The organism is Campylobacter sp. CNRCH_2016_3089, assembly GCF_025772505.1.
GTDB lineage: Bacteria > Campylobacterota > Campylobacteria > Campylobacterales > Campylobacteraceae > Campylobacter_D > Campylobacter_D lari_D.
Map to the genome: position 1 here is coordinate 1 of NZ_JAKMSF010000004.1, position 175,704 is coordinate 175,704.

The 175,704-nt window shown below is 30.2% G+C and carries 193 protein-coding genes, 5 tRNA genes and 1 pseudogene; 77 read left to right on the forward strand and 122 right to left on the reverse strand.

Features of this window, described 5'->3' with window-relative positions:
- Positions 1-349 precede the first annotated feature (349 nt).
- The 4 genes from L8W69_RS03245 (at position 350) to L8W69_RS03260 (ending at position 5,190) form a co-directional block, all read left to right on the forward strand.
- Positions 350-1,762, forward strand: a complete 1,413-nt coding sequence (locus L8W69_RS03245) for an aspartate ammonia-lyase (protein WP_263661463.1) — start codon at positions 350-352, stop codon at positions 1,760-1,762.
- An 18-nt stretch (positions 1,763-1,780) separates the two neighbouring features.
- Positions 1,781-3,115 (forward strand): anaerobic C4-dicarboxylate transporter, encoded by a 1,335-nt coding sequence (locus L8W69_RS03250; protein ID WP_133319185.1) that lies wholly within the window; start codon positions 1,781-1,783, stop codon positions 3,113-3,115.
- Positions 3,116-3,208: 93 nt separating this feature from the next.
- Positions 3,209-4,552 carry a TrkH family potassium uptake protein gene (locus L8W69_RS03255; RefSeq protein WP_263660354.1) on the forward strand — a complete coding sequence of 448 codons (1,344 nt, stop codon included), beginning with the start codon at positions 3,209-3,211 and terminating at the stop codon, positions 4,550-4,552.
- On the forward strand, positions 4,549-5,190 hold the full coding sequence (locus L8W69_RS03260; protein ID WP_133319183.1) for a potassium channel family protein: 642 nt from the start codon (positions 4,549-4,551) through the stop codon (positions 5,188-5,190). The genes L8W69_RS03255 and L8W69_RS03260 overlap by 4 nt, the downstream gene beginning before the upstream one ends.
- Before the next feature lie 237 nt (positions 5,191-5,427).
- Here the strand turns inward: L8W69_RS03260 and L8W69_RS03265 are convergent.
- A tRNA-Met gene (locus L8W69_RS03265) sits at positions 5,428-5,504 on the reverse strand.
- A 126-nt stretch (positions 5,505-5,630) separates the two neighbouring features.
- Between L8W69_RS03265 and L8W69_RS03270 the strand changes: the two genes are divergently transcribed.
- Complete coding sequence (locus tag L8W69_RS03270) at positions 5,631-6,281, forward strand: putative metalloprotease CJM1_0395 family protein (protein WP_220567041.1); 651 nt, start codon at positions 5,631-5,633, stop codon at positions 6,279-6,281.
- Here L8W69_RS03270 and L8W69_RS03275 read toward each other — a convergent pair.
- Positions 6,282-6,369: transfer RNA gene (locus L8W69_RS03275), tRNA-Ser, on the reverse strand.
- Between the two features lie 53 nt (positions 6,370-6,422).
- Here L8W69_RS03275 and L8W69_RS03280 point away from each other — a divergent pair.
- Genes L8W69_RS03280 through L8W69_RS03295 form a run of 4 tightly spaced genes read left to right on the forward strand, consistent with a single transcriptional unit; the run spans position 6,423 to position 9,947 of the window.
- On the forward strand, positions 6,423-7,769 hold the full coding sequence (locus L8W69_RS03280; protein WP_263666435.1) for a hypothetical protein: 1,347 nt from the start codon (positions 6,423-6,425) through the stop codon (positions 7,767-7,769).
- Positions 7,770-7,778: 9 nt separating this feature from the next.
- Entirely contained in the window at positions 7,779-8,399 is a 621-nt protein-coding gene (gene lpoB, locus L8W69_RS03285) for a penicillin-binding protein activator LpoB (RefSeq protein ID WP_263661460.1), read from the forward strand.
- Positions 8,393-9,268 carry a CsgG/HfaB family protein gene (locus L8W69_RS03290; RefSeq protein WP_259443361.1) on the forward strand — a complete coding sequence of 292 codons (876 nt, stop codon included), beginning with the start codon at positions 8,393-8,395 and terminating at the stop codon, positions 9,266-9,268. Before lpoB ends, L8W69_RS03290 begins: the two co-directional genes overlap by 7 nt.
- 1 nt (position 9,269) lies before the next feature.
- Entirely contained in the window at positions 9,270-9,947 is a 678-nt protein-coding gene (locus L8W69_RS03295) for a class I SAM-dependent methyltransferase (protein ID WP_259443360.1), read from the forward strand.
- On the opposite strand, the gene L8W69_RS03300 is transcribed toward L8W69_RS03295, so the two are convergent.
- Positions 9,937-10,788 carry a radical SAM/SPASM domain-containing protein gene (locus L8W69_RS03300; RefSeq protein WP_263666436.1) on the reverse strand — a complete coding sequence of 284 codons (852 nt, stop codon included), beginning with the start codon at positions 10,786-10,788 and terminating at the stop codon, positions 9,937-9,939. The two genes, L8W69_RS03295 and L8W69_RS03300, sit on opposite strands and share 11 nt — an antisense overlap.
- Positions 10,778-11,806, reverse strand: a complete 1,029-nt coding sequence (gene mutY, locus L8W69_RS03305; RefSeq protein WP_263666437.1) for an A/G-specific adenine glycosylase — start codon at positions 11,804-11,806, stop codon at positions 10,778-10,780. The genes L8W69_RS03300 and mutY overlap by 11 nt, the downstream gene beginning before the upstream one ends.
- A gap of 89 nt (positions 11,807-11,895) precedes the next feature.
- Between mutY and L8W69_RS03310 the strand changes: the two genes are divergently transcribed.
- The 6 genes from L8W69_RS03310 (at position 11,896) to L8W69_RS03335 (ending at position 16,123) form a co-directional block, all read left to right on the forward strand.
- Positions 11,896-12,648: an SIMPL domain-containing protein gene (locus L8W69_RS03310; RefSeq protein ID WP_133319177.1), complete on the forward strand. Its 753-nt coding sequence runs from the start codon at positions 11,896-11,898 to the stop codon at positions 12,646-12,648.
- A 62-nt stretch (positions 12,649-12,710) separates the two neighbouring features.
- On the forward strand, positions 12,711-13,136 hold the full coding sequence (locus L8W69_RS03315; RefSeq protein ID WP_133319176.1) for a DUF1104 domain-containing protein: 426 nt from the start codon (positions 12,711-12,713) through the stop codon (positions 13,134-13,136).
- 1 nt (position 13,137) lies between these two features.
- A complete protein-coding gene (locus tag L8W69_RS03320) occupies positions 13,138-13,824 on the forward strand; it encodes a response regulator transcription factor (RefSeq protein ID WP_263661454.1) in 687 nt (228 codons plus the stop codon).
- Positions 13,814-15,121 (forward strand): sensor histidine kinase, encoded by a 1,308-nt coding sequence (locus L8W69_RS03325; protein ID WP_263665365.1) that lies wholly within the window; start codon positions 13,814-13,816, stop codon positions 15,119-15,121. Before L8W69_RS03320 ends, L8W69_RS03325 begins: the two co-directional genes overlap by 11 nt.
- Before the next feature lie 8 nt (positions 15,122-15,129).
- Positions 15,130-15,819, forward strand: coding sequence for a uracil-DNA glycosylase (gene ung / locus L8W69_RS03330; RefSeq protein ID WP_220567033.1), 690 nt, complete (start codon positions 15,130-15,132; stop codon positions 15,817-15,819).
- A 49-nt stretch (positions 15,820-15,868) separates the two neighbouring features.
- The gene (locus L8W69_RS03335) at positions 15,869-16,123 is read left to right on the forward strand and encodes a zf-TFIIB domain-containing protein (RefSeq protein WP_263661452.1); all 255 of its coding nucleotides are present in this window, start codon (positions 15,869-15,871) and stop codon (positions 16,121-16,123) included.
- Between the two features lie 20 nt (positions 16,124-16,143).
- Here L8W69_RS03335 and L8W69_RS03340 read toward each other — a convergent pair whose 3' ends face one another.
- Positions 16,144-16,980 (reverse strand): ATP-binding protein, encoded by an 837-nt coding sequence (locus tag L8W69_RS03340; protein ID WP_263666438.1) that lies wholly within the window; start codon positions 16,978-16,980, stop codon positions 16,144-16,146.
- 66 nt (positions 16,981-17,046) lie between these two features.
- Positions 17,047-17,928 (reverse strand): helix-turn-helix domain-containing protein, encoded by an 882-nt coding sequence (locus L8W69_RS03345; protein WP_133319170.1) that lies wholly within the window; start codon positions 17,926-17,928, stop codon positions 17,047-17,049.
- A gap of 109 nt (positions 17,929-18,037) precedes the next feature.
- Here L8W69_RS03345 and L8W69_RS03350 point away from each other — a divergent pair, with 109 nt between their 5' ends.
- Complete coding sequence (locus L8W69_RS03350) at positions 18,038-18,577, forward strand: superoxide dismutase family protein (protein WP_133319169.1); 540 nt, start codon at positions 18,038-18,040, stop codon at positions 18,575-18,577.
- Between the two features lie 28 nt (positions 18,578-18,605).
- Here L8W69_RS03350 and L8W69_RS03355 read toward each other — a convergent pair whose 3' ends face one another.
- Genes L8W69_RS03355 through L8W69_RS03410 form a run of 12 tightly spaced genes read right to left on the reverse strand, consistent with a single transcriptional unit; the run spans position 18,606 to position 28,607 of the window.
- Positions 18,606-19,127: a flagellar FLiS export co-chaperone gene (locus tag L8W69_RS03355; RefSeq protein WP_133319168.1), complete on the reverse strand. Its 522-nt coding sequence runs from the start codon at positions 19,125-19,127 to the stop codon at positions 18,606-18,608.
- 42 nt (positions 19,128-19,169) lie between these two features.
- The gene (locus L8W69_RS03360) at positions 19,170-19,760 is read right to left on the reverse strand and encodes a hypothetical protein (protein WP_263666439.1); all 591 of its coding nucleotides are present in this window, start codon (positions 19,758-19,760) and stop codon (positions 19,170-19,172) included.
- A gap of 1 nt (position 19,761) precedes the next feature.
- Positions 19,762-20,589: an MlaD family protein gene (locus L8W69_RS03365; RefSeq protein WP_263666440.1), complete on the reverse strand. Its 828-nt coding sequence runs from the start codon at positions 20,587-20,589 to the stop codon at positions 19,762-19,764.
- On the reverse strand, positions 20,589-21,311 hold the full coding sequence (locus tag L8W69_RS03370; RefSeq protein ID WP_263666441.1) for an ABC transporter ATP-binding protein: 723 nt from the start codon (positions 21,309-21,311) through the stop codon (positions 20,589-20,591). The genes L8W69_RS03365 and L8W69_RS03370 overlap by 1 nt, the downstream gene beginning before the upstream one ends.
- Positions 21,308-22,408, reverse strand: a complete 1,101-nt coding sequence (locus L8W69_RS03375) for an MlaE family lipid ABC transporter permease subunit (RefSeq protein WP_393921358.1) — start codon at positions 22,406-22,408, stop codon at positions 21,308-21,310. Before L8W69_RS03375 ends, L8W69_RS03370 begins: the two co-directional genes overlap by 4 nt.
- 1 nt (position 22,409) lies before the next feature.
- The gene (tkt, locus tag L8W69_RS03380) at positions 22,410-24,314 is read right to left on the reverse strand and encodes a transketolase (RefSeq protein WP_263666442.1); all 1,905 of its coding nucleotides are present in this window, start codon (positions 24,312-24,314) and stop codon (positions 22,410-22,412) included.
- Positions 24,315-24,317: 3 nt separating this feature from the next.
- The gene (locus L8W69_RS03385) at positions 24,318-25,163 is read right to left on the reverse strand and encodes a polyprenyl synthetase family protein (protein WP_220567046.1); all 846 of its coding nucleotides are present in this window, start codon (positions 25,161-25,163) and stop codon (positions 24,318-24,320) included.
- Positions 25,163-26,242, reverse strand: a complete 1,080-nt coding sequence (locus tag L8W69_RS03390; RefSeq protein WP_263664485.1) for a PDZ domain-containing protein — start codon at positions 26,240-26,242, stop codon at positions 25,163-25,165. Before L8W69_RS03390 ends, L8W69_RS03385 begins: the two co-directional genes overlap by 1 nt.
- The gene (locus tag L8W69_RS03395) at positions 26,239-26,544 is read right to left on the reverse strand and encodes a YbaB/EbfC family nucleoid-associated protein (protein WP_039667857.1); all 306 of its coding nucleotides are present in this window, start codon (positions 26,542-26,544) and stop codon (positions 26,239-26,241) included. Before L8W69_RS03395 ends, L8W69_RS03390 begins: the two co-directional genes overlap by 4 nt.
- Positions 26,545-27,828: a UDP-N-acetylmuramoyl-L-alanyl-D-glutamate--2,6-diaminopimelate ligase gene (locus tag L8W69_RS03400; protein WP_263666443.1), complete on the reverse strand. Its 1,284-nt coding sequence runs from the start codon at positions 27,826-27,828 to the stop codon at positions 26,545-26,547.
- Entirely contained in the window at positions 27,812-28,351 is a 540-nt protein-coding gene (locus tag L8W69_RS03405) for a histidine kinase (RefSeq protein ID WP_133319159.1), read from the reverse strand. The genes L8W69_RS03400 and L8W69_RS03405 overlap by 17 nt, the downstream gene beginning before the upstream one ends.
- The gene (locus L8W69_RS03410) at positions 28,338-28,607 is read right to left on the reverse strand and encodes an iron-sulfur cluster biogenesis protein NfuA (protein WP_039619526.1); all 270 of its coding nucleotides are present in this window, start codon (positions 28,605-28,607) and stop codon (positions 28,338-28,340) included. Before L8W69_RS03410 ends, L8W69_RS03405 begins: the two co-directional genes overlap by 14 nt.
- A gap of 122 nt (positions 28,608-28,729) precedes the next feature.
- Between L8W69_RS03410 and L8W69_RS03415 the strand changes: the two genes are divergently transcribed.
- Both L8W69_RS03415 and L8W69_RS03420 read left to right on the forward strand, forming a co-directional pair.
- On the forward strand, positions 28,730-29,971 hold the full coding sequence (locus tag L8W69_RS03415) for a multidrug effflux MFS transporter (RefSeq protein WP_220567024.1): 1,242 nt from the start codon (positions 28,730-28,732) through the stop codon (positions 29,969-29,971).
- Positions 29,972-30,104: 133 nt separating this feature from the next.
- The gene (locus L8W69_RS03420) at positions 30,105-30,686 is read left to right on the forward strand and encodes a zeta toxin family protein (RefSeq protein ID WP_263666444.1); all 582 of its coding nucleotides are present in this window, start codon (positions 30,105-30,107) and stop codon (positions 30,684-30,686) included.
- Between the two features lie 167 nt (positions 30,687-30,853).
- Here L8W69_RS03420 and flgE read toward each other — a convergent pair whose 3' ends face one another.
- The 16 genes from flgE to infA form a co-directional block, all read right to left on the reverse strand.
- Positions 30,854-33,316, reverse strand: coding sequence for a flagellar hook protein FlgE (gene flgE, locus L8W69_RS03425; protein ID WP_263666445.1), 2,463 nt, complete (start codon positions 33,314-33,316; stop codon positions 30,854-30,856).
- A gap of 135 nt (positions 33,317-33,451) precedes the next feature.
- On the reverse strand, positions 33,452-34,057 hold the full coding sequence (locus L8W69_RS03430) for an NYN domain-containing protein (protein ID WP_318529584.1): 606 nt from the start codon (positions 34,055-34,057) through the stop codon (positions 33,452-33,454).
- Positions 34,058-34,392: 335 nt separating this feature from the next.
- Entirely contained in the window at positions 34,393-35,019 is a 627-nt protein-coding gene (gene hisIE / locus L8W69_RS03435) for a bifunctional phosphoribosyl-AMP cyclohydrolase/phosphoribosyl-ATP diphosphatase HisIE (RefSeq protein ID WP_133319155.1), read from the reverse strand.
- An 11-nt stretch (positions 35,020-35,030) separates the two neighbouring features.
- Positions 35,031-35,798 (reverse strand): imidazole glycerol phosphate synthase subunit HisF, encoded by a 768-nt coding sequence (hisF, locus tag L8W69_RS03440; RefSeq protein ID WP_263666446.1) that lies wholly within the window; start codon positions 35,796-35,798, stop codon positions 35,031-35,033.
- On the reverse strand, positions 35,780-36,514 hold the full coding sequence (locus tag L8W69_RS03445; protein WP_263666447.1) for a 1-(5-phosphoribosyl)-5-[(5-phosphoribosylamino)methylideneamino] imidazole-4-carboxamide isomerase: 735 nt from the start codon (positions 36,512-36,514) through the stop codon (positions 35,780-35,782). Before L8W69_RS03445 ends, hisF begins: the two co-directional genes overlap by 19 nt.
- A 6-nt stretch (positions 36,515-36,520) precedes the next feature.
- Entirely contained in the window at positions 36,521-37,102 is a 582-nt protein-coding gene (gene hisH, locus L8W69_RS03450) for an imidazole glycerol phosphate synthase subunit HisH (protein ID WP_263666448.1), read from the reverse strand.
- On the reverse strand, positions 37,099-38,166 hold the full coding sequence (hisB, locus tag L8W69_RS03455; protein WP_263660371.1) for a bifunctional histidinol-phosphatase/imidazoleglycerol-phosphate dehydratase HisB: 1,068 nt from the start codon (positions 38,164-38,166) through the stop codon (positions 37,099-37,101). Before hisB ends, hisH begins: the two co-directional genes overlap by 4 nt.
- Positions 38,163-39,443 (reverse strand): histidinol dehydrogenase, encoded by a 1,281-nt coding sequence (gene hisD, locus L8W69_RS03460; protein ID WP_263666449.1) that lies wholly within the window; start codon positions 39,441-39,443, stop codon positions 38,163-38,165. The genes hisB and hisD overlap by 4 nt, the downstream gene beginning before the upstream one ends.
- Before the next feature lie 9 nt (positions 39,444-39,452).
- The gene (gene hisG / locus L8W69_RS03465) at positions 39,453-40,352 is read right to left on the reverse strand and encodes an ATP phosphoribosyltransferase (RefSeq protein WP_133319147.1); all 900 of its coding nucleotides are present in this window, start codon (positions 40,350-40,352) and stop codon (positions 39,453-39,455) included.
- Between the two features lie 116 nt (positions 40,353-40,468).
- Entirely contained in the window at positions 40,469-40,822 is a 354-nt protein-coding gene (gene rplQ, locus L8W69_RS03470; protein ID WP_012660847.1) for a 50S ribosomal protein L17, read from the reverse strand.
- Positions 40,823-40,825: 3 nt separating this feature from the next.
- Entirely contained in the window at positions 40,826-41,839 is a 1,014-nt protein-coding gene (locus tag L8W69_RS03475) for a DNA-directed RNA polymerase subunit alpha (protein WP_039627711.1), read from the reverse strand.
- A 14-nt stretch (positions 41,840-41,853) separates the two neighbouring features.
- Positions 41,854-42,480: a 30S ribosomal protein S4 gene (rpsD, locus tag L8W69_RS03480; protein ID WP_263659172.1), complete on the reverse strand. Its 627-nt coding sequence runs from the start codon at positions 42,478-42,480 to the stop codon at positions 41,854-41,856.
- A gap of 30 nt (positions 42,481-42,510) precedes the next feature.
- Positions 42,511-42,903, reverse strand: coding sequence for a 30S ribosomal protein S11 (gene rpsK, locus L8W69_RS03485; protein ID WP_133319145.1), 393 nt, complete (start codon positions 42,901-42,903; stop codon positions 42,511-42,513).
- A 9-nt stretch (positions 42,904-42,912) separates the two neighbouring features.
- Positions 42,913-43,278, reverse strand: coding sequence for a 30S ribosomal protein S13 (gene rpsM / locus L8W69_RS03490; RefSeq protein WP_012660843.1), 366 nt, complete (start codon positions 43,276-43,278; stop codon positions 42,913-42,915).
- A 3-nt stretch (positions 43,279-43,281) separates the two neighbouring features.
- The gene (rpmJ, locus tag L8W69_RS03495) at positions 43,282-43,395 is read right to left on the reverse strand and encodes a 50S ribosomal protein L36 (RefSeq protein WP_002781429.1); all 114 of its coding nucleotides are present in this window, start codon (positions 43,393-43,395) and stop codon (positions 43,282-43,284) included.
- 173 nt (positions 43,396-43,568) lie between these two features.
- Positions 43,569-43,787, reverse strand: a complete 219-nt coding sequence (infA, locus tag L8W69_RS03500) for a translation initiation factor IF-1 (protein WP_012660842.1) — start codon at positions 43,785-43,787, stop codon at positions 43,569-43,571.
- A gap of 135 nt (positions 43,788-43,922) precedes the next feature.
- Here infA and L8W69_RS03505 point away from each other — a divergent pair, with 135 nt between their 5' ends.
- The 4 genes and pseudogenes from L8W69_RS03505 (at position 43,923) to L8W69_RS09365 (ending at position 47,976) form a co-directional block, all read left to right on the forward strand.
- Positions 43,923-45,212: an MFS transporter gene (locus L8W69_RS03505; RefSeq protein WP_133319144.1), complete on the forward strand. Its 1,290-nt coding sequence runs from the start codon at positions 43,923-43,925 to the stop codon at positions 45,210-45,212.
- A 54-nt stretch (positions 45,213-45,266) separates the two neighbouring features.
- Positions 45,267-46,190, forward strand: a complete 924-nt coding sequence (locus L8W69_RS03510; protein WP_263659248.1) for a cytochrome-c peroxidase — start codon at positions 45,267-45,269, stop codon at positions 46,188-46,190.
- Positions 46,174-46,848 (forward strand): annotated as a pseudogene (locus L8W69_RS09360) (DAHL domain-containing protein); the annotation flags it as partial. The gene L8W69_RS03510 and the pseudogene L8W69_RS09360, both read left to right, overlap by 17 nt.
- Before the next feature lie 501 nt (positions 46,849-47,349).
- Positions 47,350-47,976: a methyl-accepting chemotaxis protein gene (locus L8W69_RS09365; protein ID WP_263665375.1), complete on the forward strand. Its 627-nt coding sequence runs from the start codon at positions 47,350-47,352 to the stop codon at positions 47,974-47,976.
- Positions 47,977-47,992: 16 nt separating this feature from the next.
- Here L8W69_RS09365 and map read toward each other — a convergent pair whose 3' ends face one another.
- The 30 genes from map to rpsJ all read right to left on the reverse strand — a co-directional run bounded on the left by map (position 47,993) and on the right by rpsJ (position 66,217).
- On the reverse strand, positions 47,993-48,748 hold the full coding sequence (gene map / locus L8W69_RS03520) for a type I methionyl aminopeptidase (RefSeq protein ID WP_263666451.1): 756 nt from the start codon (positions 48,746-48,748) through the stop codon (positions 47,993-47,995).
- An 89-nt stretch (positions 48,749-48,837) separates the two neighbouring features.
- The gene (locus L8W69_RS03525) at positions 48,838-50,205 is read right to left on the reverse strand and encodes an L-serine ammonia-lyase (RefSeq protein ID WP_263664497.1); all 1,368 of its coding nucleotides are present in this window, start codon (positions 50,203-50,205) and stop codon (positions 48,838-48,840) included.
- Between the two features lie 11 nt (positions 50,206-50,216).
- A complete protein-coding gene (locus L8W69_RS03530; protein WP_133319191.1) occupies positions 50,217-51,500 on the reverse strand; it encodes an aromatic amino acid transport family protein in 1,284 nt (427 codons plus the stop codon).
- A gap of 98 nt (positions 51,501-51,598) precedes the next feature.
- Positions 51,599-52,627 (reverse strand): NADH:flavin oxidoreductase/NADH oxidase, encoded by a 1,029-nt coding sequence (locus tag L8W69_RS03535; RefSeq protein WP_263666452.1) that lies wholly within the window; start codon positions 52,625-52,627, stop codon positions 51,599-51,601.
- 160 nt (positions 52,628-52,787) lie between these two features.
- Complete coding sequence (locus L8W69_RS03540) at positions 52,788-53,339, reverse strand: ribonuclease HII (protein ID WP_263662692.1); 552 nt, start codon at positions 53,337-53,339, stop codon at positions 52,788-52,790.
- Positions 53,339-53,812, reverse strand: a complete 474-nt coding sequence (locus tag L8W69_RS03545) for a DNA-deoxyinosine glycosylase (RefSeq protein WP_263664498.1) — start codon at positions 53,810-53,812, stop codon at positions 53,339-53,341. The genes L8W69_RS03540 and L8W69_RS03545 overlap by 1 nt, the downstream gene beginning before the upstream one ends.
- Before the next feature lie 54 nt (positions 53,813-53,866).
- On the reverse strand, positions 53,867-54,514 hold the full coding sequence (locus L8W69_RS03550) for a ferritin family protein (RefSeq protein WP_220567003.1): 648 nt from the start codon (positions 54,512-54,514) through the stop codon (positions 53,867-53,869).
- Positions 54,515-54,599: 85 nt separating this feature from the next.
- Complete coding sequence (locus tag L8W69_RS03555) at positions 54,600-55,631, reverse strand: type II asparaginase (RefSeq protein WP_263664537.1); 1,032 nt, start codon at positions 55,629-55,631, stop codon at positions 54,600-54,602.
- A gap of 114 nt (positions 55,632-55,745) precedes the next feature.
- Positions 55,746-56,486, reverse strand: a complete 741-nt coding sequence (gene murI / locus L8W69_RS03560) for a glutamate racemase (protein ID WP_258107768.1) — start codon at positions 56,484-56,486, stop codon at positions 55,746-55,748.
- A 41-nt stretch (positions 56,487-56,527) separates the two neighbouring features.
- Complete coding sequence (secY, locus tag L8W69_RS03565) at positions 56,528-57,790, reverse strand: preprotein translocase subunit SecY (RefSeq protein ID WP_133319135.1); 1,263 nt, start codon at positions 57,788-57,790, stop codon at positions 56,528-56,530.
- A complete protein-coding gene (gene rplO / locus L8W69_RS03570; protein ID WP_263664500.1) occupies positions 57,790-58,182 on the reverse strand; it encodes a 50S ribosomal protein L15 in 393 nt (130 codons plus the stop codon). Before rplO ends, secY begins: the two co-directional genes overlap by 1 nt.
- 3 nt (positions 58,183-58,185) lie before the next feature.
- Positions 58,186-58,629 carry a 30S ribosomal protein S5 gene (gene rpsE / locus L8W69_RS03575; RefSeq protein ID WP_039617161.1) on the reverse strand — a complete coding sequence of 148 codons (444 nt, stop codon included), beginning with the start codon at positions 58,627-58,629 and terminating at the stop codon, positions 58,186-58,188.
- A 16-nt stretch (positions 58,630-58,645) separates the two neighbouring features.
- Positions 58,646-59,002 (reverse strand): 50S ribosomal protein L18, encoded by a 357-nt coding sequence (rplR, locus tag L8W69_RS03580; RefSeq protein WP_039617157.1) that lies wholly within the window; start codon positions 59,000-59,002, stop codon positions 58,646-58,648.
- A 9-nt stretch (positions 59,003-59,011) separates the two neighbouring features.
- On the reverse strand, positions 59,012-59,548 hold the full coding sequence (gene rplF, locus L8W69_RS03585; RefSeq protein WP_220567001.1) for a 50S ribosomal protein L6: 537 nt from the start codon (positions 59,546-59,548) through the stop codon (positions 59,012-59,014).
- A 78-nt stretch (positions 59,549-59,626) separates the two neighbouring features.
- Positions 59,627-60,022: a 30S ribosomal protein S8 gene (gene rpsH / locus L8W69_RS03590; protein ID WP_039617152.1), complete on the reverse strand. Its 396-nt coding sequence runs from the start codon at positions 60,020-60,022 to the stop codon at positions 59,627-59,629.
- Between the two features lie 12 nt (positions 60,023-60,034).
- Positions 60,035-60,220: a type Z 30S ribosomal protein S14 gene (locus L8W69_RS03595; protein WP_012660824.1), complete on the reverse strand. Its 186-nt coding sequence runs from the start codon at positions 60,218-60,220 to the stop codon at positions 60,035-60,037.
- Between the two features lies 1 nt (position 60,221).
- Complete coding sequence (rplE, locus tag L8W69_RS03600) at positions 60,222-60,767, reverse strand: 50S ribosomal protein L5 (protein ID WP_133319134.1); 546 nt, start codon at positions 60,765-60,767, stop codon at positions 60,222-60,224.
- Between the two features lies 1 nt (position 60,768).
- Complete coding sequence (gene rplX, locus L8W69_RS03605; RefSeq protein WP_012660822.1) at positions 60,769-60,996, reverse strand: 50S ribosomal protein L24; 228 nt, start codon at positions 60,994-60,996, stop codon at positions 60,769-60,771.
- Positions 60,996-61,364, reverse strand: a complete 369-nt coding sequence (rplN, locus tag L8W69_RS03610) for a 50S ribosomal protein L14 (protein ID WP_012660821.1) — start codon at positions 61,362-61,364, stop codon at positions 60,996-60,998. Before rplN ends, rplX begins: the two co-directional genes overlap by 1 nt.
- A complete protein-coding gene (gene rpsQ / locus L8W69_RS03615; RefSeq protein WP_039617148.1) occupies positions 61,364-61,615 on the reverse strand; it encodes a 30S ribosomal protein S17 in 252 nt (83 codons plus the stop codon). The genes rplN and rpsQ overlap by 1 nt, the downstream gene beginning before the upstream one ends.
- Before the next feature lie 9 nt (positions 61,616-61,624).
- Positions 61,625-61,810, reverse strand: coding sequence for a 50S ribosomal protein L29 (gene rpmC, locus L8W69_RS03620; RefSeq protein ID WP_012660819.1), 186 nt, complete (start codon positions 61,808-61,810; stop codon positions 61,625-61,627).
- Positions 61,797-62,222: a 50S ribosomal protein L16 gene (gene rplP, locus L8W69_RS03625; RefSeq protein WP_012660818.1), complete on the reverse strand. Its 426-nt coding sequence runs from the start codon at positions 62,220-62,222 to the stop codon at positions 61,797-61,799. The genes rpmC and rplP overlap by 14 nt, the downstream gene beginning before the upstream one ends.
- A 2-nt stretch (positions 62,223-62,224) precedes the next feature.
- Positions 62,225-62,926, reverse strand: a complete 702-nt coding sequence (rpsC, locus tag L8W69_RS03630; RefSeq protein WP_039640499.1) for a 30S ribosomal protein S3 — start codon at positions 62,924-62,926, stop codon at positions 62,225-62,227.
- Between the two features lies 1 nt (position 62,927).
- Entirely contained in the window at positions 62,928-63,302 is a 375-nt protein-coding gene (gene rplV, locus L8W69_RS03635; RefSeq protein ID WP_039617143.1) for a 50S ribosomal protein L22, read from the reverse strand.
- Positions 63,303-63,311: 9 nt separating this feature from the next.
- Positions 63,312-63,593: a 30S ribosomal protein S19 gene (gene rpsS / locus L8W69_RS03640; RefSeq protein WP_039664929.1), complete on the reverse strand. Its 282-nt coding sequence runs from the start codon at positions 63,591-63,593 to the stop codon at positions 63,312-63,314.
- Position 63,594: 1 nt separating this feature from the next.
- Positions 63,595-64,425, reverse strand: coding sequence for a 50S ribosomal protein L2 (gene rplB / locus L8W69_RS03645; RefSeq protein WP_039625087.1), 831 nt, complete (start codon positions 64,423-64,425; stop codon positions 63,595-63,597).
- Between the two features lies 1 nt (position 64,426).
- Positions 64,427-64,708: a 50S ribosomal protein L23 gene (locus L8W69_RS03650; RefSeq protein WP_039617139.1), complete on the reverse strand. Its 282-nt coding sequence runs from the start codon at positions 64,706-64,708 to the stop codon at positions 64,427-64,429.
- Position 64,709: 1 nt separating this feature from the next.
- Positions 64,710-65,324 (reverse strand): 50S ribosomal protein L4, encoded by a 615-nt coding sequence (gene rplD / locus L8W69_RS03655; protein ID WP_039617137.1) that lies wholly within the window; start codon positions 65,322-65,324, stop codon positions 64,710-64,712.
- On the reverse strand, positions 65,321-65,896 hold the full coding sequence (gene rplC, locus L8W69_RS03660) for a 50S ribosomal protein L3 (protein ID WP_012660811.1): 576 nt from the start codon (positions 65,894-65,896) through the stop codon (positions 65,321-65,323). Before rplC ends, rplD begins: the two co-directional genes overlap by 4 nt.
- Before the next feature lie 9 nt (positions 65,897-65,905).
- A complete protein-coding gene (gene rpsJ, locus L8W69_RS03665; protein WP_012660810.1) occupies positions 65,906-66,217 on the reverse strand; it encodes a 30S ribosomal protein S10 in 312 nt (103 codons plus the stop codon).
- A 226-nt stretch (positions 66,218-66,443) separates the two neighbouring features.
- Here rpsJ and L8W69_RS03670 point away from each other — a divergent pair.
- Positions 66,444-66,519, forward strand: a tRNA-Ala gene (locus L8W69_RS03670).
- Positions 66,520-66,537: 18 nt separating this feature from the next.
- The gene (locus L8W69_RS03675) at positions 66,538-67,599 is read left to right on the forward strand and encodes an ATP-binding protein (protein WP_263666453.1); all 1,062 of its coding nucleotides are present in this window, start codon (positions 66,538-66,540) and stop codon (positions 67,597-67,599) included.
- Here the strand turns inward: L8W69_RS03675 and L8W69_RS03680 are convergent.
- Genes L8W69_RS03680 through coaE form a run of 3 tightly spaced genes read right to left on the reverse strand, consistent with a single transcriptional unit; the run spans position 67,596 to position 69,616 of the window.
- Positions 67,596-68,303, reverse strand: coding sequence for a glucosaminidase domain-containing protein (locus L8W69_RS03680; protein ID WP_263666454.1), 708 nt, complete (start codon positions 68,301-68,303; stop codon positions 67,596-67,598). The genes L8W69_RS03675 and L8W69_RS03680 overlap by 4 nt on opposite strands.
- Positions 68,278-69,027 carry a diaminopimelate epimerase gene (gene dapF, locus L8W69_RS03685; protein WP_133319131.1) on the reverse strand — a complete coding sequence of 250 codons (750 nt, stop codon included), beginning with the start codon at positions 69,025-69,027 and terminating at the stop codon, positions 68,278-68,280. The genes L8W69_RS03680 and dapF overlap by 26 nt, the downstream gene beginning before the upstream one ends.
- A complete protein-coding gene (gene coaE, locus L8W69_RS03690) occupies positions 69,014-69,616 on the reverse strand; it encodes a dephospho-CoA kinase (RefSeq protein ID WP_263666455.1) in 603 nt (200 codons plus the stop codon). Before coaE ends, dapF begins: the two co-directional genes overlap by 14 nt.
- A gap of 58 nt (positions 69,617-69,674) precedes the next feature.
- Here coaE and purM point away from each other — a divergent pair, with 58 nt between their 5' ends.
- Complete coding sequence (gene purM / locus L8W69_RS03695; RefSeq protein WP_263666456.1) at positions 69,675-70,664, forward strand: phosphoribosylformylglycinamidine cyclo-ligase; 990 nt, start codon at positions 69,675-69,677, stop codon at positions 70,662-70,664.
- Positions 70,665-70,934: 270 nt separating this feature from the next.
- Here the strand turns inward: purM and L8W69_RS03700 are convergent, their stop codons facing one another.
- From L8W69_RS03700 to L8W69_RS03730, 7 genes are all read right to left on the reverse strand, one after another.
- Complete coding sequence (locus L8W69_RS03700) at positions 70,935-74,459, reverse strand: hypothetical protein (RefSeq protein ID WP_263666457.1); 3,525 nt, start codon at positions 74,457-74,459, stop codon at positions 70,935-70,937.
- A gap of 297 nt (positions 74,460-74,756) precedes the next feature.
- Positions 74,757-75,410: a superoxide dismutase [Fe] gene (sodB, locus tag L8W69_RS03705; protein WP_263660389.1), complete on the reverse strand. Its 654-nt coding sequence runs from the start codon at positions 75,408-75,410 to the stop codon at positions 74,757-74,759.
- Positions 75,411-75,477: 67 nt separating this feature from the next.
- On the reverse strand, positions 75,478-75,987 hold the full coding sequence (nrdG, locus tag L8W69_RS03710; RefSeq protein ID WP_165955263.1) for an anaerobic ribonucleoside-triphosphate reductase activating protein: 510 nt from the start codon (positions 75,985-75,987) through the stop codon (positions 75,478-75,480).
- The gene (locus L8W69_RS03715) at positions 75,959-78,238 is read right to left on the reverse strand and encodes an anaerobic ribonucleoside triphosphate reductase (protein WP_263666458.1); all 2,280 of its coding nucleotides are present in this window, start codon (positions 78,236-78,238) and stop codon (positions 75,959-75,961) included. The genes nrdG and L8W69_RS03715 overlap by 29 nt, the downstream gene beginning before the upstream one ends.
- Positions 78,239-78,370: 132 nt before the next feature.
- Positions 78,371-78,985, reverse strand: coding sequence for a BspA family leucine-rich repeat surface protein (locus L8W69_RS03720; RefSeq protein ID WP_133319126.1), 615 nt, complete (start codon positions 78,983-78,985; stop codon positions 78,371-78,373).
- 218 nt (positions 78,986-79,203) lie between these two features.
- A tRNA-Glu gene (locus tag L8W69_RS03725) sits at positions 79,204-79,278 on the reverse strand.
- Positions 79,279-79,347: 69 nt separating this feature from the next.
- Positions 79,348-80,106: an exodeoxyribonuclease III gene (locus L8W69_RS03730; protein WP_263659189.1), complete on the reverse strand. Its 759-nt coding sequence runs from the start codon at positions 80,104-80,106 to the stop codon at positions 79,348-79,350.
- A 99-nt stretch (positions 80,107-80,205) separates the two neighbouring features.
- Here L8W69_RS03730 and L8W69_RS03735 point away from each other — a divergent pair, with 99 nt between their 5' ends.
- The 4 genes from L8W69_RS03735 to pyrC are packed head-to-tail and all read left to right on the forward strand — an operon-like array spanning position 80,206 to position 83,340.
- Positions 80,206-81,753, forward strand: coding sequence for a phosphoethanolamine transferase (locus L8W69_RS03735; protein ID WP_263666459.1), 1,548 nt, complete (start codon positions 80,206-80,208; stop codon positions 81,751-81,753).
- On the forward strand, positions 81,753-82,124 hold the full coding sequence (locus tag L8W69_RS03740; protein WP_263666460.1) for a diacylglycerol kinase: 372 nt from the start codon (positions 81,753-81,755) through the stop codon (positions 82,122-82,124). The genes L8W69_RS03735 and L8W69_RS03740 overlap by 1 nt, the downstream gene beginning before the upstream one ends.
- Entirely contained in the window at positions 82,109-82,339 is a 231-nt protein-coding gene (locus L8W69_RS03745) for a helix-turn-helix domain-containing protein (RefSeq protein WP_012660796.1), read from the forward strand. The genes L8W69_RS03740 and L8W69_RS03745 overlap by 16 nt, the downstream gene beginning before the upstream one ends.
- Positions 82,340-82,347: 8 nt before the next feature.
- Positions 82,348-83,340 carry a dihydroorotase gene (gene pyrC, locus L8W69_RS03750; protein ID WP_263666461.1) on the forward strand — a complete coding sequence of 331 codons (993 nt, stop codon included), beginning with the start codon at positions 82,348-82,350 and terminating at the stop codon, positions 83,338-83,340.
- Between the two features lie 9 nt (positions 83,341-83,349).
- On the opposite strand, the gene L8W69_RS03755 is transcribed toward pyrC, so the two are convergent.
- Together L8W69_RS03755 and L8W69_RS03760 are read right to left on the reverse strand one after the other, a co-directional pair.
- Positions 83,350-84,048, reverse strand: coding sequence for a class I SAM-dependent methyltransferase (locus L8W69_RS03755; RefSeq protein ID WP_263664511.1), 699 nt, complete (start codon positions 84,046-84,048; stop codon positions 83,350-83,352).
- Positions 84,048-84,395, reverse strand: coding sequence for a Fur family transcriptional regulator (locus L8W69_RS03760; protein WP_220566989.1), 348 nt, complete (start codon positions 84,393-84,395; stop codon positions 84,048-84,050). Before L8W69_RS03760 ends, L8W69_RS03755 begins: the two co-directional genes overlap by 1 nt.
- Before the next feature lie 126 nt (positions 84,396-84,521).
- On the opposite strand from L8W69_RS03760, the gene L8W69_RS03765 reads away from it, so the two are divergent.
- Genes L8W69_RS03765 through L8W69_RS03780 form a run of 4 tightly spaced genes read left to right on the forward strand, consistent with a single transcriptional unit; the run spans position 84,522 to position 88,249 of the window.
- Entirely contained in the window at positions 84,522-85,367 is an 846-nt protein-coding gene (locus L8W69_RS03765; RefSeq protein WP_263666462.1) for a metal ABC transporter solute-binding protein, Zn/Mn family, read from the forward strand.
- Entirely contained in the window at positions 85,364-86,692 is a 1,329-nt protein-coding gene (locus L8W69_RS03770; RefSeq protein WP_263666463.1) for a nickel/cobalt transporter, read from the forward strand. The genes L8W69_RS03765 and L8W69_RS03770 overlap by 4 nt, the downstream gene beginning before the upstream one ends.
- The gene (locus tag L8W69_RS03775; RefSeq protein WP_263660398.1) at positions 86,692-87,441 is read left to right on the forward strand and encodes a metal ABC transporter ATP-binding protein; all 750 of its coding nucleotides are present in this window, start codon (positions 86,692-86,694) and stop codon (positions 87,439-87,441) included. The genes L8W69_RS03770 and L8W69_RS03775 overlap by 1 nt, the downstream gene beginning before the upstream one ends.
- Positions 87,434-88,249: a metal ABC transporter permease gene (locus tag L8W69_RS03780; RefSeq protein WP_263659196.1), complete on the forward strand. Its 816-nt coding sequence runs from the start codon at positions 87,434-87,436 to the stop codon at positions 88,247-88,249. The genes L8W69_RS03775 and L8W69_RS03780 overlap by 8 nt, the downstream gene beginning before the upstream one ends.
- Here the strand turns inward: L8W69_RS03780 and L8W69_RS03785 are convergent.
- From L8W69_RS03785 to rpmI, 3 genes are all read right to left on the reverse strand, one after another.
- Positions 88,226-89,125, reverse strand: coding sequence for a DNA ligase (locus tag L8W69_RS03785; RefSeq protein ID WP_263666464.1), 900 nt, complete (start codon positions 89,123-89,125; stop codon positions 88,226-88,228). The two genes, L8W69_RS03780 and L8W69_RS03785, sit on opposite strands and share 24 nt — an antisense overlap.
- The gene (gene rplT, locus L8W69_RS03790) at positions 89,103-89,456 is read right to left on the reverse strand and encodes a 50S ribosomal protein L20 (RefSeq protein WP_039617097.1); all 354 of its coding nucleotides are present in this window, start codon (positions 89,454-89,456) and stop codon (positions 89,103-89,105) included. Before rplT ends, L8W69_RS03785 begins: the two co-directional genes overlap by 23 nt.
- A 98-nt stretch (positions 89,457-89,554) precedes the next feature.
- Positions 89,555-89,746, reverse strand: a complete 192-nt coding sequence (rpmI, locus tag L8W69_RS03795) for a 50S ribosomal protein L35 (protein WP_039617094.1) — start codon at positions 89,744-89,746, stop codon at positions 89,555-89,557.
- 142 nt (positions 89,747-89,888) lie between these two features.
- On the opposite strand from rpmI, the gene L8W69_RS03800 reads away from it, so the two are divergent.
- Entirely contained in the window at positions 89,889-90,989 is a 1,101-nt protein-coding gene (locus L8W69_RS03800; protein WP_263666465.1) for an HP0729 family protein, read from the forward strand.
- A 2-nt stretch (positions 90,990-90,991) separates the two neighbouring features.
- On the opposite strand, the gene L8W69_RS03805 is transcribed toward L8W69_RS03800, so the two are convergent.
- Positions 90,992-91,279: a hypothetical protein gene (locus tag L8W69_RS03805; protein WP_263666466.1), complete on the reverse strand. Its 288-nt coding sequence runs from the start codon at positions 91,277-91,279 to the stop codon at positions 90,992-90,994.
- A 170-nt stretch (positions 91,280-91,449) separates the two neighbouring features.
- Here L8W69_RS03805 and L8W69_RS03810 point away from each other — a divergent pair, with 170 nt between their 5' ends.
- The 16 genes from L8W69_RS03810 to L8W69_RS03885 all read left to right on the forward strand — a co-directional run bounded on the left by L8W69_RS03810 (position 91,450) and on the right by L8W69_RS03885 (position 105,169).
- The gene (locus tag L8W69_RS03810) at positions 91,450-92,664 is read left to right on the forward strand and encodes a GTP pyrophosphokinase family protein (protein ID WP_263666467.1); all 1,215 of its coding nucleotides are present in this window, start codon (positions 91,450-91,452) and stop codon (positions 92,662-92,664) included.
- Positions 92,657-93,580, forward strand: a complete 924-nt coding sequence (locus tag L8W69_RS03815; protein WP_263666468.1) for a hypothetical protein — start codon at positions 92,657-92,659, stop codon at positions 93,578-93,580. The genes L8W69_RS03810 and L8W69_RS03815 overlap by 8 nt, the downstream gene beginning before the upstream one ends.
- A 20-nt stretch (positions 93,581-93,600) precedes the next feature.
- Entirely contained in the window at positions 93,601-95,799 is a 2,199-nt protein-coding gene (locus L8W69_RS03820) for a hypothetical protein (RefSeq protein WP_263666469.1), read from the forward strand.
- 8 nt (positions 95,800-95,807) lie between these two features.
- Positions 95,808-96,488, forward strand: a complete 681-nt coding sequence (locus tag L8W69_RS03825; protein WP_263666470.1) for a hypothetical protein — start codon at positions 95,808-95,810, stop codon at positions 96,486-96,488.
- A 29-nt stretch (positions 96,489-96,517) separates the two neighbouring features.
- Positions 96,518-97,195 carry a hypothetical protein gene (locus L8W69_RS03830; RefSeq protein WP_263666471.1) on the forward strand — a complete coding sequence of 226 codons (678 nt, stop codon included), beginning with the start codon at positions 96,518-96,520 and terminating at the stop codon, positions 97,193-97,195.
- 16 nt (positions 97,196-97,211) lie between these two features.
- Positions 97,212-97,493, forward strand: a complete 282-nt coding sequence (locus tag L8W69_RS03835) for a hypothetical protein (protein WP_263666472.1) — start codon at positions 97,212-97,214, stop codon at positions 97,491-97,493.
- The gene (locus L8W69_RS03840) at positions 97,486-97,962 is read left to right on the forward strand and encodes a hypothetical protein (RefSeq protein ID WP_263666473.1); all 477 of its coding nucleotides are present in this window, start codon (positions 97,486-97,488) and stop codon (positions 97,960-97,962) included. The genes L8W69_RS03835 and L8W69_RS03840 overlap by 8 nt, the downstream gene beginning before the upstream one ends.
- Positions 97,959-101,117, forward strand: coding sequence for an ATP-binding protein (locus L8W69_RS03845; protein WP_263666474.1), 3,159 nt, complete (start codon positions 97,959-97,961; stop codon positions 101,115-101,117). The genes L8W69_RS03840 and L8W69_RS03845 overlap by 4 nt, the downstream gene beginning before the upstream one ends.
- Before the next feature lie 75 nt (positions 101,118-101,192).
- Positions 101,193-101,549, forward strand: coding sequence for a hypothetical protein (locus L8W69_RS03850; protein WP_263666475.1), 357 nt, complete (start codon positions 101,193-101,195; stop codon positions 101,547-101,549).
- Positions 101,550-101,577: 28 nt separating this feature from the next.
- On the forward strand, positions 101,578-101,772 hold the full coding sequence (locus L8W69_RS03855; protein WP_263666476.1) for a hypothetical protein: 195 nt from the start codon (positions 101,578-101,580) through the stop codon (positions 101,770-101,772).
- A 75-nt stretch (positions 101,773-101,847) separates the two neighbouring features.
- The gene (locus L8W69_RS03860; RefSeq protein ID WP_263666477.1) at positions 101,848-102,069 is read left to right on the forward strand and encodes a hypothetical protein; all 222 of its coding nucleotides are present in this window, start codon (positions 101,848-101,850) and stop codon (positions 102,067-102,069) included.
- 48 nt (positions 102,070-102,117) lie between these two features.
- Positions 102,118-102,729: a GTPase gene (locus L8W69_RS03865; protein ID WP_261529851.1), complete on the forward strand. Its 612-nt coding sequence runs from the start codon at positions 102,118-102,120 to the stop codon at positions 102,727-102,729.
- On the forward strand, positions 102,726-103,139 hold the full coding sequence (locus L8W69_RS03870) for a hypothetical protein (RefSeq protein WP_263666478.1): 414 nt from the start codon (positions 102,726-102,728) through the stop codon (positions 103,137-103,139). The genes L8W69_RS03865 and L8W69_RS03870 overlap by 4 nt, the downstream gene beginning before the upstream one ends.
- Before the next feature lie 3 nt (positions 103,140-103,142).
- Positions 103,143-103,976 carry a hypothetical protein gene (locus L8W69_RS03875; RefSeq protein WP_257933260.1) on the forward strand — a complete coding sequence of 278 codons (834 nt, stop codon included), beginning with the start codon at positions 103,143-103,145 and terminating at the stop codon, positions 103,974-103,976.
- Positions 103,977-103,979: 3 nt separating this feature from the next.
- On the forward strand, positions 103,980-104,285 hold the full coding sequence (locus L8W69_RS03880; RefSeq protein ID WP_263666479.1) for a hypothetical protein: 306 nt from the start codon (positions 103,980-103,982) through the stop codon (positions 104,283-104,285).
- 17 nt (positions 104,286-104,302) lie between these two features.
- Complete coding sequence (locus L8W69_RS03885; RefSeq protein ID WP_263666480.1) at positions 104,303-105,169, forward strand: helix-turn-helix transcriptional regulator; 867 nt, start codon at positions 104,303-104,305, stop codon at positions 105,167-105,169.
- On the opposite strand, the gene L8W69_RS03890 is transcribed toward L8W69_RS03885, so the two are convergent.
- The 7 genes from L8W69_RS03890 to purB all read right to left on the reverse strand — a co-directional run bounded on the left by L8W69_RS03890 (position 105,166) and on the right by purB (position 115,253).
- Positions 105,166-106,257, reverse strand: a complete 1,092-nt coding sequence (locus L8W69_RS03890) for a DNA adenine methylase (RefSeq protein ID WP_263661408.1) — start codon at positions 106,255-106,257, stop codon at positions 105,166-105,168. The genes L8W69_RS03885 and L8W69_RS03890 overlap by 4 nt on opposite strands.
- A 34-nt stretch (positions 106,258-106,291) precedes the next feature.
- A complete protein-coding gene (gene infC / locus L8W69_RS03895; protein WP_039617082.1) occupies positions 106,292-106,813 on the reverse strand; it encodes a translation initiation factor IF-3 in 522 nt (173 codons plus the stop codon).
- On the reverse strand, positions 106,810-108,621 hold the full coding sequence (thrS, locus tag L8W69_RS03900; protein WP_263666481.1) for a threonine--tRNA ligase: 1,812 nt from the start codon (positions 108,619-108,621) through the stop codon (positions 106,810-106,812). The genes infC and thrS overlap by 4 nt, the downstream gene beginning before the upstream one ends.
- A 106-nt stretch (positions 108,622-108,727) precedes the next feature.
- Complete coding sequence (locus L8W69_RS03905; RefSeq protein WP_263659205.1) at positions 108,728-109,534, reverse strand: undecaprenyl-diphosphate phosphatase; 807 nt, start codon at positions 109,532-109,534, stop codon at positions 108,728-108,730.
- Positions 109,531-111,516 carry an OPT family oligopeptide transporter gene (locus L8W69_RS03910; protein ID WP_263666482.1) on the reverse strand — a complete coding sequence of 662 codons (1,986 nt, stop codon included), beginning with the start codon at positions 111,514-111,516 and terminating at the stop codon, positions 109,531-109,533. Before L8W69_RS03910 ends, L8W69_RS03905 begins: the two co-directional genes overlap by 4 nt.
- Before the next feature lie 15 nt (positions 111,517-111,531).
- Positions 111,532-113,907: a ribonucleoside-diphosphate reductase subunit alpha gene (locus tag L8W69_RS03915; RefSeq protein WP_263666483.1), complete on the reverse strand. Its 2,376-nt coding sequence runs from the start codon at positions 113,905-113,907 to the stop codon at positions 111,532-111,534.
- Positions 113,908-113,924: 17 nt separating this feature from the next.
- On the reverse strand, positions 113,925-115,253 hold the full coding sequence (gene purB, locus L8W69_RS03920) for an adenylosuccinate lyase (protein ID WP_263659208.1): 1,329 nt from the start codon (positions 115,251-115,253) through the stop codon (positions 113,925-113,927).
- A gap of 79 nt (positions 115,254-115,332) precedes the next feature.
- On the opposite strand from purB, the gene L8W69_RS03925 reads away from it, so the two are divergent.
- The gene (locus tag L8W69_RS03925; protein WP_263666484.1) at positions 115,333-116,235 is read left to right on the forward strand and encodes an RluA family pseudouridine synthase; all 903 of its coding nucleotides are present in this window, start codon (positions 115,333-115,335) and stop codon (positions 116,233-116,235) included.
- On the opposite strand, the gene L8W69_RS03930 is transcribed toward L8W69_RS03925, so the two are convergent.
- Genes L8W69_RS03930 through L8W69_RS03950 form a run of 5 tightly spaced genes read right to left on the reverse strand, consistent with a single transcriptional unit; the run spans position 116,232 to position 118,960 of the window.
- Positions 116,232-116,936 (reverse strand): hypothetical protein, encoded by a 705-nt coding sequence (locus L8W69_RS03930; RefSeq protein WP_263666485.1) that lies wholly within the window; start codon positions 116,934-116,936, stop codon positions 116,232-116,234. The genes L8W69_RS03925 and L8W69_RS03930 overlap by 4 nt on opposite strands.
- 45 nt (positions 116,937-116,981) lie before the next feature.
- Positions 116,982-117,251: a hypothetical protein gene (locus L8W69_RS03935; protein WP_263659212.1), complete on the reverse strand. Its 270-nt coding sequence runs from the start codon at positions 117,249-117,251 to the stop codon at positions 116,982-116,984.
- Positions 117,241-117,351: a hypothetical protein gene (locus tag L8W69_RS03940; protein ID WP_263659213.1), complete on the reverse strand. Its 111-nt coding sequence runs from the start codon at positions 117,349-117,351 to the stop codon at positions 117,241-117,243. The genes L8W69_RS03935 and L8W69_RS03940 overlap by 11 nt, the downstream gene beginning before the upstream one ends.
- Positions 117,348-118,418, reverse strand: coding sequence for a 23S rRNA (adenine(2503)-C(2))-methyltransferase RlmN (rlmN, locus tag L8W69_RS03945; RefSeq protein ID WP_263666486.1), 1,071 nt, complete (start codon positions 118,416-118,418; stop codon positions 117,348-117,350). The genes L8W69_RS03940 and rlmN overlap by 4 nt, the downstream gene beginning before the upstream one ends.
- Before the next feature lie 8 nt (positions 118,419-118,426).
- Complete coding sequence (locus tag L8W69_RS03950; protein WP_263659215.1) at positions 118,427-118,960, reverse strand: purine-nucleoside phosphorylase; 534 nt, start codon at positions 118,958-118,960, stop codon at positions 118,427-118,429.
- A 90-nt stretch (positions 118,961-119,050) separates the two neighbouring features.
- Between L8W69_RS03950 and rsmA the strand changes: the two genes are divergently transcribed.
- The 5 genes from rsmA (at position 119,051) to prfA (ending at position 123,991) form a co-directional block, all read left to right on the forward strand.
- Entirely contained in the window at positions 119,051-119,878 is an 828-nt protein-coding gene (rsmA, locus tag L8W69_RS03955; protein ID WP_263666487.1) for a 16S rRNA (adenine(1518)-N(6)/adenine(1519)-N(6))-dimethyltransferase RsmA, read from the forward strand.
- Positions 119,838-121,796: a ribonuclease J gene (locus tag L8W69_RS03960; protein WP_263728425.1), complete on the forward strand. Its 1,959-nt coding sequence runs from the start codon at positions 119,838-119,840 to the stop codon at positions 121,794-121,796. The genes rsmA and L8W69_RS03960 overlap by 41 nt, the downstream gene beginning before the upstream one ends.
- 9 nt (positions 121,797-121,805) lie before the next feature.
- Positions 121,806-122,567 carry a pseudouridine synthase gene (locus L8W69_RS03965; protein ID WP_263666488.1) on the forward strand — a complete coding sequence of 254 codons (762 nt, stop codon included), beginning with the start codon at positions 121,806-121,808 and terminating at the stop codon, positions 122,565-122,567.
- Positions 122,568-122,656: 89 nt separating this feature from the next.
- On the forward strand, positions 122,657-122,920 hold the full coding sequence (gene rpsT, locus L8W69_RS03970; protein ID WP_039617063.1) for a 30S ribosomal protein S20: 264 nt from the start codon (positions 122,657-122,659) through the stop codon (positions 122,918-122,920).
- A 3-nt stretch (positions 122,921-122,923) separates the two neighbouring features.
- Positions 122,924-123,991: a peptide chain release factor 1 gene (gene prfA / locus L8W69_RS03975; RefSeq protein ID WP_263666489.1), complete on the forward strand. Its 1,068-nt coding sequence runs from the start codon at positions 122,924-122,926 to the stop codon at positions 123,989-123,991.
- Between the two features lie 8 nt (positions 123,992-123,999).
- Here the strand turns inward: prfA and L8W69_RS03980 are convergent, their stop codons facing one another.
- From L8W69_RS03980 to L8W69_RS03990, 3 genes are all read right to left on the reverse strand, one after another.
- Entirely contained in the window at positions 124,000-124,578 is a 579-nt protein-coding gene (locus L8W69_RS03980) for a lytic transglycosylase domain-containing protein (protein ID WP_133319092.1), read from the reverse strand.
- A 68-nt stretch (positions 124,579-124,646) separates the two neighbouring features.
- A complete protein-coding gene (gene recJ / locus L8W69_RS03985; protein WP_263659219.1) occupies positions 124,647-126,218 on the reverse strand; it encodes a single-stranded-DNA-specific exonuclease RecJ in 1,572 nt (523 codons plus the stop codon).
- The gene (locus L8W69_RS03990) at positions 126,208-127,845 is read right to left on the reverse strand and encodes a CTP synthase (RefSeq protein WP_263661397.1); all 1,638 of its coding nucleotides are present in this window, start codon (positions 127,843-127,845) and stop codon (positions 126,208-126,210) included. The genes recJ and L8W69_RS03990 overlap by 11 nt, the downstream gene beginning before the upstream one ends.
- A 100-nt stretch (positions 127,846-127,945) precedes the next feature.
- Between L8W69_RS03990 and thyX the strand changes: the two genes are divergently transcribed.
- A complete protein-coding gene (gene thyX / locus L8W69_RS03995; protein ID WP_039617054.1) occupies positions 127,946-128,578 on the forward strand; it encodes an FAD-dependent thymidylate synthase in 633 nt (210 codons plus the stop codon).
- Positions 128,579-128,591: 13 nt separating this feature from the next.
- Here the strand turns inward: thyX and L8W69_RS04000 are convergent, their stop codons facing one another.
- From L8W69_RS04000 to dnaA, 13 genes are all read right to left on the reverse strand, one after another.
- On the reverse strand, positions 128,592-128,801 hold the full coding sequence (locus L8W69_RS04000; protein WP_263666490.1) for an alkylphosphonate utilization protein: 210 nt from the start codon (positions 128,799-128,801) through the stop codon (positions 128,592-128,594).
- A gap of 9 nt (positions 128,802-128,810) precedes the next feature.
- Positions 128,811-129,455 carry a porin family protein gene (locus tag L8W69_RS04005; RefSeq protein WP_263666491.1) on the reverse strand — a complete coding sequence of 215 codons (645 nt, stop codon included), beginning with the start codon at positions 129,453-129,455 and terminating at the stop codon, positions 128,811-128,813.
- 52 nt (positions 129,456-129,507) lie between these two features.
- The gene (queF, locus tag L8W69_RS04010) at positions 129,508-129,894 is read right to left on the reverse strand and encodes a preQ(1) synthase (RefSeq protein WP_039617048.1); all 387 of its coding nucleotides are present in this window, start codon (positions 129,892-129,894) and stop codon (positions 129,508-129,510) included.
- A 46-nt stretch (positions 129,895-129,940) separates the two neighbouring features.
- Positions 129,941-130,693, reverse strand: coding sequence for an urease accessory protein UreD (locus tag L8W69_RS04015; protein ID WP_263666492.1), 753 nt, complete (start codon positions 130,691-130,693; stop codon positions 129,941-129,943).
- Between the two features lies 1 nt (position 130,694).
- A complete protein-coding gene (gene ureG, locus L8W69_RS04020; protein ID WP_039617044.1) occupies positions 130,695-131,294 on the reverse strand; it encodes an urease accessory protein UreG in 600 nt (199 codons plus the stop codon).
- A gap of 10 nt (positions 131,295-131,304) precedes the next feature.
- Complete coding sequence (locus tag L8W69_RS04025) at positions 131,305-131,973, reverse strand: urease accessory protein UreF (protein ID WP_263666493.1); 669 nt, start codon at positions 131,971-131,973, stop codon at positions 131,305-131,307.
- 2 nt (positions 131,974-131,975) lie between these two features.
- Positions 131,976-132,443, reverse strand: a complete 468-nt coding sequence (locus tag L8W69_RS04030; protein ID WP_052243344.1) for an urease accessory protein UreE — start codon at positions 132,441-132,443, stop codon at positions 131,976-131,978.
- Positions 132,443-134,140 carry an urease subunit alpha gene (gene ureC / locus L8W69_RS04035; protein WP_263666494.1) on the reverse strand — a complete coding sequence of 566 codons (1,698 nt, stop codon included), beginning with the start codon at positions 134,138-134,140 and terminating at the stop codon, positions 132,443-132,445. Before ureC ends, L8W69_RS04030 begins: the two co-directional genes overlap by 1 nt.
- The gene (gene ureB, locus L8W69_RS04040) at positions 134,137-134,808 is read right to left on the reverse strand and encodes an urease subunit beta (protein ID WP_133319084.1); all 672 of its coding nucleotides are present in this window, start codon (positions 134,806-134,808) and stop codon (positions 134,137-134,139) included. The genes ureC and ureB overlap by 4 nt, the downstream gene beginning before the upstream one ends.
- 48 nt (positions 134,809-134,856) lie before the next feature.
- The gene (locus L8W69_RS04045) at positions 134,857-135,054 is read right to left on the reverse strand and encodes a hypothetical protein (protein WP_133319083.1); all 198 of its coding nucleotides are present in this window, start codon (positions 135,052-135,054) and stop codon (positions 134,857-134,859) included.
- 275 nt (positions 135,055-135,329) lie between these two features.
- Positions 135,330-137,648 (reverse strand): DNA topoisomerase (ATP-hydrolyzing) subunit B, encoded by a 2,319-nt coding sequence (gyrB, locus tag L8W69_RS04050; protein ID WP_133319082.1) that lies wholly within the window; start codon positions 137,646-137,648, stop codon positions 135,330-135,332.
- A 9-nt stretch (positions 137,649-137,657) separates the two neighbouring features.
- On the reverse strand, positions 137,658-138,725 hold the full coding sequence (dnaN, locus tag L8W69_RS04055) for a DNA polymerase III subunit beta (protein WP_039617031.1): 1,068 nt from the start codon (positions 138,723-138,725) through the stop codon (positions 137,658-137,660).
- Between the two features lie 132 nt (positions 138,726-138,857).
- The gene (dnaA, locus tag L8W69_RS04060; RefSeq protein WP_263666495.1) at positions 138,858-140,186 is read right to left on the reverse strand and encodes a chromosomal replication initiator protein DnaA; all 1,329 of its coding nucleotides are present in this window, start codon (positions 140,184-140,186) and stop codon (positions 138,858-138,860) included.
- 122 nt (positions 140,187-140,308) lie between these two features.
- On the opposite strand from dnaA, the gene ruvC reads away from it, so the two are divergent.
- Positions 140,309-140,785, forward strand: coding sequence for a crossover junction endodeoxyribonuclease RuvC (gene ruvC / locus L8W69_RS04065; protein WP_039627288.1), 477 nt, complete (start codon positions 140,309-140,311; stop codon positions 140,783-140,785).
- Between the two features lie 2 nt (positions 140,786-140,787).
- Here the strand turns inward: ruvC and L8W69_RS04070 are convergent, their stop codons facing one another.
- Complete coding sequence (locus L8W69_RS04070; RefSeq protein WP_133319079.1) at positions 140,788-141,420, reverse strand: hypothetical protein; 633 nt, start codon at positions 141,418-141,420, stop codon at positions 140,788-140,790.
- Positions 141,421-141,541: 121 nt separating this feature from the next.
- Between L8W69_RS04070 and L8W69_RS04075 the strand changes: the two genes are divergently transcribed.
- The 5 genes from L8W69_RS04075 (at position 141,542) to L8W69_RS04095 (ending at position 150,041) form a co-directional block, all read left to right on the forward strand.
- Positions 141,542-142,162 carry a DUF305 domain-containing protein gene (locus L8W69_RS04075; protein WP_263666496.1) on the forward strand — a complete coding sequence of 207 codons (621 nt, stop codon included), beginning with the start codon at positions 141,542-141,544 and terminating at the stop codon, positions 142,160-142,162.
- Between the two features lie 575 nt (positions 142,163-142,737).
- The gene (locus L8W69_RS04080) at positions 142,738-145,743 is read left to right on the forward strand and encodes a type I restriction endonuclease subunit R (protein ID WP_263666497.1); all 3,006 of its coding nucleotides are present in this window, start codon (positions 142,738-142,740) and stop codon (positions 145,741-145,743) included.
- Positions 145,736-146,932: a restriction endonuclease subunit S gene (locus tag L8W69_RS04085; RefSeq protein ID WP_258108457.1), complete on the forward strand. Its 1,197-nt coding sequence runs from the start codon at positions 145,736-145,738 to the stop codon at positions 146,930-146,932. The genes L8W69_RS04080 and L8W69_RS04085 overlap by 8 nt, the downstream gene beginning before the upstream one ends.
- Positions 146,929-148,233 (forward strand): AAA family ATPase, encoded by a 1,305-nt coding sequence (locus L8W69_RS04090; RefSeq protein ID WP_258108458.1) that lies wholly within the window; start codon positions 146,929-146,931, stop codon positions 148,231-148,233. The genes L8W69_RS04085 and L8W69_RS04090 overlap by 4 nt, the downstream gene beginning before the upstream one ends.
- A gap of 17 nt (positions 148,234-148,250) precedes the next feature.
- A complete protein-coding gene (locus L8W69_RS04095; protein WP_263666498.1) occupies positions 148,251-150,041 on the forward strand; it encodes a type I restriction-modification system subunit M in 1,791 nt (596 codons plus the stop codon).
- Positions 150,042-150,128: 87 nt separating this feature from the next.
- On the opposite strand, the gene L8W69_RS04100 is transcribed toward L8W69_RS04095, so the two are convergent.
- From L8W69_RS04100 to L8W69_RS04110, 3 genes are all read right to left on the reverse strand, one after another.
- Positions 150,129-150,590, reverse strand: coding sequence for a hypothetical protein (locus tag L8W69_RS04100; protein ID WP_039642481.1), 462 nt, complete (start codon positions 150,588-150,590; stop codon positions 150,129-150,131).
- Between the two features lie 208 nt (positions 150,591-150,798).
- Positions 150,799-151,782: a helicase RepA family protein gene (locus L8W69_RS04105; protein ID WP_263666499.1), complete on the reverse strand. Its 984-nt coding sequence runs from the start codon at positions 151,780-151,782 to the stop codon at positions 150,799-150,801.
- Positions 151,779-151,997: a helix-turn-helix domain-containing protein gene (locus L8W69_RS04110; protein WP_002871904.1), complete on the reverse strand. Its 219-nt coding sequence runs from the start codon at positions 151,995-151,997 to the stop codon at positions 151,779-151,781. The genes L8W69_RS04105 and L8W69_RS04110 overlap by 4 nt, the downstream gene beginning before the upstream one ends.
- 112 nt (positions 151,998-152,109) lie before the next feature.
- On the opposite strand from L8W69_RS04110, the gene L8W69_RS04115 reads away from it, so the two are divergent.
- Positions 152,110-152,769, forward strand: a complete 660-nt coding sequence (locus L8W69_RS04115) for an XRE family transcriptional regulator (RefSeq protein ID WP_263666500.1) — start codon at positions 152,110-152,112, stop codon at positions 152,767-152,769.
- Between the two features lie 273 nt (positions 152,770-153,042).
- Here the strand turns inward: L8W69_RS04115 and L8W69_RS04120 are convergent, their stop codons facing one another.
- The 4 genes from L8W69_RS04120 to L8W69_RS04135 form a co-directional block, all read right to left on the reverse strand.
- Positions 153,043-154,308, reverse strand: coding sequence for a tyrosine-type recombinase/integrase (locus L8W69_RS04120; protein ID WP_263666501.1), 1,266 nt, complete (start codon positions 154,306-154,308; stop codon positions 153,043-153,045).
- Between the two features lie 175 nt (positions 154,309-154,483).
- Positions 154,484-154,559: transfer RNA gene (locus tag L8W69_RS04125), tRNA-Val, on the reverse strand.
- Between the two features lie 48 nt (positions 154,560-154,607).
- Positions 154,608-155,798, reverse strand: a complete 1,191-nt coding sequence (locus tag L8W69_RS04130; protein WP_263666502.1) for a replication-associated recombination protein A — start codon at positions 155,796-155,798, stop codon at positions 154,608-154,610.
- The gene (locus L8W69_RS04135) at positions 155,798-156,952 is read right to left on the reverse strand and encodes a YdgA family protein (RefSeq protein WP_263666503.1); all 1,155 of its coding nucleotides are present in this window, start codon (positions 156,950-156,952) and stop codon (positions 155,798-155,800) included. Before L8W69_RS04135 ends, L8W69_RS04130 begins: the two co-directional genes overlap by 1 nt.
- Before the next feature lie 138 nt (positions 156,953-157,090).
- Between L8W69_RS04135 and glmM the strand changes: the two genes are divergently transcribed.
- From glmM to hemJ, 3 genes are read left to right on the forward strand one after another with little or no spacing between them, the layout of a single operon-like run.
- Positions 157,091-158,428, forward strand: coding sequence for a phosphoglucosamine mutase (gene glmM / locus L8W69_RS04140; protein WP_039629248.1), 1,338 nt, complete (start codon positions 157,091-157,093; stop codon positions 158,426-158,428).
- Entirely contained in the window at positions 158,421-158,876 is a 456-nt protein-coding gene (lspA, locus tag L8W69_RS04145; protein WP_263666504.1) for a signal peptidase II, read from the forward strand. Before glmM ends, lspA begins: the two co-directional genes overlap by 8 nt.
- A complete protein-coding gene (hemJ, locus tag L8W69_RS04150) occupies positions 158,870-159,319 on the forward strand; it encodes a protoporphyrinogen oxidase HemJ (RefSeq protein WP_039629243.1) in 450 nt (149 codons plus the stop codon). The genes lspA and hemJ overlap by 7 nt, the downstream gene beginning before the upstream one ends.
- A 21-nt stretch (positions 159,320-159,340) precedes the next feature.
- On the opposite strand, the gene L8W69_RS04155 is transcribed toward hemJ, so the two are convergent.
- Positions 159,341-160,678: a coproporphyrinogen III oxidase family protein gene (locus L8W69_RS04155; RefSeq protein WP_263666505.1), complete on the reverse strand. Its 1,338-nt coding sequence runs from the start codon at positions 160,676-160,678 to the stop codon at positions 159,341-159,343.
- 75 nt (positions 160,679-160,753) lie between these two features.
- Here L8W69_RS04155 and L8W69_RS04160 point away from each other — a divergent pair, with 75 nt between their 5' ends.
- Positions 160,754-160,945 (forward strand): mini-MOMP protein, encoded by a 192-nt coding sequence (locus L8W69_RS04160; protein WP_133319069.1) that lies wholly within the window; start codon positions 160,754-160,756, stop codon positions 160,943-160,945.
- A 17-nt stretch (positions 160,946-160,962) separates the two neighbouring features.
- On the opposite strand, the gene L8W69_RS04165 is transcribed toward L8W69_RS04160, so the two are convergent.
- The 5 genes from L8W69_RS04165 to ccoG all read right to left on the reverse strand — a co-directional run bounded on the left by L8W69_RS04165 (position 160,963) and on the right by ccoG (position 168,699).
- Positions 160,963-162,405: an efflux transporter outer membrane subunit gene (locus L8W69_RS04165; protein WP_263666506.1), complete on the reverse strand. Its 1,443-nt coding sequence runs from the start codon at positions 162,403-162,405 to the stop codon at positions 160,963-160,965.
- Positions 162,398-165,520, reverse strand: a complete 3,123-nt coding sequence (locus tag L8W69_RS04170) for an efflux RND transporter permease subunit (protein ID WP_220566942.1) — start codon at positions 165,518-165,520, stop codon at positions 162,398-162,400. The genes L8W69_RS04165 and L8W69_RS04170 overlap by 8 nt, the downstream gene beginning before the upstream one ends.
- Positions 165,520-166,617 (reverse strand): efflux RND transporter periplasmic adaptor subunit, encoded by a 1,098-nt coding sequence (locus L8W69_RS04175; RefSeq protein ID WP_263666507.1) that lies wholly within the window; start codon positions 166,615-166,617, stop codon positions 165,520-165,522. Before L8W69_RS04175 ends, L8W69_RS04170 begins: the two co-directional genes overlap by 1 nt.
- An 83-nt stretch (positions 166,618-166,700) precedes the next feature.
- Entirely contained in the window at positions 166,701-167,324 is a 624-nt protein-coding gene (locus tag L8W69_RS04180) for a TetR/AcrR family transcriptional regulator (RefSeq protein WP_133319065.1), read from the reverse strand.
- Between the two features lies 1 nt (position 167,325).
- A complete protein-coding gene (gene ccoG, locus L8W69_RS04185; RefSeq protein WP_263666508.1) occupies positions 167,326-168,699 on the reverse strand; it encodes a cytochrome c oxidase accessory protein CcoG in 1,374 nt (457 codons plus the stop codon).
- Positions 168,700-168,884: 185 nt separating this feature from the next.
- Between ccoG and rpsU the strand changes: the two genes are divergently transcribed.
- The 9 genes from rpsU to L8W69_RS04230 all read left to right on the forward strand — a co-directional run.
- Positions 168,885-169,097 (forward strand): 30S ribosomal protein S21, encoded by a 213-nt coding sequence (gene rpsU / locus L8W69_RS04190; protein ID WP_002780697.1) that lies wholly within the window; start codon positions 168,885-168,887, stop codon positions 169,095-169,097.
- A 42-nt stretch (positions 169,098-169,139) separates the two neighbouring features.
- Complete coding sequence (locus L8W69_RS04195; RefSeq protein WP_263666509.1) at positions 169,140-169,745, forward strand: LysE family transporter; 606 nt, start codon at positions 169,140-169,142, stop codon at positions 169,743-169,745.
- A 76-nt stretch (positions 169,746-169,821) separates the two neighbouring features.
- Positions 169,822-170,442, forward strand: coding sequence for a UPF0323 family lipoprotein (locus L8W69_RS04200; RefSeq protein ID WP_133319062.1), 621 nt, complete (start codon positions 169,822-169,824; stop codon positions 170,440-170,442).
- Positions 170,443-170,453: 11 nt separating this feature from the next.
- Complete coding sequence (locus L8W69_RS04205) at positions 170,454-171,626, forward strand: glutathionylspermidine synthase family protein (protein ID WP_263666510.1); 1,173 nt, start codon at positions 170,454-170,456, stop codon at positions 171,624-171,626.
- A 3-nt stretch (positions 171,627-171,629) separates the two neighbouring features.
- On the forward strand, positions 171,630-172,562 hold the full coding sequence (locus tag L8W69_RS04210) for a D-2-hydroxyacid dehydrogenase (protein ID WP_263662732.1): 933 nt from the start codon (positions 171,630-171,632) through the stop codon (positions 172,560-172,562).
- Complete coding sequence (locus L8W69_RS04215) at positions 172,552-173,043, forward strand: YajQ family cyclic di-GMP-binding protein (protein ID WP_133319059.1); 492 nt, start codon at positions 172,552-172,554, stop codon at positions 173,041-173,043. Before L8W69_RS04210 ends, L8W69_RS04215 begins: the two co-directional genes overlap by 11 nt.
- Positions 173,040-173,519, forward strand: a complete 480-nt coding sequence (locus L8W69_RS04220; RefSeq protein ID WP_263666511.1) for a hypothetical protein — start codon at positions 173,040-173,042, stop codon at positions 173,517-173,519. Before L8W69_RS04215 ends, L8W69_RS04220 begins: the two co-directional genes overlap by 4 nt.
- An 8-nt stretch (positions 173,520-173,527) precedes the next feature.
- Positions 173,528-175,240, forward strand: a complete 1,713-nt coding sequence (locus L8W69_RS04225; protein ID WP_263666512.1) for an ATP-binding protein — start codon at positions 173,528-173,530, stop codon at positions 175,238-175,240.
- A gap of 60 nt (positions 175,241-175,300) precedes the next feature.
- Positions 175,301-175,704: PepSY-like domain-containing protein (locus tag L8W69_RS04230; RefSeq protein ID WP_263666513.1), on the forward strand; the 404-nt coding region annotated here is incomplete at its 3' end.

Sequence of the window (175,704 nt, forward strand, 5' to 3'; positions counted from 1 at the left end):
TTAAACTAAACCCTTAATGGGTTTAGTTTGAGTGATATAAGATTTTAAGTGTTAAGATGATAGCTTATAATCAAATTATCTAAAAAATGATACCCATTACAATCATAACTTCAACAAATACTTCAAAAAAATATACAAAAAATAAATATAATTAATATCATTATAAATAAAATTATTCATAAAATATCCACTATTTAGAAAATGAATATCAATACTTTATATTATTTTATATATTTTTATTAAAATTAGAAAAAATTGGAAAATTTTATGAAACTTTTATAAAAAATTGTTATATAATACCTATTAAGTTCATAAACGAAACTTAAATAAAACCCACAAGGAGTACATCATGGGAACAAGAAAAGAACACGACTTTATTGGTGAGTTAGAAATTTCTGATGAAGTTTATTATGGAGTGCAAACTTTTAGAGCACTAGAAAACTTCAATATGAGTGGTAGAAGACTACAAGATTATCCTTATTTTGTAAAAGCTTTTGCTCAAGTTAAAAAAGCAGCTGCTCTAGCTAACAAAGAAGTTGGAGTTCTTGATGCAGATAAAGCTGATGCTATTGCTAAAGCTTGCGATAGATTGATTGCTGGTGAATTTTTAGATCAATTTGTTGTGGATATGATCCAAGGTGGTGCTGGTACTAGCACAAATATGAACACTAACGAAGTTATCACAAATATTGCTCTTGAAAGTATGGGTCATAAAAAAGGAGAATATCAATACCTTCACCCAAATGATCATACAAATTTAGGTCAATCTACAAACGATACCTATCCAAGCTCAATCAAAGTAGCAACCTATGCAAAACTTAGTGATCTTTTAAAAGCTATGGAAGGTTTAAAAGCTGAATTAGAAGCTAAAGCTAAAGAATACAAAGATATCATCAAAATGGGTAGAACAGAACTTGAAGATGCGGTTCCTACAACCTTAGGAAACACTTTCAATGCTTTTGCTAGCTATATTAAAAGTGATATTGAAAAGATCACAGCAGCTCGTGAGTCAATGAGCTATTTAAATTTAGGTGCTACAGCTATTGGAACAGGAATTAACTGCCACCCTGATTATAAATTTGTGGTTGAAAAAAAATTAAAAGAAATCACTGGTGTTGATTTTAAACCTGCTGAAGATTTCATTGCAGCTACTCAAGATACAGCTGATTTTGTACATGTAAGTGGCGCATTAAAAACTGCAGCTGTAAGATTATCTAAAATCGCAAATGATTTAAGGTTGATGAATTCAGGTCCAAGATGCGGTCTAGCTGAAATTAGTTTGCCTGCTATGCAACCGGGTAGTTCTATTATGCCAGGTAAAGTAAACCCTGTAATTTGTGAAGCAGTTGGCGAAGCTTGCTATGAAGTTATAGGTAATGATGTTACTATTATGCTTTGCTCTGAAAGAGGTGAATTTGAACTTAATGCTTTTGAGCCAGGCATTGCTTATGGGTTATTTAACTCGATCGTATTGCTTGAAAATGCAATGAAAACTTTAGCTGAAAAAGCTATTAAAGGATTAAAAGCAAATCCTGAAAACTGCAAAAAACTTGTATTAAATTCAATCGGAATCGTGACTGCATTTAATCCTGTTTTAGGTTATGAAAAATCTGCAAGTATTGCAAAAGAAGCTCTAGAAACTGGAAAAGCAGTAGGTGATATTTGCCTTGAAAGAGGCTATTTACCAAAAGAAAAAATTGATGAGATTTTAACACCAGAAAATATGTTAAATCCTCATATGACAGAAAAAAGAAAAGCTTAATAACTTAGGAGTTTAATCATGGATATTATGATTATTTTACAACTTGTTGTCTTCCTTGGGGCAATATTCATAGGTATCCGCCTTGGAGGCATAGCAATAGGCTATGCTGGAGGTTTGGGTGTTGTTATTTTAGGTCTTGTTTTAGGCATGAAGCCAGGTAATATTCCTTGGGATGTTATTTTAATCATCGCTGCTGCTATTGCTGCGATTTCTGCAATGCAACAAGCAGGTGGCTTAGACTACATGGTAAAAGTTACTGAAAGAATTTTGCGTAAACACCCAAAATTCATTAATTATCTTGCACCAGCTTGCGGTTGGTTACTTACTATTTTAGCAGGTACTGGTAATGCAGTATTTTCATTAATGCCTGTTGTTATTGATGTTGCAAAATCTCAAAATATTAAGCCATCAGCTCCACTTTCATTAATGGTTGTTGCTTCACAAATTGGTATTACAGCTTCTCCAGTTAGTGCTGCTGTTGTTTATATGACTGGTGTATTAGAGCCACTTGGTTGGAACTATCCTGCATTAATTGGAATTTGGATTGTAACTACTTTTGCTGCTTGTATGATTACAGCTTTTATTGTAAGTTTAATTACTCCAATGGATCTTAGCAAAGACCCTGTATATCAAGAACGCTTAAAAGCTGGTCTTGTAAAAAGTGCTTCAGATGTTTTACATAGTGAAGATAAACCGGGTGCAAAACTTTCAGTTGCTATATTTTTATTTACGGTATTAGCAGTTGTTCTTTATGCTACTGCAATTTCTAATAATATTAAATGGATTGATCCTGTAGTTATCCCAAGAGATGCTGCAATTATGAGCTTTTTATTAACTGCTGCAACTTTAATTACATTCTTATGTAAAGTTGAACCTGCAAAAATTTTAGATACAAGTGTATTTAAATCAGGTATGACGGCTTGTGTATGTGTATTTGGTGTTGCTTGGCTTGGAAATACTTTCGTTGCAGGCCATGAAGCAGGTATTAAAGAAGTAGCGGGTGAATGGGTTAAACAAACTCCTGCTATGCTTGCAGTTGCTTTCTTCTTTGCTAGTATGCTTTTATACTCTCAAGCAGCTACTGCAAAAGCTATTGTTCCAGTTATCGTTGCTGCATTAGGAATTTCAGCTACAAATCCTGCAGATTCTTATATGCTAGTTGCTTGTTTTGCTGCTGTTTCAGCACTTTTTGTACTTCCAACCTATCCTACTTTATTAGGTGCAGTTCAAATGGATGATACAGGTACAACAAGAATTGGAAAATTCATATTTAATCACGCATTCTTTATTCCGGGTGTATTAGCTATTGCTATTGCTGTTTCATTAGGATTTTTAGCAGTAGGAATGCTTTAATGCTCTTACTTTCCGCTTTTAGCGGAAAGTTTTCTTCTTTTACTTATTAACTAATTTTAAGTAGAATATTTTTTTAATTTTTAAAGAAATAAAATGGCAAAATTATCTTTAGATAGAAATAATATAAGAATCTTATTTATAGGTTATATACTTATAGCTCTTTTTGGCACTTTCATCCTTATGCTACCCATTATGCACACTAAACCAATATCTTTTTTAGATGCATTTTTTACCAGTGCTTCAGCTGTAAGTATGACAGGACTCATTGTGCTAAATACTTCATTAGATTTTAGTTTTTATGGACAGCTTGTTATTTTACTACTTATCCAAATAGGTGGTTTAGGTTATATGAGTATAGCCATGGCTTTATATATTTTAGTACGGAAAAAGATGAGTTTTGGAGAAAAAAATCTTTTAAGAGAATCCTTAATTTATCCTGGTGCTGATGGGCTTGTAGGATTTTTGAAAAAGGTTTTATTTTTTGTATTTGCTATTGAAATTGTTGGTGCTGTTTTATTATTTTTAAGATTTAAATTAGATATGAATTTAACTGATGCTCTATGGGCTAGTATTTTTCACTCCATTTCTGCTTTTAATAATGCAGGTTTTAGCATATTTGAAAGTGGTTTAATGCCTTATAGGGATGATTTTTGGATTAACTTTATCATTACCTCTTTGATTATTATTGGCGGTTTGGGCTATTTTGTATTACTAGAATTATACTTTTTTTCAAAAAAACGCTTTGCTAGTCTAAGTCTGCATACAAAGCTTGTTTTAATCTCCACTATTATACTAATCATTTTTGCAAGTTTGATTGTGTTTTTATTTGAATATCATAACCCAAAAAGCATAGGAGAATTTTCTCTTTTTGATAAAATTATGAGTGCATATTTTACAGCGGTAAATTACCGAACTGCAGGATTTAATACTCTTGATCTTAGCACCTTTAAGGATGCAAGCTTATTTTTTGGATCTTTGTTTATGATTGTAGGTGGTGCACCAGGTGGAACTGCAGGGGGCATTAAAGTAACTACTATTGCGGTACTATTAATTTATGCATATTGGAGTATCAAAGATAGTAATACAAGAATTTTTAACTTTGAAATTCCAAGCGAAACTATTAATAAAGCTTTCATTATAGCAGTAAGTTCAATTGTTTATATTATTACCTGCGTGTTACTTTTATCTTTGATTGAAGATGATAAAAGTTTTTTACCTTTGCTTTTTGAAACAAGTTCAGCATTTGCCACAGTAGGTGTTTCAGTTGGCGATGGTGGGACCTTATCACTTAGTGCGCTTTTTAGCTCCGAAAGCAAACTTATTGTTATTTTACTAATGCTTAGCGGTAGAGTGGGCGTGCTTGCGTTTTTATTTAGTATATTTTTTAAAGAAAAAGAAAAATATTTAAATTATCCAAAAGGAAAAATCATACTATGAAAAAAGAAACTTATGGTATTATAGGACTTGGAAGATTTGGCTCTGTTTTAGCAAAAGAACTTATTGACCAAGGCAAAAGAGTTATTGTTTCAGATATTGATGAAGAAGCTGTTAAAGAGTTGCAAGATCATGCAGATTTTGCTTATATCTTAGATTCTACTCACACCATAGCTTTGAAAGAAGCGGGCTATTCAAATGCTGATGTTGTCATACTTAGTATAGGTGAAAATCTAGAATCAAGCATACTTACCTTCATGGCCTTAAAAGAAATAGGGGTAAAAAATATCATAGCTAAAGCAAATTCTTCTACACATGGACAAATTCTTTCAAAACTTGGAGTTAATAAAGTCATCTATCCTGAAAAAGAATCTGCAAAGCGTTTGGCTAAAATTCTTATCACTAATCCAAATTTTGAAATCATAGATCTTTCAGCCAACACCATAAAGGTAGCAAAACTTTTAATCGATGAGAATTTAGCGGGGAAAACTTTGCAATCCATTGGACAAAATTTAAAAGTCATTGCACACAAACAACATGATACTTGGAGCATTATGCCAAATCTAGAAAATACCGCTTATTTAAACGATATATTAATGCTACTTGGCACTCAAGAAGAACTTAATCAATATGATTATTGAAGATTTTAAATGCTACTTTTACTTTGCACTATCAATATGATAAATCTAGAAAAGAAATTCTAACGCACGGCTACACAGACCCGATCCATATTCTAGGTCACTAAATTTTTAATGTCCTTGTAAAATAAGGACATTAAAATAAATTAAATATAATCAAAAAACTATACTTATAAGCATTCTTGAAAGCTAATTTACAAAATATAAAAAATAAATATAACATTAAAGAGATATTTTAAGTGGTGTCAAGGGGGAGACTTGAACTCCCGACCTCCGGCTTATGAGACCAGCGCTCTAGCCAGCTGAGCTACCCTGACATAAAAAGAAGTTAAAATTATACTTTATTTTGCTTAACATTTTATAAAATACTTATTTTATAAATTTTATATATTTTTTAACTTTTTTGTGCTAAAAATATGAAATTATATTTAAAAAGGATTTTAATGCAAATTAGCTCAAGTTATGGCGGTGCCTTTTATACGCAAAATCCTTATCAAAACAAAGACAAAGAACAAACAAAAGAAAATATCTCTGAAAAAGAAAACCCACAGCAAACAAAAGAAAATAAAAACGATCAAGAAAAAGATGAAAAAACTCAAAAAGTTAATGGTAAAGACTTAAGTAGTGAAGAAGTAAAACAGGTACGAGAGCTTGAAAAAATCGACAGAGAAGTAAGGGCTCATGAAGCAGCCCACCAAGCAGCAGGTGGAGCCTTAGCAGGAGCTGCAAGTTTTGGCTATACAAGAGGTCCTGATAATAAAATGTATGCAGTTGAAGGAGAAGTGCCTATAAGAATGCAAAAAGGCAATACTCCTGAAGAAACTATAGCCAATGCTATGCAAGTAATTGCTGCAGCTATGGCACCAGCTGATCCTAGCCCCCAAGATTATAAAGTAGCAGCTAATGCTATGCAAATGCAAAATGATGCACGCACCGAACAAGCTAAAATAAAAGCAGAAGAATCAAAAGCTCAAAATGATAAAAATAAAGACGAAGACGATAAAAAAGCAAATCCAAATTCTAAAGCCATAAAATCATACACACAAAATTCATCACAAGATTACATAGGAAGTCAGTATAACAAAAGTGCATAGTGGCAGAGAGGAAGGGATTCGAACCCTCGGTGAGTTGCCCCACACACGCGTTCCAGGCGTGCTCCTTCGACCACTCGGACACCTCTCTAAAAATGAAAATTATAACTTATTTTTTTAAATTTATACTAAAAAAGGGATATTATGAAGCTTTATTACTCTTGTTTTTATCTTTTTATTTTACTTTTTTTAAGTGCTTGTTCAAATCATGCTAATGTTAATTTATCTTATGAAAAAGCCTTTATAAACAAACAATGTGATGAAAATACTTTAACTTTAAAAAATGCAGACAAAGACACTATATACACAGGGTTAAATTTAGCCTCTTTAGCAAGAGTTTGTAAAGATTATGAAAAAAGTAATGCTTTTTTTGATAAAGCAGAAGAGGCTTACAAATATGATGTAGATTTACAAAACGGGCTTCAGAAAGCCATAAGAAATTTTAGCGAAATTTTACTTAATGACACCATCAATGATTATCAAGGTTATTTTTACGAAAGGATTATGCTAAATACCTACAAAGGTTTAAATTATATGAGCTTGGGAGATTTTAAAAATGCAAGAGTAGAGTTTAATAGAGCTTTATACAGACAAGATAGAATGAAAGAATATTTTTATGATTATATACAAAAAGCTCAAGAAGAATACCAAAAAGAGCTTCAAAAAGATAAAAAAACATATGCGAGTTTTAAGCAAAATTTAAACCCTATCTATAAACAATATGACAATCTTCTTAGCACATTTAACGCAAATAAAAATTATACTAATATCTATGCTAGTTATCTTAGTGCTTTATTTTTCTTTTTTGATAAAGATTATATTAAAGCTTATGATCTTTTAAAAGAAGTAGCATTAAGCGATGTAAAAAACAAACAACTTCAAAAACAATTTCAAGTATTTGAAAAATTCACTCATTTAAAAACATCCTTCCCTCAACAAAAATATATTTTTATCATTTATGAAGATGGTTTTAGTGCTACAAAAGAAGAATTTGATCTTACCCTGCCATTTGTTTTTAATGATAATCTTGCAAATATTAGTGTAGCTTTTGCTTATTTAAAATCAAGAAATGCTTCTTATAAATTCTTGCAAAGTCAAGATGAAAAAACACAAAATCTAATTTATTTTGATGATATTATAGCAAGTGAATTTAAAACTCTTTTACCCTCTATGGTGATGAAAACCCTAGCCTCAAGCGCTCTTAAAACTTCAATTAATTTAGCCATAGCTAATAATGATTCTAGTGGCTTTTTATCATTTATTAGCACTGTTAGCACTGCTTTAATCAATAAAGCAGATCTTAGAATGTGGCAAGCTTTACCAAAAAGTGCTAGTATTTTAATGCTAAAAAATGAAGGTTTAGTTAAAATTTATAATGATAAAGAAAAAATAATCTTTGAAGATGAGCTGGAAAAAGATAAAAATTATATTGTGCTTATAAGATCTTTTGTGCCAAATTCAAATATTATTTACAAAATTAAAGAAAAATAAGGAGATAAAATGAAAAAAAGTTTATTTTTTATGGTTTTTGCGCTTTTGATTTTCAGCGCTTGTTCTTCACAACCAAAATATACTGATGGTAAAGCTTCGCAAAAAGTTCAAGGAAACGCACTTACTTTAGGACTTGATAGAGAAGATTTTGAAAAAACTGCTGAAGGTATGATACAAAGCTTGCTTAGTGATCCTGCTTTTGCAAATTTAAATAGCTCTAATAGAAAAGTTATTGCCATAGGAAAAATCATCAATGACACCCCGCAAAGAATAGACACAGATAAACTCACTTCGAAAATTACCATAGCATTAAGAAAATCTGGTAAATTTATACTAACAACCGCTGTAGCAGCAGGTGGAGCAAAAGATAGTTTATCTCATGATGTAAGAGATTTAAGAGACAATGAAGAATTTAATCAAAATTCCATAGCTAAAAAAGGCACACTTTTGGCCCCAAATTTCTCACTTTCTGGTAAAATCAGACAAGATACCGTTAAACTTTATAATGGCAAAATCCAAACTGAATATTTTTTCCATTTAATTCTTACAGATTTAACTAGCGGTTTAGCTTTTTGGGAAGATGAAAAAACTATTGATAAAACAGGTAAAAGCAAGAGTGTAACATGGTAAAAAAACTACTAATTCTTTTTTTCGCTCTTGTTTGTTTTTGTCAAGCACAAAGCGCTTTAAACAAAGAAAGTTATGGTGAGGGTTTTGGAAATACAAGAAGTGAAGCAATAAAAAATGCCATCAATGAAGCTCTTGGGAAAATGGAGGGCTTAAAACAAGTTAAGCTTAAAAAATTCGAATTTAGTTTTAATGGAAATTTCAATATAGGTTATGATGAAGAAATAGACTTAGTTAGCAATGGAGTTTTTAATAGCTATGATATTAAATCTTTAACTCAAACAAATCAAAATGAATTCCATGCAAAAGTTGTGATTTACAAAAAACTTTATAGTGAAAAAAATCTTGAAGATAAAAGTTCGCTAATTATCATCAATAAAGTTAAAGATGAACTTTCGGCTAAATTTGAACAAGAGCTTTTAAGCGTTTTGCTCCAAAGTAAAAAATTTAGAATTTTAGATAGAGCAAATCTTGATCTTTATAATCAAGAAAAATCTTTACTTATAAAAAATGCAAGCGATGATGAACTTGTTAAGCTTTATAATGTTTTAGGGGCTGATTTTTTACTTATTTTAAACCCTAAAATAACACAAACACAAAATGAAATTAACACTCAAACTTATAATATTAACATTGATTATCGTTTGATAGAATTTGCTACAACTCAAATCAAAGCTTCCAATACCTTAGAATTTAAAATGAGTTCTACAAGCAAATCAAGCAAACAAAAAGCCCTTAGAGGTATAGCTACAAAAATTACCGAAGATATTTTTAAACATTCTAAAGACAATGACAAAGAAGAAGAAATAGAACATGGTTTGGATGCAAACTATCAAATCAACAATGAAGGTGGAGTTAATTTAGGTTTTTAAAATGCAAAAAGCATGGGATATTAATGCAAAATTTTGGGATGTACAAATGGGAGATGATTCTAATGAATTTCATAAAAAAGTTGTGCGTCCTAAAGTTGAAGAATTGCTAAACATACAAGATGATGATTATATTCTAGATATTGCTTGTGGAAATGGAAATTTTTCCGCTTATATGTGCAAAAAATATAATATAAATGTTTATGCATTTGATTATAGTGATCAAATGATAAAATTAGCAAAACAAAGATGGAAAAATTTTTTACACAAAATTCATTTTCAAACCATAGATGCTAGCGATGAATTAACTTTGCAAAATTTAGCTAAAAAACACACCTTTAGCAAAGCTGTTTCAAATATGGCTATCATGGATATGGAAAATATCCAGCCCTTATTTAAAAGTCTTTATTTTCTACTAAAAGAAAATGGAATTTTTGTTTTTGCTACTCAACATCCTTGTTTTGTAACATTAACTAAAAAATATCTTAGTCCGCATAATTATCTTGGGTATGCATTTGAAAAACAACCTGTAAAACATCACTACTACCACCGTTCTTTGGAAGAAATTTTCAACACTTGTTTTAAAAATGGTTTTATTATAGATGGATTTTTTGAAGAACCTTTTTTAGATGAAGAATTTCCTGAAATTATAATTGTCCGAGCAAGGAAAATCAGTTTTTAAATTGCAAAAACTCACATCTTTTGCAAAGATCAGCTTTTAAAATTCCTTGCTTAAAGCCTTCTTTTAATTCTATATATAAAGATGAATTTAAAAGCTCGCTAAAATCTTTTTCAAAACAATTTCCAAGTTTTATATCCCCTTTAGTATCCAAACAACAAGGCACTAAAGTTCCATCGCTTAAAATAGCAATTTGTCCATTTAAAGCATGACAACACCCATTCTCCCTAATAACCTCATCTTTCAAAGAAGGCCATTTAAAAAGCTTAGCTTGGTGTAATATAACATGCCTTTCTAGGCGATTTTTAACTTTTTGCTTTTGAATTTTTACTTTAAAATTTTGCTCTAAAAAATCATAAATTTTCTCATTTTCTAAAGGTGGGTTGAAATTTTTATCTAAATTCCAAAGTCTTAAATTGATAAAAGAATTGTTTTTATTTTCCAAGTGCAAAAAAATAAGTTTTAAAACAGGCTCAAAGTATTCTTTTAAACTCATTCTACTTTGAGATAAAAAAGCACCCAAAGAAATATTGATTTGTCGTATGTTTTTAGAATCTAAAACAAGTTTTATTTTCTCATCATCAAAATAAAACCCGCTTGTAGTAAGTTCTATTTGCATATTAAATTTAAAAGCTATTTTTAGATACTCTTTTAAATTTAAAACCCTTAAAGGATCTCCAAGCACATGAAAAGTAAAAAGCTTGGCATGACTATGCACACTTTTGCAAATTTTTTCAAAATTTTCAAGGCTCATTTGTTTTCTTTGCGCTTTTTGGCTAGGACAAAAATCACATTTTAATCCACAAATATCACTTAATTCTATATAAATTTTCTCAAAATGCATAATCACTCTTTTTAAAAAACTCAAACGCTTTTAAGGCAAGTTTTGAAAGTGCAAGATGTTCTAATTCTTTATAAGAAAATGCTTTTGCCTTGAAATCTTCAAAATCATCATCTTTTAAAAAATACACCTTGGCATTAATTTTATATTTGGTGTAAGAGTGTTTAAATTCACCTATGAATTTTGCATTTTTTTCTTTATTATATTCTAAAAAATTATACATATTAAAATATAGCTTTTCTTTGCTTTTGATAAGCAAAAACTGCTCATTTTTTTGCACTATGAGTATATTTAAAATAATATTTTCATATTGAGTTTTTTTAGATACATGAAATTTTTCATATTCATTTTTTCCACTACAAAAACTCTCTATGGGGCAAAGCTTGCATTTTGCATTTTTAGGTAAACAAATCAAAGCCCCTATATCCAACAAAGCTTGATTATGATCAAATGCATTATCATAGTTTAAAAACTCTTTTGCTTTTTGCATTAAAAGTTTAGAGTTTGGATTTTGCAAACTATAAAATCTACTCAAAACTCTTTTAATATTTGCATCCACAAAAGCTTTAGCTTGTAAAAAACCAAAACAAGCTATAGCACCAGCTGTATATTCTCCAATACCAGGAAGTTTTTGAAGCTCTTTAATGTCAAATGGTAATTTTGCATTAAATTCTTGCACACAAATTTTTGCACATTTATGTATATTCCTAGCTCTAGTATAATACCCAAGTCCTTGCCAAGCTTTTAAAACCTCATCTTCACTTGCCATAGAAAGCGCTTCTAAAGAAGGAAATTTAGCTAAAAACTGAAAATAATAATTTTGCAAAACACTCTTTACTTGAGTTTGTTGTAACATAATCTCGCTAATATAAACAGCATAAGCATTATCAATATTTTTTAGCTTTTTTAAATCATCCTCGCTACCATATTTTCTATATTCTTTATGCAAAATACGCCAAGGAAGGTTTTTTCTACCATTCTCGTTATACCATTTTAAAATACTTTCATGAATTTTTCGCATTAAAACTTTCTTTGTTTTTAAAAATTATACAATCTATTCTTAAAAGCTTTATGTTAAAATTAAAAAAATATTTTTAAAAAGGAGTAAAAATGAAAAGTTTTTTAAAAGGTTTAGGATTAGGATTACTTTGTTTGGTATTGTTTGTACTAGGAGTAGTTTTTAATACTGAATTTTTAGGTTTAAAAAATCATAATAAACAAAATGTAGAATTTTCAAGAAATATAGAAGTATCAAATGAAATCATGCCAAATGTTTTTAATGCTGTTTTAAATTTTAGTGCGAGCGAAGAACTTAGTAAAAAAACTATCATCTCTAGTGATGAAAAAAATCATATTGCTAAAACTTTCAAAGAAATTTCAGATCGTATTGCCAAAGAAGACTATTGTAAAGGTGGAAGTTATACTTTAGAGCCAAGTTATAATTATTATCAAGGAGTAAAAACACTTAATGGGTATAGATTGTATTCTAATTTCACTTGTCAAATCCCACAAAATAAAAATAAAGACTATGAAAATCTTATAAAGGATATAGAAAATATCAGCAATACTAATACTTTAATTTCTTTTAATACTAAAGCCTTGCAAGCAGGATTTGACGAAGCAACCTTAGAAGCAAACAAAGAAGATTTATACGATCTTGCGTTTAAAAAAGCTTTTGAAAAAGCTCAATATTATTCTAAAACTTTAACAAAAACTTGCATAGTAAAAAATGTTCATTTTGATAGTTGTAATATCAAATACAATTCTCCAAGTTTAGCAGCTAGTGCAGATAGTGTAGTGCTTCCTGTTATTAAAAATGAAAAGCAAAGCTTAAAAGCTAATGTGCTTTTTGTTTGTCAATAAATTTTATTTTGGCTTTATCTTGGGTTTTTATAATTTCTCATCATTAATTTAAAGGAGAAAAAATGAAAAAAATTATAGGTTTATTTATTATGGGTTCTTTAGCAGCCTCTTTAGCATTTAGTGCTGATTTTTCCAAAAAAAGCAATGATGAAATTTTAAATCTTGCAAAAAGCGTAAAAGCACAAGATCAAGCTGACTTAATTATAGAAATGAAAAAGAGAATGAATGAGATGAAATACAAAGACGCAAAAGTTTTTCATCAACAATTTAAAAGTAACTTACGCGAAAACATCTCTAAACTTTCTCCTCAAGAAAGAAGTCAAAGAAAGGCTATCGTTCAAGAAGATATGCAAAAACTAACCGATGAAATGAGTGGCAAAGAAATACGAGATTTAAATTTACATCATTATAACAAAAATGAACACAAAACCCATAAAATGAATCATCAAGGGCATGGTGCAAATCATGGAAATTGCTCAATGAGATAAAATGGCAGCAAAAATTCTACTCTTAGAAGATGATTTAAGCTTAAATGAAATCATCAATGAAGCCTTAAGCGATGAAGGTTTTAAAGTCTCTTGTGTATATGATGCACAAGAGGCACTAGAAAAAGCTTATGAAGAAAATTTTGATCTTTGGATTTTTGATGTTAAAGTTCCAAAAGGCAATGGTTTTGAAGTATTAAAGGAATTAAGAGAAAGTGCTAAAAACACTCCTGCTATATTTTTAACTTCTTTATCCATGCTTGATGATGTAAAACAAGGATTTTTATCAGGTTGTGATGATTATATTAAAAAGCCTTTTGATGTTGATGAGTTAATTATCCGTGTAAAAAATATCATTAAAAGAAATTTTAGTCATCAAAAAGAAGACTTAATCTTACTTAGCTCTTCAAAAAATATTTCTTTTGATCCTATCAATAAAACCCTTTATCAAAATGAAGAAATTATCAACCTAACTAATAAAGAAAAAGAACTCCTAGCTTTACTTTTAAAAAAACGCCCTCATTTTGTAAATATAGAAACTATTTTTGACGAAATTTGGAGTTTAGATGAAGAGCCTGTGATTATGAGCCTTAGGGTGTATATCAAAAATTTAAGAAAAATTCTTGGTAAAGACCTTATCATCAATCAAAGAAATATAGGCTATGCCATTAGGCTAGAAAATGAAAAGTGAAAACTTTAATAATACCATTTTTAAAATCCTAGCCCTTTATATCATCACAAGTGGCGTATTTTTAACGATTTTTTTTATTACTTTTTATCAAAAAGAAGCAAATTATATACGACTAAATCAAATCACACACTCATACACTCACTATAATTATATTTTACAAAATATCATCGAAGCAAGACACGATAAAAATTTATTAAACGAAGATGATTTTTCTTATATTTCTAAAAAAATAAATACTCAATTTGCTATTGTTGCAAACAATCAAATCATTTTTAGTAATTTAACTTTTGATGCTTTAAAAATATTAACACAGCTTAAAGAAAACAACTTTATTTACAACGAAAACAAAAGATTATTCATAGATTTTTCAAGGATTAGAAATCTTAATACTTATATAGATACGAGTAATTTAAGAAAGCCAAAACACCATTCTCATTTTTTGAGACATAAAAATATCCATATCATTATAGAAACAGAAGATCTTGGCTTTAAAAAAGAACAATACCGCAAAGATAACTACAATAATTTAGATATTAACGATTATGCTAATGAACTTTGGAAACTAAAATTAAAAACTATTTTTTATACACTTATATGTATTTTACTACTTGCTATAATTGCTTATATACTCATCTTGCTTGTTTTTAAAAATATCAAAGAACAATTTAAAACACTCAATGATTTTATTAAAGATACCACGCATGAAATTAACACACCTTTGAGCGTGATTTTAGCTAGTATTAAAAAATTTGATGATACAAATTTAAATCCAAATAACACTAAAAAACTAAATCATATCAAACTAGCAAGTAAAAATTTAAATCATATCTATCAAAACCTCATAGCCTTAAATTTTTTCTTACAAAAAGAAAATACAAAAGAAGATATAAATTTAAAAGAGCTTTTAGAACAAAGATTAGAATATTTTGACACTTTAATCTCTCAAAAAAATCTCATCATTGAAAAAGAGCTTTTAGAGCAAAATTTCTATGCAAATAAAGAAGAAATGCAAATTTTACTTGACAATCTTTTAAGCAATGCCATAAAATACACCAATACTAATAAAAAAATCTTTATTTGTTTAAAAGAAAAAACACTTAGTATTAAAGATGAAGGTCAAGGTATGAGCGCTAAAGAAATTACTCAAATTTTTACACGCTACAAACGCTTTAATCAAGACCAAGGTGGTTTTGGCATAGGCTTAAATTTAGTCAAACAAATAGCCGATAAAAACAATATCAACATAAAAGTTTTGAGTAAAAAAGATAAAGGAAGTGAATTTATACTTTCTTGGTAGGGATAAAAATGGAAATTTGCTTAGAAAAAATTAAAATAGATAACGCTTGGAAGGAATTTTTAAAAGAAGAGTTTTTAAAGCCTTATTTTTTAGAAATAAAAACTCATTATATCAATGCTTTAAATGAAAGAAAAACTATATATCCACCCGCGAATTTAATCTTTAATGCTTTTAATCTAACCCCTTTACAAGATTTAAAAATCATACTTTTAGGACAAGATCCTTACCACAACCCTCATCAAGCCATGGGTTTGAGCTTTAGCGTGCCAATGGGTGTTAAAATTCCCCCATCTTTACTTAATATCTATAAAGAATTGCAAGATGATTTAAACATCCCTATAGCAAAACATGGTGATTTAAGTAAATGGGCTAAACAAGGAATTTTACTTTTAAATTCTATTTTAAGTGTAGAAGCAAATAAACCTGCTTCACATGCACATTTTGGTTGGCAAAAATTTACCGATGCGGTTATATCAAAACTTAGCAATGAAAAAGAAGGATTGATATTTTTACTTTGGGGAAATTATGCTAAAAATAAAAAAAATTTAATCAACCCTCAAAAACACTTTATCCTAGAAGCAGCACATCCTTCGCCTTTAGCAAGAAATGCTTTTTTAGGTTGCAAGCATTTTTCAAAAAGTAATGAAATTTTATCAAAACTTGGTAAAAGTCTTATTGATTGGAATTTAAACCCTTAATTTACTTAAAACTTATATACTTTCAAAAATTTTCAAAAAAAGGAATACAATGACTTGTCCAGCTTGTGTAAATACTGACTTATTGATGAGCGAAAGAAATGGAGTTGAAATTGATTATTGTCCAAAATGCCGTGGTGTTTGGCTTGATCGTGGTGAGCTTGATAAAATCATAGAAAGAAATTCTTCTCAAAGTACACAACAACCTCAACAACAAAATTATAACCAACAAGCAAACTACCATCATAATAACGGCTATAAATACAAGAAAAAAGAAAGTTGGCTTGGGGAATTATTTGACTTTTAAGCCCAAAGGCTTAAAAGTTTTTATATTTTTACTTTAATTAAAGCATTTTCTGCCATTTTTGGCACCCATAAATACTCACCATCAAAAAACATATCTGCAGGACCTTTTATAGAAGCCAAATCAAGTTTTATTTCTTTGTTATCTTTTAGAGTATAAATATATCCTTGAAGATTTTTACCCCAACTTGACACTAAAAGATTTTTATTTTTATCATACACAATGCCATCAAATTGTTCTATTTTTTTGCTTAATTCTTGAATTTTCTTTGAATTTAAATCAATACTAATGATTTTCCCACCTGCTTTATCACTTGGATCATAACCTGCTACAAATAAAGTATTTTTATCTATTAACAATCCATTTGGGCCACCATATTTTGAATCTAAATGGATAAAGTTTTCATATTTTTTATCCTTTAAAAATACTTTGTGGATGTATCCTGTACCTGTGTCACTAACTAATAATGTGTCATTATTTAACACAGCAATATCATTTAAAAATACCGCATTTTTTATAGGAAGTTTGAAAATTTCTTTTTTATTTTTTATATCAAAGCCATATAAAATATCAATATCAACCACATATAAAACATCACCTATTTTAGACATACCTTTTGGAGCATTAAGACCTTTTATAAATTCTAATTCCAAAATTTTTCCATCTTTATCTAATTTTGAAATAAAACCATCATTGTCTTTATTTAATGGAGTTAGCTCTTTTCCTACATTAGATATATAAACTGCATTTTTATCTACATATACACTTTCAGGATGTGCAAAACCTTTAAATTCTTGAACCTCTAAAGCATTTGCGCTGCAAAATGCAAATAAGGCCAAAGTTAAAATACTTTTTTTCATAATTGTTACCTTTCTTAAATTTTATTAACAAATTCTAATAAAAAACCAAAATAAAATCTATCATTTTTAAGATAAAAAATATAAGTTTTTTGACTTTTGTTCTTGTTTTGGGGTAATGCCATATCTTTTTTTATATCTTGCTATAAACCAAGCAGGAGAATTAAATCCAAGTTCATAACAAATTTGAGTGATATTTTTCGTAGAAAATTCAAGTAAAAATTTAGCTCTTTCAAAACGCTTATTATCAAGCCATTCTTTAGGAGTAATACCAAAACTTTGTTTAAAATTACGACTAAAACTTGCTATATCCATTTTACTAAATTTGGCCATAGAAGCTACACTTTCAAAGTCATTTTGACAATATGCAAACATCTTATAAAGCTCTAATTTAAAACCACTTAAAATGGCTTTTAAAAAAGCTAAAAACTCTGCATTATCTTCACTATATAATAAAGACAAAAATAATTCTTCAAATTTTAATCTAAGCAGATATTCATTTTTCTCATTAAATTCATTTATACAAGGTAAGAAAGACTCGAAAATACCTTTAGTTATCAGATTAGTTTTTAAACTAAATAAACTTTTAGCATATTTTGGAGAATCTAATTTACAAATTAATTCTTGATATTTAAAAATAAGTTCTATTAAAATACTTTCCTTAAAACACAAAATAATAGATTCATATATATTTTCATCATTTAAATAATCTCTAATGGAAAAAGAATTTTTTGTAAAAAACACAAGCTCATCTTTTTTTACATTAAACTGATTATCCATAGTATAAATACTTTTAGAACCTTTTAAAATAAATACTAAAGCATAATCTTTAAATACAACTTCTTGATTTTTATCATTTGAAAAATCTTTTTGATACCAACATAAAGAAAAAAAAGTATTTTTCAAAACATTTTGACTGATTTTTTCAAGATCTTTTGGAAAAATTAACATATATACCTTTTTATAAGTTTTTTGATTATTTATATAATACAATAAAAAATATTTTTTATTAAGAATTTATGTTACAATATAATTAATTTCAATTAAAAAAGGAGAAAAAATGAAAAAAATCATTCTAGGTTCTTTACTAGCATCAAGCTTTTTATTTGGAGCAAATTTAGAAAATTTTAATCCAAAAGCACAAAAAGATCATTTAGTTATCAAAATGGAAATTCTTGATAAAAAAGCTAATAAAGATGCAGGCGAAGTTGTAGCAGTACAAACTCCTTATGGGGTAGCATTTTATCCAAATCTTAAAGGTTTAGAAAGTGGAATTCATGGCTTTCATGTTCATGCAAATGCTGATTGTGGAGCAACTGATAAAGGTTTAGGTATGAAAGCAGGTGGACACTGGGATCCTGAAAAAACAGATGCTCACTCAAGCCCATGGGATGATAAAGGTCACAAAGGGGATTTACCACCACTTTATGTAGAAAAAGATGGTAAAGCAACTAACCCTGTATTAGCACCAAAAATCAAAACTCTTGATGAGCTTAAAAATCATGCTCTAATGATACATTTTGGAGGAGACAATCACAGCGATCATCCTGCAGCACTTGGCGGTGGCGGTGCTAGAATGGCATGTGGTGTTATAAAATAAAAATCTAAAGGCTTTTTAGCCTTTAGTGTTATTTAAAAAGCTTAGTAAAATCAAAATCACCCATAAAATCATGGCTTGATCCGCCAAAACTTTGACTAGGACTATAAGTAGCAATAGCCACTGCAAGCTCACTAAGCATAGAAGCTATTTCTTCTCTTTTATCGACTATATAAGCTTTCATACCTTCATAATCACTAGTTTCTAAAATTTTTAAAGGATTATAAATTTCAAAAGCAAATGCCTTTGAACCAACATTTACATTATAATTATTATCAAATAAAGCATTACCTAAAAATGAGCAATTATCTACTATTTTCAAACTTTCACTAGCAATTAAAACTTTATCTTGCACATCTTCATAGTTTTTATCTTCTAGAAGTTTTGAAATTTTTTTCAATGAGGAATCTAAAATTTGCAAAGCACCTATAAAGTCATTAGCATCAGTAATATCTTCACTAAATTTTTGCGTTTGATGTTTTAAATTTGCACCATCTATACTTGAACCTACTTGTCCTAAATGTTTTTGTAAGATTTCTAATTCATCTCTCATAATACACCTTCCTTGTTATTGCTATAACAAGAAAAGCATTTTTTATTCCAAATTTTGATCTACCCAAACTCTAAAATCTTTAGCAAAAAGCAAAAAAACCTCATCATAGTTTTGGATTAAAATTTGAGGATTATTATCATTTAATTCTTTTTCATAGTAAAAGTACTTACTCGCTATAAGTTTTTTAGTGTTTATTTGCACTAAATTTAAATTAATACCAAACTTTATTTTAGAATGCATCTCATCATTAAAATCTTGCTCTAAAATATCCACTTTACTTTCTAAAACATAATCAGCACTAGCTAGACTATCTTGATTTAAAACTGCTTTAAATACCCCCAAATCTTGCAAATGAAATTCCAAAAAAGATTTTATCATTAAAGCAGGATTTTCTTTCCAAAAATGATAAGCATAGGTATTGATAGTATAATCTTTTTTATAAAAAATTTCATTAGTATAAGCTAAGCCTTTAGGTAAGGAAACTATAATAGTTGCATTTTTTTTATTTTGACTTTGCTCTAGCTTTTCTAAATTAATACTAAAATATTTATTTGCAGGTAAAGTTTGACTTGGATTAATCAAAGAGCAAGCACTAAAAAAAATAGCTATTAAACTAATATATAAATATCTCATTTTATTCTCCTGGAGCATATTGAGTAGCCTTATCTTTATAAATTATATCTGAAGGATTTTGCTTTAAAATATTTAGTAATTGCGTAAAGTCTAAAAACAAAACTCTTAAAATATCTAAATTTTCATTTAAAAGCATTCTACTTTTATTAAGCTCATTAAGTTGACCATTAGCATTGTTTAAAAAAATTGAAAATTCATCTGCACTTTTGCCAAGTTTAGAGCTTGTTTTATTTAAATTTGCTAAGAATGCTGGTACATTAGCATTTAAATGTGCAGAAAATTCTGATGAATTTTGCAAAATTTGCTCTATGTTTTTTAAATTTTTATCACTTAAGAGTTTTTCTAATTTTATTTTTGAACTTGTGATTAGTTCTAATAAATTTGAAGTTTGCTTATCTATGCTTGCAAAAAAACTTTCTTTTGATTTTATAATAGGATAAACATCATCACCTGCTCTCAAAACACTAGCTTCCTCGCTACCTCCTGCAAGCTGAATAAATTTAAATCCTGTTATGCCTTGAATTTGCAAACTTGCATAAGTATCTGTTTTAACAACCAAACTAGAATCAAGCTTAACTAAAATTTTTACTCTTAGTTGTTTACTTGAGCTATCTATACTGATATTTTCAACACTTCCAACATCTACTCCTAAAAATTTAACCGGAGCTTTTACACTAAGTCCTGCAACTGATTCTTCCATATAAATTTCATAATATTTGAATGATTTTTCATCTTTTAAATTTCCATACCACACTATAAAAAACAAACTGATAAAAAATAACACACAAACAAAAATTCCAATCAAAATATAATTTGCTTTGTTTTCCATTATTGCATAAACCTCTCATAAAGTCTTGGATTTTGCTCTTGCAAAGCCTCGACATTTCCCAAAAAACCAACTTTTTTTTCTTCTATAATCAAAAAGCGGTTTAAAACATTTTTCATACTCTCTTTATCATGAGTAATTAAGACTACACATAATTTAAAGCTTTGTTTTAAACTCAAAAGTAACTCATCAAATTCTCTTGAGCTATAAGGATCAAGCCCTGAAGTTGGCTCATCTAAGAAAAGTAATTTAGAATCAAGTGCCAAAGCTCTAGCTATGGCCACTCTTTTTTTCATACCCCCACTTAACTCACTAGGATAAAGCTTTGCCACGCTCTCATCAAGCCCTACCATCTTAAGCTTCATCATAGCTATTTCTTTAATGTCGTTTTTGTTAAGTTTTGTGTATTCAACCAAAGGTATGCTAATGTTTTCAAGTATATTAAAAAAGCTAAATAATGCTCCATATTGAAAAACAACACCCCATTGTTTTTGCAAAAACAAAGCATCTTCATCGCTTATATTTTTTAATTTCTTACCTAGAATTTCATACTCACCCTTATCAAAATGCTCAAGCATTAACATTTGTCTTAAAAGCACAGATTTGCCGCTACCACTACCACCTAAAATACCAAAAATTTCATCATCTTGCACTTCAAAGCTAATATCTTCATGTACACATTTACTTCCAAAATAAGTGCTGATATTTTTAGCCTTTATAATCAAAATCCAGCCTTTGTCAAAAATACAGAGAAAATCGCATCAAAAGCTATTACCCAAAAAATAGCATTTACCACACTTTTTGTCGTATAAACACCTATGCTTTCGGTAGTTTTTTGCACAAAAAATCCTCTAAAACAAGCAATAGAAGCAATCAAAAATCCAAAAATAGGTGCTTTTATAAGTCCTATGATAATATGTTTTAGCTCCACTGCTTCTTTAAAACGACTCATAAACTCACTCGCACTAATTTCTAAACTAAACCAAGCAACTACAATTCCACCTATAATACTTAAAATATCAGCTACTATTACTACCAAAGGCATAGCAAGTGCTAAAGCTAAAACTCTAGGCAAAATGATAAATTCACTTTCTTTAAAACCCATAGTTTTCATCGCATCAATTTCATCAGTAAGTTTCATTACTCCAATTTGAGCTGTATAAGAACTTGCACTCCTGCCTGCAATAACAATAGCACTAATTAATGGTGCAAGCTCTCTAGTGGCAGAAATTCCCATTAAATCGACAATATAAATATTAGCTCCAAATTGTGCAAGTTGATACGCAGCTTGATAAGCAAGCACCACACCCACAAGCAATGAAGTTAGCATAATAATAGGTAAAGCATTAATAGCGCTATTTTCTACATGATATAAAAATGCCTTAAAGCGAAGTTTTTTAGGGTTTAAAAGTGTTTTAAAACAAGTATAAATAATAAGTCCTATGAAATTTAAAAACTGCACTAAAATTGTAAAAGAATTTGCAACTTTCTTTCCTAAATTTTCAAAAAAATCTTTGATTGTTTTTTTATCTTCATAAGAATCACAAAAGCTTTTGTAGTGTTTTTGACAAAGTTCAAAAAGCTTAGCATGCTCGCTTTTAAGATTTATCCTACTAAGCTCAAAACCTTTTTGCTTAAATTCATTTTCTAAAGCTAGAAAATACCTAATCCCAGCAGTATCTATAAAATCTAAATTTGCAAAATCAAAAATAATATTTTTTTGAGTAGGAAAATCTAATTTTTCCAATTTTCCTACGCTAGTTTTATCCCATATACCAAAGACGCTAAAAATGCATTCTTGATTTTTAACATCTTTGATTATTTTATTTTTCATTACATAGACTTAAAATATATGAGCTTAATTTCTCCTCACTAAATCCAAAATGCTCAAATACATCTTTATCTTTACCACTCTCACCAAAACTTTCTATACCATAAAGCTCATCACAAATTCTATAAAGCTCGTTTGAATTTGCAGCTTCCACGCCTATAACCTTACCTTGTAAAATTCTTTCTTTATAAGATTTTTCTTGAGCGATGAATAACTCATAACAAGGCATAGAAACCACATTAGTAATCACACCTTTTTCTTTTAAAATCTTAGCTGTTTTTACACATAATGACACTTCACTACCACTTGCTAAAAGTGTAAATTGCGCATTTGCGTTTTCTTCTAATAAATAAGCCCCATTTTCAACATCTCCAAAAACAGGCTCGCTTAAAGCACTTAACTTTTGACGCGATAAAACAAAAACACTTGGCATATTAGTTTTAAGTGCAATCTGCCATGCTTTTACATTTTCAACCCCATCAGCTACTCTAAATGTCAATGAATTTGGCATAGCTCTAAAAGTGCTAAGCTGCTCTATAGGTTGGTGTGTTGGTCCATCTTCACCCACACCTATACTATCGTGAGTAAAGATGAAAAAGTGTTTAGCCCTCATCAAAGCTGCTATTCTTGCAGCAGGTTTTAAATACTCACTAAATATAAAAAAGGTAGCACAATAAGGCAAAAACAAACCATATCTTGCAAAAGCATTTGATATAGCAGCCATTGCATGCTCTCTTATACCATAGTGGATATTTTTTCCATTTGGAAAATCGCCCATATCTTTGAGTTCAGTTTTATTTGATGGACCTAAATCTGCACTACCACCTAAAAATCCCGGTAAGGCTTTAGCAATAGCATTTAAAATCACACCATTACTATCTCTAGTAGCTAAATCTTGTCCTTTAAAATCAGGAAATTGTATTTTTGAAAAATCAGGCTCTAAAAGCTCTTTTAGCAATGCTTGCTTCTCTGCATTTAAATTTTGCACTTTTTGATTCCATTTAGCTTGTGCTAAATCCCCAAGTTCTATTGCCCCACTAAAGCGAATTTTAACTTCTTCTGGGATTTCAAAAGTTTTTTGTGGATCAAAACCTAAAGCCTCTTTTGCCTTTTTTATAAGCTCTTCGCCCAAAGGTGCTCCGTGAGAATGATGACTTCCCTCAAGATCTAAAGCTCCTTTAGCTATGGTAGTATGAGCGATAATTAAACAAGGCTTTTTGCTTTCTTTAGCAGTTTTTAATGCTAAATCAATTTGCTCAAAATCATGCCCATCTATCTCAAGTACTTCAAAATTTTGCGCTCTAAAACGCTCTTTTACATTTTCATTAAAAGCAATGGCCACATCACCTTCAATTGAAATATTATTGCTATCATAAATGATGATTAAATTATCAAGATTATGCACACCTGCTAAAGAACAAGCCTCATAAGAAATTCCTTCTTGTAAATCTCCATCACCGCATAAACAATATACTTTATGATTGATAATCTCTTCGCCCAAAAGCAAACTTGCTTTTTTAGCTGCCATAGCAAAACCAACCGCATTTGCAATGCCTTGTCCTAAAGGTCCTGTGGCGATTTCAACACCTGGAGTGAAAATTTCAGGATGACCTGGGGTTTTAGAGTGTAATTGACGGAAATTTTTTAAATCTTCTAAACTTACATCATAACCGCTCAAATGTAAAAAGCTATAAAGCAAAGCACTAGCATGACCACCTGAAAAGACTAATCTATCGCGGTTTAACCATGTAGGATCTTTTGGATTATGCACTAAATGAGTACTTAAAACACTTATAATATCTGCTAAACCCATTGGAGCACCTGGGTGGCCTGAATTTGCTTTTTGCACCATATCCGCACATAAAAATCTTATAGTGTTGGCTTGTTTTTGTAACATTGTTTAACCTTTTAAATATTTATCAATCAAAATTTGAAGCTCATTAGCAAGCTTAGAGTCTAAATTTTTCATTTTTTCTTCACATAAAGCAATTTTATCATCTTTTGCCTTTTTAGCACCTTCTAAACCTAAAAGTTTAACAAAAGAATTTTTATGCAAATCATTATGAGTTGGCTTTCCTGCTTCTTGAGTATCTAAAGTCGCATCGATAATATCATCTTTGATTTGAAAAACTAATCCTATCAAAAGCCCTATTTCATAAATTTGCTCGCATTCTTTTTCATCTAACTCACAAATTTCACAACCCATTTTTAAAGCCGCTGCAATCAATCTTGCAGTTTTATGAATGTGCAAAAACTCAACTTGCTCTAAATTTAAAGGCATATCTTCAAAATAACAATCAATAGCTTGCCCGATAATCATACCGCCAAGCCCTGCATTAAAGGCTAGAGTTTCTATGAGTTTTAATCTAACATTTTCTTTTAAATCAAGCTTAGAAAGGAGTAAAAAAGCTTGGGTATTTAAAGCATCGCCCACTAAAATAGCCGTAGTTTCATCATATTTTTTGTGTAAAGTTTGCTTTCCTCTACGCAAAGAAGCATCATCCATAGCAGGTAAATCATCATGTATTAAAGAGTAAGTGTGGATAAATTCCAAAGCCAAAGCTGCATTTAAAGCCTTTTCAAACAAAGCAGGATTTTTAGCATTAACTATACCCAAAAGCAGTTGGGCTCTAAAATGCTTCCCACCAGCTTCTAACATCCATTTTAATGCTTCATTAAAAAATGGATGAAAACTTTGAGTTTTAGGAAAATTTTGCTCTAAATGCTGTTTGAATTTTTCTAAAATCACTTATTTAGCCTTATAAAAAAGTCAAAGTATCCTTTATTAAAATGCTCAAAGTCATTATTTTTCGCTGAAGGGATATTGCTTGCTTGTCTTGAGACTAGAATATCAAAAGTATTAGCTTGAGCTAAAACAGCTTGAAGTTCATTAAAATTGTTGATTTTTTGATTATTAATTCTTAAAATTTTATCCCCTTTTAAAAATCCAGCCATTTGTGCTTTAGAATTTGGAGTAACTTCTGTAACATTCATTTTCATATCTACGCGTAATCCTAGATTACTATAAAAAGAACTTGGCTTAGTTTGAACCACTTTTTTAGGCTTAGCAAATGCACCCAAGTCTTTATCAAAAACCATAGTGGAGATATTAACATCTTTATTATCTCTTAATACATTAAAGTATAAAGTTGCACCGCGATCAGCAAATAAAATTTTTTCATTTAGTTTTCTTAAATCATCATAAGCTTGTCCATCAACACTCACAAGCTCATCATTAAGTAAAAATTGTCCATTTTTACGCACATTTTTAACATAAATTTTGCCATCACGCATATCAAAATCCACACCTATATCACCCCAATAAGCATCAGGATATTTTGCAAAGTGTTTTAAATAACGATTACCTATAAGTTTGCCATCTTCTAAACTTATACCAAGCATTTTACAACACGGCGAGTTAAGTTCTCCGATTTTAGAAGCAAAGTCAAGTTGATCACGCTCTGTCAAACTTTGCCCAAAATACTTCAAATGTCCTATATAGCTTTTATTGCTATCTAAAATTCCCACCCAACTATTGCGTGTTAAATCTTCTTCATTTCCCATAGGTGCAGGAATTAAACTAAAATCTGTTTTTACTAAATACAAATTTAAAAAGGGATCATATTTAGTATAGCTGTTTAATTTCGCGTTTTTAGTTTTAACTACTGCTAAAGTATTTTCATTTAAAGCAAAGGCAGGTAAGCCCTCATAAATCAACATACTAGCTTTATTTTTTTCATAACAACCCAAAAAATCATTAAAAGTCGGTCTTGGCACAGCAAAAAGTGTGCAAACTACACCCAAAATACAAAGTAAAATTCTCATAGCATTCCCATTCCGCTAAATAAATTACTAGCCATTGATTTTTTATTTTGTTCTACCATTTTCATCACATCATTAATCGCTGCTATTAATAAAATTTGCATAGACTCTTTATCTTCTAACAAAGAATCATCAATGTTTATATCGATGATTTCACCTTTTCCATTAGCACTAACTTTTACTAAACCACCACCGCTTTTTGCACTAAATTCTTTTTTTAAAGCTTCTTGCTCTAATTCATTTGCTTTTTCTTGAGCCTTAGTTAAAAGCTCGCCCATTTTAGAAAAATCCATATTTTCAAACATTTATTTTCCTTCTTTTAATATCTCTAATACTACTTCTTTATCATTAAAAGGATATTTTACACCCTTGATTTCTTGATAAGTCTCATCGCCCTTACCCAAAATTACTACAAAATCATCTTTTGTTTTAAGCTCTAATGCTTTTTTGATCGCTTCTTTTCTATCACATTCTATAAAAACACTCTCATCTTTTTCTATACCATTTAAAATATCATTAATGATATCCATAGGCTCTTCTGAACGCGGATTATCACTTGTGATGATGAGTTTTTTAGCATAGTGTTTGGCAACTTTAGCCATTAACGGACGCTTAGTTTTATCTCTATCTCCCCCTGCTCCAAAAACCACAATCAAATCACGATATTTTAAAGCATCTAAAACTTTTTCTATGCCATCGGGCGTATGAGCAAAATCTACAATCACATCTTTTGCAACCACTTGCATTCTACCCTCAATGCCACCAAAATTACTAATAGCCTTTTCAAGCTCTTTTAAATTTGGCTTAACAAGTTCATTTACACAAGCGCTTGCAGCCAAAAGATTATAAAGATTAAAAAGCCCCACCAAAGAAGAATCAATCATAAAAGTTTCTTTACCAAAATTTACCACAGCTTCAATGCCATTTTTTAAAGCATAAGCTTTAATGTGATAATAACTTGGATTTTCCACTCCATAAGTAAAAGCACCTTTGACATTAAAATTTATAGCTTTTGCATCTTTGTTGATAAATTTCATACACTCATCGGTAAAAAAACTTTCTTTTGCCGCTTGGTAGTTTTGAAAATCCCCATGAAAATCTAAATGATCTTGAGTGATATTAGTAAAAATTTTAGCCTTAAACTCAAGCCCTTCAATGCGATTTTGCACCAAAGCATGCGAGCTTACTTCCATAATCAAAAATTCACATTTTTCCTTACTTGCTAAAGATAAAAGCTCTAAGGTTTGTAAAATAGGAGCAGTAGTTAAGCCTTTTGGAGTGATATTTTTATCATTTATAAAACTACCCCTAGTTCCCATTAAAGCACATTTATAACCTAAATCAAGCAAGATAGAGTAAATAGCCCCCGCAGTAGTTGTCTTGCCATTTGTGCCTGTAATGCCTATGATTTTAATACTTTCATTTATATTTAAAAGCTTCTTGCATTCGCCAATGCCAATAACTTTTGCTTGTTTTTCTAAAGCTTGATGAAGAAATTTTTCATTTTGAGTAGTTTTTAAGAAAAAACAATCTTTTTCGCATTCATTAGAATTATCACAAATGAAAGTATTTTCAATCTTTACTATCATAATTTAATTCCTTGATTTTCTCACTAAGCTTAATAAATCTATAATTAGAATAAAAATGCGCTGAAACATCTTCCATATAAGCTACGAGCATATCTTTATAACCATGTTCTAAAAGCTTTTCTAAAAAATCCACAAAATCTTCTTTATCGTTAATAATAAGTTTATTAGATATTATAACATTTTCTAAGGCTTGTTTAAACCCAACTTTTGCTTCGCTAAGTAAAAAATCTTGATAACTCAAGCCCTCAAAATCTTCGCTATCTTCTTCAAACTGCACACTTTGGCTAAGATTAATGAGTTTTTCTAAGTCTTTATCTACTTTAGTATTTTTATAATTTTGCATAAAAAATTCAAAAAAAACAAAAGCTTCTTCAGGGCTTTTTAAAGCCAAATCACAAATATTAATAAAAGTTAAAAGTCTTTTATTTTTACGCTTTTCATAAGCAAGAGAAAAATACATCTTAGCATTTTTAAAATCTTTTTTGTAAAAACATTCTATGGCTATTTTTTTATAATTTTGCAAATTCGCTTTCCCCGCCTGCTAAATTTACTATAGTAATATCTGGATGTATATCGATTTTAAGTTGTTTTTCCAAGCCATATTTCAAAGTCGTCCCACTAGCTGGGCAGCCATGGCAAGCTCCAGTTAGCTTCACATAAACTACACCATTTTTCACACCCAAAAAATCAAGCCCTCCGCCATCATTTTCTAAAATATGCATAGTTTTAGCTAGACTGGCTTTTACAGGTTCGATTAATTCCTCATCACTAAAAGGCATATTCATAATTTTTCCTTGATTATTTTTAGTTTAATTTTATCTTATTTGCCTTTAAAAAATGTAAATTATTGTTTATTTTAGACTTTTTGCTATACAATGGTAAAAAGACTTTAGGAAATTTTATGCAAAAACACACCCAAATAAAAGGTTTTGAAAAACTCAAACTCATTATCATACTAGGCTTTTTATCTGCCATAGCACCACTTTCAACTGATATGTATTTACCTGCTTTAAATGAAGTAGAAAAAAGCTTTCAAACAAATTCTTTTTACACTCAACTTTCTCTTGCAAGTTTTTTCATCGCCTTTTCTTTAGGTCAGCTTTTATATGGACCATTAAGTGATGTATATGGCAGAAAAAAACCTTTATACATAGGACTTTTTATTTTTATTTCTTCAAGTATTGCTTGTGTTTTAGTTGATTCCATTCATGCTTTTATAGCTTTGCGTTTTTTTGAAGCTTTAGGAGGTTGCGTGGGTGTAGTCGTAGCAAGAGCTATAGTAAATGATGTTTTTGAGCTTAAAGAAGCAGCAGGAGTTTATGCTTTAATGATGGTTTTTACTTCTTTAGCCCCTATGCTTTCTCCTACTTTTGGTGGAATTTTACTTGAATTTTTTTCTTGGCGTAGTATATTTTTAACATTGTTTATCTTAGGCTTTATTTTATTTTTGCTTGTTATTTTTGTTCTAAAAGAAAGCAATCACAACACCAAAGGAAAAAAATTCAATCACAAAGAGGTTACAAAAAGTTACAAAAAAGTTTTAAAAGATCGCCGTTTTGTAGTATATTTGCTTTGTGGAAATTTAATATTTGCAGGTTTTTTTGCTTATTTAACCGGCTCATCTTTTGTTTTTACACGCGTTTTTGGATTAAGCGAGCAACAATACGCAGCCCTTTTTGGAGCTCATGCTCTAAGCTTTGTTATATGTGCAAATATCAATGCAAGATTAGTCCTTAGATTTTCTCCTTATTATATACTCCCTAGAGCGCTTATGGTGATTACTTTTTTAACTTTTTTACTCATTTTGGGTGCAACTTTTGAGCTAGGTTTTTGGGCTTTTGAAATTCCTTTGTGTTTTATCATAGCAAGTTTGGGTTTTATCCTGCCAAATACCACAACCTTAGCTATGGCAAGATCAAAACAAAATGCAGGCAGTGCTTCAGCACTCTTAGGTGCAGCACAATTTGCTATGGCGGGAGTAATGGCATTTTTAGTAAGTCTTTTAAATGCTAATACACCTATATTTTTATCACTTATTTTAGGAACTTGCACATTTTTATCTTTGATTTCTTATCTGAGTTTGATTAATAAAAGAAAGTTAAATAAAATCAAAAAGAAGTTAAGCGTGATTTCTCACGCTTAATTAAGCAATATTTTTGAAAAGATTCACTAACTATATCGAACCTTTTTCAAAAAACTTTATATTTATTTTCAAAACACTTATAAACAATTTATGTTAAAATTTCTCATCAATCAATAAAATAAAGGCTTTATTAATGAAAAAAATAGCTACTATTTTTGCAGGAGCCGAAGGATGTGGAAAAACTACCTTATATTATAATGAACTTGAAAAAAACAAAGACTTTGGACTTAGAATCAACATCGATGAAATCGTAAGTAGCTTTGGTGATTGGAAAAATCAAGAAGATCAATTTAGAGCTTCAAGGATAGCCATTAAAATGCGTGAAAACTATATTAAAAAAGCTTATGATTTTAACCAAGAAACCACACTTTGTGGCACTAGCATTTTATCTTTATTCAAAAAGCTACAAAAAAATTCTTACACTATAAATCTTTACTACATCGGACTAGACTCTCCAAACACGGCAAAACAAAGAGTTAAAATTCGCGTAGCTAAAGGCGGGCATGATATAAAAGAAGAACTTATAGAAAAAAGATACTACGAGTCTTTACAAAATTTTAACACCGTTGCTAAATTCTGTAATCGCATTACTATTTTTGACAATACTCAAAATTATAAAAAACTCTTAGAATTTAAAAACAACAAGCTAGAAGTATTTGAAACTACCAAATGGCTAGAACCATTAATGATAAATTTTAAAAATCCAAGTTTATAAATTTTTATTTTAACTTGTCGATATGCAAATCATGCTACTCACTCCTTAAGGCAAGAAAGAAGTGAGTTAGCAATAGATTGAAGGCTTCAAGGCTATCAAGTATTACAAGGCTACCTCGATAACCTTGTAAAGCTTGATCCCAAGGTTTTTAAAACCTTGGGTTAAGATTATTGTTTTAATTGAAGCAAAGTATTTAAAAGCTGATCACTTGTGGTAATCGTTTTTGAGTTTGCTTGATAACCCCTTTGGATTACGATAAGCTCTGTTAATGCACGACTTAAATCCACATTTGACATTTCTATGGCTGAGCCTTTTAAGCCCCCTCTACCACCTTCGCCCGCATGACCTATAGTAGCTGTTCCTGAGTTTGCTGTCGCTTTATAAAGGTTATTACCCATTTCTTCAAGACCCATATTATTTGGGAAAGTAGCTAGAGCAACCTTAGCTAGCGCTAGAGTTTTACCATTTGTAAATTCTCCATAGATATAACCATTCTCATCAGTTCTTAATGCATCTGGCTTTAGATTACCCCCTGTGTAACCATCTGTTTCTTGTTTAGTAGTAGATGAGTCTTTATCATAGCTTGTTAAACCATCAAAACCACCTGTTGTTCCAAAGTCAAGTTTTATAACTTGATCAGGTTTTGAGCCGTTATTTCCGGTGAAATTTAATACATTTGGTGTATAGCTTTGAAGTGAGCCATCATTACCAAATCTTAAATTTCCTACTACTATATTTCCCGGAGCACCATCACCACTAAAATTAATCTCTGCAGGTTCAGGCACTGAAATGATGATAGACCATTCAGCCCCACCATCTGCTGTTTTAGTTTGTTTAGTAAATTGCACGGTTAGCTCATGTCTAGTTCCTAATGAGTCAAAGATTTCTATACTAGCAGTATGAGCTGATAAATACATATCTTGAGAATATTTTTCATTATTACCTGCGTTGAAATTTCCATCTAAGGCACTAAACATCGCTGTGAATTTATCATTAGTAGCGATTTTATTTACCTCATCTGAAAAACCTGTAACTTTAAAAGTCATGTCTTTCCCGCCTGTAGGATTTGTTATTTTAAATCTACCATCACTTTCTACGACTACTTCTACTAAAGGATTTGCATCTGCTTGTCCTGGAGTTCCATTCTGTCCATCTCCATGGTTTTCCAAAACACCATCTCCATCATAGTCCACACCCCATCTAGCATCTCTTTGTAAAAGCTCTCTTAAATCTTCGGTAGTGTGAAAAACTCTTCTACCATTCATAGTAGGCATATTAGCATTGGCTGGTGGTTGAGCAGCAGGATTAGGATTTTCTCCTATATCTACACTATTTGAACTGTATATATACTCATGTGCTGTTACCACTTGAACATTCAATTTACCTGTTCCATTTGGTTGACCATTATCAGTTCCAAGCCAAACATTTTCTCCTGTCCCATTTGCAACTAGAGATCCTGTAAGATCCCCTGTACTAGCATTATCATTTCTAGATCTAACTTGAACACCTGCTGTAGTTTCACGATTTACAACTATATTTAAATTTTTTGATTTTGCTGTGGTTCCAGTGCTATTATCATTAGTAAAAGTGATTTTACCATCTACTATAGCTGCTACTACTCCGGTTTCTGAAGTCTTAGCATTAATAGCATTGATAAAAGTTTCTTTACCTATACCTTCGGCTACTATATTTACACCATTAATTGTTATATCTAATTTAGCAGGATGTTGATTTTCTCCATCTTTAAATCCCCAAAAAGTATAGTTTGTACCGTTACTCCATTGAGCTCTATCTGTTGGTAAGTCTTGTGCTAAATTTACATTTGAAGTATGTTTAGCATCAGCATAGCTTACCCATATACCTTGTCCATCTCTTAGGTTTAAGCCTTCACCTTGAGCGTTAAATACTACACCCATATCTACACCTTTTTCAGTTACTTGGGCTCCACTTTTTGAAGTAGTATAAAACTCAGTATGTCCGGTATCATTTTCGTCTATCGTTGTTCCGGTATCTTCTCTTCTACCATGAGTAGAATCAAGAGCATATATAGGACGCTTAGCAGAAGCATTCATACCTAAAGTATTACCACTATCTAAATTTGCTGTAAGACTTACTGAAGTACTTGCTCTAGCAGGCATACTCATACCAGGTGGGATAACTATATCTTGCACTGAAGTTGAAGAGTCAATTTGACCTGTTTCTTGATTATAATTCCAGCCTTGAACGGTGTAGCCGTTATTATCTACGAAATTTCCTACTGCGTCTGTTTTAAAGTCCCCTGCACGGGTGAAAAACTGCGTAGTGCCACCATCATTTGAAACGATGAAAAATCCATCACCATTGATAGCCATATCGGTGTTTTTATCTGTAGTTTGGATATTACCTTGAGAGTGAATTCTAGTAGTAGAATTTACACCTGCACCAAGTCCAACTTGCATAGGGTTTTTACCACCTAGGTTGCCATCTGGAGCTGTAGCTATCTTAGAAGTTTGACTCATAAGCGTTGAGAAATCCGCACGAGAATATTTAAAACCAAATGTATTAACATTGGCTATGTTATTACCTTCTACATCCATTGCGTATTGGTGTGCTTGGAGTCCTGAAACCCCAGCCCAAAGAGATCTCATCATAATTAAATCCTTTAAAAAATATTGCTTTGTGATTACTTCACAATCTACTATTGCTTAGCCAAGACAAAGCAATAAGTGTTCCAAAAATGTAAATATTTCTAAAACTTGTATAAATTTATAATGTGAATTGTGTAATTAAGAATTGCTAGTATTTTTAAAGACTGATGAAAGAATATCTATATGCTCTAATAAACCTTTTTTGATTTGAGAATTTGGAACTCTCATAGGATCTAACTGAACAATAACCCCTTCTTTTCTTGCGTGTTTTATAGCCGGTATAAAATCGCTATCTGCAGTGATAAGAATGATTTTTTCAATTTGCTTTTTTATAGATAAAGTAGCAATATCTAGTCCTATTTTCATATCAACACCTTTTTGCCTAATATCTAAAACAAAATCATCCTCAGTTAAACTATCGATTTCTATCTCTTTATATAAAAGTTGTTTAAATTTATCATAATTTTTGATTTTCCATTGGAAGTTATTTTCATCAATCTCGCCCAATCTTACAGCAAAATATGGTTGCTGTCTTAAACAATCTAATAATCTAGTTCTAAATTTAAAAGTATCGGTTTTTCCAAGATTTAATGATTTATCTGTTTTTTCTATGGGCGGTATTGGAACATTTTTATTTAATGGTTCGCAGTCATAAACATAAACTCTATATAAATAATCTCTATTTCTTTTAACAGACTCAAACACATAATCTTTTAATCTTTTAGCTAATTCTTCAGGAGTCATATCTTTGATATGTTTTAAAGTGTTATATCTTTCTATAAAAAAGGATAAATCTACCAAAACAGCAGTTTTTCTAGGCTGTATAACAGAAAAGTTTATATCTTCACTAAAATTATTCATAAAAGCCCTACTATACATAACGAGATGTCAATCTAAAAATAAACGGCTAGACGACTTCTCGCTATGCAATGATGATTTATTATAACATAATAAATTAAAATTGCTATAACTTTTCAAAAAGACATTTGTAAAAATTTTGTAAAGTTTTTTAAAAATTACTCGATATAGTCAGTGAATCTTTTCAAAAATATTGCTTAATTAAGCGTGAGAAATCACGCTTAACTTTTATTTCTTTCTTTTAATTTAGCAATCACATCATTTAAACTCAAATCCGCATCAGCTAATAACACTTCTAAATGATAAAGTAAATCAGCAGCTTCATTTATCAACTCATCTTTATCTTTAATAGTAGCAGCCAAAGCGGTTTCAACGCCTTCTTCACCTACTTTTTGTGCTATGCGTTTAGTGCCTTTTGAAAAAAGTTCAGCCGTGTAAGAAGAGCTTGCACAAGTGTTTTTGCGTGAGTTGATAAGTCTTTCAAGACGCGATAAAAATACAAAATCAGCTTTTTTAGAAAGCGTTTCAAAACAAGAAGTATCGCCTGTATGACAAGTAGCGCCTTGAGCTTTTACAAGGATTAAAATACAATCTCTATCACAATCAAGTCCCATATCTATGATATGCAAGAAATTCCCACTTTGCTCGCCTTTCATCCACAAACGCTCTTTAGTGCGTGAGTAAAATACAACCTTTTGGTGCTTAAAACTCTCTCTTAGAGCTTGTTCATTCATAAAACCTTGCATTAAAACTTCACAAGAATGATAATCTTGGATTATCACGGGGATAAGGTTATTTACCTTTTGCCAATTTATGCTTTTTATAAATTCTTCTTCATTTATACCCATAGTTTTTCCTTTTAAATACGAATTTGTATGCCTTGATCTTTTAAAAATAGTTTTAATTCTTTAATATCTATAAGTTTTTTATGAAACACTGAAGCTGCTAAAGCTCCATCAACACCAAGTTTAAAAGCGTCTAAAAAATGCTCTTTAGCTCCTGCGCCACCGCTTGCTACTAAAGGCACAGGACAAATTTGTCTAACCTTGGTAAGTTGATCTAGATCATAACCCTTTCTCATGCCATCTTGATTCATCATATTTAGCACGATTTCGCCAGCTCCTAGCTCGCATACTTGCTTTACCCACTCTAGTGTTTTTTTACCACTATGATGAGATTTGCTCTCATCTCCGGTGTATTTATAGACTAAAAACTCGTTGTTTTCATCTTTAAAAGTATCTATACCTACGACTACGCATTGCACTCCAAAGCTTTTTGCAAGGCGTGAGATTAAATCAGGATCATTTAAAGCAGGGGAATTAATAGAAATTTTATCAGCACCATTTGCTAAAAGTTCTTTTGCGTCATCTTCGCTTTTTATACCTCCTGCAACGCAAAATGGTATAGAGATATTTTGTGCTACTTTGCTTACCCAAGCTCTATTGATACGCTCATTCTTGGCTGAAGCTGTAATATCATAAAATACAAGCTCATCAATGCCATTTTGTGAGTAAAATTTAGCAAGTTCTATAACATCTCCCATATCTTCATGATTTTTAAACTGCACCCCTTTAACTACTCTACCATCTTTTACATCTAAACATGCGATTATGCGTTTTGTAAGCATTCTTGAGCCTCCTTTATGCTAAATTCTTTATCAAGCAAGGCTTTACCTACGATGATACCACTTACTATGCCATTTAGCTTTTTAAAATCTTCTAAGCTCGCCACACCTCCACTTGCTTGGGTTTGCAAATGTGGAAATTTCTCATGCAAAGCTTTGTATAAAGTGATGTTTGCTCCACTCATCGTGCCATCTTTAGAAATATCTGTGCATAAGATATGTTTTACATCTTTATAAAAATTTAAAAGCCCAAACAAACTCTCATCGCTTGTTTTACTCCATGCATCAACAGCCACAAAAAACTCATCTTTAACGCAAATACTATCAAGCGCTAAGACTATACTTTCTACACCAAATTCACTCAAAAGCTCTTGTGTAAGGGGCTTATTTTTAACCGCTAAAGAGCCTATAACTACGCGTTTAACACCACTATCAAACAAAGCTTTAACCTCATCTTTAGTGCGAATTCCTCCACCTACTTGAAGATTTACTTTGATTTTTGAAGCTAAGTTTTCTATGAGTTTTAGTTGTCTTTTACTAGGATCTTTTGCACCGCTTAAATCCACCAAATGAAGCCAAACAACACCTTGAGCCTCATACTCTTGAAATTTAACTAAAGGATCAAAGCTGTATTCTTGCTTTTTAGCATAATCTCCTTTATAAAGCCTTACTACTTTACCATCTATTAAGTCCAATGCTGGAATGATTTGAGTTTGCATTTTTACCTACATATTTATGAAATTTTTTAATAATACTTCGCCCGCTTCGCCGCTTCTTTCAGGGTGAAACTGCACACCATAAAAATTGTCTTTATTTAAACTTGCACTAAATTTGGTAGAATACTCACACTCTGCGATGGTGTATTCATTTAGCCCCACACAATAACTATGCACAAAATAAAAATAAGCTCCATCTAAGCCTTTAAAAAGCTCATGAGAGCTAAAGACTTGATTCCACCCCATATGTGGGAAAGTAAAATTTGCTTTTTCTTGGAATTTTTGTGTTTCAAAAGGCATAATACCAAGTGTTTTTTGGTGTAATTCTTCTGAAAATTTACCCAAAATTTGCATACCAAGACAAATGCCTAAAAGTGGTTTTGTGGTAGTTTGGATAAAATTTTCTAAATTGAGTGCTTGTAGATTAGCCATTGCTTTAGCTGCTGTGCCAACCCCAGGAAGTAAGAGCTTATCTGCTTGTGAGAGTTCTTTTAAATCATGCGTGATAATACTTTTTTGTCCTAAACGCTCGAGTGCAAAAGCAAGTGAAGCTAAATTCGCACAACCTGTATCTATAATCGCTAGTTTCATATCACTCCTTTAGAGCTTGCTAGGTTTTCATTTTCTATTTTTATAGCCATTTTTAAAGCTCTCGCAAAGGCTTTAAAAAGCCCTTCGGCTTTGTGATGATCGTTTTTGCCTTTAACTTTTAAATGCAAACTCGCACCCATAGCATAGCTTAGTGAGTAGAAAAAATGCTCTATCATTTCTGTGCTTAATTCTCCAAGCTTTTCTTTTTTAAATTTAGCCTTATAAACTAAATGCGGTCTATTACAAAAGTCAATCGCGCAACTTGCCAAGCACTCATCCATAGGTAAAACAAAGCCATATCTTGCAATACCTATTTTTTGATCAAGTGCATTTTTAATAGCCTCGCCCAAAGCAAGTGCGATATCTTCTACGCTGTGATGTTCATCAACTTCTAAATCCCCTTTGCATTTTATCTCTAAAGATATATTTGCATGCGTAGCAATTTGCTCTAACATATGATCAAAAAATGCGATATTTGTTTTTATATTAGCTTTTGCTTTTTCATTAAAAGCTATTTTAACTTGAATTTGAGTTTCTTTGGTATTACGCTCTATACAGGCGCTGCGGTAATTTTGCAAAATAAAATCAGCGATTTGCTCCCAATTAAAGTCGTTTTTGTCATATTTTAAACCTTGAATTTCAAGATTTTGTGCCAAAAGCATATCGCTGTCTCTATCGCCGATAACAAAACTTTTATTTTTGTCATAAAGTTTATTTTTGATGTAGTTTTCAAGCATGGCAGTTTTTGGCTTCCTGCAGGCGCAATTTTCATGCTCAAAATGCGGACATATAAAAATATCTTCAAATTCTATGCCACAACTTTGAAAAACACTTAGCATTTTTTCATGAGCCTTGTCAAAATTTTCCCTAGGAAAAGAATTTGTGCCTAGACCATCTTGATTACTTACCATAACAAATTTAAAACCAAAATTTTTTAACTTTAAAAGCGCATTGATAGCACCTTTTTCAAACTCAAGTTTTTCCAAAGAATCGATTTGAAAATCATCTTTTGGCTCATCAATGAGCGTGCCATCTCTATCGATAAATAAAATTTTTGCACTCATTTTAGACTTTCTAATCTTAAACTCACGGCATTTTTATGCCCATCAAGCCCTTCAGCTGCTGCTAAAATTTCCACCACAGGACCAAGCTTTTTAAAGCCTTCTTTGCTAAGTTCTTGTACAGTCATTCTTTTCATAAAATCAGCAAGCCCTAGTGAAGAATAAGACTTGGTAAAACCATAAGTTGGCAATACATGATTTGTTCCACTTGCATAATCTCCCATAGATTCTGGAGAATACTCACCTAAAAATACCGAACCTGCATGCATAATATCATCAAGCAAGCTAGATGGATTTTGTGTATGAATGATCAAATGCTCGGGTGCATAGTCATTTGAAATACTTATGGCATGTTTTATATCTTTTGCAAGAATGATTTTAGAGTGTGCTAAAGATTTTGAAGCAATTTCTTTACGCGAGAGTTTTTCAAGCTGTAAAGCAACTTCATTATCTACTTCTTTAGCTAATTTTTCACTTGTGCAAACTAAAATCGCTTGAGAATCTGCTCCATGTTCAGCTTGCGAGAGTAAATCTGAAGCTATAAATTTAGCATTAGCAAACTCATCTGCTAAAACTAACACTTCAGAAGGCCCTGCTTGCATATCAATAGCTACTCCATGATTATTAACTTGCTTTTTGGCTTCAGTTACAAAAGCATTTCCTGGGCCAAAAATTTTATCTACTTTTTGCACACTTTGCGTTCCATAAGCAAGCGCTGCTATAGCTCCTGCTCCACCTATTTGATACACTGCATCAACTTCACAAAGTTTTGCCACAAAAGCAATGGCAGGATGTAATGGCGCTGGGGAAGCTAAGGCTATGAATTTACATTTTGCAATTTTAGCAGGGATAGCTAGCATAAGTGCGGTTGAAAAAAGTGGTGCTAAGCCTCCTGGTATATAAAGCCCTACTTTTTCAATGGCTCTTGTTAGCACCTTGCAAGTTACCCCTTCAAAGGTTTGAACCTCTATGGTTTGACTTTCTTGAGCTTTGTGGAATTTATAGATATTTTCATAAGCTATTTTGATAGCTTGTTTTAACTCATCATCAATTTGCTCTGCTAAATTACTAAGCTCTTCATCGCTTAGTTTGATGGAATTTAACTCTACTTTATCAAATTTTACAGCCATTTGCTTTAAAGCTTCATCGCCATTTGTTTTAACATCTTCAATGATTTGTTCTACTATGGTTTTAACCTGTGCATTAGCACTCATAGCAGGACGCTTGAGTGCTAATTCTTGTTCGTTTTGGTTTAATTTTTCAAAATCAAGTATTTGCATTTTTATCCTTTAAGAGAGCATTTTTTCAATAGGTAAAACTAAAATCGCACTTGCACCTTCTTTTTTTAAAGCTTCCATAGTTTCCCAAAATAAATTTTCTTGACTTACCATATGCAGTGCCACTCTAGCTTTATCATTTTCTAAAGGTAAAATCGTAGGTTTTTCAACACCTGGTAATAAAGCTGTGATTTTTTCTAGCTTTTCAATAGGAGCATGTAACATGATGTATTTTGACTCTCTTGCTTGCATAACTCCATGAATTCTAATGAGTAATTTATCGATTAATTCTTGTTTGTGTGAAGCTAAACTTTCTTTTCTTTGGATAATGCAAGCTTTTGACTTATAAATTACCATAACTTCTTTAAGTCCGTTTGCTTTTAAAGTAGCTCCACTTGAAACTAAATCACAAATTCCATCAGCTAAATTTGCACTTGGTGCTACTTCAACTGAGCCTGTTAGCATACAAGTTTTATAAGGGATGTTATTTTCTTCCATAAAACGCTTTAAAAGCTGTGGATAAGAAGTTGCTATGCGTAAATTTTTAAAACTTTCTATACCTTTATACTCACTATTTTCTGGTAATGCTAAAGACAAGCGGCACCCACCAAAATCAAGTTTTTTAAGCATTATAAAATCTGCATTTTCGTTTTTTGATTTTCTTTCTAACTCATTTTCTTCTAAAACATTTTCTCCAACTATGCCAAGATCTACTACTCCATCAAAAATTAACCCTGGTATATCATCATCTCTTACTCTAAGTAAATCAATAGGTAAATTTGTAGAAAAAGCAATTAAACTTTGATCGTGTATGCGAAGTTTTACGCCTATAGACTCAAGCAAGGCAATAGAATCTTTACTTAAACGACCTGATTTTTGTATAGCTATGCGTAATCTTGAATTTTCTTGCATTTTTTTCCTTTTTTGTAGTTAAAAAGATTAATAGTAGCAAAAAATGGATAAAAATACAAAAAATAGTAAGTAAATAAATAAAAATAAGAAGTTTTTAGCCTTTAAAAGGCTAAAAATTAAGCTACGAATTCGATGAAAGCCATTTCTGCAGCATCGCCACGACGAATTCTTGTTTTGATAATTCTTGTATAACCACCATTTCTATCTGCGAATTTAGGTGCAATTTCTGTTACAAGCTTATTTGTAGCTTCTTTATCTTGCAAGCTAGCAAAAACTGCTCTGTGAGCATTGAAATCACCTTTTCTTGCACGAGTGATCAATCTTTCAACATAACCTCTTAATTCTTTTGCTTTAGGTAATGTTGTTTCTATTTTACCTGCTTTAATAATAGCAATGGTAAGGTTTTTTAACAAGGCTGCACGATGAGTAGAAGTGCGACCTAACTTTCTATATCCATGTCTATGTCTCATTGATTATCCTTCATTTTGTGCTTTTAATTCTGTAATTTTTTTCTTTAGCGTTTCTTTTGCACTATCACTGAGTTTTGAATTTCCTATAGGGAAACCTATAGATTCCATTACACTTTTAATCTCATCTAAAGATTTTTTACCAAGATTTTTTAAATCTGCAAGTTCGCTAACACTCATTAAAGCAAGTTCACCAATATAAACTACATTTGCTTTTTCTAAGCAGTTAAAACTTCTTGCACTTAAATTTAACTCAGTTATATTTTGAAGTAATTTTACATGTTCTACTTCATTATTTGGTGTTTGACTTCTTACAACGCTTTGTGCATTAGTGATTTTATCAAACACTGATAATTGTTTATACATTGCTTCTAAAGCATTTTTAAAAGCGTCACTTGGTGAAATTTGACCATCAGTTGTGATTGTAAAAACAACTTTTTCATAATCTGGATTATCTTCAAAAAGCACTTTTTCTATATCATAAACCGCATGTTTTACCGGAGTAAAGAACGCATCAAGTGCTATAAATTCAGGATCTAAGAAATTTTGAATTTCTTCAGAAGGCACATAACCTATACCTTTTTCAATGATTAAAGTAAATTCTAAATCTGCATCTTCATTAATCGTTGCAAGATAGCTATCTGCATTCACAACTTCAACAACTTCATTGTCTAAGTCTTTTCCGCAAATTTCTTTTGGTCCTTTAAAACTAAAAGTTACGATTTCTTTTTCAGAATCTGTTTTTAGTTTAAATCTTAATTTTTTTAGATTGATAATAAACAATGCTACATCTTCAAGCATACCGCGCATACTATCAAATTCATGTGCTACGCCTTTGATTTTAACTCCTGTTGGAGCAAAACCTACTGTGCTTGAATAAAGCAAACGACGCAAAGGATGCGCCAAAGTAATAGCATAACCAATTTCAAAAGGCCATGCACTTACTTTTGCTACTGTATCACTGATATTTTCAATACTAAACTCTGTTGGTGTATAAGCAGAAGTTGTAATATGTCTCATATCAAAAACCTTTATTATTTAGAGTACAACTCAACGATATATCTTTCCTCAACTGGAATGATAACTTCTTCTCTTTCAGGTTTTCTTGTAAAAATTCCAAATCTTTTATCTTTTTCTACATCAACCCAAGCAACTATACCAGTTTGAGCAGTAAGTTCGATCGCTCTTGAAATTTGAGGATTGTTTTTGCTTTTTTCAATCACTTCAACTTTTTGACCTGCTTCTACTCTATAACTAGGAATATCTACTCTTTTACCATTTACTAAAATGTGTCCATGAGTTACAAGTTGTCTAGCAAAACGGCGTGTTGTAGCAAAACCCATTCTATAAACAACATTATCAAGTCTTTGTTCTAAAAGCTGGATCAAAAGCGCACCGGTATTGCCATCTTTTCTAGCAGCTTCACTAAATAATCTTCTAAATTGTTTTTCACTAACACCATACATAAATTTAGCTTTTTGTTTTTCTCTTAATTGAAGTCCATATTCACTAATTTTAGCTTTTCTTTGTCCATGCTGACCTGGTGCGTAAGGGCGTTTATCTAAAGCACTTTTACCTGCTAATCTTCTTTCGCCTTTCATTGCCAAGCTTACGCCAAGTCGTCTTTCTAATTTTTCTACTGGTCCTCTATATCTTGCCATTATAATTCTCCTAAATCTTATATCTTATTCTTAGACACGACGACGTTTTGGTGGTCTACAACCATTATGAGCTAATGGGGTAATATCTTTTAAGAAAGTTACTTTGATACCTTCCATAGCACCTACACTTTTAACTGCTGTTTCACGACCACTTCCTGGCCCTTGTACTTTAATGCCTACTTCTTTAATACCATGTTCTTTTGCTTTATTTAAAGCATCTTCTACTGCTTGTTGCGCCGCATAAGGAGTTGATTTTTTAGAACCTTTAAATCCTAAACCACCTGCACTACTCCATGCAATAGCATTTCCCATTTCATCAGTTACAGTAACCATAGTATTATTAAATGTTGCACTGATATAAACTATACCTTTAGCTATATTTTTTTTAACTATTTTTTTCTTAACAACTTTTCTTTTTGCCATTTTCTATCCTTATGATTTTGCACCAACGGTTTTTCTCTTACCTTTTCTAGTTCTGGCATTTGTTTTTGTTTTTTGACCACGAACCGGTAAGCCTTTTCTATGTCTTAAGCCTCTAAAGCTTCCTAGATCCATTAATGCTTTGATATCCATAGCAACTTGTTTTCTAAGATCACCCTCAACCATATAGTTTTCTTGAATTTCTTTACGGATAGCCGCTGCTTCGTCCTCACTTAACTCATGAACTCTTTTATCATAAGAAATTCCGGTTTTATCTAAGATTTTTCTTGAAGTATGTAAACCTATACCATAAATATAAGTCAAACCATATTCAATTCTTTTTTTCTTTGGTAAATCTACACCTGCAATACGAGCCATAAATTATCCTTGTCTTTGTTTGTGTTTTGGATTTTCGCAAATAATGCGAACTACGCCTTTACGACGAACTACTTTGCATTTGTCACACATCTTTTTAACAGATGGTCTAACTTTCATGCTTTACTCCTGTTATTGTAAATTCCACTTTTTTACAACTGCACCAGGTTTTTAGAGCAACCAACTATTTTCAAAATAAGTGGTGATTTTGAAAATACTTCTTCATACAGTTTTATTGCAATTTCTGCAAAAGTGCTAATTATACTTTACTTTTGCTTTTAAACAACTTAGACTTATTTGTATCTAAATGTAATACGACCCTTATCAAGACTATAAGGCGTTAGCTCTACTTTAACTCTATCGCCAGGCATAATTCTAATATAATGCATACGCATTTTACCTGCAATATGACAAAGTATCACATGTTTATTATCTAATTCGACTTTAAAAGTCGCATTAGGTAAAGCTTCGATTACATTACCATCGATTTCGATAATATCATCTTTTGCCAATATTTCTCTCCTTTCTATAAAATACAAAGCTATTATTTTATCACAATTTTTCTTTTTAAATTTTTAATATTTTTTTACAAACTATAATATTTTTACTATAATTACAAAATTACTACAAAAAGAAAGTATTTATAGATGTCAAAAACTTTAAAAAGAGGTGATTTTAAAACTCTTTCCTTATCTTCTTTGGGTGGAGCTTTAGAATTTTATGATTTTGTTATTTTTGTATTTTTTGCTAATTATATTTCAAGAAATTTTTTTCCTAGTGATTTAAGTGATTTTTGGAAACTTTTAAACACTTATGGAGCTTTCGCGGCAGGATATTTAGCTAGACCAATCGGTGGTATAATTATGGCACATTTTGGAGATAAAATGGGTCGCAAAAAGATGTTTATGCTTAGTATATTACTCATGGTGCTTCCAACTTTCTCTCTAGCTTTTATACCTACTTTTGAAACTATAGGATATTTTGCTCCTATTTTTTTACTACTTGTTAGAATAGCTCAAGGTATAGCTATAGGCGGAGAACTCCCTGGCGCTTGGGTATTTGTAAAAGAACATGCACCCGATGGAAGAGATAGTTTTTATATTAGCGCTATTAATGCTTCTATGGCTTTTGGAATTCTTTTAGGTTGTATTGTTGCCTTAGCGATTAATCATTACTTTGATCAAGAAGCAATTTATGAATATGCTTGGCGTATTCCATTTGCTATAGGTGGATTTTTTGGTATCATTTCTATATATCTTAGAAAATTTTTAGAAGAAACACCTGTTTTTCAAAAAATGCGACAAGAAAATGATTTAGAAAAATTTCCTTTAAAAACACTTTTTAAAGAAAAAAATATTTATTTAGACATCATTGCTTCTATGCTTTTAACTTGGATGCTCACGGCCTGCGTGATAATACTTATTTTACTTATGCCTAATTTTATATCAGAAGTTTTGATTCTTGATAAAACAGATGCGATTTTAATCCAAATGTTTGCAATAGTAATTTTATCTTGTGGAACTTTACTTGCTGGAATTTGGGTTGATAAATTTGGTTTTTTAGCTACCGCTTTAATTTTTACCATAGGATTTAGTTTATCGTGCTTTTTTTATTTTTATTTTTTCTATGCTCAAATTTTGCATTTGAGTATATATTTTTATTTTATAGCGTGTTTTTTTGGTGGTATTAATGCTTTAGCACCTATTTTAATGTGTAAAATTTTTAAGCCAAGCATTCGTTTTAGTGGAATTTCTTTTTCTTATAATATAGCTTATGCAATAGCGGGTGGCTTCACTCCTCAACTTGTATTTGCATTACATTCTTTGGCTATAAAACCTGAAAATCCTTTCGTGTATGGAATTTTTATTTATATTTTGTTCTTATCCCTGATAACACTGATAACTACCATATTTACTTATAAGAGGTTAAGATTTTAATGTTATAATTAAAAAAAATTATTAATTAAAAATTTATAAAATTAAAGGAAAATGATTATGAAAATTTTTATTGTTTTAATACTTTCTTTGTTACCACTTTTAGCATTTGAAATGATTACACCTATACCAGAAGGCATTCCTTATAATAAAGAAAAAGCTATTTTAGGAAAAAAACTCTATATGGATACAAGTTTATCAAAAGATAAAAAAGTATCTTGCAATAGTTGTCATGATATTGCAAATTTTGGAGTAGATAATAAAACTTTTTCAACAGGTATTAATGGCATAATAGATGAGCCATTCCATACTCCTACAAATTTTAATGCCGTTTTTAGCCTAGCACAATTTTGGAGAGGCAATGCAAAAGATTTACAAGAACAAGCCAAACATCCTTTGTTAAACCCTAAAGAAATGGGGTTAAAAGATGCAGATGAAGTGGTGCAAATAGTAAAAACTAACGCAATTTATGAAAAAGAATTTAAAAGACTTTACGGAGAAGTTACCTTTGATAATATAGCAGATGCTTTAGCTGAATTTCAAAAAACCTTACTTACGCCAAATTCCCCATTTGACCGCTACTTAAAGGGAGATAAAAATGCTATAAGCGAACAAGCAAAAAGAGGCTATAATGCCTTTTTATCAAATGGTTGTATAGCGTGCCATCAAGGACAAAATATAGGTGGAAATATGTATCAAAAAATGGGGGTATTTGTTCCTTATGATAATGGAACAAATTGGAAAGGACGCTATGAGATCACTCAAGATCCTCACGATCAATTTGTAGTAAAAGTGCCAAGTCTTAGAAACATAGCCAAAACTGCTCCTTATTTTCATGATGGTTCTATGCCAACACTTGATGCTTGCGTACAATTTATGGCGTATTATCAGCTTGGTAAATTTTTAGAGCAAGATGTAGTTGATGATATAGTTGCATTTTTAAATTCTTTAACAGGAGAATACCATGATCCACTCAAATAAAAAAACTTTCTCTTTTTTAAAACAATTCATCACTTTATCCATAGTGGTTTTGGTATTGCTTTTAACTTTGACTTTATTTATTTTTAATACTTACAATACCACCAAAAGAAATTCACTTATTATGGATTCTTTTCAAAAATTAGAAATTCTAGATACTAAAATAGATGAAATTTTTAAAAATAAACTAAATCTACAAAACTATGACATTAGCGTCAAACTAGTAAGAGATTTTGAAAATACTTTAGCTATTTTAAAAGCCAATGAAATAGATACTAAAAAGCTAGAAGCAATTTTTCAGAAAAAAAATACACAACTACAACATTTTAAATCAGCCAATTCTATTGCTATAAATTCAAAGCTTTATCTTTACGAAATTCAACAAGAAATCATCAAACAAACAAATCAATTAACACTCACTACTCAAGAGGCTAAACAAATAGAATATATAGGAAATATTTTAAGCATTATAGGAACTATGGATATATTAGAACCTTTAGCGCAAAATAGATTACAAAATCTTGTCACAAATTTAAACGCAAAAGATTCTCAATTACCACAAGAGTTATTTGAGCTTTTTAATACACATTGTAAGATGATATTAAGTCAAATTAAAATATTAAAAGATAATTCTCAAAGTTTTCTTGATCAAGAACTGCAAAAACAAATTCTAGCACACCAAAATTTAATTGCTAAAAATATCAATCTACAAAATAAATATAATCTTTATACAGCTATAGGAATTTTCCTATTTACCTTAGTTGTATTGATTTTTTTCATACTTTTAACATTAAAAAAAGTAATCATACCTATATCTTTACTTGAAAAACTAAGTGCAAATCTAGCGGGAGAACATGCGAATTTAAGTGCAAGATTAGACATTGATAAAAAAAGTGAATTAGCTACAAGTGCTGGCTATATTAATTCTTTCATACAGATAGTGCAAAATTCAGTTTTAGAAGCCATACAAACTGCAAATTCAAGCCACAAAAGCTCACAAAAACTTTCCCAAAATGCTGAAATTTTACAGCAAAGTTCACTTTTACAGCATGAGCAAATTTCTAATGTCCATGAAATAAGTTCTGTTTTAGAAAGTCATATAGACTTAACTCAAAATCTAGCTAAAAATACTATAAAAGATATGCATGATATGCAAGAAGTTATGGGAGAAGTTGAAAAAACACTTAAAGAGTTAGTAGAGCTTATATTACTAAGTGGAGAAAAAGAACAAAGTGTTTTAAGTGCTATGGATATACTAGTACAAAGTGCTGATAGTATTGTAGAAGTTACAGCAGCTATTAAAGATATAGCCGATCAAACTAACTTGCTAGCTTTAAATGCAGCTATTGAAGCAGCTCGTGCAGGAGAACATGGTAGAGGCTTTGCTGTTGTTGCTGATGAAGTTAGAAACTTAGCTGATAAAACTACAAAATCTTTAGTCGCTATAGAAACTACTGTAAGAACTATAGTACAACAAATCAATGACAACAAAAGCTTGATGGATGGAATTCATCAATCCATGAGTGATACTTCCAACAAAGCTAATATCTTACAAGGTGAAGTCGGTGCTTCTATAGAAAAATTAAAAACAAGTATCCATTCTACTAAAATTATGGAAGAAAAAAGTGATGAGTCAAAAGCTAAAATGAATGAGTTAGAACAAAATGTAGAAAAAGTGACTGAACTTGCAAATTGTGTTAAAAACTATTCACTCGAGCTAACACAAATTTCACAAGATGTTTTAGAAAATGCCTCTAAACTTTCAGAAAAACTAAAAACATTTGAGTAAGAAAGTTTAAACTTTCTTACTTAGATAAAATATCTGCTTTGCCATTTATAATTGCAACACAATGCTCATAATGAGCAGCATTTAATCCATCTTTGCTTCCTGCTTCCCAATTACCTTTTAAATGTATTGGTGTGCCATCTTTTTGACATACCATAGGCTCTATGCAAAATACCATGCCATTTTTGATTTTAGGTCCACTTTTTGCACTAGCACCTGGTTCTAAATAATTTGGAATTTCAGGCTCACCGTGTGGCTTTTTACCTATACCATGACCACAATAACCTTTCAAAGGTACAAATCCTCTTTTAGCGATAAACTCGCCAAGCTCATATGAAAGCTCTTTAAAACGCATACCTTCTTTGATAATATCTATAGCATAATACAAAGCATCTTTAGCACAAGCAATCAAAACCTCATCAGTGGCTGAAATTTGACCTATAGGTATAGTCCTTGCTGCATCTCCATAATATCCATCTATGCAAGTACCCACATCAAGCCCTAAAATATCGCCTTCTTTTAAAATACGCTCATCCCCTACACCATGAATGCAAGCTTGATTAAGCGAGATACAAATACTGCCTGGAAAACCATATAAGCCTTTAAAAGATGGTTTTGCACCATGATCAAGTATAAATTCTTCTGCTTTAATGTCAATTTCTTTTAAGCTCATACCCGGAACTATAATGCCCTCTAGATAGTCAAGCGTTCTAGCTACAAGTTCATTTGCCTTGCGTAGTTTTTCTATTTCTGCTGGTTTTTTGATTTCTATCATTTATATTTTCCTTAAAATTTTTAAAAATTTAGCATTTATGCGCTTTTAAAAGCTTTAAGGAAAAACCTTAAGTTTTAAAACTTAAGGTTTTAACATACACTTGTAAGATTAGTAGCTAGACCACCTAAAGAAGTTTCTTTGTATTTTGAGTTCATGTCTTTGCCGGTTTCATACATAGTTTTTATAACCTCATCAAGACTTACTTTTGGAGTTGATTTTCTACTCATTGCCATTCTAGCAGCTGAAATTGCTTTAATCGCTCCAAAGGCATTTCTTTCTATACAAGGAATTTGCACTAAACCACTTACTGGATCACAAGTTAAACCTAAATGATGCTCCATTGCAATTTCAGCAGCATTACAAGCTATCTTTGCATCAAAACCCATTACAGTAGCCATAGCTCCTGCTGCCATAGAACTTGCACTACCAATTTCAGCTTGACAGCCAGCTTCAGCACCACTTATACTTGCATTTTTCTTATAAAAAGAGCCTATTAACATAGCAGTAAGTAAAAAATTAATGGCTTTTTCATCGTTAAAACCAATAGTATGATTTTTAAGATAAAGCATTACAGCAGGCACAACAGCACATGCGCCATTAGTTGGTGCAGTTACCACTCTAGCTCCACTTGCATTTTCCTCTGCAATAGCAATAGCATATAAAGAAATAAAATCAATAATTCCTAAAGGATCACTTGTCATAGCCAAACGCTCATTAAGTCCTTTGGCGCGGCGTTTTAAATGTAAATTCCCTGGAAGAAAATCTGAGCTTGGATGAATACCATTATAATAAACTTCTTGCATTACTTCCCAAATTTCTAAACAATAAGCTCTAATTTCTTCTTTAGTGTGAAATTGAAGCTCATATTCATAAGAGAGTTTTGCTAGATCCCATGAATTTTCTTCGCAAATTCTTAAAGCATCGCTTGCGTTATTAATATCAAGTTCTAATTTAGTATGTTTTTGCTCACAAGCTCCGTCTTTGTGTTTTTGAAGTTCAGCTTCACTCATAACAAAACCACCACCTACTGAATAATAAATTTCTTCAGCAATGATTTCTCCATTTTCATTATAAGCACTTATTTTCAATCCATTTTCATGCAAAGGTAAAAAGTCTTTTTCAAAAATCAAATCTTTATCATAATCAAAATTTAATTCTTTTTGAGCATCTAAAACCAAAATTTTATCTTGCAAAATTTTATTAAACACACGATCTTGCAAAGCAACATTTAATTCTTTTGCTCTTAAGCCACTCAACCCCCATATAATAGCTTTATCACTTAAATGGCCTTTACCAGTAAGCGATAAAGAGCCATAAAGTTTGATTTGAATTTTTGTAATTTGTGTGATTTTATCTTTGATTTTTTCACAAAACATATTCCCTGCTAGCATTGGTCCTAAAGTATGAGAAGATGAAGGACCGACACCAACTTTAAATATACTTAAATTACTACTCATTCATCAGCACCTTAAAAAGTATAAATTACAGTGATGATTGTCAAAATACCTGTGATAAACACAAATGCATCTAAAGCTTTGTTTTGGAATTTTTTCATTTTAGATACAGTGTAAATTGCAATCATAGGCATTAAAAACAAGATTGCGGCAATGATTGGACCACCTAAGCTTTCAATAAAACCTAAAATACTTGGATTTACATAAGCAGTAATTAACATAACAATATACATTACCAAAGTTGAATAAACTGCGATTTTTTTCAAATCCGGATTATCATTACCTGCTAATTTGCAACATTTTCTAACTATACCATAAGCACCTTCCCTAGCACCAAAATAATGCCCAAAGAATGAACTAGAAATTGCTAAAAATGCGATTAGTGGACCACCATAAGAAATAAATGGATTATCAAGTTTATTAGCAAAATAAGAAAGTACAGGTATGTTTTGTGCTCTAGCTTCAGCAAGTTCTGCAGGAGTTAAAGAAAGCACACAAGATACCACAAAAAACATTACAAAAGCAAGTAACATTACAGAAGTTCTAAATAACACTTGATTTGCTTTTTGTACTGAATTTTCAGGATACTGTCTTTTTACACTTAAAGAAAAAGTAGAAATCGCTGGTGAGTGATTAAATGAAAACACTAAAACCGGTAAAGTTAGCCATACTATAGTAATAAATTCTTTTGTTCCAGGAATAGCACTAAAACTTTCAAACGACCATTGCGGGATAAGATATAAAGAAAATAAAAATAAAATAGCACATAAAGGATATACAAGCCACTCACATACTTTGGTAATTAATTCTTCACTAAAAAGCATAATAAGCATAAAAATACTTACCAAAACAAAAGCAAAAAGCGCCCTATAAAAAGGAAGTAAATTAGCTATAGTTTTTCCTTGCTCATTTACACTTGTTTGATACATAGCACTAATTGCGTTTGCGAAAGAACCATTTGGATCTAAAAGTGGTAAGAATTGGTTATAAATAAAACTCTCAAAAGTATTAGTTATACCTACACAATATGCTAAACAAATTGGGAAAATTGCAAAGAAATAAAGCACAGAAATAAAAATACTTACTTTTCTACCAAAATACTCTTCAGCCGCATGAGTAATATCTTTATCATTACCATTTGCTTGACATACAAAACGACTTAAGGCTCTATGGCTTAAATACACCATTGGAAAAATAATCAAAGCCATTACAACAACTGGCCAAAAACCACCAACACCTGCTTTAATAGGTAAAAATAAAATCCCCGCACCAACTGCAGTCCCAAAAAGAGAAAGCATCCAACGCGTATCAAAAGAATTCCACTTAAGATTATCCACATTTTCTCCTTGTAAAAAATAATAAAAAAAGCTTTTACCTAAAAACTTTTTGTATTATTTTACAAATATGCTCTTGAGTAGTTTGGCGTGATTTTTTCCCTTTCATTTAAAGCAACTGCGGCTTCATTTGCAAAATTTGGATTTCTTAATAATTTTCTACCATAACAAACTAAATCACACACCTCACCCAAAAGCAAAGCCTCACCTTCGCTAGCACTATTTATAAGACCCACGCAAGATATAGGAATTTTAACAACTTCTTTTAAAGCCTTAGCATAAGGAGCTTGGTAAAGTGGTGCTATATTTGGCACTAAAGAAGGTTTGTTGATATTTCCACCTGCTGAAATATCTAACATATCAACGCTTAAATTTTCTAAAATCAAGGCAAGTTTTTTACTATCTTCCAAATTCCAACCACCCTCTTGCCACTCTGTAGCTGAAATTCTTACAAATAAAGTAATATCAACTTCTTTTTTTATACGCTTAATGATATCACACAAAAGACGCGCTCTATTTTCAAAACTACCACCATATTCATCATCTCTTTGATTTGATAAAGGAGATAAAAATGAACTAAGCAAATACCCATGAGCACTATGAAGTTCTATCGCATCATAGCCTGCTTCTTTAGCTCTTTTAGCACTTTGGATAAATTCTTGCTCTATTTGTAAAATTTCATCTTTACTTAAAACATGAAGTTTAGAAAATTTTTCACTAAAAGCGATATTACTTGGGGCTTTTGATATAGCTTGTTTGCATGAATTTTTACGACCACTATGATTTAGTTGGATAGCAACTTTAGCACCAAAATGATGACAAAGATCGACAAGCTCCTTATGTCCTCGAATTTGAAAATCTCCCCAAAGGCCTATATCATTATCAGCAATTTTTGCATTTTCATTAATCGCACAAGCTTGAACTATGATAAGCCCAACACCACCCAAAGCTCTAGCTCCATAATGTATCAAGTGAAATTGATTAATCTTACCATCTAAAACTTGTGTTTCATACATATCCATAGGAGGCATTACGATGCGATTTTTTACATAAAAATTTCCAATCTTTAGCTCACTCAAAAGTAAAGACATAATACCCCTTAAAATATTTTTTATATTACTATAATAGAAAAAAATTAATTTTTCTTAAAACATAGAGTATTTTAGACCAATATTATAATTTTTAATAGATTATTATTAAAAAAATAGTTTTTAATTATATTTTTTCATTATTAAAACTACAAAACACAATCTAATCAAATAAGCTTTTCTCAAAACACTTTAACATAAAGCTTTTGCGATGCAAAGGTGAATAACCAAATACTTTAATCTTTTCTATATGAGCTTTTGTACCATAACCTTTGTGTTTATCAAAATCATAATGATTATATAATTTAGAAAAATAACACATTTTTTGATCACGACTTACCTTAGCTAATATACTAGCGGCTGAAACTTCTTGCACTTTCATATCAGCTTTAATCATAGTATTAATACCCAAAACACCATAATTTAAATTTCCATCATATAAAATCTCATCTTGGTTAAAATGTTTTTTTATTATCTTTAAGCCCAAATTTAAACACTGACTAAGTCCTAAAATATCAATTTGCAAAGGTGAAAAAGCAAGGATTAAAAAATTTGAATTAGAAAGAATTTGCTCATATAATTCTTCTCTTTTTTTTGCACTTAATTTTTTAGAATCAGCTAAACCATCAATATTTTTTAAAAGCTTGCAAGCTGCCAAGTGCATATCTCCAGCTAAAGCTCCACGCCCAGCCTCATCTACTCCAACTAAAGCCATTATTTTTCCTTTATAGTAGTATATTTTTCTACTAAATTTTCTAAAGAATAATTTATATTGGCAGGTGAGCTTGAAGGAAGTTCAAAAAATTCTTGCTCAGGATAAAATTTAGCAAAATATTTACTTGCAACTTTACCTAATACACAAATTTTTTCTATATTTGCCTTATCTAAAATAATACTTATATCATTTGCTTTGGCATAAGAAATAGTTTTATCATCTGAATTTTTTATCTTACAACTTGCTATAACATCCCAAAGTGCTATATGATTTGCTTTTAAAAAAGCCTTTTGCTCTTGCACTGTTTTTAACTCACACTCAAATAATATTTCAAAAATACGCCAAAAACGATTTTTACTATGTTGATAATAAAAATTTTCTTCTCTTGATTTAATAGATGGAAAAGAACCTAGTATCAAAACTTTTGAGTTTTCATCAAAAAAAGGTTCAAAAGGATGAGTTAGAATTTGCATATTAGGCCTTGATAAAAATAAAATATTTTATCATTTTTATCAAGATTTTTAAAATTATCCTAAAAATTCTCGTTTGAAGTATTCTTTTGGAGCTTTACACAAAGGACAGGCATTTGGTGCTTTTTTACCACGGTGTATATGCCCACAAACTTCACAAACCCATAATTCTTCTACCTCTGAATTAAAGAAATCTTCTTCTTCAAGCATTTTTTTAAGTGCTAAATATTCTCTTTCATGCTCAATTTCTACTTTACCAATAGCAGTAAATAATCTTGCTATGTTTTTCTTGCCTTCATCTTCTGCAATTTGTGCAAAATTTGGATACATGGTAGTATGCTCGTAATTTTCACCCTCTGCTGCACAGATTAAATTTTTAGCAGTTTCTTCTAAAGCTTTACCATCTACTAATTCATGATAAGCTTTAAACTCAGCTCTTGCATGCCATTTTTCATTTTCTGCAGCTTCTCTAAAATGCTTTGCAATAGCATGCCAACCTTCTTCTTGAGCAATATCTGCAAATAAATCATATTTGTTTCTTGCCATAGATTCACCTGCGAAAGCTTTCATCAAATTTATGGCTGTTAAATCTTTAGTAATGCACTCCATTTCTTGACCACAGCAACTAAGCTTTCCACCACCTACATTTTGCACTTCTACTTCATTGCCGCATTTTTGGCATTTATAGCTTTCATATTGTCTCATTTAATATCCTTGTGATTAATTTAAGTAAGATTTTGATTGAAAAACTCACCCAAATGTTATTGTAGCATTTGGGTGCTAAAAGATTTTAGTATTTTAAGAAATATTCTTGAATTTTCTTAGGATCACTTGTTTTAGTTAAAGCAAGCATTAACAATACTCTAGCTTTTTGAGGACTCATATCACCTGTATCAATAAAACCAAGTTTTGCATCAGTATCACTTACTGCAACTCTACCAGCTACTACGCGTGAGCTTACCGCTACATTAAGACCTTTTTTAAGCAATTCTTTTAATACATCTTTTTGATAATCATGAATACTGCCAGCACCTGTTCCAGCTACAACTATACCTTTAGTTCCATTTTCAAACAAAGCTTTTGCTGCAACACCGCTACCATCATTTGCATAACTATAAAGAATATCTACTTTTGGCAATTCTTTTAGCTTGCTAACATCAAATGGAGATTTTTTAGTGTGTAATTTTGTATTAGTATTGTAGAAGAATGCTTTTCCATCTACTATATAACCCATATCACCCATATCCGGTGAACTAAATGCATTTACATTTAAACTATGAGTTTTCATAACGCCTCTAGCGCTTTGAATTCTATCATTCATAGCCACCATTACGCCTTTATTTTTTGCTTGTGGATCTGCTGCTAACGCTACAGCGTTGTAAAGATTTTTAGGACCATCTGCACTAATTGCAGTTGATGGGCGCATTGCACCAACTAAAACAACAGGTTTATCGCTTTTTACGGTTAAATTTAAGAAATATGCAGTTTCTTCCATGGTATCAGTACCATGAGTAATCACAACTCCATCTACATCAGATTTTAAAAGCCTATTGACTTCTTTAGCAAGTTTTAGCCAAATTTCATTTGTCATATCTTTACTATCAATATTTGCAATTTGATCCCCGCTAATTACTGCTAAATCTTGAATTTGAGGCACTGCTTTAATCAAAGCATCAACCCCTAAAACACCAGCTGTATAACCTGTTGTAGCTACCGAACTATCAATCGAGCCTGCAATAGTTCCACCTGTAGCTAAAATTGCAACTTTTGGTTTTGCTTCCAAAATTCCTGCTCCTAAACTTAGTGCCATAGCTGCGCACATTAACATTTTTTTCATGTTAGTCCTTTCATTAGAAATGATAAAAATTATAATGCAACTATGTTTAAATAAAAATAAATTATTAATATAAAAAATACTTTAGTAAATATTCATTAATTAAAGCCATAAATTTGCAATTTTTTTTAGTTTTTCCACATCGCTTGAAGCATAAAATTGAATGTTAGCTTCTTCTTGGATTGATGTTAAGTTAAATTCTTGTTGCAATTGCAAAGCTATAGCCTCGCCTGAATGAATAAGTTTTGTATTTTTGCCAAAATACTCTTCCAAAGAATGGGCGATTAAAGGAAAATGCGTGCATGCTAAGATTAGAGCATTAGGATAAAATTTAAGCTTATTAAAATAATACTCAAAAGCAGCTTTTAAAAAATCTCCTTGAAAAATCCCTTCTTCAACCATAGGTACAAAAAGCCCAGTTGCTTTTTCTTCCACTTTTAAAAAACCTTCTTTGATTAAAGCTTGCTTATAAGCGTGAGAATCCACGGTAGCTTGTGTTGCAATAACTAATATATTAGAGTTTTTATCTTCTAAAGAGTTTTTAACCGCTAAAACCCCTGCTTCTATAACTCCAAGAACCGGAAATGGTGCATTTGCTTTTAGAATTTCTAAAGCATGCGCGCTAACTGTATTACACGCAATAATAAGCATATCGACTTTTTTTTCTTTGAAAAACTCTAAAGCTTCTAGGGAAAATTTAATGATAGTTTCTTTATCTTTAACCCCATAAGGTACCCTTGCGGTATCTCCATAGTAAATATATTCTTTAAAAAGTTTTGCTTGAAGTAAAGATTTTAAAACACTAAGCCCACCTACACCGCTATCAAAAACGCCTAGTCTCATCAAAATCCTTAAAAAGAGAAGAAAGTAGAAAATCTACTTTCTTATAAGCCTACTGCACTTAAGGTTTGGTATTTATTCATATAAATTTGAGCTTCGATTTTTCTCATTGTATCAAGCGCTACTTGAACTACGATCAAAACAGAAGTTCCACCAAAATAAAAAGGCACACCAAACAACTTCACAATAAGCCATGGTAATGTAGCTACAAGCCCTAAATAAATAGAACCTGACAAGGTAAGTCTTGATGCTACTTCATTAAGATAATTTGCAGTTCCTTCACCTGGTCTAATACCTGGTATGAAACCGCCTTGTCTTTTAAGATTTTCAGCTATATCTTTTGCATTAAATACAATTGATGCATAAAAATACGCAAAGAAAATAACAAGTAAGAATGTTAAAAAATGAAAGAAAAATCCATTTGGATTTAAAAAGTCATAAATTTTTAACACATACTCATTTGTACTTGTTTGCAAAATAGTGCTTGGAAACATCAAAATCGCACTTGCAAAAATAGGAGGAATTACTCCACTTAAATTTATTTTAATAGGTATGTAATTCATAATGCGTTTGTTTTGATTTTGCATGATTACTTTTCTTGAGTAAGAAATAGGAATTCTTCTTTCTCCAAGCTCTACTACTATAATAGCCCAAATAGTAAGTAAAATTACAACTAAAATAGCAATGATAGTCAAGAAATTCATCTCACCTGTATTTACCAAATTTACTGTTCCACTAATTGCACCTGGAATTGTAGAAACAATACCGCCAAAGATGATCAAAGAAATACCATTTCCTATACCGCGTTGAGTGATTTGCTCACCTATCCACATTAAAAGCATGGTACCTGCAAGCATAGAAATAGCAGAAAGTGCAATAAAAGTATTCATATCAATCATAATAGCTGACTGACCTGCTTTCCCATGAAGACTTTGCAAGCCTATAGAAACGCCTATACTTTGTATCAAAGTGATAGCTATAGTAGCATAACGGATAATTTGCATATATTTTTGCATACCATCGCGTTCTTTTTTCATCTTTCCTATGTTAGGAAAAGTTGCCGCTAAAAGCTCCATAATAATCGAAGCAGTAATATAAGGCATAATGCCTAGAGAGATGATACTAAGTCTTTCAGCAGCACCCCCACTAAACATATTAAACAAGCCTAATGCATTAGATGCATTAGAATCAAAAAATTCCTTGATAACACTGACATTAACCCCCGGAACTGGAACATAAGCTAATATTCTATAAGCAAATAAAAAAGCTAATGTTATGAGAATTTTATTTGTCAATGCTTTATTCATTATTTTTGTCCGCTAAAAGTGATCTTCTCGTCTTTAATTTTACTAGCAAGATCTTTAGCACTTGCTCCAATAAGCTTAATTTTATTTACATTTTTTGAAAGCTTATGAATACTATTGATTGTTTCAAATGTAATTTCGCTAAGCTCTTTGATTGCTGTGATTTTTTCAACATTAATCACATAAGGTTTTTCAAATTTAGAAGTAAAGCCTACTTTTGGTAAGCGTCTTTGAAGTGGTTGTTGACCCCCTTCAAAACCTCTTTTTTCGTTATAACCTTTTCTAGCAGTTTGGCCTTTTCCACCTTTAGTAGAAGTTTTTCCCATACCACTACCTTGACCACGGCCTATTCTTTTGGTTTTATGTGTTGAACCTGGTGCTTTTGTTAAATTCATTGATTATCCTTTAAGCATTGTAAGTGCTTTGATAGTAGCACGCACAACATTTGCTGAATTATTTGAACCTAAAGACTTAGTTAAAATGTCTTTAATACCTGCAAGTTCCACGATAGGACGTGTTGAACCACCTGCAATAACCCCTGTACCTTCGCTTGCTGGTTTAAGTAAGATTCTACTTGCGTTGTATTTTACTTCTACATCATGAGGTATAGTTGAACCTTTTGTTTTAACTTCAACAATGTTTTTAAAAGCATCATCAACTGCTTTTCTGATAGCATCTGGAACTTCTTTAGCTTTTCCATAGCCCACACCAACTAAACCTTTTCTATTTCCAACGATAACTAAAGCAGTAAATCTAAATCTTCTACCACCTTTAACAACCTTAGTAACCCTGCCGATATCGACGATTACTTCTTCAAATTCTTCTCTATTATATTTTTCCATCGATCTTCCTTTTGGGTTATAGTTTGATTCCGTTTTCTCTTAGTGCTTCAGCTAATGCTGCAATAACACCATGGTATAAATAACCATTTCTATCAAACACTGCTTCTTCTATGTTTTTAGCTTTTAAAACTTTTGCAAATTCAGCTGCTATTTTTTTAGCACCTTCTTTATTTGCTTTAACACCAATTTTTCTTCCATCTACTGCTGCTAAAGTTACTGCTTTAACATCATCGATAGCTTGGATATATAAAGTTCTGTTTGATTTAAAAACAGAAACTCTTGGAAGAGCTTGTGTTCCTGAAATTTTTGCTCTAATTCTTTTTTTTCTTTTAATTCTTAAAGATATTTTTCTTTTTAATACATTTGCTCTCATATTCTATCCTTACTTCTTAGATGTCTTACCAGCTTTGCGGATAATACGCTCATCTGAATATTTAACACCTTTTCCTTTGTAAGGCTCAGGTGGTCTAAATTCACGAATTTGAGCAGCAACTTGACCTACCACTTGTTTATCACTACCTTTGATAATAACATTATTTTTATCAACGGTAATTTCTATGCCTTCTGGAATAGCATAGTTGATAGGATGAGAAAAACCTAAAGCAAGTTCAAGAACTTTACCTTTTAATGCAGCTTTATAACCAACACCATTGATTTCTAAAGTTTTGCTAAAACCATCAGTTAAACCGATGATGATGTTTTGAGCTAAAGCTCTATAAGTTCCCCAATAAGCTCTACTTTGTCTATCTTCACCTTTAGGAGAGAAAAGAATTTGTGCTTCTTTAATCTCAACATTAACATTTGCTTTTGTATCAAGCTCTTTTGCTAAATTTCCTTTTTTGAATTTTAGCAAGTTACCTTCTAATTTTACTTCTACTCCACTTGGAATAGCAACTGGTTGTTTACCTATACGAGACATTCATTTTTCCTTTTTACTTGTCTACGATATGACTACTTTATAAGAATGGATACCGAATACCATAAAAAGTAGAAACTCTTACCAAATAGTACATAAAACTTCGCCGCCAACGCCTGCTTTATAAGCTTCGTCGTTAGCTAAAACACCTTTTGAAGTGCTTACTACGATAGTACCATAACCGTTTTTAAATCTTTTGATCTCATCTTTGCCTTTATAAACACGACGACCAGGTTTAGAAATACGCTTAACTTCATTAATTACGCTTTTGCCTTTTTCATCATATTTTAAAACTACATTGATGAATTTCTTTTTATCCTCTTCAATAACATTAAAGCTTTCAATATAGCCTTTAGCTTGGAAAATTCCAAGTAAAGCTTCGATAACTTTAGAATGCAAAAGTTGAGTAGTCTCTAATCTTCTCATCCCTGCATTTCTAATTCTTGTTAGTGAATCTGAAATTAAATCATTTATCATGGTTCTTTCCTCTTACCAACTTGCTTTTTTAAGACCAGGAATTAAACCTTCATTTGCCATTTTTCTTAAGCAAACTCTACAAATTCCAAAATCTCTATAAACTGAATGTGGTCTTCCACAAATTTGGCATCTAGTATACCCTCTAACACTAAATTTAGGTTTGCGGGCAGCTTTTGCAATCATTGATTTTTTAGCCATATTACTTTCCTTTTGCAAATGGCACGCCAAATAATTCTAATAATTTTTGTGCCTCTTTATCTGATTTTGCTGTTGTAACGATAGAAATGTTCATACCATGAGTTCTTAAGATTTTATCATATTCAACTTCTGGGAACATTAACTGCTCATCTAAACCAAAGTTATAGTTTCCTCTTCCATCAAAACCATCTCTTGGAAGACCTCTAAAGTCTTTAACACGAGGAAGAGCTATAGTAATAAGCTTATCTAAGAAAGCATACATATTGTCTTTTCTTAATGTTACCATTACACCTACTGGGAAGCCTTCTCTTACTTTAAAACCAGCAACTGATTTTTTAGCTTTTGTGATAACTGCTTTTTGCCCAGCGATCAATGAAATAGTATCTGCAACATTTTGTAATACTTTTTGATCTTTTGCCAATTCCCCAGCACCTACACTGATTACAACTTTTTCAATAAAAGGAACAAGCATAGGATTTTTAATATCAAATTCTTTAACTAAAGCAGGTTTGATATTTTGAGTATATTTTTCTTTCAATCTCATCATCTTATTCTCCTGCCTTTGCTACATTTGAAATATCCATTGGCATTTCTTTATTGATAAAACCGCCATTTGGATTTTTATCACTTGGCTTAACAGCTTTTTTAGCGATTTTACAACCCTCAACAATTACTTTATTTGTCTTAGGAAATACTGCTAAAACTTTACCTGTTTTGCCTTTGTCATCGCCTGCGATAACTTTTACCATATCATTCTTTTTAATTTTTAATTTCATTACAACACCTCCGGTGCTAGTGAAACAATTTTCATAAAGCCACCATATCTTACTTCACGACCTACTGGTCCAAAAATACGCGTTCCGATAGGCTCTCTTTTAGCATCAAGAATAACTGCTGCATTTTCATCAAAACGAATTAAAGAACCATTGTCTCTATGAATTTCTTTTTTAGTTCTAACGATAACTGCTTTTACTACTTGACCTTTTTTAACTTTACCATTTGGTAGAGCTTTTTTTACAGATGCAACGATTACATCACCAACAGTAGCGTATCTTCTTTTGCTACCACCTAAAACCTTAATACACATTAATTCTTTTGCACCGCTATTATCAGCAACTGCAAGCCTAGTAAAACTTTGAATCATTACTCAACTCCTGCTGATACTATAGTTTTTAAGCGAAATGATTTTCTCTTAGAAAGTGGTCTACATTCAATAGCAACTACAGTATTTCCCACTTTAAGTTCATTTCTTTCATCATGAATTAAATATTTTTTAAAGCGTTTTACGATTTTTCTGTATTTTGGGTGAACCACTTTTCTTTCAACCAAAATTGTTGCTGTTTTATCTCCAGCAATTTGAACAACAACGCCTTGAATTTCTCTTTTAAATGCCATTTTCTATCCTTATTTTAAAGCGCTAATTGCAGTATTGATTCTAGCGATGTCTTTTTTAACTTCGCTAATCTCTTTAGGATTAGTTAGCTGCATTGTTTTTAGCTTTTGTCTTAAAGTAAATAAAAGCACCTTTTTTTCTTTTAGCATTGTTGCAAGCTCACCTGCTGTTTTATCTTTAATCTCAGTATATTTCATTTTGGCTCTCTCTTGTAACAAACTTAGTTTTAAATGGCAATTTATGCATCGCTAAAGTTAAAGCTTGTCTTGCCATTTCTTCATTAACCCCTGCCATTTCATAAATGATACGACCTGGTTTAATGTTCATTACCCATTCCTCAACTGCACCTTTACCTTTACCCATACGAGTTTCCAAAGGTTTTTTAGTTAGAGGTTTATCTGGGAAAACTCTAATCCAAGTTTTACCTTGTCTTTTTACAAAACGAGTTAAAGCAATACGAGCTGCTTCGATTTGACGTGAATTGATACGGCCAGCTTCAGTTGCTTTTAGGGCAAAATCACCAAAAGTAAATTCAGTCCCTCTGTTGGCATAACCTCTGTTACGCCCTTTCATCATTTTACGATATTTTGTTCTTTTTGGCATTAACATGATTATTTACCTCTTCTTGCTCTTCTAGTTTTTTTAACTGGAGCGTTTTCTTCGGTTTTTTCAGGTTGAACACCCTTTTGTAAAACTTCACCTTTGAAGATCCATACTTTAATACCTATATTTCCATAAGTAGTATGTGCTTCTGCAAAACCGTAATCGATTTTTGCTCTTAAAGTGTGAAGTGGAACACGACCTTCTAGGTACCATTCAGTTCTTGCCATTTCAGCACCACCCAAACGGCCTGAAACTGAAACTTTAATCCCTTTAGCACCTGCTTTTTGCGCTCCTTGAATTACTTTTTTCATTGCTCTTCTAAAAGCAATTCTTTTTTCAAGTTGAGTAGCAACACTTTCAGCTGCAAGCTGAGCTGAAGCACCTGCTTTTCTTTCTTCTTTGATATTGATATTAACTTCTTTTTTGATTAAATCTTGAAGTTCTTTTCTTAAAATATCAACATCACTACCTTTTTTACCAATAATAATCCCTGGTCTTGCAGCTACAACAGTTACTCTTAATTTTTTCGCTGTTCTTTCTACAAGAATTTGGCTAATTCCTGCATAATAAAGTTTTCTTTTTAAAAAAGTTCTGATTTTATAATCTTCACCAATATTTTCTGCTAAATTAGCTTTTGTAGGAAACCATCTTGATTCCCAATTTCTATTAATTCCTAGTCTTAAACCAATCGGATTTACTTTTTGTCCCATATTAGCTTTCCTTTTTCACTGATGCTTTTTTAGCTTTTGTAGTTTTTTCAGCACTTGCTTCTACTTTACTAACTTCTACCAAAATGTGTGAAGTTGGCTTTCTAATACGACTAGCACTTCCTCTAGCTCTTGGTCTAAATCTTTTTAAAACCGCACCAGCATCAACACGACAACTTGAAACAACAACTTCATTTGCTTCAAATCCGCCATTTGCTACAGCACTTGAAATAGCATTTGCTATAAATTTAGCACCTTTATTTGGCATAAATTTCAAACTAGCTAATGCAAGCTCTGCATTCATACCTTGAACTTCTCTAGCAATCAATCTCGCTTTAGTTGGAGATAATCTTATGAATTTAATTAACGCTCTACTCATAAATCTCCCTTACTTACCTATTTTTTTCTGAACAGAGCCTTTATGACCCTTAAATGTTCTAGTAGGTGCAAATTCACCTAATTTGTAACCGATATGATTTTCAGTAATATATACTGGGATAAAGCTTTTTCCATTATGAACATTAAAAGTTAAACCTATCATATCAGGTATAATAGTGCTGCGTCTTGACCAAGTTTTAATTGGCTTACCATCGTTAGCTTTTTTAGCAGCGATGACTTTTTTCATTACATGGTCATCAACAAAAGGACCTTTTTTTAGTGACCTAGCCATCTTACTTTCCTTTTCTTCTTGAAATTATTAGCTTATCGCTAGCTTTTTTACGGCGAGTTTTAGCACCTTTAGTTGGTTTACCCCATGGAGTAACTGGATGACGGCCTGAATTTTTCTTACCTTCACCCCCACCGTGCGGGTGATCAACTGGGTTCATCGCAGAACCTCTTGTTTGAGGACGAATACCTCTATGGCGGTTTCTTCCTGCTTTACCGATAGTCACATTTGACCATTCTTCATTACCAACTTCACCGATACTTGCCATACATTCAGCTAAAACTTGTCTCATTTCACCACTTGCAAGTCTTAAGATAACATATTTTTCTTCTTTACCCATTAATTGAGCATAAGCACCCGCTGAACGGATCATTTGTCCACCTTTGCCCGGTTTTAACTCGATATTGTGTACAATAGTACCCACTGGGATGTTTCTTAATTTCATAGCATTACCTGGTTTAATGTCAAGTCCGCTTTCAGCAGCGCAAATAACATCACCAACGCTTAAACCTTTTGGTTGTAAGATGTATCTTTTTTCACCATCTCTATAAGAGATTAATGCAATACGACAATTTCTGTATGGATCATACTCGATTGCTTCAACTTTACCTTCAATACCAAATTTTCTTCTTTTAAAATCTATAATTCTGTAAAGTTTTTTAGCACCTGCTTCTTTATGACGGCTTGTGATTCTACCATTATTGTTACGACCTGCATGAGCTGGAAGTTTTACAAGTAATGAACGCACACTAGCTTTTGCTGTGATATCATCAGAGCTTACACCTGTGATGTATCTTCTACTTGGAGTATATGGTTTATAAGTTTTAATTGCCATCTTATGCCTCCGAACTTTCTAAGCTCACACCTTCTGGTAGCTTAACATAGAATTTTTTAAAGCTATTTCTTTGACCTTCACGACCTCTAAAACGCTTTACTTTTCCATCCATTTTTAAAGAATTAATTCTTACTGGAGTTACACCAAAATATTCTCTTAAAACTTCTTTTAAACCATTTTTAGTCATTTTTGGAGAAGTTTGAATAACTACAACACCTTGCTCTTGAAGGTTTAAGCTTTTTTCAGTGTAAAGTATTGTTTTTATATCAGTAATATCTGCCATTTTAACCCTCTTTTACGATAGATTCAAGCGCTGCTTTTTCAATGATAACAGCATTAAATACAGATACTAAATAAGCATTTACTTCGCTAATATCAACTACATAGCAATTTGCTAAGTTTCTAAAAGCAAGAAGTGTTTTTTCATCTAGTAAATCTTTTACAATTAAAGCATCTTTTAAACCAAGCTTTTTAATAACTGCATTTGCATCTTTTGTTTTACCGCTTTCAATGCTTAAACTATCTACTGAGAATAATGCATTGTTTTGTGCTTTATCAGCCAATGCTCTTTCAAGCGCTAAGCGTTTTTGTTTTTTATTAACTTTTTGGAAATAATTACGATTGTTTGTAGGGCCAAATGCTACAGCACCACCAACCCAAACATTCGTTCTTGTTGAACCTGCTCTTGCACCACCACGACCTTTTTGTCTCCATGGTTTTTTACCACCACCGCTTACATCGCTTCTACCTTTAGTATGAGCTGTGTTTGCTCTAAGGCTAGCAAGATAAGATTTTACATATAAATAAAGGTTGTGAGGATTAACTTCTGCATATTTTGCTGGAAGATCGAGTTCACTAGCTTTTTCAAATTTATCATTTAAAACAGTTACTTTACTCATTTTGCAATCCTTATTTTACCCATAGCACCATTAAATCCTGGTACCGCACCTTTTACTACTAAGATGCCATTTTCTTCATCAAATGAAACTACTTCATTTTTAACAGTAACTTTTACATTACCATAATGACCTGCCATTTTCATACCTGGTTGAACACGACCTGGCCATTCGCGGTTACCGATTGATCCGTGGCGTCTGTGGAATCTTGAACCGTGACTTGCAGGACCTCCGGCAAATCCGTGTCTTTTAACAACCCCACTATAACCTCTACCTTTAGAATTAAAGCTTACTTTTAAGATAGAAGCTTCTTTTAAAGGATTAAGATCAATATCACCTGCTTCTGTGTTTGCTACTTCTAAAGAAGCAAATCTATTATATTCAGCTGAAAGATTGTATTTTTTTTGCTGACCTGCAATGCATTTATTATTTGCTTTGCCTTTTACATAAGCAACCAAAGCTTTTCCATTTTCTACTTCACATACTTTAGTTTGAACAAGTTTAAGTAAGGTTACAGGAATGCTTGGTGTGCTGATTGTTCTACTCATACCAATTTTTTCTACAATGTATTCCATATTCTATCCTTATTTACCCATAGCTCTTACTTCAACATTGACCTCTGGAGCCAAGTCAAGCTTAGTGAGTGAATCTACTGTATCTGGAGTAGCTGCTACAATATCAAGCATACGAGCATGAATTCTCATCTCAAATTGTTCGCGTGAATCTTTATTGATGTGTGGAGATTTCAAAACTGTGTATCTTTTGATTTTTGTAGGCATTGGCACTGGACCTCTGATGTCAGCACCTGTTCTTTTAACAGCTTCTACAATTGCTGCAACTGTGCGATCTAGAACTCTGTGGTCATAAGCTTTTAGCTTAAGCCTGATTCTTTCCATATTTTTTCCTTTGTAAAGAACTCGTTAGACCCATAAAAATCTAACCACCATATAAAATGATGTTGAGATTATATAAAAAGAGCCTTTGCTATGTCAAGAAATTTATACATTTTTTTTAATTATTTTCCTTTTAAAAAGGATAAAAATTAAATTTTATAAAATTTACAAGATTTTTTATACATTAAGAAAATCTAAGAAAAAATATAGTATGATTTCAAAATCTAAAGGGGCATTAGCTCAGCTGGGAGAGCACAACGCTGGCAGCGTTGGGGTCAGCGGTTCGAACCCGCTATGCTCCACCATTAATTACAAAGAAATTTATGAAATCACTACAATTTTTTTACGATAATTACCCAAAATTTCAAAAATTTGATGAAAGAAAAATTCAAATTCAAACCCATAAAAACATCATTATAAAAGGTGGTTTTGCAAGTGGTAAGAAAAATTTAATTTTAAATTTTTTATCTTTGTACAAAAGTGAAAATATACTTTTTATTGATTGTGATGATTTGAAATTTCAAGCAAGTGCTTTGGTAAATTTAAATTCGTTTTTAACCTATAATCCACAGATTAAATTTTTAGCACTTTGCAACTTTACTCATGATTTTGACTTTGCCAGTTTAAAACACCTTAATTTGCAAATCATAATAAGCGTTTGTGATAGCAATTTTCATTTAGATTATTTTGAAGAACTTCATTTAGATTATTTAGACTTTGAAGAATTTTTAAGCTTAAACAAAAAATACGCTGATACTAAAACCATGGTAAGTTATTTTTTACATACAGGACGCAATGTGATTTTAAATCACAACTTTAACACAAACTCATCATACTTAAGAAGTTTTTACACTCCATTAGAGCTTACCATACTCAAACAAATTGCCTTAGAACTCGGGAATGAATTTAGCGTTAATGAGCTATTAAAAACACTAAAAAATACTATAAAAATTTCCAAAGATACCTTATATAAAAGCATAGAAAAACTAGAATCAAACTACACTTTGTATTTTGTAAAAAATCTTGAAAAAAATTTAAAAAAAGTATATTTTTGGGACTTTTCACTAAAAAATTCTCTAAGCATACAAAAAGACTTTAGTGCTTTGTTTGAAAATTTGATTTTAAGCGAGTTGTTTAAATTTGAACAAGAAATTTTTTATACCAAATATTTTGATTTTTACTTACCAAGTCTTAAAAATGCATTTTTATGCTCGCCCTTTAAAGATAAAGATTTACTTAGTTTAAAAGTCAAAAAAATACTTAGTAAAAACCAACTTGCACTTTCGACTATTTATATCATCACGCTTTCACAAAGAGATGAGTTTTTCATAGAAGGGGTGCGTGTGATGATTTTACCTTTTGATGAGTGGGCTTTAGGAAATTAATCTAACTCATCAAGCTTATGTTGATTTATGATAGAAATAATAAGCTTAGTATAATTACTTTTAATCTCTGAATATTTTTCCAAATGACTTGCCGCTTCTTTACCATCAAGTTTTTCATTTTGATTTATAGCATCCCACCGCCAAGCTCTAAATTCCTTATAAGCATCATGACGATTTAAATTTAGCAAGTATGAATCCACGCTTTCTTGCAAGGTATCAAATATACGAATTTTATGAGTTTTACCTTCACTTCTTTCTTTTGGAATCAAACCTTTCTCGCCCCAAGTCCATTCTCCAAATAAATTATTTGCTTCTTTAGCAAAACGACTTGTACCAGTTGCGCTTTCAATAATAGCTTGAGCTATAGCTAAAGACTTTGGCACCTTTTGGATACGCATTTGGTATTCTTTATGATCGTATAAATTTTTAACACGGTATTTTTCTTTTAAAGACCATAGTTTTTGCACAGCATTAGTATTTAGCTTTCTAAAATTATTCTTTATAGCTTCCTCAAAAAAAATATCTATAAATTCTTTTTCATTTTCAATTTCTTTGAAAGAAACATCTAACAAAGCATTGATTTTTTTGATAAAAACTTCACGCTTTTCTTTTATACTTAAAGCATAATAATGTTTATCAAAACCTGCTATAAATTCAGCTTTTAAAAATAAAAAACTACTAAGTAAAATTATAATCAGCTTCAAAACAGCACTTTACCTTTCCTCTGAAAAATATTTGATCATCCTCTAATCTAAAATATAAATTTTCTTTGCTTTTTGGCTTTACTAAAATATCATCTTTAACTTTTTGATTTAAATAAGCAAGATAAAAACAAGCTCCCATACCTGTACCACAAGCTAAAGTCTCATCTTCTACCCCGCGTTCATAGGTTCTAACTCTTATAAATTCTTCATTTTCTATTTTAGCAAAATTAACATTTGCGTTATATTTTTTACGCACTTCTTTGCATAAATTTACATCAAATTCATTTAAATCATCAACAAAAGTCACCATATGTGGCACACCTGTATTACATCCTTGCCAAATTCTATCTTTATGTTTAAAAGCTTCTTTAATATCCTTCACTCCACTTAATTTAATCTCTACCATGTCATCATCAACAAATGATTTTATAAGTCCTGCTCCGGTTAAAAAATTTAAATATTGTGATTTTTTTAGATAATGATGAGCAAAATGAGCTGCTGCACGCGATCCATTACCACACATATTTGCTTTACTACCATCGCAATTATAAAATTCCCATTCAAAATCATATCTATCATGAGGCACAACTACTATAAGTCCATCAGCACCTATGCCCTCATAACGATTACAAAGAATTCTAGCTAACTCGCTACGATCTTTTTTTTCACCATCTGCAAATACTACAAAATCATTTCCGCTTGCACAATATTTATAAAATTTCATTTTTAACCTTTAAAGTATGTTTTAAAAAATTTAGCACATTTTCTTCAAATTTTTCATAACTTGAAATATTTTTTATCACAAAATCTGCTTTTTTTAGTTTTTCTTCTATATCAAGTTGCAAATTAATTCTTTTTAAGGCTTCATTTTCATCTAAATTATCTCTTTGTATTAATCTTTTTAATAAAATTTCTTTTGGAGCATAAATCAATATACTTTTTCCTAGATCTTGATAATGATTATTTTCAAAAAATAAAGGTAATTCTATAAAAAAAGCCTTATTTTTTTTATCTAAAATTAGTGCTTTTTGTAAAATTTCTTCTTTGATTTTAGGATGTAAAAAACCTTCTAACTTTTTTTTGGCGTTTAAATCATTAAATACAATAGCACCAAGCTTTTTTCTATCTATTTTTCCTGCTATGATTAAATCATTATTATCAAAAAGTTTAGCTATGGAATTAGCATTTTCATTTAAAAGCTCATGAGCTATCACATCTGCACTTAAAGTATCAAAACCCAAATTTTGAACTATTTTTATAAAGCTTGACTTTCCACCTGCTATACTTGAAGTCACAAAATAAGCATTTTGCATAATTTAACCTTAAAATATTTTTAGTTAAAATACCTTTTAAATTCTTAAAGGAAGATAAATGAATATAAGCTATGAAGATGCGGGCGTAAGTATAGATAATGGTAATACTTTTGTAGAAGCAATCAAGCCTTTAGTAAAAGAAACTTTTAATGAAAATGTTTTAGGTGGCATAGGTTCTTTTTCAGGCGCTTTTGCCATGCCAAGTGGTTTTAAAAATCCTGTTATGCTAGCAGCAACAGATGGGGTAGGCACAAAGTTGCGTCTTGCTATTGATAGTCAAAAATTTGACACCATAGGCGAAGATTTAGTAGCAATGTGCGTGAATGATTTAATTTGTAATTTTGCTACGCCTTTGTTTTTTCTAGACTATTATGCAAGTGCAAAGTTAGATGTAGAAGTAGCTAAAAAGGTTGTAGCAGGGATTGCTAATGGTTGTAAAAAAGCAAATTGTGCCTTAATAGGCGGAGAAACTGCTGAAATGCCTGGAATGTATCATAACAATGACTTTGACTTAGCAGGTTTTTCAGTGGGCATGGCTGAAAAAGATGAAATAGATAGAAGAAATTTTGTAAAAAATGGAGATATTTTACTAGCTTTGCCTAGTAGTGGGCTTCATTCTAATGGATATTCTTTAGCTAGAAAAGTATTATTTGAAGTACAAAAGCTTAAATTTGATGATAAAATAGATGGTAAAAATTTAATCGATATTTTACTTGAACCTACAAGAATTTATGTAAAAGACTTTTTAAAATTAAAACCCTTCATCAATGCACTAGCTCATATAACAGGTGGTGGTTTAGTAGAAAATTTACCTAGAGTTTTCCCAAGAGGAATAGGTGCTATTATTAGAAAACATCATCTAAAAACTCCTGAAATTTTTTATCAAATAGGCCAAAGCGTAGAAGAAGCTGAAATGTATAGAAGCTTTAACATGGGTGTGGGCTTAGTTATGGTGGTAGATCCATCTAATGTAGGAAAAGTTTTAGAGAATTCAGATGCTTATGTAATAGGCGAAGTTGTGCTAAATGAAGGGGTTGTTTTAGAGTAATTAACTCCCTAGAGTTTGCTAATAAATCACATTGAGCTTAAAAATAAGCTTAATGTGATAGAGTGTATTTAATAAGGAGTTTATTGTTTTTAAATTATTTATAATACTAAAAATTTTTATAGTTTTTATATTCAACATTGGCACATTCTTAACTTTATTGTACCAATTGTGCTTTTTTTAAATTTTTATTTTGTCATTTTATAATCTGTTTTAAGCAAACTCTGGGCAATTAATTAAACACTAAGCCTTAAAAGGCTTAGTTAATCATTATTAAAATATAAAGTCAAACTGTAAAAATCCCGTATGCGAATGAGAATTATTTGCAAAAGTTCCATTATAATTAAATGACATTTCTAAATCTTCTGCCAAAGAAAAAATCAAAGACGCACTTGCATATTGATAAGTTCTTGGCAAATCTAAGGTTTCACTTGCTTTTAAGTTTGCAAAATTTACTCTTGATTCTACTTCAGGATTAAAATTAATTCTTGCACCTGCTTCAAATGAAGTGCTAATTTGTGGATGCCATTTATTAAGCCATTTAAGAGATGCCGTACTTGAAAAGAGATTTAATTCACTCTTATAATATCTTTCATGATTTAATGCTCCATCTCCATGCATGCTGAAAGCTTTTGTGAAACCACCTTCATAGTTTAAAGACACCTCAGGAGTAATTATATTATCTGCCCCATCTAAATAAAAATTCATACCAGTTCCAATACTTGCTCCATAACCATAGGTATCTGTATTACCATTAGCCTCTCTTTTTCCTTTATCAACAAATTTTTGCACATCATTTTTGGTATATGCTGCTTTGGTATGGAATTTAAAAAAGGCTTCTTTTATCTCATCTTCTAATAAAATATTAGAATACTTCAAACCAGCATACACTGTTTGCATTTTTAAAGAAAAGTAATCTTTAGTATCCATATTAGCTTCTTCGGTTCCTACATAAGCTCCTAGCATACCTATATCTTTTAAGGTATGAAAACCTGCTACTACACCTTTAGTATTTCCTTTAGAATAATCATTTGTTCCTAAAAGCTTAATGCTATTAGATGAAAAATAAGGCAATACAAAGCCGTGATAATGCTCATCTGTATCAAAACCTACTAAGTCTTTATTTGTTTTATGATTATTGTGTATTCTTGCATGTTTGTAAGCCATTCTTGATGCATCATCTAAAACAGTATCAAGGAAGAATGATCTCATCATATAAGTGTTAATTACTGTTTGAGCCATAACAGAACCCACACCAGCACTTACATCTGCTAAGGTTTTATATTGTCCTGTTATAGGATCATAAACTAAATTTAATAAATCATTGTTTGAACCAACATTACCTACTCCTATGTTACCACCACTGCCAGTATTATTAACTATATTGTCAGGATTGATAGGTTTGCTTGCATCAAAATTTGGATCTGAAGTATCTACTGTGATATTATCTATATTTGTAGAACCACTACCACTACCGCCTACATTAATAGCTCCATCAAAGCTACCATCTTCATTTGGTTTTACTATCCAATCATCTACAACAACATTACCATTACCATTATTAGTAATGTGATTACCATCTTTATCAGGTTTAACTGTACCTTGGTTATCTATATTAACATCATTATTACCATTATTAACTATACCACCGCCGATATTACCATTGGAACCATTTGAAATAGAAGTATTACCGCCGCCACTACCTACAGTGATAGAGCCACCTAAATCTCCATCATTTTTGATTTCTAAATCACCGTTGTTATTCTCAATAGAACCGCTGATAGAACCACTATTGTTAATTGAGCCTAAATTACCATTGTTTGTAATATTTCCACCTATACTACCATGACCGCTATTGATAATCTTATCTACAGAAGATTTTTCACCTATAGATACATCCCCTGTAATTTTTCCATAATCATCATTAATGATATTACCTACTTTTGAGCCATTATCAACGCTAACATTACTGCTAATAAGCCCATTACCAGAATTAGAAATATTAGTAACTTCGCTACTATTATCAACTTTAATACCACCAGTAATCTCTCCTTGCCCAGCATTGATGATGCTTCCAACTATACTCTCATTATCAACGCTAACATCTCCTGAGATTTTACCAGTAGAAACTCCATTATTATAAAAAGAACTTGCCAAAGCACCATTGATAATATTCTCAACTTTAGAGTGATTATCTACTTTTACACTACCGCTAATCTCCCCACTTCCAGCATTGATGATACTATCTATCTGTCCTTTATTATTAACCTCTATAGAACCCTCTATTTTACCATTATCTTGATTTATTATACCACCTACTATAGAAGAGCCTTCTCCATCCACTTTTATAGTTCCGGTAATCTTGGCATTATCTTTATTTAAAATACCAGTAACCACACCGCCACTACTGATTAAAATAGATCCGCCTATATTAGCATTATCAGCATTTATAATACCAAATCCATTCTCACCACCTGAGATCATACCTTTATCTTTAACCTCTATAGTTCCTTTTAAAGCAGATCCTCTGCTTAAATAAATTCCAGCAATTCCACCATGTATTGCAGAATTTTTTCCAGCTATAGTTGTGTTTTGATTTAAATATGCGTGATCAAAATACATCCCATAATCACCTCCATATACCACGCCACCATTTTTTATAGATATATCGCTTGTAGTAGAACCTGTACTTAATAAAATACCACTTTCTCCTCCATAAATACTAGCATTATCAACATATAAATCTCCTAATGTTTGCCATTGACTTATATTTATACCATATCTTTTAGCTTTTATTATTCCACCATCTTTTATGTCTAGAGTTTCAAATTTACCATAAGATACAGCAATTCCATCATGATTTGATTCTATAGTGCCCGTATTAGTAATATTTTCTATTTTACCACCGCCTTCTAGCTTAATAGCTGCACTCCAATCATTAGTTCCTGTAGAAGTTATATTACCAGAATTGTTTATAGTTCCAATATTTCCTCCATAAACATAAATAGCAGCAGCGTCGCCATCATTAATAGCTCCGCTATTTTCTAAATTATCTAATGTAGAGTTCCTAATGTAAATACCATAAGTTTTTGCATCTATAGAACCTATATTTTTAAAATTAGTTATAGTACTCCCTGCTGAAATACTAATACCTTTTCCACCTGAAGACTTAATAGTTCCGCTATTAGTAAAATTAGTTATAGTATTCCCTGTTGAAATATTAACACCAACTCCACCTGTAGATTTAATAGTTCCACCATTGGTAAAATTAGTTATAGTGGTATTACCCAAATATATTGCTTCACCACTGCCTGATTGTATTAAACCTGAGTTGTTAAAATTTTCAATTGTTGATTTGTTGCTACTATTACCCCAAACAGTGATAGCGAATTTATTATTTCCATCACCTATTGTTCCACTATTGATAAAATCTTTAATACTAGCACCATTTTGATTGTTTTGTCCTATATTAATTGCAGTACCATTTGATACTCCACCATTAACATAACCCACATTATTGATAGTTACATTAGTAGCACCACTATTTACATTGATAGCGTTATTATTATTTGTATTGATACTACCCTCACTTGTGATAGTTAATGAGTTATTTTCACTTCCATTTATAGTAACGGTGCTTGTTTGTTTATCATTTATAGTACACTCTGTACCGCTACTACAGCCACCACCGCTAATATTTTTTGAATTTTTTACTTGTTTGGTTTTAGTGTTTTTAACACTACTATTAGAATTTTGATCATTTATAGTTACTATACTAGCATTAGCACAGGTTGCCAAAAAAGATATAGTCGCTAAAGATAAGAAAGTTTTTTTAACAAAAGAAAGATTATTGTTTGAATAAGATGATTTTAAAGTGGGATTATTTTCGCATACCCCCCCCCATAGAATAAGACATTAAAACTCCTTGATTTATTAAAATTTTTTGTAATGATAAAAAATAATTATTAATATTTTTTAAATATGATAGTGCTTTTGTTAATTATTTGTGTAAATTAGGATATTTTTATTGTTGTTATTCTTAAGATAATTTAGCTTTGATTAAAAAAAGCCTCTTAAAAATAAGAGACTTTTTTCTTATTTTATAGGATGAAGTTCATTTGCATAAAAGCTTACTGAATTCATACCTTCTTTGATAGCCCATTCATAAGCTTTTACTACAAATTCCCAGTTAATGTGTGCGTAGAATTTATCTAAATACGCAGGGCGCGCATTACGGTGATCTACATAGTAAGCATGCTCCCACACATCAACTACTAAAAGTGGAACCTTACCTTCAGTGATAGGTGTAGCAGCATTGCTTGTAGCTACTAATTCTAATTTTTGATTTTGAGTGTTATAAACTAGCCAAAACCAACCAGAACCAAATACTCCTGTAGCTCCTTTGATGAATTCTTCTTTTAAATTTTCCATAGAACCAAAGTCTTTTTCAACCGCTGCTTTAAACTCATCACTTAAAGAACAGCCACAGCCACAGCATGCTTTTGGCTTAATGCAGTCAAAATAAAAGTCATGGTTATACACTTGAGCAGCGTTGTTAAAAACTCCGCCATTTGAGTTTTGTATGATATAAACTAAATCTTTTCCTGCAAATTCAGTATCTTTAATAAGATTGTTTAGGTTATTTACATAAGTTTGATGGTGTTTGCCATGATGAAATGCAAAAGTTTCTGCACTCAAAAAGTCTCCAAAAGCGTCTGCTTCATAAGGTAGTTTTCTTAATTCAAACATATTGTTCTCCTTTTTTAAATTTTATAGCATTCTAACATAGTTAAGTTAAAAAAGACTAAATGAGTCTTTATTTTTCAAAAAGTATTACTTTGCCTTGCTCTAAGCTTTTTGCTACATCAATAATGCGTTGGTTTTTACTACCTTTAAATTTTAAAGATAAGTCTTTTTGCTCTAAAATAAACTTCCCATCTATCAAAACATCAGCTAAGATAAGCAATTCTTTCATAGCTTGCTCTTGTAATAGCTCTTCATAAGTAAAACCTGTATATATAGTAAGATCAAGCCCTAAAGCCTTAATGTGTTTTGCTAGAATACTTAAATTTTTTGCTTGCATAAAAGGCTCCCCGCCACTAAAAGTAACACCTTGGAGCAAAGGATTTTTACAAATATCATCATACAAACTTGCTAAATCTTGCAAATATCCTTTGTTAAAATCATGTGTTTGTGGATTATGGCAACCTTTGCAATGATGAGGGCAGCCTTGAGTAAAAATCACATAACGCAAACCATAGCCATCGACTATGGATTCTTTTATGACACCGGCTAATCTAAGAAAAATCGTGTTTAATTCTTGCATGAACTTCAGCTTTTTTAGCGTCATTAAAACGATCAAGCGTTCCTACTAAATAACCTGTGATTCTTCTTATGCGTTCAAATTTAATATCATCTTCTTTTCTATGGCACTTTGGACAAAACTCATCTATCACACCACTATAACCACATACCGGATCTCTATCTAGTGGGAAATTAATCGAGCCATAGCCTATATTGCTTTCTTTCATACATTTTATAATGCGTTCAAAACTTTCTAAATTCTTACTCACATCGCCGTTTAATTCTACATAAGTAATATGCCCGCCATTATTTAACTCATGATATGGGGCTTCGATTTGAATTTTTTCATATATACTAATAGGAAAATCCACAGGAATATGAAAAGAATTAGTATAAAATTCTTTATCGGTTATGCCTTTTAAAATGCCGTATTTTTTTTGATCTAGCTTTAAAAACCTTCCACTTAAACCCTCGGCTGGAGTAGCTATGAGTGAAAAATTCAGTTTGTCTTTGAGTGCTTTTTCATCGACAAATTCACGCATAAAACGCACGATTTGCAAACCTAAATCCCTTGCTTCTTGACTTTGTCCATGATGAGAACCTACTAAAGCTATTAAACTCTCACAAAGTCCTATATAACCTATAGCTAAAGTCCCGTGTGCTATGATTTTTTCTACGCTATCATTTTCTTTTAAAGAATCTGAATCTATCCAAATTCCCTCGCCCATTAAAAATGGGAAATTTTTAACCTTTTTTAGACTTTGAATTTTATATCTATGAAGTAATTGCTCATACACAAGCTCCAATTTTTCTTTTAAAAGTGAGTAAAAAAGCTCTAAATTTCCTTTGGCTTCTATGGCTAAACGCACAAGATTTATACTTGTAAAGCTTAAATTTCCCCTGCCGCTTGTGATTTCTTTGCTCTCATCATAAACATTTGCCATAACCCTAGTTCTACAACCCATATAAGCTACTTCACTATTGTAATCATTTTTTTTATAGTATTTTGCATTAAAGCTTGCATCTAAAAAGCTAAAATTTGGAAAAAGTCTTTTAGAAGCACATTCTATAGCGAGTTTAAAAAGCTTGTAGTTTGGATCTTTTTCATTATAATTAATACCTTCTTTTACTTTAAAAATTTGCACAGGAAAAATTGGTGTTTCACCATTTCCTAAGCCTTTCATCGTGGCTTTGAGTAAATTTTCTATTACCATTTGCCCTTCAAAAGAAGTATCGGTGCCATAATTTAGCGTGCTAAAAGGCACTTGAGCTCCTGCTCTTGAGTTCATAGTATTAAGATTATGCACCAAAGCTTCCATAGCTTGAAAAGTCGCATCTTGGGTTTGCTTTAATGCTCTTTTGTAAGCATAAGCATTTGCTTGTTTTAAAAAATTCTCATCACTATTTAAATCAAGCTTTAAAAGCTCTTTAAAGCATTCTTTTTCGCTTGAAACTTGAAAATTAGCATTTTTAAAGCATTGCTCATCTAAGTTTTGCTCTAATTTTATTTCAAAAAAAGCATTTATAGCCTTTTTATACTCTTTTTGAAAAGTCTTTGCCACACCCTTTGCCATAGCAAAATCAAAATTTGGTATAGATTGACCTCCATGCATTTCATTTTGATTAGCCTGTAAAGCAATGCAAGCTAAAGAAGCATAAGATCTGATATCATTTGGCTCACGCAAACTTCCATGTCCAGTGCTAAAACCATTTTCAAAAAGCTTTAACAAGTCTATTTGACAACAAGTTTGTGTTAGCATATAAAAGTCTTTATCGTGTATATGTATATCGCCATTTTTATGTGCATTTGCGATATGTTTTGGTAAAATACACTCATCTACATAGTATTTTGCTCCTTCTGAACCATATTTTAACATCATACCCATAGCACTATCTGAGTTGATATTGGCATTTTCTCTTTTTAAATCAGCTTCTTTGGAATCTTTGAAGGTTAAATCATCATACAAATTTAGCAAATCATAGCTACCATTGCGGATTTGTGTTCTTTTTTGGCGGTATAATATATAAGATTTTGCAGTATTGATTAAAGCATTTTTTATTAAAACCTCTTCAACTTTATCTTGAATTTGTTCTACCTGTGCATGATTTTCATCAAGCAAAGCTACAACCTCATCACAAAGCCTACCTAATTCATCATTTTCTAATTTTTTATCAGTAGAGTTTATATTGGCTCTAAAAATAGCATTTTTAATTTTAAAAATATCAAATGCAACTTGACTTTTATCTCTTTTTGTAATAAATTTTATTTTCATGTAAATTTTCCTAAAAAATAATCTCTAGAAGCTAAAAAATAACGCTTTATGAAGATAAGTTTAGTACAAAAACTTGATGAAAAACTTAAAAAGACAAAAGAAAAATTCACACAAAAATTGTGTGAATTTTGTTTATTCTAACTCTATACCTTTTACTGCATAAAGTTTATCAATACCACGATTTCCAAACATTTTTTCAGTATTACAATCCTTTTGGATATTCCACTCATCTAGCTCATGATGGAAATTTTTGCAATTGTGAAAAAGATATGCCATAGTAATTACATTTTGCACATCCCAATTCACAACACTATGCTCATACGCATGACAGTTTTCAAAACAATGTGCCATTCTGGTAGTATTTGAAGTTTTCCAATGCAATAAAGAATGATTAAAATTAACACAATTAAAAAACATATAAGACATATCTTTTAAATTTTGAGTATCCCATTTTGATAAATCTTGATTAAAATTTTTGCAGTTAAAAAACATACTTGCCATATTTTCAACTTTAGAAACATTCCAGCGTGACAAATTTGCATTAAAACTTTCGCAACAATAAAACATATAAGACATATCTTTAGCATTTGATACATCCCAATGTTCAATACCTAAAAAATCCAATCTTTTAGAATAATAAAATACATAAGAAAAATCATCAATCAAAGATACTTCAATATCCCTTAGAGAAATTCTTTCATTATGCACCAAATTCATTAACTCATTTTTGCTTTTAGGTCTATACATTTTGTCCTCCTTTTTGTATATTTTAAAAAACAAGTGTGAAGTCAATGTAAAAAATTTACAAATTATTAACAATAACTTTCAATATATTAATAATAAGTATTTTAAAATAAACTTAATTTAAATAAGATAAAACAAATAAAAAATATTTAAATCGAACAATGTAACTTTTTGTAAAATATGACAATGATTATCAAAAAAAGCGGATATAAAATAGTAAGTGGTGACCCATACGAGACTCGAACTCGTGTTACCGCCGTGAAAGGGCGATGTCCTAACCGCTAGACGAATGGGCCATTTTGCAGTTTTAAGATAAAATTATAACAATTTTTACTTAATAATTATTTAAGGCATTAAAAAATACCTTAAATATCGATTTCTATCCCTACAGGAGCATGATCTGAGCCAAAAATATCATCTCTTATAAAAGCATTTTTAAGTTTATCTTTTAAGCCATTAGAAATGAAAAAATAATCAATCCTCCAGCCTACATTTCTTTCTCTTGCTTTCATTCTATAACTCCACCACGAATACTTTTCTTTAACATCGCCATTTATATGTCTAAAAGTATCTATAAAACCTAATTTTAATAAATCATCTATCCAAGCACGCTCAATCGGTAGAAAACCTGAAGTTTTTTCATTAGCTTTTGGGTGGGTTAAGTCTATCTCACGATGTGCGGTATTAACATCTCCACAGATGATAATTTCTTTACCTTCTTTTAAAAGTTTATCTAAATACACTAAAAAATTATTATAAAATTTCATTTTAAAATTCAAACGCTCTTCATCTTTTTGACCATTTGGAAAGTAAATATTAAACAAAACTACATTTTTAAAGCTATGCTCTAAAACTCTACCCTCATCATCATCAAAAAACTCACATTTTTTTACCTCACAATCAAAATTACACAAGCTCATTACACCTGAATACCCTGCTCTTTTAGCACTATTTGAATACATATGTTTAAAAGGATACTCATAAATTCTTTTTGGAAATTTATCCTCGTGTGCTTTGATTTCTTGAAAACCTATAAAATCAATTTCTTCTTTTTCAATCCAATCAAGTGCATTTTTATCACAAATTGCCCTTAGGCCATTTACATTCCATGATAATAATTTCATAATTTAATCCTTAAACTTACAAAAAGCAAAATCATACCATAAAGATATTAAGTTAACCATTTTTATTTATAATTAAATCTTTAATTTTGAAAGGATTTCATGAAATTTTTTAATATATCGTGGCTTAAATTTATTATTTTGAGTGCTTTTTATATAACTAGTATCAATCTGAAATTGTTTTCTTATATTCACGAAAATTTACATCCTCATAATAATGATATTTCCATTATTTTATATATAATTATATATTTTGCGCTATTAGTTGGAATTTTCGCTTTATTATTTTTGCCTTATCTTAGCAAGATTTTAATGATTTTTTTAATAGGTGTGAGTTCAATTAGTAGTTATTTTATGATCAATTATGGTGTTATTATAGATCATGATATGATTAGAAATGCTATGCAAACTGATCAAAAAGAAGTACGCGATCTGATTAATTTTAATATTTTTGTTTATATATTTTTTACTTTTGTGATTCCAGCATTTTTAGTTATAAAAACTAAAATAGAATATCACAATATCAAAAAACATTTAATCATTAAATTTGTTGCTTTATTTGTTGCTTTATTTGTTGCTTTTGGATTGCTTGGAATTTTTTCAAAAAGTATTGTACCATTTTTAAGAACTTATAATGAAGTAAGAGTTTATAACACTCCTTTTTATCAAATTTATTCAGCAATTAAATATATAAAATTAGAAGTTATTCCAGAAAAAGAACTTCAAAAGATAGCTTTAGATGCGAAAATGGAAAAAGACTTAAACAAAACTATGATTTTAGTCATAGGGGAAACCGCTAGAGCAAATAACTATTCTTTGGGTGGTTATACCAAAAATGATACTAATTTTTATACCAAAAACGAACCTAATTTAATATATTTTGACAATGTAAGCTCTTGTGGGACAGCAACTGCTAGAAGTTTACCTTGTATATTTTCAAGACACAAAAGAGCTACTTTTGACAATAGTCTTTATGAAGAAAATGCTTTAGATATTTTACAAAGAGTTGGAGTTCAAAGTGTTTGGCTTGGAAATAATTCTGGAGGTTGCAAAGGAAACTGCGATCGTATAGCACATAAATTGATTTCAAAAGATTATGATGAGAGCTTACTTGAGCTTGTAAAAGAACAATTACAAAATCCATCTTCAAGTAAAATCATAGTCGTTCATTTGCAAGGTTCTCATGGACCAGCTTATTTTAAGCGCTATCCAAATGAGTTTAAAAAATTTACGCCAACTTGCGATACAAATGAATTACAACAATGCTCGCAAGAAGAATTAACTAATACCTATGACAATACTTTACTTTATACAGATTTTATCATCAAAAGTCTTATTGACTTATTAAAGCAAAGTCCTTCACAAAATGCCTCATTGTTGTATGTATCAGACCATGGAGAAAGTTTGGGAGAAAATGGAATTTACCTTCATGGAATGCCCTATTTTATAGCACCAAAAGAACAAACTCATGTTCCTATGATTCTTTGGAGCAAAGATAATAATTTAATCCAAGAATTACAAAAAAAGAAAGATTATAAATTATCTCAAGATAATATTTTTTCAAGTTTATTAGGATATTTTAATGTCCAAACTAAAGAATATGAAGAAAACTATGACTTATATAGTAAAAATTTAAAGGAAAATCCTTAATGAAGCCAAAGTATTCTTTATTTAAAAATGCAAGTTATGCTTTTAGTGGCATTAAATTCTTGCTTAAAGATGAAATGGCTTTTAGAATAGAATTTGCCATTATCTTACCTTTGATTTTTGTAAGCTTTTTTTTACCTGTGAGTTTTTTAGAACATTTTGTGCTTATTTTAGTATTAGTTTTGATTTTAATTATAGAAGCATTAAATTCTGCTATAGAAGCTTGCGTGGATCTTTGTACGAGCGAATTTCACATCTTAGCTAAAAAAGCAAAAGATTGTGCGAGCGCTGGGGTGTTTTTTAGCGTTGTTTTGGCTATAATTACTTGGAGTTTTATTCTTTTTAATATGGCTAGAGAATGGATGATAAAGTAAAAACACTATGCATAAAAATCTTTGGTAAAAAACGCTTTGAAATTTTAGAATTTTTAGCCCTTCATGCTAATGAAGATGGCTTTGTCTTTGCAAATATCGAAGAACTTTCTAAAAAGTTAAACATCAGTAAACCAACCATCATTTCTACTTTTAAATTTTTAGAAGAAAAAGCTTTGCTTGAAAAGCTCAAAAACGGCTTATATAAACTCAAATAGGAGATAAAATGACACTTAAAAACCCTTTGGATATGCATTTACATTTACGCGATGAAAGCATGCTTGAACTTGTAGCTCCATTTAGCGCAAAAGACTTTAAAGCGGGAGTTATCATGCCAAATTTAATCACTCCGCTTACTGAAATAAATACACTAAAAGCTTATAAAGAACGCATTTTAAAAGCATGTAAAAATGAAGATTTTACGCCTTTGATGACTTTATTTTTTAAAGACTATGATGAGCAATTTTTAGAAAAAGCTAAAGATGAAATTTTTGCTATCAAACTTTATCCTGCAGGCATAACTACAAATTCAGATAATGGAATTTCAAGCTTTGATATAGAAAAGTTAAAACCTACACTAAATGCTATGAGTGAGCTTGGCCTGCCTTTACTTGTACATGGAGAAACAAATGATTTTGTAATGGATAGAGAGGCAAATTTTGCTAAAATCTATGAAAAATTAACTAAAAATTTTCCAAAATTAAAAATTGTAATGGAACATATTACCACTAAGGTTTTGTGTGATTTATTAAAAGATTATGAAAATTTATACGCAACTATCACTTTACATCATTTAATGATAACCCTTGATGATGTAGTAGGTGCTAAGATGGACCCACATTTGTTTTGCAAACCTATTGCAAAACGCTATGAAGACAAAGACGCTTTATGTGAGCTTGCTTTTAGCGGCTATGAAAAGGCTATGTTTGGAAGCGATAGCGCACCTCATCCATTGCACACTAAAGAATGTTGTGGTTGTGCGGCTGGCGTATTTAGCGCACCGGCGATTTTACCTGTATTAGCTGAACTTTTTGAAAAACACTCAAATGAAGCAAATTTACAAAAATTTATTTCAGATAATGCTTGTAAAATCCATAATCTTAAATTTGAAAAAGATAAAATCATCACTTTAGAAAAACAAGAATGGCAAGTAGCGCAAAAATACGGCGATGTGGTGCCATTTATGGCGGGAAAAACTTTAAATTTCAAGGTTATTTAGCCTTGAAATTTAATCAATAATCAAAAGTTTTATCTTAGCTTCTATAATCTCTTCTACCTCATCTTTTACAAAGCTTTCTAACTCTTGTTTGTTTGCATTAATGCCATTCATACTCAAATGCCATAAAGCATTTTCTATCGCACTATCTTTATCTCTTTTTACTACTCTAGTTTCATTAAAAATTTCACTCTCATAAGAAATATTTTGCGCATTTAAAAAACTTTGTAAATCCTCTTCATAAAAACCTTTAAAATGCGTGTTAAAATGCTCAAATATAGGATCTAAAAAGCTACTTTTGCGCCTACTCGCCCAGCCTAAATACACTTTTTTAGAAGCTAAGTTTAAAAAAGCTTTATAGTCTTTTTCATTTTGCAAAGCAGGAGACATACTCAAAAAGGCTAAATCAAAATTTGTGTTATTGTTTTTATAAAAGTTTTCAAAGTCTAAATTTAAAGTTTTTATATTTGATATAGCATGAGTTTTTGCATCTTCTTGTAAAATTTCAAGCATAGCACTAGAGCTATCTACACCCAAAACACTTTTTGCTTTTTGTGCTAAATGCAAAGTCCAAACACCACTTCCACAACCTATATCCACCACGCTTTTATCTTGTAAAGACCCAAGTTTTGCAAAAGTAACTTTTTGAATTTCGTTTAAGTTAGAACTATATCTTGCATAGCTTTTTGCTTTTTTATTCCATAAATTCATTATTCATTCTCACATTTTTGGCAAATTCCTTTAATCACAACACTTTTTATAATCCCTTTAATTTCAGGCATTTTTACATCACTAATCTCATGACATACATCGCATATAAAATGTGCTTTAGCATGATCTGCTAATTCATAAAAACTTTTGCGATCAAGTTGACTTTTATTAACAATACCCTTTTTTTCAAAAAGCTCCATATTTCTATAAAAGCTAGTTTTATTTGCTTTGAGATTAAATTGATCATAACTTAATGGGGTTTTAGCAAGAGATAAAATTTGCAAGATTTCCACTCGTAAAGTTGTCATAGAAATATCATGTTTTTTTAATAAATCAATAGCTTCCATAATTCTACCTTAGAAAATAAATGTATTTTACCACAAAAAAAGTTTTATAAATGCAACTTAATTTTTAAGTTGCAACTAAGTTGCATTATATATAATTACATAAATTTTAATAATCAGGAGGAAATAATGTTAAAAATATTGTTATTGTTATTATCATGCGCACTTGCTTTTTCAAAACCTATTGTGAGTGTTAGCATACCACCTCAAGCATTTTTTGTAGAAAAGATTGCTAAAGATAGTGTTGAAATTAATATCTTGATTTCACCTAATTCTAATGAACATAATGTAGAATTTAAACCTATGATGATTAAAAATCTTGAAAAAAGCAAAATTTATTTTCTTGCCGATTTAGAACTTGAAAAAATCCTAGAAAACAAATTTAAAAACACACTCAAAAATGTCAAAATTGTTAATATCAATGATGGCATATCATTACTGGAAAATGATGAGACTGATGAACATGACCACGATGAACATGAGCATGGTAAAAACGATCCTCATACTTGGCTAGATCCTGTTTTAGTAAAAATACAAGCACAAAATATCTATAAAGCTTTAAGTCAAACTTTTCCACAAAATAAAGACTTTTATGCAAAAAATTTAGATGATTTTCTTAAAGAATTAGATGATTTAAATTCAGTAATCAAAACAAACTTACAAGATATCAAACACCGAGAATTTATAGTCTATCATCCTAGCTGGAATTATCTTGCAAAAAGATACAACCTCATCCAAATTCCTGTAGAAATTGACGGAAAAGAGCCAAAAATTCAAGATTTGCAAAAACTAATAAAAATAGCCAAAGAAAAAAACATAAAGGTTATTTTTGTTCAGCCTGGTTTTAGTGAAAATTCGGCTAAGGTATTATCTAAAGAATTAAACGCAAAAATTGTTTTTATCGATCATTTAGCTAAAGATTGGGATAAAGAACTTTTAAAAACCATACAAGCATTAAAAATGGCTTTAGAATGAAAATCATTTTAATACTAGCTTTTATATGCTTTCAAAAAGTATTAAGCTGTGCTTTGTGCGCAGCTTATACTCCAACGGCAAATGTAAAATTAGACTTTAACGCAAGTGATGATAGCATCAATCAAACTCATGTAACTTGGGAATTTTCGCAAGATTTTGTAAAAATACTGCTTCAAAACTATGATATAAATTATAATAATACTTTAGACAAAGACGAACTTACTGATATTAAATATACTCTTTTAGATTATATAGAGCCAAGACAATTTTTAATGCAATTTCAATTTTACAATTTAGATGAAAAAATTTACATAGAAAAATTTTTAAATGCCAAATTAATCTTAGATAAAACGAAACTATTTTTCACTTTTGAAGTAAATCTTAACATCCCTATAAAAGAAAATAACACATTTAGCATAAGATTTGAAGATAAGGAAGGATTTTTTAGTTTTAAATTTATACCGCAAGATTTTATCACTTTGAATTCAAACTATTATCTAAGTGCAAATCCCAATTTAAATCTCATATTTTTACAAGCACAAAAAGGCAAAACACCAAATACAACCTTTGCAGAAATTCAAATCAAGCAAAGTCCAAATTTTATAGATGATCTTTTAAATAAATTGCAAATTTTTAACGAAAATATTTTATTGTATATCAAGCAACTTCTTCAACAAGAATTTAATATACAAACATTTTTAATATTATTAATCATATCTTTTGGATATGGCGTTTTTCATGCTAGTGCACCAGGTCATTCTAAAATGCTTACAAGTTCGTATTTTTTAACACACAAAAGCTCATTTTCTAAAATATTTTATTTTGTATTAAAAATAGGCATAGTGCATATAATGAGTGCATTTTTACTTGTAAGCATTGGTATAATTATCCTTGAGAAATTACTCAAAGATATCAATATGGCTGGATTTATTCTTACAAAATTTACAAGTTTACTTATAGTTTTTATAGCTCTTTTTATGCTAAGCAAAAAAATACTTCATAAAAACTCTTGCTCATGCTCTTGCCACTCACATAAAACAAGTGAATGGGTAGTCATACTAGGAGCTTCTTTGGTGCCTTGTCCTGGTGTTATATTACTTTTTATTTTTGCGTATAAATTCAACTTTTTTTATGCTTTAAGCTCTGCTGTGTTTGTGACATTGGGAATGTGTTTTGTATTATTTTTATTTGCTATAGGGGCAAATAAAATTCACCAAAATGTCAAAACTATAAAAATAAGAACCTTACTAGAGTATCTAGCTTTGATATTTATGATATCATTTGGATTATTTTTATTCATCAATACCAAAGAAGGTGTATTTTAGTGGAATTATTTCGAATATCTAATTTAAATTTTTCTTATAATGAAGAACTTGTGTTAAAAAATATCAATCTAAGCTATGATAATAATGATTTTTTATCTATCATAGGACCAAATGGTGGTGGAAAATCAACCCTTATAAAACTCATATTTGGACTTTTAAAAAGTAAAAATATAATTGAATTTAAAAATATAAATTTAAGTCAAATAGGCTATGTCCCACAAAACACTCTAACTAATACCAATTTTCCAACTAGAGTCTTAGAAGTCGTGCTTATGGGAAGGATAAATCATAAAACTTTTGGTTTTTACACCAAAAAAGACAAAGAGTTAGCTCTAGATGCTCTAAAAAAAGTATCTATGCAAGATTTTTGGGATAAAACTATCCATTCTTTAAGCGGCGGCCAAAGACAAAGAGTGCTCATAGCAAGAGCTTTAGTAGGAGAGTGTAAATTGCTTATATTAGATGAGCCTACAGCAAGTGTAGATACTAAAAATGCTATACAAATTTTTGAGCTTTTAAAACAACTTCATCAAAATGGCATAGGTATTATATGCATTAGTCACGACATTAACATAACTTTAGCATATAGTGATAAAATCGCATATTTAAACAAAGAAATTTTTATACACAAAAACATTAAAGATCCAAATAAAATCAACTATATAAAACACTTATACCAAAACCATTCTCATTTTTGCGATGTTGAAATGAGTTTAAATTCTTGCCTATGTAAGGAATGTAATGCTTGAAATTTTAAATTTTAACTTTTTTCAAAATGCTTTATTTTCTTGTGTGCTAGTAAGCATTGCATGTGGTTGTATAGGAAGTTTGGTAATGGTAAATAGGCTTATGTCTATGGCTGGTGGCATTACACATGGGGCATTTGGTGGCATTGGAGTAGCATTTTACTTTTCTTTACCCGTTTTACTTAGCACAAGTTTATTTACTTTGATTTTAGCTTTTATAGTGGCTTATTTAAGCAAACACTATCCAAACAGAAGCGATAGCATTATAGCTGTCATATGGGCGTTTGGTATGGCTATAGGAATCATACTTATAGACTTAAGCCCAAAATACAATAACGACTTAATGGCATATTTATTTGGCAATATATTAACCGTTTCTAATGAAGACATTTGGCTTATGCTTGGTGCAGATATCATTTTTATCATTATCTTATTATGCTTTTATAGACAATTTGAAATCATAAGCTTTGATAGCGAATTTGCTCAAACTAGAGGGATTAACACTAATTTATTTTATTATCTTTTGATTTTTATGATAAGCTTGTGCGTAGTTATTGGTATTAGACTTGTGGGATTAATTTTAGCCATGGCTTTATTAAGCATACCAAGCTTTATAGCAGAAGGTATTAGTAAAAAACTTGGTTGGATGATGATTTATTCAAGTATTTTGAGTTTATGTTTTTGCTTAAGTGGTTTGATGGTGAGTTATTATTTTAATATCTCAAGTGGTGCTAGTATCATTATGATCTCATGTGTTGCTTTTGCTATATTTTTAGGAATTAATGCTTTAAAAAACTTCCCTCGTTCTTAAAAAACTAGCAAATTTTGGTTTGCCATTTTTGGTTAAACCATTGTATTTAAAAGTAATTATAGCACCAATTGGCGGAGGATTTAAGCGATCGCTTTCTTTAAAACCTGAACCTATTTTAAAACTCACTTTTTTACCCTCAATCACTGCTTCACAAAGTAAAGATCCCATTTTACCTTCAAATTTTCCCTTACCTTCAAAATGCTTTTTTACAACACATTCTGTATCATCAAAAGGTTTTAGTTTAAAAGCATTGTTTGATCTTTTCTTTTCATAAGGTGCATTGTTTAATCTTATGATCACACCCTCGCCCTTATGCAAAATGATATCTTGATAAAATTGTTCTAAATGATTTTTATCTTTAATGGAAACTTGTGGAATAATTTTTATAAAATCATTTGGATTTTTAACCAAACACTTTTTCAAAACTTCTAATCTTGCTTCTAAGGTACAAGGATCAAGCTTAAATTCCTCACAAGCATTTGGCACATCAAAGACATTATAACTTACTTTTTGCCAAAGTTTTTCATCAGGATTTTCTTGGCGTATTAAAGATGAAATTTCTTCAAAAGAAGCTCTTTTTATCCAAAGTTCTCCATCTAATTCAAATTTAGGAAAATTTTTTGTGAAAAATGAAGGAAGTTTTATAGTATTTCCTGCTCTTGTTTGCATAGACTTACCATTCCAAAGACCTCTTACGCCATCGAGTTTTTCACTCATGAGATAGTGACTTAAATTTACATCTTTAAATGCTTTTTCATCATAAACTTTAAAAAGCAAAATATCTTTTGCGAAAAGAGAATTTAAAAAGAGAGTAAAGAGAAAAACAAGGCTTATAAAAAGCCTTGCAGTAAGATTAAAGTGCTTTTTTAGCAGCATCTGCAATTTTTGCAAAAGCAGCTGCGTCATTCATCGCTAAATCAGCTAAGATTTTTCTATCAAGCTCAATGCCTGCTTTTTTAAGACCATTTATAAATCTTGAATAACTAATATCATTTAGTCTACAAGCTGCATTGATACGCACTATCCAAAGACGACGGAAATCGCGTTTTTTGCGGCGTCTATCACGATACGCATAAACCAAACTTCTTTCTAATTGTTCTTTAGCTTTTCTAAAGTGTTTGCGGCGACCACTATAAAAACCACGCGCAAGTTTTAAAACTTTTTTATGTCTGCGGCGTCTTACAACACCTGTTTTTACTCTTGCCATATTTATCCTTTCACAAATTGGCGTTCGTTAAACGAATCTTGCCCTTTAAAATAAGGGGAGTTTGAATGACTTTCGTCAAAAACTAAATTTAAGCGAGCTTAAATTCCTAACATTTTTTCAACCGCTTTAACATTGGTTGAGTGAACATACTTAGAAGTGCGAAGATCACGCATTCTTTTAGCAGGTTTTTTAGTCAAAATGTGGCTTCTATAAGCAGCGCCTCTTTTGATTTTATTTTTACCTACTTTGAAGCGTTTAACAGCACTTTTAACGCTTTTCATTTTTGGCATGTGTATCCTTTGGATAAATTTTTTCATAAAAGAAAGCTATCATTTTACTATAACTATGCTTTAGAAAAATTAAATTCATTTCTTAAGAATTTTTTTAAAAAATTAAGTAAAATATCAAAATCAAACATTTTCAAGGAAAACTATGAACAATCTTTTAATCCTTTATAATCCTTACTACCAAGATGGTGTCATCAAAGAGCATTTGCATATTCTGCTTGATAAAGGTCAAGTTGCTTTTGCCAAAGTAAAATCAAAAATCAACGATCAAAGCAATTCTTTTGAAAAAGACTTAGATGAAATTTATACTAGCACTAGCAAAGATAATCCTTTGCAACTTTTTTTAAGTGATTATGCGAATTTATTTGTAGCAAAGGTCACAAAGGTAAGTAAAAGTTTAGATGATGAGAGTTTATTGCCAAGTTATTATAAAGAAAAGAATTTTAACATCGAGCATTATTTCATTATAGAAGATTTAAGAGAATTAGTTCGTGAAGATTTTACAACTGTTAAAAATCACTATCTATCAAATTTTACCACGCCAAATTATAAAAACAACTCTTATGCTATCTATGGAAATTCTTATATATATCCTTTAATCATCAAGCAAAAAAACGAGATTGATTATTTTTTAGATGAAACAAAACATTATTTGGATATTTATAAAAACCAAGAATATTTGCAAATTCAAGATATTTATAAAAAATACATCTTTGGAAATGAGCTTTTTCACCTTTTACATCCTGATAGCATTAGCAATATAATATACGCTGAAATGGAATTTGATAAAAACAAACAAGATCCTTTGTATGATTTTACTTCTATCATCGTTAAATACTCTAAAACCTTAGAATATGAAATTTATGATTTTTGTAAAAAAATATTTTTGCAACTTTGCCAAAAAGATGAAAGTATAAAAAATATAAGCTATAGCGTACAACAAAATGCTTATACATTAAATGATTTTTTTAAACACAAACCAAATATAGGTACAATGAAGTTTTTACTTATCAATAAACAAATTCAAGACTTACTTGAAATAAAATGTAAAAATTTTATCATTTATGAGCTTTGCAAGCATATAAATACTTTACAAGACATAAGAAACACAGCTGTACATGAAAAAGCCTCATCGCTAGAGCAAACTAAAAAGTTAAGAAATCTCATCTTAGGCATGGATACTTTTAGCATTTTAAAAGGAATTTTAATACAAAAGCAAAGATTAGACGATAAACAGGTGTTATAACATCATAACACTTGCTTATCAAGAAGTGCTGATACCACCAACCCCACAAAACCACATGTGCATAAACCATAGATAAATACTTTTTCTTTTTCATTTTTATACATATAAATTCCCCATAAAAATAAAACTACCATTGATAAGCTTGCCAAAACACCCCCGCCTATAAACTCAACAACTCCATACACAACACAAATACCAAATATAAACATAGCAAACATAAAAAACATCAAAAACAAACTAATATGTAAAAACACCATTGCTACCATACATAAAAGCACGACTATTACCATTTTAAATCCTTTCTTTTTTTAAAATGATACAAATTTTACATGTCAGGTTGTGTCATGACACAACCTGTCATAAAGCTAAAATATAATTTTGTTAGCAAAGTTAAATATCTTGACAATGGGGGGGGGGATTTGTATAATTTTTATTTTAATTTTAATGGAGAAAAAATATTATGATGTCTTTAGATGATACTTCTGTAACAAAAAATAACGGTATCGATACAACCTCACACTATAACATCGATCAAACAGTAGATGAATATAAAAATAAATGGAATTCATATGAATCTTTTAGATGTATTTTGGTTGAATATATTGATAAATTATTAGATAATGCCATAAAAGAAGGCAAAGTTAAACTTGATAAAAATGCCATAGAAATAAAATCAAGAACAAAAGCGATAGATAGTTTCAAAGGTAAAATTTCAAGAGATGATAAAAAATCAAAATATAAAAACCCTTTAGATGAAGTCACTGATTTAGTTGGGGTAAAAATTTTACTCACTTCTTTAAAAGATGAAAACATCTTATATGAGCTTTTAAAAATAGAACTCAAAGACAATATCGACTGGAAAAATAGCGTAGATAAAACACAAGATATCAAAAAAGAAAGAAAATTTGGTTACCTTGGAAGACATTTAGTTATAAGCTATGATGATAAAATGCTAAAACTAATTGAGGATAAAGATAAATACAATAGCGAGGATTTTACAAATTTCAAAGCAGAAATTCAAATCAAAACTCTTTTACAGCACGTTTGGGCTGAAGTAGAACACAAAGCTAGATATAAAGCAGGCGAAGAACTTGATGATGATAAAAAAAGATATTTTGATCGTTTGGCTGCTTTGATAGAAGTTGCTGATGATTTATTTAAAGATTTGGTAGAAGAAACCGAAAAAATGAATAAAAAATCAAGAAAACGCATCGATAAAGAACAAGATGAAGCAAACGAACAAGACAATATACAAAAAGAACCAAAAGTATTTATCAGCAGTAAAAACATAGCATTTTATTTAGCAAATGAAAAAGTGAAAGAAAAATTTAAAAAACTAAATAAAGAAAATGTTCTTTATGTTTTATATGATGAAGAGCCTAGTTTAATCAGTGCAAATTTTATAGAACTTTTAAAAACTATAAACATCTACCACACAAAAGATTTAAATTCATTATTTGATGATGAGAATAAAAAAATACTTTATGAATATGCACAAAAAATACTAAGCATGGATAAATCCCCAAGCAGATTACCAAAATTATCCATCATGCAAATTTTAGCTTATGCAAAAGCAAATCAAGAGCAAAAGGAGAAAATAAAAGAAAAAAAATTAATATTTGAAAGAACTTGTCGCATTATAGATAAACTAATAAAGGGAGATAATAATGAGTGAATTTAACACCTATAGCATTAGCATTAAAGATAAAAATGGTATGGGTTTTGAAGGTGAGCTGATCAATAAAAAAGAAGTTGATCATGCTTTACAAAATCTAAATAAAGAGCTAGAAAAAACTTCAAACGATCTTAAGAAAGCTCAAGAAGAATTAAAAGATTCTAAAGATAAATTGCTTCAATCTCAGATGAATTTAGATACAACTTCAGAAACACTAAAGAAAACTCAAAACGAGTTAGATTCTGAAAAAGAAAAACACACCGCGTGCGAAGTTAGATTAAAAGACAAAACAAATGAGCTAGAAAAAACTCAAAGTGCATTAGAAAAAACTCAAAATGAGTTAAAAGATGAAAAAGATAAAGCCAATAACTTTAAAGATAAATTAAGCAGTGCATTAAATGCATTAGAAAAAACCCAAAATGAATTAACATCCAAAGAAGAAAAACTTAACGAGTGCGAAACTGGATTAAAAGATAAAACAAATGAGCTAGAAAAAACTCAAAACGAGCTAGATAATATAAAAGAAAATACATATTTTTCTTTATACGAATACTATCAAGCAAATAAAGAAAATTTAAGAGAGTTTAATAGCAATGGTGTTAAAGATCAATGTGAGTTTCTTGTTAAAACATTAAATTTAGATAGTTTAAAAAATCTTCACTTTATAATCAAAACAAAAACACTAAGAGAAAGTAGTGATTTGCAATATTATGTTGATTTTTTTGAGAAACTATATAAAGCCTTGGAAAAATATCATGATAATTTAGAGCGTTTTGAAACAAAAGAAGGTGAAAAATTTAATGATCATAAGCATGATAAAATCCAAGGTAATAGCCAAGGCAAAATCAAAAAGGTTCTTTTTGTAGGTTTTAGAATATCAAATAACACATATAACTCACTTGTTGAAGTGGAATAAATAAATTTAAAAGGAAAAAAATGGAACAAACAAAAAATATCAAAGAAATTATTTTACATAAAGACGATGGCTTACTTCAAGCTATAGAAGGCATTAGAAATGGCGATGAAGTAGAGCTAAAAGAAATACAAAAAATTCTTTTAGAAGTTGATTATCATGCAGTAGGATTGGATGAATATGATTTGGGTTTATTAACAGATATCAATAGAGGTCATTGGGATATTTATAGAAGATCGGAAGAAACTTCTAATACCAAAACAATCAAAATAAAAGATGGAGACTTGATCGCTAGATCACCTTTACTAGACATCAAAAAAGGTGTAGTTGCTATTGACTTTGGAACCAAAAGCACGGTAGCTGGATTTTTAGATGAAAGATCTCACAAACAACTCATCCGTATAGGAAGTGGCAATAGAAAAGAAGAAAATAAAAACGATTATGAAAATCCAACAATAGTTGAGTTTGCGGATATTGATAGTTTTATGCGAGCTTATAATTACTGCAAATCACGCCCTTATACAAAATTTAATGACATCTCAGTCTCTCATGCTGCTTTAAGCAATTTAAATAATGCTGAAGATGAGGATTTTTATAGATTTTTCTCAAATTTAAAACAATGGGCAGGAAGCAGTGAAAATAAATTTCGCATAAAAGATAAAACTGGATTAATAAAAACACTAAAAGACTTTGTAGAATGTGATGATAAAGATTTAAATCCTATAGAGATTTATGCTTATTATATAGGAAGATATATTAACAATATGTATAGTGGTATATATTTAGAATACTTGCTTTCTTTTCCTGTTAAATACTCTTTGCAAGTTAGAAATAAAATCAAAGAAAGCTTTGAAAGAGGAATCAAAAGATCTATACCTTTTGCTGTTCTTTGTAGTGAAGAATTTAACCAAAGATTTAAAGTGATCTTAAGCGCAAGTGAGCCTGCTGCTTATGCGATAAGTGCGCTAAAAGAATATGACTTTGTAAAAAAAGACATGGAAGAACCTGTGCATTATGGTGTGTTTGATTTTGGTGGAGGGACTACTGACTTTGACTTTGGTATTTTAAGAAAAAGCAAAGGCAAAAAATATCCTTATGATATAGAACATTTTGGTGCTGATGGAGATCAATACTTAGGTGGGGAAAATTTACTTGAGTATTTAGTATATGAGATCGTAAAAACAAACAAAGAAGAACTTATAAAAGAAAATATATCTTTTACCAAGCCTGCAAATGCTCAAACTTTTGGAGGACATGAAAGTGTTATAAAAGATTCTCAAGAAGCTAGAAAAAACACTTCAATTCTCAAAGAACTACTTAGGCCTTTATGGGAAAATGTAGAAAATTTTAAAGATTTAAAAAACATAAATGAGTTATTAAAAATTGGAAAAATAGAAGAGGATGGCGATGGTTTTTACAAATTAAACATATATTTAAATAGAAATGATGATGGAGAAAATGATACAAAAGAAATGTCTTTAGTATTTGATCCACAAAAATTACTCTCTATCCTTGAAACAAAAATAAATGAAGGGGTTGATAAATTTTACCAAGCTTTCAAAAAAGCATCTCAAAAAATGGAAGGTTTAAAAACTTTAAATATTTTCTTAGGCGGAAACTCTTCTAGATCAAAACTAGTAAAAGATGCTTTTGAGAAATTAATAAACAAAGCAAAAGAAAATGGAGATGTAACAGAATATAAAATTTTCCCTCCACTTGGAACCCAAGAAGCAGATGAAATGATAAAAGATCTAAAAGGAGAAGAAGCTTTAGAACAAGATCTATCTAAAAAGGTAACTTGCAAGACAGGGGTTGTTTTTGGCTTGCTTGATGGTAGAAAAAGAGGAAATTTCAACATTATTTCAGAAGTAGGTGTTGATGATGAGGCTAAGTTTAACTACTATATTGGTAAAGATGATGGTGAGGGAAATTTTGAAATGATCATCGATAAAGACAGCATAGATGTAAATAGTGGGGAATTAAAACAATTATTTGATTATGCTGATATTGATGAATTTGAAATTTATTACACTAAAGACTCAAGAGCTAGTACAAACAAACTTCCTCTTAGTGAAACAAGCATGACAACCTTGCGTCTTGATAAAGAATACGCAGAAGATGATGCAATATGCATAAAAATAACAGGCCCTGACACTATAAAACATTGTGTTTGTAAAGAGGGAAAATCTATAAAAGAATTTGATGAAACGAAATTAAAATAAGAGATAAAATGGAACAAGCAAAAATTATTGACATGCGCCAACGCATTAGTGAATTTGCAAACATTGTAAATAGTGCTTGCGTAATTAGTGGATCTATTTTAGCTCTTGCTGAAAAATTTTTAGGCGATAAATATCCGCACTTAAAAACCGCATCAATCATCATAAGTATAATAGGACAAATCACAGGATTGTTTAATAAAGATGATAATGTTGAAGATCTTGGTGCAGCCATGAGACAAAGCGATAAAAAACCTGAAGATTTTGATAGTATTAATGCTTATATTGATTATCTTAAGAGTGAGATTAAAGCAGGAAATATTAATCTTAATGAAGAAAAAACAGATATACAAAAAGCCGTTGATACAGCTTTGGGTTCAGGTTTAACCATAAAAGCTTTAGATGAAAAATACTCTTTAAAAACAAGTGCTGAATTTTGGAATTTCACTGCGAAAAAAGTGGATGAAGGCAAGCTTGATGCAACAGATGTTAATTCTTTATTAAAAACTGCAAGTGAGAAAAAGATTGATGTTAATGATGTAGCAAATTATGTAGATGATAAAAAGCTTGAAAGTGGAGCAAGTAAAAGTGAAATTTCTGCTTTTATAAAAGAAAGTTTTAAAGAAGCTAATCCAAGTTTAAGTGATGATGATGTTACAAGCAAATTTAATACACTTGTAATAAAAGATTAAAAATAAAAATTCAAAACAAAGGAGACAAAATGGGAATTTTTAGTGCTATAGGTGGTTTTATTAGTAGTTGTGCAAGTGCTATAGGTAGTGCATGCAAAGCTATAGGTGGGGCTATTATGGATGGAATTGGAAAGCTAGCTGGAGCTATACTTCCTCATATTGGGACCTTATCAAGCATTTTAAACATAATAGGACAAATCACAGGATTGTTTAATAAAGATGATAATGTCGAAGATCTTGGTGCAGCCATGAGACAATGCGATAAAAAACCTGAAGATTTTGATAGTATTAATGCTTATATTGATTATCTTAAGAGTGAGATTAAAGCAGGAAATATTAATCTTAATGAAGAAAAAACAGATATACAAAAAGCCGTTGATACAGCTTTGGGTTCAGGTTTAACCATAAAAGCTTTAGATGAAAAATACTCTTTAAAAACAAGTGCTGAATTTTGGAATTTCACTGCGAAAAAAGTGGATGAAGGCAAGCTTGATGCAACAGATGTTAATTCTTTATTAAAAACTGCAAGTGAGAAAAAAATTGATGTTAATGATGTGGCAAATTATGTAGATGATAAAAAGCTTGAAAGTGGAGCAAGTAAAAGTGAAATTTCTGCTTTTATAAAAGAAAGTTTTAAAGAAGCTAATCCAAGTTTAAGTGATGATGGTGTTACAAGTAAATTTAATACACTTGTAAGAAAAGATTAAAAATAAAAGAGACGAAATGAGAAATTGGAATTTTTGGAATGGTTTTAGTTTGCATAGCAATATTGAAGAAGAAGAATACATAGAAAGGAATGCTAAAATACGCATTCCTTTAAACCAGCAAACATACACTTTTAAAGAAGATTATACTCTATATAATGAAAAAGATTTTTTTGATTTTAATAAAAATTTAACGACTAATACAAATCTTAAAACAATAAGCAAAGCTAAAAAAATACAAATTAAAAAATTTGTCACTCAACTTGAAAAGTTAAAACAAAACAAGGAAAAGAATGATTAGAAATTTATTTTTAATAGATAATGAAAAAATAGCAGTGTTTAGATATAGAAACGAAAACATAGAACCTATAAAAAAAGAAGGTGAAGTTTTTTTTACCATAGACGAGGATTTTTGGATTTGGTGGGAAAAGACGGTTGAATATATCAAAGATGATGAACTTGATCTATGTTTTGTATGGAATAAAAAAAATGAGTTGATTTTTAATCATTCTTTTTTTGTTGAAAATTTAGAAGATACTATATGGGATATAAGCATAGTAAAAAAGATACTAAATAAATACATACCACATTCTAAGCTTATCAATAAACAAGAAACGCATACACAAAATTCATTTTATACTAATGTTTCTTTGCAAGATAAAGTTTCAAAAGATGTTTGTATAGAAGGGGCTTTAAAACAAGAAACAAAAGCACAAAAATATTTTAGAGAGCTAATGGAAAAAGAAGCACAAGAAAGGAAAAGCAAATGAAAAAGACCATAGAAACCATTACACTTCATACAAATAATTTATATTTAAATCATAAAACAAATATTACCACACTTAAAACAGATGAACTAGATATAAGCGATGTGGCTTTATATAAAGTAGATAGCATTACCTTTAAAAAAGATGCGCCAAAAAGACAAGCTTTAGAAAACGTTTTAAGCACTCTTAGAATAGAAGGTGTTAATTTTATATATTTAATTTTAGGTAATGATGAGGGTATTGAGTTTTATTATGGTATTAGTAGAGATTATTCTAAATCATCGCCAAGTTTAAATATACAAGAAATAGGAGAATTTTTACTATGTCCTAGCATAAAAGGAAATTTTAGAGGTAGCAAAGTAGAAGTTGTCACAGGAGAATCTAAAAGAAAACTTTTAGACAAAATTACAAATAATCAATACCAAAGTATCATAGAAGGTGTTCCTGGTATTTTAGAAAACAAAGATGAATTCCAAGGGGTAGATAGACTTGCAGATACTATGGGGATAAATTCTGAATTTGGCTTTATGATCATAGCTTCTTTGGTGGATGATAAAACTATAGCAGATATTGAAAAAAATATATTTGATATTTATGATATGCTAAGTCCTATGGCAAAACAAAGCAAGCAAGAATCACAAAGTAAAAATTTTGGTACCAATGAAAGCAAAAGCATAGGCACCAATGAGAGTAAAAATACAGGCACTAGCGAAAGTAAAACCACGGGTACTAATGAAAGCAAAAGCATAGGCACCAATGAGAGTACAAACACAGGAACAAATGAAGGTGAAAGTAGAAGTGAAGCGACAAATTCTGGAGAAAGTAAGCAAAGTGGAACTAGCGAAAGTAAAACCTTTGGAACTTCTAGCGGATCTAGCGATAATGGAAGTAGTTATTCTACAAACAAAGGAAGCTCTGAATCTAAAAGCATAACTACAAATAGCAGCATAACAATCACCGGTGGAAAAAGCCAAACTATATCAAAAAACATTGGAAATAGCGAAAGTAAAACCACAGGTACTAGCGAAGGAACTACAACAGGTACTAATGAAAGCAAAACCACAGGTACTAGCGAAGGAACTACAACAGGTACTAATGAAAGCAAAACCACAGGTACTAGCGAAGGAACTACAGAATCTACAACAACCACCACAGAATCAACCAACAAACAAATGCAAGATTGGGTAAAATACATAGATGAAATTTTACTACCTAGAATAGACTATGGCAAAGGAAAAGGACTTTTTACAAGCTCTATGTTTTGCTTTGCAAATTCAAAGGCTGTTTTACAAAAACTTGAAAATACCATTATATCTTTATTTAGCGGAGAAAGTGGAAACAAACTTCCACTTAGAGCGTTTTTACTAGATAATGGCAAAAGACTTCATGCTTTTAGAAATTTACAACTACCAAAAATACAAATGAATCAAGATGATGAAAAAATTTCATCATTATTTTCTCAAAGCTCGCATTCTCTTGGAAATTTAATAAGCTCTAAAGAGCTAAGTTTAATCGCAGATTTACCGAAAAAAGAGGTGGTAGGTTTAGAGCTTAATGAGGAAGTTGAATTTGGATTAAACTATAAACAATTTTCTCAAGAAAATTCTTTAGTTCTTGGAAAATTAATACAAAGCGGCAATATCACAAACAAAGAAGTAAGTATAAACAAATTTGAGCTTGATAAACATATATTTATCACAGGTGTAACAGGAAGTGGAAAAACAACAACTTGTCAAAATATACTCATCAACTCAAACAAACCATTTTTAGTAATAGAACCTGCTAAAACAGAATATAGAATTTTAAAAAATATCTATGATGACTTACTTATCTTTACACTAGGAAATGATACATTATCACCTTTTAGACTAAATCCTTTTGAATTTTTTCCTCATGAGAGCATTACTTCAAGAGTAGATATGATAAAAGCTAGTATAGAGGCTGCATTTGACATGGAAGCTGCTATACCTCAAATCATAGAAAGTGCAATATATGAGTGCTATAAAGACAAAGGCTGGAATATATCTACCAATAAAAATGAAATTTATGAAGAAAGTGCCTTTGATGAAGGGGTTTATTCTTTTCCGACCTTGCAAGATTTAATTGAAAAAATAGAAGATGTAGTAAAAACTCAAGGTTTTGATGAGAGATTAAAAAATGATTATATAGGTTCTATTAAAGCTAGATTAAATGGGCTTTTAGTTGGATCAAAAGGCTTTATGTTAAATACTAAAAGATCAATAGATTTTAGAAAGTTGCTTGATAAAAAAGTAGTGTTTGAGCTTGAGGAGATTAGAAATGGTAATGAAAAATCTTTAGTAATGGGATTTATACTTACTAATTTTGTAGAGGCCATCAAAGCAAATTTCAAAACTAGCCAAAATAAACATGGCTTAAAACACATACTTTTAATAGAAGAAGCACATAGATTATTAAGTAAGTATGAAGCGGGAGATAGTTTAAATAAAAAACAAGGTGTTGAAGTATTTACTGACATGCTTGCTGAGATTAGAAAATATGGCGAATGCTTAATGATAGCTGATCAAATTCCAAACAAGCTCACCCCAGAAGTATTAAAAAATACAAACACAAAAATCGTTCATAGAATTTTTGCTGCAGATGATAAAAAAGCTATCGCAAATACCATGGCTTTAGAAGATGAGCAAGCAGAATTTTTAAGCAAACTAGATATAGGAACAGCTATTGTCTTTTCAGGTGGATTTTCTAAAGCAGTAGCTGTAAAAATCAACCAAAGTTCAAATACAACTTCAAATGAATTGATAAATGAAGAAATAATCCAACACAATATTTACAATTTCTATGCTAAAAACTATAAAGATGGTGTTATACTTGGCTCAGCTTGGCTAGAAAATGCAGATATTAAAACGATAGAGAATCTGTTAAACCTTCAAAGAAGAAATATAATGAAAGCTTTAAAAGATCACTACGACAAAAAGCAAAAAATTGCGCCAAAAATTTTAGAAAATTTAAAACCTATTGCTCAAATTTTTGATCTTACTTTCTTAGCAAGATTTTTTATACTTGAAAACAATCTTGATGAGAACAAGCTTAATATAGCTTATGATTTCTTGTATAAATATCTAAACAACTCTATAGAAAATAAAGACGTAGAACATTTTAAAAATAATTTATTTTAATACCCTAAAACGACACAACCTGTCATAAAGCTAAAATATAATTCCTTTTGTAAATCAAAACAAAAGGAGTTATTTATGGGAAAATTAGGTTTTATTTTAGGTGGAGTTGCTTTAGCTGCAACTGGATATGGATTAAAAAAATGGTATGACAAAACCAAAGAAGAAAATGCATACTGGACTGATGATCCAAAAGACATAGCATGTGAAATGCTTGGACAAGCTGCTGAAAAAGTTTATAATGTAGTTGATGCGGTGGATGATAAATTTTTCAACGAGCCTTTGGTTGTTGCAGATTTATTTGGCGGAAAAGAAACCATAGAAAATAATCCCGAGCTTAAAGAAAAATACGAGCAAACACGCGCTAGCATAAAAGAGATTTTTGAAAATGCAAATCCAAGTGAAATAAAAGAGCAAAAAATGGATAATTTTTAACAGCTCACAAAACAAAAAAAGGAAATTAATGATACGTCCTATGCCGTTTAAAAAAGTATGTAAAAAATGCGGGTATTCTAAAGTAATAGTTCCAAAATCTGATGTTATATCTTTTAGTGGTGAAATTTTTTCTTGCCCAAAATGCAAAGAACCTCTCCAAAGAAAAAACGCTAATGCCTTAGAAATGGCATTTAGCACTATATTAAGTGCTTTTAAAAGATAATGCTAATTTACGACATAACCTGTCATAAAGCTAAAATATAATTCCTTTTGTAAGTCAAAACAAAAGGAATTATTTATGGCGGTTGTAATTGGTATTATAGTCATGATAGCTACTGCTATATGGGCTATTGCCTGCGGAGCTTTTTGGGCTTTACTTATATTTGTTTTATATTGTGTTATTTTGCCAAGTTTATTTTTAATAGAAAAATACGGAATTACAAATGTAGCGGTGTCTTATGCGCTAATTTTAGCGGGTATAATGGTGCTTGCAAGGATCATTAAAAGCAATAAAACTTAAGCAAATTTAGATACAATAAAAAATAAATTCGAAGTTGAAAGGGAAAAGATGGTTTGGTTTTTAGCACCAGTAGCTGTAGCAGCAGGAATAGGAGCGTATGCAGCGTATAAATCATATAAAAATGATAATGATATAGACGATGATATTAGCAATTTTGCAAAAGACAAAAATGTTATGTTTGCAGGTGAGCCAATGGCAGGAAAAACTACTATTTTTAAAATAATCACAAAAAAAATTGATAAAATAGATGAACATATCGCTACAAATACAGGCAAGAAAGAAAAATATGAAAATCTTCATTTTATAGATCATGGGGGTTCAAAAGCTCAAATAATTGATAGAAATAAATCATTCACAAACTTAAATAATGGCGATTATGTGGTATATGTTTTTGATTCTTCTAAATACAATAAAGATAAAAATATTAAATTTGGTATGGATTTTTGGAAAAAACGCATTGTTGATGAAGAAAAAAATAATGGCAAAAAAATCAATTATATTATTATAGGAACAAGAGCAGGTGAAACCAAAAAAGATATAATGAACGATATTAAACAAAATATTAGTAATGCTAAGGTTGAAATTTTTGAACTTTTAGGTGATCAAAGTGATGACCATTATAAAAAAATTCATAAAGAACTAATGGGGTTGTTTGAATGATTTTTATCACTATACAAGATATCGAAGGTGATTCTCATACTAGCATAAAAAATGGAGTTTTCTTAAAAGATATCAAACAAGAAAAAGAAATTAGCAATTTATATAAGATCATCAATACCTATAAACTCGATGGAAATCATATCGGATTTAAAAAGTTACCTAACAACCTATCTTTTTATGTGATAAAACACCCTATAAAAGATAAATTAGATAGAACAAGACTTGCTATGATCATAATGGATGAAAATTTACAAAGTAAAAATGTAAAAGATAGCATTAATAAAGCGGGTTTGAATTATGATGATTTTTTAAATTTACAAAAACAAGATAATTCCAAAATATATAAAATTTCAGGAATTTTACTGCTATTGATTGCAGCAACACTTATATATATAGCGACAAAGGATTAAAACATGGAAGAATATTTACTTATTACAAATGACCAAAATAAATACGATATAGAACAACTTGGCGAAGAAACCCAAGAATTAAGAGAAAATATCAAAATAGTTGATTCTCAAGAACTAAAAAAATTAAAAAAGAAAGATCTTATTTTTCACTTATCCGATAGAAAATACCAACTACAAGATTTGTTAAAAGTAGAGAATTTAAATATATGCTTATGTCCATCTCCAATATACGAAAATGTATATTATGATATAGCTTGTTTTGATAGGTATTATATAGAAGACACTGAAGAAATTATACAGTTATTAGCAGGATTTATGGGTGCAAAAAGATGTGAAATTAAATTTGTAAGCAAAGAAGAATATAAAGCAAAATATGAAAATAATTTTGAAGCTGACTTAAATATCAACTATACCTTATATGCAAAGGGTAAAGCAAATTACAAGCAGACCGATCTTGATAAATCTTCTAACTTTAAAGAGCTACAAAAAAACGAAATGCGGACTTCTGAAAATGGTCTCAGTGGAAAGTTAACAAAAGAAGAATTACAAAAATATATAGAAGAACATCATATATATATTGAAAAATTACCCACTTCGTTTAAATCTGCATTAAAAGCTTATTTGAAAACTGGTAAAGTAGGAGGACAATCTATATCAAAAAAATATGAAAAAATTAATCAAGACATCGAAAAACAATCTATAAAATCAGGTTCTATAAAAGCTCAAATTGTAAAACTACCTTTAAATATAGGAACTAAATTTGACTATCAAAAAACATCAAACGAAAGTTCTCTAAGAGATTTTTTAGTTGAATATTTTATAGACTTTGGAGATTAAGTCATGCTAAACAAACTACCTCAACTTTTTTCATTGCTTTTTAGCTATAAATCAAACATCTTTGATATCATCTCAAAGCCAAAGCAAGCTTATACTTACACTAAGTTTGCTTTAGAGCTAAAAGAGCTTTATGAAAAAGAAAATGACAAAACAGAAGCCGCTTTTATCATCCTAGATAGAGTACTTAAATTTAAAAAAGAAAATCCTGATGATTTTAGTGATTTTTTAAAACTTATTCAAGAGCTTTTAACTACCTATGAAAATGATCCAAAAACAATCAAACAAAACATCAAAGATTTGCTAAAATAAACAAAAAAAGGTTGTATATGGAAAAAGACAAGCTTTCTACGCGTTTAGTTTCTATACTGCAGTGTTTAAACAATGGAGAGCGTTTTAGCTTAAAAGAGCTTGCGCAAGAATTTAATGTCAGCATTCGCACCATACAAAGAGACTTACATGAACGCCTTGCTTTTATCCCTATAAAAAAAGAAAATGGAAAGTATTTTTTAGAAGGCTATGTTTTAGGAAAATTAAGCTTTAAAGATATACAAAATTTTGCTATTTTAAGCGGTATAGGTAGGCTTTATCCTAGTTTAGATAAAGAGTTTTTAAACGACTTGCTTAATGAAAAAATCAATAAAGCCTTTTTAGTCAAAACCAAAAGCTATGAAACACTTGATAGAGAAGTTTTTGAGGAACTAAGTGCAGCTATCATAGCAAAATACCCCATTAGTTTTCACTACAAAGAAAAATGCAGAAAAGCCAATCCATACAAACTCATCAATATTGATCACATATGGTATCTTTTAGCAGATGAAAACGATACTTTAAAAACCTTTGCTTTTTCTAAAATCACACAACTAAGAGTGGAAAAAAAAGAAATTTTTACCCCAAAAGAAGAGTTTTTAAAACAAATTCAAAAAGATCAAAGCAACTGGATTAGTAAAGAAAACAAAGAAGCTATTTTAAAACTTGATAAAAAAGCTAAAGAATATTTCTTAAGAAAAAATGCCCTTACTAAATACGAATTTATAGATGAGGATGAGAATTTTATTTACATCAAGGCATTTTATACCTATGATGATGAGCTTTTAAATTTAATAAGATATTGGATACCATATATTAAAATAAACAAACCTATCGCTTTAAAAGAAAAACTTTTTGAGCAGTTAAATACATACATGCAAGATTAGCGTTTTTTTAATACATAAAGTTGTTCTTGTATATGCATAGAGCGCTTAGAAAGGTTTCTACTAGCTCTAAAGGCATTATACTTTTGCTCAAGCACAAAACATTCTCCAAGACTTTGAAGTCTTTTTGTGAATTTTTCTTTTTTTACAAAACCCTCACAATTATAAGAAAGCAATACAATCTTGGCTTTTAAATCATTTATCAAATCAAACAAAGCATCTTCGGCTTTTTTTTCTTTGTTAAAAGCACTGCGGTTCCAGTCTTTTGGTATACCAGAAACCTTTGAAATTTCCTTTGGCTTTTTATAATTAGCGATTAAATTTAACATAAAATAATTTGATCCATAAGGGTGTTGATTATAAGGTGGGTCTAAATACGCCACATCAAAGCCATCAAGCTCTTTAGCTAAAACATTTGCATCCTTTTGAAAAACCTCATACTCACAAGTAAAATTTGAAAAAATAGGCATTTTTAAAGCTATATCACCCTTTATACGACTAAGCGCATTTGCTCCATTTCCTCCAAATTTTCCCACTCCATTTTTATCTTTATAAAAGCCTTTAAAAACCCCGCTTGTATTTGCATGTACACTTGCTTCATAGATAAGCGGTGCGATGAAGTATTTTTGAATTTCTTTCGGCAGGCTTGAAATTTTTTCTCGCATAGAGTCTAAATACATAGCGTTTTTAAGTGTGTAGAAAACTCTTTCATTCTTTTGGATATACTCATCATCATTTGGCGCATAAAGCTTGCTTATAAAGCCTTTTTTGAGTTTTAAATCAGAAGTTAAAAAAGCATAATGTTTTTGTAATTCTTGTAAAAATTTCGCGTTTTGATTGCTTAAATAACACTCATTGATGATTTTAGAATAATCTTCCAAATCATTTGCCATGATAAAACTCGCATAAGGCTTCACAAAACGCGAAACTACCCCAGAGCCACTAAATACATCACAAAAACTAAATTTGTCTTTTTTAAGCTCATTTTGTGCGAATTTAAAGCCTTGATTTAAAAACTCGAGTAAAGATCTTTTATTACCAAGATAAGTTATGATTTGTTCTTTTAAAAATTGTGGATTTTCTTCTAGCATAAGTTTAAAATACAAGCCTTAAAAAGGCTTGTGATTATTTTTTCTTTTTAGGAGTTACTAGCATATTTACATAGCGTCCTTCGAGTAAAGGCTCTTTGTCTCTATCTGCTATATCTTCAACCATTTGCCAAATTTTTTCAAGCAAAGCTACCCCTGCTTCAGGAGAGCCCATCTCACGACCTTTTAAAAACACTCTAAATTTCACATGCTTGCCTTGCTCTAAAAACTCGCTTGCATGTTTGACTTTATAATTAATGTCATTTTGAGCGATTTTCACAGAAAGTTTGATTTCTTTTATATCAATAACTTTTTGTTTTTTCTTTGCTTCTTTTTGTTTCTTTTCTTGTTGATAACGGAATTTTCCATAATCCATTATCTTACATACAGGTGGTTTGGCTTCAGGGGCTATCATCACCAAATCAAGCCCTAGTCTATTTGCTATATCTAGTGCTTCATCACTACTAATAATGCCATAAACCTTGCCATCATCACCTATACATCTGATCTCATCTGCTTGAATTTCTTCATTTAGCAATACTTCTTTTTCTTTACTCAAAAGCGTACCTCACTTAATTTCTCCTTTGTTAGGGTTATAAATTCATCTAAAGTCATTGTTTTTTGTTCTTTTGCTCTTCTATCTCTTAAAGCCACACTTTTGTTTGCTACTTCTTCATCGCCTAAAACAAGTATCATAGGCACATGTGCTTTTTCGGCTGTGCGGATTTTTTTATTTAAGCTTTCATTTTTATTATACACTTCACTATCAATGCCAAGTTCTAAAAGTTTTCTTGCTATTTCTTTTGCATAATCATGATGATTTTGCGAAATAGGTACTATAGCTACTTGAGTTGGCGCTATGAAAAATGGCAACTCACCCGCACAATGCTCTACTAAAATTCCTATAAATCTTTCAAAAGAACCCAAAATAGCACGGTGAAGCATTACAGGTTGTTTTTTCTCATTATCTGCGTCTGTGTATTCGAGTTTAAAACGGCTTGGTAAGTTAAAATCTACTTGTATAGTTCCACACTGCCATTTTCTTTTTAGCGCATCAGTGATTTTAATATCGATTTTTGGGCCATAGAAAGCTCCACCGCCCTCATCAATGCCATATTTTAAACCTTGCTCATCTAAAGCTTCTTTTAAAGCCTTTGTAGCTATATCCCAAATTTCATCATCGCCTATTGCTTTTGCCGGACGTGTTGAAATTTCCATTTCATAATCAAACTCAAAAGCCTTCATCAAAGTATCAACAAAGCTTAAAATTTCTAAAACTTGTTCTTTTATCTGAGTTGGCATACAAAAAATATGTGCATCATCTTGAGTGAATTCTCTTACCCTAAAAAGCCCGTGCAAAACTCCACTTTTTTCATGGCGGTGCACCACGCCGTATTCAAAAAATTTCAAAGGTAAATCGCGATAACTTCTAACATCACTTTGATAAATTTTAATATGTCCTACACAATTCATCGGCTTAATGCCATATTCTTGCTCATCAATTTGCGTAAAATACATATTTTCTTTATAGTTTGCATAATGCCCACTAATTTTCCACGCATCAGCTTTTAAAAGTTCAGGCCCACGCACAGGCTCATAGCCTCTTAATCTATGTGCTTTATATAGCAAATGCTCTAATTTGCTTCTTAATTTTGCACCATTGCTAAGCCATATAGGAAGCCCACCACCTATTTCATCATCAAAGGCAAAAAGCTTCATTTCATTACCAAGTTTTCTATGATCTCTTTTTTTAGCTTCTTCAATAATTTTTAAGTATTCATTTAAACTTTCTTTATCTGCAAAGGCAGTACCATAAATTCTTGTGAGCATTTCTCTTTTTTCATCACCACCCAAATACGCTCCCGCTACACGAGTAAGTTTGAAAAATCTTAAATATCTAGTATTTGGTACATGAGGTCCACGGCATAAATCTTCAAATTCGCCTTGCTTATAAATACTTACTTTTCCATCAGGAATTCTTAGTAAAACTTCTTGTTTTAAATCATCATTAGCAAATTTTTCTTTAACCTCAGTCTTTGAGAGTTCATATTTTGTGATGTCTAGCTTTGCTTCAGCTAGTTCTTTCATTTTCTTTTCGATTTTGCTTAAGTCTTCTTCTGAAATCTTACTATCAACTCTAAAATCATAATAAAACCCATCTTCTATCACAGGTCCTACGAAAAATTTAGCCTCTGGATACAAACTTTTAATCGCTTGAGCCATTAAATGCGCACAAGAGTGGCGGATAACTTCTAAACTTTCTTTAGAGTTATCAAAATAAATCGGAGTTAAATTTGTATCATTGTTAAAACTTTGAGTATCTACTAAAGTTTCATTATTTGCATATGCAATTATATCTTTTGTCATTTCTACCCTTAACACTCACTAACCTTGTGAGCTTAAATTAAAATATAAGACTAATTTTAGCTATGAAAAACTTAAACTTTTTTTAAATAAAGGATATTTTTATATTTCAAACACCTGTTCTTGATATATCTAAAGTACCACTCATAAAAAGGTATAAAAATACAAAACCTAAAATTATCCTATAAATTCCAAAAGGTATGAAGTTTATCTTGCTGATTAATTTTAAAAATATTTTAATTACTATAAAAGCCACTACAAAAGCTGTTATAAAACCTATGGCTAAAGGAATAAAATTATTCATATTGCTTAGAACTTGTGGTTCTTTATAAATGCTATAAGCTGTTGCTATAATCATAGTAGGAATTGCAAGCAAAAATGAAAATTCAGAAGCAACTTTGCGATCAAGTCCGAGCAATAACCCACCTATGATACTTGCTCCACTTCTTGAAGTACCTGGTATAATAGCAAGAGCTTGAGTTAAACCTATCAAAAAAGCTTGTTTATAACTTACCTCATCTAAAGAGTGGATTGTATAGTCTTTTTTTCTATGTTTAAGTTCTATGATGATAAAAACAATCCCACCAATGATTAACATAGTAGCCACGGTATAGCCATTAAATATTTCTTTTAAAAACTTATATGCTATAAAACCCACCCCACCTGCAGGCAAAAAGCCCACAGCAAGTTTTAACCAAATATCAAGTTTTTGAGTTAGTTTTTCTTTAAAAATAAAAATCACCGCTAGTATAGAACCAAGCTGAATGATGATAAAAAAACTTCTCCAAAAATCATCTATATTTAAACCCAAAATTTCAGCACCCAAGATCATATGCCCGGTAGATGAAACAGGTAAAAATTCTGTCAGACCCTCAATGATTCCTAAAATCAAAGCATAATAATAATCTAAATTCATTTTTTAAGCACTCTTCTTGCAAAAATTAGCATAATCGCTACAAAAACTACAAAACCTATAATCCCATCATCTTTAAATGAAGTTGCAATAGCAAGCGGATCTTCAGTCCCACCTCTACTAATAGAAAGCACAGTTAAACCAGCTATTAATACTCCAAATATACTCTCACCCACTATCAAACCAGAGGCAAATAAGGTTCCTTTTTGCTCATGCTCTTGAATAAGTTCTTTTTTATGAGCATTTTTAGCATATCTTTGATCCAAACGCTTTTTAATTAAATATGCCAATAATCCACCTATAAACAAAGGCATATTAACAGCAGGTGGTAAATATATACCTATACCCACAGCTAAAGGCGGTAAAGTCATATTTTTCTTTCTTAATAAACGATCGACAATGATTATACCAACACCCACAAAAGCTCCTGCTATAATATAACTCCAATCAATGTTAGCGTTAAAAATACCTTGAGCTATAGTGCTCATTAAATTTGCTTGCGGTGCAGCAAGTGCATTTGCCTCATCCATTCCTTCTCTTGGCATTGCACCCACAAAACCATAAGCTTGGTATAACAAATTTAACACAGGAGCTATAGCCAAAGCTCCAAACACACAGCCTATAATCAAAGAAACTTGTTGTTTCCAAGGAGTTGCACCTACTAAATAACCAGTTTTTAAATCTTGTAAATTATCATTAGAAATAGCAGCAGTTGCCAAAATAACACTGGTAGTAAATATAGCAAAAGCAATAGCAAATTTAGACATTAAAGGATCGCTAAATAAATCTACTTGATAACCCAAAAGTAAAATAATCAAAGAAGAAATCATAATCCCAATTAGTCCTATACCTGAAATAGGAGAAGATGATGAACCCACTAAACCTGCCATATATCCACAAGCAGAAGCTACAAAAAAGCCTATAAAAATAGCTACTAAAGTTCCTACCAAAGCAAAAAGAATTTGATAGCCACTTGCTAAATTTGAATCGGCCACAAAAGCATAAAATGAAATAAACAAACCTATACACATAAGCACAAATAAACCTAGCATAGCTTTTAAAGATAAATCCATATCTTTAGGATCTTGTGAGAGGTTTAATGAAGTTTTTTTAAGCATATTTTTCATGCCATCATATACAGGCTTTGCAAGTTCTATTAAAGTCCATAATGCTGCTATGGCAATAGCTCCTGTACCTATTAAGCGTACTTTTTGAGCCCAAATTTGATTAGCTATATCAAGCGCACTTAAGCTTGCATCAAAATTTTCTTTAGCAGAAAAATATGGCACAAAAACCATCCAAGCAAGCACCATACCCACAAGCAATGCAACACCTCCGGCTATACCTACTAAGTATCCAGCACCCAAAAGCGCCACTGAATAGCCCATAGAAAATCCAAAAGTCATTTTTTGCCAAATAAATGCAAAACTACTTCCACTTGAAAGTAGTTTAAAGCCACTTGAAAAAAGGCTTACAATAGAAGCTAATACTACACCAAGTGTGATTTCTTTTAAGCCCACCTTTCCTTTTTTATCAGCTTGATCTTTATTGGCCACTTTTAAAATTTCAGCAGCAGCCCTTCCTTCAGGATAAGCCAATTTACTCTCTACTACCATAGCTCTACGCAAAGGTATAGTAAAAAGCACGCCTAATCCACCTCCGCAAAGACAGAGCATAAAGGTAAGCCAAAGTGGAAATTCAAACCAATACCCACATATAAAAAGACCCGGTATAACAAAAATCACAGCCGAGAGCGTACCTGCAGCTGAAACTTGAGTTTGAACCATATTATTTTCTAAAATATTAGAATCTTTAAAGATTTTTAAAACAGCCATTGCAATTACAACAGCAGGAATAGAAGTAGAAAAAGTAAGACCAACTTTAAGCCCCAAATATACATTTGAGGCAGTAAAAATAATCGTTAAAATACTTCCTAGTATTATACCCCTAAGCGTAAGCTCCGGTAGTGAGTTTTTTGTATGCATTTTGTTTCTCCATTTTTATTGACAACCTTCACATTCTATAGTTCTATCAACCACATCATCATTTACTTTTTGACTATCAGGACTTTCGCTTCTTAGATAGTAAGTTGATTTAACACCTAATTCCCAAGCAAGTTGATAAATTTCATTTAAATATCCACCGCTTGCTTTATCTAAAGAAACAAAGATATTTAATGATTGACCTTGATCAATCCATTTACCACGAATCGCTGCTGCTTTTACTAAGATTTTTTGATCAAGCTCATAAGCAGGAGTGTAATACTGCCAAGTATTAGCGCTTAAATTTGGCACCACAGTTGGTATCATACCACTTAAGTTTTGCTCAAACCATTTTCTTTTATATACAGGCTCAATTGTTTGAGTAGTACCCACTAAAATCGAGATAGAAGAAGTTGGTGCTATAGCCATTAAATAACCATTTCTTATACCATCTCTTTTTAGTTTTTCTCTTAATTTTTCCCAATCACACTCGCTTTGATCAAACAAACCTTCACTTGCGGTAAGTTTTTTAGCATTTTCATTTGCTACATCAATTGGCACTATACCTTTACTCCAATTTGATCCTTCAAAGTCAGGATAACTTCCTTTTTCTAAGGCTAAATTTGAGCTAGCTAAAATCGCCTCATAGCTAATCATCTCCATAATACGATCAATTTTTTCAAAATGCTCATTAGAACCCCAATAAATTTGAGCCTCAGCCAGCATTTGCGCTTCACCCATTACACCAAGTCCTATAGCGCGTGATTTTAAGTTGGTATTTTTAACCTTTACATGGGGATAAAAATTCAAATCAATCACATTATCAAGCATTCTTATCGCTGTTGGCACTACTCTTTGGATGTCTTCTTTGGTGTTGATTTTACTTAAGTTTATACTTGCAAGATTACAAACTGCGGTTTTTCCTTCGTTTTTATATTTTTCTACTATATAAACTTTTTTACCATTAATACTATCTAAAGTAGAAACTTTCTTAGCAAGCTTTTTATACCCTCCATCTATTGCAAGCTCTTCATCCTCATCTAAATGAAGCTCTGTTTTATCATCAAATACAATTTTGATTTGATAATAATTTGGATCTGTATTTTGAAAAATTTCTGTACATAAATTTGAACTTCTTATAATTCCTGCGTGGGAATTTGGATTTGTTTTGTTTGCACTATCTTTAAAACATAAAAATGGCATACCTGTTTCAAAATAAGATAAAAGTATTTTTTTCCAAAGCTCTTTTGCATCTATAATTTCTTTAGCTATGCTTTCATCTTTTTCAAATTCTTCGTATTTTTTCTCAAATTCTTCACCATATAAATCACATAAACTTGCAGTATCAGCAGGATCAAAAAGCGTCCATTTACCATTTGTCCTTACTCTTTTCATAAATAAATCATTAATCCACAAAGCAGGGAAAAGTTCATGCGCTCTTCTTCTTTCTTCGCCAGAATTTTTACGCAAATCTAAAAAGTCATTAATATCCATATGCCAAGGTTCGATATATACAGCAATCGCCCCTTTTCTAGTACCAAGTTGATCAACAGCAACGGCTATATCATTAGTGATTTTTAAAAATGGTATGATCCCGCCTGCTGCGTTTTTATGCCCATCTATACTTCCACCCATAGCACGCACCTTGGACCAATCCCAACCTATACCACCGCCAAATTTAGATAAGAGTGCCATTTCTTGATAGGAATCAAAAATCCCTTCTATATTATCAGGTGTGCTTCCTATATAACATGAGCTTAATTGGTGTCTTGTAGTTCTTGCATTTGAAAGGGTTGGAGTTGCAAGCATTACTTCAAAAGTTGAGATCAAATCATAAAATTTTTTAGCCCAAGTTTGAGAATCTAATTCATTTTGTGCTAAAAACATCGCAATAGCCATAAACATTTGTTGTGGTAATTCTATAGGCATACCTTTAGAATCTTTAATCAAATACCTATCATATAAAGTTTTTATACCAAGATAAGTAAATTGCAAATCACGCTCTGGCTTGATATAAGCATTAAGATCATCTAAATCATATTTTTCTTTTAAGCCGATTAAAATCCTACCTTCTTTTTCGCCTTTTTCAAGGTATTCTCTTAAATGCTTATACCCATTATAACCACTTACTTTTTTATATAAATCATACAAAAACAATCTTGCAGCAACAAAGGTCCAATTAGGCCTATCAATATCTATTTTATCTACTGCTGTTTTTATAAGAGTTTGTTGGATTTCTTCTGTTGTTATACCATCACGAAATTGAATTTTTGCATCTACTTCAAGCTCACTTTGACTTACATTTTCTAAATTTGCCACCGCGTCGGTAGTATATTTTTTAATCTTAGAAACATCTAACTCTTCAGTTCTTCCATTTCTTTTTAATACTTTCACTCACAACCCCTAGTTTATTATTTAAAAGTTCTTTCAAAAATTTTATCTACATTTTTAGTATAGTAGTTATAATCAAAGCAATTTCTAATATCTGCTTCACTTAAAGAATTTTTCAAATCCTCATCAGCTAATAAAGCTAATAAAAACAAACTCTCACCTTTTTCATTTAAAGCAGGCTTACCATTTTGTAAATCAGCCCAAACTTTCATAGCATTTCTTTGAACAATCTTGTAAGCTTCTTCTCTGCTTATACCTTTAAATGGAAGTTCAAGCAATACTCTTTGAGAAAATACAAGCCCTCCAGTTAAATTTAAATTTTTCATCATATTTTCTGGATATACCAAAAGCTTTTCTACCACACCGCATAATCTTGAAAGCATAAAATCAGTCGTGATAAAAGCATCAGGTAATACAAATCTTTCTACACTAGAATGTGATATATCTCTTTCATGCCACAATGCTACATTTTCTAAAGCAGGTGTTACATAAGCTCTTATCATCCTGCAAAGACCGGTAATATTTTCACTCAAAACAGGATTTCTTTTATGAGGCATAGCTGAACTTCCTTTTTGTCCTTGAGAAAAATATTCTTCAGCTTCATATACTTCTGTTCTTTGAAAATGGCGGATAGCAACAGCAATTTGCTCACAACTTGAAGCTAAAATAGCTAAAGCCGAGATAACTTGTGCGTAACGATCTCTTTGTATAACTTGGTTTGAAACTGGTGCTGGTTTAAGATCTAAATTTTTACAAACTTCTTCTTCAAATTCAAGTGGAGCATGAGCAAAATTTCCCATAGCACCACTGATTTTTCCATAGCTAATCACTTCTTTTGCATGAATAATTAAATCTTTTGCATGAACTAGCGAATCATACCAAATAGCCAAAACTAAACCAAAAGTTATAGGCTCTCCATGAATTCCATGACTTCTTCCCACCATTAAGGTATTTTTATGCTCATATGCTCTTGTTTTAATCGCTGCTAAAACTTGATCTAAATCTTGCAAGATTAGTTCCAAACTATCTTTGATCTGCAAAGCAACTGCAGTATCAATACAATCTGAACTTGTCATTGCATAATGTACAAAACGACTTTCCTCACCTAAGCTTTCACTTACACTAGTTAAAAAAGCGATAACATCATGTTTGGTAGTTTTTTCTATTTCATCTATTCTTGCTATATCAAATTTTGCATTTTTTATAATTTTTTCACAATCATCGTCTTTAATAAGACCAAGTTTATTCCATGCTTTCACAGCAGCTAATTCTACTTTTAGCCATGCATCATATTTTGCTTGCATGTCCCATTTTTTAGCCATGATTTCTCTACTATATCTTTCAACCATTTTCAAGACCTTTTTTTATATAATTTTTTATGAAAAAATAGTTTGAATTTTATTATAAATTACCTAAGAAAGTTATTAAATGGCATATATAAAAAAGAAACTAGCAAATAATGGAAAAAAGGCATTTAGACTACTTATGGATGAGTTGAAAATTTCTATGCGTGAAGCACAAAAACTCATTGATAAAAAAAGATTATTTTGTGATGGAAATTTGGTAGAAGAAAAAAATAAATTTTTAAATGGTTTAGTAGAATTAATCATATATGAAAACAACCCCAAAGGATTAGAAATAGTTTTTGAAAATGAAGATTTTGCCATCGTAGAAAAACCAAGTGGAGTACTAACTCATCCTAATGGGCGCAATTGTACTTATAGTCTTTGTGATGAAATTTGGCATTTATGGGGTGAAAAAGCTTGCGTAGCTCATAGACTAGATAAAGAAACAAGCGGACTTTTACTCATAGCAAAACATAAAAATACACAAATTGAGTTAAAAACTATGTTTGAAAAAAGATTAGTGCAAAAAAGCTATCTCGCTCTAGTAAAAGGAAAAACTAAAAAAGAATTTATAGTAGATAAAAGCATGGATTTAGCTAAAGACTATGATACAGTAAAAACTAGGATGCATATTTGTGAAAATGGCAAAGAAGCTTTAACACAATTTTATACTTTAGAATATTTTGAAAATTTAGATGCTAGTTTAGTTTTAGCTAAACCTCTAACAGGCAGACAACATCAAATAAGATTACATTTGTTTCATGTGAAACATAAAATTTTAGGTGAACCTTTATATGGTTTAGAAAAAACACAAATAGGGCAAATATTAGATGGAAAAATGAGTGATATAAAAAGAGCTCAAATTACAGGCGCTAAAAGACTGCTTTTACACTCTTTTAGCTTAGAATTTACATATAAAAATCAAAAATTTTTGATACAATCTCAAAAAAACATAAAGGATGAATTTTTGAAAAATCTACCTTAATCTTTTTCTAACTTTAAAACTTTATCAGTTTGGACTGCAACTGCAATTTGCTTAGCTGGCTCACCATAATCTCTACAATAATCACAAGATTTATAAAAATCTTGAGAATAAAATTCAAAAAATCTTTCTTTAGAATCCTCTAAATTTAAAAAATCACCATTAAATTCTTCAAGTCCTTTTAAGCGTGACAAGGAACTTGATATAGGACAAACAAAAATAGCTCCTTTAGGTGCTAATTGTTTATTTTCTAAGCCCTCAGATGTCATCAAACTTACACATGGCATTTGACAATTACGATAATTTTTGATTATATCTTCTTTACTTCTACCGCGTTTATAAATTTTTTCAGGATCACTCCAAGTAGAATTTTCGCCACTAGAGTTCATAGAAAATGGAATTTTATTTTCTTTTAATTTTCTTAGAATGCTTTCTTGTTTTAGTGGAATTTTTAAATTTGGCGATCTTTTGTAGTCTGAAATTGTAATTTTTCTAACCTTATTAGATTTTTTTAACTTTTTCATCAATTCATCTTTAAAATCAATAGTTGCATTAGTAACTAAAGAAAAAGTTAGTATTTTCTTTTGAGCATCTAAATAATCAATCAATTGTGGTAAATCTTTAAACAACAGGGGTTCTCCGCCTATAATTCTAACTCTTGCAATAGAATCTACTTTAGATAAAAGTAGATCTAATGATTCCATAATGCCCTCTAAAGTACAGGTATATTGATTTGATGGTGAAAAATACTACATCAAATTATTACATGATTCACAACGCAAAGTACATCTTGTAGTTAAAACTAATTCTAAATAAGGAATATCCACCTTACCTTCTAAAACCCTCTTTTCGAAGTATTTTTTCAAATAAAATTTTTTCATCAAAGCAGCATAAGGAACTTTAAAAATTCTAGCAATTCCTCTTTTACCATTTAAATGAGAAAAATACCAAGAAATATTTGGCTTTATATATCTATTTTGAAATAATTGATTTTCTAACAATTGTTTTTTATCTATCATTATTTTTCCCTTCATTTTTTAATACATAAATAATCCCACCAAGTCCTATGATCACTACTATGCTTATAAAAATAAGTTGGACTATATCTAAAAAAGTCATTGTTTACTCTGCCTTTCTTTAAGCTGTCCGCATGCAGCTGAAATATCAAGTCCTTTACTTTCCCTTATCGTACAAGTAACACCTTTTGCGCTTAAATAATCTTGAATTTTAACCGCATTTTCAACACTTGGTCTTTTATATAAACTTCCTTCGTGTGGATTAAAAAGTATTAAATTTACTTTGGCTTTTATACCATTTAAGAGCTTGACTAGTTCTTTTGCATGTTCTATTTTATCATTTATCCCATCAATTAAAAGGTATTCAAACATTACTCTTTTACGCTGATCTATAGGAAAATTTCTCACCGCTTCCATAATGCTTGCTATATTATAAGCTTTATTAATGGGCATTAATTCACTTCTAAGTTCATCATTTACAGCATGGAGTGAAATAGCCAAAAGCACACCTAAATTCATTTCTCCAAGCTCTTTAATTTGCTTTGCTAAACCACTTGTGCTTATAGTTTGTCTTCTAGGGCTTATCGCTAAAGCATCATTATCAGCTAAAATTTTAACTGCCTTAGAAACATTTTTAAGATTATCCAAAGGCTCTCCCATACCCATATAGACTATATTAACCCTTCTTTCATAAGGTATGTTATTATGTTTTTTAATCCATAAAATTTGTCCTACTATTTCTCCTGCAGTCAAATTTCTTTTCAAACCGCCTTTAGCAGTCAGACAAAAACTGCACCCACTTTTACACCCCACTTGAGAGGAAACACAAATAGTATATCTTGCATGTTTGATGATTTTTCCATTTTCATCTACAAGCTCTTCTTTCATAGGTAGCAAAACAGCTTCTATTTTTTTACCATCTAAAAGCTCAAAAAGATATTTAATACTCCCATCCTTGCTTTTTTCTTCTTTAACACATTTTAAAGGTGAAAAATGAAAATTTTCTTGCAAAAACACCCTAAAGTCTTTTGGTAAAGATGACATTTGTAAAAAATCATCTGCATATTTTTTATATACCCATTCAAAAATTTGCTTTGCTCTAAATTTTGGCTGGACTAAATTTTCTAATTCTTCTTTAGTAAAATCTAATATATTTTTTAATTCACTCAATTTTTTTCCTATATAAGTTTCTTATCTAACAAAAAATCTTTTAATAATTCTTTTGCTTCTTGATGATTTTTTAAAAAATCTTCATGTGCAAATTCATTACAAAAATTTGTAGCACATAAATAACAAATTCCTTCTATTCCTTGCATTTTTGCACAAGAAAGCACAGCGTATGCCTCCATATTTTCTATATGTACGCCTTTTTTAAAAAATTCTTGAGCAATATTTTCATCTTTGCAAATATAATTTGAAGAATTAATCATAGTTTCATGTGAAACATTTAATCTAATCTCATTTGCTATAGGTGTATAAAAACTATCAAATAAATCTGCGTATTCTAAATTTACAGCATTAGAACTTTCATAAATGTCTAAAATTTTTCCTTCTTGGTAAATTCCACATGTACCTATAAAAATCACTCTATCTACTTTTACTTGACTTAAAATTTTACCTAGAGAAAAAGCAGAATTAACTAAGCCTACACCTATACTTTGTGCAAATTTAAAATCCTCATTTCCTCCTGCACACACTATAAGATTTTTCAAAAATTAACCTTTATAAAAAATAATTCAAATTTTATCTAATTAGCGCTTAAAATAATGCTATAATTAATATTTTTTAGATAAAATAAATTTATGATAAAAGCAAAAAAACATTTTGGGCAAAATTTTTTATGTGATAAAAGCGTGGTAGATAAAATCATCCAAGCCATACCCAAAGATACTAAAAATATAGTTGAGATTGGGCCTGGCTTAGGTGATTTAACGCAAGAACTTTTGAAAATTCCACAAGCTCATATTAGAGCTTATGAGATTGATAAAGATTTGATTCCTATTTTAAATAAAAAATTTCAAAATGAGATTGAAGGTGGAAATTTTGAGCTTATTCATCAAAATGCAAGTGATGCTTTTGATCAAGGAAGTTTAAGTGATAAAGAGTACTTTTTAGTAGCAAATTTACCATATTATATTGCTACAAATTTGATTTTAAAAGCCCTAGAAGATCAAAATTGCCTTGGGCTTATAGTAATGGTGCAAAAAGAAGTGGCACAGAAATTTTGTGCAAATGAAAAAGAAAGTAATTTTTCGGCCTTAGGGGTGCTTTGTGCATTAATATGCCAAAGACAAATGCTTTTTGATATACAACCACAAAGCTTTAATCCTCCACCAAAAGTTACTTCAGCTGTAATGAAGTTAATAAAAACTACTCATTATCAGCAAAAATGTGAAAATATAGAAGCTTTTAAAGAATTTCTTAGAGCTTGTTTTCAAAATCCTAGAAAACAACTCTTATCTAATTTTAAAAATAAAAAAGAAAAAATTCTAAAAGCATTTGAAGCACTAGACATCTCTTCTACCTCAAGAGCTCATGAAATTAGCGTTGATTCATACCTTAAAATTTATGACTATTTAAAGGATGACTATGAGCGAAGAAAACAAAACTCAAGAACAAAACAAAACTAAAAGATTTAATAAATTTAGAAACAAAAGAAAAAAAGATTCACAAAATCAAGAGCAAAATAGCGAAATTAAAAATGAAACAAAAGTAGAAAATGCTCAAACTGAAGCTAGCGAAGAAAAAAAGAAAAAGAAAAAGAATAGAAATTTACCATCTAAATTAAGTGGTAATGAAGAATGGCAAATAGAACTTGCCAAAAGTATAGAAGCTAATAAAATCATGCACGAGCTAAGACTTCACCCTTTAAAACACAACAACTCAAGCGAACATAAAATTCGTATTACACCTTTGGGTGGGCTTGGGGAAATCGGTGGAAATATCACTGTTTTTGAAACCAACAACGATGCAATTATCGTTGATATAGGTATGAGTTTTCCAGATGGAACCATGCATGGAGTAGATATTATCATACCTGATTTTGACTATGTAAGAAAGATTAAAAACAAAATTCGCGCTATCATCATCACTCATGCTCATGAAGATCACATCGGTGCTGTGCCATATTTTTTCAAAGAATTTCAATTTCCTATCTACGCAACACCTTTAGCACTAGGTATGATTTCAAATAAATTTGAAGAGCATGGTTTAAAGGCTGAGCGTAAATGGTTTAGACCTATAACAAAAAGACAAATTTATGAAATAGGTGAATTTAATTTAGAATGGATTCACATAACCCACTCTATCATCGATGCTTGTGCTTTGGCTATTAAAACTAAAGCAGGAACCATCATACACACTGGCGATTTTAAAATAGATCAAACACCAATTGATGGCTATCCAACAGATTTAAGTCGTTTAGCTCAATATGGCGAAGAAGGCGTACTTTGTCTTTTAAGTGATAGTACAAACTCATATAAAGAAGGTTATACAAAAAGTGAAAGCTCCGTAGGACCTACTTTTGATCAAATTTTTGCCAAAACTAAAGGCAGGGTAATCATGAGCACCTTTAGCTCTAATATCCACCGCGTATATCAAGCTATTAGTTATGGTTTAAAATACGGCAGAAAAGTGTGTGTTATAGGGCGTTCTATGGAAAGAAATCTCTATACTACTATGGAACTTGGCTATATCAAACTTGATAGGAAAATTTTCATTGACGCTGATGAAGTAAGCAAATACAAAGACAACGAAGTACTAATTGTCACTACAGGAAGTCAAGGCGAGACCATGAGTGCTTTATATAGAATGGCAACTGATGAGCATAAATTTATCAAAATCAAACCTAGCGATCAAGTTATCATTTCAGCTAAAGCAATACCAGGTAATGAAGCAAATGTTTCTGCTGTACTTGATTTTCTTTTAAAAGCAGGAGCTAAAGTAGCTTATCAAGAATTTAGTGAAATTCATGTAAGCGGACATGCTAGTATAGAAGAACAAAAACTCATGCTAACTTTAGTAAAACCTAAATTTTTCTTACCAGTGCATGGAGAGTATAATCATATCAATAAACACAAAGAAACTGCTCTAAAATGTGGTATACCTGAAAGAAACATCTACTTAATGAGTGATGGGGATCAAGTAGAGCTTTGTCAAAAATACATCAAACGTGTAAAAACAGTTAAAACAGGAAAAGTCTTTGTGGATAATCAAATCAACAAACAAATCGCAGATGATGTGGTAATTGATAGACAAAAACTAGCAGATAGCGGTATAGTTGTCATCATCGCCCAGCTTGATAAAGCAAGTAAAACACTAATTAATAAACCAAGAGTATTTAGTTATGGCTTGGTAGCTGATAAACAAGATGGAGCATTCTCAAAAGAAATGAGTGATGTTTTAAGTCAATTTTTCCCAAATGTAAAAGATGAAATTTTAGATAATCCAAAAGTTTTAGAAGCTCAAATTAGACAAGTACTAAGAAAGCATATTTTTAGAAAAATCAAAAAATATCCAACCATAGTACCAACTATTTTTGTGATGTAAAGTAAAATTATGAGAATTAATAAATTCATCTCACACAATAGCAAATATTCTCGCCGTGAGGCTGATGAGCTAATCAAGCAAGGCTTAGTAAAAATCAATAAAAAAACAGCCTTGCTAAATGATAGTGTAAATACTGAAGATAAAGTTTTTATCAATGGTAAAAAACTCCATAAAAAAACACAATTTTCAGTCATCATTTATCACAAGCAAAAAGGCGAAATAGTTAGCAAAAAAGATGATAGAGGTAGAAAAACCATCTATCATACTTTACCAAAACAGTTTAGCACTTGGCTTAGCGTAGGAAGGCTTGACTTTGCAAGCGAGGGATTACTTTTACTAACTGATTCACCTGTAATAGCAGATGCGCTTATGCATAGTGATTTAGAAAGAGAATATTACTTAAAAGTAAAAGGTAATATAGATAAAAATGTCATCGAAGCTATGCAAAATGGCTTAGAAATTCAAAATGAAAAAAAAGGGGCTCACGCTAAAACTAAAATAACTTCAATGAATTTTGCTCCATTTTTAGGCTTTGAAATTTTTGGCTCAAGCGGAGGCTATACGAAGCTAAAAGTAATCATTAATGAAGGTAAAAATAGAGAGTTAAGACGCTTTTTTGGACATTTTGATTTAGAAGTGATGGATCTTAAAAGAGTGGCATTTGGAGCATTAGATCTTGGTATGTTAAAAGCTGGCAAATATCGTTATTTGGAAAATGGCGAGTATGAAAAACTGCGCGATTTTTTAAAAATAAATGATATTAGGTATTAAAATTAATACTTTAAAAATACTTAAATTAATTAAAATTTAATTTTAATTTTGTATAATTAGCAATTTAATTTATATAAAAAAGGAAAATTATGGCAAACCATAAATCTGCTGAAAAAAGAGCAAGACAAACTATCAAAAGAACTGAAAGAAATAGATTTTATAGAACAAGATTAAAAAACATTACAAAAGCGGTTCGTGAAGCAGCGGCAAATAACGATAAAGAAGCTGCACAAAATGCATTAAAAGTAGCTAATAAAAGCATTCACGCTATGGTAAGTCGCGGATTTTTGAAAAAACAAACTGCATCACGCCGTGTTAGCAGATTAGCATTATTGGTAAACAAATTAGCATAATTAATGTTAGCTGATAAACTCAAACCTTTTTTAGCACGCTTTGATGAGTTAAATACTCTTCTTAGTGATGTTAATATCTCTAATGATATTTCTAAAATGACAGCTCTATCTAAAGAGCAAAAAAATTTAGAACCCATAGTAGAAAAAGCAAAAGAATATCTAAAAACCTTAGACGATATAGAAGAAAATAAACTTCTTTTATCTGATCCTGAACTAGGTGAACTTGCAAAAGAAGAACTTAAAAATCTCGAAGTTTTAAAGCCACAACTTGAAGAAAAATTAAAAATTCTCTTATTACCTAAAGATCCAAACGATGATAAGAATATCTTTTTAGAAATTCGTGCAGGCACAGGTGGTGATGAAGCTTCTTTATTTGTTGGGGATTTAGTAAAAGCTTATATACGCTATGCTGAAAATCGTGATTACAAATATGAAATTGTAAGTTCAAGTGAAGGTAGCGTAGGTGGATTTAAAGAAATCATCATTCTTATCAAAGGAAATGGAGCTTATTCAAGGCTAAAATACGAAGGTGGCACACATAGAGTTCAAAGAGTACCTGAAACAGAATCTCAAGGTAGAGTTCATACTTCAGCTATTACAGTGGCTATTATGCCTGAAGTTGATGATGTTGAAATTCAAATCAATCCAAATGATTTAAAAATCGATGTAATGCGTAGTAGCGGTCATGGTGGTCAAAGCGTAAATACCACAGATAGTGCTGTAAGAATCACTCACATTCCAACAGGTATAGTTGTAGTAAATCAAGATGGCAAAAGCCAACATAAAAACAAAGAAAGTGCTATGAAAGTCTTAAAGGCAAGACTTTTTGAAATGCAAGAACAAGAACGCTTAGCTAAAGAAAGCGAGGCAAGAAAATCACAAGTTGGAAGTGGTGATAGAAGCGAACGTATACGCACTTATAATTTCCCTCAAAATAGAATTAGTGATCATAGAATAAATCTTACTTTATATAGACTTGATGCGATTTTAGAAGGTGGACTTTTTGATGAAATCATCGAGCCATTAATCGCTTATTATCAAGCAGAGGCTTTAAAACAAGAAAATTTATAATTCTTGTTTTAATTATTGCTTGCTAATAAAATTCTATATTGTTCTTTATCAACATTTATCAAAAGCGAAACTAATTTAAAAGCTCTAAATTTTTCCATTACAAAAAGATCTTTACTATCTTTTAAAACTATAGCAACTAAATTTTTCATTACTTTATCAAGCCAAATATTTTTATATTTATCATTTGCTGAATGATATCTTCCAATAGCATTCCAATTAAACCCGTATCGTTGTATAATTTCATAAAGTAATCTTGCTGCTATGTCTATATTTGCACTAACTTTTACAATCTCTTTTTCGCTAACACCATAACGCTTTAAATGAATACTATTAATTTGCATTAAACCATAATCTCTTGTTTGATTTTTATTTCTACCAATGATATTATGTTCATAAGCTGCATTCTCTGTCAAAGCTATGGCTTTAAGTAATGCCATGGGTATATTATACTTTCTAGCCGCGATTTTAAAATCTTTATCATATTTATAAAAATTTTCAGGTATATAAATATCACCTATAAAAATTTTTGTATCAAAAGCAAAAGTAAAATTAAAAAATATTGCTAATAATAAAATCCTTTTTAACATTTTACTCCTTTATAGTACTTATGCTATAGCAAATTTATAAATAAAAATTATGCAAATAAGTTAATAAATTATCTAAGAATTTCTTTTATAGTAAGTTGAGGGGTGATTAATCCTCTAAAATTATTTTTAGAAATACTAGCTATAAAATCAATATTTTCACCAATTTCTGGCTCATAATCAAAGTTAAAAAATAAAGCTTCTAAAGTCTTATTTCCTTGTGTTAAAATAAGTTTTATATGATTTTCATCTTTACCAAGTCTTTTTTTGTTTTTTACAAAAAGCTTATCAAATTTAAAATATGGTCTTGGGTTTTTATGCCCAAAAGGTTCAAAAAATTCCAATATCTCTAAAAGTTCAAAATCAACTTCATTTGGATCAATACTACCTAAAACCTCATCAGTATTGTAAAAATCATCTTTAGGGATATTTTGACAAATTTCATAAAGCTTATTTTTAAAAATACCAAATTTTTCAAGCTCGACTAAAACTCCAGCTGCACCTTTATGTCCACCATAGCTTAAAACAAATTCTTTAGCTTGTTCTATAACATTTAAAATATCTATCCTACCCACGCTTCTAACGCTAGCTTTAGCCTTTTGCTCACATTCTGAAAAAACAAAGGCAGGCTTGTTAAAATGCTTTGCTAAACGACTTGCAACTATACCCAAAACACCCTCATGCCAATTTTGGCCATTGACAATAATCACAGGATCATTTTCATCAACTTGTTCTAAACATTGTTTAAAAAGCTCGCGCTCTTCATCTTTACGGCTATTATTATAAGTAATGATTTGTTCTAAATAACCCATAACCTCATTAATATTTTTAGAATGCAAAAATTTATAAGAAATAATCGCATCATCCATTCTACCTGCACTATTAATCAAAGGTGCAATTAAAAAACTAATATTATCAAGTTCAAATTTATCCTTACCAAAATACTGTTTGATAGCTTTAAATGCAACTCGTTTTGAATCATTAATACACTCTATGCCTTTTCTAACTAAGGCTCTATTTAAATCTCTAAGCTCCATCATATCTGCGATAATTGCGATAGATAAAAGCTCTATAAATTTACACATATTATAATTAATCTTACATACTTCTTTTATAGCAGCAACTAAATACCAAGCCACTTGAGCACCACAAATTTCAATATCAGGAAATTCACAATCTTGTTGTTTAGGATTAATGATCGCATAAGCTTTTGGTAAAGTAGCTGGAGGCATATGATGATCGGTAATAATTAAATCAATTCCTTTTTGCAAACAAAGCTCTGCTGCATCAAAAGCTGCTATACCATTATCTACAGTGATGATTAAATCTACCCCATTAAGTTCATTGATGATTTCTTCATTTAGACCATATCCATCTTTAAAACGATTTGGAATTTTTACCACATAGTCATATCCGATATCATCAAAAAATTCAGATAAAATCACACAAGAAATCACCCCATCTACATCATAATCTCCAACAATAGCAAGCTTTTGATTTTTTTCAATCGCTTCTTTAATACGCAAAGCACCCTTATAGACATCTTTTAAACAAGATGGCATAGGTAAATCACAAAGCTTTACATGTGTATCATTGATAAAACGCTGGTGTAAAATTTCTTTTATTTTGGCTTTATTTAGCATGATTTGTTAAAGATGCCTTGATAAAAGAAAAAATAGCCGGATTAACCCTAACTAAGCGTGAAGTAAATTCAGGGTGAAACTGCACTGCTAAGAAAAATGGATGATCTTTAAGCTCTACAGCCTCAACTAAACCTTCATTTTCCCCGCTTATAATAAGCCCATTTTTTTCAAACATTTCTTTATATTTTGGATTAGCTTCATAGCGGTGGCGGTGGCGTTCTTTTACGCTTTTTTGATTATCATAAACCTTACTTAAAAGTGTATTTGGCTTGATATGACACTCATAAGCTCCAAGACGCATAGTTCCACCAAGTGGAGTTTTACTTGTTCTAATTTGCTTTTCTCCACTTGCGTCAATAAATTCATCAATCAAAAAGATGATAGGATTTTTACAATTTGGATTGAATTCATGAGAATTTGCATCTTCTAGTTTTAAAACATTGCGTGCAAATTCCACTAAAGAAAGCTGCATACCCAAACAAATTCCTAAAAATGGAATTTTATTTTCTCTTGCATATTGTATGGCTTTGATTTTTCCTTCTACTCCACGGTAGCCAAAACCACCTGCTACTAAAATCCCATTTACATCTTTAAAGCTTTCTTCGACATTTGCATTTTCTAATTTTTCACTATCAATCCATTTTAAATTTACTCTTGCATCAAGTGCTGCACCTGCATGGATAATGGCCTCTGTTAAGCTTTTATAGCTTTCTTTTAAATCTACATATTTTCCTACAAAAGCAATGCTAAGTTCATTACTTGGAGCGATGACTCTTTTTACTAAAGAATCCCATTCGTTCATATTTGGCTTTAAATTTTGAAGATCTAATAAACTTGCAATAGAATTTAAAATATCTTGTTTTAAAAAATTTAGTGGAATTTGATAAATACTAGCTGCATCCACACTTTCTATAACGCAGTTTTTTTCAACTCCGCATGAAATTGCGATTTTGTCTTTTAACTCTCTATCTAAAGATTTTTCACTTCTGCAAATGATCATATCAGGGCTTATACCTATACGGCGTAATTCTCCCACACTATGTTGAGTTGGTTTTGTTTTAAGTTCTCCTGCTGCTTTGATAAATGGCACTAAAGTCAAGTGAATATTAATAGCATTGTATTTACCCACTTCAAGTTTTAAAGCTCTAATAGCTTCTAAAAATGGTAAGCCTTCTATATCTCCTACCGTACCACCTATTTCAACGATTAAAATATCTTTATCAACTCCAGCCTTTTTAATACGATCTTTTATCTCATCAACTATATGAGGGATTACTTGTATAGTTTTTCCTAAGTAATCTCCTCTTCTTTCTTTTTCTATAACACTTTGATAAACTCTTCCTGTGGTAAAGTTATTATCCTGAGTTAAATTCTCATTTAAAAATCTCTCATAATGTCCTAAGTCTAAATCTGTCTCAGCTCCATCTTCAGTTACAAAAACTTCCCCATGCTCCAAAGGACTCATCGTGCCAGGATCTACATTAATATAAGGATCTGCTTTTAAAATACTTACTTTTAAACCTGAATTTTTTAAAATCGTAGCTATAGAAGCTGCTGCTATACCTTTTCCTAATGAGCTTAAAACACCACCGGTTACAAAAATATACTTAGTTTGTTTTAATTTCATAAAATAACCTTAATTTCTTTTTTTGAAATTATAACGAATAAAAAATTTTATTTTTATAAACATTTGTGTAAAATTCAATTATTTTTGAAGGAAATTTTCGATGAAAATCACATTATTAAATCATACTCCACTTTCTGTATGCTCTCATGCAACAAGAACATGTTGGCAAAGTTTTGACAAAGGCGATTGTGGTGGTGAGAAAGACAAAGAATTAATCGATCGAGTGGGAAATAAATTCAAACATGCTTCAACCTTAGAGCATTTAAACTATACTTTTTATATACAAGGTATTTCAAGAGCATGCTTACAAGAAGTTGCAAGACACCGCCACACTAGTCCTAGTGTAAAAAGCACAAGATATACTTTAAAAGAACTAAGAAATGAAAGCGAATTTAAAGAAAATGACTTTGAAAATGCTAAAAGATACTTAGTATTAACCGGAAATGAAGTAGTGGATAATGCAAGTATCAAAGCTTTAGAAAATCTACGTTTGATTTTGCAAAATAGCATTAGTTTAGATATAGCAAAATACTGCTTACCAGAAAGTTATAAAACAGAATTAACTTTAACGATTAATGCAAGAAGTTTGCAAAATTTTATTACTCTAAGAAGCTCAAAATCAGCCCTTTGGGAGATAAGACAACTCGCAAATGCTTTATTTGAAAACTTACCTGAGGAACATCAATTTATTTTTAAACATTGTGTTTATCAAGAAGAAAATTCCCAAGATTGATTGGGAATTTTTACTATATTTTTTTAAGAAATTCAGTTTTTAAAACAATCACACCAAATTTATCTACCTTAGCTTCAATTTCAGTGTCTTTGTTTGTAAGTTTAATATTTTTTATAGTCGTGCCACGCTTTAAAGTAGTGTTTGCACCTTTTACCTTTAAATCTTTCACAACACTTACACTATCACCTGCATTAAGCTCAGTTCCATTTGTATCTTTTGGCATATATTCTCCTTAGAATTTATAAGTATATCCTAGATATAAACCATAATTTGTTTGTTTAGGATCGTAAAAGTTTGAACCTACCTTGCTTTGGTAGAAATTTCTTGTATTATAATGAGTTTGCTCGGCTTTAAAACCAAACTCAATTTCATTTGCTTGATTTAACTCATATAAAGCACCGATTTTTGCTCCATAAGTATAACCATCAAAATCTTGAGATAATGATAAAAAGCTTGTTTTTAAAGTAATATCCGTTCTTGCATAGCCACCATATACACCTAAAACAGCTTTTGTTTTTTCAAAGATTTTTGGAGTAAAATCATAACCAAGCAAAAACTTATGTGTAGTAAATTCTCCATCAATTTTAAACTTTGTAGTATTGATTACATCACTAAATTCGCTTGAATAATTATAAGCACCATAAATTCTATGGTTTTCACTAAAACGATAACCAACTCTTAAACCAAAAACAGGAACATTACCTTCTAAATCACCATTAAATTTTTTATTATTTTTAGTATGATCAAGATCAGATTTTACCTTAGTATGAAACCAACCAGCATCAATACCTAATAATATTCCTGAATTTTCATCAGCTAAAGCTAAATTTGAAACCAAAGCAACACTTGCAACTAAACTAAATAATTTTAATTTCATATTTTCCTCCTTAAAATAAGACTTAATATATCCTTTTATTTTTAATAAAAACTTAATTTTGTGGTACCACTAAATCAGATCTACACTCAATCACGGTATGAACATTACCACGAGGGTTAAAATCACCTACTACTTTTATCCATTTTGGATCAAGTTTTTCTTTTAAAGTATTATAAATTTCATTAATACTTGCTTCATGTGAAACATTTCTATACATAAAGGTATTAATATAAAGTTTGATTGCTTTAAGTTCTACTACTAATTTATTTGGAATGTATTCTAAGTAAATTGTAGCAAAATCAGGATACCCACTACGCGGACAACAACACATAAATTCAGGTAAAGTGATTTTAATCACATAATCATTTTTGGCATCATTTGGCCAAACTTCCATATTTTCTACACTAAATTCTTTGATTTCTTTTTCACCATATCGCATTTATAATCCTTAGTTTGTTTTTAAAACTTTATAATACCACAATATTTTATATTTTATTTTGACAAAATTTAAAAAGCTTATCTTGAAGTAAAAGTAATTTTTCACTTTCATTACTAAGAATTTTTATACACAAACCCTCATAAAAAAGTTGATTTATATCGTCAAATGAAGCTTTTAATTCTTCATAAAACTCATCATATCCAAAAAGATAAATACTCAAATAATGCGTATAATTTGCAAAAAAATTTAAATCATTTTCTTTCATATAAGAAGGATTGATTTTAATTTTATCATTTAAAATTAAAGTATCATTTCTATAAATTTGAGTTAAATTCTCATAATTTTTAAAAGCAAATTTTTCATCCATAGCCACTCTACCAAAAATAACAAAATCAACATAAACTAATCTTGAAAAAGAAGCTAGATTAATCTTTGTATTTTGTATAAAATTTGCATTTTCTTGAAGCAAAAGTGGCTTTGGCATATAAAAAAAGCTTGCATTTTCTTCAAGAGTAAAATCAATATTTTTACTCGCAAAAGAATCTTTAGTATCATATACCTTTTCATAACTTTGTGTGAGTATAGCGGTGTTTGTACTTTTCTTACATATGATTTCAAAACTTAAATGATCCTCTTTAAAAATTCCGGCACTAGAATTTAAAACATATATACTAGTTAATTTTTTATCATAAAAATTCCTCATAAGTTTAAAAGGAGGAGTAAAAAAAGAATTTTTTATGATAGTTTTTTCATTGATAGTATCTAATGTAAGTTTAAAAACACTCTTTTGAGCAAACAAATCAATCCTTTAAAAGTGTGTATTTTTTAATCCAAGTAATGATTTCTTCTAAACCTTCTTTAGTTTGAAGATTGCTCATGATAAAAGGTCTATCTCCACGCATTTTTAAAGTATCTTCTTGCATGATTTTTAAAGAAGCATTTACATAAGGAGCTAAGTCTATTTTATTGATAATCATTAAATCAGATCTACAAATAGCAGGACCACCTTTGCGTGGAATTTTTTCTCCTTGAGCAACATCTATAACAAAGATAAAAAAATCCACAAGTTCAGGTGAAAAAGTCATTGATAAATTATCTCCACCACTTTCTATAAAAATAAGATCTAAATCACTAAAACGCTCTTGTAAAAGTTCAACAGCTTCAAGATTACAAGAAGCATCTTCTCTAATGGCTGTATGAGGACAACCTCCAGTTTGCACTCCAATGATTCTTTCTTTTTCAAGAACGCCTTGTTTGATTAAAAAATTTGCATCTTCATTTGTATAAATATCATTCGTAATTACAGCCAAAGAAAGCTCATCTTTTAAAGCTTGACATAAATTTAATACTAAAGCTGTTTTACCACTACCTACAGGACCACCTATGCCTATTTTAACCATTATAACCCTTTTAAGAAATATAAATTTTAAATGCTAAATTTTGGTGTTTTATACCCAAATAATCATTTAAGATATTGTGATTTTCACACCAATCTTTTAAAGTTAAATTTTGTAATTTAGAAAGAACCTTTTGAAAATCTTGCTGTAATTGAAAAAGTAAAATCTGTCCTTCATTTTGTGATAAAGGCACGATTTTTACAAGAATATTAACAAAATTACTCATTAAAGCAAATAAAAAACTTTCATACATAAAATCAAGCTCATTATCTTTACAAAATAAAGCATACACAAAAGGATAAATAGGAGTTTGATTTCCTTTAATGTATTGATTTAATAAAGGATTTGATAATCCATAAAGACTGACATTTTTTACAAAGCGTTTAGCTAGAAAAACATAAGCTTGACTTTGTTCTTTTGCAACTATACTTGATAAAAACTTTCTTTGATAAATTAGTAAATTTTTTACATCATTTGCGTTTTCATAAGCTATTTTCAAAGCTAAAAGCTCAAAATATAAAATATTAGAATAAAGCTGAGTTTTTAAAACTTTTTTTGTATCTTCTATATTTTTTATATAAGCAAAATTCACATAAGATTCTAAACCAAAAGAATGTGAAAAAGCTCCTATAGGAAAAGAAGAATCACTAATTTGTAAAAGTAAAAAATTTAATTTATTCATCTTTATTCTTTAATAAGTTTAAAATTTGGATCAACTTGGATAAAACTTGGCATATCAAGCATATATTTTGGCTCTAAAATTTCCTCACATTTTTCGTATTTTATATTAAATTTTTCTAAAAACCTTATGATAGAGTTTTGTTCTAAAGTAAGAAGTTTATGATCTTTATAAAATAAATTTAAGTGCATATTGCCCACTTGATAACTTATTAAAGCAAGGTTGTATTCATTTTCTATGTGAATTTTTAAAACCTTTTCAGGTTTAATTTTTACTAAAATCAAAAAATCCTCATCATATAAACAGTCATTATGATTTAAACCTTTATTATCAGGCATTTTTATAGCGACATCTAGTCCTTTTAAAGTCGTTGTTCTTAATATCTTTTTAAAAGTATCAAACCAACTAAGCTCTAAAAAATCGCATTCTTTGTTTAAATCATAATGCGTTATTTTATTTTGAAGTAAAATCATTAAATCATAAAATATTTTCTAGCTAAAGCTAAAGAATCAACGCTCTTAGAGCTAATAAGCTCACCATTTATTTTTACTTCATAAGTTTGTGGATTTACTTCTATATTTTGAACTTTATCATTAAATTTCAAGTCTTTTTTAGTGATATTTCTACAATTTTTTACTGCAACACATTTTCTTTTTAAGCTTAATTTTTCAGGCATATTAGCTTCTAAAGAAGCTTTAGAAACAAAATGTAAAGCATTTTCATTTAAATTTGCACCAAACATTTTTTCATAGATAATAGGCTCAGGTGTTGGGATAGAAGCATTAGCATCGCCTATTTTTGCACCTACTATCAAGCCACCTTTTAAAATAAGCTTTGGTTTTACTCCAAAAAATTTAGGTTGCCAAAGCACTAAATCAGCAAATTTTCCTACTTCAATAGAACCAACATAACTATCAATCCCATGTGCAATAGCAGGATTTATAGTATATTTTGCTATGTAGCGCTTAATACGGAAATTATCATCTAAATCATTATCTTCTTTCAAAGCACCAAATTCTTTTTTACATTTATCAGCACTTTGCCATGTTCTTAAAATCACCTCACCTACACGTCCCATAGCTTGAGAATCACTACTCATAATGCTAAAAACACCCATATCATGAAGTTTATCTTCTGCTGCTATAGTTTCAGGACGAATTCTACTATCTGCAAATTCAACATCTTCTTTGATTTTATTATCTAAATGATGACAAACCATAAGCATATCTAAATGCTCATCAATGGTATTTTTAGTAAAAGGCATAGTAGGATTAGTACTTGCAGGTAAAACATTTTCAAAACCTGCCATTTTAATAATATCAGGAGCATGGCCACCACCTGCACCTTCAGTGTGAAAAGTATGGATAACTCTACCATTAATAGCTTTAATCGTATCTTCTACAAAACCTGCTTCATTTAAAGTATCTGTATGGATAGCTACTTGTATATCCATTTCATCAGCTATATTTAAACTAGTATCAATCACACTAGAAGTAGCACCCCAATCTTCATGAATTTTTAAGCCGCATGCACCAGCTATGATTTGCTCTTTTAAAGCATTTTTATTACTTGAATTTCCTTTACCTAAAAAGCCAAAATTCATAGGGTAATTTTGCGTAGCTTTTAACATAGAATGTATATGATAAGCCCCACTTGTGCAAGTTGTAGCATTTGTTCCCTCACTTGGTCCTATACCACCTCCTATCATAGTAGTAACACCACTATATAAGGCACATTCAATTTGAGTTGGGGAGATAAAATGTATATGAGTATCAATACCACCTGCAGTTACTATTAAACCTTCTGCACCGATAATATCTGTACTTGTACCTATAACTAAGCTAGGATCAACTCCATCTTGTATATCAGGATTACCTGCTTTTCCTATACCTACTATATAGCCATTTTTTATCCCAATATCTGCTTTATAAATACCGGTATAATCAACAATCAAAGCATTAGTTAAAACTAAATCCGGAAAGTCTCCCTCACTCACACTTTGAGCCATACCATCTCTAATATTTTTACCACCACCAAATTTAACTTCTTCGCCATATAAAGTATAATCTTTTTCTACTCTTAAAATCAAATCTGTATCTGCTAATCTTACTCTATCATTAGTTGTTGGACCATACATATTCACATAGTCTTTTTTGCTAATCTTAATCAAAGAAATCCTTTCTCTTTTGCTTTTGATAAAGCTTTAGTTTTATTTTCATCATTGATAAAATCATCACAAAGATTATTAAAACCTAAAACCTTTTTTAAACCACCAAATTCTATTAAACTTACTGTTTTTTCTTCACCTGGTTCAAATCTCACACTTGTTCCTGAAGCGATATTTAACCTTTTACCATAAGCTTTTTCTCTGTCAAAAGACAAAAAGCGATTAACTTCAAAGAAATGAAAATGCGAACCAACTTGTATAGGACGATCACCTTTATTGCTTACTTTAATTTCTATAGAAGTTTTATTTTCATTAAGCACAATAAATTCTGATGATAAAAATATCTCTCCAGCTTTTATTTTATCATCATTTGCTATAGGCTCATGTATAGTAACTAATTTTGTGCCATCTTCAAAAGGAAGTTCTATTTGAATTTCTTCAAGCATACTTGCAACACCATCAATCACATCTTCACTTGTAAGTAAAGTTTTCCCTATACTCATCAATTCACTCACACTTAAATTTTTTCTTGCAAGTTCCATTAATTCATAACATATATAAGCTAAAGCTTCATTATAATTTAATTTTATTTTTTGCTCTTTTCTATCTTTAGCGATTTTCCCTGCATAATGAAGCATTAATCGTTGCAATTGCTGCTGAGTAAAATGCATTTTAATCCTTATAAATTTTTTAGATATTATATAACTATTTGCTTGCTTTTAAGCAAAAAATTCTATTACATTTTTTAATTCTATTTTATAGTCTTTTTGAATTTCTATAAAAGGAAGATTTAAATTTTCACATTGAGCTTTAAATTTTTGATGATTTAAAATAAGAGTGTTTATTTCTTCTTTTTCACTAAATAAACGCTTTTCTATAACATTTTCATTTTGATAGATTAATTCATAATTTTGCAAAATATATTCTTTTGAAAAAACGATATAAAGTATTTTAATATCAGAATGATTTTGAAATTTTTGTAACTTTTTTGGAGTAAGATAAAATCCTTCAATGATTAAATTTTGTTTATTTTCTATACAAATTTAAATCATACCATCTACAATAGGAAACAAAAAATCAGTTATTTTTTCATCCTCATCTACTCTAAAAGGACAATTTTTCAAGAAGTCTTTGAGCAAGCAAGGTCTTTCCACTATGACCTTGCCCTCCAGTTAAAAAAATCATTTAAAAATTAAACATCCAAATGTTTAACATCTTTAGCATGAGCTTGTATATACTCACGGCGTGGTTCTACATCATCACCCATGAAAAGGTTGAAAGTATCATTTGCTCTTTGAGCATCTTCTATGGTGATCTTTAACAAACGACGATTACTTGGATCCATAGTTGTTTCCCAAAGTTGTTCAGGATTCATCTCACCAAGACCTTTATAGCGTTGTATATAAGCACCTTTTTTAGCATTTTTTTCAACTTCATCTAAAATTTCTAAAATATCTTTATCAAATTTTAAATCTCTATCTTTAATTTTTTGATAAATATAATTTGCCTCTTCATATAAAGGATTAGCAAACAAATCATCATTGATGATAAGCTCTTCTAGACCATTTTCAGTTTGCACATAAACACGAATTTCATTTTCATTGATATATGAATTTAAGATATTGTGATTTTGTTTTTCTAAAAATTCTTTTATGACTTTAAATAATTCTTCATTAGAAGCTTTTATCAAATCAGGATTTTCTATCAAATACCTAATCACTGAAATTACATTAAATCTTTTTTCTAATTCTTTTAAAACACTTCTATAAGCTGCAACGATTTTTAGAAAATCTTTTAAATCATTTAATCCTATGCCCTCATAAGTAGAACTTTCTATACCTGTTTCGATCAAATAATCATTTAAAGCTTTTTCATCTTTTAGATAAATTTCTTTTTTCTGACCTTTTTTATAACGATATAAAGGTGGTTGAGCTAAATAAATATGTCCATTTGCTACAAGATCATTCATAAAACGGAAGAAAAATGTCAAAAGCAAAGTTTGTATGTGAGAACCATCTACATCAGCATCTGTCATAATGATGATTTTATGATATCTTAGTTTTTCTATATCAAACTCATCACCGATCCCACAACCAAAAGCTGTGATCATATTTTGAATTTGTTCACTTTTTAAAATTTTATCTAGTCTTGCTTTTTCAACATTGAGTATTTTACCTCTTAAAGGTAAAATCGCTTGGAAAGTTCTTTCTCTACCTTGTTTTGCAGAACCTCCTGCACTATCACCCTCAACTAAATAAATTTCGCTTTCACTTGGATCTTTACTTTGACAATCAGCTAATTTTCCTGGTAAAGTCCCTACACTTGAACTTTCTTTTTTACGGGTTAATTCTCTAGCTTTTTTAGCTGCTTCTCTACCACGAGCTGCCATTAAAGCTTTATTCATGATAGCTTTTGCTTCGATAGGATTTTCTTCAAAATATTTTGTCAAATATTCAAAAGAAGCCTTAGAAACTATAGGTCTAACATAGCTTGAACCTAATTTTCCTTTAGTTTGTCCTTCAAATTGTGGCTCAGGTACTTTAACACTTACAACTGCTATTAAACCTTCTCTTACATCATCACCTGTGATTTTAGAGTCTTTCTCTCTAGCACTAGCATTTGCTTCAATGTAATTGCTAATAACACGAGTTAAGCCCATTCTAAAACCTGCTTCGTGCGTTCCACCATCTGGAGTTTTGATATTATTTACAAAAGAAAGTAAATTTTCACTATAACTATCATTATAAAGCAATGCTACTTCAACATTTACATCTTCTTCATCTACATTAAAAAATATAGCCTTAGTTAGAGCTTGTTTTTTATTTAAATCTGTAACAAACTGACTTATACCACCTTCAAAATGAAAACTTTCTGCTTTTCCTACGCGGTTATCTTTAAAATTTATAGTAATTTTTGGATTTAAATATGCAAGTTCACGAAATCTTTTAGCTAAAATTTCATAATCAAAATCAGTCACTTCAAAAATTTGATCATCTGGCCAAAATTCTATGATTGTTCCTGTTTTTTTACTTTTACCTATGGTTTCAAAATTACTTGTAACTTTACCTTCTGAAAATTCTTGGCGATAAATTTCTCCATCTCTATGCACTGTAGCAACTAATTTTTTTGATAAAGCATTTACAACGCTTACACCAACCCCGTGTAAACCACCTGAAACTTTATAAGTATCTTTATCAAATTTTCCACCTGCATGAAGCACGGTTAAAACTACAGTTAAAGTAGGGATATTTTCAGTAGGGTGAATTCCCACAGGAATTCCTCTACCATTATCACTTACTATACAAGAGCCTTCTGTAGTAATTTCTACATTAATCGTATCACAAAAACCTGCCATAGCTTCATCAATAGAATTATCCACTACTTCATAAATCATATGATGAAGACCGCCTATATTGGTATCACCTATATACATACCAGGGCGTTTTCTAACAGCTTCTAAGCCTTTTAAAACTTTAATATTTCCTGCGCCATAATTTTGATTTTCTTGCATTTATTTTCCTTATAAAATAACTGGCATAATTACAGTTTGTAATTCTTCACTTGAAACTAAAAACGCCATATGAGGTTCATTTATGCTAAGTTTGAATGTTTCACTTTCAATAGAATTTAAAAAGTCAGTGATGAATTTATTTTTTATGCAAAGATTAAATTCTTCATCTATATTAAGTTCCATTTCAAGTTCAGTTTTTGCTTCCATATTATCTAAACTAATACCTTCAAATACAAGTTTATCTTTATGGAAATTTAATTTCATTTTTTCAGTAATTACATTGATTTTTTTCAATGCATCCATAAATTCTTCTGTTTTAAAAATAAATTCTTTTGTAATATTTTTTGGAATTACTCTTTCATAATCAGGGAATTTATCATTAATAAGTTTTGTGAAAAACTCAAAATTATCATTTTTTGCAATCAATATATTTTCATCATAATAAATTTCAATTTTTTCAAAAAAGATTTTTTGCATTTCTAAAATAGCTTTTTTAGGGATACAAAGATTAAATTCTTTTTCATTTGTTTTATTTAGTGTAAAAACTGCTAAGCGTTTAGTATCTGTTCCTACAAAGCTAATGTGGGTTGTTTTTATATCAAGTAAAGCACCATTTAAAGAATACTTTGGATTATTTGTATCAACTGCAGGTAGGATTTTTTTCAAAGATCTACTTAAATCACTTGAATCAATATCAAATTTATCTTTTCCTTCAGTGCTTGGGAAATTTGGAAAATCTTCATAATTAAACATAGGAAGTTTATATTTAGTTCCTTTTTGTCTAATAAAAAGGAAATTTTCTATAGTTTCTAAGACCACATCTTCATTATTTAAACTTTTAATGATATCTAAAATACTTTTAGCATTAGCAGTTGCAAAACCTGCACTTTCAACTTTAATTTTTTTGATTTTATAGTTAATACCTATTTCATAATCACTTGCCCTTATGATTAATTTATCTTCAACTACTTCAAAAAGTAAGTGAGAAGCGATGTTGCTTGAGTCTTTTTTATCTACATAAGAGTTAGTTAAAACTATGGCAGATTCTAAAGTGTTTTTATTAATGCTAATTTTCATTTTTACTTCCTTTGTTTTTTAAATTTATTTTATCATAATAATAAGCAATGTGAAAATGTGAAATGCTTTTTAAAAGCCTTTTTTTATAGAAATTTTATTCATAGAATAAAATTTTTTATTTTTCACTTTTATTCACAGGGTGCTTTTTATTTTTGTTAAAATTTTATTTCTTAATTCTTCTACTATGGCTTTTAGGTTTTCATTTTCGCTCATTAACTCTTGAATTTTTTTAATATTATGTGAAATGGCAGTGTGATCTTTCATATTAAAAAATCTAGCAAGTTGAGGCATAGACATAGTTGTAAGCTCTCTTGCTAAATATATCACAACCCTTCTTGCCATAACGATATTTTGTGTTTTTTTATTTGATTTTATATCATTTGATTTAAGATTATAGCTTTTTGAAACATCAGCAAGTATGTCTTCAACACTAATATTTTCTTTTGTTTCTTTAATGTGATCTTTCATAAAGCTTTTAACGATTTCTAAAGTGATTTCTTGATTAAAAAGCCTTGCTTGGGCATTTAGATTTGTAATCATACCTTCAATTTCTCGGATGTTATCTCCCATTGAAGTAGCGATGTAGCTTATGACTTCAGGTTTGAGATAAATAGCATTAAATTCGCATTTTTTCTTGATAATTGCGATTTTTGTATCAAGCTGAGGTGGAGTGATATCTGCGATGATCCCATTTGCAAAACGGCTTTTTAAGCGTTCTGTTATGCCTTTTAACATATTTGGAGGATTATCACTTGTCATGATGATTTGTCCAAATTTTTCTTTTATTTCATTAAAAGTAAAGAAAAATTCTTCTTGAATTTTATCTGTTTTACCTAAAAACTGCACATCATCGATGAGTAAGACATCACAATTTTTGTATTTTTCATGAAATTTACTCATAGTTTTGTTATTTAAATGCATGGTAAAATCATTGATAAAATTATCACTTGTAGCATAAATAACCTTATATCCATTATCTAAGCACACATTTCCGACAGCTTGAAGCAAGTGAGTTTTTCCAAGTCCTGTAGGGCCATAGATAAAGATAGGGTTGTATAATTTTCCAAGTTTGCTTTTATCGGTAATAGCTTTGCAAGTTGCATAGGCAAATTGATTAGAATCTCCTACAACAAAGCTTTCAAAAGTAAAAGAAGGATTTAAAATAGTACTTTGAAATTTAATCTGTGAAATATCTGTAGAAAAATGTTTTTTCTCTATCTTTTGATCATTTGTAATAATTTTAACTTGAGGGTTAATCCCTGTTTTTATTTCATAAAAATAAGCTAGTTTTTGTGCGTATTTTGTTTGTATAAATTTAGCTAAAAAATGATTTGGTGCGATAAATACTAAGATATTATTTTTACTTAATTTTTCACTAAATTGTAAGTGAGAAATATAAGTATTGTATTCGTTATTGCTAATTTCAGTTTTAAATTCAAATAAAAAATCTTTTATATTCATTATTATTCTTATAAATTAAGATGTAAAACTTGAAATTCTAGCTTATTTTTTATAAAAAATGGTTAAAATTATTCACATAAAAATTTAAATTTCACATCTATGTGAATAAAAAGGTGAAAAGTTTGAAAGTTTTAGGGATAGATCCTGGTTCTAGATATTGTGGATATGCTATTGTAGAAAGAATAAATAATAAAAATCAACTCATAGAAGCAGGGCTTATCAAAATCAAACCCAATGATTTACAGTATCAAATCACAGAATTATGTGAAGGACTTGATCTAATCTTTAAAAATCATCAGTTTGATGAGGTAGCTATAGAAGATATATTTTTTGCTTATAATCCAAAAACGGTTCTAAAACTAGCACAATTTCGTGGAGCTTTGAGTTTAAAAATCTTACAAATTCATGGAGAATTTGCAGAATACACACCTTTACAAGTGAAAAAAACCGTAACAGGTAAAGCAAAAGCTACTAAAGAGCAAGTAGCTTTTATGGTAAAAAGATTACTTGGAATTTCAAAAGACATCAAACCACTTGATATTACCGATGCTATCGCAGTAGCTTTGACGCATTTAGCAAATTTGAGAGTAAAAAAGTAATTTTACTTTCCATTTCCTATAAAATAAATTTCAACATCATGTAGAAGTTTTTCACATACAGCAGAATCAGTATTTTTTTCTACTACTAGGTTGATATGATTTTTGGTATCTCTAAAACTTCCTGCAGATTTTGAATTTTTTAATTCTAATTTTTGATTATCTTTTAAATATTTAATAGTTATTACAAATTTATGTGCCGCGGTAGCTTCGCCTAGATTTGTTTCTATCAAAACATTCATATTTGATGCTTTTGCTAGGGTTGCTTGAGTTTTGTTAATCACTTCTTTCATTCTTCTATTGAGTTCTAAAATTCTTGAGATGAATTTATTATCTATACTTTCAAATGCTATTTTTAGTTTATTCATAATTTCTTGATTAGTAGGTTTATCAGGTGCTACATAAACCATATAAAGTCCATTTTTAATATCTACTTTAGTGCTTTTAGTATCACGCCCACTACCAAAAACTTTTATATATATAGCATTATCAAGATATACTCTATCTATCATAGGACCATAGATTTCATATTCTCTTTTTCTTACGATTACTTCTCTTGCGGCTACTTGAATTTTTACTGAACAATCATGAATTATAGGTTCCATTTCTTTTTTTATTTCAAGTAGTTCTTTTAGCATATAACATCCTTATTATTTTTTTAGTATTATAGATTATAACAAAAAAATGTTTTTTTCTTTGTTAATTTTAGTTTATATAATTTTTATAACATTCCAAAGTTATTTTAAAAAAAGGAAAAAAATGAAAATTAAAACTATAGTTTCAAGTTTAGTTTTAGCAAGTACTTTATTTGCTGCAAATTCTCATCATGCTCATCATGGAGCTTCTGGAAGTATTTCATCACAAATCATGATGAGTATGCATGAACCTATGATGAAAAATCCTTTAGTACAAAGCAATGACATAGAAAGAGATTTTTTAGCTAATATGATTCCACATCACCAAGGTGCTATTGATTCATCTAAGCTTTTATTAGAACATACTAAAAGTGAAGAGATGAAAAAAATCGCTCAAAATATCATAAAAGCTCAAGAAAAAGAAATCCAAGAATTTCAAGAAATTCTAGATAAAAATCTTTATACAAAAACTCAAATTAATGAAGAAACTTATAAAAAATTCGTTCAAGAAGAAAAAGAGTTAATGCAAAAAATGATGATTTTAATGAGTTCGGTTAAAGAAAGCAAAAACATCAATAAAGACTTTCTAGAAGCGATGATAGCACATCATCAAGGTGCGGTAGATGCTTCAAAACAAATTTTATTTTACTCTAAAGACAAAACTATCACCGATATAGCGAAAAAAATCATTTTAGATCAAGAAAAAGAAATCCAAGAATTTACGAATTTGTTAAAGTATATGTAGTGAATTGATCGAAAGAAATAAAAAATGGTGGTCCGATTGAGTTTTAACTAATATTTATAAAGGCTTATTTTTAGATATTTACAGTTTTTTATATTTTTTAAAGAACCCCAAAAAGAACCCTATTTAAAATATAAAAAGGGGAGGGTCACTCGAATACGCCACTATCCCCCTCTAATAAAATTATATCTTCTTATTTTAATAAGAAGATTAAAAAATAAGCCAAAATTTTAAAGTAAAGCTATTTGTAGAATTTTTAATGCAGGTTAATCAAAGGAGAGGGTCTCATTCCGCCACTATCCTCCTCTGATGAGATTATTATAACTTTTTATCCTGATAATTTAATAAGAAAATTTTTTATTTTTCTTTTTGGTTCTTTTTATTCTCTTTTTAATTTTTATAAAAAGAGAATAAAGCTACATTCTATATATGTTGTATTATATTGTATAATGTATACTTTTTAAAATATTTTATGTATCTTGATATATTATAGAATACATGTTTGATTCATATTATAATATACTATCGTATAGTATTTAAATTAAAAAAGTTTTAAGTTTAAGAAAGGGTGTATACTATTGAAAAGTGAGAAAATAATTGAACAGGGTTTTATTGAAAAACTTAAAAATTTAAAGTATATATACAGAGAAGATATTAAAGATAAAGCCTCTTTAGAGGAAAATTTTAGAAAGCATTTTCAAGAACTCAATAAAGTTAGTTTAAGTGATTCTGAATTCGCAAGATTAAAAGAAGATATTATCACAACAGATGTGTTTTTAGCGGCAAAAACCTTGAGAGAAATAAATACATTTAAGCGAGATGATGATACACCCCTACAGTATACTCTTGTAAACACAAATGATTGGTGTAAAAACGAATATGAGGTAATCAGTCAACTTCGTATAAATACAGAAAATAGCCATCACAGGTATGATGTTATTATTCTTATCAATGGTATTCCTGTTGTACAAGTTGAATTAAAGTCGTTACAAATTACTCCCAAAAAAGCAATGGAGCAGATTGTTAATTATAAAAATGATCCGGGAAACGGATATACAAATTCTCTACTCTGTTTTATACAGCTTTTTATTGTCAGCAATGAAAGCAACACTTGCTATTTTGCCAACAACAATAAAGAGCATTTTGCCTTTGATGCTGATGAACGCTTTTTACCTGTATATCAATTTGCCGATAAGGATAATAAAAAAATTACTCATTTATATGATTTTTCTGAGATTGTATTGCGTAAATGTGCTTTGGGTGAGCTGATTAGCAAATATATGGTCTTAGTAGCAAGTGAACAGAAAATGATGATTATGAGACCATATCAAATTTATGCGGTTAAAGCCATTATAGATTGCATTGAGCAAAACAGAGGAAATGGCTATATTTGGCATACAACAGGAAGTGGCAAAACTCTTACATCTTTTAAGACATCTACTTTATTAAAAGATAACAAAAATATAGCAAAATGCCTTTTTGTGGTGGACAGAAAGGATCTTGACCGACAGACTAGAGAAGAATTTAATAAATTTCAAGAAGGATGCGTAGAAGAAAACACCAATACGGAAACTTTAGTAAAAAGACTTGTTTCGAAGGACTATCGAGATAAAGTTATTGTAACTACCATTCAAAAGTTGGGTTTGGCACTTGACGAAGATAATAAGCGGAATAAAGAGAAAAAGAAAAAAGGTGAGCTTACATATAAAGAAAGATTGGCACCTTTAAAAGATAGCAGAATCGCAATTATCTTTGATGAATGTCATCGTTCGCAGTTTGGAGAAAACCATAAAGCAATCAAAAACTTTTTTCCAAAGGCTCAGCTGTTTGGATTTACTGGCACACCTATTTTTGAAGAAAACGCAACTTACAAGCAAGTTGATGGAACAATTGGTTCTTATACAACCACGAAGGATATTTTTGAAAAAGAACTGCATGCTTATACGATTACTCATGCTATTGATGACAGAAATGTATTGCGATTCCATATTGACTATCTCAAGCCGGAAAATGATAGAGATGCTTCAAGAATCAATAAGGAACAACAAAAAAAGGCTGTGGTGCAAACTATTCTGTCAAAACATGACACTATAACAAATAACAGAAGATATAACGCTATTTTAGCTACATCATCCATCAATGATGCTATTGAATATTACAACTTGTTCAAAGAAGCACAACAAAATTGTATTGATGCTGATGACAGTGAATTTAGGCCATTAAATATCGCCTGCGTATTCTCGCCGCCGGCAGAAGGTAATAAGGACGTTCAGCAAATTCAAGAGGATCTTCCGCAGGAAAAAGAAGACAACAAAAAAGAACCTGATAAAAAGAAACAAGCGTTAACCAGTATTATCAAAGACTATAATGAACAGTATGGAACCAGCCATGATATTAACAATTTTGATGTGTATTATCAGGATATACAGCAAAGAATTAAAGACCAGAAATATACTAACGCAGATTATCCTCATAAAAACAAAATTGACATTACCATTGTTGTGGATATGCTGCTGACCGGTTTTGATTCTAAGTATTTGAATACTTTATATGTAGATAAGAATTTAAAATATCATGGCTTGATTCAGGCATTTTCCAGAACAAATCGAGTTTTAAATGATACAAAACCTTATGGTAATATTCTTGATTTCAGAAGCCAGTCTGATGAAGTAGATAAAGCTATTGCTCGGTTTTCCGGTGAAAATAACAGTAATCGAGCAAAAGAAATATGGCTTGTTGATCCAGCACCAAAGGTTGTTGAGAAACTGGATAAGGCAGTAAGTGAATTAGAAAAGTTTATGGAATCTCAGGGATTGGAGTGCAAACCGGAAGAGGTAAACAACTTGAAAGGTGATGCCGCAAGGTGTGAATTTATCAATAAATTCAAGGAAGTACAGCGTTTGAAAACGCAGTTGGAGCAGTACACGGAAATTGAAGAAAAAGACGCAGAAAAAATCGAGGAGCTGTTGCCGGAGGATACCCTGCGTGCGTTCCGTGGTGCTTACATTGATGTGGCACAAAGGCTGAAATCTGAGCAAGGAAAAGAGAACGAGGATAAAAATCCTGAAGTTGAACAGCTCAATTTTGAGTTTGTTCTCTTTTCGTCTGCAATTATCGACTACGACTATATTATGAGATTAATTGCAAAATACACCCGGACCGAGCCGAAAAAGCAAAAAATGAGTAAAGAACAACTCATCGGAATGCTTTCGGCTACTTCCAATTTGCTTGATGAAAGAGAAGATATCATCGAATATATCGATTCTCTTCAAGTTGGCGTGGCTTTGGATGAAAAAGAAATCAAAGCAGGGTATCAGAAATTCAGAGAGCAGAAAAACAATCAGGAAATTAATATCATTGCGAAAAAACACGGCATTGAAATCCAAAGTTTGCAATCGTTTATTCAGGAAATTATTGACAGAATGATTTTTGACGGAGAAAAACTCGGTGACCTTTTGGCACCGCTTGACCTAAGCTGGAGAGAAAGAACGCAAAAAGAACTGGATTTGATGGCTGATTTGATTCCATTGTTAAAGAAACTGGCAGATGGTCGTGAAATTGTGGGGTTGAATGCGTATGAATAAGAAGAAAGAAATAGTGCCTAAGTTAAGATTTCCCGAGTTTTCTAAATCACATTGGGGGATTACTCGACTTAATGCACTTGCTGACAAAATAACAGAACGAAATAAAGGTGATGACACTAGTAGGGTTTTTACGAACTCTGCTACTGAAGGTGTTGTAGATCAAGAAGAATACTTTGATAGGAATATTGCAAACAAAAATAACCTAACAAATTATTTTGTTGTGGAAAAAGGTGATTATGTCTATAACCCCAGAATATCAACCACTGCACCGGTAGGTCCTATTTCTAAAAATAAACTCGGTATTGGGGTGATGTCTCCTCTGTACACTATATTTAGATTTAGAAATAAAGAAAATGATTTTTATGAGCATTTTTTTCTTACAAATTTATGGCATGCTTATATAAAAAAACTTTCAAATACAGGCGCAAGGTATGATCGTATAACAATATCAGTGGATAATTTTATGAAAATGCCACTTCCGTATACTTCTCCTGATGAACAACAAAAGATTGCTGATTGCCTATCCTCTATTGATGAACTGATTGACGCAGAAAGCAGAAAACTGAAAGTATTAGAAAAATACAAAAAAGGGTTGATGCAAAAGCTGTTCCCTGCTGAGGGGAAAACTCTGCCTGAATGGAGGTTCCCTGAGTGTAAAAACACTTATGAGATAAAAAGAAAACGATTGGCTGATGTTTGTTACTATAAATCATCTGCATTAACTACAAATGATGTTAAAATGGATGGTAAATATAATTTATATGATGCAAATAAAATAATTGGTAAAGTAAATATTTATGCTTCTGAAGATAGATATATTACAATAATAAAAGATGGTGCTGGTGTTGGTAGGGTTCGTTTAATGGATGGTTATACAAACTTTGTTGGAACAATGGGAATGATAAACAATAATGAGTTTGTTACAATAGATTATTTATATTACCTATTGCAAACTATTGATTTTAGGGTATATGCAATAGGAGGAACTATTCCACATATTTATTTTAGAGATTATTCAAAAAAAGAGATATTTCTGCCACATATAGGAGAACAACAAAAAATTGCAGATTGCTTGTCTGAGATAGATACCATAATTACCGAGCAGTCAAACAAGGTGGAACAGTTAAAAATACATAAAAAAGGATTAATGCAGGGATTGTTTCCTTCTCTTGAGGAGGTAGATGTATGAGTATAAATGTACCGGAAATAATTTCAAAAGAAGAATATAAAAAGCTTACTAATAAAACATTAAATAAACCGGATTTCCAGCAATATAAAAGTACCGTTACTAATAATTACAAGAGATCAAATGATCAAACAGAGTACCATCTAAAAGAAGGGCTAGCAGAACAAGTTCTTATCAAATTGGACTTTATTTTCAAACGAATTGGAGAATCTCAGTTTGAGAATTTGGAAGAAATTGCGAAGTATTTTCGAATGATGTTGGATGAAGAACGAAAAAAATACATTTTGTTATTTGCTTATAACGGTACCGGAAAAACAAGGTTATCTGCTGAATTTAAAACATTAGGTCAAATGCTAAATGAAGAAACCGGAGAAAAAACAGCAGACACATTGTATTATAACGCTTTTACGGAAGATCTTTTCTACTGGGACAATGACTTGGAAAACGATACAGATCGATTTTTAAAATTGAACAGTGATTCTAGATTTTTTTCTGGGTTAAAAGAGTTGGAAATGGAAAGCCGAATTAGGCCTTTTTTGCACCGGTATACTGACTTCGATTTTACAATTGATTATGACGAATACAAAATTAGCTTTTATAGAAATGTGACAATTGAAGGAGTCAGTCAAAGAATAGACAACATCAAGGTATCCCGTGGCGAAGAAAATATATTTGTTTGGTGTTTTTTCTTGGCAATTATGCAGTTGGTTGTTGATAAAGAGGAATCTTATAGTTGGGTCAAGTATATCTATATTGATGATCCAATTTCATCTCTTGATGATAACAATGTTATTGCAGTGGCAAGTCATTTAGTAAACTTAATGAGTGATGCGGATATCAAGGTTGTAATTTCATCACATCATACTCTTTTTTATAATGTTCTGTGTAATGAGATTGACAATCCAGAAAGACTGTTTTTTCAAAGGTTAACAAAAAACGGACTATATATATTAAAAGATACAAGCAACACACCGTTATTTTATCATGTCTCATTATTAAAAGAGTTGAAGAAAGTTGCTGATTCAGGGAAAATCTATAATTATCATTTTAATATTCTTAGGAATGTTTTAGAAAAAACAGCTGCTTTTCATGGTTATCAGCATTTTTCATCGTGTTTGCGAAAATTAGATAATGATGATGATTTCATTGTCCATAAAAGAATGGTAAATATTATGAGTCATGGAAACTATTCTGTTTTTGAGCCAGCCCCATTGACAGATGATAATAAGGAGTATTTTCGAAATATATTAGATAATTTTTTGGAAGATTATAAGTTTAATCAAAAGATATTTGATACAGAATAGGCACAGGAGGATAACTGATGAATGGTACACAACAAAAACAGTTAGGATCAACATTATGGGCGATTGCTGATAAACTGCGTGGTGCAATGAACGCCGATGATTTTAGAGATTATATGCTGTCTTTTCTCTTTTTGCGCTATTTGTCCGATAATTATGAAGAGGCAGTAAAAAAGGAATTGGGAAGTGATTATCAGAAAAGTGAGCTTGAAATTCAAAATAATATAGAGAATATTGATGATTATATTGACCAGCTTAAATCTGTAATTATCAAGTATAGCTGTTCTCTACCTCCAAAGAAATTGGGCTTACAAGATGATGAAAAAGACCATAAAAAGATTGAAAAAGCAAGACAGGAATATGTGGACGATAATAATAAAATGCTCTATAGTCACAATGTAATTCCTCTTGCAGTCTGGTATATTCGTAATTTAGATCAAGTTAGTATGCTTGAAAAACAAATGCGCCGTAAAATTCATTATGTGATAAAACCGGCATATTTGTGGAGTAATGTCTATGAATTAGCAAGGACTCAAAATAGTCAATTACTGAAAACTTTGCAGAGTGGCTTTAAATATATTGAGAATGAGTCGTTTGAAAGTAGATTTCGTGGATTGTTCTCAGAAGTTAATCTGAATTCTGATAAGCTCGGAAAAAATTATGGTGAGCGCAATAGCTTACTATGTTCAATTATTACAGAAATCGCAAAAGGACTTGCTGAATTTCCAAATAAAACAGATATTCTGGGTGACGCCTATGAATATTTGATTGGTCAGTTTGCTGCTGGTTCTGGCAAAAAAGCGGGTGAATTCTATACCCCGCAGCAGGTTTCAACTATCCTCTCTCGAATTGTATCTCTTGATAGTCAAGATCCAAGCACCGGAAAAAAGAGTAAACTAAAAAACGTGCTTGACTTTGCCTGTGGTTCGGGATCTCTGTTAATTAATGTACGAAAGCAATTTGGTGCAAATGGTATCGGTCAGATCTATGGGCAGGAAAAAAATATTACTACTTACAACCTTGCTCGTATGAATATGCTGCTTCACGGTGTAAAGGATTCTGAATTTCAGATTCTTCACGGAGATTCTTTATTAAACGATTGGAATATCTTAAATGAGATGAATCCTGCGAAAAAAATGCAGTTTGAAGCAGTCGTAGCCAATCCACCTTTCAGTTATAGATGGCAACCGAAAGAAGAAATGGCAGAAGATTTCAGATTCAAAAATTACGGACTTGCTCCAAAGTCAGCGGCAGATTTTGCTTTTTTATTGCATGGTTTTCACTTTTTAAGTGATGATGGAACAATGGCAATTATTTTGCCGCATGGAGTATTGTTCCGTGGTGGCACTGAGGAAAAAATCAGAACAAAACTTCTCAAAGATGGAAATATTGATGCTATCATTGGTTTACCGGCAAATCTGTTTTTCTCTACGGGTATTCCAGTGTGTATTCTGGTTCTTAAAAAATGCAAGAAATATGATGATGTGTTGATTATTAATGCAAGTGAGTATTTTGAAAAAGGGAAGCGTCAAAATACGCTTTTACCTGAGCATATTGATAAGATCATTGAAACATACCAATACCGAAAAGAAGATGACAAAAAATATTCCCGCCGAGTTTCTATGGAGGAAATAAAGAAAAACGGATATAACCTAAATATTTCTCGCTATGTTAGTACAGCACCCGAGGAAGAAGTTGTTGATATTGAAGAAGTGCAACAGGAACTTGAAAAAATTGAGAATGAAATTAAGGAAGCAAAGACTAAACATAATGAATTTTTAAAAGAGCTCGGATTAAAATTAATTCCATAAAATTTTATTTTGACATAAAAAATACTGAATGCACGACAGTATTTTTTATGAATTTCAATTTTATCATAAGTTTGGTTTATAATTTTTTTACTCCTGTTTGGTTATGTCATGTTGTAAATCCATAATTTGTGTTTGCAATTTCCAGTAATCATCGTTAATATTTTCTTCTAGTTTTTGTACTTTATCTTGTTGCATGGTTTCTTGAAAAAGTGGAGAATAAAGTTGAGGATTTGTTTTTATATAATAGTTTAAATCTATTTCTGCTTCTTGTAATATTTCCATAGTAGTTAAACCATTTTCTATTTGTTTTTTTGAATTTGCACTAGATAAAATTTCAATTTCCATTTTTTCCTGTGGTAATACCAAAGTCATTAGATCTGACATTCCTAAAGTTTTGATTGTATTTGGATAATTTTCAGCCCATCTTTCTAATATTTTTAAAGCATAGTGAGAAATTTGTTTATTTATCCATAAATTATAAATTTGATGAAATGATGTTTTATTTAAAATAGATTCTAGTCTTTTTATATTTGGATAATTAAAATTCATAACATTCCTTTTTTGATTTTTATTTAATTACAAGTATAAAATATTTTGTCTTATAAATATAAAAATTAAGATGAAAATTTTAGTAAAAGCAGGATAGCTATTTACTCCAAAAAATGACACCATTTTTTAAGTAAATAACAAAATATTCTCTGCGAGGCTCAAAAAATTATATTTTAATTAAATTGATTATATTTTTAAGATATCACCATTATAGTATCTTAAAAATTTTCTTCTTTCCACCTTTTTCTTGCACTTCATAAAAAATACTCCAATAAATGTTTTTATATTTATCTAGCAGTTTCCATAAAGCATTTCTACCTACTATTTCTACATAATCTTGTTCAATTTTCTTTTTGATTTTACTTGCTAAATCTTGCTGACAAATACCATTTTTGTTTTCATTAAGAATTTCTTTAACGAGATTAAGGGTAATTTGTGTTTTATGATTTTCTGCAAATTCTAAATAATCCACAAATTCAAATTCTAAATTTAATGTGTTTATTTTAAATGCCTGAGATTTTGTAGCAAATCTTCTTTTTTGAGGCTCTAAAAGAATGACAAACTCTTCGTCTGCTTTAATATCTTTTTTATGTAAAAAATATCCTTCATCCACACTATCTAAAAAAGTTGTTGCACCTTTGTAGGCTTTATTATTTTCATCTGGTTTTTGCTTTGGTTGATGATGCAGAAAAATAATAGTAGCTCCATTATCTCTTATTTTTTGCAATTCATCAAAAACCTTAATCATTGTAAAGTCTTTATTAAAATCATCTTGAATAAAATTTCTAATGCTATCAATTACAATTAATGTGTTTTTTAAATCTTTAGCTTTTTTTAAATCTCTAAAAAGACTAAACTTATTTGTATTGTTAGAAAAAAAATAATAAAAATTTGAACTTTTTAAAAATTCACTTCCTTTTCGTTCTTTCAATATTCTTTCATTATTGTCGCCATCAAAATAAAATATACGATCTACTTTGTTATTATCAAGCAGATATTTACTTAAATATAACATAAAATAACTCTTACCACTTCCTGCACTAGCATAAAACATTACTAAAGACTGTTTTACAAGAAAACTATCTATCAACCATTCAAAATCAATGTTTTCTAGTTTTTCTATATTTACTTGCTTGAAATTCTTTTCAAAAACAATATCAAGTAGTAGCTTGTTGCTCTTTATAGAATTCATAAATTCCCTTTGACCATGTTTTTATCTAGCCATATTTCAATCTCACTTCTTTTATATAGAATTGTTTTTCCTAATTTAATAAAAGGCAAGGAGTTAGCTTGATTTTGATTTTTTTGCATACGCATTTTATATTGTTTACTAAGACTAATTCCAAATTCGCATTCTAATTGCTTAGGGGTTAAAAAATTTTTGTTTTTTGGTTCTATAATTTGCATGTACTATCCTTTATATTTTCATAAAATAATAATTTATTTTCTAAAAATTGTCAATAATTATCATTAAATTTTTTTATTTTCTTTAAAATTATTTTATTGTAGAATATATTTTATGAAAACGATAGGTGAAAAATTAAGAGATTTGCGTAATGCATACGGATTAAGCCAAAGAGAATTTGGAGAAAAAGTAGGTATTACTAAAGGTAGTATCAATTCTTATGAAAACAATGTAAACTCCATTACTCAAGGTGCAAAATGGAAAATTTTGCAAGCAACAGGGATAGGGTTTGAATATTTTGATTCTGATATGACGCTAAGTGAGGCCTTTAAAAAATACAATATAGATATAAATAAAAAACTTGAATTTAAGAAAATAGAAGAAAGTATTTGTGCTATATGTGATGGAGTTAAAAACTATATAGATGGAAAATATTTAGAAACATTTAATATAAAATCATTATTTTTAAATCATTTATTTGATGGTATGGGATATTTTGATTTGTGTTTTTTAAAAGTAAAACATAATGAATTAGAGCCTTATGCAAAAAATGGTGATATTTTAGTTGTATCAAGTAATAAAAATGCTGAAAATGGAGATAAAATCATCATTAATTACAAAGAAAATATTCTTATAGTTCAATATTTTCATGAGTTTGATAAAATAATACTTAAAACTATGAGTGGAGAAGAAATAAAATTTTATAATAGCGAATTTAGTGATTGTGTAGACATTTTAGCAATTATAAAAGGTAAATTTTATTTTGAAGTATGATTTATTTACTAAAGAGATAGAAATGAATAAAGGGCTTAGAATTCTTAAGCTTTACAATGAGTTAGGAAAGCTTTTATAAGGTAAAGAAGTATTGAATATTTAAAAAATTATGTTAAACATTCTAAAAATTTGATTTTATGGATAATTTTCCTACAGAAAGTAAAAAGAAAATTTTATAATCTGTTTCAAGTTCTGTAATATAAGGTTTTATACTCTTTTTAACGAAATTAAAAAGAGTATAAAAATAATTATGAGAAATAAAATATAATATATTTATATTCCTAAAAATTCTAAATTATTTAAATAATCATCATACCATTGTAAAAGTTTTCTTTTTTGAATGATGGTTGCTTTTTCTCTTTCATAAGAAAATTTTATTTGGTTAAGTTCTTTATGTGCTAAAACGCTTTCAATAACTTCTTCGCTAATATTTAATTTTAAGAGCTCTGCCTTATGTTGAGAGCAAATAGTTCTAAATGTAGCTCTAAAACCATGAGAACTAGCTCGCTTGCGCCATTTATTTTTACCTCCTAAATTTTTAATAGCTTTACCTATGCTATCTCTATTAATATGTCCTTGTATGGTTTGTGCAGGAAAAACAAAATCGCTAATTTCTCCGCTAAATAAAAATTGCTCTTTTAATACCTTAATCATTGTTTTTGTAAGTGGAATTTCATGTGCAATTTTTGTTTTTGTTTCATTTGCTGGTATAGTCCAAATTTGTTTTTCAAAATCAATATTAGCCCATTTTACACTAGCAGTGTTAAAAGGTCTATTGATACTAAGAATTTGTAAATACAAAGCCCTTTTTGTTTGTTTTTCCATTCTATTATCTTGCTTTAGATCTTGAATAAATTCTTTTAAATCTTCTGATTGAATTAAGGCAGGGTATCTTGTATCTATATTATGGTTGTTTTGAAATCTTTTAGGGGAAGCAAAGTTATCTTTTAAGCCATCGCTAGGATCAAAATCAATATATCTATCTTTTAAGGCTATTCTAAAAATACCCTGAACATGATTGATTAAACGGTGTATGGTTTCTAACCTACTTGTATAAGGATTATTTGGATTATAAATAGCATTAAATATAGATAATAAATCACTATATTTTATGTTTTTTACATCTAAATTTCCTAAACTTGGCATGAGATATTTTTCTACCATTTGTATAATTTTTTTAACATAGCTATCGCTAAGACATTTTTTTTGTTTTTGATCTATATAAAGAATAAATAAGTTTTTAAACTTATATTTATCATTTCCATTTTTTAGTAATCGTATATCTTTACATTTTTCAAATTCTTTTAAAAACTGAATAGCTTCTTTTCTAGCTTCAGCTACACTATAAATTCCTTCTCTAAATTCTTTAAGTTTTGTGTATTTGTCATTAATTTTAATACTAAAAGTTTTTTGGCCACTAGGATATACAAAAACATAAAGCTCTTTTGGATTACCTACAGCTTTTTTGTATCGTTTATCACTAGGTTTTAAATTTCTAATATCTTTATCTTGTAAGATTTGTTTTGCTATGTTTGCCATTATTTTCCTTTAAAGAACCCTATTAGGTTTTAAGAACCCTAATAATGACCTTAATTAATTGAAAATAATTATAACACAAAAGAAATTAATTGAAATCAAAGATCGTTTAATTTGTTTATATATAGCATTTTGAAAGCATTTTTTGGAAATTAAAGAAATCGAAAGAAATAAAAAATGGTGGCTCCGATTGGACTTGAACCAACGACCACCACCATGTCAAGGTGGTGCTCTACCAACTGAGCTACGGAACCTTAAAAAAATAAAAATTATATAAAAATATTTTTACATTGTGCTTAAAATCACTTTTTAATTTTTTTCATATCATTTAACCATAAATCTAGCTGTGCTTCAAAACCTATACCTTTGCTATGATAAAATTTCAAATCTTTTTCTAGATATCTTTGCTTAACCCATCCTCCAAAATCATGTGGGTAAAGGTAGTTTTTTCTTTGTGGGTTGTTATTATCAAGATAAGGAAGTATTTTTAATGCAGGGTTGTTTTGCACATAATTTAGCGCTTCATTTATAGCAAGATAGCTTGAGTTTGACTTAGGCGAACTTGCTAAAAATACCACACATTGAGCTAAGATGATCCTAGCTTCAGGATAGCCTATGTTTTTTACTGCTATGAGTGTGCTTGTGGTTAGATTAAGTGCTTGTGGGTTTGCATTTGAGATATCTTCACTTGCAAATATCACTAATCTTCTAGCGATGAAATCTGCACTTTCACCCCCATCAATCAACCTCGCAAGATAATACAAACTCGCATCCACATCACTTCCTCTTAAACTTTTTATCATAGAACTAGCTAGTCTATAGTGTGTGTCTTTACTTGAAGTGCCATCGCTTAAAACATTTGCTCTTAATTTTTTTAAAGTTTCAAGTGTGATATGAGTGCTATCTAAAGTCAAAGCAAACTCACATAAATTTAAAAAGCTTCTTGCATCATTTGCACTAGAAGTGATTAAAAAGTCTTTAGCATCATCATCGATTTTACATTGGAGTTTTTCTTGCACTTTTGTGGCAAGTTTTTCTAAGTCTTTATACTCTAAACCTTTAAATTCAAAAAGCATACTTCTGCTTCTTATGCCTGAAGTTAAAGTAAAGTAAGGGTTTTCAGTGCTTGCGCCTATGAAAAGGCATTTTTGATTTTCCAAAGGGATTAAAAGCATTTCTTGCTGGGTTTTTGAAAGCCTATGTACCTCATCAATAAATATCAAAGGTTTATATAAAGAATTTTCATAATTACTTAGTATTTTTCTAAGCTCTTCAAGTTTAAAATTCCCTCCATCAAACTCATAAAAATCAAGTTTATACTCATACGCTATTGCTCTTGCAAAAGAAGTCTTCCCGCAACCTGCTGGACCAAAAAATACACTATGAGGGAGTTTTGAAACTTGTATGAATTTTTTAAAAATTTCTACTAAATTTTCTTGTCCTAAAACCTCATCTAAAGTTTTAGGACGAAAAGTTAAGCTTAAATTTGTCATTATAGGTTTGGATTAAATTCTTCTCCATTAAGGATAGCTTTGACATCACTTTTGTTACTATCATCATAGCTAAAATCTAGCGTATAACTTCCATTGTTATCTACAAAATACATATCAAAATTATTAAATTCAGGAATGATTTGGCTTGGAAGAAGTTCAGAGTTAATATTTGCTTGAGCTTTTATGTTGTTATCTTTGATTATAGCTTGAGCTTTTGTTTGAAATTTCTTTTCTTCTTTTGAGAATGAAAAATCATTTAAGAAAATTTCTGGATTGCTTTGTAAAAATTGATTTGATAAAACCATTAGTGAAAAAATATTTCCATCTGATTTTAGGTATTGATCATAAGCTTTTTTAGAGATATTAACCAATTTCATATCCATATTAATATTATCTAATGAAAGATTGTTAGAAGGTAGAGAGAATTTATCCATGCTAAATTTCAATGCGCCATCGTATTCATTATTTGCATTTGTAAGAGTTTTTGCATTAGCCTTTAATTTGCTAACTATTGCATCTTTTAAATCAATCAATTCTATGTCGATTTTTTGCTCACCAGTGCGTGCAGGAGTGAAAATATCTTCGAGTTTTAAATTTTCAAAAGGAAGTTCAGCTATTTTAACATTTTTCAATTCCATTTTATTATAATCATCCTCAAATAAAAAATGATTTAGATTTAATTGGATTTCTTTTACAAATTCTTCTTTAAGATCGATATTTATATCAAAATTTTTAACTAATAATGTTTTATTATCTTTAGTAGTGTTAATATCGTTAATTTTAGCATTGATAGCTATTTTATCATTTGCTTTGACATTAACAAATATTTTCATAATTTCTTTGTTTGTAAATAAATCATTCATATCTTCATTTTCATTGATAATAGAAATTTTTGCATTATTACTTACAAAGAAAATATTTGAAAAATCAATATTAATTGTAAAAATATAAAAATCATTGAATGAAATTTTAAAGCTTCCTTTAGAATCTAAAAAGTTTTTAGTAAAATTGACATCTTTAACTTCATAATAATCTGTGCTTTTGCTTATGTGATTAAAAATTTTTTCATTGACAGAGCTAACATAAGAAGTTGAAATGAAAAATAAAACAACAAGTGTTGTTAAAAGGACGATTCCTGCAATAATTTTTTTCATAATTTTCCTTAAAAAATAAATTTTGATTTTTAATTTTGGTAAGTATTTTAAAAAAACTGAGTATTATAAAATTTTTATATTTATACATTACTTAACTTTTTTTTCTATAATTGCATTATTTTAAATAAAGGTAAAAAAATGAAACTTTTTGGAACAGATGGAGTACGCGGTAAAGCGGGGGAGTTTTTGGATTCATTTTTAGCAATGCGTTTGGCTATGGCTGCTGGAATTTATTTTAAAGACAAAGCCCTTACAAACAATATCTTAGTAGGAAAAGATACAAGAAGAAGTGGTTATATGATAGAAAATGCTATTGTTTCAGGACTTACTTCTATAGGTTATAATGTTATAGAAATAGGCCCTATGCCAACACCTGCTATTGCGTTTTTAACTGAAGATATGCGTTGTGATGCAGGGATTATGATATCAGCTTCACACAATCCTTACTATGATAATGGCATTAAATTTTTTGATGCACACGGAAATAAACTTGATGAGCAAGCAGAAGCGAAAATAGAAGAAATTTATTTTAATGATAAACTCATAGAAGAGGCAAGAACAACAAAATCACAAATTGGTCAAGCAAAAAGAATTGATGATGTGATAGGAAGATATATTGTTTCTATAAAAAATTCTTTTCCTAAAGAGCTGACTTTAAAGTCTTTACGCGTTGTGTTAGATGTGGCTCATGGAGCTTCTTATAAGGTAGCACCTACGGTTTTTAAAGAACTTGGTGCAGATGTGATTGTGATCAATGATAAGCCAAATGGTTTAAATATCAATGAAAATTGCGGGGCTTTACATCCTTTAAATTTAGCTTTAGAAGTAAAAAAATTTAGAGCAGATGTGGGTTTTGCTTTTGATGGGGATGCGGATCGTTTGGTTGTTGTAGATGAAAAAGGCGAAGTAGCTCATGGAGATAGTCTTTTGGGTGTTTTAGCTTTATTTTTGAAAAAACAAGGCAAGTTAAAATCAAGTGTAGTTAGCACTATAATGAGCAATGGTGCTTTAAAAGAGTTTTTAACTAAACATAAAATCACACATGAAACTTGCAATGTAGGCGATAAATATGTACTTGAAAAACTCAAAGAATGCGGTGGAAATTTTGGTGGTGAGCAGAGTGGGCATATTATCTTTAGTGACTATGCAAAAACTGGAGATGGTTTGGTAGCTGCTTTACAATTTAGTGCTTTAATGCTAAGTGAAGCAAAAAGTGCAAGTGAAATTTTAAATCAAGTTAAACCTTACCCACAGCTTTTGCATAATCTTAAAATTTCAGAGAAAAAAGACTTAAGTAAGCTTGCAGGCTTAGAAGAGTTGAAAAAAGATTTAGAAAAAAAAGGAATTGCTAGTTTGTTTAGGTATTCAGGTACAGAAAATTTAATACGCTTATTACTTGAAGCAAAAGATATTAAGCTTTTAGAAAAAGAAATGAAAGCTGTTGAAAGCTTTTTTATGAAAGCATTGAATGCTTAAAATTTTATCTTTAAAATTTTGGCTTGTTTTTGCTTTAGTTTTTATACTAGATCAAGTAAGTAAGTATTTGTTTTTGCAAGGGCTTGAGTATAGGGGTGAATTTTTTGATTTAGTTTTAACCTATAATACTGGTGTAGCCTTTTCAATGTTTGCATTTTTAGGAGAGTATTTAAAATACATACAACTTGTTTTTATTTTGGCTTTGTTTGTGTATTTGCTTTATCAAAAAGAATTTTTTAAAACACATTCGATCGCTTTTGCTATTATGCTATCTGCTGGGTGTTCAAATTTACTTGATCGTTTTGTGCATATAGGTGTGGTGGATTTTGTATTTTGGCATAAGTGGTTTGAATTTGCTGTGTTTAATTTAGCTGATGTGATGATAAACATTAGTGTAGCTTTGATTTTAATAAAAGAAATTTTTAATAAAAAAGGAGAAAAATGTTAGATTTTTTAACTGACTGGTATTTGTGGATTAAAATGGTGCATTATTTAGCTTTTGTTTCTTGGATGGCTGGATTGTTTTATTTACCAAGACTTTTTGTCTATCATACAGAGCATAAAGATAATAAAGGCTTTGTAGAAGTGGTAAAAATTCAAGAAAGAAAATTGTATTTTTATATCCAAACTCCTGCGATGATAGTAACTTTAATAAGTGGAAGTTTGATGTTGCATGTAAATAAAGTTTTGATGGTTGGATCAGGATTTATGCATGCTAAATTAACCTGTGCTTTGCTTTTGATTATTTATCATTTGCAAAATTATTATTATTTAAAACAACTTCAAAATGATACTTGCAAAAAGAGTGGGAAATTTTTTAGAGCTTATAATGAAATTCCAACGATATTATTTATAATTATTGCTATTATGATGGTGGTAAGACCATTTTAGTAAAAAGCCTTTAAAGGCTTTTTATCCTTTAAACTCCATACTTTTAAAATCAAGTGGATCAACATTTTCTTGCATGATATTAATGTGTTCTTTATCTTGTAAGCGTTTATTATCTCTAAATACAGCACGCACTAAATCCATACCGGTGTAAAAATCTTTCATTAATACCATAAACAAATAACGCCCAAATTCACTTGTGTATAAAGTGTTATTTTCTTTTTTTATAGCCTTGCTTAGCTTAAGACCTAAAAGTTCTATGAAAAGATCTTTTTCTAGGTTGCATTCTAAGGTTTTATTAAATTTATCGATCTCGATTTTACCGGCAAACATTTCAGTTAAAAAGACATATTTGATGATTTCTTTTCTGCTAAAATTAGCTTTAGCGATATTAGCATTTTGTTTTTCTTTGATGAGTTTAGAATAATCATTTAAATTAAAAGCATTGATTAAAAGCTCTCCATCTAAAAAGCTAAAAGCCCCACTTCCCACGCCTAAATACTCATGATGGCTACTTACATACTCATCATTAAAGCTACTTTTTTCTAAAGAAAATGACCATGCATTATTTCTTTCATAATCTTTGAAAAAATCTATAATGATTTTATAAAACTCAAATTCATTATCTTTAAAACTTACTCCTAGAGTTTTTGCGATATTATCTTTTGTGAGGTTTGATTTCATTAAAGGATAAGTTGTGATTTGTTGAGGTTTTAAATTTTTGGCTATTTCTAAATCATTGAGTAATTGCTCTTTAGTTTGAGAAGGAAAGTTAAAAATCAAATCAAGACTCATAATAGGAAGCACGCCTATAGCTTTAGAAAGCTTTTCTTGAAGCTCTTTGTTTGAGCCAAATTTATGATACCTTGCTACTTTTTTTAAAGTATCATCATCAAAACTTTGTATACCACAACTTAAACGATCTATAAGCCCTTTAAACATTTCTAGCTTTTTAGGTTCGATATGATTAGGATCGCTCTCACAAGAAATTTCTTTAATATTAAATAATTTTTTGCAAAGTTCTAAAGTTTTAGCAAGTTCTTCTTCATTAATTAAAGTAGTACCACCACCCACATACATAGAAGTAAAATCAAATCCTTTGTCTTTGATTTGTTTGATTTCTTCTCTTAAGCTTTCAAAATATCTTTTTGCTAAATCTTCACTATAATAATACTTATGAAAACTACAATATGGACAAAAAGTATGACAAAATGGTATATGAGCATAGAGCATATAAGTTTTTTTTGGATTAACTTTTTTTTCTTGTCCTTCTTTTAAAAGTTTCACATCAAAACCATTCTCTAAAGATTTTTGCATGGCTTTATGTGAGTAAGAAAGAGCTAAGTTTTGTAAAAAATTCATATTTTTCCTAAAAATTTCATTTTGTAGTTATTTAAAAAGACTATAATTGTATCATATTTTTACAAAGGCTTTATAATGAAAAATATTTTTATAGCATTTTTTATATTTTTATTAGGGCTTATAAGCGTGTCAAATTCTGCACCTTTAGATGAAATTTTTCAAGATGTTAATGTTTCAGGTAATATGCGTTATCGTTTTGAGCATAATAGCCCAAAAGATAGAGGAAATAATAATTTTAATCAAAGAATTCAAATTCAAATGCATTAACAACTAAGCCTTAAGGCTCAGTTGTTATAAAAGTTTTCTTTTAAGTTTTCTTCCATAGCTTTGATATTTTCTTTTGATTCTTCTTTAGCGTTAAATCCACCACCAAAGGCTTTCATAACATCTACAATGGAATTTGCAAGCTCATAAGATGAGTTAGTGTAAGAAAGTTTAGCATTTAGGTAATTTCTTTGATCTTGTAAAAAATCAGCTAAATTAATCACGCCATTTTCATATCTTAAGGTAGAAATTTCATAAATTTTACTTTGAGCTAGAAATAAATTTTTATAATTTTGCTCATTTTCATAATAGCTTTGGCGGTTAAATAAAGCAAGTCTTATTTCCCCAAAGGCTGTTTTTAAGGTATTTTCATATTGTAAAAAAGCTTCATCTTTGGTAAGTTTTGCGATATTAACATTATTCATAATCTCACCCCAATGAAAAATCGGCATTGCAAAATTTCCAGCTACATTCCAAGTATTACTTCCATGTTTAACTAAAAGATCTAAATCATTACTTTGAAAACCCAAAAGTCCTGTTAAAGAAAGGTTTGGTAAAAATGCAGTTCTGGCTACTCCAACAAGATAGTTTTTTTCTTCTAAAATTTTTAAACTAGCTTGTATATCAGGTCTTTGAAGTAAAATTTCACTACCAATACCTTCAGGTATGCTAAGCTCGTATTGTCCTATTTTTTTATACTCTATGCTATTATAAAGTATATCATCAATATCATTTGAAGTTAAGATTTTTAAAGCTTTGGTATTAGCTTCTTTTTGAATTTTAGCATTTGTGAGTAAAACTCTTGAATTTTCAAGTTCAGCTTTAAATTTGTTAAGCTCATACTCACTAATTACTCCAAGTTTAAAATGCTCTAATTTTAACTCATAAGTTTTTTGATAACTTTGGGTTGTTTCTTCTAAAATTTTTACTTGCTCACTTAAGCTTGCTAGATTAAAATAAGTTTTTACTACATTAGAAATTAAGCTTAATCTTGCACTTTCATAGTCAAACTCACTAGCTTGTAATTTTGCTTTTGAAGCATTATAAGTATCTCTGTATTTACCCCATAAATCTACTTCATAACTTAAATTTAAACCCATATTAAAATCATTGCCATAGACAAATTCATTACTTTTGTTGCTTGGAGCATTGATGCTAGTTTTTGCTCTTGCTCCGCTAGCACTTCCATCTAGTTTAGGAAGTAGATCGCTTCTTGCTATACCTAAAGCCTCATAAGCTTTTTGTAAATTCATATATGCAATTTGCAAGTCGTTATTTTTTTTTAAAGCTTGATCGACTAAGGTGTTTAAATAATTATCATCAAAAGCTTTCCACCATTGTTTGTTAATGCTAATGTTTTGATCTAAGCTTTTAGTGTAATTTACATCTTTAATTTCTAAATTTGGTTTTAAACTGCAAGCTGTTATTAAAAAACAACTTGCAAAAATTATTAACTTACGCATTGATTTTACCTCTTTTTTTATCAAGCCATTTATTAAAACTTTCTAGTAAATAGAAAAATAAAGGTACAAAGAAAATGGCTATAGTAGAAGCTGCTATCATACCACCTATAATACCTGTACCTATCGCATGGCGGCTTGCACTTCCTGCTCCATATGCAAAGAAAAGCGGTAAAATACCACAAATAAATGCCAATGAAGTCATTACAATAGGTCTAAATCTCAATTTTGCTGCACTAATAGAAGCTTCAAAAATACTCTTTCCTTTTTTAAGATGCTCTTCCATAGCAAATTCAACAATTAAAATGGCATTTTTAGCAGAAAGGCCTATTAAAAGTAAAAGTCCCGTTTGAAAATATATATCATTTTCTAATCCTCTAAGCCATACAAAAAGCAAAGAACCAAATACTGCAAAAGGCACAGCCGTAATTACTGCTAAAGGCATGAGCCATCTTTCATATTGTGCTGCTAGAATTAAAAATACAAATAATAGTCCTAGCATAAATGCTATTTGTCCAGCACCGCTACTTGTAACTTCTTGATAAGCTGAACCTGACCAAGCAATAGAATAATCCTCTCCTAAAGTTTCTTTTGCCACTTGTGCAATTGCATCAATGGCTTGTCCTGAAGTATAGCCAGGAGCAGGATCACCTTGCACTAAAGCCGATGGAAACATATTAAAGCGTTTTACATCATCAGGACCAACACTTCTTTGTAATGTTAAAACGCTATCTAGAGCTATCATAGAACCATCTTTTGATCTAACAAAGATGTTTTTTAAAGCATTTTGAGTATTTCTAAAATCTCCAATTGCGCTTATATTTACACGATAATTTTTTCCAAGCATAGAAAAATCATTTACATAATAAGTTCCTATGGTGGCATTTAGAGTGCTAAATACATCAGCTAAATTTAAACCATAAAGTTTTACTTTATCGCGATCAATTTCTAGTTTTAATTGCGGAAAATTAGTATCAAGCGTTGTTCTTACATTGTGAAGTTCGGGACGCTTGTTTGCTGCTTCAACTAATTTATTTACATCAACTTGAATTTGATCATAACTTTTTCCGCTACGATTTTGTGCATACATCTCAAAACCACCAGTTAAGCTTAAACCTTGGATTGGTGGTGGATTAACAAAGAAAGTTTGAAAATTTGGATTTAAGAAGTATTGTTTGTTATAAGATCCAACTAAATCAAAACTACTAATATCTCTATCATCCCAATTTTTCAAATTAACAAACATTGCGCCAGAATTTTCTTTTAAAGAACCTGTAAAAAGATCATAGCCTATAAGTCCTACCACATTAGTTACATTCTCATTTTTGCGGATTTCTTCTGCCATAGCATCCATTGATTGAGTAGTTCTATTAAGCGAAGATGCTGCGGGTAGATTGACAATAGTTAAAAAGTTTCCTTGATCTTCATTTGGAACAAGTGAATTTGGAACAAGTTTGAAAAGTCCATATAAACCACCCAAAAAGATTACAAAAATTAACATAAAACGCACTGTTCTTTTAAGTATATAAGCCACACCAGCACCAAAAACTTCGGTAGACCAATCAAAAATATCATTAAATTTTTTCACAAAGTAAAAAGGTTCACCTTCATTTCTTCTTAAAAAAATTGCACATAAAGAAGGAGTTAGTGTTAAAGCTACAAAGCCTGATATAGTAACAGATATTGCTAAGGTTATGGCAAATTGTTTTTGGATTTCTCCCACAAAACCTGATATAAATGAAACGGGTATGAAAACCGCACAAAGTACAAGAACTATAGAAACAACAGGTGCAGCAACTTCATCCATAGCTTTAATAGCTGCTTCTTTTATGCTTATATTTGGATCTTCATGCATAATTCTATCGATATTTTCAACTACTATAATTGCATCATCAACAACAATACCAATAGCCAATACTAAGGCAAAAAGCGTAAGTAGATTGATACTAAAACCTAAGACATATAATCCTGCAAAAGTTCCCAAAATAGAAACAGGAACAGCAATCATTGGTATAATAGTTGAGCGGAAATTTTTTAAGAACAAATACATTACAATTACAACTAAAATTAATGCTTCAAAGAAAGTTTTTACCACTTCTTTAATGGAAGCTTTAATAAATATAGTTGTATCATAAGGCACTTTATAAGTTAATCCTTCAGGGAAATTTTTAGAAAGTTCTTCAAATTTTTTCTGCACTAATTCTGCTGTATTTACAGCATTTGCTCCGGTTTGTAAGAAAATCAAAATAGGAGTAGCGTCATTTCCGTTTAATCTACCTTTAAAAGTATATTCTCTTGATCCTAAAGAAACTTCGGCTACATCTTTAAGTCTTAAAAAAGAGCCATCACTATTTGCTCTTATGATAATATCTTCAAATTCTTTAGTATTTTTTAATCTTCCTTGCATAGTTACTGAATACACATAAGGAGATCTTTCCACCACAGGTTCTTGACCTATCTTACCAGTAGCATATTGAGCATTTTGCTCGCTAACTGCAGCAATAACATCAGTTGCAGTAACTTGATATTTGTTTAATAAATCAGGATTAAGCCAAATTCTCATAGAATAATTTCTTGCACCAATAGCTACGGCATTACCCACACCAGGAACCCTAGCAAGATCATCTAAAATATTTAATGCAGCATAATTATACACTTCGAGTGAATCCATAGAGCCATCAGGAGAATATAAAGTAGCAACTTCTAATATACTTGAACCAGTTTTTCTTACACTAACACCAGTTTTTTTAACATCTTCAGGTAGTTTTGCCATAGCAGCTGAAATTCTATTATTAACATCAACTGTTGCTTGGTCAGGATCTGTACCTATATTAAAATATACACTTAAGCTCATATCTCCTGAAGAGCTTGAAGTTGAATCCATATAAATCATATTTTCAACCCCATTGATTGCATCTTCAAGAGGAATAGCCACCGTTTGAGCCACCGTTTGAGCATCAGCTCCTGAGTAAGTTGCACTTACCTTAACAACGGGTGGAGTTAAGGAAGGATATTGCTCCACGGGTAAAGAATAAAGTCCTATAATACCTGCTAAAGAAATGATAATAGCTACAACAGAAGCAAATACAGGTCTTTCTATAAAGAATTTAGAAAACATTATTTATTCTCCATTACGCTAACACTTGCACCAGGACGGATTTTTTTGAAGTTATTTAAAATCACTTTATCCCCATTTTTTAAGCCCTTATCAATAATTGCTTTATCAGAAGTTTGATAAATAACATTAACAATAGTTTTAACTACTTTTCCATCTACAAGGGTATAAACATAAGTAGCACTATCATCTTGCAAAAGCGCAACTTGAGGAATTTCAAAACCATCTTTTTGAACAAAACCACCAACATGAACATTTGCAAAAGAGCCAGGCATTAAGTTTGAATTGTTGTTATCAAAAATAGCCTTTGCTTTTACTCCACCACTATGAGTATCTATAACGCTATCTACGAAATATAATTTTCCATTGAAAAGTTCTCCACCAACATTAGCTTGTACTTGGATATTTTCTAATTTCCAATTGCCGCTTTGAATATTTTTATTCATATTGATTTTATCTACATCAGAAATATAAAAATCTGCAAAAATTGGGTTAATGTTTGTAATGCGTACAAGTTCAGTAGATGAAGCATTTACATAATCACCCACATCCATTAATGCATCACCTAAAATTCCATCAAAAGGAGCACTTACTATGGTGTATTTTAAGTCTAATCTTGCATTAGCAAGTTTTGCTCTAGCGCTTTCTAGATTAGCTTTTGTGGAGTTAAATTTAGCTAAACTTGCATCAAATTCTTTTTGCGAAATAGCATTTTTTTCTATTAAAATACTATCTCTTTTAAAATTTTTTTCAGCATCATCAAAATTAGCTCTTGCTACCAAAGCTTCTCCATAAGCCATATTTACACTTGCTTGGTATTTGTCAGGTTCTATAAGAAAAAGCTTATCGCCTTTTTTTACAGCTTGACCACTTTTGAAGTATTTTGCTTTGATTTCACCGCTTACTTTAGGTTTGACTACTACATCTAATTCAGTACTTAATCTCACAGGATAAGTAAATTCTAAAGGTAAATTAGCACTTTGCATAGTCATAATACTAACAGGTTGAGGAGGGAGTTGTTTAACTTGTGCATTCTTATCATCTGAACATGCTATAAAGATAAGAGAAGCGCAAGCTAGAGTTAAAAGTTTTGTTTTCATTTGTTTCCTTAAGTTATTTATTTAGCTAAATAAAAAGTAATTTATATTACAAAATTAATAAATACTATTTTATCAATCTTTAGTTAATTAAAATTAACAAGACCTTGAGTAAAAAGCTTTACGATTTTTTTTGCGTGGCTTTGTTGTTCTTTTTTATTCATTGAAACTTTATTTTCAAAAGTGCTTTGTATAAAAAATGTCCCTCTAAGCATAGCGCAAAAAGTATAACTTAAAAATTCAGCATTTTGAGCTAAAATTTCATTTTCTTCTTCAAATCTTTTTCGAAGAACATATTCTACTTCTTTTCTATTGCTTCCTTTAAACCATTTTCCAAAATCAAATTTTTCATTATAAATTTCAGAATACAAAAGTCTTACTATAGCTATAGTTTTGGTGTCGTTAAAAATCCCTAAATAAGCTTTTGCAAATTGATATAAGAATTCTTCTAAATTAGCATCAGGTGAAAGTCGCATATTTTTTTTCAAAATAGCTAAAAAATGATTTTCTGCAAAATCATTTAAAACCGCTTCAAATAAACCTTCTTTACTTTTAAAATGCTCATATACGCAAGAAAAAGATCCACCAGCTTGTTTGATAATATCTTTAAGATTAGTTGCTTCGTAGCCATTTTTTAAAAATGACTCCGCAGCGATTTGTTTGATTTTTTCAAGCCTTGCTTGAGATTTTGAAGAAATTCTTTTTTTCATTTTAGTATTTTTTATGCTCTATGATAGAATTTTTAGGATATACAAAATTACTCTCGCGTAATATGACAATATTTTTATCATCAAGTGCATAGGCTTTGATGGTTAATGGTATTACAGTGTCTTTTCTATCATTATCGGCTAGTTTTTTAGTAGCTTTTAAAACAACTATATGTTTATCTTTTTCGCCAGCTTTTAGTTTAAAAGATTTTTTAGGTCTAATGATTTCTAAGCCATCTTCAATGCCTTGTAATTTCACATCAAAATAATACTCATGAGTTTTATTATCGGTGTTTTGAAATAAAAATACATAAGCATTACTAATAATTAATTCTCCATCATGGGTTTTTCTGATTTGATAAAGCTCGCTAGAGCGGTTGATATTTAAAAGCATATTTTCTTTTTTACTTCCCATTAAAACTAAAGCCACAAAAACACCACACAAAACAACTAAATATCCAATAGTTCTAAATCTAAAATATTTTACTTTTTCCCTTGTTTCAATAGCTTTTGCACTAGTCCAATTAATTAAGCTAGGACGATTAAATTTGGCTTGAACTTTTGAACAAGCATCGGCACATTCAAGACAATTAATACACTCAAGTTGCATTCCTTGGCGTATATCTATATGTGTAGGACAAATTTTTACACAGGCTTCACATCCTATACATTCACCTTGTGGTGGCTTTTGATAAAGTTTGGTATGTCCATCATAAATCATACCTCCTCTTTTATCATCATATATTACTTGAACGGTGTTATTATCAAACATTACAGATTGAATTCTTGCATAAGGACATACATAAACACAAAATTTTTCACCCAAATATACTATATCAAAAGTAAAAGCCAAAGAAGCACAAAACAAAATCCCTAAAAGTAATAAATGATCAGCAGGATTTTGAATGTATGTAAAAAAATCTTCAGGTGGTACAAAATACCATAAAAATGCACTCATCATTAACAATGAAAAAAGATAAAAAATCACAATACTTAAAGCTTTTTTGACGAAAAATCCCTCAGCTTGTTTTTGTTTGTTTGCAGTGCTTTTATGAATTTTAAAGATTTTTGTTTGTAAAAGATCTCTATAAATAACTCTAGCAATAGTTTGAGGACAGCTCCAAGCACACCAAATTCTTCCTGCTAAAGTAGTAACAAAAAGTATAGTTAAAAACATACCCATGATAACAAAAGGCATTAAATACAGCTCTTGAGTATCAAAAGCGATAAAAAATAAATTAAGTTTTTTATGATCAAAGCTTAATAAAAAGAAATGATTTCCATTTATTTTTATAAAAGGTAGTGCTATAAAAATAATCATAGAAATGATATAAGCTATATATCTTTTTTTAGTATAGTTTGTGATGTGAGCATTCATTTTATTTTCCTTAGAAATATTTCTTTATATTGTAGTATTAGAAAAATTAAATCAAACTTTGTCTTAATTAATAATTTATATTTAATTTTTATTTATATAATTATTACAAAAATAAGTTTTATTTTCAAGAAAATTATGATATAATCTTTGTTTTAAAATTTATTTAAAGAAAGGTGGTGAGGGTCGTGCCAGGAATCAAGGTACATCCTAATGAGTCTTTTGACGAAGCGTATAGAAAATTCAAAAAACAAGTAGATAGAAATCTAGTTGTTACTGAAGTTCGCGCTAGAAGATTTTTTGAGCCTATGACTGAAATTCGCAAAAAACAAAAAATTTCAGCACGCAAAAAAATGCTTAAAAGACTTTATATGCTTAGACGCTACGAGTCAAGACTCTAATACCAAAAAGCCGAGAAATCGGCTTTCTTCGTTAAAATATTTATGTTTTTTTGGATTATAATCATTCATTTTTTCGGACTTATTTTACCAGGACCTGATTTTTTCTTAGTAAGTTCATATGCATTAAGAGAAGGGGTTAAAAGTGCTTTAAAGGCAAGCTTGGGAGTAAGTTTAGCTGTTAGTATATGGATTATACTTTCTATACTCGGATTAAATGTCGTTTTTCATACATTCCCATTTTTACAAATTATACTATCAAGTTTTGGAGCATTTTATCTTTTGTATTTATCTTTTAAGATTTACAAGAATACAAAAAATGATAAAATTAAAGTTCAAAAAACTTATATATCTGCATTTTTAAGTGGAATGATTACAAATTTATCTAATCCTAAAGCAATTTTTTATTTCGCCAGTGTTTTTGCAAGTTTTGATTTTACACAAATGCGATGGATGCTGATAGTCTTGATATTTGTTTTGATTTTAGAAACTGTAATTTATTTTTCTTTGATTTCTTTATTATTTTCTAAACCATTTATGGTAAGAATTTATCAAAAGAATTTAAAACTTATTGATTATCTAAGTGCTTTTATATTTTTTGCTTTTGCTGTGTTTATTTTAAGTAGCAATTTAATGACTATGATAAACTAAAACAATTAATTTTTATTAATACTTTTTTTGTTAAAATCTTATTAAGTTAAATTTATAAATTTTTATAGGAAAGATTATGAAACACATTAAAACTATACTCAAACTTAGTATGATAAGTGGTATTGCTGCAATTAGTGCAGGTGCTTTAAGTGCATGTAGTAATAATACAAATGATTCTAGCAATAACGCTTTAAGTCAAGCGGCAAATACTCAAGGGGCCTTTGTTATTATTGAAGAAACCGCTCCAAATCAATACAAAATCAAAGATCAATTTCCAAGTGATGAAACTAGGGTGGTCTTAAAACAACTTGATGGAACTGAAAGGGTTTTAAGCAAAGAAGAAATGGATAAATTAATCCAAGAAGAAGCCGCTAAAATAGACAATGGTACTTCAAATTTAACAAATCCAAACAATGCTCAAATGAGTAGCGGTGGGCTTTCTTTAGGTGAGACATTGCTTGCGAGTGCAGCTGGAGCTATTTTGGGAAGTTGGATAGGTTCAAAGCTTTTTAACAATCAAAATTTTGCAAATCAACAAAGAGGAGCATTTTCAAATCAAAGTGCTTATCAAAGAAGTGTAAATAGCTTTAATAAAGCAAGTACAAGTGCTACTTCAGGATCAAATGCAAAAAAATCAGGCTTTTTTGGTGGTGGCTCTAAAGCTACTTCAAGTTCTACAAATTCTTTTGGCTCTTAAAAGGTGAAAAAATGAATTTTTTAAAAGTAAATCCTTTAGAAAAATCTTATTTAGAGCAAATAGGTTTTTCATGGCATACGGATAATGATGGAAGTGATTATTTAGATTCTAATTTAGTTTGTGTAAGGGAAGATGAAGCAAATGCATACTACGAAGCAGTTAATGAGCTTTATGATATGTTTGTAGCTGCTGCACAAGAAGTGATTGATAATGATCGTTTTGACGAGCTTGGAATTCCTTTTAATTTGGTTGATGCGATTAAGATGAGTTGGGAAAATGATGTACATTGGCATTTATATGGTAGGTTTGACTTAGCAGGTGGGCTTGATGGTAAGCCTATAAAACTAATAGAATTTAATGCTGATACTCCAACATCTTTATTTGAAAGTGCTATTTTGCAATGGGCTATTTTAAAGCAAAACAACCTAGATGAAAGCTCGCAATTTAATAATATATATGAAGCTTTAAGAGATAATTTTAAAAGACTTATAACCTTAGAAGAAGATGTAAGTGAATTTGAAAAATATTATGAAGGTTGGAAAATATTGTTTTCTTCAATTGCAGGTAGTGATGAGGATATGATTACAACAAAACTTTTAGCACACATTGCTAGTGAAGCTGGTTTTGAGAGTGAATTTTCTTATATTGATGAGGTAGAATTTTCACCCGAAGGAATTTTTAAAAATGACGTAAATTTTGAGTATTTTTTCAAACTCATTCCTTGGGAAAGTATAGCTATAGAAGAGGGTGAACTTGCTATGCTCTTAACTCAAATTATGCAAAATCAAAAAGCAATTATTTTAAATCCTGCTTATACTTTACTTTTTCAAAGCAAGGGTATAATGAAAATTTTATGGGAGCTTTATCCAAATCATCCTTTATTGCTTGAAACAAGTGATGAACCTTTAGTGGGTAAAAAATGTGTTAAAAAGCCTGTTTTTGGTAGAGAAGGAGCAAATGTTTCTATTATAGAAGCTAATGGAGATATAAGTTTTGAAATAAGTGGAGATTATCAAAACAATCGTTTTGTGTATCAAGAATTTGCTGAGTTTAATCAAAATGAAAATGATTATTATCAAGCAGGAGTTTTCTTTGCTTATGAGGGTTGTGGTTTAGGTTTTAGAAAAGGTGGTTTGGTGCTTGATAATTATTCTAAATTTGTAGGGCACATTGTTAAAGGATAAAAAATGAAAATAGTATGTTTAGATGCTGCTACTTTAGGTGGAACTGATTTAACAGCTTTTGAAAGTATTGGGGAATTTATAAGTTATGAACTTACATCTAAAGATGAGGTTATCTCAAGAATATCTGATGCGCAAGTTGTGATGATAAATAAAGTCATCATTGATCAAGAAGTTATAGATAACACCAATTTAAAGCTCATTTTGCAGCTTGGCACAGGGGTAAATAATATAGATGTAGCTTATGCAAATTCTAAAGGTATAATAGTAAAAAATGCAGCCGGGTATTCTACCAAAAGTGTTTTAAGTCATACATTTGCTTTGCTTTTTGCTTTTTTAAATCAAATCCCATATTATGATGGATGGACCAAACAAGGGCTTTGGGTAAAAAGCCCAATATTCACTGATTTTAGTAGAACTTTACATACTCTAACAGGAAAAAAACATGGTATTATAGGGCTTGGAGTTATAGGTAAAGAGGTAGCTAAGGCTTCGCAAATATTTGGAGCAAATGTTTGTTATTATTCTACCTCAGGGGTTAATAATGATGATACATATGAGAAAGTAAGCCTTGAAGAGCTTTTAAAAACTTCTGATGTGATAAGTATCCATGCACCTTTAAATGAAAAAACAAAAAATTTATTAAGCAAGAAAGAATTAATGCTTTTAAAAGATGAGGCCATTTTAATTAATGTAGGTCGTGGTGGGATTATTAATGAAGTAGATTTAGCTCAAATTATGGATGAAAAAAATATTAGAGTAGGGCTTGATGTGCTTGAAGTAGAACCTATGGTTGAAAATCATCCTTTGCTTAATATAAAAAATAAAGAAAATTTAATTATCACTCCACATGTTGCATGGGCTAGTGAAGAATCCATACAAAATTTAGTCCAAATCGTATTTAATAATCTTAAGGAGTTTATAGAAAATGGCAAATGAACATAGTTTTGACATTAGTGGGGAAATTGACAAACAAGAGCTAAAAAATGCTTTAGAGCAAGCTAAAAAAGAGCTTGATAGCAGATATGATTTAAAAGGCATTAAAAGTGAAATAGAGCTAAATGAAAAAGAAAGTATTTATAAGCTTACTTGTTCAAGTGAAGCAAAAATTGAAGTGCTAAAAGATATTGTCATTTCAAAACTTATCAAAAGAGGGATTAATCCTAATGGTATTAAAGAGTTAAACAGGGAGAGTGGAGCAAATTTTAGATTGAATTTAAAAGTTAATGATGCCATTGATGCTGATAGTGCTAAGAAGATTAATAAAGCTATAAAAGATAGTAAGCTAAAGGTAACTTCAAGTATTAGAGGCAATGAAATTCGCGTAGTTGGTAAGCAAATTGATGATTTACAAAGCGTGATGAAAATAGTAAAAGAACTCAATTTAGAACTTAATCTTAGTTTTAAAAACCTTAAATGATAAAGTTACTTCAAATAATTTTTTTGTGTTTTGTGTGTGTTTTTTTAAGCTCTTGTGCTTTAAAAAGTAAAACACAATCACAAAGTGCTTATATTGTTTTAAAAACCCCTCAATTTAGATTTGCTGATTATGGCTTTTTATATGAGGGAAAAAATTTTACAAGTTTAGAACTTTATAGTGCCTCTAAGGCTTTACTTGAGTTAAAAATCATGGATAAAATTTGCATTAATGGTGTATGTTATGCAAAAACTTTTTTTAATAAAAGATTTTTTAATTATGAATATTATGATGATTTTTTGCAAGATTTAATTTACAAAAAACCTATTTTTTATGGGAAAAATAAGCAAATTACCTCTTGTGGTTTTACTCAAAATATTATAAGCAAAAATTATGATATTTTTTATGAGGTTTGTGATAAAAATATGAGTTTTAGTGACAAAAAATCTAAAATTAAATTTAGCATAAAATCAATATAAAGGAAAATATGAAAGATTTAAAACTTTTTCTTAATGATACTTTTAAAAGCAATATTTATAAAAACTTACAATGCAGTGAAGATGAAATTTTAATTTTAAAGCATTTGTGTAAAAATTATTTACAAGCAAATGTAAGCATTAATGCCTATAATCTTCTTAGTGAAGTTTTTAAAAATGATGAATATGAGTATTTAGATCATTTAAAAGATCTTAAAAATCTTATAGAAAAAGGTTTTATTATTCAAATTTTTTCTGATTTTAAATCGAGTAAAAACTCAAGTTTATTTTTAAATTTGTTACAATGCGAGTTAAGTTTAAGTGAGGTTTTTTTACAAATTTTAGAAAATAAAACTATACAAGATTTTATGCAAGATCAAATTTATGAAGATCATATTGCATATTTAAAAGATGAATTTTTTAAAATCGAGCTATATCAAAGATTGCGTTTTTTTGCTAAAAGCTCTCAAAGTAAGAATATTAAAAAAGATATAGCTATATTTGAAGCATATATTAAAGAGCGTTTAAAAAAGAGTAAAATTTCTAATGTTTTGGCAGATATTTTTAAAGAGTATGCTTTAAACGATAAAGAATGTTTGATATTTATTAGTTTATTAAAAGAAGAGTATTTGCTAAATACTGAAAATTCTTATAGCAGAGATTTTAATTTTTTACTTCATTTAATTAGCGAAGATGATATTCAAAAACAAGAAAACAAAGTCTTACTAGAAGAAGATTCTAAGCTACTTAGTTCAAATCTTTTAGAATATGATGAATTTGTTAATTCTTTGGGTGATATAACTAAGATTTTTTATTTAAGTGATGATATTTTACAAAGAATTATTAATTTTAAAGAACCAAAGAAGAATAAAAAAATTAAACTTCAAAATTTAGTTAAAGAACAAGATATTTTTGAGCTAATTGAGCCAAATATTAATATAGATGATGTTATTATGCCCCAAAGCACTAAAGATCTATTGGAAAGTATATTAAAACAACAAGATAAAAAGGTTTTAGAAAGATTAAATAAATGGGGTATAAAAACAAATAAAAACATAGAAGCTAAGATAATTTTCTATGGTCCTGCTGGCACGGGTAAGACTATGAGTGCGCTAAGTATGGCAAAAGCTATGAAAAAATCTATTTTGAGTTTTGATTGTTCTAAAATTTTAAGCAAATATGTGGGCGAGAGTGAGCAAAATGTAAGAAAAATTTTTGATACTTATAAAGAGCTTTGTCAAACAAGCAAACAAAGTCCTATTTTGCTTTTAAATGAAGCTGATCAATTTTTAAGTACTAGGGTAGAAAGTAGTGGCGGTGCTGATAAAATGCACAATCAAATGCAAAATATTTTTCTAGAACAAATTGAGCGTTTTAGTGGAGTTATTATAGCTACGACTAATTTTTTAGAAAGTTTAGATGTGGCTTTTTCAAGAAGATTTGAATATAAAATAGAATTTAAAAAGCCAAATTACGAACAACGCTTGATGATATGGCAAAAAGCTTTACCTAAAAATGCTAAATTTGATGATAATTTTGATTTAAAAAACCTTGCTTTGTATGAGCTAAGTGGAGCTCAAATTGCTATGGTAGTTAAAAATACAGCTTTGAAAGCAGCTATTTCTAAGGATGGTGTTTTTAAAATGAGTGATTTTTTACATACAATAGAAAAAGAAATAGAATCTTCATTTGATAAAAATAAAATAGTTGGTTTTAAAAATTAAATTCACATAAATTTCACAAGCAGTTAATATCATTTTTTACTTTTATTTAAAGGAGAAAAAATGAAAATAAAATTAATGTTAGCTAGTTTAGTTTGTGCAAGTTCTATGTTTGCAGATATGGTTGTAAGTCCAAATGCTCTACCTCAAAAAGCTCAAGAGTTTTTAAACACTCATTTTAAAGGTGTAAATGTAGGTTATGTAAAACAAGATGTAGATTCTTATGAAGTAAATTTAGTCGATGGGACTGAAATTGACTTTATCATCAATGGAGACTGGAAAGAAGTTGATGGTAAATACAAAAGCATTCCAACAGGATTTATCCCAAAAGAAATTATTGCAAAAGTACAAGCAGTACAACCAAATGCAGCTATTGTAGAAGTAGATAAAAAAATAAATGGCTATAAATTTAGAACAAACAATATGATGGAAATTTATACAGATTTTAAAGGTAATATTTTAGGCCA

Coding starts and splice junctions, on each gene's coding strand:
- hisH (WP_263666448.1), bottom strand. CDS start 37,102: ATGAAACTAGCGATTATAGATACAGGTTGTGCGAATTTAGCTTCACTT.
- hisF (WP_263666446.1), bottom strand. CDS start 35,798: ATGCTTACAAAACGCATAATCGCATGTTTAGATGTAAAAGATGGTAGA.
- sodB (WP_263660389.1), bottom strand. CDS start 75,410: ATGTTTGAATTAAGAAAACTACCTTATGAAGCAGACGCTTTTGGAGAC.
- L8W69_RS04005 (WP_263666491.1), bottom strand. CDS start 129,455: ATGAAATTAAAATTATTTAGTTTAGTTGCAAGTGTTGCTTTGGTTTCA.
- glmM (WP_039629248.1), top strand. CDS start 157,091: ATGAAACTTTTTGGAACAGATGGAGTACGCGGTAAAGCGGGGGAGTTT.
- L8W69_RS03755 (WP_263664511.1), bottom strand. CDS start 84,048: ATGAATTTATGGAATAAAAAAGCAAAAAGCTATGCAAGATATAGTTCT.
- lpoB (WP_263661460.1), top strand. CDS start 7,779: ATGAAAAAAAGTTTATTTTTTATGGTTTTTGCGCTTTTGATTTTCAGC.
- L8W69_RS04220 (WP_263666511.1), top strand. CDS start 173,040: ATGATAAAGTTACTTCAAATAATTTTTTTGTGTTTTGTGTGTGTTTTT.
- L8W69_RS04115 (WP_263666500.1), top strand. CDS start 152,110: ATGAAAACGATAGGTGAAAAATTAAGAGATTTGCGTAATGCATACGGA.
- L8W69_RS04025 (WP_263666493.1), bottom strand. CDS start 131,973: ATGAATAAATTAAATTTTTTACTTTTACAAATTAGTGATTCTTCTTTT.
- L8W69_RS03910 (WP_263666482.1), bottom strand. CDS start 111,516: ATGCATACAAAAAACTCACTACCGGAGCTTACGCTTAGGGGTATAATA.
- L8W69_RS03255 (WP_263660354.1), top strand. CDS start 3,209: ATGGCAAAATTATCTTTAGATAGAAATAATATAAGAATCTTATTTATA.
- L8W69_RS03990 (WP_263661397.1), bottom strand. CDS start 127,845: ATGAAATTAAAACAAACTAAGTATATTTTTGTAACCGGTGGTGTTTTA.
- L8W69_RS03925 (WP_263666484.1), top strand. CDS start 115,333: ATGGCATATATAAAAAAGAAACTAGCAAATAATGGAAAAAAGGCATTT.
- L8W69_RS03875 (WP_257933260.1), top strand. CDS start 103,143: ATGGAAGAATATTTACTTATTACAAATGACCAAAATAAATACGATATA.
- tkt (WP_263666442.1), bottom strand. CDS start 24,314: ATGTTACAAAAACAAGCCAACACTATAAGATTTTTATGTGCGGATATG.
- L8W69_RS04130 (WP_263666502.1), bottom strand. CDS start 155,798: ATGACAAATTTAAGCTTAACTTTTCGTCCTAAAACTTTAGATGAGGTT.
- L8W69_RS03525 (WP_263664497.1), bottom strand. CDS start 50,205: ATGAGTAGTAATTTAAGTATATTTAAAGTTGGTGTCGGTCCTTCATCT.
- L8W69_RS04200 (WP_133319062.1), top strand. CDS start 169,822: ATGAAACACATTAAAACTATACTCAAACTTAGTATGATAAGTGGTATT.
- hisB (WP_263660371.1), bottom strand. CDS start 38,166: ATGAGTGCAAAAATTTTATTTATCGATAGAGATGGCACGCTCATTGAT.
- L8W69_RS04225 (WP_263666512.1), top strand. CDS start 173,528: ATGAAAGATTTAAAACTTTTTCTTAATGATACTTTTAAAAGCAATATT.
- L8W69_RS03885 (WP_263666480.1), top strand. CDS start 104,303: ATGGAAAAAGACAAGCTTTCTACGCGTTTAGTTTCTATACTGCAGTGT.
- purB (WP_263659208.1), bottom strand. CDS start 115,253: ATGGTTGAAAGATATAGTAGAGAAATCATGGCTAAAAAATGGGACATG.
- L8W69_RS04175 (WP_263666507.1), bottom strand. CDS start 166,617: ATGAAAACAAAACTTTTAACTCTAGCTTGCGCTTCTCTTATCTTTATA.
- L8W69_RS04085 (WP_258108457.1), top strand. CDS start 145,736: ATGAATAAGAAGAAAGAAATAGTGCCTAAGTTAAGATTTCCCGAGTTT.
- L8W69_RS03400 (WP_263666443.1), bottom strand. CDS start 27,828: ATGATAGTAAAGATTGAAAATACTTTCATTTGTGATAATTCTAATGAA.
- L8W69_RS03850 (WP_263666475.1), top strand. CDS start 101,193: ATGGGAAAATTAGGTTTTATTTTAGGTGGAGTTGCTTTAGCTGCAACT.
- dapF (WP_133319131.1), bottom strand. CDS start 69,027: ATGAAATTTTATAAATATTGTGCAAGCGGAAATGATTTTGTAGTATTT.
- L8W69_RS04205 (WP_263666510.1), top strand. CDS start 170,454: ATGAATTTTTTAAAAGTAAATCCTTTAGAAAAATCTTATTTAGAGCAA.
- L8W69_RS03290 (WP_259443361.1), top strand. CDS start 8,393: ATGGTAAAAAAACTACTAATTCTTTTTTTCGCTCTTGTTTGTTTTTGT.
- L8W69_RS03675 (WP_263666453.1), top strand. CDS start 66,538: ATGAAATCACTACAATTTTTTTACGATAATTACCCAAAATTTCAAAAA.
- L8W69_RS03550 (WP_220567003.1), bottom strand. CDS start 54,514: ATGAGACAATATGAAAGCTATAAATGCCAAAAATGCGGCAATGAAGTA.
- pyrC (WP_263666461.1), top strand. CDS start 82,348: ATGACACTTAAAAACCCTTTGGATATGCATTTACATTTACGCGATGAA.
- hemJ (WP_039629243.1), top strand. CDS start 158,870: ATGTTAGATTTTTTAACTGACTGGTATTTGTGGATTAAAATGGTGCAT.
- L8W69_RS03535 (WP_263666452.1), bottom strand. CDS start 52,627: ATGTCTTTACTTTTGAGTGAGCTAAAGATTGGAAATTTTTATGTAAAA.
- ureG (WP_039617044.1), bottom strand. CDS start 131,294: ATGGTTAAAATAGGCATAGGTGGTCCTGTAGGTAGTGGTAAAACAGCT.
- L8W69_RS03735 (WP_263666459.1), top strand. CDS start 80,206: ATGAAATTTTTTAATATATCGTGGCTTAAATTTATTATTTTGAGTGCT.
- L8W69_RS03855 (WP_263666476.1), top strand. CDS start 101,578: ATGATACGTCCTATGCCGTTTAAAAAAGTATGTAAAAAATGCGGGTAT.
- rplO (WP_263664500.1), bottom strand. CDS start 58,182: ATGAATTTAACAAAAGCACCAGGTTCAACACATAAAACCAAAAGAATA.
- L8W69_RS03890 (WP_263661408.1), bottom strand. CDS start 106,257: ATGCTAGAAGAAAATCCACAATTTTTAAAAGAACAAATCATAACTTAT.
- ccoG (WP_263666508.1), bottom strand. CDS start 168,699: ATGAATGCTCACATCACAAACTATACTAAAAAAAGATATATAGCTTAT.
- rpsK (WP_133319145.1), bottom strand. CDS start 42,903: ATGGCAAAAAGAAAAGTTGTTAAGAAAAAAATAGTTAAAAAAAATATA.
- L8W69_RS03295 (WP_259443360.1), top strand. CDS start 9,270: ATGCAAAAAGCATGGGATATTAATGCAAAATTTTGGGATGTACAAATG.
- rplC (WP_012660811.1), bottom strand. CDS start 65,896: ATGGAATACATTGTAGAAAAAATTGGTATGAGTAGAACAATCAGCACA.
- L8W69_RS03715 (WP_263666458.1), bottom strand. CDS start 78,238: ATGAAAATAAAATTTATTACAAAAAGAGATAAAAGTCAAGTTGCATTT.
- L8W69_RS03845 (WP_263666474.1), top strand. CDS start 97,959: ATGAAAAAGACCATAGAAACCATTACACTTCATACAAATAATTTATAT.
- L8W69_RS04135 (WP_263666503.1), bottom strand. CDS start 156,952: ATGAAAAAAATTATTGCAGGAATCGTCCTTTTAACAACACTTGTTGTT.
- L8W69_RS04110 (WP_002871904.1), bottom strand. CDS start 151,997: ATGCAAATTATAGAACCAAAAAACAAAAATTTTTTAACCCCTAAGCAA.
- L8W69_RS03365 (WP_263666440.1), bottom strand. CDS start 20,589: ATGGAAAACAAAGCAAATTATATTTTGATTGGAATTTTTGTTTGTGTG.
- nrdG (WP_165955263.1), bottom strand. CDS start 75,987: ATGCAAGAATTAAACACGATTTTTCTTAGATTAGCCGGTGTCATAAAA.
- L8W69_RS03345 (WP_133319170.1), bottom strand. CDS start 17,928: ATGTTAATTTTTCCAAAAGATCTTGAAAAAATCAGTCAAAATGTTTTG.
- L8W69_RS03545 (WP_263664498.1), bottom strand. CDS start 53,812: ATGCAAATTCTAACTCATCCTTTTGAACCTTTTTTTGATGAAAACTCA.
- coaE (WP_263666455.1), bottom strand. CDS start 69,616: ATGCAAAATGCTTATTTTGTGACTTCAAGTATAGCAGGTGGAAAGTCA.
- L8W69_RS03390 (WP_263664485.1), bottom strand. CDS start 26,242: ATGAGAATTTTACTTTGTATTTTGGGTGTAGTTTGCACACTTTTTGCT.
- dnaA (WP_263666495.1), bottom strand. CDS start 140,186: ATGAATATAAAAGATTTTTTATTTGAATTTAAAACTGAAATTAGCAAT.
- L8W69_RS03785 (WP_263666464.1), bottom strand. CDS start 89,125: ATGCTGCTAAAAAAGCACTTTAATCTTACTGCAAGGCTTTTTATAAGC.
- L8W69_RS04090 (WP_258108458.1), top strand. CDS start 146,929: ATGAGTATAAATGTACCGGAAATAATTTCAAAAGAAGAATATAAAAAG.
- L8W69_RS03325 (WP_263665365.1), top strand. CDS start 13,814: ATGAAAAGTGAAAACTTTAATAATACCATTTTTAAAATCCTAGCCCTT.
- prfA (WP_263666489.1), top strand. CDS start 122,924: ATGTTAGCTGATAAACTCAAACCTTTTTTAGCACGCTTTGATGAGTTA.
- L8W69_RS03540 (WP_263662692.1), bottom strand. CDS start 53,339: ATGGCTTTAGTTGGAGTAGATGAGGCTGGGCGTGGAGCTTTAGCTGGA.
- L8W69_RS03245 (WP_263661463.1), top strand. CDS start 350: ATGGGAACAAGAAAAGAACACGACTTTATTGGTGAGTTAGAAATTTCT.
- L8W69_RS03835 (WP_263666472.1), top strand. CDS start 97,212: ATGAGAAATTGGAATTTTTGGAATGGTTTTAGTTTGCATAGCAATATT.
- rpmJ (WP_002781429.1), bottom strand. CDS start 43,395: ATGAAAGTTAGACCATCTGTTAAAAAGATGTGTGACAAATGCAAAGTA.
- L8W69_RS03815 (WP_263666468.1), top strand. CDS start 92,657: ATGAGTGAATTTAACACCTATAGCATTAGCATTAAAGATAAAAATGGT.
- L8W69_RS04075 (WP_263666496.1), top strand. CDS start 141,542: ATGAAAATTAAAACTATAGTTTCAAGTTTAGTTTTAGCAAGTACTTTA.
- L8W69_RS03740 (WP_263666460.1), top strand. CDS start 81,753: ATGAAGCCAAAGTATTCTTTATTTAAAAATGCAAGTTATGCTTTTAGT.
- thrS (WP_263666481.1), bottom strand. CDS start 108,621: ATGACAAAAGATATAATTGCATATGCAAATAATGAAACTTTAGTAGAT.
- L8W69_RS03820 (WP_263666469.1), top strand. CDS start 93,601: ATGGAACAAACAAAAAATATCAAAGAAATTATTTTACATAAAGACGAT.
- L8W69_RS03320 (WP_263661454.1), top strand. CDS start 13,138: ATGGCAGCAAAAATTCTACTCTTAGAAGATGATTTAAGCTTAAATGAA.
- rplB (WP_039625087.1), bottom strand. CDS start 64,425: ATGGCAATTAAAACTTATAAACCATATACTCCAAGTAGAAGATACATC.
- rpsQ (WP_039617148.1), bottom strand. CDS start 61,615: ATGGCATTTAAAAGAGAAATTCAAGGCGTTGTTGTTCAAATTGCTGGA.
- rplF (WP_220567001.1), bottom strand. CDS start 59,548: ATGTCTCGTATAGGTAAACAACCAGTTGCTATTCCAAGTGGAGTAGAA.
- L8W69_RS03935 (WP_263659212.1), bottom strand. CDS start 117,251: ATGATAGATAAAAAACAATTGTTAGAAAATCAATTATTTCAAAATAGA.
- L8W69_RS03475 (WP_039627711.1), bottom strand. CDS start 41,839: ATGAGACATATTACAACTTCTGCTTATACACCAACAGAGTTTAGTATT.
- L8W69_RS04215 (WP_133319059.1), top strand. CDS start 172,552: ATGGCAAATGAACATAGTTTTGACATTAGTGGGGAAATTGACAAACAA.
- rpsS (WP_039664929.1), bottom strand. CDS start 63,593: ATGGCTAGGTCACTAAAAAAAGGTCCTTTTGTTGATGACCATGTAATG.
- L8W69_RS03595 (WP_012660824.1), bottom strand. CDS start 60,220: ATGGCTAAAAAATCAATGATTGCAAAAGCTGCCCGCAAACCTAAATTT.
- L8W69_RS04195 (WP_263666509.1), top strand. CDS start 169,140: ATGTTTTTTTGGATTATAATCATTCATTTTTTCGGACTTATTTTACCA.
- L8W69_RS03765 (WP_263666462.1), top strand. CDS start 84,522: ATGTTAAAAATATTGTTATTGTTATTATCATGCGCACTTGCTTTTTCA.
- L8W69_RS04180 (WP_133319065.1), bottom strand. CDS start 167,324: ATGAAAAAAAGAATTTCTTCAAAATCTCAAGCAAGGCTTGAAAAAATC.
- rplP (WP_012660818.1), bottom strand. CDS start 62,222: ATGTTAATGCCAAAAAGAACAAAATATCGTAAAATGATGAAAGGGCGT.
- L8W69_RS03870 (WP_263666478.1), top strand. CDS start 102,726: ATGATTTTTATCACTATACAAGATATCGAAGGTGATTCTCATACTAGC.
- L8W69_RS03300 (WP_263666436.1), bottom strand. CDS start 10,788: ATGCATTTTGAGAAAATTTATATAGAATTAAGTGATATTTGTGGATTA.
- rpsC (WP_039640499.1), bottom strand. CDS start 62,926: ATGGGACAAAAAGTAAATCCGATTGGTTTAAGACTAGGAATTAATAGA.
- flgE (WP_263666445.1), bottom strand. CDS start 33,316: ATGATGAGATCTCTTTGGGCTGGGGTTTCAGGACTCCAAGCACACCAA.
- rsmA (WP_263666487.1), top strand. CDS start 119,051: ATGATAAAAGCAAAAAAACATTTTGGGCAAAATTTTTTATGTGATAAA.
- L8W69_RS04095 (WP_263666498.1), top strand. CDS start 148,251: ATGAATGGTACACAACAAAAACAGTTAGGATCAACATTATGGGCGATT.
- L8W69_RS03360 (WP_263666439.1), bottom strand. CDS start 19,760: ATGAGATATTTATATATTAGTTTAATAGCTATTTTTTTTAGTGCTTGC.
- L8W69_RS03260 (WP_133319183.1), top strand. CDS start 4,549: ATGAAAAAAGAAACTTATGGTATTATAGGACTTGGAAGATTTGGCTCT.
- rpsM (WP_012660843.1), bottom strand. CDS start 43,278: ATGGCTCGTATTGCAGGTGTAGATTTACCAAAGAAAAAAAGAATTGAA.
- rplX (WP_012660822.1), bottom strand. CDS start 60,996: ATGAAATTAAAAATTAAAAAGAATGATATGGTAAAAGTTATCGCAGGC.
- L8W69_RS03505 (WP_133319144.1), top strand. CDS start 43,923: ATGTCAAAAACTTTAAAAAGAGGTGATTTTAAAACTCTTTCCTTATCT.
- rplQ (WP_012660847.1), bottom strand. CDS start 40,822: ATGAGACATAGACATGGATATAGAAAGTTAGGTCGCACTTCTACTCAT.
- rpsE (WP_039617161.1), bottom strand. CDS start 58,629: ATGGAAAAATATAATAGAGAAGAATTTGAAGAAGTAATCGTCGATATC.
- L8W69_RS03780 (WP_263659196.1), top strand. CDS start 87,434: ATGCTTGAAATTTTAAATTTTAACTTTTTTCAAAATGCTTTATTTTCT.
- L8W69_RS04210 (WP_263662732.1), top strand. CDS start 171,630: ATGAAAATAGTATGTTTAGATGCTGCTACTTTAGGTGGAACTGATTTA.
- lspA (WP_263666504.1), top strand. CDS start 158,421: ATGCTTAAAATTTTATCTTTAAAATTTTGGCTTGTTTTTGCTTTAGTT.
- rpsJ (WP_012660810.1), bottom strand. CDS start 66,217: ATGGAAAGAATCAGGCTTAAGCTAAAAGCTTATGACCACAGAGTTCTA.
- L8W69_RS03355 (WP_133319168.1), bottom strand. CDS start 19,127: ATGAGAGATGAATTAGAAATCTTACAAAAACATTTAGGACAAGTAGGT.
- L8W69_RS03430 (WP_318529584.1), bottom strand. CDS start 34,057: ATGACTCCTGAAGAATTAGCTAAAAGATTAAAAGATTATGTGTTTGAG.
- L8W69_RS04120 (WP_263666501.1), bottom strand. CDS start 154,308: ATGGCAAACATAGCAAAACAAATCTTACAAGATAAAGATATTAGAAAT.
- L8W69_RS03280 (WP_263666435.1), top strand. CDS start 6,423: ATGAAGCTTTATTACTCTTGTTTTTATCTTTTTATTTTACTTTTTTTA.
- L8W69_RS03825 (WP_263666470.1), top strand. CDS start 95,808: ATGGAACAAGCAAAAATTATTGACATGCGCCAACGCATTAGTGAATTT.
- L8W69_RS03720 (WP_133319126.1), bottom strand. CDS start 78,985: ATGTATAGACCTAAAAGCAAAAATGAGTTAATGAATTTGGTGCATAAT.
- L8W69_RS04170 (WP_220566942.1), bottom strand. CDS start 165,520: ATGTTTTCTAAATTCTTTATAGAAAGACCTGTATTTGCTTCTGTTGTA.
- L8W69_RS03650 (WP_039617139.1), bottom strand. CDS start 64,708: ATGGCAGATATTACTGATATAAAAACAATACTTTACACTGAAAAAAGC.
- rplN (WP_012660821.1), bottom strand. CDS start 61,364: ATGATTCAAAGTTTTACTAGGCTTGCAGTTGCTGATAATAGCGGTGCA.
- L8W69_RS03760 (WP_220566989.1), bottom strand. CDS start 84,395: ATGGAAGCTATTGATTTATTAAAAAAACATGATATTTCTATGACAACT.
- L8W69_RS03315 (WP_133319176.1), top strand. CDS start 12,711: ATGAAAAAAATTATAGGTTTATTTATTATGGGTTCTTTAGCAGCCTCT.
- L8W69_RS03335 (WP_263661452.1), top strand. CDS start 15,869: ATGACTTGTCCAGCTTGTGTAAATACTGACTTATTGATGAGCGAAAGA.
- L8W69_RS03980 (WP_133319092.1), bottom strand. CDS start 124,578: ATGTTAAAAAGGATTTTATTATTAGCAATATTTTTTAATTTTACTTTT.
- L8W69_RS03445 (WP_263666447.1), bottom strand. CDS start 36,514: ATGCAAACTCAAATCATTCCAGCATTGGACTTAATAGATGGTAAAGTA.
- L8W69_RS03555 (WP_263664537.1), bottom strand. CDS start 55,631: ATGTGCGCAGCTATGGCACTAAGTTTAGGAGCAGGAATTTTGGAAGCA.
- L8W69_RS04155 (WP_263666505.1), bottom strand. CDS start 160,678: ATGAATTTTTTACAAAACTTAGCTCTTTCTTACTCACATAAAGCCATG.
- L8W69_RS03930 (WP_263666485.1), bottom strand. CDS start 116,936: ATGGAATCATTAGATCTACTTTTATCTAAAGTAGATTCTATTGCAAGA.
- L8W69_RS03965 (WP_263666488.1), top strand. CDS start 121,806: ATGAGAATTAATAAATTCATCTCACACAATAGCAAATATTCTCGCCGT.
- hisIE (WP_133319155.1), bottom strand. CDS start 35,019: ATGGGTATAAATGAAGAAGAATTTATAAAAAGCATAAATTGGCAAAAG.
- secY (WP_133319135.1), bottom strand. CDS start 57,790: ATGAATAAAGCATTGACAAATAAAATTCTCATAACATTAGCTTTTTTA.
- gyrB (WP_133319082.1), bottom strand. CDS start 137,648: ATGCAAGAAAATCAAAATTATGGCGCAGGAAATATTAAAGTTTTAAAA.
- L8W69_RS03350 (WP_133319169.1), top strand. CDS start 18,038: ATGAAAAAAATCATTCTAGGTTCTTTACTAGCATCAAGCTTTTTATTT.
- L8W69_RS03395 (WP_039667857.1), bottom strand. CDS start 26,544: ATGTTTGAAAATATGGATTTTTCTAAAATGGGCGAGCTTTTAACTAAG.
- L8W69_RS03770 (WP_263666463.1), top strand. CDS start 85,364: ATGAAAATCATTTTAATACTAGCTTTTATATGCTTTCAAAAAGTATTA.
- L8W69_RS04070 (WP_133319079.1), bottom strand. CDS start 141,420: ATGCTAAAAGAACTACTTGAAATAAAAAAAGAAATGGAACCTATAATT.
- L8W69_RS03310 (WP_133319177.1), top strand. CDS start 11,896: ATGAAAAGTTTTTTAAAAGGTTTAGGATTAGGATTACTTTGTTTGGTA.
- L8W69_RS03415 (WP_220567024.1), top strand. CDS start 28,730: ATGCAAAAACACACCCAAATAAAAGGTTTTGAAAAACTCAAACTCATT.
- L8W69_RS03860 (WP_263666477.1), top strand. CDS start 101,848: ATGGCGGTTGTAATTGGTATTATAGTCATGATAGCTACTGCTATATGG.
- L8W69_RS04105 (WP_263666499.1), bottom strand. CDS start 151,782: ATGAATTCTATAAAGAGCAACAAGCTACTACTTGATATTGTTTTTGAA.
- L8W69_RS03960 (WP_263728425.1), top strand. CDS start 119,838: ATGAGCGAAGAAAACAAAACTCAAGAACAAAACAAAACTAAAAGATTT.
- ung (WP_220567033.1), top strand. CDS start 15,130: ATGGAAATTTGCTTAGAAAAAATTAAAATAGATAACGCTTGGAAGGAA.
- purM (WP_263666456.1), top strand. CDS start 69,675: ATGAATATAAGCTATGAAGATGCGGGCGTAAGTATAGATAATGGTAAT.
- rpmC (WP_012660819.1), bottom strand. CDS start 61,810: ATGAAATATACTGAGATTAAAGATAAAACAGCAGGTGAGCTTGCAACA.
- rplR (WP_039617157.1), bottom strand. CDS start 59,002: ATGAGAGCAAATGTATTAAAAAGAAAAATATCTTTAAGAATTAAAAGA.
- rpsH (WP_039617152.1), bottom strand. CDS start 60,022: ATGATAAATGATTTAATTTCAGATTCACTAACAAGAATTAGAAATGCA.
- L8W69_RS03840 (WP_263666473.1), top strand. CDS start 97,486: ATGATTAGAAATTTATTTTTAATAGATAATGAAAAAATAGCAGTGTTT.
- L8W69_RS03830 (WP_263666471.1), top strand. CDS start 96,518: ATGGGAATTTTTAGTGCTATAGGTGGTTTTATTAGTAGTTGTGCAAGT.
- L8W69_RS03250 (WP_133319185.1), top strand. CDS start 1,781: ATGGATATTATGATTATTTTACAACTTGTTGTCTTCCTTGGGGCAATA.
- mutY (WP_263666437.1), bottom strand. CDS start 11,806: ATGCGAAAAATTCATGAAAGTATTTTAAAATGGTATAACGAGAATGGT.
- L8W69_RS03880 (WP_263666479.1), top strand. CDS start 103,980: ATGCTAAACAAACTACCTCAACTTTTTTCATTGCTTTTTAGCTATAAA.
- L8W69_RS03745 (WP_012660796.1), top strand. CDS start 82,109: ATGGATGATAAAGTAAAAACACTATGCATAAAAATCTTTGGTAAAAAA.
- murI (WP_258107768.1), bottom strand. CDS start 56,486: ATGAGACTAGGCGTTTTTGATAGCGGTGTAGGTGGGCTTAGTGTTTTA.
- L8W69_RS03805 (WP_263666466.1), bottom strand. CDS start 91,279: ATGGTAATAGTCGTGCTTTTATGTATGGTAGCAATGGTGTTTTTACAT.
- rplV (WP_039617143.1), bottom strand. CDS start 63,302: ATGAGTAGAGCGTTAATTAAATTCATAAGATTATCTCCAACTAAAGCG.
- rpsD (WP_263659172.1), bottom strand. CDS start 42,480: ATGGCAAGATATAGAGGACCAGTAGAAAAATTAGAAAGACGACTTGGC.
- L8W69_RS03410 (WP_039619526.1), bottom strand. CDS start 28,607: ATGCCTTTTAGTGATGAGGAATTAATCGAACCTGTAAAAGCCAGTCTA.
- L8W69_RS03340 (WP_263666438.1), bottom strand. CDS start 16,980: ATGAAAAAAAGTATTTTAACTTTGGCCTTATTTGCATTTTGCAGCGCA.
- L8W69_RS04030 (WP_052243344.1), bottom strand. CDS start 132,443: ATGATTTTACTTCAAAATAAAATAACGCATTATGATTTAAACAAAGAA.
- map (WP_263666451.1), bottom strand. CDS start 48,748: ATGATAGAAATCAAAAAACCAGCAGAAATAGAAAAACTACGCAAGGCA.
- L8W69_RS04165 (WP_263666506.1), bottom strand. CDS start 162,405: ATGCGTAAGTTAATAATTTTTGCAAGTTGTTTTTTAATAACAGCTTGC.
- L8W69_RS03730 (WP_263659189.1), bottom strand. CDS start 80,106: ATGAAATTATTATCATGGAATGTAAATGGCCTAAGGGCAATTTGTGAT.
- recJ (WP_263659219.1), bottom strand. CDS start 126,218: ATGCTAAATAAAGCCAAAATAAAAGAAATTTTACACCAGCGTTTTATC.
- L8W69_RS03800 (WP_263666465.1), top strand. CDS start 89,889: ATGAACAATCTTTTAATCCTTTATAATCCTTACTACCAAGATGGTGTC.
- rplE (WP_133319134.1), bottom strand. CDS start 60,767: ATGATGAGATTGAAAGAAAAATATACTCAAAATATCAAACCTGCTTTA.
- L8W69_RS03940 (WP_263659213.1), bottom strand. CDS start 117,351: ATGACTTTTTTAGATATAGTCCAACTTATTTTTATAAGCATAGTAGTG.
- hisG (WP_133319147.1), bottom strand. CDS start 40,352: ATGCAAGAAAATTCAAGATTACGCATAGCTATACAAAAATCAGGTCGT.
- L8W69_RS03530 (WP_133319191.1), bottom strand. CDS start 51,500: ATGCTTTCTCTTTTTGGGACTGCAGTTGGTGCGGGGATTTTATTTTTA.
- hisD (WP_263666449.1), bottom strand. CDS start 39,443: ATGCAAATACTTGATTTTGAAAAATTAAACCAAAACGAACAAGAATTA.
- rplT (WP_039617097.1), bottom strand. CDS start 89,456: ATGGCAAGAGTAAAAACAGGTGTTGTAAGACGCCGCAGACATAAAAAA.
- L8W69_RS04000 (WP_263666490.1), bottom strand. CDS start 128,801: ATGCCAAAAGATACAAATGGAACTGAGCTTAATGCAGGTGATAGTGTA.
- dnaN (WP_039617031.1), bottom strand. CDS start 138,725: ATGAAAATTAGCATTAATAAAAACACTTTAGAATCTGCCATAGTTTTA.
- L8W69_RS03270 (WP_220567041.1), top strand. CDS start 5,631: ATGCAAATTAGCTCAAGTTATGGCGGTGCCTTTTATACGCAAAATCCT.
- rpmI (WP_039617094.1), bottom strand. CDS start 89,746: ATGCCAAAAATGAAAAGCGTTAAAAGTGCTGTTAAACGCTTCAAAGTA.
- queF (WP_039617048.1), bottom strand. CDS start 129,894: ATGCGATATGGTGAAAAAGAAATCAAAGAATTTAGTGTAGAAAATATG.
- rplD (WP_039617137.1), bottom strand. CDS start 65,324: ATGAGTAAAGTAACTGTTTTAAATGATAAATTTGAAAAAGCTAGTGAA.
- L8W69_RS03905 (WP_263659205.1), bottom strand. CDS start 109,534: ATGAATTTAGATTATTATTATGCTTTGATTTTAGGAATCATTGAGGGT.
- L8W69_RS03810 (WP_263666467.1), top strand. CDS start 91,450: ATGATGTCTTTAGATGATACTTCTGTAACAAAAAATAACGGTATCGAT.
- L8W69_RS04160 (WP_133319069.1), top strand. CDS start 160,754: ATGAAAAATATTTTTATAGCATTTTTTATATTTTTATTAGGGCTTATA.
- rpsT (WP_039617063.1), top strand. CDS start 122,657: ATGGCAAACCATAAATCTGCTGAAAAAAGAGCAAGACAAACTATCAAA.
- ureB (WP_133319084.1), bottom strand. CDS start 134,808: ATGCATTTTACTCAGCAGCAATTGCAACGATTAATGCTTCATTATGCA.
- L8W69_RS03420 (WP_263666444.1), top strand. CDS start 30,105: ATGAAAAAAATAGCTACTATTTTTGCAGGAGCCGAAGGATGTGGAAAA.
- thyX (WP_039617054.1), top strand. CDS start 127,946: ATGAAAATCACATTATTAAATCATACTCCACTTTCTGTATGCTCTCAT.
- L8W69_RS04100 (WP_039642481.1), bottom strand. CDS start 150,590: ATGAATTTTAATTATCCAAATATAAAAAGACTAGAATCTATTTTAAAT.
- L8W69_RS09365 (WP_263665375.1), top strand. CDS start 47,350: ATGGGAGAAGTTGAAAAAACACTTAAAGAGTTAGTAGAGCTTATATTA.
- L8W69_RS03865 (WP_261529851.1), top strand. CDS start 102,118: ATGGTTTGGTTTTTAGCACCAGTAGCTGTAGCAGCAGGAATAGGAGCG.